Here is a 230,686-nt window from a genome sequence, read left to right as displayed (position 1 = left end):
TTAAGACTGATATGGGTGAATTGACTGTGAAGCCAACTCACTTAACGCACTTGTCTAAAGCTTTGCGTCCATTACCTGACAAGTTCCACGGTTTAACTGACACCGAAACTAAGTACCGTCAACGTTACTTGGACTTGATTGCCAATGAAGAATCATTCGACAAGTTCCAAAAGCGTTCAAAAATCATTTCTGCTGTCCGTGCTTACTTGGATGGGCAAGACTTCACTGAAGTTGAAACGCCAATGCTTCAAACTGAAGCTGGTGGAGCCTCAGCACGTCCATTTAAGACACACCATAACGCCTTGAACATTGATATGTTTTTGCGAATTGCGCTTGAATTACACTTGAAGCGTTTAATCGTTGGTGGTATGGATCGCGTATACGAAATTGGCCGTGTCTTCCGTAATGAAGGAATGGACACTAAGCATAATCCAGAATTTACAGTATTAGAATCATATGCTGCGTTCTGGGATTTTGAAGACGTGATGGATGAAACTGAAGCTATCTTCAAGGCTGCCGCAAAGGTTGTCACTGATGATGGTGTTGTAGTTTACCAAGGTACCGAAGTGGACTTAGACAAGCCATTTGCCCGTAAGCACATGGTTGACTTGATTAAGGAACAAACCGGTGTCGATTTCTGGCAACCAATGACAGATGATGAAGCAAAAGCATTAGCTGATGAACACCACGTGAAGTATGAATCATACTGGACTGTGGGACACATCATTAATGAATTCTTTGAAACATTTGTTGAAGATACTTTGGTACAACCTACTTTTGTATATGGTCACCCAGTTGCGGTTTCACCATTGGCTAAGAAGAACCCCAAGGATGATCGTTTCACGGATCGTTTTGAATTGTTCATTCTTGGTGGTGAATACGCAAACGCCTTTACTGAGTTGAACGATCCAATCGATCAACGCGAACGTTTTGAAGCACAAGCAGCCGAACGTGAAAATGGTAATGACGAAGCTGAAGGTATTGATGAAGACTTCATTGAAGCTTTGGAATACGGTATGCCACCTACAGGGGGACTCGGAATCGGTATTGACCGCTTGGTAATGTTACTAACTGATTCTGAATCAATTCGCGATGTGTTGTTGTTCCCAACAATGCGTCCATAATAATTTATATGTAAAAGCTGATGTCCACATGGATGCCAGCTTTTTTTATTGCTATTGAATGCATATTACTACGCGTGTCTTATTAACACACTAACGCATAGCTGGTGGAGTATGTGTTCTTAAAAAGATGAATGACAAGTGTTAGTGAGGTTTCAATCAATCAGTTACTTTGTGATTACCCGAAAAAATCTACGAAAAATGGACGCAGCAGATTGATTAAGTGATGTTCATGCTACACATTTTAGTTAGTTATCCAGCATGTTAGCACAATAATTATATAAATTTATGGCGATTACACGCGTAAAACTCAAATAAACGGTGCTAATAGGTGCGAGAAAATATGAATTTGGGGAATGTTTTGATACTAGAATTGCGTTCGTTTTCAAGGAAATATATGTTTTTATTTCCTGATGGACATGCCGAATCGTTGATATATTAATGGTTGTAAAACGTTTAATGAAAACGCGGTCAAAAAGTGTGTTTTTTTTGTGAATTACTTGTTGACGATGTGCTGAATTAATTGTAAGATTATATCTGTTGTTGAGGAGCGCAAGTCGTTGCTGTCAAGCGATTCGGCTTACATCTTTAATAATAAAAAGTGTTGACATATTGATTGTTGGTTTGATATAATAATTAAGTTGTCAGATAGACACGTAGATCTTTGAAAACTGAATAAAGTTTTGACAATCAAATGATGTAAGGGTCTTAGATTTTGAATCTAAGATGTACAGATTTGCAAAAGTCAATTTCGCAAATAAATTGAATCAATTACCTCCCCCGGTAATTGATTCAGGATAACAAAAGAGTCATCAAGACTCAATTTTAAATTGAGAGTTTGATCCTGGCTCAGGATGAACGCTGGCGGCGTGCCTAATACATGCAAGTCGAACGGACTGTGGTGATTATGATCGAAGAGCTTGCTCGGAGAGATTAATCACAATGCAGTCAGTGGCGAACGGGTGAGTAACACGTGGGAAACCTACCTCTTAGCAGGGGATAACATTTGGAAACAGATGCTAATACCGTATAACAATTAGAACCGCATGGTTCAAGTTTAAAAGATGGTTCTGCTATCACTAAGAGATGGTCCCGCGGCGTATTAGTTAGATGGTGAGGTAATGGCTCACCATGGCAATGATACGTAGCCGAGTTGAGAGACTGATCGGCCACATTGGGACTGAGACACGGCCCAAACTCCTACGGGAGGCAGCAGTAGGGAATCTTCCACAATGGACGAAAGTCTGATGGAGCAACGCCGCGTGTGTGATGAAGGCTTTCGGGTCGTAAAACACTGTTATAAGAGAAGAACGTCAGTGAGAGTAACTGTTCATTGAGTGACGGTATCTTATCAGAAAGGGACGGCTAAATACGTGCCAGCAGCCGCGGTAATACGTATGTCCCAAGCGTTATCCGGATTTATTGGGCGTAAAGCGAGCGCAGGCGGTTATTTAAGTCTGATGTGAAAGCCTACGGCTCAACCGTAGAATTGCATCGGAAACTGGATAACTTGAGTGCAGTAGAGGAGAGTGGAACTCCATGTGTAGCGGTGAAATGCGTAGATATATGGAAGAACACCAGTGGCGAAGGCGGCTCTCTGGACTGTAACTGACGCTGAGGCTCGAAAGTGTGGGTAGCAAACGGATTAGATACCCCGGTAGTCCACACCGTAAACGATGAATGCTAGTTGTTAGAGGGTTTCCGCCCTTTAGTGACGCAGCTAACGCATTAAGCATTCCGCCTGGGGAGTACGACCGCAAGGTTGAAACTCAAAGGAATTGACGCCGAGGTGGATGACACAGGTGGTTGTCGTCAGCTCGTGTCGTGAGATGTTGGGTTAAGTCCCGCAACGAGCGCAACCCTTATTACTAGTTGCCAGCATTAAGTTGGGCACTCTAGTGAGACTGCCGGTGACAAACCGGAGGAAGGTGGGGATGACGTCAAATCATCATGCCCCTTATGACCTGGGCTACACACGTGCTACAATGGATGGTACAACGAGTCGCAAAGTCGCGAGGCTAAGCTAATCTCTTAAAGCCATTCTCAGTTCGGATTGTAGTCTGCAACTCGACTACATGAAGTCGGAATCGCTAGTAATCGCGGATCAGCACGCCGCGGTGAATACGTTCCCGGGCCTTGTACACACCGCCCGTCACACCATGAGAGTTTGTAACACCCAAAGTCGGTGGGGTAACCTTCGGGAGCCAGCCGCCTAAGGTGGGATAGATGATTAGGGTGAAGTCGTAACAAGGTAGCCGTAGGAGAACCTGCGGCTGGATCACCTCCTTTCTAAGGATAATACGGAAACTTACACATTTGTCAAAACTTTATTTAGTTTTGAGAGGTTTACTTCTCAATATTAATTGGATTTACCCAATTCCATGGGCCTATAGCTCAGCTGGTTAGAGCGCACGCCTGATAAGCGTGAGGTCGATGGTTCGAGTCCATTTAGGCCCATATCATGGGGAATTAGCTCAGATGGGAGAGCACCTGCTTTGCAAGCAGGGGGTCAGCGGTTCGATCCCGCTATTCTCCATTGTAACCCTCGGGTTACGATGTAAAACTTGTTCTTTGAAAACTGAATACTATCATTTAAATTAATTAATCAATTCAATTTTTAATATTTATATTATTAAATTGAGCCGAGAACATCGCGTTTTTTTGAGTTTTAAAACAATAGTTTTATCTCGCTTTAAAGGTCAACTACCAAGTTGACCGCTCAAAAATTAACCGTATCGAAAGATACTAGGTTAAGTTAATAAGGGCGCATGGTGGATGCCTTGGCACTAGGAGCCGATGAAGGACGGGACTAACACCGATATGCTTCGGGGAGCTGTAAGTAAGCTTTGATCCGGAGATTTCCGAATGGGGAAACCCAATTACGTGAGTAATTATCACCTGCTGAATATATAGGCAGGATGAAGGTAGACGTTGTGAACTGAAACATCTCATTAGCAACAGGAATAGAAAGAAAAATCGATTCCGGTAGTAGCGGCGAGCGAAATCGGAAGAGCCCAAACCTAGAAGCTTGCTTCTAGGGGTTGTAGGACAGAACATTGGAGTTACCAAGTTATAACATAGATGAATCAACTGGGAAGTTGAGCTAGAGAGGGTGATAGCCCCGTAATCGAAATGTTATAGCCTCCGTTCTGGATCCTGAGTACGGCGGAGCACGTGAAATTCCGTCGGAATCCGCGGGGACCATCCCGCAAGGCTAAATACTCCCTAGTGACCGATAGTGAACCAGTACCGTGAGGGAAAGGTGAAAAGCACCCCGGAAGGGGAGTGAAATAGTTCCTGAAACCATGTGCTTACAATAAGTTAGAGCCCGTTAATGGGTGATAGCGTGCCTTTTGTAGAATGAACCGGCGAGTTACGATAACATGCAAGGTTAAGGTGGAAAGACCGGAGCCGTAGCGAAAGCGAGTCTGAAATGGGCGAATATAGTATGTTGTTGTAGACCCGAAACCAGGTGACCTACCCATGTGCAGGATGAAGGTGCGGTAAAACGCACTGGAGGTCCGAACCCGTGTCTGTTGAAAAAGGCTGGGATGACGTGTGGGTAGCGGTGAAATTCCAAACGAACTTGGAGATAGCTGGTTCTCTCCGAAATAGCTTTAGGGCTAGCCTCGGAATTAGAATCACGGAGGTAGAGCACTGTTTGGACTAGGGGCCCATCTCGGGTTACCAAATTCAGATAAACTCCGAATGCCGTTGATTTATGTCCGGGAGTCAGACGATGAGTGATAAGATCCACCGTCGAAAGGGGAACAGCCCAGACCGCCAGTTAAGGTCCCTAAATATATGTTAAGTGGAAAAGGATGTGGAGTTGCATAGACAACTAGGATGTTGGCTCAGAAGCAGCCACCATTTAAAGAGTGCGTAATAGCTCACTAGTCGAGTGATTCTGCGCCGAAAATGTACCGGGGCTAAACATATTACCGAAACTGCGGGTGCCACGTAAGTGGCGCGATAGGAGAGCGTTCTAAGGGCAATGAAGCTAGACCGTGAGGACTGGTGGAGCGCTTAGAAGTGAGAATGCCGGTATGAGTAGCGAAAGACAGGTGAGAATCCTGTCCACCGAATGACTAAGGTTTCCTGGGGAAGGCTCGTCCTCCCAGGGTTAGTCGGGACCTAAGGCGAGGCCGAGAGGCGTAGTCGATGGATAACAGGTTGATATTCCTGTACCAGGTGTATTTGTTTGAACAATGGAGGGACGCAGAAGGATAATGAATGCGCACTGCTGGATATGTGCGTTTAAATCGTAAGTCTTGATAAGAGTCAAATGCTTTTATCTATAAGGACAAGCGATGATGAGGACCGAAATTTAAGTAGGGAAGTTCATGATTTCACGCTGCCGAGAAAAGCTTCTAGTTAGAATACATTTGCCCGTACCGCAAACCGACACAGGTAGTCGAGGAGAGAATCCTAAGGTGTGCGAGAGAACTCTCGTTAAGGAACTCGGCAAAATGACCCCGTAACTTCGGGAGAAGGGGTGCTGACCGCAAGGTCAGCCGCAGTGAATAGGCCCAGGCGACTGTTTATCAAAAACACAGGTTTCTGCAAAATCGTAAGATGACGTATAGGGGCTGACGCCTGCCCGGTGCTGGAAGGTTAAAAGGATGGCTTAGCTTCGGCGAAGGTCAGAATTGAAGCCCCAGTAAACGGCGGCCGTAACTATAACGGTCCTAAGGTAGCGAAATTCTTGTCGGTAAGTTCCCGACCCGCACGAAAGGCGTAACGATCTGGGCACTGTCTCAACGAGAGACTCGGTGAAATTTAAATACCCGTGAAGATGCGGGTTACCCGCGACAGGACGGAAAGACCCCATGGAGCTTTACTGTAGCTTGATATTGAGTGTTTGTGCAGCTTGTACAGGATAGGTAGGAGCCGTAGAAATCGGGACGCTAGTTTCGATTGAGGCGTTGGTGGGATACTACCCTCGCTGTATGACCACTCTAACTCACACCACTAATCGTGGTGGAAGACAGTGTCTGGCAGGCAGTTTGACTGGGGCGGTCGCCTCCTAAAAGGTAACGGAGGCGCCAAAGGTTCCCTCAGAATGGTTGAAATCATTCGTAGAGTGTAAAAGGCATAAGGGAGCTTGACTGTGGAGACTGACTAGTCGAGCAGGTACGAAAGTAGGGCTAGTGATCCGGTGGTTCCGCATGGAGGGCCATCGCTCAACGGATAAAAGCTACCCTGGGATAACAGGCTTATCTCCCAAGAGTCACATCGACGGGAGGTTTGGCACCTCTCGATGTCGGCTCATCGCATCCTGGGGCTGTAGTCGGTCCAAGGGTTGGCTGTTCGCCCATTAAAGCGGTACGCCGAGCTGGGTTCAGACGTCGTGAGAACAGTTCGTCCCTATCCGTCGCGGGCGCAGGAAATTTGAGAGGAGCTGTCCTTAGTACGAGAGGACCGGGATGGACATACCCTCTGGTGTACCAGTTTGTTCCCGCCAGAGGAGCATCGCTGGGTAGCTATGTATGGATGAGATAAACGCTGAAAGCATCTAAGTGTGAAACTCGCCTCGAGATGAGATTTCCCATTTCTTTATGAAAGTAAGACCCCTCAAAGATGATGAGGTAGATAGGTTAGAAGTGGAAGTGCAGTGATGCATGGAGCGGACTAATACTAACGTGGTGTCCGGTAAGATTAAGTAATAAATGATAGTATTCAGTTTTGAGAGATTAAGTCAAATTAATACCTCAGTAATTGATATAAGAGTGTGGTGGCGATAGCGCAGAAGATACACCTGTTCCCATGCCGAACACAGAAGTTAAGCTCTGTAGCGCCAAAAGTAGTTGGGGGATCGCTCCCTGCGAGGATAGGACGTCGCCATGCTTATATTAAATTATTCCGGCATAGCTCAGTTGGTAGAGCACCTGACTGTTAATCAGGTTGTCGACGGTTCGAGCCCGCCTGCCGGAGTACCAAAAGCGATGTTAATATAATGTTAACATCGCTTTTATTTCATAATTTTGATTATGATTTTGCCGTTTTAGCTCAGTTGGTAGAGCATCGGTATCGTAAACCGAGGGTCAGGTGTTCGAATCACCTAAACGGCATCATGGAACGAATAGTTTGGATAAGCGCTCTGATTATTGTTATTTCAATAGTTGGAGCGTTTTTTCGTGCGCGGTAAGTAAGCATGGTAGCACTGTTTATGGGAACGACGATGTTGAACAGAAACAAAAGTATGGGGGAATACTTTAGCGCAGCCTTGCGATAATAGTTTGTAACTGAGTGACAAATCGGGCGACAAAACCATTTTAGCTTGAATTTCAAGCATCTAATTTTCAATTGGTTGTCATATAAGTTAATCTGGGGATGGAGTTATATGACAACCAATTGAAAATGAATAAGTTAAAAATCGGTACAGCTTTATTATGTGCAGGTTTAGTATGTGGTGGAGTCGGTACGTCAGTAAGTGCATCTTCTGACGTGATGACAAATGAACAAACAGCACGTGCAGAACTGAAGTACAGTCGAAAGAAAAATATTCCAGCAAATATGCGTAAAAAATGGTATTGTACAGAAAACGGGTACACGCATAAGATTTCAATGACTGCTAAGACGTTAAACAAAGAAGGAATGAAGTTTAAACTTACTACGTCATCTAGTATCTTTGGAACGACAAAATTCAATGTTTCAAAAGTATCTGGTCAAGGAATCAAGAAAAATGTTTATGGTGTGGGGACTACTTATTGGAGTTTACTTTATCGTGTTGTCACACTCCGCGTACACGGTGTAAAGCAGAAAATGTTGATTGAATCAGGAACCGGAACTGCAGGCGGTGCACGATGGTTTGCTATGTATACTCAGAAGAAACAAAAGAATCAATATGCATCATATGATAGTGCAAGTGGCCCATACTCTGCGATGAAAAAAGTGCAAAAATTAAACAAAAAGTATTTTGGATAGTAGCACTATATTATTGAGAATTATGACCCGTAAGTGTGCAACGGACTGGACAACAAATATTGTGTGCACCAGATGTACCAAAGGTTAGGGACTAAAGTTAAGTGCCACCTAAACCGCACTAATAGAGACCGCTAGTCAGTTAAAAATAGCTGATTAGCGGTTTTTTCGTATGTCTGGAAGCTACGGTAATAAATCAAAAAATCCCCACATGGTCACAAGTCTTAGCAAGCGAGACTGCGATCATATGGGGATTTTTAACATGTACCCTGTAAATACGTGAGAATTACTATTTATATTCCTGATTTAAAACATTCATTGCATGATTAGCGAGCGCATACAGGAAGAATGCTAAGATGCTACCAATAATAATGCCCCAAAAACGTGACAGAATTAAGCCAAAGGTGAAATGTGTTGTTAAGGTGGCGAGCAACAGGACTTGCGGATTGGTAAAGAAATTGGCAATTGCGTAGTTGCGAGGCATGAAGTATTCAACACAAATATTCAAGAACATCAGAATAACAATCAGTGCGACCATTGGTAAGTGTAATTCCAATAAAATTAAGCCAATTAACAGACCAACGACACTGCCAATAATTCGATAAATGTAGCGCTTCTTAATGCGGTCGACTTCTTCGCCGGCAAGGACGGCACCACATGAAATCAGAATCCAATAGCCATTAGAGCCACGTAGTAGGTATGAAATATAACCTGCGACAAAGAGGATAAGAGGATTGCTGCGAAGTGAAAGGCGTCTAACAAGATGTCAGGACGCTTGTATAACATGACGTAGTATTTGTCAGTATGGTGGAGACCCCGAAAACGTTCATCGGCAGACGTGTAAGTGTGCGGCAGGCGTTCAATTAATGAAATTAGGTTACCAATGATAATCGAAGCACCAACCCCGATTGTCATATAACCAAGGGCTTGGAGCATGTGACTGGCAGGTACACTTGTACTCGTTCCAGTTGCATACAGCATAATCACAAAAAAGTGTCCCGGCTTTGGAATCTGGAATATTTTGACAATGATATAACCGAGATATGAAATAATCGCGATGAAGAATGGGATTGTCCAAGGCATCATGGATGAAATCATTCCCAGTCCATATGCAAACAACAAGACAACACCGTGTAAAAAGATTGCCCGAACGTTATATGTAAGAGTCTTATGTTGGAAAGCGAGATAGCTAAACGATCCTAACACGCCATAGGCAGCTAGGCGCATATCGTGGGTTAGCAAGCCAACTAATAATGGAATTAACATTGCGAGTCCAGCACCAATCGGACGTAGAACTGGGTCGGGATTGTGCTCCGACCGAATAAATTGTGCACGTATTGTGTTCAAAAAAATTAATCCTCCTTAATTTACGGATAATCCATTATAGCACTAAGAATTCACACGGAATTGGAAATAGGCTAGCTACTTGAATGTGACTATGTTTAAATGGACATTAGGCACAAAATACAAAGGATTTACGGGTGTTATAAAATGAATAATAAAATTAAAGAAAACAGCATTAAAGTTGTCGTATTAATTGTGACCGCGTTCTTCCAAGCGATTGCGATTAACGAATTTTTAGTACCGAATAATATTTTTACTGGCGGGATGAGTGGGGTGGCTCAACTGGTGACATGGGTTTTGAATTCAACATTGCACACCTCATTTCAAACGGGGATATTTATTTTGCTCTTTAATATTCCAATTGCTGTCATTGGCTGGTTGAAAATTGGTGGTAAATTCACTATCTGGAGTTTCATCAATATCTTCACGGCGTCTATCTTAACTTTGGTGATGCCAGTGGCAAATATTGCGCATAATACTTTGTTAGCGAGTCTCTTCAGTGGGATTTTCCTTGGGGCGGCTAGTGGCTTGACCCTCAAGCTTGGTTTCTCTACTGGTGGGATGGATATTGTCGCCATGGTCTTGCAGAAGACAACTGGTAAATCAGTTGGGACAATTGCGATGGCGATTAACATGGTAATTGTTGTGATTGCCGGTTTCAATATTGGTTGGAATAATGCGATGTACACGATTATCGGTATCTACGCGACGACACGGGTCATTGATGCACTCTACACGCGTCACCAGAAGCTCACGGCCTTTATCGTGACTGATCAACCGGATGCAGTGATTGCTGCCTTGCACAAGGAATTAATTCGTGGGATTACCGTGTTACCTTCGCAAGGGGCATTTTCACGCCAACCATCAAGCACATTGATGATGGTTCTTTCAAAGTATGAATTGTATCCGATGGAAACGGCCGTTAAAGCTGTTGACGACGATGCGTTCATTAATCTAGTGAACACCGTGAACTTGTACGGGAATTTCTGGGATGAAGATTTACAGAATAAAGCAAAAAAAGGTTTGATTGATGTTAAACAATAGCCAAAGGGGTTTGCAACATAATCCCTAGCAATTATGAAAAGTCAGCATTCGCGTTTAAAAACGTTGATATGTTGGCTTTTTATTTTGTTCCAAAATTGTTCAAGATAGATATTTGAAAAGTGTCCATAATTATGGGAATTTGATTAAAAAGTACACGCTTCTTGCGTGATTCTTCACATGTTGCTTGATGGTTGTTCAAATTTGTTGGTTAACATTAGTTACAAGAGATAGGTATGTTTTCAGCTATCATCTAAAAACTACGAAACAAGGAGATTTTAGACTATGCGTAAAAATATGAAGAACATGATTATGGCAGCGTTAACGACGGTGACATTAGCGGGTGGTGTGGTTGCACCTGCGTTACTTGGTGGGACTTTACTTGATACAGTAGGAATTGAACGGTCAGTGAAAGCATATACTAGTACAAATTTAAATAGTGGGAATTCTCAGGCGAGTGAGCAAACTGGTACTGGGATTACGATTTATAATTATATTGCGCAAACAGCTAAGGGCGGTGATGCGTTGGCTAAAAATGGGAAACCAATCACGGTCCCGGATACTTGGAAGTATGCTAAAGGATCATTTAAAATCCAACCGATTAGACCGGCCAGCGGATACACGCCAAGTGACATGAAAGCACCAACGACGGCGAACGGTAGTGATGGTGCGAATTATCAAATATCTGGTAGTGGACCATCTGGAACGGTGGCTAATGGACCACTAGTGTTTGACAATATGAAATATGGGTATTATCTGGTCACACAAAGTGGTGTCGTTGACCAAGACGGCCCACTGATGGCACCAATCATTGTGTCAATTCCGATGATTGATAGCGATGATAATGTTAATAACATGATTTCTATTTATCCAAAAAATAAATTACTCCAAGAATCAGATGAAGATGTAAAACCAATGACACGAATTGTTGATAGTTCGGGTAATTTGCAGACGAACTGGGGCGCCGGTGCGGGGAACACAATCACCTATGATTTAGGCTTTAATATTCCTGCACACGTTGGTACCACTGGGATGAATGAAAAAGGTAGTCTTTCAGTTACCAATGATTTGGGGTCAGATAAGACATTGCAAACTAACACGGTTACCGTGACTATGGGGGTCGGCACGAGTGCAGCGGTATTAACTGCCACCGATGACTATGAATTAACCACTACTGGGAATAAAGTTACCGTGGTCTTCACGGCCGCCGGGCTCACAAAGCTATATAACTACAATGCAGTTGCGGGTAATACGAAAGAAGTCCACGTTCGCTACGATGCTAAGTTACCGACAACGGTTACGGCAGGGATTGTTAAAAATGATTTTTCGGTTATTTTTAACACGGATGCCGTATACACACACTCATCTAGTAACACTGTGGACACTCATAGCACTAACATTGGTACAGCCCAGACCCTGATTGGTGGTTTTAATATCTTGAAGGTTGGTAATATCTCGTCTAGTTATGCTAATACGGACGGGTTACCTGGTGCACAATTTGAATTGTATGCCGATGACGCTTTGACACAACCTTTTTGGAAAGGTAAGACTGGGACAGCAGTTGAGGGCATGGTTTATTCAGATAGTGATTTTAAACAATATCAAGCCGGTAATGCGGCCAATTTTGAACATTACGTGGTAACAACTAGTGCAACTGGTCAGGGTTCATTTAGTGGATTACCACTTGAATATTGGGGCACTGATGAATTTGGTGGTAGTTTCTACTTGAAAGAAATTACCGCCCCAGCTGGTTTTGAAAAAACTAGTAAGGCAGTTTTAGTTAATCCGATGACTAGCAGCACTTCTAATACGTATGACGCAACTATCACATTCCCAGGTAACTCCGATAAATATGAAGCAATCATTGTGAATCACAAAATTAGTAACTTCCCAGTTGCTGGATCAAATGGCTACATTTATGTTGTCCTTGGTTTGACGCTTGCAATCGGCGGGACGGTAGTGATTTTGAAAAAGTCTAAGAAAAACGATATCGAAGGGTAAGCAAACTAAATGAGGACATTGTAATGAAAAATAAAATTATTAAAATTGTCCTCGGAGTGCTCTTACTTGTTGGTGGATTAGCATTATTGGCATTTCCGGTGATTGGTGAGATTATGTCAAATCAACAACGCAGCTACGGCATTTCGAAATATAGAGATGAGATAAAAACATCACCGACACCGGAAGTGGTGGCGAGTTTAAAAAAAGCCGATGAGTATAATCGGCAATTGTACGATGTGCAACAGAGCGGTCATTGGGTAAAAAAACCAATAAAGTATGATGATGTGCTCGCTGATTCTGAGATGATGGCGCTGGTCGAAGTACCGGAGTTGAATTTAGTTTTACCAGTAAAACACGGTGTTAGCCAACAGGTCTTAAAAAAAGGGCTTGGTCACTTTGATGACACCTCAGTTCCCGTTGGTGGAAAAAACACCCACGCCATCGTTACTGGGCATAGTGGCTTAAAAGATGACAAGATTTTTACCGAATTAGAAAATCTCAAGTTGGGGGATGTTTTCTATGTCACAGCCCTCAATCGTAAGATGAAGTATAAAATCGACAATATTTCGATTGTGAAACCAGATGACGTGAAACGCGCCAAAATAGTGGCAGGGCAAGATTATGTAACTTTGTTAACTTGCACGCCCACAGGTATTAATGATCACCGGTTGCTGGTACGCGGAACACGAGTGCCAATGCAGGCCGAACCCGTCAAAGACCGGACTTTGTTGGGCTACAATAAATTAGTTTATATGTTCGCGCTCTTAATAACGTTACTGATTGCCGTTGTCACTTGGTGGCGCCATCGTAAAGCTAAGCGCGAAACGCGCCATAGTAGCACCAAAAGTTAAGGCTGTTGTAGTAAATGATTTGCTCGTGCGCCTTACTTTCGTCCCTTGAAACGCTAACGATTACGCTAATGAAAGCCACAACTACGAAAGGAGGCGTCACTAAAATGAAAAAACGGCCACTAATCTTGTTGGGATGTTTTATTATTATGTGCTTATCAGGCGGCTTGGTGGCAAAACACGTAATGGCAAATGATAGCAAAAATGTGAGTATAACTATTACCAAGTATGCCCTGATGGACAATCAACGGATTAATAAGCTGAAAAAAGGGCGTACGCAGCCAGTTGAGATTGTCACGGATAATTACGGCAATCAGGTGCAAGCAGTTAGCGATATTAGCTATACGGTTGATTTAGTTGAAGCAAAAAGTGACGCAATTCCTTCTGGTAAGCAGCCAAACACATATGAGGTTGTTACTGGGAAACGGGCCCGCCATTATCAAGGACGGACGGATCAACATGGCGTGTTGACCATTGACCAAAGCACGGGTTTAACACATGGCTTGTATGTAGTTAACGAGCTAGCTAATGAAAAATTAGCGAAAACAATGGATCCAGTAATTGTTAATTTGCCAGCGCAGGTTAGTGCACGGGATGATAACGATAATCATATATATATTTTCCCTAAGAGTAGTTTTGGTGATGCTGATAATACAGATATCAACGACGTGGGCCACACTGCGACTGCGGGAAAAAGTAAAACAGTTACCGATCCGAATTTAGATATTGAGTTACCAAGTACGGATGGTGTAGTTAAGCATGGTGGCAAAAAAGGCAATGTTAAATCAGCGCAGACTGTAAAGGGGCTAGTTAATTACTTTCCGCCAACTGGTATGGCGTGGGTTGAATTACTGATGCGGCTTGTACTTGCACTTGCGTGTTTCACATTAGTCGGCATGATGTTTATCCACAGTAAGGTTGATCGAACAAACTAAGTATTTTAGGCTCTATTCCGTCTGACGTGGAATTTATAAAATGTGATGAGATGTATGATGCCACTGCGTGCCTGAAAATCACATTGTGCACCGAAATGGAAGCACATGCCCAAGCCACGTGCTTATGCCTGCGAACCGGCAACGCAAAACATCCCAGCATTTTGTTTCACAAAATACTGAATCTAATCCTAACGCGATTAGATTAGCCTTGCAGGCTGGATGTCTGTCTTGGGCAATTCGGGATAGCTGGCAGTCTAATGGCTAAAGCCAAAAGACTGCTCATCTACCCTCAGCGACAAACCTGACACATGGTGTCAAGTTCGTCCCATTTCGGTGTAAAGCCTGGCGGCCACAATGTGATTTTCAGTCACTCCGCTAGATAAGCGTTGAACTATTGATTACCGCTAAACTTGCAGCGACAAGGATTACGGCATATTACTAGTCAGAATATCTACGCAAACTAACGAAGAGGCTGGAACCAGGCTGGACTTTAGCTCGCACCGTGATGGCATAATCAGTAACGGGTTTCGTTACTGATTATGGATTTGTGAAGATGGTTGCCGCGTTAGCGAACCAAGCTTCGCAAACATTTGAAGACCGCACTGTGGCTTCAAATGCTTGTCTTCCATCACGGTGTCCAGACTGGTTCCAGTCTCGTAGTGGGAATCAATCTGAGACACATATCCAAATTCCACGTTAGAAAAAATTTAGCCGTATTTTAAACGGGCTTGTAGCGCATTTTATGCGTTGTGAGTCCGTTTTTTGTTTGTCGTCCATGCTTAATCGGAGTTCCAACATAGTTGCATGATCCATGCGATGCATTTTGTACTTAGCTGCCTTGAGTTCTGCCTTGAGTTTCGGGCAGTGAAGCATTTAACATGTACAAAATTAATAGACAAGGAATATAATTAATGTATGTTAGTAAGAATGTAAAGGAGGATTCGCAAATGGCAACAAATAATCCAGCAAAGACACTTGGTTTAATGGGCTTTTTTGCCCTCACTGCCACAATGGTGTTGGATGTCTATGAATATCCAACTTTTGCGACATCACAATTGAACTTGATGTTTTTCTTAATCGTTGGTGGAATCCTCTGGTTTTTTCCGGTTGCGCTGTGTTCCGCTGAAATGGCGACAATTCCGCAGTGGGAAAAAGGTGGTGTCTTCACTTGGGTTTCAGAGACATTAGGCGAACGTTGGGGCTTCACCGCAATTTTCTTCCAATGGTTTCAGATTACGGTGGGCTTTGTGACGATGATTTATTTCATGTTAAGTGCTCTAACCGAGGTCTTCGGCTGGCAAATTTTGGATCAGAATCCGGTGTACAAAACATTGGCCGTGCTAGCTATCTTCTGGTTGGTGACGTTATCGCAATTATGGGGAACCAAGGTCACCGATAAGCTGATTAAATTTACTTTTTCACTAGGCGTAGTCGTTCCTGCGGTATTGCTACTAGCATTTTGTATTATTTATGTAGCACAAGGCAATCCGCTCGCGTTTAGTGGTTCCGGGCGCAATTTGCTGCCTAACTTTCATGATGCAGCGACCTTAGTCGTGTTTGTTTCCTTTATTCTGAGCTATATGGGTGTTGAAGCTTCAGCAACGTATTCGAATGAATTGAAAAATGTGCAACGCAATTATCCAATCGCCATGATTATGTTAGTCGTGTTTGCAATTGTAATTAATTCGATTGGCGGTTTGTCGGTAGGTGCGATTATTTCACAGGGGGATTTGTCGTTGAGCGGTGGGGTGATGCAGGCGTTTGATGCGTATCTCGTTCACTTTGGCATCGATAGTGCAATTTTGGTTAAAATCCTAGCCTTCTTGGTCGCCTTTGGAATCTTGGGTGAAGTTAGCTCATGGGTCCTGGGACCAGTGAGTGGCCTGTACATGGCGGCCCAGCGTGGTTTACTGCCACCGCTTTTTCGGAAGACGAATAAGCATGAAGTCCCCGTACCAATTGTCTTGCTACAAGGGGCGTTGGTCAGTGTTTGGACAATTGTTTTGACATTGTTCGGTGGTGGTAATAACGTCTCCTTCCAAGTGGCTTTGTCGCTCACAGCGGTCATATATGGGCTGATGTATGTCATCTTCTTTACGAGTTATTTTAAATTGGTGCATAAGATGCCAGCATTAAAAGGCGTCTATCAAGTGCCCGGTAAAAAAGTTGGTAAGACTATTATTGCTGGTTCCGGCATGGTTTGCACGATTGTCGTGTTGGGAATTTCGTTTGTCGTCCCAAGTTCGTTGCCGCAAGCAAGTGGTTTAACGTACCAATTGATGTTATTAGGTGGGGCACTAATTACGTTAACGTTGCCCTTTGTAATCTATCACTTTAATGATAAATCACAGCACGTCATTATTCATAAGCCAATTCACTTGAAAGCAACCGAAACTAATTGGTTAGTGCGCCCAGCGGCACGTGGTGAACACATGATTGTTTCCGATGAAAAACGGTTGCGCATGGCAGAACAGAAAGTTATGCAAAAAATCAAAACTAAGTTGTAAACTGAATTTAGCAAAGCTGGTGCAATTAAATAATCTGTTAGTGATATGGCTTAACAATGCTATAATACGGTAACTAATATTAAGTGAGCAACTAATGCTGTTCACCGGAGGATAGAAATGGCCGAACACACACACGACGTCACAGAATTGATTGAAGATTTGCAAGCTGATTTAGCGGAACTTGGGGATGAACAAGTTTACGCGGTGTACGGTCAAGACGACCACGCCGAGCTCATTCTTGACTATATCGCGGTAAATCCGATTGCCGGAGTTACAACGGATGAACAAATGGCTGAAATTTTGCCAACATTAGCACCAGAAGAACGCGCAATGGTTAAGCAACATGGTGAAATGTTGGCAGACGCTGTGGCTAATGAAACAACCAAAGCAATGTTGGCAAGTGAATTAGTAGCTTTGTTGATTGAACAAAACAAATAATCTCGGAAATCGTGTGCAAAATATTGCATGCGATTTTTTGTCCTGTCCGCTTAATATCCAAAACAATGACATTTGGTAAGTGAAAAGAGTGGAACTGATAATAAGTATGGTAATTTTCTTATAATGAAGTTGGACTTTTTAATAAAATATCTATTGTAAGCGTTAACACGGCAATGAATATGTGATTTTGTTATTAAAATTTGCTGAAAAAGTGGTAAACTTGTTTATTGTTTATAAAATATGCAAGGATACATATTTGGAGGGATTATTACATGGATACGAAAAAGGAAAAAACGTTTATGGGTCATCCGCGTGGTTTAGCGACGTTGTTCTTCACAGAAATGTGGGAACGGTTTAGTTACTACGGGATGCGCGCCATTCTCTTGTTCTACATGATTTATAAGATTTCTGAGGGTGGTTTAGGGATGAACCCCGTTCTTGGTGCTTCAATCATGTCAATTTATGGTTCACTTGTGTACTTATCAAGTGTGCTTGGTGGATTCCTGAGTGACCGAATCTGGGGTGCGTGGCGCACTGTGTTCATTGGTGGTATCTTCATCATGTTCGGGCACATTGCTTTAGCGATTCCAGCCGGTCAAACTGCGTTGTTCTTATCAATTGCATTAATCATTATCGGTACTGGGCTACTCAAGCCTAACGTTTCGGAAATGGTTGGTTCATTATATACACCTGGGGATGTTCGTCGGGACTCAGGTTTCTCAATCTTTGTCTTTGGGATTAACTTAGGTGCATTTGTGGCACCATTACTTGTTGGGACAGTTGGACAAAATTACAGCTTCCACGTTGGATTCTCATTAGCAGCGTTTGGGATGGCGATTGGTTTGATTGTGTACTGGATTACTGGTCACAAGTATTTGAGTAAAGAAACCCACTATCCATCAGATCCAATTCAACCAGAAGAAATGAAACCATTAACGATTAAAGTGGCTTTCGGGATTATTGCTTTGGCCTTAGTATTTGTTTTGATGAACCTCTTTGGGGCATTGAACTTGATCAATATCATCTTGGTATTGAGTATTATCGCCGTGGCCGTACCAGTTGCGTACTTTATCATGATGTTAACAAGTCGCAAGACGAACAAGCAAGAACGTTCACGTGTTCTTGCTTACATTCCATTATTCTTGGCCGCCGTTTTATTCTGGTCAATTGAAGAACAAGGTTCAGTGGTCTTGGCTTTATTTGCTTCAAACCGGACTGACTTGGGTTGGTTTAAGGCTTCATGGTTCCAATCATTGAACCCATTGTTCATTATGCTTTACACACCATTCTTTGCCTGGTTATGGGTTAAATGGGGTAAGAAGCAACCTAAGACACCATCTAAGTTTGCGACTGGTTTGATTTTTGCCGGTTTATCATTTGTCTTGATGGCTGTGCCTGGGGCATTGTTTGGTACGGCTGGTAAAGTTAGTGCATTGTGGTTGATTGGTAGTTGGGCAATTGTTGAAATCGCTGAACTGTTGATTTCACCAGTTGGACTATCTGCTACGACTAAGTTGGCACCAAAAGCCTTCAAGTCACAAATGATGAGTATGTGGTTCTTGTCAGATGCTGCTGCGTCTGCGATTAATGCGCAAATTGTTCGTTTCTATACACCAGGGAATGAAGTTGGTTACTATGCAATTGTCGGTGGTATCACGATTGCCTTTGGTATCTTATTGTTCTTTGGCGTTAAGAAGATTAATGTGTTGATGGAAGGCGTTGGTTAAGATGACAAAAATTGCAGTCGTGAGTGATTTACACATGGATTTGAATCACGTTGACGTGGTTGATTTCTTAGCGCGGTCTGCGGACTGGTTAGTGGCTCAAGGTGTGCAATATTATGTCATCGCTGGCGATTTGTTCAATGATTTTGCGAAAACGTTGGACTTCAGTGAAAAATTACAAACAATTGTAGGCGACTCTTTGCGAGTCGCCTTTATTGTTGGTAATCATGATATGGCACGTGGGGTTACCTTTGAAGAGTTGTCACAGCCATTGAGTCCGTTGTATCTGCATAATCAACTTATTGATGTAGCTGGGACTGATTTACGAATTGTTGGCCAAAATGGTTGGTATGATTATTCATTTGGCGATTTAGCAAAATATTCGGTGAATGAAATCGCCCAGTGGAAACGCGCGTACTGGTTTGATCGGCAAATTGAACAACCAATGAGTGACCAAGAACGCATGGACATTGTCTTAACTGAGTCAAAGCAGCAACTAGTAAATGCTGCACATGACGGTAAAAGGGTAATGTTTGTCACACACTTTGTGCCACAGCAAGATTATCTGTTCAAAGGCAGTGATGATCGGAATCTTTGGATGCTTAACGCGATGATGGGCAGCCAACGTTTAGGCGCGTTATTGGAGATGGGACCAGTGGACTATACGATATTTGGCCATTTACACCGGCAATTTGCCCCGCAAACATTTGGCGGGCGTAATGAGTACTATAATCAGACGGTCGGCCTTAAAACGCATCGTAAGGACGAATGGACACAATCAACATTTTTCGCCACGTGGCAAGATCGTGTCCGAATTTTTGAAATTAAATAAAATATTGAGCTAACATGAAAAAAATTCGTGTTAGCTCTTTTCTTTTGGCTGAGTTTCTGGTAATATTATTCGAGTTGAGAGATAAGTAAGTTATGTTGGTTGTTTAAACTAATAGAAAGCTTAATTAATTGCTTGACATGTTAACTAGTAATTGATAAGATTATATAGTTGATTAATACGGAGGAATAGCGAAGAGGCTAAACGCGGCGGACTGTAAATCCGCTCCTTCGGGTTCGTAGGTTCGAATCCTACTTCCTCCATATTCTTGGGCTATAGCCAAGCGGTAAGGCAATGGTTTTTGGTACCATCATGCGCTGGTTCGAATCCAGCTAGCCCAGCTAATCAAAAGGCATCTACTTCGGTAGGTGCCTTTTTTGCGCGGCAATAAAGACGGGCTCTATTCCGTCTGAATAAAATGGCCACTTTGTGTCTGGAAATTACTTGGCGCACTGCGCTGGAAGCAACCTCACAAGCCAAAGTGCGGTCTTGTGAGGTTCGGGTAAGCTGGGACTCTAGGGGATAAATCCCCAAGACTCCTCATCTTACCCTCAGCGGTAATATGTGTTGCACACACATCACCCCAGTCGCGGTGTAAAGGCTGCGCCCGCCAAGCAATTTCCAGCCACTCCGTTAGTTAGTAATAATACTCAAACTAACGAAAAATAGGTACCAACCACAAGCCGCAGTAGAATGGGGAAAAACTGACAATAGTACCTCAGTAATTTGATAATTGAAAAGTACAGAAACGACAATCTCAAGCTAGAATAAATAGAGATAAAATGCGTTTTGGCACACGTTAAAGCGGTTGGAATGACAATTCGTCCCAACCGCTTTATTTGTATTAATTGATGTAAGCCAATCTTATTGGCGACCTAAAGCTGGTTCTAAAAATTTAGAAGTACCGCAATGCTTACGCCGAATAATGCCATGAGCAGGACTGCAGCACTAATTCTAGTTACCGTACGATATTTGCCAACTTGCAGTGGTGGGTTAAGTAGCCAAAGGGTAAGCACGGCACCGATTATTCCACCGGTATGAGCAAGGTCATTTGTATTTGTGTAGCCGATGTTGAACAAACCAATACCGACAGCAAGTATTTCAATCAAAATAACGACAACTTGCCACCAAGTTGTGAAGGCTTTGACGAGTGAATTACGGAAAAAACGCAGGTAAAGGACTAAAGCGGCAACCATAATGCCAACAATGCTACCTGAAGCCCCCAAAACACCTTGGTGGAAGCTGAGGCTGAATATGGTACTAGTCAGGCCAGCAACTAGATAAATGATTAGGAAGCGCCAATGGCCAATTAAACGTTCAAACCGCCAACCAATCAGGAGTAGACCAAAAACATTACCGAGTACATGGGACCAACTTTGATGAATCCAGTTAGCGGTAATTAGCTGATAATATTGATGTTGGAGGAGGGTTAATATTTCGCCGGTACTCCACATCGTCGTAATCTGAGGATCTTTTGTTTGCCAATAATAAATTAAGATCAACACAATGCTTAAAATGACAGTTACCCATGGAATTCGTGGTGTATCACTTTGTCGGCGCAATGTCTGTTTGGTGCGAAAGGTTGACCAGTATCGTTTGAATGGATTCAAAGCGTGTGCCTCCGTTACTTTTTAGATTTTGAGATTCGTCGGAATGCGGAAGTAATTGTGCGCGACCTCTTTTCAGCGGTAGATTAGAAAAATGGCGTCTTAAATTATGCTTATTATGACTCTCTAATTTTTAAACGACAATGATTGTTTTGTCTATTTAGTTGGATGTTGCTATTGGTTTGACACTGATTACGAATATTAGGGTTATCAATGGAAAATTGGTCTAGAAATTGGTATAGTAGAGATATTAAAAACAAGTGAGGTGATAGTATGGAACTCGGATTTATCGGTGGTGGGCAAATGGCTCAAGCTATGATTACAGGCTTACTACAAAATGATAGTACGCAAAAGATTTACATTCACGGTGGGGCAAGTAATCGCACGGAAGCATATGCGGCATCGGCGGGGATTGAATATTTACCATCAAATGAAGCAGTCGTCGCAGCGAGTGATATCATTGTGTTGGCGGTGTTGCCACAACAATTAAAAGCGGTCGCAACGGAAATTCGCACTAAGATTGCCGACCGTGTCGTTGTGTCAGTGTTAGGCGGTGTATCACTAGAAACGCTTGCTGATCAACTCGGCTATGATACCTTGATTCTACGGACGTTACCAAACGTCAATGTAGCGGTTAACAGCGGCATGATTGCGATTGCGGGTAACAATAACTTGCAACGTCACCCAGAAGCCCGCGAACAAGTGCGGAGCTTCTTAGGCACGCTTGGAAGTACAATGCCATTGCCTGAAACTGAGTTTAGTACATTTAGTGCACTAGCTGGTTCAAGTCCAGCCTTTATTGAATTATTTGTTGATGCGATGGCCCAAGCTGGTGTTAAGCATGGTATGGATAAGGATATGGCGACGCAAATTGTTGCCCAAGCAATGATTGGTACAGCCCGGATGATTCAAACAAGCCCCCAAAGTCCCCGTGACCTTGCGGCGGCAGTTTCTTCACCAGGTGGCTCAACCATCGCGGGGTTCTTAGCAATGGAAGAAGCTGGATTGACGAGCGCCGTGGTAAAAGGTATCGACGCCACGATCACAAAAGATCAATCAGTTGAATAAAATTAATTGAAGGTGCACAATGTCACTTTGTTAGTTTAGCGATATATTATTTTCGAACTCGTAAATAGTAACTAATGTAGTGGCATTAAAACAACGTTTAGAAAGTTAACAAAGGGGAATAACTTTGAGTAAAGTAATTAAGCACGTCACGATTTATACTGGTTCCGACATTATTGAAGACGGATTTGTCCGTTTTGATAAGCAAATCGAAGCCGTGGGTTCAATGGATGAATATACAACGTTGGCTGCCGATGAGAATACGGATGCACACGGTCACTATTTGGTACCTGGGTTTATTGACGTGCACACTCACGGTGGTTATGGTTTTGACACCATGGATGGTAATGCTGATGAAATCAATCAAATGGTGAACTTGATTGCCCAAAATGAAGGGGTAACCACTATTTTTCCAACGACGATGACCCAATCTCCAGAGGCAATTGCTCATGCGATGGTTGGCGTTAATGAAGCTGCCAAAGAAAATGCGTTAATTCAAGGAATTCACTTGGAAGGACCATTTGTTAATCCAATTTACAAGGGTGCCCAACCAGAACAATTCATGACAGCACCATCTGTTGATCAACTAAAGGAATGGAATGCTTTATCTGGGAACCGAATTCGGTTGGTGACGTATGCGCCAGAATTGCATGCTGCACGGCAGTTTGAAAATTTTGCTCTCGGTCACAACATTGTCCCTTCAGCAGGGCACACAGACGCAACCCGGGCGCAAATGCAAGAAGCTAAAGCAACACACATCACGCACCTTTACAACGCACAACGGGGCTTAGGACACCGTGAACCTGGGGTGACTGGACATGCGATGTTAGAAAAAGACATTTACGCTGAGTTGATTGCCGATGGATTCCACGTGGTACCTGATATGTTGCGGTTTGCCGTTAATATCAAAGGCGCCGACCGGATTGAGTTGATTACTGATTCAATGCGCGCAAAGGGGATGCCAGAAGGAATTTCAGAACTTGGTGGGCAAAAAGTAATTGTTAAGGACAAGCAAGCGCGTTTGGAAGACGGTCACTTAGCTGGTTCAGTTTTAACTTATAACGATGCTTTCCGTAACATTATTGAATTTGCCCAAGTTGATTTAAGACAAGCTGTCCAAATGAGTTCAGTCAACCAAGCTAAAGAATTTGGTTTGACGAGTAAAGGGGCCATTGAAGTTGGTAAAGACGCCGACTTCAATTTATTCACCCGTTCATTAGATTTAGCCGCAACTTATTCATATGGTAATTTATTAACGAAATAGAAAAAGAAAACTGTGCCGGCATTCAATCAGAGGTAGTGATTAAATGGCGCACACGTTATGGAGGAGTCCGACATGGGCGCGCCAATTTATTTACAGATTCACAACGAATTAAAACGCCAGATTGAACAAGGCAAATATAAAGTTGGCGATAAAATTCCGGCTGAACGTGAGTTAGCGTTGGAATTTGATGTCAGCCGGATGACTTTGCGTCAAGCCGTGCAAACTTTGGCGGAAGAAGGTATCTTGGAACGGCGGATTGGGGATGGAACATATGTTGCTAACCAAAAAGTTCAAGAAAAGATGTCAGGTATCACTAGTTTTACGGAATTGATGGCGGCTCAAGGCAAGATTGCTAGTAGTAAAGTGGTGTCATATCACTTAACCCAAGCTTCAATGAGCGAAGCCGAACAGCTTAAAATAGCTGAAGGTGATCAAGTTCTGCGAATGGAACGGATTCGATTTGGTAATGATGAACCAATTTCATTGGAAACCGCGACCATTCCAGGTGCGATTTTGACGCATTTGACGAAAGACGAAATCACGAAAAGTTTCTACAGTGCCTTGGAAAGTCACGGCTTTGTGATTGGGCATGCCCAACAAACGGTGACGGCCCAGTTGGCAACCGAAAAAGTCGCTGAACACTTGAAAGTGAAACGCGGTGATGCGATTTTGCACTTGCGCCAATTGTCATTTTTAGAAGATAGCACACCATTTGAATACGTCCGTACGCAATATGTGGGCGCACGGTTTGAATTTTATCTGGAAAAATAAATACAATTAAAAAACGTTCATCAGCCGCTTGGGTTAATGAACGTTTTTTGCTGTTTATTTGTGTGAAGCACGTTTGGCGAAGAAGTCACCTGTAAATTGAATTACGAAGATGAAAATCAAAATCAAAAGTGTTGCGACTAAAGTGATGTCGTTTTGGAAACGAGCATAACCGATTGAAACGGCAGTGTTACCTAAACCACCAGAACCAATCGCACCAGCCATGGCAGTTAAACCAACCAAACTAATCAAGGTTACAGTTGATACTCGAATTAAGTCGGCAAGACCTTCGCGGAGATAAACCTTGAAGATGATTTCGCTATTAGTGGCACCAAATGATTGGGACGCTTCAATAATTCCGCTATCAACTTCGACCAACGCATTTTGAACTTGACGCGCGTAGAAAGGGAAGACCCCAAGTGATAGTGGGACTAAAGCAGCAGTAGTACCAATCGTTGTCCCAACAATTGCATTAGTGAAAGGACTGATGAATGCTAATAAGATAATAAATGGAATTGCCCGAAAAATTGAAACAATCTTATCGAAAATCCAAAATACGACTTTATTGGCCATAATGCCGCGTTCATCAGATAACACCAAGCCAACCCCGAAGAACAAGCCAAGGATACCACCAAAAATTGCTGAACCAAAAGTCATGTAGAGCGTTTGCCAGATTGACGTGCCCCAGCCTTGATCAGTTGACCAACCAAGGGCAATGACATTGGGAAAATAATGTTGTAATAAATCCATCATTAGACGAGTTCTCCTTTCAATAAGGTTGTGGTAACGCCGCTTGCCTCAACTGATTTGAGGGCAGCTTTGATTGAAGCTGGGCGACCAGATAAGATCACAATCAAGTTACCAACAGGTGTTTCTTGGAGAATTTCCACGTTACCAAACAAAATGTTGGCACTAACTTCATAATCCTTAAACAATGATGAAATCAGTGGTTCATCAGTTGTATCACCAGCATAGGCAAACTTGACCAAAACGTCTGGAGCAGCGAGTTCTTGGACACTTGGTTGTTCTTGGACTTTGCGTAAACCTTCTTCGACTTGAGTTGCCGTGTCGATAAAGTCTTTAGTCAATTGCTTTTGGGGATTCGTGAACATTTCCAGTAAGCTACCGCGTTCAATAATTTCACCGTTTTCCATCACCGCAACTTTATTGGCAACTTCTTTCACGGCTTGCATTTCGTGGGTAATTAAAACAATGGTTAAACCTAATTCAATATTGAGTTTTTTCAACAAAGCTAAAATTGAATTAGTGGTTTTGGGATCAAGTGCTGAGGTTGCTTCATCAGAAATTAGAATTTCCGGGTCATTAGCTAACGCCCGCGCAATAGCGACCCGTTGTTTTTGACCACCAGATAATTGGCTTGGGTAGGCAGTAGCGCGGTCAGATAAGCCGACCAATTCAAGCAATGCCGCAACTTTTTCGCTTTTTTCGCTCCGTGATAAATCAGAGTGTGTGAGGGGGAATAAAACATTATCCGCCACAGTCCGTTCGTTCATCAAGTTAAAGTGTTGGAAAATCATCCCAATCTTCTTGCGCGCAATGCGTAAATCGTTTTTCGCGATGAAGCGTTCTCTATCATTAACATTTTCAGCGAGCGTTTGACCGTTCACGATGACCGTACCGTTAGTTGGTTGTTGCAGCAAGTTGATGACCCGTACGAGGGTTGATTTACCAGCACCGGAATAACCGACGATTCCGTAGATGTCACCAGGCAAAATATCGATTGAAACATCCTTAACGGCTTGAATTTCTTTGTTCTTTTGTTGGAACGTCACATCGATATTTTGGAGGCTGATAATGGGTTCAAGTGTATTTACCATTGATTGTTGCTCCTTTTTAATTAGTTATATGTGGATAAATGGCATGCCGCACCATGTAAATTTCCTAGGTACTCCGCTAGTTTGATGATACATAACTAAACTAGTGGATGGATTAGCGAAATGAACTGATTATTTCGTAAATATAGTCGATACCTTGTAAGTAGTCAACCTTACGAATGTTTTCGTTGGGCGCATGATCCAACGTATCCGGGTAGCCGATACCAAATGCCACGATGGGGGCGTTTAAATGTTCATGGAACATATCCATCGGACCAGTACCGGCGGAGGTTGGGGCTACTGCTAGTTTATCATTTCCGTAGACGTCTTTGGCAGTTTCGATAATATTTGCAATCATGGGATCACTCATATCAGAACGGTAGCCTTTTTCACCAAGCGTAAATTCAACAGCAATATCACCAAAACCGTGGTTAATCAGGTGGTAGTGAATTTTGCCGACAACATCGTGGGGATCCATGCCAGGGACCAAACGGACATCGAATTTGGCGATGGCATCTGCCGGTAAGATTGTTTTGACACCGTCCCCTTCGTAGCCTGAGTGGAACGCTTCAATATTGAGTGCTGGTTGAAATAACAATTCCCGATTTAAATCACGACCACTTAAATCAGTTAAGTAGGGGAGCTCTAAACCATAGGCTTTACGCAATAATTCAGTGTTGTCATCGAGGGCGTCCACTAATTCGAGTTCGCGGTCCGTTGGTTCGACAATATTATCGTAGAAACCAGCAACCGCAACACGGCCGTCAGCGTCACGCAGCGTCGCAATTGCTTGCGCTAAACGCCAAGTGGCACTATCGACAACAGCGGCTAAACTTGAGTGCAAGTCATGGTCAGCAGAATGCGCGGTGAAGTTGAAAGTGGCAACCCCCTTGTTACCACCGATTAATTCTAGTTTACCGGTCGCCGTTTTGGTGCCGGATTCCCACACAACTAGGTCATTGGCGAATTTGTCGGCGTATTTAGCTAAGTAGCTTTCTAAGTGTTCTGAGGCGACCTCTTCTTCACCTTCAACTAAAAATTTAATGTTAACCGGCAAGTTACCATGGTCAGATAAATACAAGCGTAGGGCGGTGAGGCGCGCGATTAAGTTACCTTTATCGTCATCGACCCCGCGGCCAATTAATTTATCATTTTCTTGTACCAAAGTGAATGGGTCGTGTTTCCACAGATTTAATGGTTCGGCTGCTTGTACATCGTAGTGATTGTAGAAAAGAATTGTTTTGGGATTTACAACGGTCGTCGCGGCTTTGAATTCGGCGAAAACGAGTGGACGGGGATTATCGGTTAAGATTTCCACGGTACCACCGATTTCGCGGAAACGGCGGGCTGTGAATTCAGCAGCTTCGATTAAGTAGGCGTCTTCTGTGTGTGCTGAGACGGATGGGATTTTGACATATTCGGCGAGTAAGCCGAGATAATTATCGATAATTTCTTGGTGGGTGGCACTAATTTGTTTTTCTGCGGTAACCATCTGTATTCCTGCCTTTCGTGGTAGTGATGCTATGTAAGAATGACACCTAACCAATTACTCAGTTAGATGCCATCTATCGGTTAATTACTTATTATATGTGAAAAATGTGAATTACTTCAATTTGATGTCCCAAGCTGGGATTTCAGTATCGCCGTAGTACTTCTTCAACAAGTCCTTAGTCTTTTGTGTTTGGTAAATCTTCACAATTTCCTTGTAAGTCTTGTTGTTGGCATTTTTCTTATCAGCAGCGATGATGTTAATCCATTGCTTAGAAGCTTTGTTAACTGGTTCTACGAAGACAGCCTTCGTTTTATCAAGCTTAGCATCTGAAGCAGTTGAGTCGTTAATAACAGCGGCTGCAGCTGACTTCAATTGACGAGCAGTTTGGGCAGCGTCAACTGGCACAATCTTCAAGTTCAATGGGTTTGAAGAAATGTCGTTTGGCGTTGGCAAAGCAGTATCCTTAACCTTGATCAAACCAGCAGTTGCTAAGAGGGTTAAAGCACGACCTTCGTTAGTTGGGTCATTAGGAATTACGATTTGGGCGTTCTTCTTGATGTCTGACAACTTAGTTACGCCAGTACCACCGTACAAACGAATTGGTGCTAAGAGGGTGTCACCGATTGAAACGATGTTACCCTTGTTAGCTTTGTTCCATTGATCCAAGAAGTATTGGTGTTGGAAGGCGTTCAAGTCGATTTGACCTGACTTCAAAGCTGCATTTGGTTGATCGTAGTCAGTGAAGTGAACTAACTTAATGTTGATGTCCTTCTTCTTGGCTTGTTCAATGATTGAGTTCCAGATACGGTCGTCAGTCCCAACAACCCCAACTTTAACCGTTTTGTCTGATGAACCTGACTTGGCGCCGCAAGCAGCAAGGGTAATAACTACGAACAGTGCGGCAATCGCGAGTAATACTTTCTTCATATGACTAAATCTCCTATTTTCTTTAAATCTATATAATGACGATAGCAAGGCGAACTAGGTGCGTTGAACGTTCCAGTAAATAATTACACGATTCATAGTTGGAATGCGCATTTCCGAATCAAATGTAATAAAAAAGCTCGCCCCTATGTTAAAAACATAGAAACGAGCTTCGTCGTGAACCATTCTACTTTGTCTGTTTGTTACCAAAAAGACCTCAATAACGGACAATATAATCCGTGTGCGATGATAATGGTCGCCAACCCATCATAAACTTATCAATTACTTGACTCATCTATGCCAATCACAGGCCATTTTCAAATGAGCAACTTAGACACTATCTCAGCAATTAGCGTTTTCTGTACAAAGTTGGTTCACTTTACTTTCCTGTTCAACTTGTTTAGTTCGTGTTGTAAATCTATGTCTTGTATATTAAATCATGGTGAGAAGTATGTCAACATATTCATTCAAATTAATTTTTTTCGGCTAATCCGGATTGTGGCTTTTGTGGTCAACTACGTGCCATGAAATTCTATTTTCGCACCCTGATGGAAGCCGAGCTTTTCTGAGCCTGTAGTCGCAGAAAGTCAGAGAAGCTGGAATTCTAAGGGATAAATCACAAAGAGTTCTCATCTTCTCTGAGTGACAGTAAACTGTTCCATTCACGGTGTTCAGACTGGTTCCAAACACGTAGTGGGAAGCAATCTGAGATACATATCCAAATTCCACGCTAGAAAAGTTTTAGCCAAAAATACCAGAAAATTAGAATTTTCGGTGAAACTAGACGATATCGTTTGAACTGCTTATCTACTTGTGTAAAAATGAATATATAAAGATTTATTACTATAATATTGTGATTCTGTTGGGTTTATATTTTGATGTTGTTTAATTTTATTTTGAATCATTATTCTAGCAATTTTGTCTAGCAACGTTGAATAGAATACTGTTTGAGTTAGCTAGTTTTACTTTAAATTAACGGAGTGGCTAGAAATTACTTTCAGCATGGTGCGCCAAGTGATTTCTAGGCATGTAGTGGCAAGTATCACAACAAAGCCAACGTATAAACTTAACAGAACGCATATTGCAATTATTGCGGAGGAAATAATCATGGATGTAGCACTTTCAGTTATTTCTTTAGCACGTTTCCAATTTGGGATGACAACAGTCTTTCACTTTTTGTTCATTCCATTATCAATCGGGCTTGGTTTAATCGTCGGTGTGATGGAAACCATGTACGTGGTAAAGAAAAATGAGTTGTACAAGCACATGGCGCAGTTCTGGGGCAAAATTTTCTTACTCAGTTTTGCGGTAGGTGTGGTTACTGGGATTATTCAGGAATTCCAATTTGGGATGAACTGGTCTGAATATTCTCGTTTCGTGGGTGACATTTTTGGTGCCCCATTAGCTATTGAAGCTTTGGTGGCCTTCTTCCTTGAATCAACTTTTATTGGTTTGTGGATGTTTGGCTGGGATCGCTTTAAGCCAGGTCTACACGTAGCGTTTATCTGGATTACAACTTTGGGTTCGTCACTGTCAGCCTTATGGATTTTGGCAGCGAACTCATTCATGCAAAATCCAGTTGGTTTTCTGTTGAAGAATGGTCGCGCACAATTGGTTGATTTTCCAGCATTGTTGAAGAATCATCAGTTATGGTTAGAATTTCCCCACGTCATGTTTGGTTCGTTCTTGACGGCTGGATTTGTTGTGGCGGGGATGTCTGGTTTTGCGTTGATGAAGAAGAAAAACGTTAAGTTCTTCCGAAAATCAATGCAAATCGGTTTGATTATTGGTTTAGTAGCCACATTCGGCATGTTGGCTACCGGTGACCGCCACTCATTGGCATTGGAAACTGACCAACCAATGAAGTTTGCGGCGACTGAAGGTTTGATGGAAGATTCTGGTGGTAAGAACAAGTCACAAGCTTGGGCTTTAGCCGGTCAATATGATGAGAAGAATCATACATCAGTCTGGGAAGTTGACGTTCCTTATGTTCTTTCACTTTTGGCCCACCACAAGTTAACTGGGTTTAACAAGGGTGAAAACACCGTCAACAAAGAATTACACGCGAAATACGATAAGAAATTTGGTAAGGATATGAATTACTATGTCCCAACTAATGCATTGTTCTTATCATTCCACGTGATGGCCATGGCGGCAGGTGTCTTCGGTATGGTAGCCGTTGTTGGGCTATGGTTTAGCCGTAAGAAATACACTGATGAGTGGCTCGTAAAGCAAAAATGGCTGTTATGGGTACTTGGTGTGGTAACGTTCTTACCATTCATTGCTAATACTGCTGGTTGGTTGATTACCGAACTTGGCCGTTACCCATGGGTTGTTTACGGTTACTTAACGATTGCGGATGCGGTATCGCCGAATGTTTCCGCTGGTTCAATGCTATTCTCTAACATTTTATTCTTTGTATCATTTGCAACACTTGGTGCCGTGATGGTCTACTTATCAGCCCGCGTTTTACGTGAAGGGCCTGATGACTTGATGATTGACGAAACACCAGTGACGGATCCTTTTGCAGAGGAGGCGTTTAAAAAATGACAACATTACAAATTTTATGGTTTGTCTTAATCGGCGTCCTGTTTGCCGGCTTTTTCTTCCTCGAAGGATTTGACTTTGGTGTGGGAATGGCGCTTAAGACATTAACTAAAAATAAAGCTGAACGTGACGCATTGGTCGCATCAATTGGACCGCACTGGGATGGTAATGAAGTTTGGTTAATCACCGCTGGTGGTGCCTTATTTGCTTCAATGCCTAACTGGTATGCTTCATTGTTCTCAGGTTTCTATATTCCGTTATTCTTAGTATTGCTTGCTTTAATTTTCCGGGGTGTATCATTTGAATTCCGGGCGATGATGAAGTTTGAAAAGAACCAAGGTATCTGGGAATGGGCAACGGCAATTGGTTCGTTTGTCGCTCCATTTATGCTTGGGATGATTTTTACCGCAATGGTTAAGGGCATGCCAATGGATGCGCAATACAATGTTCGCGGGCACTTCTTTGACTTTGTGAACATCTTTACCTTAGTTGGTGGGGTGGCAGTGGTCTTGATGAGCTATATTCACGGTTTGAACTTTATCCGGATTAAGACGATTGGTGATATTCGCCAACGTGCGGCTGATTGGGCACAGAAATTATACCTTGTATTGTTTGCTGGGGAAGTAGTTTTTGCAGTCCTAGTATACATTTACACCGATTTCTTTACTAAGAAACCAATTTTAACCATGTTGATTTTAGCTTTAATTGTCCTTTCTTCAGTAGTGTCATACCTAGCTACCTTGAAAGATAAGGAAGTGGTGAGTTTTGTGACTTCTGGTTTGAATTTAGTTGGTGTCGTTGCTTTGCTCTTTGTTGGTGTATTCCCACGAACGATGGTTGCAAACGACGCTGCGCATAGTTTGTTAATCCAGAATGCTTCATCATCACCATACACATTGAACTTGATGACTTGGATTACCGTCTTTGCTTTGCCAGTCGTTTTGGCATACCAAATCTGGAGTTTCTATGTTTTCCGTGAACGTTTAACGGTGGGCAAGAAATCAGGTCACTAACAATAGAATGGAGATTCATTTATGATTGATCGGCGTTTATTCAAATTGCCGGGAATTCGTAAAACACTTATGATGCTTGCAGCGCTCACCGTGTTGCAAGCATTTAGTGTATTATTCCAAGGTAAATTTTTAAGTGAAAGTATTGTTGTTTTATGGAAACAAAACCCTATGAATCAAGCGATTATTTTTATCGTAGGTTTCATTGTGGCCTTTGCGATTCGTCATATTCTGACGGTTTTAAAGAATTACGCAATGGGCAAATGGGTCGAAAAAACCACCCAAGATATGCGCCACAATTTGCTAGTTAAAATCAGTGAACTGGGACCCCAAGTTATTCAAAAAAAGGGGACCGGGAATGCGGTTACTTTGACCCTTGAGGGCATGGATAAAGTGCAATCGTACTTGATGTTAGTCATGATTAAGATGTTTGATATGTCAATTATTCCATGGATTTTATTGGTATATATGTTCACGATTTCTTGGCCCGAAGCGTTATTCTTGTTAGCGATTTATCCGGTCGTGATTTTGTTCATGATAATTTTAGGACTAGCCGCCCAAGCCAAGGCAGATAAAGAATATGCGAATTTTACCCGTTTGAGTAATCACTTTGTTGATGCTTTGCGGGGATTACCAACCTTGAAACAATTAGGTTTGAGTAAAAAATATGCGGATAACATCCATGAAGTTTCAGAAGATTATCGTAAGTCAGTGCTCTCAACACTGAAGATTGCCATTCTTTCAACGTTTACGTTGGACTTCTTTACGACGTTGTCGATTGCGGTTGTGGCCGTTTTCTTAGGGTTTAGTTTGCTTGACGGACATATGACCTTGCTGCCAGCCTTGACGATGTTAGTGTTGGCGCCAGAATATTTTTTACCATTACGGAACTTCGCTAATGACTACCACGCAACACTTGATGGTAAAAATGCGATGACTGATGTTTTGGAAGTTTTAGAAACACCAACGCCCCAAGCCGACAAAGACTTCAAATTAACAACGTGGACGCCCCAAGATTCGTTGAATTTTACGAATGTCCAGTTAACCTATCCCGATGGACAAGCACCGGCGTTAAATGCAATCAATTTTAGCGCGCATGGATATCAACGGATTGGTTTAGTTGGTAAATCAGGATCGGGTAAATCAACGTTGCTAGATTTAATCGGTGGTTTTCTCCAACCTGACGCGGATACAAACGGTACGATAAAGCTTGATGACTATCAGTTGGCACATTTGCAGCAGGCAGCGTGGCAACAACAGTTTCAATATATTCCACAAGCACCGTATTTATTCCACGCAACATTAGCTGAGAATATTAAATTTTACCAACCTAATGCTTCAATTGACGCGATTACGGCTGCGGTTGAACAAGCTGGGTTGACTGAGTTAGTGCAGGACTTGCCAGCTGGTTTGGATACGATGATTGGGGAAAGTGGGCAAGCGGTATCTGGTGGGCAAGCGCAACGGATTGCATTGGCACGGGCATTTTTGAGCCCCGACCGCCATGTGTTGCTGTTCGATGAACCAACCGCCCACTTGGATATTGAAACAGAAATTAATTTGAAAAAGGCGATGCTGCCATTGCTCGAAAATCACTTGGTCTTTTTTGCCACGCACCGTTTACACTGGTTAAACGAAATGGATTATGTCCTCGTAATGGACAATGGTCAAATTGTTGAACAGGGCACACCAACTGAATTATTAGCACAAAATGGCGCCTATGTAGCATTACGCCAAGAAATGGGTGAGTTAGGAGGATTAGATTAATGCATGATATTATTGATACCTTTGCTCATGACTCATGGGTTTTGCCGTATTTGAAGCGCTATAAAGGACTGCTTTTGCTAGTCATTTTCCTAGGCTTTATGACCTTCTTCTGCGGCTCAGCACTAATGTTTACGTCGGGTTATTTGATTTCACGGGCGGCGCAACGACCAGAAAACATCTTGCTAATCTATGTACCAATTGTATTGACGCGGGCGTTTGGGATTGGCCGGCCAGCATTCCGGTATGCCCAACGCTTGACTTCACATAATTGGGTGTTGCGAATTGTTTCAGATTTTCGTAAAAAGTTGTACCTTGCTGTTGAAAAAACGGCGGTCACAATTCGGCAAGAACGGCAAACTGGTGATATTTTAGCCGTGTTAGCTGATGATATTGAACACATCGAAAACTTGTACTTACGAACGATTTTTCCAGTTATTATTGGTTGGCTACTCTATATCGTCGTCACGGTCGCAATTGGTGGTTTCAACTGGGCCTTTGGGTTGCTGATGTTCCTGTTGTTTGGGATGATAACAATCGTGATTCCGCTGATTTCAGTCGCTGTGAATGGCGCCCGTGTGTATAAAACCCGCGAAATTCAACATGATTTTTACGTCGGTTTGACGGATTCAGTGTTAGGTTTAGCGGACTGGGTGATTGCGGGACGCCAAAAAGACTTAGTTGCCAATCAAGATCAACCAATTGAAGCGCAAGTACGGCTCCGGCGCCAAGATCACCACTTTACTTGGTGGCGCGACTTTACCACACAGATGTTTGTCGGGATTATTACGATTGTGATGTTAGTTTTTGCGGATGTCGAATTCGGTGGCTCAGATAAATTGGTTAACTGGATTGCGGCCTTTACGCTCGCTATTTTTCCAACGATTGATGCCTTCCAAGGAATTGCGCAGGGCTTTACCGAATGGCCGAGTCACCAAGCGTCAATTCGGCGGGTCAATGATTTTGACCATAATGAAAAAACGGCTTCGGCGGTACCACAAGTTGAAGTCGTACCAAATGATTTTACCGCGTTAAACATTAACGATGTGACTTTCCAATATGAAAATGGGAAGGCACCGGCGGTTAGTCATTTGAACTTACAAATTAAAAAAGGTGAGAAGTTGGCGATATTGGGTCCTTCTGGGGCAGGTAAGTCGACCCTCCTGAAATTATTATTGGGGGATTTGACGGCAACTGACGGCCAAATTTTAGTTAATGATATTGATGTGGCTGCTTTACAAACGCATCGGGCTGAATTATTCGGGGTGCTTGACCAACAACCGTACTTATTCAATTCAACGGTTATGAACAATGTGCGCCTAGGTAATTTGGCAGCGACAGATGAACAAGTTATCGCCGCGGTTGAGGCCGTCGGTTTGGGTGAGTTGGTGGCTGGTTTGCCAGATGGGTACCAAACTGCAATGTCAGAAGGTGGTAACCGCTTCTCGGGTGGTGAACGGCAACGCTTTGCTTTAGCTCGTATCTTGCTACAAGACGCCCCCATCATCATTTTGGACGAACCCACAGTGAGCTTGGATCCAATTACAGAGGCCGCCATCTTGGCAACAATCTTTAAATTGTTTAAAGATAAGACCATCATCTGGGTCACACACCACTTAATGGGTGTAAAATACGTAGACCAAGTTCGTTTTATTGAAAATGGCCAATTTGAAATGGTTGGCAGTCCTGCGGAATTGTATCAAACTGAGCCACGCTTTAAGAAGCTGCTTGATTTGGATCGCGGGTTAACGACTGAGTAGGGCGTATTAAGAGGTCTGAGTAATTTAAGGAGGAATAACAAGCATGGTAGCTAAGAAAAAGCGCCGAAAAAAACGGCGCAATCGCCAATGGTTGAAAAACTTTTTTGTTAAAAATGGTCATTTGCGACGCTTCAACACTTTCTTAGTTGCGGTTTTGATATTTGCCTTAGCAGTGTTTATTTCCGATTTAAGCAGTCAACCTGCGCCGCCAACAAAAACGGCAAGTGAGCTGCAATATGAACGCCGGATGAATTGGTTAAACTCAATGGCGCCATATGCTCAGGAGTTGCAACAAAAGTATGGTATATTAGCAAGTATCTCATTAGCCCAAGCGGCGCATGAGTCAAATTGGAACAACAGCGAATTATCGTCAAAATACCATAATTTCTATGGGGTCAAAGCGGGGCCAACACAAAAATCGGTTAAAATGCCCACTGCGGAATTTGAAAATAATCAATGGGTGACTGTTCAAGCGCCATTTCGTGTTTATGATAGTTGGCAGCAATCAATGCTGGATCATACACTTTTGATGACGCGGGGCACGCTTGAAAATCCTCAACGTTACTATTATGTCTTACATGCGAAAAACTACGTGGATGCGGCTAACGCCCTAGTGAAGGCTGGTTATGCCACGGACCCTGAGTATGCAAGTCGGATAATTAATATTATAAAAACTTACCGCTTGGATCGTTTCGATACTAGTCGATAGGACAGTGTTTTAGGCGGTGACGAATTGATGGCACGGACAAAGTATTTTTAGGTCGTGCTGATTCGCAGACACTAACACGTTAAAGGAGGCCGGTGATGGCAACACAATTTTATCCAGGACAAACACTAGGTATCATTGGGGAAGGAATTAATGGCCCCATGCTTGCGCAAACTGCCCGGCAAATGGGTTTTCGCGTTGCAGCGTATAGCCCTGAAGCACAATCAGAAATTCTGCACTTAGCCGATTTACGGTTTACGGGGAATTTTTATAATTGGGAACAGCTGCGGGCATTTGCGGAAAGTGTTGATTTTGTTACGTACGAAAGTCAAGATGTTCCTAGCGAGACGCTCTCGTTTTTGCAACAGTACACAAACTTACCACAAGGTACTGAAGCGCTTGATATCACGATGGATCGCCTGATGGAACGGACTTTGTTGGAAGAAAATAACATCAACGTTTTACCATATTCATCAGCGATTGACTTAGATGATGTGGTGACGTCGGCGGTTCGATTAGGCTATCCAGTGGCGTTAAAGCCCATTCAGAAGACTTTTGATCATGGTCGCGAACGCGTGATTGAAGGACCAGCATCGATTGGCCGGGTGGCGGATTTGATTGACACTGGAACGTTCATCGTCGAGTCTTGGCTACACAATATTCGTGAATTTTCCGTCGTGGCTGCAAAAGGAATTGACGGTAAAATTCAAATGTTTCCGATTGTGGAAAACATTTTCAAGAATAAGCAATTGATCGAAACGATGACTCCAGTTAAATTGGCTGACGAAGTTGAATTTGAAATGCAACGGGTCGCTGAAGTGTTAGGGAATGTTTTGAACTATCGCGGTGCTTACGAAGTTGATTTCTACCTCACGGAAAGTGGTAACTTGATTACCAAACGGATGGTTGCAACTTTGAGCCGCCCAAGCGCAATCTTTACCCAAGTGACGAACTTATCAGTGTATGAACAACACATCCGTGCAATTGCGGGATTGCCATTATCATTGGTAACGGCATCATCACCCGCTGTGCTAGTACCGTTCAATGAGATTGATGACGACACGTTACGGACACAATGGCTAATTAAGGATAACTGGCACTTTACGTTCTACCATAATGCCGGCCATTCATTACAAACTGCTAAAGGGCACTTTGTTGCGACTGGAACGGATCTGCGTTCATTACTTGAACAAATTGATGCAACTGGGATTATTGGGAAGAAAACTGATTAAAATATACTGAAAAACAGTGTCCAACCTTAATTGGTTGAGCACTGTTTTTTTGCTCAATTCTGTCTGACGTGGGATTGAATAAAATTGGCCACTATGTGTCTGGAAATTACTTGGCGCACCACGCTGGAAGCGGCCTCCCAAGCCAAAGTGCGGTCTTGGTCGGTTCGGATAAGCTGGGAGTCTAAGGAATAAATTCCTAAGACTCCTCATCTTACCCTCAGCGGAAATATGTGCTGCACACATATTCCCCCAGTCGCGGTGTAAAGGCTACGCCCGCCAAGCAATTTCCAGCCACTCCGTTAGTTATAATGCTCCAACTAGTGAAAAGAGTTAACAACCACAGACCTCAATAGTATGGAAAAAGCACTGATAATGGAGCCTCAGTAATTCGATACCTGAAAAGTACAGAAATGACAATTCCACGCTGGAATAAATAGAAACAAGAAAGATTGAAGTTAAAAGGCTGTCATATCAACGTTTTTGTAAATGTGAATGGCAGCCTTTTTTGTGGTTTTGGGTTATGGCTTGTCCGGTGTTAATGTTAAATTATATAAAGGGACGATAGATAACTATGTTAGAAAATGAACTGGCACCTTTATACAATGAATTGAGTAACGAAGTAATTATTACGATTCCTAAGGATTGGACAGAAGTACATTATTTAGGTGAGGTAGAATCACAGGAGAAGAGTACAGCTTCCATTTTTTACTTTAAAGAAAAGAATGGAAATAATAATTTCATTCGTTCAAATGATATTCCTGACATTTATAACGTTTCAGAAGCGGAATATGATAAACATATAGACAATATGGATACTATAATAGTGAAGATGTATCGTGAGTTCATTGATAATAAGCAAGCTCCGTGGGATCAAATAAAAATGTCGTTAACCCCAGACGGGAAATTTAATGTTGATTTTATTTACGGTGCTTTGCAAAATATGGAGACACGGTTGATGAATTTGTAAAATGAAAGCGTGTAAACACCATGCTCACCCATAATAAGGAGTAAAAATGCAGGCAAATGATTTTAAAAAGTTAATTCAGGAAGATTTTGACGAAGCAATTGAGATTGCGATAAAGATGGATAATGTTGAATTAATTGAAATGCTCAATAAGTCAGTTGATCTGGACAACTCGGTTTCAATGTTATTTTTTGTGGAAGAATTAATTGAGAAAAAAGAAACAGCTGAATTACATGCCGCGGCAATGGGAATTGTCACATTTTCGTTATCTGAAGAAAGTGGGGCATATCAAGTTGGATTAAGGCATATTCGAAAAGCAATTGCATTAGAGCCTAATAATTTACACTACAAAGAAGATCTATTGTATTTTTATGAATTGCCCGAAATGTTAGTATCACTTAATGAAGCAACCGCAGTCGCACGTGAAGTAATTCAAGGTAACCCGAACAATAAAACCGCAGGGGCGTTGATTAAATATGCAGATTCTGGGGAAAAAGGTGATACTGAAACAAATGGTAAAAAAAGTAAGTTCTTTGGTTTATTCTAAATTTAACTAATGTAGAATAAAGTTACAATTAACAGTTGGTTAGGGGCTTTTATGATTGAATTAAAAGATTTTAAAAAAGAGTCTGATGTTCCCAAGGAGACGATTGAAAAATATCGGAATATTTTACCTTTTGAATTAATTGAAGTGTGGGAAAATTATGGTTTTGGGAGTTTTTATAGTGGTTACCTCAAAACTGTTAATCCGGATGAGTACACGGATGTATTAGATGAAGCTGCACCTTTTTTTAGTAAAGGGAATGTGATATTTACTACGGGGCTAGCAGATGTGATAACGTGGGAAGAGCCACAAGCAGCAGAAGCTAATGGTTACGCATATTTAGTGATGTTTCGAAATGGAGAGTTCAAAGGATTAGCCACGCGTAATTTGGAATTCTTTTTTGAAGATATTATCAATGAGGACGTATTTCAACGCAATGAGGAGTTACTAGCTACGCCGTACTTTGAAGCAGTCAAACAACAAGGTGAACCAGCCTACGATGAAGCATTTGGGTATACTCCGTTATTAGTTTTAGGTGGACATGATAGCATTGAGTCATTACAAAAAGTTGACCTAATGGCGCATATCGCACTGATTTCAGCATTTCATGGTGGACCTGTGTTTGATACCGATGAACCTAGTACGGATGAATTGGAAGTAGACAATCAGCCAATCGAACATAAGGTTGATTCTGAACCTAAGAAAAAGAAATTCTTTGGTTTGTTTTAAGTTCGACGGAGAAAAATAATGAGTTTACAAGAATATACAAGTGCGAAAAAAAAACTTGATACACATTCGGAAGGATTTTTCACGTTTATAACACAATCAGAAGAACTACTTAGAAAGGCTGAGAAAGCATTACATCTAAATTTCCCACCTGATTATAGACAATTTACGCTTGATTTTGGTACGGCTGTCATTGAAGGCATTGAAATTTATGGATTAACTACAGACAATTTCATTGACGCGGGTGTACCTAACGTTGTTTGGTTTACGTTAAATGAACGCCTGGAATCTCAAATACGAGGTGATTTACTTCCAATTCACGATACTACCATGGGTGAATACTATGCACTTGATTTTTCTAAATTGAATACTTTCGGAGAACCAAAAGTTGTTGTATGCCTACCAGATTTGGATGATTCAGAGCAGTCATATCCAATAGTTGCTGAAAACTTTGGTGCATTTCTTTTAGATTTAGCTGAAGATCTTGAAGCATAAAATTTTACTTAGAGTTTAAATAATTCGGCGCTACTGGTAATGGCACGCATATTACTAAAGCAATTGATAGGGAATAAGTTATTGAACTAATGCAAATCATTAACAATTAAACAGAAATGAGGTTTCTTCATAGCAGTGTAAAAAAATATGGCTAGTGGAATCTTCGCGAATTTTAATTTGATTTTGGAGAAAATTAATATGGACTCACTATTTATATATTTAGATGATTTGTTTTATTATTTTGTGCAGAAAAGACAAAATAAATTTTTTGCAATGCTGTCATTTTTGCTGTATCTACTTGACGTAGTATTAGCGTTAACGCTCGTTATATTTGGTTGCGTACTTGTATATGCAATGATAATCAATCAAAAGGTGAATTCGTGGGTTGTTGCCACTGTGGTAATACTTGTAGCTGCGGGACTGATTCTTGGGTGGCGAATTCCAAAATGGTCAAAAATGCTTTTTAGTGCAAAAGAGTAATATTTTAAGAGCACTAATTGAATGGTCAGTACCGATAAAATGAAAAAAGCACCCGTAATTATCCTACTCATTGTGAGTGAAATAATTACGGGTGCTTTTCGATGTATATTCGTTACAAATTAACGGATGTTATCAATCACTTGGGGACCTTCTTCGCGGCCAACGATGACGGTGTTAACAAGGTCTAAGAAGAAACCTTGTTCAACTACACCAACCATTTGGATCAATTCTTTTTCCAAATCGTGAGGGTCTTCGATAGCGTCTAAGTGCAAGTCAATCACGTAGTTTTTTGAATCAGTTAAGACGATTTCACCATCGCGCTTACGGAGTTCAGGCTTCAAGCCCATCTTGTCCAACTTCTTGATAAGTTGACCGGAACCATAAGGGATAACTTCCAATGGCAATGGGAACTTACCAAGGGTATCAACCATCTTAGAAGCGTCAACAATCCACATGTTTTTAGTTGAGTTAATTGCGACAATTTTTTCCCAAAGGTGAGCGGCACCGCCACCCTTAATACCTTGGAAGTTATTATCGATTTCGTCGGCACCATCAATCGTTAAATCGATGTGATCAACTTCATCAATGCCTTTAACGGTGATGCCAAGTGACAAGGCTTGTTCACGCGTACGGTCAGAGGTTGGAACACCAACAATCTTCAAGCCTTCGTTTTGGACGCGTTCGCCCAAGGCATCGACTAAGAACTTAACCGTTGAGCCAGTTCCTAAACCAACGGTCATACCGTCTTCGACAAATTCAGCGGCCTTATAGCCGACTTGTTTCTTTAATTCATTTTGATCCATGATTAGATAACTCCTTTGGGGTAATTAAATGATTGTTTAAATAATATCATAAAACGTTTTACTTGGGGCTGTTCACGCATTATTTAATGTAAAAATTTTTATGCATGAACTTCCAATTTTTGATATTTGGGGTTCGTGAAAAAGGCTTTGCGCGCGTATGAACAAACGGGTTTTAATGTTTTGCCTTGGGCGGTTGCCAGTTCAACGACTTTAGCTAACATTTGACCGGCCACGCCTTGTCCCCGTAAGTCAGGATTGACGTAAGTGTGATCAATTGACCAAGTTTGCCCGTCGTTGATGGCTGGAAAAAGGATTTCCGCCATTAATGTGCCATCGGCAGCAGTGTTTGATAAACGGCCTGGTTCGATAATAAATTCCATGATGATGCACCTCGTAGTTTCTTTCAATATAATAATCATAGTGGTTGATTTTCGTTTAATATTGGTTCGGTACTGTATAAATACATTATATCGGAAAAATATGTTTTTACTTTGAATTAAGGTCATTATCATTTTTGAGCAAGATATTGTTATAATGAATTATTAAACTCGCAAAATAAAATGGAATCTTTGAAGGAGTACAAAATGACACGTGGATTTGAAGTAGTAAGTAAATATCAAGCACTAGATTTGCCAAGTCGCGCAACGACTCGCGCCGCAGGTTATGATTTTCAAGCGGCAGTCGACTTTAAGTTGCCTTCAATTTGGAAACTTGGTTTTCTCAAAGTCCTCTGGGCATTAAAACATGAAAATGAAGTCGACGCTGATGATTTGGTAAAAGCACAAAAAATTATTAAGCCCTTATTGATTCCAACGGGGATTAAAGCTTATATGGACGAAAATGAATACTTGATGATTGCGAACCGCTCAAGTAACCCATTGAAACGCAGCTTAATCTTACCAAATGGGGTGGGAATTATTGATGCGGACTACTACAATAATTCGAGCAACGAAGGTGAAATCTTTGTGCAAATGATTAACTGGGGTTTGACCGATATTACCGTAAAAAAGGGCGAACGGATTGGTCAAGGAATCTTCATGCCATTCTTGCTAGCCGACGGTGATGCTGATACGGCCAAGCAAGAGCGGACAAGTGGTTTTGGCTCAACGGGGATTAACTAGCCACACACGTTAAGGGGATTAAAATGGCAAAAGTAAAAACACAATTTATTTGTTCTAACTGTGGCTACAACTCACCTAAGTATCTAGGACGGTGTCCTAACTGTGGTGAATGGGGCACGTTAGTTGAAGAAAAAATTCAACCAGATGTAGTTGATCGTAAGAGCCGGGTTAGTTTGACTGGCCAATTAGCCAAAGTTGAAAAAATTGACAAAGTCGCAGTGCAAGATCAACCACGGGTAAAAGTTGAACTTGGGGAACTTAACCGCGTCTTAGGCGGTGGGGTTGTTCCTGGTTCAATGATTTTAATCGGTGGTGATCCTGGGATTGGTAAATCAACTTTGCTACTACAAGTATCTGGGCAACTAGCAAAAACTGGTGGGTTGGTCCTGTATGTTTCTGGTGAAGAAAGTGCCGTCCAAATCAAGATGCGCGCTGATCGCTTAGGCGTTGGTGGTACTGATTTCTACTTGTACCCAGAAACGGATATGAGTTTAATCCGGAAGCAAATTGAAGAATTAAAACCAGATTACGTAATAATTGATTCCGTCCAAACCATGCAAGAACCAGATATTACTTCTGCGGTCGGTTCCGTATCACAAATTCGTGAAGTAACCGCGGAATTATTACAGATTGCCAAGACGAATGGGATTACAATTTTCATTGTCGGGCACGTGACCAAGGACGGCGCAATTGCGGGTCCTAAAATGCTCGAACACATGGTGGACACGGTGCTGTATTTTGAAGGTGACATGCACCACTCGTACCGGATTTTACGGGCAGTCAAAAATCGGTTTGGCTCGACAAATGAACTTGGGATTTTTGAGATGAAAACGAATGGGCTGAACGAAGTTGATAACCCATCAGAAATCTTCTTGGAAGAACGAATTGATGGGGCAACTGGTTCGGCAATCGTGGTTTCAATGGAAGGAACACGGCCAATTTTAGTTGAAATGCAGGCACTGATTACGCCGTCGGTATTTGGTAATGCTCAGCGGACGGCGTCAGGACTTGATCGTAATCGGGTATCGTTAATTATGGCGGTCCTCGAAAAACGTGCGAACATGCTACTGCAAAACCAAGATGCGTATTTGAAAGCAGCTGGTGGTGTAAAACTGGATGAACCCGCCATTGATTTGGCGATTGCTGTGGCCGTGGCCTCATCATATCGTGATAAGGAAACGAAGATGGGGGATGCGTTCATCGGTGAAATTGGTTTAACAGGTGAAATTCGCCGCGTTAGTCGTATCGAAGAACGGGTCGCAGAAGCCGAAAAACTAGGCTTCAAACGCGTGTTCATTCCTGAAAACAATCTGAAGGGCTGGAATCCCAAAGGCAAAATTCAAGTCGTTGGGGTCGCAACAATCAGTGAAGCATTACGGCGCGCCTTTGATGAAGATGGCAATGATTACAAAGCTAGAAACAAAACGAACCCATATCGGATTAGCCAAGAAAACGAGTAATTCTAGTAGTTACGCTAGGTTGAATTTTTAATCTAGTTAGAGGATAAGGAATTATCCACACAAACCTTAATAGAGTAAAAGTAGAATGAATTTATTAAGATTATCCAAAATGAGTCAAAAAGCACGCATAAGTTTATGAAATGTTGCACAATATAGATTAGGTATATCTGTTTATTGAGATTGCCAAATGATGAATTGAAAAGAGAGGAACAAATTGTATGCGTAAACGAATTATTCAAGCAGCTTTTGCGCTGGTAGGTGGATCTTTGGGGCTACTTGTCTTACCAAGTCTTTGGGAACTATTACACTGGAACAAAATGTTCTTCATCGATAACAACATTACTGACTTTATTATTGGCGCGCTTTTGCTATTATTCGTGTCATTTTACTTCGTTGATATTATTGACAGTATGTTATCTGATGTTGAAAAATACTTATCAACGAAGAATCCACTGACGTTATTAATTGGTAGTGTCACGACGATTTTGGGGATGTTAATTGCCGTCTTAATCTCAAGTCTATTTGTTAATTCAAAAATCTTGCTGGTTAATACCGTGATTCCCATTTTATTAATGTTAATTTTAGGGTATTTAGGTTTCCGGCTAGGGACGACGCGGATTGAAGAATGGAAGAAATTAATTCCAGCATTTAATCGGACACGCGCGAAAGTCGAGCCCGCCCATGAAGGTGAGCTAGTTGGTGATTTGAATCAAGAACCCAACTATCACCACTACAAAATTTTGGATACAAATATCTTGATTGATGGTCGTATTTACGATTTGGTTAAGACAGGATTTGTTGAAGGAACGCTGTTAGTACCTAATTTTGTCTTGTATGAAATTCAATATATTGCCGATTCGGCCGACTCAATTAAACGGGTCCGCGGGCGTCGTGGTTTAGATATTTTGAACAAATTACGTGAAGAAAAAATTATCCCAATTGAAATGTACGATGGCGATTACGAAGATATTAAGGAAGTTGATGAAAAGCTAGTGCAACTGGCGAAGGATTTGGATGCAGTTTTAGTAACCAATGATTTTAACTTAAATAAAGTTACGACTTTCCAAAATGTTGAAATTTTCAATATTAATGAATTGGTGGGGGCTCTACGTCCGCGCGTCTTACCTGGTGAAACGATGAATGCGATGGTCGTTAAAAAGGGAACCGAGCGACAACAAGGGGTAGCCTACTTGGATGATGGTACGATGGTCGTAGTTGAAGATGGGCAATACTTCATGAACAAAACGATTGAAGTGGTGGTCACGTCAGCATTACAAACGGATGCTGGCCGCATGATTTTCGCCAAACCAACGCACTCAACCAAACCGATTGATAAACCAAAGAACTAAATGTGGTGAATCGCCTGATTGACTTGTGTCATGGTGTAATTAGGTAAATTTTGATTGACCAATTAAATAAGTTCCCATATAATGAGCGCTCGCACTTTAAATGCGGGCGTTTTTGTTGTATTATTCCATTAGTACGTACTAAAACGTAAAAAAATCATGAAAGAGGCTAGAAACTTGGCAAATAAGAAGCTTCGGGTGCGTTATGCCCCAAGTCCAACTGGGCACCTCCACATCGGAAATGCTCGGACAGCATTGTTCAACTATCTCTATGCGCGTCACAACAAGGGAAAGTTCATTATTCGGATTGAAGATACCGACCAGAAACGGAACATTGCGGATGGTGAACGGAGCCAGCTTGACAACTTGAAGTGGCTCGGTCTTGATTGGGATGAAGGTCCTGATAAGCCTGGTGACGTTGGTCCATACCGTCAATCAGAACGTTTAGAAATCTACAAGCCATTAATCCAAAATTTGTTGGATCGTGGTTTGGCATATGAATCATACAAAACAGAAGACGAATTGTCTGCTGAACGTGAACGTCAAATTGAAGCTGGTGAAACACCACGCTACATTTACGAATTTGCGGGTATGACTGATGAAGAACGCGAAGCTAAAATTGCTGAAGCTAAGGCCGCTGGATTGACACCAGTTGTTCGTTTCAAGGTTCCAGTTGGTAAGGTTTACGGCTGGGAAGATATCGTCAAAGGCCACATCGAAATCGGTGCGGAACAAGTCGGTGGTGACTGGGTTATCCAAAAGCGTGATGGAATGCCAACATACAACTTTGCCGTTGTTGTTGATGACCACATGATGGAAATCTCAGACGTCCTTCGTGGTGATGACCACATCTCAAACACGCCTAAGCAAATGATGATCTATGAAGCATTTGGTTGGGATGTGCCTAAGTTTGGTCACATGACTTTAATCATCAACACGGAAACTGGTAAGAAGCTTTCTAAGCGTGACGAATCAGTGCTCCAATTCATCGAACAATACCGTGAACTCGGTTACTTGCCTGATGCGATGGTTAACTTCATTATCTTGCTTGGCTGGTCACCAGTTGGGGAAGACGAAATCTTTAGCTTGAAGGAATTCGTTAAGATGTTTGATTCTGAACGTCTCTCAAAATCACCAGCTAAGTTTGATGGTAAGAAACTTGAATGGGTTAATAACCAATGGTTGAAGAAGATTTCAACTGACGATATTATGCCTTCAATCTTGCACCAATTGGCTGCGGCGGACTTAATCACCCCAGCTGACTTGGACGCTGAAAAGTTGACTTGGTTGCACCGCATGACAGAACTCTACAAGGATCAAATGTCATTCACCAACCAAATCGTGGAATTCTCAAAGGATACGTTCTTTGAAATGCCAGAACTTAACGACGAAGCTAAGGAAGAATTGGTTGATACTGACGACGTAATCAAGGTGCTTTCAGCATTCCGTGATCACGCCCAAGCCCTCGAATTTTTCGTTGCCGCTGCAATCGCGCCTGAAATCAAAGCTGTCCAAAAGGAAACTGGTATCAAGGGTCGTAAACTCTTCATGCCAATCCGGATTGCAACTTCACACGAAATGCACGGACCAGCATTGCCAGAAGTCTTAGAATTGATTGGTCGCGACACTGTCGTTGCCCGTCTTGATAAGATAATCAGCGAACTTAAAGCTTAATAATTAACAAGGCAAAGCTCAGAATCTTAATTGGTTCTGGGCTTTTTTCGGCTCTATTCCGTCTGACGTGGGTTGGGCGAAATTAAGCTTGTGAAATAACCCTGGAATCTTAACGGATTTCGGGGTTTTATTCTGTCATCAATTTAGTAAATTGTGATGTTAAAACGTGTTTATTTAATAATTGGAGACGAATCCGATGGAAGAAGTTAGCGGGTTTAGCGTAACCATAGGCAGTCCGTTTCATTTGTTTAATGCGCCGATTAATGCCCTCAATACGCCCGTTACTGGCTTTAACTCTAAACGATTCAATGATGCCACGTCTGTATTTCTTATAAGTTTTTATGACAGTATCCATGGGCGTGCCAGTAGTTTTATAGTTTTTAAGTAGCGCAACGAATTCATCTTCCTTGCGGCTGTTTACGGCCCGTAAAATAAGCTGATAGATTTCGCAAGCAATGCCCAAGTTTGGGCATTGGGTATAGACCTCATCAAGGATGTCGATGGTGAAAGCGTATTGATTAATGCCTTTGAACCAGCGCGATGCGAAAATATCATACTTTGACTCGTTGGTTAAGAAAAGTTTCCAGTTGGACTTGAGAATTTTGTAGATTCGAGTACGGTTGTCGACAGTGTTTTGGTACCCAGTTCGGACAGATTGAACGGCTTTCATCGCCAGTTGGACAGTATGAAAGCGGTCGATAACGACCTGTGCGTTAGGAAACATCCGCCGGACAACAGTTTGATAGTTGGCGTTCATATCAGTGACCACAAGTTTCACACATTTACGATTTTTTAACGAGAAATTCGCCAAATAGCCCCTAACTTTAGCGTTCGTGCGCTCTGGGAAAATCTCGATAAAATCAGAATTCGAGCCATTGATCATTTCGAAGCCGTAGCGATTTTTCATGTATTGAACTTCATCAATACAAATAAACTGGGTGAGTTGTTTGTCATAGTTTGGCCGGTAACGGTCAGCTGTGGCGTTGAGAAGTTTATGAATCTTAGTGTGTGATAGTTTGAGGATATATGAAATCAACTTGGCTGAGATATCAAATCGTGCGAGGTCGAGTATTTGAAGCAATAAAGGGCGTGTAATTTTAGAATTGTCCCGTAAATCATGGGATTGGGCGACAACAGTACGGGCGCAGCCGTTACACTTATAACGTTTTTTGTCGAGATGTAGGACTTGATGATAACCGTTTGTGGAAGGCAATACGTGAACCGAATATTCCGTGGAATGGCGATACAAACTTGGATGAGCACAGTAAGGGCAACATTCAGGCATAACATCAAGCGTAGCGGCGTAATTAAGGGTTGCGTAATCATGTTTGTCATTCTGAGTAAGATAGTTGAACTCACCATCATCAGTAATGTGAAAATTGAAATTTGGGTCTGTTAATCCAGTGGCACGTAAGATAGAATTATTAGTGGGCATATGTCGTATTTCCTTTTCTGTTTGTGTGAGAACTTCAGAATAACAAGGAAAGACGATGTATGTCTTTTTATTTTGGGAAAAGTTTGTGAAATTTGAATACCAAAAAAGCGTGAGATATTGAAATCCCACGCTAAAAAAAATACAGCCCTTTTTTCGTCTGACGTGGGATTACATAAAATTGGCCACTTCGTTAGTTAGAAATAATGCTCAAACTAGTAAAAAACAGTTACCAACCTCAGACCGCAGTAACATGGGAAAAATAACGCTGACAATAGAACCTTAGTAATTCGATGATTGAAAAGTACGGAAATGACAATCTCACGCTCCGTTAAAAAGTCGGCATGAAAGGTATTTTTTTAACCCGAACCCTTGAAAAATAAAAGCAAGAGGACTATAACATACTTATGGGGCACTAAAAGAGCTACAATCGACTCTTTCGATGTTTCCAATGATGCGATGTATTTCAAATTAACGGAACAAAGAAGGGAAGTATTATTATGTCAGAAAAACACAGTGGATTTGCCAAGTTGGCAGCAGATGCCAAGAAGATCGAAGCCGAAGCTGCAAAGGAAGAAGCCAAGAAGTAATTTGACGGCCGAGCCAATTGCCAATTAAAGTCATGTTTAGTCACTGGAAACGGTGAGTGAACATGACTTTTTTGTTATTTTTCGGTGAAAAAATTATGCATAATGGGCGCGTGCTTTAGCGGTGAATCAGGGTGTGCGTAAGGGGCACAAGGTTGAAGGGCTCATCCTAAAAATCTTCAAATTTTATTGCGATAATTGGTATTAGAATATTAACGAAATGAATTATGAGGACACTGACATGAAAAATAAAACACTTGCGGCTTTCGGTCTTGCATCGGCTTTGGTTGTTTCAACGGCTGTAACCCCGGTAACAGCACTTGCAGCTCATACCGCAGACTTAGTGCGAACTGAAATGACAATTACAAAACAAAATAATAAAATCGCGACTAACGCAACTAATATTGGTGAAGGTAAGGCCTTTGCGCAATTGATTCCAGATGCACAATTACGCGCGGCAATTTATGCGTATGGTTTTGTTGATAGTGATAAAGGACCGCTCTGGGATCCCCAAATTACGATTGATGCAGATGGTAACGTAACTGTGAACGGACCAGGGACTGAAAATCCAAACTATAATGGTGGGTTCCTTTGGCAACGTGATGAACAAGGGAGTGGCTACTATGATTTATTAGACACTTCAGATGATGTTAATGCGGTTAAGGATGTCTTGGCATTGATTGTGCAATTGCCACTGACGAGACAAAACGGACTGGGAATCACTGATTTAACTGGTATCAAGAATTTAGTAAACTTACGCGTGCTTGATATGCATGCGGATCAAGGTGCACCACACGCTATCACAGCAATTAAGGGAAAAGCTTTCCAGGGAATGAAGCAGCTGGCGCACATTCATTTAAATGGTAATGGGCTTACTGAGATTGCTGTTGATGCATTTGTTGGTGATTTTAATTTAGCAGACTTGTACATTGAAAATAATAATGTGACTAATTTTGATGCGTTACAGGCCCTAAAACCGGATTGTAACGTTAAGGCTGATTGGGATAAAGTGACTGGCTGGGAAAATGGCATTAATGACTTGGCAAGTAAGTTAGGAGTGCCAACTAAGCCAATTGTAGCGGGAAATGCAGCTAATGCGATTGAATTTGCCCAATTTAAACAAGAATTGTTGCTTAAGCAAGCCGTTGCAACACAAAATGTCAGCCAAGCAATTGCTGCTGCAGGGCTCATTGTTGGGACTGGGGGCCTTAAAGATCCGGCCGTCGTCAATGCAATTAATGCGCTGAATGCAGCCAAAAATAGCGGCCAATACAGTCAAGTTGCTAATCTGTTAGCAGCACTAACAACTGCCGTTAATAATTATAAAACTGAAGTTACTAAGCAAGCAAATGCGGCCGTCAACAAGGAAACGGTGAAGGACGGGGATGGTAAGACCAACGTCGCTAAAGCCCGGACTGCATTGAAGAATGCATTGAAAGCGAACAGCGCAAACTATGATCAATTAGTGCAATTGACAGCACAATTGAACAACGCCTTAGCTAAAACGACAGTTAATAAGTACAGCGTGAAGTTAGCAACCACAAAAACCTATCATTTGCACAAATACGCTCAAGGCCAAGTTAAGGGGCAAAAAGCAAATGGTGCCACCGTCACAGCAACCGTAAATGGTAAGCAAATCGGGAAAACGAAGGTCAAAAACGGTAAATTCAAGTTAACGTACAAACAAAAGCTAAAGAAAAATCAAAAAATTAAATTTAGCGTTAGTCGTGCGGATGAAGCCATGGTCGTGCACCAAACAGGTACTACGACCCGTAAAGTTGTGGTTTCGCCAAAAGTTACTGCTACGCAATTTGTAATTAAGAAGCAACAAGTAGCAGGGAAAGTTACCGCTAAGAAGGGTGCTACAATCAAGGTTTACAAGGGCAAGAAGGTCATCAAGACGATCAAACTCGCCAAAAATGCCAAGAACCAAACCGTTAAATTTAAGTTGAAGCAAAAGTACGCTAACAACGCGAAACTGAAGTTGGTGGTTAAAAATACGCACGAAAACGGTTTAGGCACCACAACCGTGAAGAAGATTAAAGTGCAATAATTAGGTACATTAGTTTGGCGTGGGATTGAATAAAGTCACGCCGCTAGATAAGCGTGAAATTATTGATTACCGCTAAACTTGCAGCGACAAGGATTACTAGTCAGATTGCCTGCTCAAACTAACGAAGAGGCTGGAAACAGGCTGGACTTTAGCTCGCACCGTGATGGCATAATCAGTAACGGGTTTCGTTACTGATTATGGATTTGTGAAGATGGTTACCGCGTTAGCGAGCCAAGCTTCGCAAACATTTGAAGACCGCACTGTGGCTTCAAATGCTTGTCTTCCATCACGGTGTCCAGACTGGTTCCAGCCTCGTAGTGGGAATCAATCTGAGACACACATCCAAATTCCACGCTAGAAAAAATTTAGTCACAACTTTTAGAAGTAACTCAGCGAGGGGTTACTTTTTTTCGTGAATGACTGATTGTGTGATATTATTAGGGTATCTATGATGACAACTATTGGATTGTCACACACGTCAAAAATGATTAAGGAGATAGTGATGTTACGCGTCTTTAATACCATGACTCGGGAGAAAGAAGACTTTCACCCCATCACCGAAGGAATTGTGAACATGTACGTTTGTGGACCAACCGTCTACAACTACATCCACATTGGGAATGCGCGTTCAGCGATTGCCTTTGATACAATTCGTCGGTATTTTGAATATACTGGCTACAAAGTGAATTATGTTTCTAACTTTACAGATGTTGATGACAAAATCATCAAAGCTGCGAAGGCGGAAGGAATTTCTGAAAAGGAATTATCAACGCGTTTTGAAAAAGCGTTCCATGAAGATACGGCGCCGTTGAACATTAAGGATGCCACGGTGCGGCCATTAGCCACTGATCACATTCAAGATATTATTGAATTTGTTAAAGATTTGGTAGCTAAAGGCTTTGCTTATGAATCTGCTGGCGATGTTTATTTTCGGGCGCGTAAGTTCCCCAATTACGGCCATTTAGCGCACCAAAGTCTTGATGATTTGGAAACTGGTGCTTCTGACCGGATTGATGATGGCGAACTCGCACGCAAGGAAGATCCCGTTGATTTTGCGGTTTGGAAGGGTGCTGATCCTGAAATTGCAATTACGTGGGATTCACCATGGGGACCTGGACGTCCGGGCTGGCACATCGAATGTTCAGTAATGGCGACCAAATACCTAGGCAACACGATTGATATTCATGGTGGTGGCCAAGATTTAGCATTCCCACACCATACTAATGAAATCGCCCAATCAGAAGCCCACACTGGTCAAACCTTTGCGAACTACTGGTTGCACAATGGTTTTGTGACTGTTGGTGATGATAACGAAAAAATGTCAAAATCACTGGGAAATTTTGTCACAGTCCACGACATTATCAAAGAAGTTGATCCACAAGTACTCCGTTTGATGATGGCGACAACGCAATACCGGCGCCCAATCGCCTATACCCACACAGCGTTACAAGATGCTGAAAATATTTTGAAGCGTTTGGAAACAGCCTACCGTAACCTGGAATTCCGGATTAAATCAGGGATGGAAGTCAATGACGTTGAACTTGACCAAGCGGTAGAAACCCACAAGATGGCATTTATTGAAGCGATGGATGATGACTTTAATGTTGCCAATGCGATGAGTGCGATTGCTGATTTTGCGACGGTCTTGAATGTCACTGCAGAAGCAACCCAAGTTTCAGCACCTTCAGCGCAAGTAGCGTTGCAAGAATTTGCCGCAATGTTAAAGGTGCTTGGGGTTGAAGTTGCACCTACGGAAGTTGAATCAGATGCCTCAATTGACGAATTAATTGCCGAACGCGATGCTGCCAAGGCAACTAAAAATTACCAACGTGCTGATGAAATTCGCGAACAATTGCGCACCAGCGGGATTGTTGTTGAAGACACAGCTGCAGGTACCCGCTGGCACCGTGAATAATTATTAATGAGTATTTTGTAGCGAAGTAGAAAGAAGTAATGAATGACAGCTGATTATAAACAAATGAATGGGATTGCGTTAGCTTATATGGGTGATGCAATCTATGAAGTGTTCGTCCGTGAACATTTGCTGGATAAGGGGATGGTCAAACCAACCCACTTGCACCACACGGCAACCCGCTATGTGTCAGCCAAGGCGCACGCAGCGTTGTATGCTTTGATGGAAGCAGATGATATTTTAAGTGAAGAAGAACAAAATTATTTCCGTCGTGGTCGGAATGCTAAGTCACACACTGGTGCCAAAAACACTGATGTGGTCACTTATCGGACCTCAACTGGAATTGAAGCTTTGTTTGGCTATCTCTATTTAAGTCGGCAAGAAGATCGACTGAATTTTTTAGCTAATTGGTGTATTGAACAAGTTGAAGCAGGAAGGACATTAAATAATGCCAAGTAATTACGAAAAGCCACGCGGAAATCGCGATAACAAACCACGTCGTCCAAAGCGTGATGACAAGCCTCGGACTGATCGGGCGAAACGCGATGACCGCCCCCGGCGCGATGCTAAGTTGCGTACTGATCGGCCAGTTCGTGATGAAAGTGGTGTGCCTGCACCATTGGGTGACTTTGTCATTGGTCGCCACCCCGCTATCGAAGCTTTGAAATCAGACCAAGAAATTAATAAAGTTTGGTTACAAGAAGGAATGCGCGCGGATGCCATGAAAGAAATCATGGACTTGGCGAAGGAAAAAGGTTTGGTTATCCAATCAGCGCCCAAGAGTAAATTGGATGATTTGAGTGATAATCAAAATCACCAAGGGGTAGTCTTGTCAGTGGCAGCATTCAAGTATGCTTCAATTGATGACATGTTTGCAGCCGCAGCGGCTAAAGACGAAGCCCCATTCTTCTTGATTCTTGATTCAATTGAAGATCCCCACAACTTGGGTTCAATCATGCGGACCGCTGATGCAGCTGGGGTGCACGGAATTATCATTCCAAAGCGCCGCGCAGTGCAATTAACGGCGACCGTTGCGAAGACTTCAACGGGTGCAATTGAACACGTCCCAGTGGCCCGTGTTACGAACCTTGTTGCGGCGGTGGAAGACTTGAAGAAAAAGGGTCTCTGGATTTTTGGCACCGACATGAACGGAACTGATTACCGTAAGTGGGACGCTAAAGGCCCAGTTGCATTGATCATCGGCAATGAAGGTAAGGGTGTTTCACAACTTTTGAAAAAGTCAGTTGATGAAATGTTGACGATCCCAATGATCGGTCACGTACAATCATTGAATGCCTCAGTAGCTGCTTCATTGTTAATTTACCAAGGTTTCTCAACGCGTCACCCATTTTAAGCCGGTATAACTAATAAAATATTTGCTTAATAAGCTAATTTATAATACGAACACCGCTTACTTGTCAGCTGACAGGTGCGCGGTGTTTTTTTATATTTTGTTCGCGTTTTGTAAATGAATGTTTGATTTTTGACAACGAAATTGTCCGTTATTGTAAGTTCAGAAAGGCGTGCGCGTTAGTTAACTGTTTCGCACACGATGCTGAATGTACTGAAGCTAACGAACGATGGAGGAATATGGGGATGCTGGATTTTGAACAAATGGATACGACAACATTGGTCATTGCTCTGCAACATGAGCATGATGAGCTGGGATTTGTCGAGTTGTGTAATCGTTTTAAACCGCTATTTTATCGGTTGCACAAAAAGTTTTATAATTTGAATTTTACTGTGGATGAATTGCAACAAGAAATGCGTTTGGGCTTGTTTGATTGCTTGCAAAAATTTAAAGCGGTTGGGTATCGGCAAACGTTTGGGGCGTATCTCAAACGGATGCTGCAACATCGGTTGTTAGATCATTGGCGCCACCAGCAAACCCAAAAGGCCATTTTTTACCGTGAAAATTGTGAGTTGTTAGATGCTGAGCATGACCATGAATATCTACAAAAACGGGTATTTTATAGTAATTTATATCAGGCTGATAACTTACTTGAGCTCCGTGAAACGTTGACGGAATTTGGCTATTGCTTGAATAGTGAACTGGAACGGACAGCGTATCATGATATTTTGAGTGGGCGAGAAAGTGCAAATAATGACCAGAAAACCCTGATGCAGATGAGTCGGGCGCGAACTCGGGTCAGGAAAAAGCTTGAACAGTATCTCAAATAATGGTAATCTAGAATAAGAATTCATTTACAGGGCAGGGTCACTGTGACTCCAAGTAAAGTTTTTTATGCGGTGCCGGGTTGCCGGCCCAAGTAGAATCCTTTAGTCAGTAATTTAAGAATCATTTAGGAGGTTTGCCAGATGGCCCAAAGAAAAATCGCGTTAGCTTGTAGTGTCTGTGGTTCACGTAACTACACAATCGCTGCGAATCCTAACCGAACAGAACGTTTAGAAGTTAAGAAATTTTGTAAGTTTTGTGGACAACACACGTTGCACCGCGAAACTCGTTAAGATATTACAACGATGGAGTAGATAGATGAAATTTTTAAAGAGTGTTATCGCAGAAATGAAGATTGTCACTTGGCCAACCGCTAAGCAAAACCGTAAAGATTCAATCACGGTTATTGGCACTTCAATCTTTTTTGCCCTTTTCTTAGGTGCAATTGACTGGTTGGCTCAAGGTGGAATTACTTTACTTTCTAAGTAAAAATAATTTGCGTTAAGCGCCTAGTTTGCTATAATTAGACTAGTGTTTGGGAAAACTTCGTGGCTACGAGGTTTTTTTTGTTACATTTGGCACGCTTGGTAACTGCGAACCCAGCAACTCAAGCATTACATGCAGTGCACCAACAAGCGCCAATTTAAATATTTAATCACATTGAAACATCAGACAAGGGAGAACACAATGGATTCGATCGAAAAACAATGGTACGTGTTGCACACTTATTCAGGTTACGAAAACAAGGTTAAAGCAAACCTTGAATCACGGATTGAAACAATGAACATGACAGATTACATCTTCCGCGTTGTCGTGCCTGAAAACGAAGTGACAACTGTTAAAGATGGTGAAGAAAAAACAGTCATCGAAAATGATTTCCCAGGTTACGCCTTGGTTGAAATGGTGATGAGTGATGAAGCTTGGTTCGTTGTGCGGAACACGCCTGGTGTGACTGGGTTCGTTGGTTCCCACGGTGGTGGTTCAAAGCCAACACCACTCTTGCCTGAAGAAGTTGATAACTTGATGAGCCGGATGGGAATTTCTGCACGCCGTGAAGAAAAAATCGAAATTGCTGAAGGCGAAACCGTTAAGATTGTGGCCGGACCATTTGCTGGTATGGAAGGGGTTGTTACCTCTGCCGACGATGAAAAGCAATTGTTGAACGTGACGGTTGAAGTCTTCGGACGTGAAACACCTACCGAAATGTCATACGATGATGTTGATAAGGTTGAAACGTTTTAAGTTTTAGAATTATTGTAAATATAAATGAAGGGCTTTGACTGAGCTGATGGTCAAGGTCCTTTTTTCTACAAAACAGGGAGCGATATGAATGATTGATTTAACAACCGGCTCACCATTAAAAAAGATTATGCTGTTTTCGATTCCGTTACTCATTGGGAATTTCTTTCAGCAAATGTACAGTTTCTCGGACACTTTAATTGTTGGCCAGACGTTAGGGGTGAAACCCTTGGCCGCCGTTGGCTTGACGGGTGCCCTGCAATTTTTAGTTTTAGGATTTGCTAACGGTTTGACCGTTGGGTTAGCTATTATTACCGCGCAAAAATTTGGGGCCAAAGATTTAGATGGGGTCAAAAAGAGTTTTGCGATGGGGATTGTGATTAGTTTGATTACGTCGATATTTGTGACGATTTTAGCGTTAAAATTTTTACCAAATATTTTGCATGTTATGCGCACTCCTGCCGATATTTATGAAGATGCTTATTTGTTTATTTATATTATTTTTGCGGGGACGTTTGCCCAAATGGCGTACAATTTGTTGGCCAATGTCTACCGGGCAGTCGGTGACTCGCGCACGCCGCTGATTTTCTTAGTGGTCGGCCAAGTCCTCAACGTAATCTTAGAACTCTGGTTTATCCTGGTCTTTCACATGGGGGTCGAAGGAGCTGGGTATGCGACGGTTATTTCACAAATCGTCTCAGCCGTATTGTTAATTGCTTGGATTCCTAAGCACCTACCAGTTTTGGCAATTAAGTGGGCGGACTTTAAAATGGTTGGTAGTCGGATTTGGGAACACGTCCGAGTCGGTTATCCAGTTGCTCTCCAATCATCAATCATTGCGATTGGTTCGGTCATCTTACAAATGGCGATTAACGAGTTAGGTACCGATGCCGTGGCCGCAACGACCGCTGCCTCGAAAATTGACCAATTTGCCGTGTTGATTTTCTTGTCATTTGGGACGGCAATGGCGACGTATACCGCCCAAAACTACGGTGCCCGTAAATTTAGCCGGATTATTACTGGTGCCAAACAGATTACGGTGGTCGTAATTCTAATTTCATTTGTTATTGGGGCGTTGGAAATTTTCTTCGCCGATCACTTGGTCAGCCTATTTATTGAAAATGGTGGGAACGCGCAAATCTCGACGATGGCGCAAACGTACTTCAACGTTGTTGGGGTCACGTATGCCTTGTTAGCGATTTTGTTCATTTGGCGCAATGTTTTACAAGGAACAGGGAACAGTATCGTGCCGACTGCTTCAGGGGTTGGTGAATTAATTGCCCGGACGTTTGGTGGCTTGTTCTTAGTACCAATCTTGGGCTACTTTGGGGCAATGCTCTCGAATCCGTTATCATGGACGGCTTCTGTGCTGGTGATGGGAATTCCATATGTGCGTTTGATGCGTGAAATGAAGACGTTACAGGGGATGGAAGATTATCGCGACTCCAAGGCTACAGTAGAAAGCTAAACTCCAGTCACAAATGATGATTCTGAGCGCAGAGTCAGGCGTTGAGACAAAGCAAATGAATATTTTTTACGCAAAAGGCGGCTAAGTTCTTGTACTTAGTCGCCTTTGGTGCTATTATACTCAAGTATGCTTCAAATGGGGCATATGTGGGAGGAGAAATCTTATCTCCATTCATACCACAACACGAAACGGAGGTAATGTATCGTGGCTAAAAAAGTCGTAACAGTTGTTAAGTTACAAATTCCTGCCGCTAAGGCAACTCCAGCTCCACCAGTGGGTCCTGCCCTTGGTCAAGCTGGTATCAACATTATGGGGTTCGCAAAGGAATTTAACGCACGTACTGCTGATCAAGCAGGTATGCTTATTCCAGTTGTGATCTCAGTGTACGAAGATCGTTCATTCGACTTCATCACTAAGACTCCTCCAGCAGCCGTTCTTTTGAAGAAGGCAGCTGGTGTTGAAAAGGGTTCTGGTGAACCTAACACTAAGAAGGTTGCAACGGTTACTAAGGCGCAAGTCCAAGAAATCGCTGAAACTAAGATGCAAGACCTTAACGCAGCTTCTGTTGAAGCAGCAATGCGCATGGTTGAAGGTACTGCACGTTCAATGGGCTTCGTTGTCGAAGGCTAATTGCTAACACACAGTCGGATCACGTACGAAAGTATGTAAGATCAAGCGGGAGGTGGGGACACCGTCTGACCGCATTTGCAAGGAGGAATAGCTAAAAATGGCTAACAAACATGGTAAGAAATATGTTGCTGCCCTCGAAAAGGTAGACCAAACTAAGGACTACACTCTCGACGAAGCAGTTGCATTAGTTAAAGAAATTGATTTTGCGGGCTTTGACGCTACAGTTGAAATTGCTTTCAACTTGAACGTTGATACTCGTCAAGCTGATCAACAATTACGTGGTGCCGTAGTTTTACCTAATGGTACTGGTAAAGATCAAACTGTTGTTGTGTTCGCACAAGGTGACAAGGCTAAGGAAGCGGAAGCTGCTGGCGCTGATGTCGTTGGTGATGCTGACTTGATCAAGCGCATCCAAGACGGTTGGTTGGACTTTGACGTTGCTATTGCAACGCCAGACATGATGGCTCAAGTAGGTCGTATTGGTCGTGCACTTGGTCCTAAGGGTTTGATGCCAAACCCTAAGACTGGTACGGTTACTATGGACGTTACTAAGGCTGTTAAAGAATCAAAAGCTGGTAAGGTTACTTACCGGACTGACCGTGATGGTAATGTTTCAGTTCCAGTTGGTAAGGTATCATTCGATGCTGAAAACCTTGTTGGAAACTTGAAGACTATCTCAGATACTGTTGTTCGTTCACGTCCAGCTGCCGTTAAGGGAACTTACGTGAAGCACGTATCTATCGCATCTACTTTTGGTCCTTCAGTTAACGTTGCTGTTGACTCATTGTAATCATTAGTTTAATTTAAATTAAATTAGTGGTTGACCAATCGCAGGATTCCTGATATTATTACGTAGTTAATTGAATACGATTTCTACCTAAGACTCAGGAGGCATTTGCCTTAATATCCTGCCGAGGAAGTTTACAACGACTTTAATTCCCTCGGCTCAAGTTTGCTTGACCGGGGGATTTTCTTTTGAGAAATCAAAATAAATAAAGGAGGAAAAAATACATGAGTGAATCAGCTATTGCCGTTAAGGCAGGTTTGGTTGAAGAAACAGCCGCTAAGTTTACTGAAGCAGTATCATCTGTTGTTGTTGACGTACGTGGTTTAACTGTTGAACAATCAAACGCATTGCGTAAATCTCTTCGTGAAGAAGGAATCGAATTGAAGGTTATCAAGAACAAAATCTTGACTCGTGCCGCTGACGCAGCCAACCTTTCTGATTTGAAGGAAATCTTCAACGGCCCATCTGCAGTTGCCTTTTCTAAGGAAGACGCAATCGCACCTGCCCGTATCTTGAAGGAATACGCCGATAAGATCGAAGCCCTTGAAATCAAGGGTGGTGTTATCGACGGTACTATCGCTTCAGTTGAAGAAATCAACAAGTACGCAGCATTACCATCACGTGATGGCTTGTTGTCAATGTTGCTTTCTACATTGCAAGCACCTGTCCGCAACTTTGCATACGCCGTTAAGGCCGTATCAGATGCCAAGGACGAAGAACCAGCCGCTTAATTTTAAGCAGGCATCCTAAAACAAAACAATATTTCGGAGGAAATTAACAATGGCTTTGAACAAAGACGTTATCATTGAAGAATTGAAAACTGCTACTATCTTGGAACTTGCTGATCTTGTTTCAGCAATCGAAGAAGAATTCGGTGTTTCTGCTGCTGCTCCTGTAGCTGCTGCTGGTGCTGCTGGTGCCGGTGAAGCTGCTAAGACTGAATTCGACGTTGAATTGACTTCAGCTGGTTCAGCTAAGATCAAGGTTATCAAGGCAGTTCGTGAAGCAACTGGCTTGGGCTTGAAAGAAGCTAAGGACTTAGTTGATGGTGCACCATCAATCATCAAGGAAGCTCTTCCAGAAGCTGATGCTGATGCTCTTGTTGCTGCTCTTGAAGAAGCTGGTGCTTCTGCAGCCAAGAAGTAATTCTAGCTTATTAGAAAAACGTTTGGACTTCGGTCCGAGCGTTTTTTTTGTACATAAATGGATTTCGTCTGAGGTGGGATTGAATAGAATTGGCCACTGCGTTAGTTAGTAATAATTCTCAAACTAGTGCTCAAGATATATTTCTTGGTACGTGAGTATTGTTAAACAGAAGTACAGAAATGAGAATCCCGCGCTAGAATAAACAGAACTGATAAATCATGTTTAATAATCATGATACTAATTAATGTGTAAGAGATAACGAACCATGAGTGATTCAAATAATCCAGTAGATTCATTGTCAGACAGTGCATCTGCTGTTAAGAAACTGAAAACAAACTCAGCAGATGTGTAACCGACTTTGCAGGACATAATGGTTGGGCAAGACAGCAGTGAGTTGCAGAATTTTTAAATGAATCAAAATAATTTTAGCGAATGGCTGTCATCTTAGGAAAATTCAAACTTTTATTAGATAATAATATTGACGCGATAATATTATTAATCAATAAATTGGAGAATATGTCATGTTAAAAATGAAAAAAGGATCAATCATTAGCAGTGCGGACACCCTATTTAATGAATATGAGCTATCTGAAAAACAAATCAAAGCCAACATAGATGTAGATATGATTGCGGAGATATTTAAGATTTGGATTAAGGGTCATAGTTCTGAACAAATATTCTTAATTTTAGAAGTACCGGTGAAAATGAATGAAGAAACTGAAGTTCGACCCGGGGTTCTTGAAGCTACGCATTCAAATGTGTACTACCTTGGCGATTGCGATGAAGACCATGCCTTAAAATTGCTAGGACAATATGGTGACGTTTTCTTCAACGATGGTGTGATAACAGTTGGATTTGGTAGTCAGGAGTCTCAAGAAGAAATTCAGTGGACAAAGTATAACGTGATGTATGTGATTGGTGATAGTGTTCCATATTTTGCAACTGAAGTTATGGACAAAATTGGTTTTTCTAGAGTAGATCATGTTATCACCGCATGGGACACAATTTCAGCTGGTACTCTTGGTGTATCGAAAAGATTTGAAAGAGAAGATGGCACATCAATTATAGAAATTGTTGAAGAATTAAAAGGGGAAGGCTTGTTTTTAAATGAAGTAATTGAAGATTAGTCATTAAGTTATAGCCTGATTATTGGTAAAGGAGATTGCTATGTCTGATAAACTCATATTCTTTTATTATCCAGATTCGCAAAACATTATCGCCTACTCACATTCAATAGTGGCTGATATTACACGTAGACGAGGTTTCGCTATGATCTCTATGACTTCGTTTCATTGATTAAAGGCGCAGAGTTCGAAGATGTTCCCAATGTGATTAAGGCTCTTGATGTGGACTATGAACCGTCCAAATTCATAGTACCATTTAGTACTTATTAACGTTGGCAAGCAGATGCTGATATATTCGTTATGAGTGTTAATACTACTAGCTTAAGCACAATTAAAAAAACACTCTCAAAATGAGAGCGCCTTGGTAAATATTATGCTACTTCATGAAATAAGTAATTGAAGATCCATAACGAAGTTCGATGAATTGACCGGTTTTCAAAGTAATAGTTCTTTGTTTACCAGGAGTGTAATGTTTATATGAATAATATGACGGCTGGCAAATCCAGTAATCGCCTTCGTAGGTTGTTGTTTTACTGTAGAAAATCGACAATGTTCCGCCGGTAAAGTAGAAGTATCCTGAATACGAAGGGCATACGTAACTATCATCGCCATAACCAGTATTCATATTTTCATTTAATTCGACCCAGGATTCTTGTGATTCTGCATCGGAAGCATTCCAATCAACTGAGTCATCATCAGCCTCAAAATAATGGTAATCGTAACTTGCTGTTCCATCTAATGAACCCCAATCATTTGCTAGTAAGTATACAGGGGATTCAGATGAATCATATTTGAGGTAATGATTTTTAACGTGTTTCTTACCGTTAATTACATATTTGCCTGGTTGAATATCAGTTCCGACACGTAGAAATGCGTTGCTATAAACGTACTTCTTTTGCTGTTTGTTTTTCAGGAACAGGCTTGCGTGGGATTTAGCTTTATTAATTGGTACTAATTTTGCGTGTCGTAGACGGACAGAATAGCCAGATTTTACACGAGTATAAGTGAATTTGAAATTACTGTCAGTGTCTTGCGTTTTGTATTTTTTATCTACAACTAGCATTCTTGTTCCGCTACTATTTTTGTTGATTTGGTAATTGCCTTGTTTGATTTTTTTCGCTTTAACATGATATTTTGCTTTGAATTTTTTAGGATTAGTTGAGTAGTATGTGTATCCCTTTTTAACTTTCATGCTTTCGGCATTAGCATTAGTGCACATCATCATACCTAACAACAGTGGAATAGCACATAATAAAATTGATTTTCTCATTTTTTTATACCTCTTCATTGTTTGTTTGCTAATTCACTCTGCATTCACATTTTCATGTTAATTATATCATCACGTTTAATTTTATTCGATTGATAGGATAGAGGACGGTTAATCGAGATACCGTGATTATCATTGTGTCAATATTCGCCGCGTGAATTACGAATGAAGTAATCCCATTATTTGCTTAAGCATTGTGTTACTAAATGTCACCCCTAATCCGTAAACCACTTGCCACATCACGTTGGAAGTAGCCCGCAAAGCCAAAATACGGTCTTGGGAGGTCTGAAAAATTCGGCCAATGCTCAAAGGAATGCGTAATGGTATCGAAATGAGAGAGGACATTGTCTAAGTACGGATTTTTTGAATTTACAATGACAAGGATGGATAATTTCCGACTGGGCTTAGTGAAAAAGTGAATAAAAAAGATGTCCCGTTTGTTCAATGTTGGGACACGGTTCCTTCATATTGCTAAATTAAAATTAACTTAGATAATATTCTATAAATATTGGAGAAGTATGGATGAATAATAAAACGAAACATCGCGATTATAAAAAAGTTAAGCACGTAATGTACGCTAGTCTGGCAGCGGCAACCTTAGCTGGTGGGATGGGGACGACACCAATTGTGCTGGCGGAAGCTTTGGAAGCCGATGTAGCAATGCAAAACGATGACTCTAATAATACTGAAAAAGCTAACACGCGCCCGGTTGTTGAAATTCCCGATGTGCTACCGGATGGAAAAGTAGCTACGGCCCAAACTGAAAATAAAGTCGAAAAGTTAGAAAAAACACAGCAAGTTACTGCCGCTGAGCAAGCTAAGCAAAACCGCGGGACGAAAGAAAAAGCAACAAAGAGTGCGGCTACTAAGGATAAAACTGCGCGCGTTGGCCATGTTTTTACATACGCCGATTTTTCTTATGATTCAGCTGGTACAACAATCACTGGATTTAGTTCAGCGTTCACTTCATCTGAGGCATATAGAAATTGGGATGGCGATTTAACGATTACTGGTGATGATTTTGAAAATCTTGTTGCCATTGGCGTGGAAGCTTTTGGGATAGCACAAAATAACACCAAAAAATACCCAAATTTGAAAAAAGTTGTACTTCAAGGTTTACCCACGTTGCAACATATTAGGGAAGCTGCATTTGAAGGAACATTTGGAACTGGAATTGATATTGAATCAGTTAGATTAGTTGATTTACCAATGCTAGATGATATTGGAAGCAGAGCGTTTGCATTGAATAGTACTTTGACAACAGTGGTGCTTGAAAAACTGCCTGTTTTAAAGCGTTTTGGGGATGCTGGTAGTTCCTATTGTTTTGCAGCGGGGAGCTTTTCCGAAATTAGTATAATTGGATTACCAAGTTTAGAAGAGATTGGGTACTGTGCATTCGGATATAATCCCAATTTACAAACTATTAATTTAGTTGATTTACCAAGTTTAGAATATATTGCGGGAGAGGCATTTTTTGTGGGAGTTGATGATTATAATGCGGTACAAAATGTCAACGTTGGCGGGCTTAATCCCCTTAATCCCGATTTTTATATTAGCAATGGTTTTGACGGGGTGCCCAGTGGTGGTGTTGTTACCCCAGTGGGTGTTGTTGATAGGGATAAACCAACTGCCGATGATTTAGCGGTGGCGGTTACATTTAGGGATGCTATCAATAATCAAGGATGGTTTTCAACACCTGACACAGTCTGGTATATCAACAACAAGGTCAATTATCAATATGTTGATCAAAAAGGGCGACCAATAACAAAGGGAACAGATGGCACTCCAGTTGGTCCGCAAACTGCTGATGTACGTATCAGTGATTCGGTACTCAAAGGCAGTGATTTTTTTACTGCTCCTAGCGCGCCTGAAATTGCGGGATATAGCAATGGTACCCTAGAGGGGGATAAGACTCGTGCAATTACTAGCTTGAATCAACCGATTATTTATCGCTACAATCAAGATGACGCAGAGGCGTTTACTGTTTATTGGGTTGACAGTGATGGCACTGTGCTAGATTCTAAAGAATTTGAAGGGCAACCCGATGAAATTGTTGACTTAACGCTACGTGATGATTTTCCTGGTTATCGCTTCCAAAGTTTAATGAGTAGCACTGACGCAAGCACAGCTGATACGGGTAGCTGGACTAGCGCTGATAATTTAATCGATAATCCGGATAGCTTGAATTACGGTGATAATGCTGGTCGGAGCTACAAGTTTGTCTATGCGGCAATTGGTTCGGTCACATATAAATATATTGATCAGTATGGCGCCGAAATTAAGCAAGATAGCAATGGTGATGATGTGACACCGTTCAGTATTGCTGGTGTTAAAGATGAGGCGTATGAATTTTCCGGGGTACCTGAAATTGCAGGCTATGGCACTGGAAAATACGTTTCCGGTGATGAAACTAAAGTTATTGGAGCCGGTGACCGTGAAATCGTTTATCAATTCCGCAAAATTGCCGAACCGATTACAATTTACCGCGTTGATACTGACGGCAAGGAACTACAAGATCCGGAAGAAATTTCAGGTTACGTGGATGACTTGGTTGATTTAACACCAAAAGACTTTGATAATTATGATTTCAAGGAGCTCTACGGTAGCACCAATAGTACATCACGACTTGTGCCCGACCTCACTTGGGAGCATCGCGATGAATTAATTGGGACGAATTTCAAATTTGATGAAAATACGGCCCAGAGTTATAAATTTGTGTACGCTAAGAGGGGGGCGACCCCAGATGGTAGCGATAAGCCAAATTCTGGCACAACGCCTGACAAAACTGATACCGCATCGGGCAATGAAAATGATAAAACGCCCGATAAAACCAACGGTGATGAAATACCAGGAAAGCTACCAAGCTCCGGTGGTGGTGACAAACAACCTGGTAAGAAGGATGACAGCCACAATAAAGCGGGTCAAACAAACCGTAAAGATTCGGCAAAGAATACTAGTAATAATGGCGCCACAACCACTAATGCAGATAAAGCAAAATTACCAAAATCTGGTAGCGTAAAAGATTATGTCGTACCAGTTCTCGGGCTGACCGTGCTCGTCGGCTTGTTCGGGGTAGTTGCGTTTAAAAAGAAATGGAAATTGTAGAATTGCAGCACCTTGGCTTTAGATAGTCAGGGTGCTTTTTGAATGCTTTTAGTAGAAATGTTCACATTATTTTGAGAAAATTGAGATATAACATAATTTGCATGCCGCAGCCATTGCTTAATTTGTGGCTTGTTGGGTGCATTTAAAATAATGGATAGAAAAATATAAGGAGGACGATAAAAATGAAAGCAAAATTAATTGTACGTAGTTTCGTTAGTTTGATGTGTCTGGCGACTTTGGGGATGACTGTGACCACCGCCCACGCCGCTGTGACGGGGGAAACTAGTGCCACAACAACCCGTAAAGTTAAAGAAACTCCACCAGCTGAATCGGCGAAACCAGTTGTCAAACTGACTAATCTGCGGAAGTTCATGTATGTTGGTCAATATAATCGTTTTAAGGCCACAATCAACAAAGATAGCGGCTTGAAAATCGCGAAGTACCGCGTGTCGTCAAGCAATCCCAAGGTATTGAAAGTTTCCAACGGATTGCTCACTCGGGGGATGAAATTGGGGGTGGCCAGGGTGACGGTTAAGATGACGTTGAGTAATAAGCAAATTGTGACCCAACGCTTTAGTGTGCGGGTTGTGGCACCAGTAATGTCGACCGCCAAGGCGAGCGGGTACCGGATTGTTAAGAGTTCAGCGAATGTTTGGACGAAGCCATACTATAAAGCCCAACAGAATAAGCATGCTGACGCCAGCAAAAATGTCCAAGGGTATATGGTTAAGTTAAGCCAAAAAGCCACGACGGTTGATAACAAAGTTTATTATCAAGTAGCATTGCCAGGGTCGGGGCAAAAAGTTGGCTGGGTGCCCGCATCTGGTCTGAAGCCCGCTGGTCAATACTGGCGTAATGCGACAGGTGGGAAAACTATTAATGTCAAAAAAACGAAGAACTTGAATGTGGAAGTATCAGTTGCCAAACAGCGAGTTTACCTTAAATCAGGCAACAAAATTGTGTATACGATGCTGTGTTCAACAGGTGCCTACGCAACGCCAACTGTGCTAGGGCACTTCAAGTTGAGTAGTGGTGGTTCGTATTTCTGGGGTGGCAACGGTGGTGCGAAGTACTGGCGCGCATTTGCGCCTGGTGGTTATTATTTCCACAGCATCCCAACCACGTCGGCAAATGGGGCGTACGGTACCCAATATGGTAATCAGTTGGGACACCGCGCCTCACATGGCTGCATTCGCTTGAGTGTTGCGGATTCAATCTGGTTCTACAAGAACATGCCCAATGGTACGAAAGTTTACGTACATTAACTAGGATACTGTTAGTGTCAAACTAATCATATATGAAGCGTGATAATTGGAGTCATTACATTATTGTTTAGGCAGGATGTAATGACTTTTTATGGCTAGTTTTAGTGACAACGTTAAAATCGTAAAGTTAAATAGACATATAAGTAAAAAATAACTAATTTGTAAAAATTAACAAACAAGTAGAGTGATATAATCATTGTATAAGAGTTAAATGGCGTTGAGGGGGCTTAGATTTGGCGAATGCAGAACCATTTTATTGTACAAAAATTAAGGAAGCGGTCTTTACACAGGGGGACCGGGCGCTAAAAAGTGTGATTTATGACACACTTGCACGCTTGATTAGAAGCGGGGAAATTGAACCAGGAACGGAATTAAAGCAACCGGAAATCGCTAATTTTGTTGGTATCAGCCGTGAACCAGTGCGCCAAGCGTTGGCGGCGTTAGCGAAGCAAGGTTTAATCGGCAATGATTGTGGGCGCTATTGGCGCGTCATTTATTTTACGAAACAACACTTAGCTGAATTTCGAGAATTAACGACCTTCTTCGATACGTTGGCTGGGCGCCAGGCAATTGTGCATTACACCGATGCAGAATTACAGTATTTGGTGAACCTGTGGAAACCTGATCAAATCTCGGTACCCGATGAACAGGGGGCAATGTTGCTGCTGAGACGTTTTGATGGGTATTTATACAAATACATGACTTCGTTATTCAAAGGCCACTACCAGCGGCTAATGCGGCAATATCGGGAGTCATTGTATCTCCACGAGCTCGCCAACCTGGAGCGCCGCCCGCAGCTGTTACATGAAAAATATCAGATTGCGCTCGCCCTCCAAACGCGCGATGAAGGGCAGATTCAAACGGCAATCACAAAGCATTATACGGCGATGGCGGATTTTGTCCTGGAACATCGGCATTTATTATAATGAAAAAAAGCTCTATTCCGTCTGACGTGGGATTTATAAAATGTGACGAGATGCATGATGCCACTGCGTGGAATTATTGATTACCGCTATACGGCATATTACTAGTCAGACTGCCTGCGCAAACTAACGAAGAGGCTGGAAACAGGCTGGACTTTAGCTCGCACCGTGATGGCATAATCAGTAACGGGTTTCGTTACTGATTATGGATTTGTGAAGATGGTTACCGCGTTAGCGAACCAAGCTTCGCAAACATTTGAAGACCGCACTGTGGCTTCAAATGCTTGTCTTCCATCACGGTGTCCAGACTGGTTCCAGCCTCGTAGTGGGAATCAATCTGAAACACATATCCAAATTTCACGCTAGAATAAATAAAACTAAAAAGCTGTTACCCTGACTTTGTGAATTTGTCAGGGTAGCAGCTTTTTTATTTTTTATATTGCTCGGGGTATTTGAAGGCATCGAAATAGCCAAAAATATCTTCAATTGAGCTACCATTGTAAACTAAGTCGAGGTCACTTTTGGGGACAAAACCGGCTTCGATGGTTTCGTTTAGCCAAGCCCACAGTGTGTCGTAGAAGTTATCAATGTTGAAAAAAGCAGTCGGTTTTTCTTGCAGGTCGATTTTCGACCACGAAATAACTTGCCCCAGTTCTTCCAGCGTTCCAAAACCGCCGGGTAAGACGATAAACGCATCGGCGCGCTCAATCATTTTACGTTTGCGCGTGTCCATGTCGGGAACGGTGATTAATTCAGTGATATCGGCGGGATTCATTCGAGATTCCGTCAAGTTGGCGGGGTGAACACCGTACACGCGCCCACCAGCTTTCATGGTGGCGAGGGCGACGACACCCATTAGGCCATCTTCAGAACCACCATAAACAAGTTCGAGTTCGTGGGCGGCCAGATAATGGCCTAATAATGCGGCTTGTTCAGAAAAGTGCGGATTTTTGCCTTTGTGTGAACCGCAAAAAACGGCCACTGATTTGATTGACATACGATATTCCTCCGTAATTAAAATTGGCTCGGTAAGCCGGATATATGTTGGTGCCACTGCGCCAAATAGATAGCGCTGGCATTTGTGAATGCTATGTTTTGATGATTGGTGGTGCGCGGTGGCCGGTAACGCTTGTACCAGCCAAGGACACAAAAAGAGCTAAGGCAATCAATGCCCTAGCTCTATTATAGCGATTAAATGTGTATATATGGTGAAGATGTCTAATAACTATTTATCAAGACCGTAGTTGTAGTCATCGTTGTCCATTACTTCAACTTGGCCCAAACGGTAACCATTCCCAACTTGGGAGAAGAAATCGTGGTTAGAAGTTGAAGTTGAAATCCCATTCATAACAACTGGGTTAACGTCATCGGCGCCATCAGGGAACATTGGATCTTGACCTAAGTTCATCAAAGCCTTGTTGGCGTTGTAACGTAAGAAGGTTAAGACTGATTCTGACCAGCCAATTTCGTCGTACATTTGGTGGGTGTATTTTTCTTCGTTGTCATACAAGTCGTACAACAAGTCATACATCCAGCCCTTAAGTTCTTCTTGTTCTTCTTCAGGCAATTCGTTGAAGCCTAATTGGAACTTGTAACCGATGTAAGTTCCGTGGACTGATTCGTCACGCAAGATTAACTTGATGATTTCCGCCACGTTCACTAATTGGTTGTGGCCCAAGTAGTACAATGGCGTGTAGAAACCAGAGTAGAACAAGAAAGTTTCCAAGAAGACTGAGGCAATTTTCTTTTGCAAAGGGGTCCCAGTTTGGTAGATACCATTGATCCGTTGGGCTTTCCATTGGAGAAATTCGTTGGTGTTTGTCCAATCAAAGATTTCGTCAATTTCAGCGGGGGTGTTCAAAGTTTCAAAAATTGATGAGTAAGACTTAGCGTGCACTGATTCCATGAATTCAATGTTGTTGAAGACCGCTTCTTCTTGTTGCGTGCGGATGTCTTTTTTCAAAGCTGACATCCCGTCTTGTGATTGCACGGTATCAAGCAAAGTTAAACCACCAAAAATGTGGCCAACTAAGTATTGTTCAGTAGTGTTCATTTGACGCCAATCATCCAAATCGTTTGATAATGGAATCCGGGTGTCTAACCAGAATTGTTCCGTTAATTTTTCCCAAGTTGCCTTATCAATGGCATCTTCGATTTCGTTCCAGTTAATAGCTTTATATGCTTCAGTCATTTATCGTTAACCTCTCCAAATTTGTCTTTTTAGTCAGTTGAGTTGTTACTTGCCACTGCGTGCCACAGAATTTGGCTGCCGCACCGAGATGGAAGCAAACCTGCTGAGCCTGTAGTCTCAGCTACTTTGAGCGAAGTGATAAATCACTTCCCATCACGGTGTAAAGGCTACGCCCGGCAACCAAATTCTTGAGTCACTCCGTTAGTTAGCTATGTTTAGCGGACTAACTGGAAAATAAAAAACACTAAGTTTAATAGTAAGTAGGGCATATTTTTTTCCAGCGTGGGATTGTCATTTCCGTACTTTTGAATCATCGAATTACTGAAGTTCTATTGTCAGTGCTGTTTTTCATGCCACTGCGGTCTATGTTTGGTAACAATTTTTCGCTAGTATGAGCATTATTCCTAACTAACGAAGTGGCGGTAATTTACTGGCACGTAGTGGTCAATTATATTCAATCCCACGTTAGGCGAAATAGAACCGTAAATAGTTATTAATAATACAAAAGACGTGGCACTGGGTCCACGCCTTTTATTATACGATATTAAACTTGATTGCGTCTATTAGATTGAGCAGCTTTCGCATTCGTTGACGCCAGCTTCACCACCATCATCGGTAAATGTCCGCACATAGTACACTGACTTACAGCCCTTGTTGTAGGCGTAGTTGCGTAAAATGTTCAAGTCCCGGGTGGTCATTTTATCAGTACGGCCGTTCTTCCATTCGTACAAACCTTCTGGCAATGTTGAACGCATGAACAACGTCAACGCCATACCTTGGTCGATGTGTTGTTGTGCGGTTGCGTAGATGTCGATAACCAAACGCATGTCGGTATCGTAGGCTGATTTGTAGTAAGGAATTGTGTCGTTTGATAAGTATGGTGCTGGATAGTAAATCTTACCAATCTTCTTTTCTTGACGTTCTTCGATACGGTTAACGATAGGGTGCAATGATGAAGTTGCATCGTTGATGTATGAAATTGAACCAGTTGGCGCAATGGCCATACGGTTACGGTTGTACAAACCAAATTCCTTAACATCCGCTGCTAATTGAGCCCAGTCTTCGCGTGTAGGGATGTGTTGACCACCAAATAAATCAACAACCTTAGCAGACTTTGGACCCCAATCTTGTGATGTGTACTTGTCGAAGTATTCACCGGTGAAGTAAGTTGACTTATCAAAGTCCTTGAAAGTTTCCTTGCGTTCTTTGGCGATTTTATTTGAAGCGACTAAAGTGTAGAAGTTAACCATCATGAAGAAGACATTGGTGAAATCAAGTGAATCAGCGTCACCGTACATGATGTGGTTTTTAGCTAAGAAACCGTGAAGTCCCATCGCACCAAGACCAACCGCGTGAGCTTCGTTGTTACCTTTTTGGATTGAAGGCACAATATCAAGTTGTGATGAGTCAGAAACAAATGACAAAGCACGCATCATTGCTTCAACAGACTTACCAAAATCAGGTGTGTCCATCATGTTAGCAATGTTGATTGAACCTAAGTTACATGAAACATCAATTCCCATTTTGTCATAACCTTGGGTGTTGTTGATGTCTGATGGAGTTTGTACTTGCAAGATTTCAGAACACAAATTAGATGAAATAATCTTACCAGCAACTGGGTTTTCACGGTTAGCCATGTCGATGTTCACGATGTATGGGTAGCCAGATTCTTGTTGGAGTTTTGAAATTTCAGTTTCTAAGTTACGGGCACTGATTTTGTACTTACGGATGGCAGGGTTAGCGACCATGTTATCGTATTCAGCAGTGATATCAACGTAGTTAAATGGTGTGCCATAAAACTTTTCAACATCGTATGGAGAAAAGAGGAACATGTCTTCGTTAGTGCGTACCAATTCGTAGAACTTATCTGGTACAGTTAAACCAAGTGAAAGCGTCTTAACCCGAATTTTTTCATCGGCGTTTTCCTTCTTAGTTGCGAGGAATTGCATGATGTCTGGGTGGAAGACGTTCAAGTAAACCACACCAGCACCTTGACGTTGGCCAAGTTGGTTTGAGTATGAGAAAGAATCTTCCAACAATTTCATCACTGGTACGACACCAGAAGCGGCGTTTTCGATACCCTTGATTGGGGCACCAGCTTCACGCAAGTTAGAAAGGTTCATGCCGACACCACCACCGATACGTGACAATTGGAGCGCTGAGTTAATCATCCGACCGATTGAATTCATATCATCGGTTGATTGCACAACGAAACATGAAACCAATTCGCCCCGACGAGATTTACCAGCATTCAAGAATGAAGGGGTCGCTGGTTGGTAGCGTTGGTGGATCATTTCATCAGCTAATGACATTGCAAGTTCAGTGTCACCGTTGGCAAAATACAAGGCGTTCATTGCGACCCGATCCATGTAGCTTTCAATGTAATACTTGTTATCGTTAGACTTCAAAGCATATTGAGCATAGAATTTGTAAGCGGCCATGAAAGACTTGAATTGGAATTTTTGGCTTTCCAAGTAGTCATAAAGGTCTTCGATAAAACTGAAGTTGTATTTCAAAACGAAGGCTTTTTCGATGAAATCATTATCCATCAAGAAATCAAAACGGTCGCGCAAAGTTTTGAATTGCATTGTGTTAGGTTCAATATTTTCTTTAAAGAAAGCGGCGAGGGCTTCTTTATCCTTTTCCAATTGGATCGAATTGTTCTTTGGAATGTTTACTTCATTGTTCAAATCGAAGTAAGTCACATCCTTGATTGATTTTAAGCTCATGACTAGCGTCCCCTTATTTTTCCTAAAACTTGGCTTTTGAGAATAAAAAAACACAACATCTTGTGGTGCGCGGCTCAAGATGTTGTGTCATAAGTTTGCAAAATTAAGCTAACTTTTTTAAGACATCTGGTCGGAATCCGGCAATAGTTTCGATGCCAGTACCTTCAACAACCGGAACGGCTGCGAAGCCTTGACCCTTTAAATAGTCGATGTATTCAGGGTTTTCGTTGATGTTCTTTTCTTCAAAATCGATGCCGTGTTCTGATAAGAAGCGCTTAGTCATCTTACATTGGATACAGTTGTTTTTAGTAAATACAGTTAATTTTGACATTTATTTATACCTCATTCGTTATTAATTTATGTACTTAGTATAACAACATGTAGTGGCATGTTTCAACGCTCAAACACCACATATAGTTATGCTGGGAAATATTTAGGAACTGGAAAGGGTGTGATACCTTGTTTTTTTGCATACAAAAAACTATAAATTAATTTATTAACCGAGTATAGTTAAAATATCGAAAAAGTATCGGAGAAAACTAATGAATAATCACTACTATACTGAAAACCCAGATGTGGCGCATGCTGAACACACTTGGGAGTTCGCACTCTTAAATCACAATATTAAGTTCACCACCGATAACGGTGTTTTTTCAAAACAAACCGTCGATTACGGTTCACGGGTCATGATTGAAGCGTTCCGTGAAAATAACGCTCCGTCAGGTAAAATCCTCGACTTGGGTACCGGCTATGGTCCTGTGGGGATTTCATTAGCGTTGGCCTATCCTGATCGGACACTAGATATGGTAGATGTGAATAATTTGGCCTTGAGTTTAGCCGAACGGAATACCCAAGCAAATGGTGTTGCGGGTCGGACTAATGTTTTCCATTCCGACGTGTATGCGGATGTGACCGATAAATATGCCGCAATTTTGACGAACCCCCCAGTGCGCGCTGGTAAAGATGTCGTATCAATGATGATTAGCGATGCGGCCCAACATCTTGTGCCTGGTGGGACATTGACTGTGGTACTGCAAAAGAAACAAGGAGCACCATCGGCTAAAAAATTGATGGAAGAAACTTTTGGGAACGCTGAGATTATTCGCAAGGATAAAGGTTACTATATCTTGGAAAGTACTTATACTGATACTGAGAAGTAGATTTTGACTTGGGGTGGATGTGGGCCACTGCGTGCCTGGAAATTACTTGGCGCACCATGCTGGAAGCACATGTTCAAGCCGAAGTGCGGTCTTGAACAACTCGGACAAGCTGGGACTCTAAGGAATAAATTCCTAAGACTCCTCATCTTATCCTCAGCGGAAATATGTGCTACACACATATTCCCCCAGTCACGGTGTAAAGGCTGCGCCCGCCAAGCAATTTCCAGGCACTCCGTTAACTTGCGGTTCAAGCCATAAGTTAGAGTTACTCATACAAATACAAATGTTGAAGTTTTTACAATGATTGGACTTAGCAACAGGCTAGTGCAAAATTCACGTACAGAAGTTTGAACGTAAAGTAGGTAATAGATATGACGGAACTTTCTATTGAGACACAACAAAAATATATGCGCGAAGCCTTGAAACAAGCGCGCAAGGCGGGGATGATTGGCGAAGTGCCGATTGGAGCGGTGATTGTGCATGATGGCGAAATAATTGGCCGCGGCTATAATTTACGTGAGCACGCCCAAGATGCAACGATTCATGCGGAAATCATGGCAATCCAAGAAGCTAATCGCAATATTGGCTCATGGCGCTTAGAAGATTGCCAAATGTTTGTAACATTGGAACCATGTCCTATGTGTGCGGGTGCGATTATCAATTCCCGAATTCCGGAGCTGTTCTTTGGAGCACGTGATCCCAAAGCGGGCGTCGTTGGCAGTTTGTACAATTTATTAACCGACGAACGCTTTAACCACCAAGTGGAAGTGCATGAACGTGTGTTAGCCAAAGATGCCGGCGAGTTATTACAAGCATTTTTCCAAGATATTCGTAAACGACGCAAGGCAGCCAAGCAAGCACGGAAGGCTGCCGAAGCGGGAAAAAAAGAGATTGACGGTTAATTTCACAAATAGTGTTGTCACTACGGATGAAGTGCGCTATAATTACTAACTGCGGGGCAAGGTTATACTCCGAATTGGGTCAGGACCGGAAGGTAGCAGCCCTAAGGATGCTGTAATTTGTGCTTCGTATACATACATTTAGAAAGAATCGTGATCAGTGATGGTTGCGATTTTTTTGTATCATTTTTTTGGAATGGTTATTTTTATATGGCTTATGGTATTAGTAAGGTCATCTTAAACTAACGGAGTGTCTGGAAAGTGCTTGGCGGGCGGTAGCCTTTACACCGCGACTGGGGTGATATGTGTGTAACATATGTCGCGGCTGAGGATGAGATGAGGAGTCTTGGGAATTTATTCCCGTAGAGCCCCAGCTTATTCGAGTTGTTCAAGACCGCACTTTGGCTTGAACATGTGCTTCCAGCGTGGTGCGCAAAGTACTTTCTAGGCGCGCAGTGGAAAGAACAATCCTAATTTATAGAACGTCACAGACAAATAATATTCAATCGCACAAAAATTTGTTAAACTAGTAGTAATAGATTTTCAGGAAAGGGAGCAGCATTTAATGGCATATCAAGCACTTTACCGCGTCTGGCGGCCACAAACATTTAAAGATATGGTCGGGCAAGATGTGGTTACCAAGACTCTCAAAAACGCCATTTTAACGGGCCAAACTAGCCACGCGTACTTATTTACGGGGCCTCGTGGGACTGGGAAAACTTCAGCTGCAAAAATTTTTGCGAAAGCCTTGAACTGTCTGGATTTACAAGATGGCGAACCATGTAATAAATGTGCGAACTGTGTCGGCGTTAATGACGGTTCGTTAAATGATGTGATTGAAATTGATGCGGCCTCAAATAATGGGGTTGAAGAAATTCGTGACATTCGCGACAAGGCAAAATACGCACCAACGCAAGCACCTAACAAAGTTTACATTATTGATGAAGTCCATATGTTATCCACAGGTGCGTTTAATGCGCTGTTGAAAACTTTGGAAGAACCACCTGCCCAAGTGGTATTTATTTTGGCAACGACGGAACCCCATAAAATTCCGGCAACTATTATTTCGCGGACGCAACGCTTTGATTTTAAGCGGATTACGTTGAAGCAAAGTTTGGAACGAATGGAATACATTCTCGACCAAAAAGGCTACCAATATGATGAAACTGCATTGAAAGTTATCGGCCAAGCTGCAGAAGGTGGGATGCGGGATGCTTTGAGTATTCTCGATCAGACTTTGTCATTTGGGGATGAAGCCGTGACACTTGATAACGCGCTGCTTGTGACGGGTTCTGTGACCCAAAACTTGCTCAGTGAGTACGTGGAGAATTTTACGCAACACGAAACACAAACGGCCCTGGCAACTTTGCAATCGTTACTCGATGAAGGTAAAGACGCTAATCGTTTCATTGAAGATTTGATTGGCTATGTGCGCGACTTATTGTTAGCAAATGACGCTCCACAAATGGTTAATGCGGTTACGGATGACCGTTTCCAAGCATTGGCGAAGGCCGTGTCACCGCGGTATTTGTATGCGGTGATTGATGAATTAAACCAGATTCAACAGCAATTACGGTTTACGACGCACCCGGATGTTTATCTGGAAGTGTTAACCGTTAAGTTGAGTCAATTGGGTACACAGCCAGTGGCAACTGCTGGAACGGCTCCGGTTGCACAACAAGCGGCTCCTGTTCAAACCCAAGCACAACCAGTGGTCAATGCAGTGGCACCAGCAGTCAGTCAACCAGCAGTCAGTCAACCAGTGGTAAGCAATACACCGGTGGTAACCCCTGCAGCGACTCCAGCTCCAGCAGAGGCGCCTGTAAGTAGTCGGATGGCGCAAGTGCAAGCGATGATGGCACAATCAACGCCGGATTCAAAGCCTGCTAGTCAAGCACGCCCAACCGCACCAGTGGTTAACACGGCGACCGCGACGCCAGCAAGTAACGACGCCATTGCCAAAGTTGATGGGCAAGCGGTTTTCGACGTTTTGAAGCATGCAACTAAGCCGGCTTTATCGCAAATGCAAAACATTTACGGTGACTTGCTGAATATGCTCAGCGTGGTTGAAACGGCGAAAATGACGACGGCCCAACCTGTGGCAGCTAGTCCGGAAGCGGTAATTTTGGCGTTTGCCCAACCGTATATTCATCATTTGGCAAGCATGGATGCGCAGTTACAGCAGGACGTATTCAAGGGGATTAACCGCTTAATTGGTGAAGAGCTCACGTTGGTCTTTATTTCAGAAGATCAATGGAAGCAAGCGCGCCAAAGCTTTGCCCAACAACACAAGCAAGGCATTCCAGTTGATCAAATGGTTGCGCCAGCGCTGACGAAGCTCGAATTTGCGAGCCAACCAGCGGTTCAACCAACAGTACCAGAAGTTGAAGAATCACAAGATAACGTGGAAAATGCGTTACCAGCAGAACCGGTGGTGGATGCGGCTCCAAGCAATGTTGTGCAAAAGGCTGAAGAGTTATTTGGTGCAGATTTTATTACAGTAGAAAATAATTAAGATAAAACGAGGTAGAGAACTATGTTTGGTGGCGGTAATATGAACGGTATGATGAAGCAAATGCAAAAGATGCAAAAGGATATGCAATCTGATCAAGCAGCGTTGGAAGCAACGGAATTTGTTGGCGTTGCGCCTGATGACATGGTGAAATTGACTTTCACTGGTGATCGTAAGTTACACGACGTTGTGATTGATGAAAAGATTGTTGATCCTGACGATGTGGATACTTTGCAAGACATGGTATTGGTTGCCATCAACGATGCCATGAAGAAGATTGACGATACAACGGCTAGCACGACGAATGGCAAGTATACTAAAGGTTTATCATTCTAAATAGTAAATTTGGCGCCACAACTCAATTGAGGGTTGTGGTGCTTTTTTATTGAGTGCAATCAGACAATTAGGGATAACAATTAACTTATGAATATGGTAAATTAATTAGATACAAATTTTAAGGATGGACAGCATGAAGTTTAAAAAATTGATTATCGTTGGATTGACCGCAATGTTGATTGGCGGTGTTGCAATAACTAGCCTAGCGACGCAACAGGTCACTACGGTAGAGGCGCAAGCTAAGCCAAAATCAGATTGGTTGCACACAAAAGGAAATAAGATTGTCGATGGCCGGAATAAAACGGTCCGTTTGACTGGGCTGAATTGGTTCGGTTATGAAACATCCGCCAATACATTCCACGGGTTATGGCAAGTTAGCATGAAAAAATCAGTCGCGGCAATTGCGAATCACGGTTTTAACGTCATTCGTGTGCCGATGTCAGTGGCTTTGGTTGATAATTGGCGGATTGGCAAAGCAAGTCGTGACACACCAAACATCAATTATGCCGCTAACCCTGAATTGCAGGGGCTCAACAATCAGCAAATTTTTAACACGTTCCTTAAATACGCTAAGCAAAATGGGGTCAAGGTAATCATTGATATCCACAGTCCTTCCAAGGATGGCTACCAAAGTGATACGTGGTACGATGACAATTATTCGACCACTAAATGGCTTAATGCACTTAGTTATTTAGCAAAAGCTTACAAGAAAAACGATACCGTCATCGGATATGATTTGAAAAATGAACCACATGGGCAAGCCAAATGGGATACTAGCAAAGCCCAAAATAATTGGCGATACGCAGCCACGCGGGGCGCAAAAGCGGTTTTGAAAAAGAATCCGCACGCCTTAGTTTTCATTGAAGGAATTGAGCAATATAATGGCGATTATTCTTGGTGGGGAGCTAATTTGCAAGGTGTCAAAAAAGCACCAATCAAGTTGGCGGCCAAACAACAAAAACAGGTTGTCTACTCGTCACACGATTATGGCCCAATCGTGTATCAACAACCATGGCTGCAAGGTAACTTTAAGAAAAGTGTAAAAGCGTACTGGAACAAAAACTGGTTATTCATTCATAAAGAGAAAATCGCGCCAATTTTCATTGGTGAATGGGGCGGTTACGCGAAAAATCATACTGGGAATAATTTGAAATGGTTGAAATATTTACGCAGTGAAATCAAGCAGGACAAGCTTAGTTTCACATACTGGTGTTTTAATCCTGACTCAGGCGATACTGGTGGTCTAGTTAACGACAACTGGACGACTTGGAATGGTAGCTACAAATTTGTAAAGTCAGCCTTATGGCAAACCAAGCAGCACAAGTTTATCGGTCTTGATGGGCAGGTTAAACTTGGTACACATGGGGTTGAACGGCCTTAAAATTGATAGATTTTGCCTCCATTCCGTCTGACGTGGGATTGAATAAACTTAACCACTCCGTACCGGCAAATTGCTTGGCGCACCACGCTGGAAGCAACCTCCCAAGCCAAAATGCGGTCTTGTGAGGTTCGGATAAGCTGGGAGTCTAAGGAATAAATTCCTAAGACTGCTCATCTCATCCCCAGTCACGGTGTAAAGGCTGCGCCCACCAAGCAATTTGCCGGCACTCCGTTAGTTAGTAATAATTCTCAAACTAAGTCGGTGGTGGGCAGATTCAATCAAATCAGGTATCGCGGATTTTGTGAGGTGATCAAACTTAGTGTCTAAGGTATATTCCGTGGTACGTGAATATTCTTAAACAAAAGTACAGAAATGACAAACCTACTCTAAAACAAATAGAATCTTTTTACTACAGGACAATCCTTTATTTTGGGATTGTTCTATTTTTTGTGGTTGGGGCAAGCATATGTACCAATTTAATCGAAAATCCTGCAGTGGCAGTATTTGTAAAGTTTCAAGGGGACGTAATCTGAAAGCAAATATTACATTAGTAGAGGTACACAATTTTACGTACAATTAAATTTGCATTATCCTTTGATAAGTTGTATCGTTAAATGTATGGGGGAAAGAAAATTATGACATTAGTAACAGGAACCGCAGTGACAAAATCAGAAACAGATGCAATGCGCCAAGCTTTGCAAAATAAAGATGCGAAGGTACTGAAATTCATCAAGGTACTTTCTGAAAATCACGGTAATTTAACTGATGATTTTTATCAAAAAACCGCATTGGCATTCGTAATGAGTGTTGGTGAAGTTAAGAAGTTCATCGCAGTATTAAACACAACCGGCTACGAAAATTAATAGCTACTTGTTCAATAGCAAAAAGCACGATTTTACCTTACCAATAAGGAGAAATCGTGCTTTTTTGCGTACTGACGTGCTATTTGGTGATTAACGAATCGCAATATTGGACGGTGGATAACTAGTAATTATTACTCCAAGATTGGATATTGGACGATAATTTCATTGGTCTGTGCTAGTGCATCCAGTTGTGCGACAGAAAGTGGCGTGGTGATTACGCCACGGCGATCGGCGGTCAAACGTTGGACAGCGTTGGCATCTTTTAGTGGGGCGATGGTTCGGATGAAATAACGTTGCACCGGTGTAACGGGAATCAACGGCACATTATTTGGCGTATTAATTGGTAATTCCGGTGATGTCGTGTTGATGTTACGCGCAATTTGGAGCAAATCATTGGTAAGTGATTGCGCGGTTGGCAAAGCACCGGCCCCTTTACCTGCCAAGAAGGAATTACCCAGGGCAGCGCTCGTAATATTAATGCCGTTATTTTCATTATCGACGTTGGCTAAGAGTGTTCCTTGAGCCACTAATGTCGGGGCAACCGTGAGTGCGAGCCCATTTTGTGTGTATCTGCTGATTGCCAACAGTTTTATTTTAAAGCCGAGTTCGTTTGCCAGTTGCAAGTCAGTGGCCGTTACCGCGGTAATCCCCTTAATTGGAAACTCTGAAATTTGGACGGCGGTGCCAAAGACCAAGCGCGCTAAAATACTGAGTTTGTAGGCGGAATCGATGCCTTCAACGTCTTGCGCGGGGTTACTTTCAGCGAAACCGAGCTTCTGCGCTTGCTGCAGAGCCGCCGCGTAACTCAAATGGTTAGTACCCATTTGCGATAAAATGTAGTTTGCCGTGCCATTCAAAACGCCGACTATTTGGGTGACTTGGTCGCTCGCGTAGCTATTAGTGAGGGTTTGCAAAATCGGAATACCGCCCGCCACGCTAGCTTCATAATATAAATTAACTTTATTTTGTTGCGCAAGGGCGATGAGCTCCGGGCCGTGTTTTGCCAGTAAATCCTTGTTAGCAGTCACAACGTGTTTACCTGCGTTGAGTGCGGCACTAATATAAGTTTTGGCCGGTTCAATTGTGCCCATGGCTTCAACGACAATTTGAATTGCCGGATTGGTTAAAATAGTGGTGGAATCAATACTAATTGGTAGCCCGTGCGTAATTGGGGCGCGTTGCTTAGATAAGTTATGCACAACGATTTGGGTGATTTCAAAATTAATATTTGCGTTGTGCAAAACCGGTGCGTTAGTGTGTAAAAGTTCAACAAGTCCAGTCCCCACTGTTCCTAAGCCGAAAATCCCCAGTTTAATTGTTTGTTTTTTAGTAGTCATTTAGTATCCTATTCCCCTTGCTAAAACACCACTTACATATAGCAGTTTAATTTTAATTGTTTTCTAATTTCTATACACATTCTAATGCTGATTTTAATAATGTCAAACGATTCTTTAATTTTACTTAACTTGACAAAATTCTGCGTTGCGTATAAATTGTGTGTCATTAAGACAAATACGCAAAGGGGGGACGTTATGGCAGTATCGTTAAAAAATGGCTATTTAAAGCAATTACAAAATTCTGTGCCAACGAAAAAAAGGGCGAAACAAATCGTGATTTTGAATTTGATGCCGAATCGTTTAGAAACTGAAAAACAGTTTGCCAGCATCTTTAATGACCTTGACGGCGATGTTGAGCTCACGTTTATGTATGCCGCCACCCATCATTTCAAAGGAGTAGCCCGCGATGAAATTGCTAAAACGTATGTTAATTTAGCGCAGATTGACCAGCAATATTTTGATGGCTTAATCATAACTGGTGCGCCAGTTGAAAAACTTGATTATGCCCAAGTTGACTATTTTGCTGAATTTCGCGCAATCTTAAGATGGGCCAAAACGCATGTAAATCAGACTTTGCTCGAATGTTGGGCAGCTCAAGCTGGATTAAACCATTATTATGCGACGAAGAAATATGTCTTACCGCAAAAATTATTCGGCGTCTTTGGCGATGAAGTAACTGGTATCACAACGTTGACTAAAGGCATTGGGCAATTTATCGTGCCACATTCCCGCCATAGTAACGTGCTAGTTAAACAACACGTGGATTTAAAGATATTAATTAAGGATGCAGTCGCCGGCCCGGTACTTTTACAAGATGTGAAACGGCGGGTGACGTTTATGCAAGGTCATCCCGAGTATTTTGCTGATACCTTATGGCATGAATTTGAACGGGATCTACGAGCAGGTAAACAAGTGGCGGTACCGCAAAATTACGAAAAAAGTAGTGGGAATTGGTTGGAAACTAGTCATAAGTTTTATCAAAATTGGCTGGATTTGATGCGGTGATTAATATGTGGTTGCATTTGATTGTAAATGAGAATATGATTACAACATTCTAATAAAAGTAAAAATGATGAGAAGAGTAACGCGGCTAGTAATCGCACAGCGAGCTATTGAAGTGGTGAAAAATAGTAGATGAACGTAGCGTGAAGATGAACTCAGATAATTAATTGATGGTGGAAGCTGTCGATCCGTAGGGTACTACGTTATCAGGCCAGGCTTACGAAGGCAACTTCACGAGCTGATAAGATTTGCCTAGCAATGGGCAAGTGAATTTGGGTGGTAACACGGCAACTCCGTCCCTTAGTCTAGTAATAGGCTGAGGAGCGGAGTTTTTTTGTATTAATAAATAAAATATGGGGATGAGGAAACAAATTATGACGGAAAAAGCAGGATGTGCGTGGCAGACAGAAACGATTTTGGCACAAGCGGGAAATCGGACGGACGATGAAAAGACGGGTTCAATTTCAACACCGTTGTATTTATCCACAGCATTTCGGCATCGGGGGCTGGGACAGTCAACTGGTTATGATTATTCACGATTGGAGACGCCCACGCGGGAAGTCTTAGAGCAAACCCTCGCCGAACTTGAACACGGCGATCAAGGATTTGCGTTGAGCTCGGGCATGGCGGCAATTCAATTGGTATTTACATTATTCAAAAGCGGCGATCATATTATTACGTCGGATGACTTGTATGGCGGTTCATTTCGATTCTTCGATTTGCTGCAAGAAAATTATGGCTTGGAATTTAGTTTGTGGGATGGGCACGATGCCGCTGAATTGGCCGGATTAGTCACTGAAAAAACGAAAGCAATCTGGCTCGAAACACCGTCTAATCCAACGATGAAAGTTATTGATATCGCCAGTGCGGCTACTGCGGCGCATGAAATAAATCCTGACATTCGGGTAATTGTGGATAACACATTTTATACGCCGTTGCGCCAACAACCATTGCCATTAGGAGCCGATATTGTGGTGCATAGTGCGACTAAATATTTGGCGGGGCACAACGATGTACTAGCTGGAATCGTGGTGACTAAACGCCCCGCTGACAGTGAACAAATCGCCTTTAACTTGGTGACAACAGGCGCCACCTTAGCGCCATTTGACAGTTGGCTCTTAATTCGCAGTTTAAAAACACTGGCGGTACGGCTTGAGCGCCATGAGTACAATGCCCGTATCCTGGTGGATTATCTGAATAAAAATGCGGCGGTGGAAAAAGTTTTATACCCCGGCCAAGGCGGCATGATTAGTTTTTATTTAAAAGCGGATCACGATGTGGATAACTTCTTGCAAAAAATTAAGCTGTTTTCCTTTGCCGAAAGTCTCGGCGGTAGTGAAAGCCTCATCACCGTTCCAGCTGTGCAAACGCACCATGACATGACGGCAGCCCGGCGGGAACAGCTAGGGATAACCGACCAACTCTTACGCCTATCGACTGGACTGGAAAATGTCGCGGATTTGATTGCTGATTTGGAGCAGGCGCTTGGGTGAGGTTTGGATGTAGGCTGATAGGTCACTTTACTAGTACTGCATGCAAAATTTGTAGTTAATGAAATTATGGGGGGAGATTACGATGAATAAAAAAATGGGAATATTAGGAATTACATTGGCCGCGGGTTTTATTTTAGGGGGCTGTGGTACTAAGGCGGCAAGCACAAAGTCGGCGGATTCAAATGTTAAAACGATTGTTGTCGGAACATCTGGGATGCCCAAACCATTTACCTATGCCGATGAAAACGGTAAGTTGGCGGGTTATGATATCGACACAGTTCGGGCATTGGATAAGGAATTAAAGCAATATAAGTTTGAATTTAAGAAAACTGAAATCACGTCGGTATTGGCTGGCTTAGATGCCGGTAGGTTCCAAATCGGTGCGAATAATTTTGGTTATAACGATGAGCGTGCGGAAAAATATTTATACACCAAACCAACTTTCCAAGATTGGTTTGTCTTAGTAGTTCGCAATAATAATCAGACAATTAAGCAATTTGCGGATGTTGCTGGTAAAACAACAGTGGCCACTCCAGGGGTAAACTTCACGATGGCACTTGAAAAATTTAATAAAACAGCAAGCACTAAAACGAAAATTACGTATTCACAAGAAGATCCTGCCAAACAGGTTCAGGACATTTCTAGCGGGAAGTATGATTATGCGCTAATTGATAAACCACTCTTTGACGCATACAAAAAAGAATTTAAGTTGACGAATTTAAAAGGCCTAGACTTATCCACTAGTGATGAAAAGAAGGTGACACCACGGACACCATACAGTTATTTATTAGTTTCAAAAACAGATGGTGGGCAACAACTCGTTAAAGATTTGAATAAAGCGATTGTAAAAATTCAAGCAGATGGGACCCAGGCGAAAATTTCACAAAAATACTTTGGTGAAGATTATGTGCCAGGAAAATAAGCGATGCCAAAATTAATTGATTTCAAACTTATATTTACGGAAATTCCCAAATTATTAACTGCATTACCAGTTACCTTAGAAATTACCTTTGTTGCTATGACATTTGGGCTAATTATTGGTTTACTAATGGCGATTGTCAAAATCAACCGGGTTCCGGTTTTTTCGCAAATATTTGCCATCCTAGTTTCATTTTTACGTGGCACACCGCTCATTGTGCAACTTTATATTACTTACTATGGAGTGCCGATTGTACTTCAGTATATAAATTTCTATCAGCATACAAAATACAACATTAATAGTGTACCAGCGTTGTTATTTGTATTAGTGGCGTTTGCTTTTCATGAATCTGCTTATAATTCTGAAAACATTAGGGCAGCAATTTTAAGTGTTGATAAAGGTGAAATTGAAGCTGGTGAGGCATTAGGAATGACCCGTTGGCAAGTATTGAGACGCGTTACAATTCCGAATGCATTAGTTGTTGCATTACCAACGTTAGGGAATGCATTTATCAGTTTATTGAAGAATACCTCGCTTGCGTTTGTCGCTTCGGTAGTCGATTTAACAGCTAAAGGACAAATTATTGCAGGTGCTAACTATCGTTACTTTGAAGTCTATCTTTCATTGGCACTTATCTATTGGGTTTTAACAATCATTACCGGATTTATTATTAATGTTATTGAAACCAGAATTACTAAATTTAAACACAGTCCAATTGTGATGGAGGAAATTGTATAGATGATAACGATTGAAAATTTAGCTAAGAGCTATCAACAAAATATTATTTTTAAGAATTTTAACTTAGAAATTGCGAGTGGGGAGGTGGTGGCGATTATTGGTCCATCAGGCACAGGAAAATCAACTTTGCTACGGACGTTGAATTTATTAGAAAAACCGGATGAAGGGCGAATCACAATAAATAATGTTCCGGTGGTTGCCCCAAAAATTAAAGCCAAAGAAGCAGTCTTATTTCGACAACAGACGGCGACGGTATTTCAACAATTTAATTTATTTTCACAGAAAACAGTTTTAGAAAATGTGACTGAAGGGTTAATTTTGGTTAAACATTATGCCAAAGAAGCAGCAATTGAGTTGGCAGAAAGGTTGTTAAAACGGGTGAATTTATTACAACGGAAAAATTTTTATCCAAATCAATTATCGGGGGGTGAAAAACAACGAGTCGGAATAGCACGGGCATTAGCGATGAACGCACCGGTATTATTGCTGGATGAACCAACGAGTGCCTTGGATTCAGAATTAGTAGGGGAAGTTTTACAAACGATTAAAGATGTTGTGCAACAGAATAATGCACAAACGGTTATTCTAGTTTCTCACGAATTGGAGTTTGTCAGACAAGTAGCCACCAGGGTTATCTTTTTTGCCAATGGTCAAATCCAAGAAGATGGTACACCACAGGAAATTTTTGAAAATCCAAAAAATCCACGGACGGTTGAGTTCTTACGGCGTTTCCGTGGAATAACAGTGCCAGTCGTTTAAAAGCAATGTACCAAAAAAATAAAAAAATTCAACGGGTAATGGTATTGGGGAAGCATACAAATTAAGGGAGCGATAAAAATGACAGTTAATGAAATTCAAAAAGAATTGGCACAATTAGACGGATTAAATGAAGCAGCGTTTTGTGTGATTGATTTTTCAACCGGTAAGGTGGTCAAGCGTGAAGTTGATGCGCTGCAAAAGAAAATTATTGATAGTAACTTAGCGGCGAATGAACGAATTCATGAAGTTGATCAAGCTGGGAATTTTCAGCGGCAAGCGCCACGATTTATTAAGCATTTGGGTTCACAGGAACTGCCGATTGAACGGAATCGCTATCGGTTAGTGTTGTCAAAGTCAGATTCATTTGCTCAACAAGTTGCAATTGTACGAAATTTATTGGATTTGGATGATGATATTGAAGTGACATATGTTAATCCAATTCGGACAAAAGAGGGGTGGCAGTTTAGTAATGATGTTGACGGCGTTGATCCAGTTTTAAACGTTAGTTATCTGGGTGAGCTATACATTGCTAACGATGCGGAATATAACGGGCGAGCTACAGTGCCAGCTTTAATTGATATTTTATCGGGGGAAATTGTGAATAATGATGGCCGAAATTTACCGCGAATTTTGGAAACTGAATTTTTGGACATTGCGACAAATAAAGTTGATTTATATCCAATTAATTTACGTGAACAAATTGATCAATTAAATGATGAAATCTATGATCAGCTCGGAAATGCCGTCTATGAAGCCGGTTTTGCCCGCTCACAAGTGGCGTATGAAACGGCGTATAACAAAGCATTTGCTGAATTAGCTGTTTTGGATGAACGGTTAGCAACGGAAAAATTTTTGTTAGGGGACGATATCACTGATGCGGATGTGCGTCTATTTACCACTTTAGTAAGGTTTGATACAGGTTATTATCAGGCATTCCACGTTAATAAGTATTTGTTAACTGATTTTAAAAATTTTTGGCGTTACGCCCGTGATTTATATAAAATTCCGGCATTCCGTGAGACAACAGATTTCGACGATATCAAAAAAGGCTTACAACTGGGGGACTTTAATGACGCTGAAAATCCTTACAAGTTAGTTGCGAAAGGGCCATCAGTTGTCGCATGGCGCGAATAAAAGGTAACTAATATTAGTTATTAAGTACACAGCAGAATTCACAAAAGGTATGAAGGAGAAAAATATGACAGAAAATACAGCAAAAGAAATTGAAGCAAACGGCCATTTTGCCCGTCAAGAAAATGAATTTAGTACACCGTTTGGAACTGCAGTTGGTCAGTTACCTGTTGAAGCTGGAAAGTATCGATTGTTATGGTCAGCGGCATGCCCTTGGGCAACGCGCTCGGCAATTGCGCTGGAATTATTGGGCTTAACCGATGTGATTAGTATTGGCAAAGCAGATCCAATGCGCCCTGTTAAAGAGGATGCAGATTGGGCGTTTACCCTTGATGACGGTGATGTTGACCCAGTTTTAGGAATTAAGTATGTTTCGGATGCGTATTTAAAAGCGGATCCAAATTATGCTACGCGACCAACTGTGCCAGCAATTGTCGATATTGAAAGTGGCAAAGTTGTAAATAACGACTACTTTAAATTGACTAATTATTTTGAAAATGAATGGCAAGCATTTCAAAGCACGGATGCACCTGAATTATATCCGCAAGAGTTACGGGCAGATATTGATGCGCTTAATCAAATTATTTTCTCGGACGTAAACAATGGCGTGTATAAAGCCGGATTTGCTCAGTCACAATGGGCATATGAAAAAGCGTATAACCAGCTGTTTGCCCGTTTGGATTGGCTAGAAGAGCGCCTAAGTAAGCAACGGTTCTTGTTTGGTGACCGCTTAACTGACGCTGATATTCGTTTATACACAACGTTGGCTCGCTTTGATGCGGCTTATTACGATAAGTTCCGCGCTAATAAAAAGCGAATTCGTGATTATGAAAATTTGTGGAATTATGCACGCGATTTATATTCAATTCCCGCATTCAAAAACAACACGGATTTCCATGCAATTCGGGTGCATTATCACCAATCAGGACATCTTAGTGGTACGGCAAAATTATTCAGTGTATTACCATTAGGACCGGATGAAGAACTTTGGACAACGCCAAATAATAGGGCAGAAAAATTTGGACCAGTAACAAATCTAGTAACACAACCCGGAGAAAAATAATGATTCAGTTGCCAAAAAACATTTATTTTGTGATCGATGCTCGGTGCGGTGATTATCAACGAGTTGCTGAGTTATTAAATCAATTTGGCTTAAATGATGGCGACGAAAACGTTCAACGGGCAACTTTTAATGCAAGTCATGGCGTAGCGTTTTTGTACGATGGTGACCGCCTGATTGGTTGTGGACGAGTATTGTCGGATGGTATTAGCCAGGCAGCAATTTATAATATTGCGATTGATGTGGGTTATCACGGGCAACATTTGGGACAAGCATTAATGCAACATTTCATTGAACGCTATCGTGCCTGCAATATTATTTTGTATACTCATCCGGAAACCATTGGTTGGTATGAAAAAATCGGATTTCACAAAATGAACACAGGGCTCGCTATTTTTGCACCAAGTAGTGCAGCATGGATGCAAAGTGAAGGCTTTTTTGAATAAGCGAGAGTTAATCGTATCGGTATCTGTTTATATATGAACGACAAATAACATGAAGGAAGGGTTCATGATGACAAATAATTTGAGTGAATTGGTTGCGTGGCGGCATCATTTTCATCAGCATCCGGAAGTTTCTAATTTTGAATTTGAAACAACTGCATATATCAAACAACTCTTAAGTAGTTGGGGTGTCCGACTTGTACCGACAACATTGACTACGGGAGTGATTGCTGAAGTCGGGGATGCAAGTAAGGGACCGACAATTGCTTTGCGAGCAGATATTGATGCATTGCCGATTACAGAAGCAACTGGAGCAACATATACTTCAGTTAATACCGGTGTAATGCATGCATGTGGTCACGATTTTCATCAGACGGCGTTATTAGGTAGTGCTTTTGAATTAAAACAAAATGAAGCTGAGCTCCAAGGCTTAATTCGTTTTATTTTCCAACCAGCTGAGGAAACGCATACTGGAGCGGACGATGTGATTGCAGCCGGTCACATTGATGACGTTCAGGCGATTGTTGGTTTTCATAATAAGCCGGATTTACAAGTTGGTGAAGTTGGCATTTTGAAAGGTGGGTTGATGGCAGCGGTTGATCAATTCAAAGTCACGTTCACAGGTATCGGCACACATGCTGCAATGCCGCAGCTTGGAAATGATCCAATTGTGGCACTAAGTACAACAATTAGTACGTTGCAAACAATTGTCGCCCGTAATGTTGATCCACAACAAACAGCTGTAGTTTCAGTAACCCACATTGCAGGTGGTAGTACGTGGAATGTACTGCCAGAAAGCGCATGGTTTGAAGGGACGATTCGGACATTTACAAACGAAACGCGGGCATTAAGCAAGCAACGTTTTTATGACATTGTGAACGGCCAAGCACAGGCATTTGGTTTAAAAGTAGTGATTGATTGGTCGAAAGGCCCCGATGTAACTGAAAATGATCCGGTTTTAACGGAGATTGTTAGTGACGAAACTAGTAAATTTTTAAAGGTTGTTAAACCGGCACCAAGTAATGCGGGTGAAGATTTTGCAACATTTTCGCAAAAAATACCTGGAGTGTTTGTATTTTTTGGTAGTCACGGAACTGCAGATTGGCACCACCCAGACTTTGATGTTGATGATGCAGCGTTACCATTGGCGGTGGAATGGTATACCCGCATTGCCACTCGCTTATTGCGCGAAATTTAGGATAAAGGGGTCGAGAAACGATGAAGGTAGTAAAGTTTGGTGGTTCATCAGTTGCGAATGGTGAACAGATTGAAAAAGTCGTGAACATCATCCGGGCTGATGCGGAGCGCCGAGTTATTGTCGTTTCCGCTCCCGGCAAGCGGACTGACGAGGATGTTAAGGTGACGGATTTGTTGCTAAAATATGCGCACCTGATATTAAGTTATGCACCGGTGGATAACATTATTGCAGAAATCATGGCGCGTTACGCCCAAATTGCGCACCGGTTTGGTGTTGTGGGGGAATTGGTGGCAATTCGCAAGACGTTAGTTGACCTACCACAACACCAATATCCCAATTCAGAATATTTAATCGCGGCGTTTACGGCGCATGGTGAAAAATTAAATGCATTATTAATTACGGCAGTTTTAAACAAAAGTGGAGTGGCGGCACGCTACGTTGATCCACGTGAAGCGGGTATTTTGGTAACAGACGAGCCGCGAAATGCCCGGATTTTATCGCAGAGTTATGCCCAAATTGCGCAATTGTCCACAACTGAAATCTTGGTTGTGCCCGGCTTTTTTGGTTATACAAAAGCGGGCTGCATTGCGACCTTTGCCCGGGGTGGATCGGATATTACGGGTTCAATTCTCGCGCGGGGACTACAGGCGGATTTGTATGAAAATTTTACCGATGTTGATGCGATTTATACGGCTAATCCGCATGTGGTCGTTAATCCAGTGCCGATTGCCAAGATTACTTATCGGGAGATGCGGGAGTTAGCCTACGCTGGGTTTTCGGTATTTCATGATGAGGCGCTGATTCCCGCAATCGAAGGCCGGATTCACGTTAATATTAAAAATACGAATCATCCTGACTTGCCGGGAACTTTGATTGTCCCTGAAAGTGAAATGGAATTAACGACTTCAGTCACGGGGATTGCGAGTTCTAACCATTTTATCGCGCTGTATTTGCATCGTTATCTGTTGAATAAAGAATTTGGTTTCACGTTGAAAATATTAAACATTTTATATCGTTACGGGGTGAGTTATGAGCATATGCCCTCGGGAATTGATGATTTGACCATTATTTTTGATAGTAATCAACTGGATAATGAAACGATGGAGTTAATCGCAACCGCCATTCAAGCTGAAGTTGTGCCAGACACGCTGCAGTGGGTGCCAGACTATGCCATTATCATGGTGGTTGGCGAAGGCTTGTCGCAATATATCGGGACGCTAGAGCGGATTATCGCACCGTTAGCCGCCAGCAATGTAGGCCTCCAAATGATTAACAAGGGTGCTTCGCGAATCTCAATCATGATTGGGGTGCATGAAAGTGAAGCCGACTTAGCCGTCCAACAAATTTATGCCAGCTTTTTTAGTAATGTTGGCAAAAAGGTGGCGATTTAGCGTCCGGATTTGGTGCGGAAAAGTGGGTTGCTCTTGCCATGTTTAAGCCATCCAGTAGCCCAAATACTCGCGTTGGCTTATGGTATCTAAGGTTGAAATACGCTAAAATGAAAACTGTAATTAGCAAACTCACGGGATCTTTCTGGCCTGACAAATTATGTCCCGGCAGTAGCTAGAATGCAACGTGGCTTGCTAGTATTTTTGCAGTTTAATTTAATTGTGTATTGAAAATTTTAAGGGAGCGGCTAAAGCGCAGTTTAAATTGCGGGCTTGGCAACAAAAATTATGAACGAAATATTAAAGAAACAATTTTTTATTGATCAATTATCTGATGATCAAAAGCATGTGATTGCGGGAATTAATGACTATATTGCTGATGGAATTGGCGGTAATAAGCATTCCGTGGCGATTATCGAAGGGGCTGCCGGAACGGGGAAATCAGTTGTGCTGATGCAACTTGTCCAACAATACATGACCGACAAGAGCTACAAGTCAGCGTTGGTGGTCAATCACCCCGAACTTTATAAGGCGTACCAAGATATTGCTGAAAGTATGCCAGGCATGAATTTGCGCGATATTCGCCGCCCAACCGCATTAATTAACGATGCCCAAAAAAATCACCGTAAATACGATGTGATTTTTGTCGACGAAGCCCACTTGTTGTACTCGAAGTCGGAACCATATGCGCACTACCGCGGCGAAAATCAGTTAACTGATTTGATGAATCTGGCCAAAGTCGTGGTGGTGGTTTATGATTTCGCGCAAGTATTCCAATCAAAGATGTACTGGTCAAAGGAATTGCTATACAACACAATCGGCAAGCACCCCTATAAATTATTTGATATGAATTTCCAATATCGGATGGTTGCCAGCGATGAACAAGTTACGTGGATGGATGATTTGACGGCGGAAAAGAAATTGCTGCCATTCCCTGAAAATAGTGATTTTGAATTCAAAGTGTTCGACACGGCGGGTGAATTATACGAAAAAATCAAGGAAAAGAACCGTGAAGTTGGCTTGAGTCGCGTGGTGGCCACGTCAGGATTCCCTCGAATCGACGGGCGCCACAACGTTGAGATGGATAGCTTCTCACTCCCTTGGGACGAATGGGATCCTCAACGGACTCACTGGGCTAAGCGCGAATATTCAATCAAGCAAGTCGGGACGATTTACACGTTGCAAGGCTTTGATTTGAATTACGTGGGGATGATTATCGGCCCATCGTTTGGTTACGATAAGAAAACTGACAGCGTGACGATTATTCCTGAAAAATACTCCCACAAAGAAATTTTCAAGAAGCGTAAGGACATGCAATTTACGCCACAACAATACAAAGAATTTATCGCCAACGTTTTGAATGTGTTGATGAAGCGCGGTAAGTTTGGTCTGTATTTGACGGCTTACGATGATGATTTGCGTGCACGTTTGGTTGAATTGTATGAAAATAAGAAATAGGGTCGCTGATAAAAAATACTAGTTCCATTTCGGCTGACGTGGGATTGAATAAAATTGGCCACTGCGTGCCGGTAAATTACTTAGCGCACCACGCTGGAAGCAACCTCCCAAGCCAAAATGCGGTCTTGTGAGGTTCGGATAAGCTGGGATTCTAAGAAATAAATTCCTAAGAATCCTCATCTCATCCTCAGCGGCGACATGTGTTACACACATATCACCCCAGTCGTGGTGTAAAGGCTACGCCCGCCAAGTAATTTACCGGCACTCCGTTAGTTAGGAATAATGCTCAAACTAGTGAAAACAGTTACCAACCACAGGCAGCAGTAGCATGGAAAAAATGACACTGCGTATCAACGGAACCTCAGCAATTCGATACTTGAAAAGTACAAAAATGACGGCAAAAAGAGCTTAACCGTGTGTCTGGTTAAGCTCTTTTTGTGGACTAATTGTGCCTAAAATATCTATTTTTTTATAAACCGAGTGACGAGCCTAAGTCATAGCCAGACTTTTTAGCTTGCGCCATCGTTTTGAAGAAGTAGAAGCCATTATTTTTCAGAACTTTGTATTTTTTACCGTGGAATTTTTTAGTTTGGAGTTGCATCCTCAAGACGCCTTGTTCTCCGGTAGCAGTATCGGTATAAGTAGCTTTGTAATTGTTTTTGGAAATTTTGGTAATTTTTGTGAACTTGCCACCGAAGCTTTGCCGGTTCATTGATGTGCCAGCGTAGGTGACCGATATCGTCAACTTGAAGCGATTGCCTTTCAAATTCATGTTACCATTCACCCCAAACGAATAACCATCACTGTATGCAGTGCCATGGGATTTCCAGTTTTTAACGAACGAGTTTGGTAATTTTTTGACTTGCCGAGTGGTGTGAGTACTTGCATCGGCAGTCGTCGCAGGAATCGCTGTCATACCAACAACGCATAGAGCCATTGCCGAAAGTGCGATTAGGATAATCTTCTTTGCGTATTTCATGGTCTTTTCCTCCTTAAAGAGTGCGAAGTGTTATATGCATAGTATATCATTGGGGGACGGATTTTGTGGTGGTGGGGCGTTTGGAGCCCTTCAATGTTATAATCTTGGTAATAATAGATGGGGAGTGATTGATATGACAAAGTTTGAAATATTTGCTGATGTAGTTGCGCTAATGACAACTGACTATGCCGGGCTCAAAGAAAATCAAGTTGATCCGGGCACCTTCACTGCGCGGATAACCGAGGCGATGGATGATACTGAATTTGAATATGTCGTCCAAGATTATCTGATGGCCTTCCCTGATGGTCACGTTGGATTAACGGTAAATGATGGCGCAAGTGCTGGCATTGGCTTTGGAGTTCGACGCTTCCAAAATAGCTTAGTTGTCACTGATGTATTTGATGATGAACGGTTGCACCTAGGGGATATGATTGTTGCGATTGATGAGGAATCGATTGAAACGCTCGGAAATCAGCATGCTGCCGAACTTGATCCAATTTTGCATCGCCAGACTTGGAAGTGGTTATTGCAACGTGGACGGAGCATTACGCTGAATGATGGTCGACTCCTGGAATTACATGAGTTTGATAATGATTATTCACCAGCACACGTATTTGAGATGTTAAATGACCAGACCGGGTACATGCGGTTAACGGATTTTTGGAATCCTGCTGATACTGACAAGGTAGTCGCGGACAATGCTGAAGCACTCGCAAAACTGGATTATTTGATTGTTGATACGCGACTTAATCTTGGCGGTAATGACATGGCATATTGGAATCTGTTGGCGTACTTCGTCGATGAGCAAGAAAACCTCGATGACCATTATCCTAAAGGTTTTGGGTATGTGACGCACTGGACCCAACGGAATAAGGACAATTGGCTTGGTGAACTCAAAAAATTAAAAGCGCAATACAATAATCAAACGGTTGATGATATGTATGCGAGTCAAGTGGCTTACTGGGAATCGGCAGAAACTGCCAATACTACTGTTGAGGAAGAAGAAGTCAGTGAGCCCTATGTGCTCGAGCCTAAAGGCCACTTAAAGCATGTTTATGTACTGAGTGATTATATGGCCGGTTCTGCCGGCGACAACTTCATCATGCTAGCCAAGACATTTGCTAAGGTTACAGTACTTGGCCGCAATACAATGGGAATTGTTGACTACGGTAATGTCGCACCGCAAAAGTATCCTAATTTCACGGTGCACTATCCGACGACCCGGTTGGAACTTATCGACGTTGGTCAGGGGACTAATGGAGTTGGTTTCGCACCCGATATCGAATTACCGTGGACGCCGAAGTCGCTTTTCGAAGATACCGACTTGCAAGCGGTGTTGGAATTGATTGAGATTAATGCGGTATCAAAAATGTAGTCTGCGATTGAGGATTTGTTCCCAACGGATGATTGAAAATGAGAGCAATACATTGTGATAGTGAAGGGACGATGACTTTGGTGGTTATCGTTTTTTTCAGTCTTTTGTTCGTTAATAAGCCGAATTTCTACCTTACTAAGATAAGGAGAAATTCGGCTTATTTTGCGGGCTAGACAATTTATGTCTCTGCCTCTTTTTCATTTGACCATTAAAATTTATCCGTATTGAAATAATCCTGTGCGCCAATCAAAGTTCGGGTTTCGGCATCAGAATCGATCAACGCAAAGCACCAGTCTATCTATCACCATTAGTAAAACGTTTCAATTAGAAAAAAATAATACAACTCGCACGATGACGAAAACCTGACTGACCAACGCTGACCTGCTTAATATAATACTGATTTTGCGCTCCTTTTTGTGTTGGAAGTGTAAAAAACATGCTAATTGTTCGTAAATTCCGAACTATATTCAGAATGTTTCTTGAAGATTTCGTGAAAAAAGTATAATCTAATGAGTGTTCTGATACACAACTATTTTTTCAATCAAAAGGAGATTGTTACAATTATGCGTAATCTTAAGCGTGGTTTAATGCTTTTTGTCGGGTTAGCGGCAGTCGTTTTATTAGCAGCGTGTGGTAAGTCAACTTCAGACACATCGAAAAATGGTGATTTGAAGAGCTTGACGGTTCAATTTGTACCATCTTCAAATGCCAACACGATTGAAGCCAAGGCTAAGCCACTTGAAAAGTTACTTAGCAAGCAATTGGGGATTCCAGTGCACGTTTCAGTTTCGACTGATTACGACACAATTGTGGAAGCAATGGGTTCTAAGAAAGTTGATATGGGCTTCTTGCCACCAGCACCTTACACAATTGCTCACAAGAAATACGGCGTGAACGTTATCTTACAATCACAACGTTTTGGCGTGAAGGAACCATCTGGCGAACCTACTGACAAGTTAACTGATAGCTACGCGTCAGAAGTGCTTGTACGCAAGAATTCAGGCATCAACAGCATTGAAGATTTGAAGGGCAAGAAAATCGCCGTTCAAGACGTAACTTCTGATGCTGGCTACATTTTCCCAATGGTTGAACTTGACCAAAAGGGTATTAAGCCATCTGATTACACAACTGTCACTGTTAAGGGTCACGACCAAGGTGTCCTCTCGGTTGAAAACAAAGATACTGACGCAGCGTTTGTGTTCAACGATGCTCGTAACATCGTTAAGGGCGATGTGCCAACCATCTTTGACGACACGAAGATCCTTTACATGACTAAGCCAATTCCTAACGATACCATCAGTGTTCGTGCAGGTATCAACAAGAAATGGCAAGACAAGATTTCCGACGCAATGTTGAAAATCACAAAGACTAAGCAAGGTCACGACATCTTGTCATCAGTTTATTCATGGGAAGGTGTAACGCCTGCCAAGGATAGTAACTTCGATATCGTCCGCGATTACGAAGCAAAGGCTGATAAATTAAACTAATCTCCACTGACAACGTAATGAATAAGGGCCGCGACAAAATTGATACTTTTGTCCGGCCTTTTACTGAGAAGCAGCTTTAAGTTGGCGCTCAGTAAAAGGCTGAAGCCGAAAAGTGGGTCTGCCTTCAGAATCACCAGTACTAACCAAAATGTGAAGCACCACAAAATAACAACCAAGTTTAGTGAAATTACGAGGAGATGTAATGATGCAAGAAGCAACGCCAATTATTGAGTTTCAAAACGTAAATAAGGTCTACCCTAATGGAACAATTGGGTTGGACAACATCAATTTGACGATTAATAAAGGTGAATTTGTCGTTATTGTTGGGCTATCTGGTGCTGGGAAAAGTACATTACTGCGTGCAGCCAATCGTTTGCATGACGTGACGAGTGGTGAAATTTTGATTGATGGTGAATCAATTGTGCGCGCCAAAGGTAAAAATTTACGGGCATTGCGCCGCAATATTGCAATGATTTTCCAAAGCTTCAACTTGGTTAAGCGTTCCACCGTTGAACGCAATATTTTGAATGGGCGAGTTGGTTATTATTCAACGTTCAAAAGTGCACTTGGGCTGTTCACGCCCGCCGATAAGCAAATGGCCGCGGATAACTTACAACGTGTTAACTTGGGCGAAAAACTCTACTCACGTGCTGATGAATTGTCTGGTGGACAACAACAACGGGTCGCTATCGCCCGCGCTTTGATGCAAGATCCTAAGATCATGTTGGCGGACGAACCAATTGCCTCACTTGATCCCCGTACGACGGTGACCGTGATGGACGATTTAAAACAATTAAATGAAGAACTCGGAATTACCGTGGTGGTTAACTTGCACAGTGTGGCGTTGGCGAAACAATACGCCTCACGTCTCGTGGGTCTACGTGCCGGGAAATTGGTATTTGATAAAAGCATTGCTGAAGTTACGGACGCCGACTTTGATGAAATCTATGACGGCAAAGATCAAAACGTGAAGGAGGCCTAAGCATGAACACGATTCCAGTGAAAACGTGGGAACAAAAGTGGCATGTTAAGACCCTATTGTGGGTGCTCTTATTCCTCGTAATCTTTATTGGTGCAGGCAATATGACCGAAGTTGACGTACCAGAATTTTTCCACGGGTTTGACCAATTTATGGTGATTTTCAAGGAAATGTTGCACCCAGCGTGGGCCTACGCGCCATACATCTACCAACCACTATTACAAACAATTCAAATGGCGCTCGTCGGGACGCTGATTGGTTCAGTGCTCGCGATTCCGTTTGCCGTGTTAGCCGCGCGCAACATTATGACGAATACGTTCATTCGTAGTATTTTCCGGTTCATTTTGAACATTGTGCGCACGATTCCTGATTTAGTGTTGGCAGCGATTTTTGTGGCGATTGTCGGCATTGGCCCCATGGCCGGGGTACTAACACTGATTGTCTTTAGTTTTGGGATGGTCTCAAAATTATTCTATGAAGCGATTGAAACTATCGACATGGGACCGCTCGAAGCATTGACGGCCGCGGGTGCTAACAAAACGCAAGTCGTCATCTTCGCAGTGTTGCCCCAAGTATTGAACAGTTTCTTGAGTTATTTTCTATATACATTAGAAATTAACGTGCGGGCGTCAACGGTGCTGGGGTACTTGGGAGCCGGTGGAATTGGGGAATTACTCCAACGTTCACTCGGCCAATTCCGCTATGATCGTACCGCCGTGGTCGTTATCGGGATTTTCATCGTCGTAATCGTTGTCGACACCATCAGTAATCAATTACGGGAGCGTTTGGCATAATGACAATTAAAAAAACATTCTGGCAACGTTATCACATGCTTGTTTGGAGCGTGTTGGTGGTTGCCCTCTATATTTGGGCCTTTTCAGGTATTCAGTTTAACGGTTTCAAAGAAATGGCTGGCGAAGTGACCAAAGCCATTTTCGGTGGGATTTTCCACCCGGATTGGGGTTATGTCTACACTGGTGATGGCGAAGATTTGGTGAGCTTATTAATTCAAACCCTCGCAATTGCTTTTCTAGGGACGATTGTATCAGCAATTTTGAGTGTACCATTTGCCTTTTGGGCAGCACGGACGCAAAAAAGTTTCTTTCACCCCCGGTCAACAACGGGTAAGCTCTTTTTGACCTTTGTCCGGACTTTCCCTGAAATCGTGATGGCGATTATGTTCATCAAAGCCGTCGGTCCTGGGCCATATGCTGGGGTTTTGGCGGTATCATTCCACTCAATTGGAATGTTAGGGAAGTTGTTCAGTGAAGCGATTGAAGGAATTGACCGCCGTCCGGGTGAGGCCATCTTGGCGGCCGGTGGAAACGGTTTGGATGTCTTGATTCACGCCACAATTCCCGCCGTTTTGCCAGAATTCTTATCATTAACTTTGTATCGTTTTGAAATCGCCGTGCGTTCCGCATCAATCCTTGGCTTGGTTGGTGCTGGGGGGATTGGGGCACCACTGTTGTTCTCAATTGGAACCCGGACTTGGCCTCGGGTCGGCATTATCTTAATCGGGATTGTCGTCATGGTTATCCTGATTGATTTTGTCTCAGGTCAAATGCGCAAACGTTTAGTTTAAGCATGTAACACATTGCGCCCGTGGTCTGCTGAAGAGATCCAAGGGCGCTTTTTCTTATTTCGTCTGACGTGGAATTTATAAAATGAGATGAGATTTATGATGCCACTGCGTGGAACTATTGATTACCGCTAAACTTGCAGCGACAAGGATTACGGCATATTACTAGTCAGATTACCTGCTCAAACTAACGAAGAGGCTGGAAACAGGCTGGACTTTAGCTCGCACCGTGATGGCATAATCAGTAACGGGTTTTGTTACTGATTATGGATTTGTGAAGATGGTTACCGCGTTAGCGAACCAAGCTTCGCAAACATTTGAAGACCGCACTGTGGCTTCAAATGCTTGTCTTCCATCACGGTGTCCAGACTGGTTCTAGCCTCGCAGTGGGAATCAATCTGAGACACATATCCAAATTCCACGCTAGAAAAATTTTAGCCGCTAATTCGCAGCGAAATCAATAATAAATGAAAATAATGGGGATGAGTGCACATGAAAGTTACAATTTTATCAACGAGTGATGTCCATGGCTTCGTACTACCAACTGATTTTTCGAGTCGTGACAGTGAGGTACCGTTTGGTTTAGCGCGGGCAGCGACGGTAATTGCGGAATTAAAAGCACACGCCGCCGATGATGAATTAGTAATAACGATTGAAAATGGTGATTTTATTCAAGGCTCACCATTGACCAATTACATTGCCAAAGAAAATCGAAATGCAGTTGGTTTATATCAACAACTTGCCAAGCAAATTGGCTACGATGCGCGGATTTTAGGCAATCATGAATTCAATTATGGAGTAGATTATTTACAAACGGCAATTCCAAAAGATGTCGGTGTCTTGAATGCCAATATTTTGGCGAGCAATGATGAACCGTTTATGGGAAAGCCATATCGTATTATTGAAGACAAAGGGGTCAAGGTTGCTATTCTCGGTTTGACGACCGACTACATTCCCCATTGGGAAAAGCCTGCTAACATTGAAGGTTTGCAGTTTATGGATGTTGTTGAAACGGCGAAACGCTACGTACCATTTTTACGCCAAGAAGCTGATTTAGTAATCGTGGCATATCATGGGGGCTTTGAAGCCGATTTAAAAACCGGTGAACCAGATGCCATTTTGACGGGCGAAAATGTTGGTTACCGATTGTTACGCGAAGTGCCGGGGATTGATGGGTTAGTCACCGGCCATCAACACCGCCAGTTAGCAGGAATTGTGCAAGGCACCGCAACAACACAACCGGGCTATCGCGGTGAAAATGTGGGCGTGCTGACCTTTGAACTGGATGATACCAATGCCGTAACTAAACAAGCCACACAATTATTATCAACAAAGGGTTTCAAGCCAGACGCCGGCATTGTCGCGCTAACGCAAGGTGTCCAAGCACGAGTTGAAGATTGGCTGGATTCACCAGTGGGGCAAGTTGCAGGCGACATGCTCGTCCACGCACCATTGAAAGAACGGGCGCACGGAGATGCGTATTTAGATTTCATTAACCGCGTCCAAATGGCAGCAGTTGGCACCGATATTGCAGCAACGGCGCTCTTTAACAATGAAGTACCTGGCTTCAAACCTGAAGTTACGATGCGCGATGTGGTGACCAGCTACATTTATCCCAACACATTGGCCGCCGAAAAAATTACCGGGGCCGACTTGAAAGCGGCACTCGAAAAAAGCGCGGAATATTTCACGGTCATTGACGGTGAATTAACAGTTACGCCAATTTTCATGGAACCCAAGCCCCAACATTATAATTATGATTATTGGAGTGGTATTGATTACGCGTTTGATCTGAGTTTACCGGTGGGCCAACGCGTGACCAAATTGAAATACCATGGGCATGATGTGGCACCCACCGACGAATTAGTAGTCGCCTTGAATCAATATCGGGCCGTGTCCGGAGGGGATTTCATGATGTTCGGCGCCGAAAAAATCGTCAAGGAACTACAAGTTGATATTACCGATTTGATTGCTGATTATTTTGTGGCACATCCCACAGTGACCGCGCATGAACCACGTAATCTGACGACACATGGGTATAGTTGGATGCAGGCGTAATTTTTGGGGGGAGTTTAAAGTGGTTGGGACTTTTGTGGATTTTGTGTGATATGGAAGTATGCTGATGTGAGTTGTTGGCATGCTTTTTTTGTATGGTTCTGGATTGCGAATAACCCGTAAACACGGAAATAAAGGCGAGATGAGGCGTTTTGAATTCATTAAGTAGTTTGGGGTATATTAGGTGATATTAAATTTTTATCTGAAATTAATTAAAATTGCTGGACGAAAAAAGTGAGAGATGTTATATTGATTACATTGAGATGAGCAATTTTTAAAAATTTCAAGGAGACGGCATGGAAGTAAGAGTAAACGATTTATTTGAAATAAACATCGGAACGCAATTACCACGAATCCGTGAAGTGATGGCAACAGATGTTCCGGCATATAAAATTTATGCAAACGAAAATTTTTTGAAAGATACATTCAAAAATACTGGAAATGGGGAAATTAAAACATTCCGTACATCGGATTACGTTGAAACTGTGCAACAAGGTGATTTGATTTATAGCATAATTCAAAGTAAAGCGGGAGTTGTTAGTCCAGAACATGATGGAATGTTATTAACTAGTAATTATGTCAAACTAATACCTAAGCAGCCAATTGATATTGAATATGCACGCTTCTTTTTTAACGATTCAAAATCAATGCATCACCAATTTTTAATTGAAAGTCAAGGGAGCTTAATTGCTAAACTAACGGTTAGTCAGTTACGGGAGTTGAAGTTGGAAATTCCTGACAGGGAAGTTCAAAAGGTGATTGGTGAACTATATGTAACGATGAAAACAAAGCAATTAGAGGTTGAAAAAGAGCGCAAAATTGAACAAGCACTAATTATTGAGCGTATTGAAAGAAAGTTAAAAGAGAACGAATAATGCAAGCTACAATACAAACTAAGCTTTGGAAACTTACTGACGATGCACGTGGTCACATGAATATAATCGAATTTCGGAATTATTTATTCTGCCTCATGTTTTATGCATATCTGTCAGAACAAGTTAAGAAAAAAAGAAATAAGGGCTACACAATTAAAAAAAAATACTTGTTTTCAAGTATGGTTGATAATGTAGAGCATGGAATTTGGAATAACGAGTTATTGAAAACTGCGTTTGTAGAATTTAATAATTCGATTGAAGGAACAGAAAGTGCTGAAGCTTTATATGATATCTTCGATGATGTAGATTTTAGCTCTACTAATTTGGGACGAACTGAAGCAAACAGATCCTTAGTTATTAGCAAGATTATTCTGGGGTTAAAGGATATTGATTTTAGTGATTCAAGGGTTAGTGGTGAAATATTTGAATATTTGATTGCTAGTTTCAGTGCTGCATCTGGGAAAAATACAGCAGATATTTACAGTCCGGTTCAAGTATCAAAACTTTTAGCACAGTTAGTCGGAAATAGTAGTAATGAAATTAATGGTGTTTATGACCCTGCGATGGGTTCAGCATCATCGCTGTTACAAGTTGGTAGTAAGGTAAAAGTTAAAAATTATTTTGGAACGGAATTGAATAAATCTACATTTAACCTGGCACGTATGAATATGATAATTCACGGTGTTAAGTTTAATAAATTAAACTTGCGTAATGCAAATACGCTTGATGATGATCAGTTCAAGGATAAAAAGTTTGATGCTGTTGTTAGTATTCCACCATTCTCCGTTAACTGGGAACCAGTTGATGACGTACGCTTCAATGAATATGGTAAATTGGCACCGCGCTCAAAAGCGGATTACGCATTTATTGAAGATATGTTATATCACCTAGATGAAAAAGGTACCATGGCAGTTGTATTACCACATGGTGTACTTTTTCGCGGCGCAGCCGAAGGCGTAATTCGTAAATACATTATTGATAAGCAAAAATCACTCGATGCCGTAATTGGGTTACCGAACAACATTTTCTATGGGACAATGCTTGCAACAGTTGTTCTTGTATTCAAGAAAGAAAAAAATCACGATGATATTTTGTTTGTTGACGCGTTCAATGATTTTGAAAAGACTAAGAAGAATAATGTGATTACAGATGACGGAATTGACCGTATTATTGATGCGTATAATAAGCGTGAAAATATTGCTAAATATGCAAAAGCAGTATCTTATGATGATATAATTAAAAATGATTATAATTTGAACATTAATCGTTATATTGATACGTATGAAGACGTTGAGGTTAATATTGAACAAGTCGAAAGGGATTTGAAGAGGACAAAGACTAGAATTGAAAATTTAGATATAAAAATTTTGGGTTTGTTAAATAAACTCTAACAGGATGTATTCTACTAGACGTAGATACACCATTACTTTTGAACTTTATTTCAATGAAATGTAAATAAATGAGTATATAAATAAAAAGGTGATAATACATGGCTAAACAAAGTGGAGAATTAAAGATTGAAGATCAACTCTGGGCTGCCGCAGATGAATTACGTGGAAGCATGGACGCTTCTGAGTATCGTAATGTGGTGCTTGGATTAATCTTCTTGAAGTACGTTTCAGATTCATTTGAAGAACGTTACCAAGAATTGTTGAACAGTGATTATCCAGAAGATTCTGAAGATCAAGACGCATATCTTGAAAAGAACATCTTCTGGCTACCTAAAGAAGCACGTTGGTCTGTAATTGATGCGGCATCTAAAACACCTGAAATTGGTGATGTTATTGACAAGGCGATGATTGCGATTGAACGAGAAAATAATCAAATCAAGGGTGTTCTACCAAAAAACTATGCTTCTGATGATTTAGACAAAGTTCGTCTTGGTGCTGTTATTGATCTGATTTCTAACATCCAAGTTGGTACTGAAGAATCACGCAAGAATGACGTACTTGGTCGTGTGTATGAATTTTTCTTGAGTCAATTTGCTAGTGCAGAAGGAAAAAACGGTGGAGAATTCTACACACCACGTTCAATCGTTCGTACATTGGTTGAAATGATTGAACCATATAAAGGTAAAATTTATGACCCTGCGGCTGGTTCAGGTGGTATGTTCGTACAATCTGAAGAATTTGTTAAGGAGCATCAAGGGAATATTGCCGACTTGTCTGTATATGGTCAAGAAGCAAACCCAACTACTTGGAAATTAGCAAAGATGAATCTAGCTATTCGTGGCATTGATAATGACTTTGGCCCGCAACAAGGTGACACTTTCTTGAATGATCTGCACAAGGGGGTACGCTTTGATTATGTTTTAGCAAACCCACCGTTTAATTTGAAAAAGTGGGGTGGTGATCGACTGAAGGAAGATGCTCGTTGGACTTACGGGGTACCGCCTGAAAATAATGCTAATTACGCTTGGATTGAACACATTGTAAGCAAGCTGACACCAGATGGTAAGGCGGCATTTGTTTTAGCCAATGGTGCACTTTCAACGTCAACTAAGGAAGAATATGCAATTCGTAAAGCGCTTCTTAATGCAGATAAAATTGATGCAATTGTGGCGTTGCCAGGACAAATGTTTTACTCAACTCAAATTCCAGTGTCACTCTGGTTTATCGATATGGACAAAACATCATCTGATGAACGTAATCGTAAGGGTGAAACTTTATTTATTGATGCACGTAATGTAGGTTTCATGGCTGACCGCACTCACAAAGCATTTTCTCGTGAGGACATTGCCAAAATTGCAGATGCGTATCATGCATACAAGGGTACGAATGGACAAGACTATGAAGATGTTGCAGGATTCGCTAAGGCGGCTACATTGGACGAAATTGCTAAGAATGATTATGTATTAACGCCTGGTCGCTATGTTGGATTAGCTGAAGTAGAGGACGATGGCGAACCGTTTGAAGAAAAAATGACTCGCCTTGCTAGTGAGCTTTCAGAACAATTCAAACAATCCGCTGAGCTTGAAGAACAAATTCGGAAGGCGTTGAAGGGAATTGGTTATGAAATTTAAGCTTTCTGAGATTGCGTATTATGTAAGTGACAAAGTTGGAGTTTCAGAAATTACGATTGAAAATTATGTTAGTACTGAAAATCTTCTACCAAATCGCGGAGGGAAGGGAATAGCAACTAGGCTTCCAGACACTGGGAAGGTAACAAAGTTTAAACCTAAAGACATTCTTATTTCAAATATTCGACCATATTTCAAAAAAATTTGGTTTGCAACTGAAAATGGTGGTAATTCCGCTGATGTTCTCAACTTTCGTGCAAATGAGCAAATAGTTTTGCCAGAGTATCTTTTCTGGTTACTTTTTCAAGATGAGTTTTTTAATCGTGTGATGGGTTCGGTAAAAGGAACTAAAATGCCGCGTGGGGATAAGAAAGCTATAATGGAATTTGAATTTGAAATTCCATCATTTGAAATTCAGCGATCAATTGCCAAAACTCTCTTTTTATTTAATCATAAAATCCAACTGAATCGGCGGATAAATGATAATTTACTTGAATTGTCATCCACGTTAGTTGGTCAATTTAAATTAGAACACTTAAGCGAATTACAAGCGTACACAATTGATGAACTTGCCGCATTGAATAGTGTTAGTGCTAAGAAAGCTGAACTTTTAGCTACCATTCAATACTTGGACACGTCAAATATAACTGAAAATAGTATCGATGAGATTCAGGTTCTTAATCCAATGTTAGAAAAAATACCAAGTCGAGCACGGCGTCATATAAAGAATTTAGACATTGTGTATTCAACAGTGCGTCCAAATCAAAAGCACTATGGCATAATGCTAAATCCAGATGACAATCTATTAGTTTCAACAGGTTTCACAACCATAACTGCTAATACGGACAAAATTAGTCCATTCCATTTATTTGTATTATTAACAGATAATCAAATTGTTAAAGGTTTGCAGGCAATAGCAGAAGGAAGCACATCAACTTATCCCGCAGTGAGACCACAGGATATTGGTGGGATTGAACTTGAATTACCCAATTTTCGCGCCAACGTTGAATTTGGAAAATTATTAGAACCCATGTTTATGCAAATAAATGCAAATAATCAAATGAATCAAAATTTAAGCGTACTTCGTGATTCTCTTTTACCTAAACTTTTAGCTGGCAAAATTGATCTAGACTAAGCAGCTAAATTATCATTTAGCATTGGACACACATTGTCGGTATACTTTTTTCATTAAGACCACGGAGTGTGACAATGAAAGAAGAACTGATTCAAAATGTTATTGATGATATGGCTGAACTAATGACAGATACGTTAATTGAAAGGTTAGGTAAGTCGCTTAGTAAACATTTGGATGGAGTAGATGTGACCATGAAACTGCCACACCCGGAAATGACTAATACCGATTTTGTGCGGTTGTTTATTGCGGCTAAGCGAGTTGAAGGGTGTTCTGAAAAATCATTAGCATATTACCATTCAACTATTACAAAGATGTATAGTTCTGTGGAAAAGTGGATTAAGTTGATTAGTACTGATGACTTAAGAAGATACTTGGCTGATTATCAAGAAACCAATGGATCTAGTAAAGTTACGATTGATAATATTCGGCGTATTTTGTCTAGCTTCTTTTCGTGGTTGGAAGATGAAGATTATATCAGTAAGAGTCCTGTCCGACGCATTCACAAAGTAAAAACGATGAAGGTTGTTAAAGAAGCATTGTCGGATGAAGAAATGGAAGTGCTCCGTGATACGGCTGATAATCTTCGTGATTTAACAATTATCGAAATGCTTGCATCCACTGGTATTCGTGTTGGTGAATTAGCTCGAATGAATATTAGTGACGTTAATTTTGAAGAACGGTCAAGTATTGTGCTTGGTAAAGGAAATAGTCAGCGTGAAATATACTTTGATGCACGGACTAAGTTGCATTTAATGCAATACTTGGGCACGCGAAAAGACAATGGTGATGCTGTATTTGTTTCAAAATATCAACCAAACAGTAGGTTAACCATCAATGCAATTGAATCAATTGTTAAGGAACTTGGAATTAACGCTAAAATAAATAAGTTACATCCGCACAAATTCAGGCGCACGTTAGCAACGCGTGCGATTGATAAGGGAATGCCCGTGGAACAAGTCCAACGATTGTTAGGGCATGTTCGTATAGATACAACAATGCAGTACGCGCTGGTCAATCAGACCAATGTGAAGAATGCGCATAGAAAATATATAGGATAGGATTTTAAATGACAACTGTTCAATTTAATGATGTGATAGATGTAAATCCAAAGGAAACAATAAAGAAAGGTGCACTTTCAAAAAAGTTACCAATGGATGGTGTTGAAACATTTACTAAGTATATAAAAGCGTACGAAATTACAAAATTTACCGGTGGTGTAAAATTTCGTAATGGTGACACCTTAATGGCAAGAATAACGCCGTCATTGGAAAATGGAAAAACGGCGTATGTGGATACCTTACATCAAGGTGAGGTTGCTGTTGGATCGACCGAATTTTTAGTTTTTCGACCCAAAAAAGACATTATTTTGAATGAATACATCTATTACTTGGCGACAACGCCAGAATTTAGAGATTTAGCTATTAAGTCTATGACGGGTACATCAGGACGGCAACGTGTTCAAACAGATCTGTTGTTGGGATATGAGTTTAACTTGCCTAGCTTGGATACACAAAGAAAAATTATTACGTTACTTGATGGCATGGATTCAAAAATAAAATTGAATAAAGGGATAAATGATAATTTAGCTGCTTAATTCAACTGGATTTCACCGGACAACAATTTAGGCAATAACGCGTTTCTTAATGCCTCTAAGTCAGCGATTTCAGCATTGTTTTGATATGTTTTATCGAGTAACGGTTTCATTGATTCATGAAACTTGAGTAAAGCATTAGTGTCTGGAATTTGAAGTTCAAAGCTATGGAAATCACTCTTTGAAATGTTTATATACACACTCCCTGAACCAGTTTGTGAAAACCATGTAAATGTATCTTGCAAGGCAAAGAAAAGATACTCATCAAGATATACTTCTTTAGGTCTAGCGCTACCTGTTCCACGGCCAGTTGCATATTCTTGGAAAACTTTTGTGGTTTGACCGATAGTTGCGCGAACGCCAAAGATATAATCACCAGGTCGGACTACTTTCTTTGGATCAGATGTGTACTTATGGGCTTCTATTTTTCCATTTTTAAAGTCAGCGGCACCATTCAGGAGTGGTAGACCAATGGCATCATTGTTGTAGGTATCGCTTTTTGGCGACTGGCCCATCACAATATCTGAAATATCTGAAAGTACGCCAGTATGTAGCTCAGATGTAGCAAACATGTGGTCATATTGAGCTCGTGACAGCTCAGCTAAATTATCATTTACTCAGCAAGCAACAACTAAACAGAGGAGGTAAGAAAATGAGCATAAAATCATACACATCCGAAGACGATGTTGAACAACAAGCACTCGACTTGTTGGAAACACTTGGTTACGCGACATATCGTAGTCATGATTATAAAAATCCAAATCCGACAATCAATGATGAACGAAATGGTGATGACCGAACGCCAATTTTACGTAGACGTTTATATAGCGCACTGCAAAAATTTAATCCCGGGTATGATACAGATGTTTATGACGAAGCGGTTAAACAATTTGAACAGCTGGCAGATAGTCCGGACATGATGACTAATAATCACTTTTTACACAGGTTGATTATTGGTGGTGCAAAGATTAAACGCTCAATCGTTGGAGAAACTCGGACATTGACTTTGAGGGTAATTGATTTTGAGGATGTAGGTCAAAATGATTTTGTTGCGACTAGTCAGTTTACGATGAAGCAAGGCGAGCATGAGCGTCGTCCTGATGTTTCATTATTTGTTAATGGATTGCCATTAGTCACTTTTGAATTTAAAGATTTAGACAACGAAAACGTCGGTATTTCAGATGCGTGGAATCAATTTCAAACCTATAAGGCAGAAATTGACAATTATATGCAGTACAACGAAATTCTGGTCATTTCAGATGGTATTAGCGCACGCGCTGGTTCATTGACTGCTGGTGAAGACCGGTTTATGCAGTGGCGTTTACCGGATGAAGTGAGCGGTGTTACCATGGCAGGCTTACAACTTGATAGTCTAATTCGGGGAATGATGGAACCAAAGACGTTACTTGATATCATTAAAAATTTCATTATTTTTGAACAAGATGGCGATAAGACTTTTAAAATTTTAGCAGCCTATCATCAATACTATATGGTCAATAAAGCCATTGCGGCGACACGGCGGACTATTGAAAATCCAGATGATAATCGAATTGGTGTCGTTTGGCATACACAAGGTTCTGGAAAATCGTTATCAATGGTTTTCTACTCAGGGATTGTTGCTCGCGAATTGAATAACCCTACAATTGTTGTGATTAATGACCGTAATGATTTGGATGACCAATTAGCAGGAACTTTCGGGGCTGCGAGTGATTTTTTGGGGCAAGTCCCAAGTCAAGCTAAGGAAGAGTTAGGTCTAACTGGGCGTGAGGATATGCGACGCTTATTATCAGTCAATGCTGGCGGAATTGTATTCACGACTATTCAAAAGTTTGCCCCAGATACATTGAATGGCGAACAAGAAATGCCAGTTTTGACTAATCGTTCAAATGTAATTGTCATGGCTGATGAAGCTCACCGTAGTCAATACGGTTTAACATCTAAGTATACCGGTGAAAATGGTACTCGGTATGGATACGCAAAATATCTCCGAGATGCCTTACCTAATGCCTCATTCATTGGTTTTACGGGTACACCGATTGATCAATCTGATAAATCGACACAAGCTGTATTTGGTGACTACATTGACGTCTATGATATGACACAAGCAGTTGCTGACCATGCAACTGTTAAGATTTATTACGAAAGCCACGTCATACCATTAACGATGGAGGAACATGCGCAAAAACAATATGATGACTTACTTCACGAAGCGGGACTTGCATACGATACTGATGGCGATGTTGATCCGAATGCAAAGCGTAAACAAGAATTGACTCGGTTAGAATCAATAGCTGGTGCTACGCCGCGTGTAAAAAAATTGGTAAGACATTTTGTTGACCACTTTGAGTTACGACAACAGCAAGAATTCGGTAAGGCGATGATTGTTGCGATGTCACGGCGTAACGCAGTTAAAATTTATGACGAAATTATTGCATTACGTCCGGGGTGGCATTCAGATGATATTGATTCTGGTAAAATAAAAATTATTATGACAGCGGCGGCTTCGGATGACGCTGAGCTAGTTGCGCACCATACATCAAAAAAAGATCGCGCTAAGCTACAACGCCGGATGAAAGATAATGATGATGAACTACAAATTGTTATCGTTGTCGATATGTGGCTTACGGGATTTGATGCACCCGCTACTAATACTATGTATATTGATAAGCCGATGCACGGTCATAACTTAATGCAAGCAATTGCCCGCGTTAACCGTGTGTTTCGTGATAAAGAAAATGGATTAGTTGTTGATTATTTGGGAATTGCCGATGATTTGAAGCAAGCACTGAAACAATACTCTCCATCTGACCAAAAGCAGACCGGTATCAGTATTGAAAAAGCACTCGCCGTAATGCTTGAAAAATATCAAATAATCACTCGCGATTATTTGTATGGTATTGATTATGCTGATTTCAATTCTTCAGATCGTAGTATGCGGATGCACACTTTACGTACAGTGCTTAATGAGTTAACTGCATTGAATGATGAGGAACAAAAAGGGTATCTTGATACAGTCACCCAACTGCAGCGTGCGTTTGCACTAGTAGCTACACAGCCTGATGCACAAGACATCGCAGATGAGATGTCTTTCTTCGTTGCCTTGAAGAACGCAATTATCAAGTTGAAGGCAACTACTGGCGCAATGAGCGAAAGGGAAATTGATTACCGCATGCGACAATTACTTGATAAATCAATTATTCCTGGAGATGTTGTCGATCTGTATGAGGAGCTTGGGCTCGATCGTCCTGAGCTTAATTTACTATCGGATGCTTTCCTGGCTGAAGTTGAGCAATTGCCTGAAAAAAATACTGCCCTTAGTTTGCTTGAACGGTTGTTGAAGGGGCAAGTTAAATCGTTGTCACGTAGTAATTTGATTAAGGCACGTAAATTTCAAGAAGCATTGGAAGCTGCAATCGAATTGTATAATGCTCGCGGATTAACAACTGAAATTGCCATTCGTAACTTGATTGAAATGGCAAAGGAAATTAATGAAGCAAAGCAAGAAGGACAAGAACTCGGACTATCGCCCGAAGAAGTTGCTTTCTATGATGCATTGGCTGACCATGATCGTGCTGTTGAAGAGATGGGGGAAGAAAAACTCCATCAACTTGCAAGCGAGTTAGTGAAGAGTGTTCGGAAGAATGCTGGTACTGACTGGACTCGGCGTTCAAATGTTAAAGCGTTGATGCGTCGTGAAGTTAAGAAGTTATTGCGTGAATTTGGATATCCACCTGATTTTGCTGTTGAAGCTGTTGATACAGTTGTTGAACAGGCAGAAAAGATGGCGTTGAACGAAAGTTAACTACAGAGAGCTAGTGTTTGGCTAGCTCCCGGTACATAATTTTATTGATAATAGAGAAAGTTAGTGGATACAAAAGCTAGAATGCAAGTGCGTCATGATAAAAACGGAGGAATAAAAAATATGTTAAGCACAGAGGATAAAGCATATTTGATTCAATTTTTTAACAATGGTGATGGTTACTTGTTTGATTTTTCAGATAAAACACTTGATGATTTTACAACTGATAGTATTGGAATTGCCGTTAAAACAATGTACGGACTTTCTAAGGCAAAGTCAATTGCGAAGTTTATTAGAGAAAGTGACGATAAGTTAATAATAAAACTTTCCAATGATTTGGTTAAATACTATGAAATTGGATTTAAAGGTAAGGATACATACAATAGTGATTGGACTGGATTGTATCCGAAAATTAAAGCCATTTTGGCGGAAAACGAGAAACGTGTACCTTTATTTGTTGAGGAGATAAGGGACAACTTGTCACATGCTGAAATTAATAAACGGATAGATCGGATGATTGAAGTTTCAAGTAATGATCCGAATGCTGCGATTGGAAATGCAAAAGATCTTCTAGAAAGTACGTATAAGCTTGTCCTGACTGAAATGAATGTGACATACGATTCTAAGCGTGATGATATGACAAAGCTCTACAAAAAAGTTGTGGATGTGCTCGAGCTCAATACTGCTAGTCAAGATAGAAATGATGAACTAGGCAAAATATCCGTAAAAATATTGGGTTCGCTAAGCCAAGTTGCAGAAAATATGAATTTGCTTAGAAATAAATTTGGAACAGGTCATGGACATGGTGATGAGTATGTACAATTGCCGGCGCGCTACGCCGAATTGGCAGTGGGAGCAACGACAACACTAATTAATTTTTTGGTAGATACTATGAATGAACGAAAAATAAAAGATAATATGAAGTAGCGGTAGAACGACTTAAACAGTGTTAAAATCGACATATTTTCCAGTTGCAGAATAGATGTTTACGAATTAATTTTAAAAGGCCAAAACATCGTCCGCATTTTTTGACCTTTTGACATATGCAATTCCTTGTGTCCTAAGATTAAGCGATAAACAGTCTTCTGTGGGCCAATCAAAGTTCGGTTTTCGACACCAAAATCTATCAATTAAAAGCACCAGCAGATTAATCACCCCTAGTAATACGCATCGCGTGATTATAAAATGTTTGCTAGTTTGCCAGTTTTGTTTGGTATAGATTTCCACTTCCCTCTGAGCTAACAGTAACAGCAACTTATACTTAACAAGAAATGGCGAGATTAGTCCGTATTTTGCTGATAAATGGTACGATATTAAGCCAGTAATTGACCGTTTAAGCTACATCGTAAAAGAAAGGAAGAAGCCATTATACAATATCCAGAATCTACAATAATTCGGTGATATTTGATTGTAGATTTGAGCAAAAGATTGATTTAATGCGGGTTTCATCAATTAAAGTTACGATGGATATTGACGTTATGAGAACCCTTTGTTATCCCGGTTATTCAATTCGATATTTTATGGTATGGTTCATGTTTGGGTCATACCTTTTTTGTGAAGCAGTGAAAGAAGAATTAATTGGTATAATAGAAGTAAATAACTTTCATGGAGGTGCCTTATGTACAATGTTGATTTGCTATATAGACTTGTCGGTCAGCGAGTTTATGTAAAAAAGAATGATGGTACACGATTTGCTGGGCTTGTTGTTAAGTATGATTGGCAACCGAATTATATGATAACACTTGACGGAGATCGGACAGTTAATGATGAGAATATTTCATCAATCAGCGCCTTAACAGAATTATCGCTAGATGAGACGCACGAATGGTGTGATTTGGAAAAATACCGTAATCATAGAATTCGAGCTGTTTTCCGGGACGGTCACAGCGTGATTGGGGATGTTTTTGATGTTGATGATTCTGAGAAAACTATAAAGGTGCTGGATTCTCGGACTGAAAGTAAATCAATTGTAAGCATGTCTGATGTAGTATTTCTTTATCCGTTAAGTAGTCTCAATCAGTTAGTTGACTGGATGAAATTGGGTGAGAACATTCAGGTGGAATTTAATGGATATATGTATTATATTACTAGGCCAAGAAACAATTGGATTATTGAAAGAAGTCCATATTATGGGATTAGATTCGAGGCTGATGATGTGGAGTCAATATTGCGGCATAAGTTTCATGGTCGATCAATTTGGGATTCATTTTTCTTGGTATCAATTATGGAGTTGGTTGAACCAAGGATTGAATACTTTATTCGTTCAGGTGAATCAGAATATCCAGAAAACAAATTATGTGAAAGTGTCTATGCTGTAGTGAAAGGTAGCAAGCCTCGAATCACATCAAGAAGTAGGTCACATGGTTATGATGCTTTAGAAGTTGACCGGACAATATCATTAGATGATGTTCCTTTTGTGGAGGCACATACTGATTACGACACGGATACAATGGATTGGACATTGCGACGTGTAACCAATCTTGATCGCAAAGCACTAGAAGACATATTAATACCCTATCGTAAGGTTACGGAAAATAAGGATTCAACATTTGGAGAAATAATAAAAACTTTGGAGCCATTGTTATTAATGATGGAACCAAGTGTGTATCAAATTTCGAATAGATGGTTGATTCCTACAAACGGGGAAAATGAATTATTTCAGAATGAGTCTGATTACGCAGATATAACTGCTAGCGTGCAACCAAATGAAGATGGTAACTTTATGGATGTTTGGCCCCAATACTTGATTCCAACGCAAAATAGTTCCTCTATTAATACTGAAACCGTTGAGAAGTATCGACGCCGCGAGTATAAAGGGAGAATTCTTGAAATGTTTCCTTATGGGTTTATGACGCATGTTATTGATGGACATCATAAAGCAAAAGCTGCATTCCTTGATGGTGAGGTTATTGAAGGAATTGGAATTGAAGATTATCGATGGTTGCTTGAAGAACATCCCAAAGATCGAGTTAACGTTTCGTTGGAACAGTTAGTAAAGCATACTGATACAAGAAAGATTAGGTTTATGAATTACCCAACAGCAAAGGAAATTCTCTATGCTTCTGATTATTGGGGTGACTATGTTGACGATGGGCGAAATATAGAAAAAATTCGAAATATTGCCGTTAAATCAATATCAGATATTAGACGAACATCGGTCGAAAAAGCAGTGTTGGCAATCTTCTTGTGGGGTACTGTTGAAGAATATGTTTCATTAAAAGACATGATTGCTCAATGCACAAGAGTTGTAATTGATCGCTATTATGAATTAATGGCTAATTTGTTATACGATATTGATGCGCGCAGTGCAATGTCAGAATATATTTTGAATGAAGATGAAGAACAGCGGAATTCTAAATTAGGTATATATGTAATGAATGAATACTCAGCAAGTATTAAGAAGTAAGCCTTGGTCATGTCCAATTATCCCTCAATCCTTTTTCTATGCAGGGTATTAAAGAATATGGGGTATAATTCAGTCCTGAAATGGCTTAACTAAGTGCTGAAACACGCGCGGTTAAGCTATTTTTATGTAGATGTGAATATAAGAAATGAATGTTGAGATGGATTGGCTACAATTAGATTTGATTCCCGCACCTTTTTCATTTCGCTAAATATGGTATGATATTAAGATAATAATTGACCGTTTAAGCGACATCGAAAAAGAAAGGAAGCAACCGTTATGCAATACCCAGAACCAATCGCCCAATTAATCGACAGCTACACTAAACTCCCCGGGATTGGGCAAAAGTCCGCAACGCGACTGGCGTTTTTTACGTTGGGCATGGATGAAGAAGACGTGACGGGATTTGCCCAAGCGTTGATTGCTGCCAAGCGTGACCTGCATTTTTGTAGTATCTGTGGGAATATCACGGAAAGCGATCCGTGTGTAATTTGTGCGGATCCAACGCGTGATCAAACTGAGGTTTTGGTCGTGGAACAAGCTAAAGACGTGATGGCAATGGAAAATACCCGTGAATATCATGGTTTATACCACGTATTGCATGGGGTGCTGTCGCCGCTTGAAGGAAAAGGCCCCGATGATATCAATATCGCTAGCTTAGTGACACGTTTGCAAACGAACGAAGCGATTACTGAAGTGATTGTTGCCACGAATGCCAATTCAGAAGGTGAAGCCACGGCGATGTACTTGTCACGGCTCTTGAAGCCCGCCGGTATCAAAGTTACGCGCCTCGCTCATGGTTTGGCGGTCGGTAGTGATATTGATTATGCTGACGAAATGACTTTGATTAAAGCTGTTGAAGGGCGGACTGAGTTGTAATGTTTAATAAAAAGAAAAAATTCAGTGGCTTGCGTAAAGAATATGATGACATGCTAATGGATCAAGTTGATTTAGCGAAGTCTGATTGGGACGATGCTCGCGCTTCTGAACGGGCGATGACTGAAAGCAACTATGACGGGCGCATGATTCAAGCGCGGACCGCATTAGCTCGGCAAAAATTTTTCTACTTTTACCGCGAAGCACGGCGCCGGAATATCCGTGGGCACATTCAACAGAGTGTGATTACGACGGATTAAGTCGGTTAATTGGTAGAACGATATAAACGGAGATATTCCATCTGACGTGAGTTGGAAAAATATAAATTTATAAATAAAAAAGGTCGAATCGCAGGTAGATTCGACCTTTTTGCTATGGAAAATTTTAACCCTTGTAGTACTTAGCAGGATCATTAATATCGTATTGTTCGTCGGTTGTGACTGACAAACCATTCTTGAAACGACTGTATAACCATGTGACCACACTGTGAGGGATGTTCAATAATTCAGTATCACTTGGTGACAAGGCATAGCGAATAGCTTTTTCGTCGCCAGCGATAACTTTTTCACCCCAATTAGGTTCGACTATTAATTCACGACCTAGCGCTGCAAAGGCGACACCGCGTTGAATTAACGCTTCGACTTGTTCCGGGGTCCGGAGTAAACCGGCAATCATCAACGGCAAGTCTGCTGGCAAGATGGCCAAATATTTGTCGAGGATGGCTTCTTGGTCCGTTTTGTCTTTGAAAGGTGATTGGAAGGCGTCCTTCAATGAAAGGTGTAAGTAGTCGATGGGCTTATCCGCCAGGACTTTTGCCATCGCAAGTGAGTCAGCGATTTCAATCCCTGGATTCATTGGTTCTTCAGGTGATTGACGATAACCGAGAATAAATGGGCGGTCGGCTTCGTTTTTGATAACCGTAGCTACCTCATCAACGACCGCTAAACCAAAGCGCATTCGGTTTTCAAGGCTGCCACCCCATTGGTCCTCACGACGGTTCGCGTCAGGTGAGAAGAATTGTTGGAGCAAGTATAGGTTGGCACCGTGGAGTTCCACCCCATCAAAGCCGGCCTTGATAGCCCGGCGGGTAGCGTCACCGAAGTCTTTGATTGTTTGCAAAATTTCAGCTTCGGTTAAAGCGCGCGGTTCATCTGCATTTGGGTCGCGGGGAAAGGCAACTGCTGAAGCACTCACCGGTTGTTGACCGCGTAAAACGGCCACAGAAGATTGGCGGCCAGCACTGAAAATTTGTAAAATTGCTTTTGAGCCCTTAGCTTTGATGGTGCCGGCTAGTTTAGCTAAACCGGGAATCATATCGTCATCGGCAACTGAAATTTCGCCTTCAAAGCCTTTACCAAGGGCGTTCACGTTGGCCACTTCAGTTACGATCAAGCCAGTTGCGCCGGCCCGCAAATCGTAAAATGCGAGCTCATTATCTGAGACAGAACCATCGTAAAGTGAAGAACGCAAAGTCGTTGGTGCCATTGCGATCCGGTTTTTAATTGTGACACCATTGCGCAAAGTAAATGGTGCTAAAAATTGGTATTCAGCCATTTTTTCTCTCCTCGTAGCGAGTGTTTTAGATGAATTAAGGATAGCACAATCGATATTGAGTGTCATGCATTCGGCGATAAATTTGGCCGTAATGGCACAAATGCGAAGTTCTTGTTTGATAAAACGAGAAAGTTGCATTTCTCGTTATTTATGTTGTATAATTAACGAGAAAAGTAGCTTGGGCAAATAATGGGGGGTGATAGTGATGGAATGGGCGCGCGAAGATGTACATACAGAATATAAAACGGCAACGGGTGGGTTGCCAGCTTCAGTTTGGGAAACATATAGTGCTTTTTTGAATACTGATGGGGGGACAATCTACCTTGGTGTGGCTGAAAATAAAAAAGGACATTTTGAAACAGTTGGGGTAAAAAACGCGGATCAAATTTTAGCAGATTTCGTAACCAATGCGCACAGCCAAAAAGTAGTCTCATACACGGCAATGACAACGGTTGATGCCCAAATTATTAACGTTGAAGGACATAATGTAATTAAAATAACCGTACCACGGGTGGGAAGTCTGGATAAGCCGGTATTTATTAAAGGTAACCTATTGGAAGCTTACTATCGAATTGGCGATGCCGACCAACGGTTAACGCAAGCCGAAATTAATCGCATGATTGCTGATTCCACCGAAAATCAAGATAATCATATTTTAGAATTTTTTACTTTTGAAGCGGATGTCGATATGGAGTCTTTCGCGATTTTAAAAGGAAAAATATTGAGTTTGGAACCCACTAATCGTATGCAGAATTTGAGTGATGCTGATTTTGCATATGAAATTGGCATTACCGATACATTGCGGAGTGCCACGGATAATAATCGGTACCTAACTGCGGGTGGTTTATTAATGGTTGGCAAATGGCGTAGCATCACGTCCAAATTCCCAAATTTCTTTTTAGATTATTCCGTAACACCAACAGCCGCTTCACGGGGGTATCGTAAACGGATTGTTACCGGTAGTGGCGTTGATACGGTTCAAAATGTATTTTCATTTTATGTGGATGTTTATAACGATATTAAGGCCCGGACTGATAATCCACTCGCGATTAACCCAGTGACGGGCATGCGGCGTGATGATGCGGAAGTGAAACTGTCGGTCGTGCGTGAATTGCTAGCAAACACATTAATGCATGCTAGCTATACCGGTGGTCAAGGCAGAGTTATGATTAAGTCGTACGATGATTATTTTGAGTTTAGTAACCCCGGTCAGCTGCGGGTTTCTGAATGGCGCTATAAAACTGGTGGCAAATCGGATCCACGCAATCAGGTGATGATGAATATTTTTCGCCGGGCCAATATTGTTGAATCATATGGCAATGGTGGCCGTAATGTTTTCCAAATTGCGAAGGAATTTGACTTAAAGCAACCCGAACTCGTTAGTGATATTGATGGCACAACTGTTAAATTCTGGAAAATTGGTTACGTTGACGAATTAGGGGAAGTATTAAATGAAAAGCAAATGCCATATGTGGTCATGTTAAATGATGGGCCGCAATCAATGAAGGCCTTTGAAGTGATTGAACCTAGTTATGCTAAGCGCCGGGGCGTGATTGAAGATTTATTAGAACAAGGTGCAATCTACAAAATTGGTGGTTCCCGCAACACGCAATATGTCTTAAAGCACGAGCGTAATTAATGTTTGGGCAGGCTGATAATGTTTGCGTGGAATAAAAACTCCAGTAAAACCGATTTCTTATATTGATAATTAGTAAGTGAGTAAGTTACAATAGTATGCAGTAATTGCGTGATTTGGCAAGCGCAGCGTATCGATATAAAGGAATAGGGATATAAAATGAACTTTAATTCAAAAGTGATTCACGGCGGAATTTCAGAAGACGAATTTACTGGTGCCGTTAACGTACCAATCTACCAAACGTCAACATACCACCAAAAGGTATTGGGTGGCGGACCAAAGTGGGAATACTCACGGACTGGTAACCCAACTCGGGCAGCACTTGAATCATTGATTGCTGACTTAGAAGAAGGTACCGCTGGTTTTGCCTTTGGTTCTGGGATGGCTGGGATCCACACTGTTTTCGCAACTTTTGAACCAGGTAGTCACTTTATCATTGGTAACGATGTGTATGGTGGTACTTTCCGTTTGGTTAACACGGTATTGAAGCCTGCTGGATATACTTTCACAGAAGTGGATACTGCTGACTTGGCAGCCGTTGAATCAGCAATGCAACCTAACACGCGTGGGGTTTACTTGGAATCACCATCTAACCCATTGTTGCACGTTTCAGACATTGCTGCGGTTGCTGAAGTTGCTCACCGCTATGGTGCTAAGTTGATTGTGGATAACACTTTTGCCACACCTTACAACCAAAATCCATTGCCATTAGGCGCTGATATTGTGTTGCACTCAGCAACGAAGTATTTGAACGGACACTCAGACGTCGTTGCTGGTTTGGTAGTTGTTAAGACTGACGAAGATGCTGAAAAGATGGGCTTCTTCCAAAACACAATCGGTGGTGTGCTTGGACCTCAAGATTCATTCTTAGTTCAACGCGGAATCAAGACGCTCGGTGTGCGGATGCGCGCCCACAATGAAAACACCCACGCTGTGTATGAATACTTAGCTAACAACGATAAAGTTGCGAAGATCTTCTATCCTGGTCACCCTGGCACTGAAGATCACGAAGTTGCTAAGAAGCAAATGCGTGGCTTCGGTGGGATGTTATCATTTGAACTTCAACCTGGCTTGAGTGCGAAGACCTTTGTTGAAAGTACGAAGTTGTTTGCTTTGGCAGAATCACTTGGTGGTATCGAATCATTGATTGAAGTACCAGCTGTCATGACCCACGGTTCAATTCCCCGTGAAATCCGTTTACAAAACGGTATCGCTGACGAATTAATCCGGATTTCTGTTGGTGTGGAAGACATCGAAGACTTGCTTGCCGATTTGGCACAAGCTTTTGCCAAGCTTTAATAAGTAGAATAAATATTATGAAACACGTTTTTGCTGAATGATCATATCAGCAGGAGCGTGTTTTTTTGTTCCATTTATTTCAGCGCCTTAGTTGGTTTTTAACGCAATTCGACGCACAACGACAATTTTTTGCTAGTTTGAGAGTTATTACTAACTAACGGAGTGGCCGGCAAATTGCTTGGCGGTCGGAGACTTTACACCGCGACTGGGGCGATATATGTGTGTAACACATATCGTCGCTGAGGGTGAGCTGAGGCTTCTTAGGAATTTATTCCTTAGAAGCCCAGCTTACCCGAGTTTGCCAAGACCGCACTTTGGCTTGGCAATGCGCTTCCAGCGTGGTGCGCCAAGTAATTTGCTGGCACGTAGTGGCCAATTTTATTCAGTCTACTAGCTACGGCCCACCTAAATACATAATAACCACAAAAACTAATCATCATAAGCGCTTTTATGTAACAATTTTAATCTAAATTCGCCTGGGGGCACACTTTCTTCATAACCTTGAAACGTCTGTGACGCAAGCGTTTTCATGAGTTTACTTTAACGACAGATTGGGAAAATGGGCGTAAATTTAACTACATCGAATGAGAGACATCTCATTTAGAAATGCAGATTATTGGAAACATAACATTGAGTCATAAATTACTGAAATGCAATTATTGAAAAACACTAAAAAATTATTCAGCATAAAGGAAGAAAACAGCCTATGAAGAAAATGACTACTAAACAATTGAATCGCGTTAAAGGTTACATCATGTTGGCAACTTTGGGTGTCAGCATGGCAGCACCAGTAATGAATGGTCCGAAAGCATTAGCTGCGAGCGAAACGGCGACCGCGCCCGCCAAGTAATTTACTACCACTTCGTTAGTTAGGAATAATACTCAAACTAGTGCCAAAGGTATATTCCATGGTATGTGAGTATTGTTAAATAAAATTACAGAAATGCGAATCCCACGATAGAATAACTGGCACCGTATTCCATTAAGCTACTTAAACGAGTAAAATAAAGTATTAAGCAGAACTGAATAGAAGGATAAATCACGCAAAGTGAATACTAGGGACAATAGTAGCGTGATTTTTCTTTCGTTGGTCGATAGATTCTATGGCAGGTTAACTGCTATCATAAAAAAATCAAAAGGAATACACATAATGGACTGTAAAAAAGCAGTAGGAAAAGGAATGTACCCTATATTAGCAATTGTATTGTTAGCATCGACAATTAGTGTTAGTTTGGCTAAAACTGTTGATGCCAGCACGACCGAAGTACAAATTACGACAACAGCGAAAGCTAGTGGTGCATATCACGCAAAGAGCGGAAAAATTAGTTTATTCAAAATTACAGGATCAAAGAAAAAGGGAAAGTTGGTAGCTACGGGATCTACTAGCAATTATTTCCACAATAGTTTTTCAATTTCAAAAAAAGTCACATTAAAACAAAAAGGCAAAAGCATTGTCTATTATTACTCTAGTGGTTTAAAGAAGTACGTACTAGCGACACAAGTTATTTCAGGTCAACCAACTGCTACATGGATTAAAATCGCAAACGCAGTTGGTGGAACGTATCATTTCAAAGGAACGACCACAGGGTTTAAACTGCTGGGTTCTACTACCGGCGCTACCGCGAATGCCAAGAAAAATGGTTCAAAAACGTTTGCGATAAACACGAATGCAAGTGGATTTAAGAAAGTGGTGTTGATTAGCGGGACAAAAGCGACAACCTACTATCGGACTAAAGATGGTTGGTATGTACCTAGTACAAAACTGGTAGCTGGATTATACGTTGCCCCAAGCAAACCAACTACAAAACCAAGCTCATCGAGTTCTAGTGTCGCATCAAGGAGTTCAGTAGCTATAAGTTCGTCACACACGTCGCCAGTAGCAAGTAGCTCAAGTAGTGTTAGTTACGGCAAAAATGATACAGAAACGTCAGTAGTTGATACGAGTTCAACATCATCAAATTCTGGTGTATCAAGTTCAACATCGATTAATAATGACACACAGCCAAGTAAAGATAATTCTAACGCATCAAGCGATAGTTCAAGTCCCTCGTCAACAAACAATGCAATGGTAAAAATTTACGTTGTTCCGGAGGATCGTGGCGGAGTATCTATTACAGACGACGCCTACGCGTATACCGTGCCGGTAGGGAGTACATTTGCGGATTGGCCGGCAGTTGATGGATATACACCATCATCAAATAATACTCCATACACAGTCACTGCAGAAAAGGGTCAATATGTATATCCAACTTATACTAAAGACGCAGCACCAAGTTCAAGTAGTTCGACATCAGCGGCAAAAACAACAGTTACCGTACATTACGTTGACCAAAGTGGCACGACAATCGCACCTGATACAACAATAGCAACAACGGTAGGTAGTAACGTAACTGTAACACCGCTCGCAATCCATCCATATTCAACGACTGCTAAAAATCAAACGATTATAGCCAAGGACGATCCCGCAAGTAACGTACAGACGTATTACTACACATATGATACGAGTCAACTATCAATTAATGAAATAAGTACACTCGTAGCAGCGAATCGGACATTATTCACAGAACAATTTCTGCAATTGGTCAACGCGGATCGCGCTTCATTAGGCCTTCAACCAGTTACATTGGATGAAAGCTCGAATATTCAGACTTATTCGGACACACGGGCAGATGAAGGGTTCCAAAATGGCTTACAACACATACGTTTAGATGGTAGCGCGATATCTTATACAGAAGATTTAGCTATGGATAATCCTGATGCTTCAGAGTTATTCCAAGGCTTCCGATATAATGATGATAAAGGATATATCGATGCAAGTGGTGTTAAACATGATACCGGTGCCCACTGGTATGCCCTTATGGGTAACTCTATCACGAAAATTACGGTTGGATTATACTACGGCAATGGATTAGGATACAAGGACGGTGTCGCACCGATTGCAGTGGCAATTATCATGAAATAATGTAGTTAGTATTAGTTTGGTGGTTCCAATATTGTTTTTACCAATTTGATATTGCTCGCTACCGAAAATGGCAGTATGATGAGAATGTCGATTAAATAAGAAAGGTAACGCCTATGAATTTAGACGAATATCTAGCAGAGAATAATACAACTCGATATGAAATAGACAAAGCCTCAGGTATTTCTCAAGCGATGTTAGTACACGCAACTAATCGAGATTTTGCAACTTAAAAGGTCAATACATTAGAAGTGGGTGGTAAGAAGATTGGTAAAACGGGCGCGGAGGTACTGGCGGACTTTGAAAATGATGTTACAACATAATTCGTTGTTAGTTTAAACGCTTTGGAAAGTGTTTTAGTATACTAAGTTCTTTTTTGTAGGGAAAGAGAGCAAAAAATATGGGGAATAGGGAAAATCAATATGAATAACAAGGTTTTTAAGTCTGCAATTGCAGCAATCGCGATTGCTGGTGTGTTTGTAGTTGCTCAACCACAAGGGCACGCCATGATTAACGGGACTGAATCATATCTCACTGGTCAGGAGTATCATGATGCACCAATTTACCAACAAAAGGTTGTATCAAAGTACGTTACCGTTGGTTACCAAGAAACAAAAAATGGTAAGAAGATTCGCCACGCCAATTTGGTTTTTGAAAATACTAAGCAAACGCGTTATACACATAACCGAGGAAACGCTTCCGCTGAATATGATATTCGTATGATGCGTAATGGCGAAGTATACATTGTTAGCCCGTCATACGCAACTGGTTATAACAACCCTGCATATCACATCATTTCTAAGGGGCATTCAAAGACCATCAACGGTGTAAAGGTTGGCTGGGGTAAGAATGATACATTGTACTTTAAGTGGTCAGATAACATCGTAAGTCTTGCTACTAAGTCAACTTCCGCTACTAAGGCTAAGGCAGTTAAGTACAACGGCACTATTTTGGGCGACGACACACTACAAGTGAATAATTCCACTACTCAGTCACACGCTAACTGGCGTACTCGTGTTGTTAAGGCAGCTAAATCATTGAAGTATGGTCGTTATGTTTACAATGGACACACACTTTCTGCGGGTACTGATTGCGCAGGCTTTACTGAACTTGCCTACCTTTTGGCAGGTAAGCAAGACATTGGATCTACAACCTCTAGTCAACATTCACGTATGCGTCACATTAGTTTGTACTCGGTTAAGCCGGGCGATATTGTATGGCACTGGGGTCACGTTGCTATGTATGTAGGGCATGGTCAGATTTTGCAAGATCTCGAAGGCGGTGTACGTTATAGTGCTTATCACCCTGGCGCTTGGAAAACTGCCTTGCGGGTTAAGTAATTAAAGGAAAGGGTAACCAAAGGACGGTTGCCCTTTTTTCGTCAGTCGATAGGCACAACCAAATAATAGTGATAACATATTGTTATCGATTAAGAACAGACCACAATTCTACCAATAAAATATTAGGGGACAAGTATATTATGAAGAAAATGGTGTCAATGGCATTGTTGTCAGTAGTTGCTTTATCAACAGTAATGGTATCCAACGAAAAGCCAACTGAAGCAGCAACCCGATATGCGCAAGTTAGTGCGAAGAAAATGCACAAAACGGTATATCACTTGAAAAAAGCCAATGGTTCAGCAGTAGCAATTAAAGGCGGAAAACACGCGCGAGTGTTGAAATCAAAAAAATCTGTTGCTAATAAGTTTCACAACAAGTTGTATGTAACGAAGCAAATTAAATTAAAACATGGTGCTAAGAAGGTAACTTATTACTATGTAAGTAACTTGAAAAAGTATGTATTGAAATCACAATTAGCAAAAGGTGCTCCAAAAGCATGGTACATTAAATCAAGTAAGAATATGGCTGCGAGTGCATCATTAGCCAACACCAATGAATGGTACACATTGTACGGTTTCTCAGGTACGAAGACTGGTGTTAAAGCTAACATGAAGCATACCGAAATTACCGATTTGAAGGGTAGCTACAAGTTTAGCGTGTATAATAAACTCACGGTGGTTCAAGGTACAAAGTCCGTTATTTACTATCAAGTTAGTGGCAAAATGTCCGGGTATTTGCCTGCCAGTGCATTAAAATTTGCTCCTTCTTCACCTAAGAAGGAGCAAAGTTCTGGTAATAAAACAACTACCACTTCAAGTACCAATTCGAATAGCACAAATAACAGTACGCAATCAACCAATGACAGCGGAAATGCCCAATCAAATAGTAGTCACTCAACTGATTCAGACAGTACAACTGGTTGGCTAAATGTACCAAAGGAATATACCCAATACACATACACTGACAAGAACGACAGGAGCTACAAACCAGCGCAAGCATTCATCGAAGGCGATGGTTCTGTACGCGAGTTGCGTTATAACTTGGCGGATGGCTCACAAGTTGTAAAGTATGTAGACGATTATTCATCAGCACATATCTTTGTGGAGCCTCACTTTAAGACATCGGTAGACAGTGCATATCAAAGCTATCAAGTACGTAATTTAGACAACTCGATTGTGAGCCCAACTGGTGAATATGTTGGTGCAAACGGCAAAATAACTACTCTATATTTCAACAAAGCAACTACTGATGGCGATGATGCGATTGACTTGTCTAATTTTACTAATGGGAAATACAGTAAGCTAGACAAAGATTTCTCGAGGACTTTAAAAGATCGTGAAAATGGTATTGAATTAGCTGAAGTGATAGCACTTAACACACATCGTTCAGCAAATGGTAAAACAGCGTTGATTAACAATCAATTTTTACAAAAATTCGCAGAAATGCGTGCACAAAAATTGACTTCTGCGGGACACGATGATTATGAAACGGACATGAATAAAGCATTGATTTCATCAGGGCTTGCTTTGGCGGCCAAACAAGAAAACTCATTGTGGGTGGACGGTTTTAATCGAACTAAGACCGATACACAAATTGCTGTTTCTTTAGTGCAACAATGGACTGATAGTGCACCACATGAAATAACTCAGATGGGGGACTATGAAAGTGTTGGATTTGGAGTTAATATTATGACCACAGGTCGTATAGTTTCTTTCGCAGACTTTGGTACATTTACTGCTGGTACAACACTAAACCTTGATGATGTGTTTGATTTCTAATAAAAAAGCAACGAGCCTATGGCCGTTGCTTTTTTAATTGCGCTAAATCATTTAAGTTGAAATAGTTACGTTTTCGCCCCTTATATAAACCTGTTTCTACGGCAAAGATAGGTATACGACCACTTTTAACTTCACTCAATTTGTATATTTAAACCAGCCCACAGGTGTTATTGTAGAAGCAGTTAAACACAGCACAGTTTTACTTGCGCCGAAATTAATCAATATTCCAATACAGCAGGATTACAGCATCCGCTACCACTGCGAGTAAAAAAAACCATGGATCAAGCCAGTGCTTAGTCTCATGCTTCTTATTATAGGTCGCTTGGAGTTTTAAAAGCGCAGCTAAAATGGCAAATCCAATCAAATTGGCGCCGAATCGTTTGAAAATCATTAAATCCCCTCATTTCCGTTCTCTTCCCCAAGAACAAATGTAACTATACTCTTAATGTATAAGGAAAGCAAAATGATTGTATTCGTTTTTAGTGATAAGATTCTGCAACTTGTAAATAAATTCCGCTAATACGTGGAGGCTGGGTTAAAATTACGGGACGTTAATACGCTATGTCGCGGAACTAACCGTGGTAAATAGTTTTACAGAAAAGTCACAGCGATGTGGCTTTTTTGGTGGGGACGTGCTAAAATTTTACATGCAATGAAGTAATCAGAGTAGTTACTTGGCAGCTTGTTCAGAAAGTTAGTGGTCGCTGGAAACTAACCAAGCCCGAGGAATGAATTACAATTATGGAGCATGAGCGGTTCGTCTCGTTACCGACGACTTGAGGCTACAATGATGTAGTGAATTAAGGTGGTACCACGAATTTTTCGTCCTTAGAATGACTGTTTTTGGCAGGCGTTCTAAGGACTTTTTGTTTGCTGGGCGGAAGGCTAGTGTCATGTAACCAGAGATTGTTTGGCGTATCATGTCAGCAGGAAACTCTAGCCACGCCGCTAGTTTGGAAGCGTGTTTTCTTGTCCTGAAGAGTAGGACAAAACAAACCGTTGTACCTGATGCTAACGTATTCACCCACGTTCACCCACATTTATCCACATGCAGTAAGAACACATTTGCAAGATACATAAAAAGAAAAGAGGCTAGACAGCATGGAAATTTTAAGTGATTTAAAATGGCGCGGTGCCATTAACCAATTAACCGATGAAGCAGGAATGGAAGAATTATTGGGCGCAAAGCAAGTTGGCTTGTACGCTGGGATTGACCCAACGGCGGATTCAATGCACATCGGGCACTTGATTCCCTTCATGATTTTGAAACGTTTCCAATTAGCTGGGCACAAGCCTGTGATTGTTATTGGTGGGGGAACTGGTTCAATCGGGGATCCATCAGGGCGTAACTCTGAACGGGTTCTCCAAACGATGGACCAAGTTATGCACAATGAATCAGCTTTGACGGGCCAAATGGTGCACTTGTTTGGAACGGAAAACTTCCGCGTGGTCAATAACCGCGACTGGTTGGGAAAAATTGGCATGCTTGATTTCTTGCGTGACTACGGTAAGTTGTTCTCAGTTAACACAATGTTGGCGAAGGATGTTGTGGCTTCACGTTTGGAAGTTGGGATTTCATACACTGAATTTACCTACCAAATTCTCCAATCTGTGGACTTCTTGCACTTGTTCCGCGAAGAAGACGTCCAAATCCAAGTTGGTGGTGCCGATCAATGGGGTAACATCACCGCTGGGACTGACTTAATCCACCGGCTTGAAGGTTCAGAAGCCAAAGCTTACGGCTTGACGATTCCTTTGATGTTGAAGGCTGACGGAACGAAATTTGGTAAATCAGCCGGCGGTGCAGTTTGGTTGGATGCTGCCAAGACGTCACCTTACGAATTCTACCAATTCTGGTACAACCAAGCGGATGCGGATGTTGTGAAATACTTGAAGTACTTCACTTTCTTGAGCCACGAAGAAATTGCGGCTTTGGAAACGGCGGTGGCAACTGATCCCGGCAAGCGTGAAGCTCAACGTCGCTTGGCTCAAGAAGTGACGGCATTTGTCCACAGCCCAGCTGCGGTTGAAGAAGCGGAACGAATTTCAGCAGCGTTGTTCTCAGGGGATGTCCAAGAATTGACGGCTAGCGAAATCGAACAAGGCTTTGCCAACATGCCTGATTTTGCCTTGACGGCTGAACCTAAAAACATCGTCGACTTCATTGTGGACGCCGGTGTGGATAAGTCAAAACGCCAAGCCCGTGAAGACGTTGAAAATGGCGCCATCCGGATTAACGGTGAACAAATCAAGGATTTGGAAGCCATCGTTGACCCAACAGCAATGTACGATGGCAAGTTCGTCATCGTGCGTCGTGGTAAGAAGAAGTACTTCTTGGGACGTGTGAACGGTTAATCCCGGATTAAATTAGTAAAATGAAAAAACGTCTGACTACCATGTTGTGGTGGTCAGACGTTTTTTGCGTGCTTAATCTTACTGTCTCTTACTCTTTGATCAACAATCTTACTATCTCTTACTCTGTGACTTTCCATATCCACGATGAGCAATCGTCAAAAAGTATATATCGGGCTTTAATCAAAATACTCAGTTAGAAATTCTGAAAAATAAGGGAGGATGAAACTAATTAAGCCATAGCCACTTTTAGCCGTCACACCCCAGTGATTGAGCATTGCTTTGTGGGTGGTTAAGTTATTGGTATCCCAACCGGTGGCTTCGCGGAGCATTTCCGTGGTAACATTTTTTCCACCTTGCGATTGAATCGCTAAGACTAATTCACGATCTTTGGGGGCCAAATCGGAAATGACTTTGGCATAGACGTTTTGAAAAAGTGCTTGTTTAGCGATATAAATTGCGTCTGTTAATTCATTTTCTTGGACGGGATTGCTACCATTTTCCCAAATATAATCACCCAGTAATTGGTACATGTATGGATATCCCATCGAAGATTGTGACATGCGAACTGCTTGTTGGGCAGATAAGCCACGACCTTTGAATAATTGGATATATGATTGGGTGATGGCTGGTTGTTCAAGTGGTGCAAGCTTAACTTGATTAGCTCGGAGCAAAAAAGTGAGTGCCGTATCATTAATTATTGCGTCAACGGCTGACGGTAACCCAGCTGAAATAAGCATAATTGGCAAGTCAGCACCGCGATAAGTTTTGTAAGCGGCAAATAAAGTTCTAAGTTGTGCCGTTTTATTTTGGACTTCATCAAGTAGTAGAACAACGGTAATTCCCATAAATTTGGCAATGTTTAGTAAATTTTCGACATCAAATTGGAACGTTGACCGCGTAGTTGGTTTAGTAATGTCGACCTTAATTCCGGGTAAAGATATACTTGCGGTTTTAAATTCAGGTAGTTGGGGCAGTTTTTGTTGTAAACCGGCAACGATATTACCTAATAGCTCATCTGCTGAAGTTAGTGAAAGATGAATAACATTTTTACGAGTGTTCAATTGGCGTGAAATGTAAGTCAATAAACTTGTTTTACCGGCACCACGCATGCCAAGAATGAAGGTAGTCCGCCATTTACTATTTTCATTGTCAATTGCATCAATGATATTATTCAGCACGTGATTATCACTAATGAAACTTGATTTATTGTAGTCAAATGATGGATTGAATGGATTTTGGGACATAGTTTGCCTCCTTTTCTAAATAGTTGTTGATAGGTAAGACATAATCTTACTGTCTCTTACTCTTTATGACATAATCTTACTATCTCTTACTCTTTATATCAATAATATCAGATTGAGTCGAGCGTTTAAAAAGTTTTTTAAGAAAATCCAAGCTAAAGGCGTAATGTCGTTTGCTGCAGACACAAAATAACCCGATTGCTACCTCAGCTGGGAGGTGAAATCGGGTCATTTGGGGGAATCGTACCCCAGAATATTCATGTGTGCGTAGGCTTAAAAAACTTTAGCGACGTTTTTTGCCAAATACATACAGGCTGCCAAGGATACCAGCAAGTAGGGCGGTGCCGATTACTGGTAACAAGTGATTAGTCGCGTTACCAGATTGTGGTAATTTCTGACTTGAGTTACTAGTGGTGACCGGTGTGTAGCCGTATGCCGGTGTATTTGTGAGTGTCGTTGGCGTTCTGGTAGTTGGGGAACCGCCACCACTACCGGGTAAACTTGTTGGTAATGGTGTGGGATTCGTATTCGCGATTGTTGGCGTTTTAGCAGTATCGGTAGGTTCCTTATCCGCTGTTGTGCCAGCCCCAGCCCCGCCACCAGTATTCGAACCGCCACTGGTATTCGTACCAGCCCCGCCACCAGTATTCGAGCCGCCACTGGTATTCGTGCCAGTGCCATCAGTATTTGTACCGTTGTTCGTATCTGAATTTGGATCGGGTGTGGTGGTATTTTTGCTGTAGACAAATTTGTAACTCGTCCCATTATTGGCACCGAATTTTACGGATGTGCCTTTGAGGGCGTCGTTGCGAATCCAAGTTAATTCGGTGATAAGTGCCCGGGCGTTGTCGTTACCAACGATGGGGCGGGTGGCGAGTTCTTTGAACGTGTAGCCGTCCACAGCCGGTGGGGTCAAATCAAAACTTTCATCGGCAAAACCGGAATATTGTTGCGTTTTTAATTCGGCACCAGCATCATCAACCAAATACACCGTGAATGGCTTGGCGGTTGCGCGGTATTTGTACACAACCTCTTGTGGAGCAAACGTAAACGTTCCAGTGGCTACACCGGAGTAAAGGGTTGGTTCGCCATAACCCGCAATTTCTGGAACGTCGGGCACCGTATATGGCGTATCAATTGGCCCCGAAAGTGCGATTGGTGTGACCGGCTTGTTGTTGCCATCAACGGTAATCGGGTTGTTGTCTTGGTCGATGAACGTGTACTGGACCGTGGCGTTAGCATACCAAATATCCGGCCCGGTAAATTTGTTATTATCGGCCTCATTAATTTTGGTGGCGAATTTTTTTGCCGTTTCAACGTCATTTAGCGTAGTTGGAACCACGATTCCGCGATTGTGCGTACCTGAAAAGGCATTGTCGATATCGACCGTTGGATTAATGTTATTAATTGTAATTTGGTGTAAAGACTGAGTACCATAAAAGCCGGAATCAACAGATGTTAAACTTGGCAAATCGCTCAATATTACATCAGTTATATTCGTGCTGTTAAATGCGCGCCAATCAATCGTAGTTAATGCCGGCAGTTGCGCTAACTCAACACTGGTTAAGCTAGCACAATCTCTGAAAGCACTCCGGCCAATTGTTTGTAGGCTTTCCATGTTAGCGATTTTGACAGTTTTTAATTGTGGACAGTTATTAAACGCACCGGTATCAACGGTGTGTTCACCAGAGTAACTTGGCCCACCAATTATTTCTAAGGCTGGTAGCGCAGTTAAATCAATCTCAGTGATTGCGGAACCACTAAAAATTCCGCCTCCTAATGATTGTAAATGATTCAAATTAGTGAAGTTAACTGATGTTAGGCTTGGCACGGCGGCAAATACTTGTGGCCCGATTGATTCTAAATTAACTAATGGGCTGAGATCAAGGCTGGTTAAACTCGTGTACATAAACGCCCCGTAAACGAGTGTAGTTAATGATGGGAGATTAGTAAAATCAACCGCAGTCACTTTGGTACTGGCAAAGGCAGACTCGCCAAGCACCGTAACTTTATTTGCGCCCGTACTCAATTCTGCTGGGAATGCGAGAATTCCGTCCCAACTATTGTAGTCAAAGTTACCAGTATTGAACCCAGTGATTGTCCGCGTGCCATCGCTATTCGTTGTGTAAGTAAAATCGTTCACGACAAAAGTATGGTTAGACACCGGGATTGCGCGTGGTGATTTGGTCTTTTGTGCCGTTGCTTTTGTAGTAGTGGCATTCTTGGTGGATTTTGCGTTGGTGCCGATTTTTGCGGATTGCCCAACACCGGCAGCATGAACCAATGTGACCGGTGTTGCACCTAAACCACCAAGTAACGTAATGGTAGCAAGACCGGTATAAACCCAATGATGAGTATGACTGCGATATAAACTAGCAGGCATGGTGTGTTGGAAGTGGCTGTAAATATTATGATGCATATTCTGTGACATGATCTTTACCTCACTTTTTTTTTACTGTTTGCAATGTGTTTACAAAAACAATTGTAGTGATGGAAAATGAAGAATATTTGAGCTTTATTTGATTTAATATTGTATAGGGGGTATACAATTTGTGAACATTGACAAATTGTATAAGTGAAGAATATTTGAAGGATAGTAGAAATTTTATGGTTGGGATGGTGAATAAGTATTAGCTATTGGTTTTGTAAATTATTAGAATTCTTGCATAAAATGCAACGACAATAAAAAAACGCAACCAGCGACGGGCTACGTTTATAGGAGCTGCAATTATACCGATGTGTTAGTGAACATCTAACGAAAAATTACGATATGGTGTACCTTGGTTAAGGCCAACGAACATTAGCGTCGCTTCCTTCGTGATAGTGCTATCGAGTGGAACGGCGAAGCCAACATTTACGGTTCGCGATGTTTTCGGTTTGACGACGGGAATAACGTTGTCAAACACCACTTTAGGATTGGGGTTGATTTTCGCCCATGCCAAGAAGGGCGCTTTGGAAGGTATGGGACCGGTATATGGTTGATACTTTATGCCGTCAGCCAATTTCAAAACAAATTGACTTGGATCAAAATCAATCTTCTTTTTAGTCGTGTTAGTCAATGTAATATTGACGCTGACTAATTTGTCTTTGCCAGGGGTGGTCGTGTTTTGAATGTCATGGTTGCTTGTTTTCGATACATTACTAAATGAATTAACGTTTAACTTAACCCCATAGGAAACATCGTTGACACGCGGTTTGCTTGCCTTGTTGCTCTGAAAAAACCAAATACCAATTAGTATTAATAATATTGCTACAGCGATTCCGCCATATGTTTTTTTCATAAAGTTATCCCCAACTTACTGTGAATGTTAGTCGCGTGTCCGATTTTCGGAATCGCCAATAACGAGGTGGGTCACTGAATATTTTTTGAGTATGCAATGACAAAGGTTAACACCATTTTCTGAATCACGATTAGTCCTCAGAAGGTGAATGTTTGTAAAACAACGTAAGCCTAACATTAAGTATTGCTAATAGCAAAAAGATAAGTTAGTCAGCAATGGCTATCTTTTTCGGGGGGCATTTTTGTTGATGGGCAAGAAGCGCTATAATAGAAGCTAGATATAGTCGGTTTGATAAGAAAACGACCAGTCAGGTGATAAATAAAAATTCTGATGATTATCACGACACAGAAAAGTCATCATCAAAGAGGGAGCAAAACATGTTTCAAGTAATTGGTATTAAAACTGAAGAAATGTATTTTGAAGGGGAATCTAAGGCCGAAGCCGTGCGTTGGATTAATCAGTTGGAAACGGCGAACGCTAATGGACACAAGACTGGGGGGAGTCTCAACATTCCAGAACCATTGCGGATTCTACCAAAGCCGGAGGAAGAATAGTTTAAACTAGGTTATTTGTGGTAGGATTGATTTTTGATTTCAGGATTTAATAAAGGCAGCTAACCTTGTATGGGTTAACTGTCTTTTTAGCGTGGCATGGCATGTTTACGGAAAGCGTAGAAAGCTACAAGACCGGTAAGTAGCATCGCGAAGATTTCTATGAATATGAAGTATTAAATGTGCAATAATTGATTCATAAAAGAATGCTGAAAAAGGGAAGAGTCATGAAGATATTAAAAACTTTAAAGTTAAATAAGTATGCCGACTCGTCAAAATATCAAGCGGTTGGTGATGATATATATAAGCGCTTTGAAGATGAAAGTGACAATAATTATCGAGTTGCGATTGCCTATGAATTGGAGCTTGGTGACAGTGATCAGTACCCATTTGAAAGAATGCAAGATGAGTATGGCGTACCAGTTACGGAATTTATCAAGGATGACGACGGCTATCACGAAGTTGAATTTAGTGGTAGTTTGCAAGAACTGCAACGGTTTATAACATTGGTTGGTAAGCGAATTTATGAATTTCCGATGGTCGATGAAACCTGCGGCCTGGTACTGGACCTTAGAGTTGATGAAATCAATAGCTAAGATTGGCAAAAAGAAATGATGGATACGTTGTCGATCATTCAACAAAGCATAATTCAAGTTACCTATGACATTACTCCGGCAGGTGTGGACAAGTTCTATTTACTAGGACAGGCAGAAGCCGATACAGTGGAAATGCGCTTTGAACACAACGGGAAAATTTTTGGCTTTGATCGTAGTACTTTAGCTGAAAGCGGTGCTGATAAACACCCGAATGAGGATGATTTATCGGTATTTGAAGTTGAAGCGTCTGAGTATATGTGGGTTTTATTTGAAACGTTTAAACTGTTCAAGCAAGAACGCCCCCAGCAGGTATGGATGAGCTATGACATAAATAATCAAAACTCAAATAATGAATTTAAGTATGATGTGGCTGATGAAAATTATGAGTATGAAGAAGCAGTTTTGGCATGGGAAACCGTGTTAAAGAAAAGTGTGAGTGGTGAAACAGCAGTAACAAATGATTCAATTTACCCAAACGAACTGAGACTTAAACTTCAAGAAACGGATAAGCCCACACAAACGTTACAAATCATCAATCCGGATGTAGCAACTAAGCTTGATAATCTGGCGGACAAGGAAGCTGACGCGACAAAGTACACATTGATTGATGAGGTTTCGCGAGAACTTAGCACAACAGAATTGCATGAGCTCACCACGTTCCAGCAGAAAATTGATAATACATTTGGAACAAATAATAGTAAACGTTGGGAATTACTTTTTGATTTACTGAAGCTAAAGTATCCTGAAAAAATGCAAGAACTCCCCGCTGGTGCGACAGATGCACAAATCAAAGAAGCTGAGATAAAACTCGGCTTCAAAATCCCCGAGCCATTGAAGGTTATGTATCGGCAACACAATGGTGAAGGTACGGCGGCGATGGGGATTTTTGCTAGCTATGAAATGGTATCACTAGATAATATGTTTTTTGAAAAAAGTTTTTACCGCGATGCAAATACTTATGAAATTAACCAAGTTGGGACTGAATTGCGAAGTAATACCAAGTGGCTACCATTTGCGACGGTTGGTGATGGTTCAACTTTGTTTGTCGATTTGGCAACGCCGGATGGTAAGGTGATGGTTGGTTGGCCAGAAGACATTTCGGCGCTTGGTGAAACGTTGGAAGAATTTATTTTAAAGATATTTGCGAGTGTTTATTTTGGTACATTAGGGAATTATCCTTCAGATGAATATGAGCAACGTTATTTATCTGATGTAGACAAAGCAGATTTGACAGTGCGGTTTGAATTTCACGATGAATTGAAGGATTTCTTGGAAATTTTTAGTTCGATGAAGGATAAAGTTAAGCCCGCGGATAAACAATATACATCCGAAGCTTCAACGCAGGCAAATGTGACTGTTGAACCAATAGTTTACAAAAGTGAAAATTCATTTGCGGAAACACAGACGCCCGAGGCTATACCCCGACACAGCCCACGTTTGATAGAAGCGACTATTGGGATGTGGAAGAATGCCTTTAACTTTACTGGCAAGACAACCCGCGCTGAATATTGGCTGGCAATTATCGGCAACGTAATATTATTCATTGGTGTAGAAGTAATTCTAGGTGTACTACAAGCAACATTTGGTGAAAATAATTCAGTAGTAAGTATTGTGATGAACCTGGTACTTGGATTTTCAATCGTATTAGTATATTTATCACTCCCGCTTAATATCCGCCGGTTTCGTGATGTCGGTTGGACGCCATTTTTAATTTTGACACTATTTCTTGGGCCAGTTGGCGTGATGGTGTGTTTTATCGCTGCACTAATGAATTCTAAAGAATTTCATTAAAAGTGATTTGGGGATGATGTGTTTAGTTGCCGCCTAAAAAAGCTTAACCGTGAGCGCATTGCGTCTGGTTAAGCTTTTTTAGTTTGCATTACGCCTAGTCATCATTCTTTTGCTTTGTATTTTCATGATAGTTAACTTTGTCCCAGAAAAGGCCGGTTAAAACATCGAGCGCTTTTTGAACATCGCTGGCTGAAAGTGTAGCACCATTAAAAATCATGCCATTCGTGTTGTGTGCTAGTAATTTTGCTAAATCAATTTCGCTGTCAATTGGTAATGCTTTTTCAGTAGTAATGCCAGCAAGATTAAAAATCTTATATTCTGAAACGCGTAATCCTTTTGCGATTTTACGAAGGGTCTTAGGTGAAGGAATATCGCGCTTGGCATTTTCTACTTGGCTGAGATAAGAAGGTGACATTTCGCTCCATAGTGCCACTTGGCGGACAGTGTAATTTTTTTGTTCGCGAATTGCTTTAATTGACGCTCCAAATTGTTCTTTTGTTTGCATGCATATACCTCGTATTAAGAATAGTATAACAAGGTAAAACAATAAGAAAAACAAAACGAAACTAAAGATAAGTTATAATGTTTGCAGGTGGGAAACTAAAATGCTAATATATCGAAGTAGGGAAACAAAAAGAAACAAAAAGAGGTGATATGATGGCAGTTACATTGATTTTTAGGGATGGGCAAGCGATTAAGGAAGAAATTGCGTTACTTGGTTTTACGCAAGAATCATTTGCAAAGTTAATCAATGTTGATTCAAGTATGTTAAATCAGTACTTGAATGACAAAAAACGGATGCGGCCAACTACTGCGAAAAAAATTGCTAATGGGTTAAAGAAGCAAGTCATCGATGTTTTTGTAGTTTGATTGTTCACTTTTGAGAAACGTAATTAAGCCAAATTGGTGGGATTAACATAACTAGGTTTTATGCACTTAATTTATCACATAGAGTGAAAGTAAAACGATTAGTGATGATTCCGCTGGGAATTCCACTAAGGGTTCTAAGAAAACTGCTTTGGTAGACACACCTGCGCCAAAGAAACGGACGAAAAAAGCGACCGTGCAAGAGGCTACGTATAATAAAACACACAAAGTATTTGAAATTGATTTTACTGATTATTCTATGTATTACTTGATTGATGAAACAAACAAGACGATTGAAAATGTCACTTCAGATGATCCCGGAATTGAACAGGCAACATTTACTGGCACCGATGGATCGTTAAATACTGGGATATTAAGAGCATCAGCATATAAAATCGCAAAAAAATATTTTAAAGGTGATGTGATAAATTAACGCTGAACAGGGTATGAGTTAATTTTAGTTTTGGTTTCTCGTATATAGTTGTTTGAGAAATATATTATGAAATGAGGCAAAAAAATGTCTAAGTACCAATTGAATACAAATGAAATAATGGTGAAAGAATATACGAGTGGATCTCACATCGTTGGCAACAAGCATTTATCAGGTGAACTTGTGCTGACTAATCGAAATCTAGTTTGGGTTAATGTTGGGATGTTTGGTAGTGTAAAGGGTATCGACACATTTAATTTGCGCGATATTAAGGTGTTTGATGATAAAGTACAAATTAAATTATCGGGTATCGACGATTCCCATCTTGATATTTATTTCAAAAATCACGTCGAAACTTTTTCATTTATTGATCGAAAAGAAGCTACTAATTGGGCAAATGAAATTAATCATGTAATCACAGATTCGGATGAAGATATTATTGCCCCAGAAACGCATGTTATCCCGGGGGAGCATTTCTTGCGGGAACCTTGAAAGGGACTATTGATAGCGTGAAAGATGCTTTCGGTGTGAATACCAATGCACTGGCGACAAAGGATTCAAATAATAAGGTTTCGCAAAAATGTGTTGGATGTGGTGCCCCGATTTCGGGCAGAAAAGGTCAAATCGTGCGTTGTGAATATTGTGATACCGAACAACAACTATAAGGAGATTGATACATCATGGGAATGTTAAATTCGATTACGGGTGCAATTAGTGGCACACTTGCCGATCAATGGAAAGATATAATCACAGCTGGCCCTTTTGATGAACACACAGTGGTCGCGCCGGGCGTTTTTAAACAAACGAATAATGGACGTGGTACAAATTATTCAGGTTCAGAAGGCGTAATTACAAATGGGTCTAAAATTTTTGTACCAGAAAATACGGCTGCATTTACTTTTAGTGGGGCAGGAATTGAAGACGTTATTACCGAACCGGGTGAATTTGAATACAGTAACGGCCAAGAGAGTGTTTTCGATGGAGACACGGTTAGTAGTGCAATTTTTAATCAAGTTAAGGATCGTATTAAATTTGGCGGTCAAACGGATTCACAGAAGCAGATAGCGTTTGTGAATTTACGCGAAATTCGTGGTATCAAATTTGGTACACATGGACCATTGATTTATAATGATCTATTTTATGGGGCAGACTTAGGCATTCAGTCGTATGGATCATTTTCAATAAAAATCACAAATGCGGAGAAATTCATCAGAAATTACCTACCTGCCAATGTTAGTAGTTATTCTTTTGATAATTCCGAAGCACGATCACAAATTTTAGCCGAGTTTTTGCAATCATTTACGATTGCACTGACTAAATTATCGAAAAGTTATCGAATTTCTGAGTTGTCTGCGCAGGCAAATGATATTGCCAAGGCCGTTGTTGATGATTCGCATAATGCGGGAAGTTGGGACGAACGTTTTGGTTTTAAATTAATAAAAGTTGGGATTGAATCACTTGAACTGTCACATGATTCACGTGAATTGGTTAAGCAATACTCAGCTAACAAGATGAGCACAAAGGCTTACGAAGATGTTTCACAAAAAACGGCCAATATTGCGGCCCAACAAAAAATTGCTCAAGGCATTCAAGATAATGGATTGGGTGATGGTGCTGGTATGATGTTTGGCATGAATATGGCACAAAATCTTGGTAACAATGCCGAACAAAAAAGTGGGATGACTTTTGACCAGCAAATTGATGCATTGAAAAAATTAAAAGAACTATTAGATGCCAATATTTTATCACAAGATGAATTTGACGCTAAGAAGAAAGAAATTATGGGGCTCTAAAGCGTGTTGCTGATAAATAGACAATGCTGACGATTACACGCAATAGGGGCGTGTGAAATAACTTACTAATAATTTTTGAATCAAATAATATGAATTTGACGTCAACGGGAAGATGTTACTGTAAAAAGCAACATTTTTCAGTGGGCGTTTTTATTTTCTCAGAAAGAAGGAAAAAATCATGAAAATTATAGTTAAATGGCATTATACCCGGGTAGTGGTAATTGTTGCCGCAATTTTAGGAATGCTTTCAATTTTTATGCCATGGATTAGTATGCCAATTCTTGGTACCCTTACGGCAAATTCGCTTTCAACGGTAGCCAGTAAATTTGGTGGCAAAGGGATTTATCCACAACTTTGGTGGATTGTCTTATTAGTTTTTCTAGCAATGGCGTTGATTGCTTTGTTAATTGGAAAAAAAGAGGAGCTACTACCAGCTGTGTATAAAAACTCAATGGCGGGCGTATCAGTAGCGATACTCGGATTTACAATTTATGATTTGGTGAAAATTCAGACGGCATTAAAACAAACGGCAGATGCTAAAGATGACGTTTTTGGCATCGGTAGCACACTTGCCAGCTCAGTGTCGTTTCAATATGGGGTGGTTGTGTTCATTATTGTGTTAGCTGTAATTGCAATTGTGAATGTCTTGCCGGGGAAAATATTAAATGGCAAGAATGGCGCACAAACGGAAACTGACGATAAAGTAAGTAAACCAATGGATCGAAAAAATTTTTTTAAAGTCACTGCGATCGTTGTTGGAGCGGTTATTGTCGTCGGGGGTGGAGTTTCAGGTGTTCGTGCAATCCAACGTTACGAGGTCCAACAAGCCGCAAAAGCGAAACTAGCAAAGGCCACGAAATATGCAAATACAGCTAATATTGGTGACGTTTTCGCAAAATTGTCGAATAAAAATAAGAATCAAGTGTTTTATACTGCAATGATGAATTTCGGAAAAGTGATTCGCGACGATGTTTTTGCAGATGACGATTATGCGGAAAGCGTATACGAAGATTATCTTGCGACTAATTCGGACATGAAAACAATCGGACACACATTTGATAGTACTGACATTGCTGATTTTACCGAGGTACTGAATAATTATACGGATAAAGATATTAGAGATGAAGAAATACCCAAAAATGTTAAAGCGCTAATTAAGACGGAAACTCAAGGGGTTACGGATAAACTTGATGCCGCAATTAAAAAAGCGTATATCAAAGAATTTGGGAAATAATAACTTATATAAATGAAAGTGAAATTTATTCCGAAATTATACGGAATGTTTATAGAAAAGGATGGTTGAACGTTATGAAAAAAGTATTAATTGGTAGTTTTGTATTATTGGCTAGTGTTATGTTAGTTGCGTGTGGTAGTAGCTCAAATAACGCAAACAACGCTAAGAGTTCATCGGCACTAGAAGCAAGTAAGGATTCTAGCAGTTCTAAATCAGATGATTCAACCGATACTCTTAAAAGTTTGAATGAGTTGGCAGAGCGAGGTGAATCGACAAAAGAACTATATGTAACAGGCAAAATGAAGGTTGGTACTGACGATACCATTAAACCGGGAATTTATGATTTGGTTATTAAAGGTGGCGATGGAAATATTATGGGAGACCGTGCGGATGTTGATGCTTTGGACATTAATTGGATTGGTGGTGTTCAAGGTAATGAAGGTGGCGATGATTCAACTTTCCGTGTGATTCTGTTTCAAGGGGATGATCTAGATTTTAGCAGTATCTCAAAAGTGCAATTCACAGCAATTAAAGATGCCAAAGAATCCGATAGACTTGGACAAGGTGAATATGTTGTTGGACGTGATATCGCAGCCGGAACGTATAAGCTTTCAACTAATACCAAGCTCGACCCTGAATACGATAATTTAGGCTGGCATATATCAACGTACGATGACAATACAGCTGATACGCAAACTGTTGACCTTACTCCCGGAAGTAGCGATGTTGCAGTGGAATTAACTGACGGTGAAATTGTTACAACGGCATATGATGGAGACACAGGGGACTCTGGTAGCGCTGATAAAACTAAATTGATTTTCACGCCAGTAAATCAGAAATAAAAAAATTGAATGGAAGTAGGACAAAAGGCTGTCGCAAATAGTTACATTCGCTAGTCCCTGTCACCAGCACAAACAAATCAAAAAAGCTTAACCGCCCGCATTGCTGCCTGGTTAAGCTTTTTTAGGTCTAACTGAGTTTTATTAGTTATTGCTCTGAATCATGATAAAATTCGGGAGAAATATTGAGGGCCGCAAAAAAGGTACGGAATAGGTCGCGTCGGGATTTCGTGGGAGTGCAAATTTTTTTGGCGAATCTAGTATGCATGTCGTTGGGGTGTGTGACCCAAGTTTGAGCATTCTGTTGCAAGTCAAAAGGTAATTTGAAGGGCTCGGTCTTGTCATGCGATGTTGAATCGAGGACCTCGTGCCACCATCTACTGCCATGGAAGTAATAGGCGGCAAAGGTTCGCGCGGCATTGATATCAGCAATCGTGACAAGTGGCTGATCAACTGGACTGATGAGGCTCTTGTCAATGCGGTTAAGAATTTTTTGTAAGGACGCGCAGATTGGCATCGCTGGCACGGGCGATGCGTCGAAAGCCCAGGCTTCATAATTGTGTTGCGCTAAGGCATTGCGGTACAAAATGTAGGCAGTTTGAACTTGTTCATAAAGCCAACGCTGAGATTGACGTACAAGTAAATGTAATTCGGTCGGCAGCGGTGCCTCAGTACAGGCGAGGACAATGCACGCGGTGTCACGTGTAATTGCGTCAATTTGGACGATGTCTTGCAAATTCACCCAGTTAACACTGCGGTCTTTGTAAGAGCCTAAAGGAATTAGGGCGTATTTAAAATTCGTCACAGGCAGGGGGTTATCGTTTGGTAGCTTTAGCTTGCTTAACGTGAGTTTGTTAGCAAACGTATTGTCGGCTTTGTTACATGGGTAAGTTGCCATTACAGATTCGGTGTTCGTGGTGAGACGATGGAACTGCGCTTGTTTTGTGACGACTAAAGTTTCGTTTGGCCGTGGTCCATTACCGGTACGTAAAACGGCGAGCGTTTGACGATTGATTTGGGGAGCTGCCAGACTGGATTCCAATGCAGGTATGTGCTGGAGTATGGTACTAGGTTTCGTTGTATCAATCTTGATTATTTTATTTGTTGACATTTAAAATCCTCCTAAATTTTTTTACACCTTGTAAAAGTATACGGCGTGACACTGAATTTGTGAACTGACACCACCTGAAAAAGCATGACGGCGCCCTGACAGGACGAAAACGCAACGGGCACAAGGGATTGCGCTCGGGTTTTTGTTAGGTTTTTGTTTTTTTGTTAGTGAAATTACGATTACGCCAATTTAAGAATGCTGATATAGCAAGGAAAAGTAGTGAGTAGTGTCGCCGAGAAATCAGCGACAAATTGGTTGTGTCATTCGAGGGTTTGTGGTTGATTTGCTATGATATTTCTTGTGCAAGACATAACAAAAATCGCTGGCGTGAAACTTAAATGACACGCCGGTGATAGCAAGTTTAGCTAGCACAAACATAATCAAGCTCGGTGAAGTCCGGGGGATAAGTGGGGAAATGAACATGAACGAAACAGACGCATATACATTTATTGATACAAAGGAATCTTGGGCGACTATTTATGGCATGCTGCGGCATCTGGGCGTGGCGGCCTTTGATCCGGATTATGAGGATTATGCCCAAGAAGCGTGGCTGATTTTTTATCAGTGGCTACAAGAACCAGCGGCAGCAGAATTAGCACCGGAAGCTTTACGGGGTATCGCCTATACGCGCATGTATCGGCGGACCTTGAATCAATTACGGCGAAATCACCGGCACCGCGATATGCGTGAGGACGATGAAGCCTTAGCGCAAACGCCGATGACGGCTAATGAGGAATTTGAACTCGCGTGGTTTACGCGGTTGGCATTTGATAAATTGACCGACCGCCAGCGCGTCATCTTACACTGGCTCGTTGACCATGGCGACACGCAAACAGCCGTCGCCGATAAGTTGGGTGTCTCACGCCGAACTGTCTCACGCGAAATTAAAATTGTGCGCCAACAATTACTACGAGACCGCATTATTGAGCGCCCATTGGAGGCGTAATCCGCACAGATTTAATTACGAACGCAAAGACACCAAATAATCCTGACCAGCTGGCAACAGGATTATTTGGTGTCCAGAAAAAAACACAGACTGGAAAGGGAAACATACAGATGACCGAAACGCGAATTAAGAAAAAACAAAAGAACTCAAATTTTACGATTATCGACAATGCCGTCTTAACAAACAGTCACTTGAGCTTTCGGGCGCGCGGAATTTTAACAATGTTATTATCGCTGCCGGAAGATTGGATTGTGCGTAAAGGGTGGTTATACACGCAAACTGAAGGTGAAGGGCGGCAGGCAATCGACAAAGCGTGGAAAGAATTAACGCAAAATCATTATATTTGCTTGCGCCGAGTTAACGATACCGTGAATGGCCGCATCCACCATGAAGTTGTTGTTTCAGAAATCCCGATGACCCCCAAAAAGGAGAAACGCAAGCCACTTAAGGTCACTGATACGGGCGTCAATCCCGGTGATACCGTCCAGTTGTCGGGTTCCCAGCAAATGGGTTTCCAGCAGATGGATTCCCATCAAACGGGTTTCCAGCACATGGATATCCAGCAGATGGATTCCCGGCAACTACTAAGTACTAACGAACAAAGTACTAATCAACAAATTACTAACAAACAAAGCCCGAATTTAACAACGGCGGATGACGAAGATGATAAAAGTAAATTATACATGCGCGCGGTCGGGGACTGGTACGTCCGGGTCGGCAAAGCCTTGGGTTGCTACCTGAATCAAAAAGAGCGCGCCTACGTCAAGAAGTGGATCCAAAAAGATGGCTATTCGGAAGCAGAGCTGACCGCTGCTTTAGCCGCTAGCGAACTGAATCACGGGAAGACGGTGAAGTATATTGACATCACTTTGAGAAATGCCCGAAAAGCTACTGAAGCACCAGCATTACGGGTGCACGATATTCCGTTAGTTGACATTTTCCATACATGATTTACGAGACCACAGATAGTGGCATGTGTTTTACAGTGTGAATGAAAAAGCGGGGAAAGACACTGATGGCGTGAGTTTTAGGCATCGTTGTAAATTTATTGCGAGAAATTTGAAAAAAGATGTCACAATTTGCGCCGCTGAATTGACTGTATAGGTGTAAGGCAAAACAAGCGGCCGCTTAAACCGCCTACAAAATAACTTGGCTTTGATAACTTAATTTGGGAGCCAGTCGGGCATGAAGCGGCTTCGCACCGCATCTGCGCTCGAATAGCACCGAAATCCAGGACAACAATTTAGGAGGAAATGCATATGGCAGCAGCAAAAACACTCGCAATTTTAGGACGTGATGAAGAATCATTTAACGAAGTGGTGAAGAAGCGCTTCACTGACATCGCCAATGATGTGACCGCTGAACAAGCACGACCAGTCATCATTGCGTTGGAAGAAATTTGGGATTTAGGTGAATTGATGAGCTTCAATTTGATTGAAACTTACAATCACGATTTAGAAGTCTAAACCCACAGATTGATTGAACTCGCCACATTTGGCAACATGATTTCACCGTATTTTAGCTACCAACTGTAAGTGAAGTTACGGTTGGGTACGTAAAAAACGGTGCACCCAAGGAGGAAATGAACATGGTAGAAACTAAAAAACTCGTATTAACTTTCAAAAACTCACTCGGCAAGACGACTTCATTGACGTTGGCAAAGTTCAAAGAACCGGTTGATCCAGCCAAGGTGGAAGCAGCAATGGTTGTAATTGCGCAAAGCCAAATTTTTATCACTAAGGAAGGGCACCGCAAGTACGCCACACCGGTGTCAGCCCGCATTGTGACGGCTAACACCGACGAAATCGTGGATTTAATCGCGGGCTAATTACTTGTGGGTGACCCGCTAATTCCACACATCAAAATAAGCGCGCTCACGGGCACGTTAAAAAGGCGGTGGTCACATGTTAAAACACATCAAGTTACTCATCGTGATTGGGTTACTACTGGGAGTACATTTTGAGCAGCCAGAAATCGGGCTGTTGTTGGAGCTTATCAAGTAGTAACTTAATTGGGGGCTTTTCTTATGACTTGGGATTGAATAAACTTGGCCACTGTGTTAGTTGGGCATAATGCTCAAACCAGCGAAAATACAAGGCCGTAGTAGCATAGAAAAGTACGGAAACGACAATCCCACGCTGAACAAATAAAACCCCTAATTGGAAGGTAGTCAGGTATACTGGCTGCCTTTTTTGTTTATAAAATTTGGCAGTGCTGGCACAGTTAGATTTGAAAACATAAACGCAGGATTTTGCCGTCAAATAATGGAACTGGAAGTCATTAAAAAGACCCATCGATTTTTTATTCGATGGTTTATTAGTAGTTGCGTTTAACTTAATGACATTGGTGTTTACTAGTTATGCGTTTTCTTTAAACTTGTAAAAATTAAATAGCAAAAAGTAACAACCAGAAAAACAATCGCCAAAATTTTAAAGATGCTGAAGTTAGTAAATGAATAGATTATTCCCAATATAATCGTAACCACTAGTAAAATATTAAACGCATTAAAATAACGATTACGCATGACTACCTCCATTTGACTGGCGTTGAGTATTAAACAACTACGACTATACGCCTTTTTATTGTGTTTTTTTGCACGTAGTACTTGCAAACGTCGCTTTGGTAAAATATTTATGAATGTCATGCCATATTGGAATTTTTTTGTTTTATAAACTTTAGCATACGCTGTATAGCCGAATTTCATTGCCAATTTGTGCAATTACATACCAGATAACTGACAAAAGGAGCCTGTGTGTAAATGAGATTTATTCGATTTATGGGCACAGGGGCGAAACATATTTTCGCTAAAATTGAGGATGGATAATACTAAAAAATTTAGACGGGAGCGAATCTAATGAAAAATACAAAGCATAATAAAGGAAAGCAAGTGGGCTACGCTTCATTGGCGACCGCGGCGTTGGTTAGTGGAATGGGAACTGCGCCAATTATTTTGGCCCAGCAAATGGACGACGATGAGCGCACCGAACAAGTCATGAGTTCTAGTGAGACAACGCCGGCTAAGGAAGAAGCTACGAGTGTTGAAGATGTTAAGACAGTGGAGAAAAGCGCGCCGACAGATACTGAGACGTCTGTGGATACGCAGAAGACCGAAGCACAAACATCAACCGCTGTTGTAAAAAATGAAACGAGTACGCCAAAAGAAAACGTAAAAAATGATACGCTTGCGTCCAAAGCGAGTGCTAAATCGGAAACTGAAGTTTTGCGTTTAGATAACAAAGAGGGTGAAGGCAAAATTTCCGCGAAATCTGCTGACAAAGTGGTACAAAAGAAGCAAGCACGGGCTCCACGGACTGGTACAATAGAGATGAACTATGACGAGACCGTGGCGGGTAGGCTGCTATTGGTAATCGTGTCGAATGCAGAGCCAGGTGCCATTTTGAAAATAGGTTTTAAGGCGAGCGACGGGAAAATGACAGTATTAGGTAACATAGAAGTTCTTGAAGATGGGAGCGGGGTGCTCATAACTTATGTACCAACGGATACGGTTCCGGGCAAGGCATGGGCCGGAGTACTGGATAGTAACGATGAAATAACGGACACGGTTGAGGCTGACAGCATAGACATTGTTCCCGTTCCCAAAATCACTCCCGATATTGTTGAAGGGCCGGGCGGTAGTCATGTCACGGTCACAGTCGAAGATGCTCAGCTTAGTGAATTATGGTTAGCATTTCAGGCGAATGACGGTACCACGACGATAAGCACAGCAAGCTGCACTGTTAGTGAAAATGGCGAGGGCGTACTCGAAATTGACATTCCGCTCGATGCTGTTTTGGGCGAGGGGACGTTTATGCTCTTAGACTATAACATGGCCCCCGTTGACACGATTGCGCCGGCCACCTTTAACGTGACTGAAATCAACCAAGGTGGAAATACAGGCAATGAAGATAACTCATCACAAAACGATGACAACCAATCCACCGATAATTCAGGAGACAACGGGAACAATGAAAACAACGGTAACAATGAAAACAACGGTAACAATGGGAACAACGAAAACAACGACCAGAAGCCAACCGATACCAATAAACCAGCTGACGGCTTAAAACCAATGGACGATGACAAACCAACTAGTGACGATAAGTTGCCAAGTAATGTGCTACCAACATCACCTAGCACTACCAACCCAGAAAACGGCGCGACCCAACCGCCGAAAGCAATTACGCATTTACCCGGATCGGGCGGTAATTCGACACCGGCAAAGACAATCTTAGCCAAGCCAACGCCGATGGTAACAAGCTATCAACCAACGACTAGTCAAACCAACACTTCAGCACAAGACACGCTACCCCAAAGTGGTGTTTCAGTCACTGCAAGCAGAATTCTGCTAGTCGCCGGTGCTGGATTACTTGTTTTGGCGGGCGTACTGGGGTTAAACCGTCGAAAAAATTAGCCGTGTCGGGTTAGTAAACTTGGATGCCCTGACGATTTGTTATGGTGTATTTTTATTCAGGGCGTCGAAACTGCTCAATATGAAAATGTAGGAATCTGCGAAATAAGATTAACGATACTGGTTTTGTCGAAGCTGCGCTGTAATAATTAATATTAACTAAATAACGTTATCTGAGCTACGGCAGAATATTTGTCGTGGCTTTTTGGTGCGCTGAAAAAGGCAAATATTAATTTGAGTTTGGCTTATATCATAAGTTTCAATCAATTTGGTTTTCATGCTGAAATTTCTCTGTCTTTTAGCTTACTTGTTGAGGATGCCACTAAGGCAGCAAAAATCCTGAAAACCCTTTCCAAGACGGCAAAATCTGGGTATCATGGGGTGAAGAATGGCAAATAAAATTTATGAAATTTGTTATCAAAGTTGTTTAGTAAAGGGAAAAATAAAAGAACCGCAATCACCATAGGAGGAAATGGATTCATTGTTGGAGCTAATCCGATTAAGTAATCCTATATGTTAAGTTGAAAATAAGACTTTTGTTTGACTACGGTGCAAGCTTGGTGTAGGTGTACGATGAAAATGGAATGCTTGAGTTGAATGGTATACCAATGGATGCCCAAAATTATGAAGAACTGGACGCAGAATTGGATATTTTAGATGGAAAATATCGAGAATTATTCATTGATAATGACGTTGAATTTAGCTACATTGGATTTGATTCCGATAAGGCAAAAGATGAATTTGTTAGTCGTGTGAAAAAATTTGCTAGTAAGTTAAAAGCCAGTGTTGATGAAACAAAATATGTAATAGTAGACGATACTGATAGTTATTAGAAAAGTAGTAGGTAAATGGGTAATGATTTTCTTGGAATTGGTCAGTGATAATTTATAATCCAAATGATTACAAAGACCAATGGTAAAACTATGAATTTAGAGCATTTAATTGAGGCAAAATTTTTAAGGGAGGTGAAGTAACTTGAAATTTAGTGAAATGGTAAAAAGACTGGATAAACATTTGCGGGACAAACATTTTGTAATTGAAGAGAAGTCAGGTATTGAGATTTACGTAGTAACGTCACAAGGCGAAATTGATCAGGAAACGTACTATAAGCTTAATGATTCTGATGGTTATTCAGTTACTTTAATATCTAGAGGTTCTGAAATGGAAATCGATAAATTTGATTCACTCAATGAAGCTGAATTATTTTTACTAATTAATGTGGTGGCTAGTGCATTACCATTTGTAGATGTGTATCATAGCTTACTAGCAAAGAAACACTATTCATTTTTTGTTCAGAATAAATTCAAGAAAGCATTTTCCAGGGCGAAAGTTTTTTCAAAAAATGGTGAAATTCCCGATACTTTATTTTTGAAAGAAATCGACGGTCTATATCAAATCTATTTTGAAACTGTGAACAGAAAGCAAATTCGAGTAAATAGAGACGGAGATTACACTTACGGTGACGCGTTGTATTCTGTCTATCTGGTAGCAGATTCAGTTTATGCAGCAAAATTTGTCGAAAAATATTTGCCGGAAGTATTTTCAATTAATGTTATTGAAAATATTTTGGTGGAATATTTTCTAAAAAAAGCTCTACCAATGCCAATGACGAAAGAAGAATTAGAGGAATTTATTAATGATTAAAGCAACGGGAATCTCTTGGACGCATGTGTTTGACTACAAGAGTAAAACTACTCGGAAGGAATATTTGTTAGCTTGGGTTGGTAATATTTTGATTTATCTAATTGGGGGGATGTTCTTATTACCAATGGTTACGGCATGGATTGAATATCCATTCCACATTACTGAGAATGCTCGAATGGTTGGGGCATATGTCGAGGCAATTGTCATCGTTACTGCATTTGCCCTGATTCAAATTAGCTTGAACGTTCGGCGGTTGCGGGATGTTGGTATGTCACCTTGGCTTGGTTTATTGATGATTCTCTTCCCAATCTCGTGGATTTTCTTCGTGGCGATAGCGTTTATTCCAAGCAAAAGTTCTAAGAAGTAAGTAATAGTGTCACGGTAATTACCGTGGTGTACATAGAATGAAATTAGTGGGTTTTAATGCAGCCACGGTGGGCGATAAGTTAGTCCAAACGGGGAAGTATTGGAAGGAAAAGCTCCGTTCGGGGTGAAACTCAAAATATATTCGTTACAGGAAAATGGAAAATATATCACTATGTTGGGAAAATATTATTTCATTTGGTTCGCTAAATCATTAAAGGAGAAAATAAATGTGGCAAGATATTAAACTTGAAAAAGTTGATGGAATTGAAAAATTAGTTGGGGAATATGTAATTTGGATGCAGGAGATATTGCCATACGGGAAAATGAAGATTCGCATCTATGAAGATCAAGATGGGCAATATACTGGAAGTACTGATGTCAGAATATTAAATAGAATTGATGGGAGTCCACAGGGAGGATTAGGCTACGGGGACAGTATCGATAGAACTCTAGAAGATACCGTTAATAATTTTTTAGACTTAGTGATGGATCATGATGTCAATCACAAAATACAAAACTTAGCGGAAAATGAAATCGAGTATTCGACGCCATCAGATTTTTAGGAGTAAAAACGATGCAAAAATATTCTGAAAAATTAATAATCACTAAATGGCCGGGCTACTTTACACCAACAACTGTTTCCGGATTTATCTTTTTTTTTAGTACTAAGTTCACTTTATTTTTTCTTAACGTGTATGAAACTGATTCACTTGGCTGAATTTCACATGTGGAAGCAAAAGAATTACATGTAAAAAAACACGGACCGAAGATGGGAAATAGTTCAGAAACGTTTGATAAGTTAGAAACGGATCATATCATTGGTGACCAATTTGGTGGGTCGAATTTGCGTGATAATTTACTATCGCAAGATAAAGATCTTAATCGTGATGCGTACTATAAAATGGAAAGTGAATGGCGTGCAGAACTAGATGCTAATCCTCCAAAAAAAGTGACAGTTCAAATTGATATTGAATATCCGAAAGATGGAAGCCAAAGACCAACTGCTTATCATGTGAGTTACAAGATTGGAAATAATAAGAAAGTATTTAAGGACTTTAATAATTCTAAATAATATGATGAGGTATTGCTAAATGTTTGAAAATGAATTATCTGAATTACAAACTAAACTGGTTCAAGATACCGTAGATACGTTTGATGATAAGGGCGACGTTTACTACTTGTTGGGAACAATTGGAGCCGGGTTTCGAGAATTTGAAATTTTTCTTGCTAAAGACGGTGTATTAGATGAGCAAGAATTTTTAAAAACAATTGATGAAGATATGGAAACTTTGTTTATGCGCGGGTCACTAAAAATCATTAGTGAAATTGAACAGTTGTTTCAAAGAAATGGTAAGGAAATTCCAGAAGAAATGTATTGGGAATATGATTACAATAATAATTCTTTAACTGCTGATTTTCGTTATCAAACAAAGCATGTTGAAAATGGCATATTGAGTACTATGTTAGCTAAAAAATGGATGAAAGAAATTAGCGAGAATAAAGGGTACAGTATTTTGGGTGATACTCCAAAGTTATCTAAAATAATTAATACAAAAGTTAATGCAAATGAATCTTTATTAGCAAAACTATTTAAACGAGGGAAAAACAAATGATTACAGCAACCAAAGATTTTTGGATTAAAACGTTTGACTACAAATCAGAGGCAACTCGAGCAGATTACTGGTGGGCAATGTTAGGTAATGCGATTTTGTTCGTATTAGTAACTATCGTAGGTTCATTATTAATTGGCGCCATCTTGGCATTAATTGATTCAGGGACTAACGATATGATTGATATTATCGTGACCGTGTTCGTCGTATTTTTATTACTGGCAGTTATTGTACCTTCAGTAAGTTTGAATGTACGCCGTTTGCGTGATGTTGGATTGTCACCATGGCTGGGGTTATTGATGATTATTCCAGTCACAGGGATTTTCTTTTTGATTGTTTCATTCTTACCAAGTAAACAGAAGTAGTAATTAATAAACAAGAGAATTCAATCTCTTGTTTGTACATATGGCAATATATGCTTTGACAACAAAAAAAGAAAAAAGGTAAGAAGCAATGACGGTATTAAGTTCTGGAGTTTTTAAAATCAACAAATGGCCTAAAGCTATTGATATATTTAAAAGTTCAATTTTGTTTCTCAGTATCCTAATTATTGAAGGATCAATTATTGTGCTTGATAAATCAATGGGCCCAGTATTGGCACGTGTATTACTAGTGTCTTTTATTGCGTTGCCTGCAACGTATGGACTTAGTTACATTCCTAGGAAGGTTAGCCTTGAGGTTTGTGAAGACCAAGTATGGCTCCGAATGGGTAAAAATAGGGTGATTTTAAAATCAGAGAATTTTGAATTAAAACCAATAGGTCATATTGATACGCCATGGGGAAATATGGATTTTACTATTCGATTTTCTAATAATGGTCGAAATTATGTACTTGTCAAATCTGTTAAACCGGTTGATGGATATACATTTAGTAAAGAATATGAGGAATTTCAAGAGTTTCATAAAAAATTGTTCAGCTTAGAAAAATCTTTTAAAAATGGGAGAAAAGATAATGAGAGTTAAACTCTTAAATATTGTATTCGGTTTAACACTAACGCAACTTGTTCTGCTAGTACTTGCATTAATTGGTGCATTGATGATGCTTGGAAATATGCAACAAAATCTAAGGGGCAGAACAAACGATGACTACAGTAAATCAATATGAATTTACGGCATATCCGTTAATTTGGCCAAATACGACCAATAGATTAATCATTTTTATTTCGATTATTATGTGGCTACCAATTTGGGTAATAGGCGTACACAATTTTAGTTTGCTTCTAGTTGGACGCAATGCATTAACTATTGGAAGTCTAAAATTCAGAAAAGAGTAGGAGACGGGGAGTTATGGAATTTGAAAAAGGTTTATCAAATTGGCAGACGGAAGTATTGCAACTTGTTTTTGATTATATGAACGGAAAGGAAGGGCATTACTATATTTACGGGTCGAATGAAGCGGGTGTGCTGGGTTTTGATTTCTTTATGGAAGTGCAAGGTAAAATTTACACTCGAAATGATATTGACGGGAGTGTAATGTTTAATGACGCATCAAATGATTATGAAGAATTATTTGATAAAGGAACGAATATGATTTTGGATTTAAAAAGTATGTTCGAAAAGAATGGAAATGAAGCACCTACTGAGGTACGAATGAAATATGATTCAATAGGTGGTGATATTGCAATTAAGTATGGATATGCTCGAATGTATTCAGATGATGAAAATATACTTGTGACAGATGTGTTTGATAATTGGGTGTTGGTTGAAAAAGAGAGGCTAAATAATGGAATTTGAAAAATTTCTATCATGTTGGCAGACTGACGTTTTACAGCATGTTTTTGACTATATGAATGGGCAAGATGGAGTTTACTTTATTTATGCTTCAGATGAAGAAGGCGTCTTAGATTTTGATTTTTTTATTAAAGTTAATAATGTAGTCTACACTCGAAATGACATTCGAGATACATCGGCATTTAACGGAGCATCTACTGATTATGAGTCTCTTTTTAATTTTGGGGTGGATAAGTTACTTGAACTGGAGGAGATGTTTAAGAAAAATGAAAAACCTATTCCAACAGAAATAAGGTTAACATACGATTCAGAGTTAGGGGCTGCAGAAATTAACTATGAGTATGATTTAATGTATGCAGATGATGAAGTCCTCCTCTCTGATGATGTATTTGAACAATGGGTAGCAGATGTTAAATTGAATATTAATATGACACCGTTGTTTGGAAAAGGTAGGAATAAATGATGCAAGCAACTGGAATGATGGGCACTATAGGGAAATTGATACAAGAGGTGAAGTAGCTTGAAATTTAGTGAAATGGTAACAAAAATTAGTAATCGTCTCAATAGCAAGCATCAAGTGCATGAGGATAAACGTAGTATTAAGGTTTATCAAGTAACTTCACAAAATGTTACAGATCAGGAAACGTATTATACACTTACTGGTGGGGGAGCCTATTCAGTATCTCGAATCTCAAGGGGAGTAAAATCTGAAAGTACTAACTTTGACTCACGAAATGAAGCAGAAATTTTTTTATTAATCATTTTGGTGAAGAACGCATTACCGTTTGTTGATGTATATGATAATTTACTAGCAAAGACGAATTATTCCTTTTTCGTTCGGCAAAAATTCAATGCGTTGTTTCCGCGGGGGAAAGTTTTTTCAAAAGCTGGTGAACATATGGGCACACTTTTTTTGCAAGCAAATAACGGCTTATATGAGGTTTATTTTAAGACTAGTACTGGAAGTATAGTGCGGATAAATAGAGAAGGTGAAAGCACATATGGAGACGCGTTGTACTCGCTTTATTTGGAGGCTAGGTCAGTCTACGCAGCAAAGTTACTGACAAAGTACTTACCAAATGAATTTTTAGTAAGCACGATTGAAAAGGTATTGGTGGAAAAATTTCTGAAAAAATTAGCCTAAACTAAAAGCAGTAGAATGCAGCAGTAGCTAAGAAAAAGAAGAAACTGAAAAGGGTGAAAAAACTGTGAGAATTTCTGGTGAATTTAAAATTAGCAAGTGGCCAAATTCAATTGATATTGTTAAAGCATCAATTTTGTTTCTCGCATTTTTTATTTTTGAGGTAATTTCTATCAAATTTGATGTTTCAGATAGTCAAATATTTGCATGGACAATGCTTGCATCATTTGGGATTTCTCCAATTTTATACGGTATGGTTTACATTCCGAGGCGAGTTGTTTTAGAAATTGAAAATGGATGTGCATATATAAGTTTAGGTCGAAAAAAAGTGATACTTAATCCAATGAATTTTGTTCTTCAGAACACGGGACACACGGATACACCTTGGGGAACAATGGATTGGAGTATTCGCTTTTCGAATAATGGTAAAAAATATATATTGATGAAATCGGTCCCCAAAAAAGAGAAATATCAGTTATCAAATGAATATACTGAATATATGGAATTTCATCAAAAAATATCTGAGTTAGAAAAAATTTTTAAAAATAAGAAAGAAAATCATGCAAACTAGAAAGAAATTATGGGCTTTGGTTAAAGCTGTCAACGACGGTGAAATAACGATTAATACGTTTACTGAAGAATTTACGATTATTTTTGATCGTGAAACAGATTATACTGAGTTATCTGAACGGGAAGAGACTGAATTTAATGAGCTTGTTGCGTTGACATCACGGTATTCTCCATTTTTGGAAGATTTTGAAATACAAAATACCTTTTCGTCGGCTGCAGAGATTTTAATCAAAGTAGCGGAAATATTAGAGTTAGGTCTTGATGATTGAATTTTCATCTTTGGCAGACGACAACGCAGTATAAGAAGTTTATTTATCAAAGCAACAGAATACTCTTAAACACAGATGTTTGACTACAAGCGTAAAACTACTCGGAAGGAATATTTGTTGGCTTGGGTCGGCAATATATTGATTAGGAGAGTGTATAAAATGTTTGAAAATGAATTATCCAAATTACAAACACAACTAGTTCAAGCCGGTGTTAATGAATTTGATGATTTAGCTACACGGTATTATTTTTTCGGTACATTAATTCCTAATTTTCAAGAATTTGATATTTTTTTTGAGAAAAATGGAGTGATATATCACAAGGAAACTTTGCCTGGGTGGAATTGAGTCAATAAACCGGACACTAAATCTCTGAAAAAGTTTGTGAAATTTGCCAAATTAGTTCTTCAATTCGGCAGATTTAAGCCAAGAATCAATAAATCCTTATCTCAAATCTTCCGAATCGAATAATTCTGATTCGGTCATATCTTATGTTTTCTGAACCGTTGGAACTTTCTTTACGGCCAGCTCTTTTTCAAATTCAACCGGCGATAAATAATCTAAACTACTATGGAAGCGAGTGCGGTTATACCAGTGTTCAATCCAGTAAATTAAGCGGACACGTGCTTCCTCAAATGATTCATACACGTTTGGGTGAACTTCTTCTTTCTTCAATGTTGCGTGGAATGACTCAATGACTGCTTGATCATACGGGACGCCAGGTGCGCTGTATGACCGCCTGAGTTTGTATGCTTCAGCGACAACTTCATAGTCGATACTTGTGAATTCAGGGCCATTATCTGAATGTAGGATAGTTTCATCTGGCCGAATATCGCGCGAAAGTAACGCATTACTCAAAGCCATCAGTGCCAATGTGGTGTCTTTGTGGAATCCATATGCATAGCCAATAATTCGTCGGGAATGCATATCAATAACACTGGCCAAATACGTCCACCCATCTCTAACCGTTTTAACGTAGGTGATGTCGGTGAACCATATCTGGTTAATATCAGTGGTATCCCATCCTGATTAATCAAAGTCTCTTGTTTCACGTACGAGCTCTCTGCCGGATATGGTTTCCACTTAGCGACAATTTTCGATTTCAGACCGTTGGCACGCATGATTTTCTGCACACGTTTCAAACTCAACGATCCAGGCCAATCCTTACGCATCCGTCCGTGAATTGCGGGGGCACCATAAATTCCTTTACTGTCGTCATAATATTTTTTGATTATGGCGAGTAACTTGCCATCTTCAATTTCTCGGATACTTGGTTGATGATTTTTATGATCATAATATGTGCCACGTCGAACACCGAAGATCTTTGTGGCCAACTGAACGTTGACATCAAGCTCATCGATAGCGTCATAAATGTCAGTGTTAGTTATTTTATTTTCCGTGCGAAGATGGCCAATGATTTTTTTAGAATATCATTCTCCTGTTTGGCGGCAGCGAGTTCTTGCCGGAGCTTAGTCACATCCGCCGAAGTTGTGCTTTGTAGTTTATTGTCTTGTGATGCCTTAACCCATTTCTGAATGGTTGAAACCCCAACTGAATAACTATCTGCGATTTCGGCTAAGGGCATGTCGGTCTGAGCTAGGTCGACAATCATTTGCTTAAAATCATCATTAAAACGTTTTGCCATGATACTAAATCTCCTTGTGAAATATTACTTTCAGTATAGAGATTTAGTGTCCGCTAAACCATACTAACTCCAAGGTAAGTGTGGATTCAAGTTAGAAATGGGAAACTATTAAACGGCGGTCGGAATGATCATCCATTACCTTGGAATGAAAAAACCGGACTTTCAAGTTTCAAAAAAAGAAATTAAGGAGATTAGACGTGAATAATGATGAACTGTATTTGGCATATGTTATAAGTAATGCATTTTTAAATGATTATTATAAAAAAATGGTGGAGAGGAATTGGCGTTTTTGTTGGGCGCTATGGATACTAATATTTTTGAGACAAATTTACCAGCTGATCCTGCAATCTGGAGTGAGTTTGAGGAAATTTGGAGTAGTGCAGGTATAGAACGAAATATATTTGCTCAAAAAGCATATTTTACGATGTATTCGTTTTTAAAATCGTGGTGGAATAGTACTGAAGAACTTGATGCAAAAGAAATACTAACAAATTTAATGATTTTGAAAAATGGTTTACCGAAAGAAAAAATTTGGATAGATTGGATTGAAATTATTAAACAAGTTGAGTCAAAGCCAATTGAGGTACCGGATTTTACAAATTATAGTGTTAATCCAGTAAAAACACAGAAAAGAAGATGGGGATTTTGGAGAAAAGGGTGATATATTAATCACAGGAAAGGTAAATTCTTTGAGTTTTTTCTAAATAAATCCAATAAGGATGATAACTATGTTAGAAAATGAACTGGCACCTTTATACAATGAATTGGGCAACGAAGTGATTATGACGATTCCTAAGGATTGGACAGAAGTCCATTATTTAGGTGAGGTAGAATCGAAGGAGAGGAGTACAGCTTCCATTTTTTACTTTAAAGAAAAAATGAGAATAATAATTTTATTCGTTCAAACGATATTCTTGATATTTATAACGTTTCGAAGGCGGAATATGATAACCTTATAGACAATATGGATACTATACTAGTGAAGATATATCGTGTGTTCATTGATAATAAGCAAAATCCGTGGGATCAAATAAAAATGTCATTAACCCCAGACGGGAAATTTAATGTTGATTTTATTTACGGTGCTTTAGATAATGACATTACACAAGATGAGCGTGAAGTTATATGGGCATATGAAGATTTGAACATAGTCCCTGAATCTTGTTCAGACGATGAGGAGACGCTCATCAATTGTTTTGGCGGACCTATTCCTTCTAAACCAAAAAATGAACGATAAACCCAAGAAAAAGAAATTCCACGGTTTGTTCTAAGTTATATATAATAAACAGGCATGAACCAATTTTTAAATAAATTAGTTTGTGCCTGTTTATTTTTATAAAAAGACAAATGGTATGGTTTTGATTGTTTTCTTCTTAATTTGTTTTGTCATAGGAGTTGGTTCGAAGGTGGACAAGATTGATGAAATATGTAACCGCCACTGATATAGGCAGAAAAGCTGATAAGGAGAAAAATGGTGCTTAAAAATGAAGATGTTAATAAATTAGGGCAACAAATTATTGATATGATTCCTACCGAGTGGAGTTATATTTATTTCTTGAGTGAAGTTGAAGTAGGAAAATCGAGTATTTCTGCTGAATTTTATTTTCAGGATGCAAAGACTAAGGAATTTGTTTTGTCACATGATATCCCTGAAAAGTATTCAGTTTCGGAAGATATATATGACAGTTTGTTGGATGAATTATATGATTTAGTTCTTAAGATTTATGATACTGATCTGAATTTGAATGGTGAGATTTGGGATCAGCTATTGATGGAAATTAATCCTAAACTACAGTTTAAAATTAACTTTAGTTATCATGCGTTGGAAGGACCAGAAAGCCAAGTTGAACGTCGAATTTTTTGGGCTTATGACACAATTGGCTTGGTACCTAAGGATGGGAGCTTTGGCTATAAAGAATTACAGGAGCATTTGGCCGAAAAGAATAAAAATGACATTGATATAGAAAAAAATGTTACTGAACCTTTGGAAGACAAAAATCAACATAGTCCAAAGAAAAAGAAATTCTTCGGTTTGTTCTAAAATATTTGGTGAATAGGCATCAACTGATTTTTAACTAAATTAGTTGGTGCTTTTCTTTTTTTTAAGGGCAAAGTGTTTTCAACCGGGGCACCGGACGATTACGATTCATTATTCACCACGGAATGGGAAACACCTCGGTGGCGATAAGAATCCGCTTGAGAAATACAAGCATGTTATTCCGGCCGGGAAGTTCACAAAGCCCAAACAAAGTACCCTTGAATATGTCCTAAGTATGCCCGGCAAAATAGTTAATGGTATTAAACAGCGTTATGATAATTTTTCGGACGCAATTGGTGACTTGTTTAGCCGTGGAGCGAAAGTGGTGGTTAAGGGATTTGATAAGGGGACTAACGCGGTTAAATCGGCGATTAGTAAGCATCTTCCCAGCTGGATTAGTAAACCACTCAATGCCTATATTGGGTTCAATGTATCGGTTGATAAGGGTATAACCGCGTTTGTCTCGGATTTAGGCAGTGGCTTGTATCGCCTGAATAAGGGGCTGGAAGATACTTTGTTGGACGGAGTTGGTGCTGCACTTGGTAATAAAGCCGCACAAAATCGCTTGCTGACCACTTTGAAAAATACTGGCTATGCAGCGGCGAACGTGGCACTTAGTTTGATGCGGCATAGCGGTGATGCAAACACGCGTATAGCTGGTGAGTCATTTACGAAGTATTTATCAAAAGTGACAAATGGTAAAATAGATGGTGGTAAGGCATTAGAAAATGCGTTAGCGACTTCAGTTACCAACATGTACAAGAAAAACGGTGGCGTATACACCGCAACATACCTAGGCTTGACGATTGCTTCGCTGTTTGTGAGTGGTGGAACGGTTGTCGGTGTTGGTTCGAAGTTTGGTAAGACTGATGAATTGTTGGGGTTAGCTGGTAAGGGTGAGAAAGTTGCATCAACTGGCGGTAAGATAGCAAAGGTGGATTCTAACCTGGCAAAAATTGCAAAATTAGATGATTTGAAAAATGTTGGAGAAACTAAACCAAGGTTTGTTGGAAGGCGAATATCAAAAGACAGATATGACGTTCTGAGAAAATCAACACCGGATGTTGCAATTAGGGATTACGTTAATGAAAATGTTAAAATACCGATGAAAGATTTCGCTATTCCGGGTGAAATGATTACAACCAGACTACAGGCAGACCATATTGTTCCATTTGATAAAATTGTGACTTTAGATGGTTTTGATAAGCTGACTTTGGAACAACAAAAGGCGGTAGTCAATTATAAAGCTAATTTTACGCCATTGAGCAGCACTGCAAATAAGTCGAAGGGCTCGAAGACAATTGAAGAATGGACAATGTATAAGAAAAAAGGCATTAAAATTAACCCTGAATATAGGAAGTTAATGATGGTACAGGAAAAGAAATTGGAAAAAGTACTTCAAAAATTAATTTATAATTACATGAAAGGAAGTTAATGATGGATAAGTATAAGTTTTTGAGTAAATACACACTGTCTGATAGTAAAGCAATTCCAGTTAAAAATTCGAGAAAGTTAGGTGAAATTCGAGTTCCAGAATATTGGCTTGCGATTTTGGATGAAAAGGATATTGAAAAAAAGAAAAATATCGTTTTGAATGAGTGGAAAAAATATGTGAAAGTCGAACTTAGAAATACAATTCAATATTTGGAATCTTTCTTGAAAAATATTGAATTATTCCGAGTAGAGGATGACGTTTACTTACTTTACACTATTGAAAGCTATCAAACGAATAAAACAATGTACTATGCGGGAGGAAACCCTCTAACAATTCATAGAGACATGAATGACAATCTAAAAGCGCTCTGGGGTAATATTCCAATTGCCCTCCGAAATTTCTATGAAAAATTACATGACGGCTTTTATTATTATCCAAGCCAATCGATGGGGTTGGATAAAATGTTAAACATTGAAAGTATGGATGATGTTGAACTTCCCTTGAATATTGAACCGAAAATCAATATTCAAAACACTTATAATTTTTTGAGCACTGGTTCAGGAAGCTATGTGACATTGGATATCACGAATGATGAGAACGTCAAAACAATGATTTGGCTGAAGGACTTTGAACCTATGTTAGATTTAGAATTTTGGGACGCCATTGATGAATATTATTATATTGGATTTGATGAATAAGGTTTATTTTTGTCAAAAAAACTATTTATTGAATGATTATGGTTGATGATATCGGGTCGCTTTCGTAAAAAAATATTTATGAAGTAAGCTAAAAACTCACGGCACTAGTGTAAATGGCTAGTGTCTTTTTTATATTTTCTGTGAGTACTTGAAACTAGTTCATAAGAAACAACAATCAAAGAAATAGTAAATGGATAATCATACAGTATTCCATTGCCAACACCAAAAGGCTATAAATTGCATGGTTCAAAATGTCGGTCAGCGGGTATGTGGGCAGATGCACCTAGATAAAGGAGAAAAACAAATTATGTATGATGACAAGTCAATTATGTTTCCACTTCCTTCACAAGATTTAATCACAAAAGAAGAAGGCTATTGGTCTATTGTATTACCAGACGATTATAAGAAATTCATTACCGCATATAATGGTGTAACGCCAATTTCGAATGAATTTACCGTAAATGCTCGAGAATATTTAATAGAAAAATTTCTCCCAATTCTTGAGACACCAGAAGATAATGAGCTTGGAGAATATGACATTGATGTGGTATTAACTGAACTTGACGAACGATTAATTTCTGATGAAGATTTGGTTGGTGTTGAGTTGTTACCTATCGCTGCATTGTTTTCGGGAGATTTCTTAGTGTTAGATTATTCTAATCGAAAGCAAAATCCTAGTTTAGCGATTTGGTTACATGATGAATCATCAGAATGGGAACCAGTTAAAATTCCAGCTTTCGAAACATTTTCAGAGTTACTTAATAAGTTGCATTGAAATCGGATTTTAATTAAATGAGTTTAAAAAGGTTAGTTTGTCATTGGTGACAAGTTAGCCTTTTTTGAGTGAATTAACGAATATATTTAGTAAACAGACACCAACAAATTCACGACTAACAAATTTATTACAAATTAGTTGGTGTTTTACATTTTCAAAAAGGGCAACGTTTTTCAACTGAAACCCAGACGATCACAATCCATTATTCACCACGAAACGGGAAACACCTCGGTGGCGATAAGAATCCGCTTGAAAAATACAAGCACGTTATTCCGGCTGGGAAGTTCACAAAGCCCAAACAAAGTACCCTTGAATATGTCCTAAGTATGCCCGGAAAAATAGTTAATGGTATTAAACAACGTTATGATAATTTTTCGGACGCAATTGGTGACTTGTTTAGCCGTGGAGCGAAAGTGGTGGTTAAGGGATTTGATAAGGGGACTAACGCGGTTAAATCGGCGATTAGTAAGCATCTCCCCAGCTGGATTAGTAAACCCCTCAACGCCTATATTGGGTTCAATGTATCGGTTGATAAGGGTATAACCGCGTTTGTCTCGGATTTGGGCAGTGGTTTATATAGCCTGAATAAGGGGCTGGAAGATACTTTTCTGGACGGAGTTAGTGCCTCATTTGGTAATAAAGCCGCACAAAATCGCTTGTTGACCACTTTGAAAAATACTGGCTATGCAGCGGCGAACGTGGCACTTAGTTTGATGCGGCATAGCGGTGATGCAAACACGCGTATAGCTGGTGAGTCATTTACGAAGTATTTATCAAAAGTGACAAATGGTAAAATAGATGGTGGTAAGGCATTAGAAAATGCGTTAGCGGCTTCAGTTACCAACATGTACAAGAAAAACGGTGGCGTGTACACCGCAACATACCTAGGATTGACGATTGCTTCGCTGTTTGTGAGTGGTGGAACGGTTGTCGGTGTTGGTTCGAAGTTTGGTAAGACTGATGAACTGTTGGGGTTAGCTGGTAAGGGTGAGAAAGTTGCAAAGGTTGCTGGTGATGTAAAAAAAGAAAACAATTTCACGGGGCTACTCAGAGGTGAGAAAATTGTACTTAAAAATATTGATACGAAACCAGTCGAGTACGTAAAACGGCCATCAGTGGAAGCAAAAAAACTTAGAAATAAATTTAATGCTTCCGTAAAAAAATCATTTTTGCGAAATTTGGCGACTGATGAAAAAAGGTTGCAGAAGTATGGATTGACAAAAAATGATATTGAAGACATGAGAGATGGCTATGTGCCTGATGGTTGGCAAGTCCATCATCAATTGCCATTAGACGATAGTGGGACTAATGATTTTAGCAATTTGGTGTTAGTTAAAAATGAACCATACCATAAGGTGATTACCAATTATCAAAGATCAAGTACAAAAGGGATGAAGCCGGGTGATAAGAGAATAATCAATTGGCCATTCATCAAAAACAATATTTATAATCCAAAATAATCAAATATATGAGGTGTAGTATATGTGGAAAGAAGATTTACAATTCATTGAAGAACGGACGCAAAGGCGTGATAAAAAATTAAATGAAGGACTGTCTGATGATGAATATTATCGATTAACTGCTGCAATCAAGGTTACATTGAATAAAGTTTTGCCTAGTGAATATATACATTTTCTTGGTTTGCATAACGGAATTGAATTTAATGGATATTCTTTATATGGAGCTGACGAAGATATAATTCCAAAAATCAATGCGGGGATAGTATATGGAATTATCGAACGGAATGAATTATGGTATGAAGTTGAAGACAATAGAAAGTATTTATTTCTGGGAGAATCTGGTGAAAGTATATTTGTCTTTGATTCACTGATGAATGTATATCGTCTCTTGGATTCACCATCAGGAAGTGAAATTACTGAATTTACAAAATTAGATGAATTGTTGGATGCCTTTTTTGAACTATCAACTTTGTAATTTTGACTTGATTTGTAAATAGATCTTCAATGGTGTAACGGAATTTTTAAGGCCTTTTTTTGACCACTCAAATCATACAAAACTAAAAAATTGGAAATGGGACTACAAGGCTTGCTGATTTTTATTCGGCTGATTTAGTGATAAATGCTGTTGAATTACCAAAGAGTTTATGGTTAAGTAGTGATAAAATTCAGTTTGACTGGCTTAATCAACACGTTGGTGGGAAAATAGTAGGTACAACATGGCACCATACTGCCATACCAGGAGTAATGGAACGAGTTCCATTTGGAATTCATAATGTAACAGCGGTGGGCGATCAACTGGATTTTGGGCTAACAGTACGAGATAAAAAGTGTGAAGGAAAAATGATTATGAAAATTGATGAAAGTACGATTGCATTGCCTGTACCTAATGATGAACAATTTAGTCGTGAAGAGCGAATTTGGAGATTGGAATTACCCGTAGAATATAAACAATTTCTTAGCTTATATAATGGGGGAGTTCCAATTACGGGTGAATTTACAGTTAATAATCATAAATACTTAATCGAACGTTTCTTAGGTATAATAAAACCTATTCGGGAGCATGAATTAGGCATGTATGACATCGATGTGATTTTGACGCAACTTGATGATCGGTTGTATACAGATGAATCTATTTTAGGTGTTGAACTATTACCAATAGCTACTCTTTTTGCAGGTGATTTTGTAGTGCTTAATTTTAAAAATGGTTCAAAAATGCCTAACGTTGAAATTTGGTTACATGAAGAATCAATGGAACTCGAAGCTAAAACAATTCCGGCATTTAAATCTTTTGCTGAATTATTAGATAATCTTTCAGAATGAAAAAATTACGTGAATAGATTTTAAATAAAGGGGAAAGACAAATTATGTACGATGACAAGTCAATTATGTTTCCACTTCCTTCACAAGATTTAATCACAAAAGAAGAAGGCTGTTGGTCTGTTGTATTACCAGACGATTATAAGAAATTCATTACCGCATATAATGGTGTAACGCCAATTTCGAATGAATTTACCGTAAATGCTCGAGAATATTTAATAGAAAAATTTCTCCCAATTCTTGAGACACCAGAAGATAATGAGCTTGGAGAATATGACATTGATGTGGTATTAACTGAACTTGACGAACGATTAATTTCTGATGAAGATTTGGTTGGTGTTGAGTTGTTACCTATCGCTGCATTGTTTTCGGGAGATTTCTTAGTGTTAGATTATTCTAGTCGAAAGCAAAATCCTAGTTTAGCGATTTGGTTACATGATGAATCATCAGAATGGGAGCCAGTTAAAATTCCAGCTTTCGAAACATTTTCAGAATTACTTAATAATTTGCATTGAAATCGGATTTTAATTAAATGAGTTTAAAAAGGTTAGTTTGTCATTGGTGACAAGTTAGCCTTTTTTGAGTGAATTAACGAGTGGTAAAATAGACCTTACAAACGCAGTCGTAAACAGCGGATACAATTCTATGATCAAGAAGAATGGAAGTCTATGAGCGCGGTATAAGTCAGCCAATCGATCTATTGGTTCGCAATGGAAGGCAAACGTTGGCCAATTATCGAAATATCTTGAAGACTTAAGCAAAAAAATACCTAAGAGTGAATGGGGAAATGTCAAAATTAATGTGAAATTAAAGATGTAGAGCATATTAAATAAATGAAGGGGAAAAATTATGGTTCAAATAAAAGATTTTGAAAAATATAGCAGTGTACCGACTGATGTTATTTTAAAGTACGAAGGGGTACTTCCAGACGAAATTATTTCAATTTGGAAACAGTATGGTTTTGGTTCATTTCACCATGGGTTTTTAAGGACTGTAAATCCAGATGACCCCGAATTTGTGAGTATACTTACAGAAACTACTGAAATTTTTAGTGAGGTAAAAGTTTTATTTTCCACGGGCATGAACGATTTAATGGTTTGGGGCAAAAGTGTGGATGATGAATATCGTTTGTATATTTTAAAATACCGAAATGAATCATATGAGATATTGGGTAAAAATATGGATTTGTTTTTCGTTTTCTTAAATGCGAATGCGGATGTACAGGCAGAACAATTATCTATTCAGCCTTACAAGGAGGCGGTGAAAATAAAAGGCTATCCAACATACAATACAGGATTTGGGTATGTACCATTACTTATGTTAGGTGGAAATGAAGCTGATATTGAATCACTTGAAATTGTAGACACCAAAACTCATATAACGTTAATTTCGAAATTTGTTGGTAATCCAATTTTTTAGAATTGAAATTAAGTAATGAATGGAGAAATGTATGATTGAGTTGAAAGATTTCAAAAAAGAGTCTGACGTTCCCAAGGAAACAATTGAAAAATATCGGAATATCTTACCTGCTGAATTAATTGAAGTGTGGGAAAATTATGGCTTTGGTTCATTTTATGGTGGCTTTTTAAAGACGGTGAATCCTGAAGGTTACATTGAAGTGTTACATGAAACAGCACCTTTTTTTGAAAAAGAAATTGTCATGTTTTCAACGGGATTAGCGGATTTAATAACTTGGGAATTGCCTACTGAAGAAGATACATTGGGATATGCACACATCCTTTTTTATCGAGTTGAAGACTTTAAAGCCCTTACAGCGGAGAGTCTAGAATTCTTTTTTGACTCAATAATTGATCAAGATGAATTTCTGCGCGATAAACGTCTGTTAGCAGCTCCGTACTTCAAGGCAGTTAAACAACAAGGTGAACCAGCTTACGATGAAGCATTTGGGTACACGCCATTACTTGTCTTAGGTGGAAATGACAACATTGAGTCATTACAAAAAGTTGACTTAATGGCGCATATTGCCCTGATTTCAGCATTTCATGGTGGACCTGTGTTTGATACCGATGAACCTAGTACAAATGAATTGAAAGTAGATAATCAGCCAACCGAACATAAGGTTGATTCTGAACCCAAGAAAAAGAAATTCTTCGGGTTGTTCTAAGTTATACATTTAATAAACAGGTATGAACCGATTTTTGAATAAATTAGTTTGTGCCTGTTTATTTTCATAAAAAGACCAAATGGTATGGTTTTGATTCTTTTCTTCTTAATTTTGGATTAAAGTAAACCCTGAATATAAGAAGTTGATTTCGTCCCAAGAGAAGAAACTAGAAAGGGTTCTTCAGAAAATGATTGATAATTTTTTGAAGAGGTAATTAGTATGAATAAATATAAATTTTTAAGTCAGTATACGTTATCGGATAGTAAAGTTATTCGGGTCAAAAAATTCAACGATGCCATTATTCCAGAGTATTGGAAACGTATTTTTGAAGCAAAGACATTTGAAAACAAGAAAGCTATTTTGTTGAGCGAGTGGAAGCAAATTTTGGCAAGTGAACTCAGTAATACAATTGCCTACTTGGAAACTTATCTTAAAGGGATTGAGTTTATTCAAGTTGATAAAGAATTTTATATGGTGTACACAATTTTGAGCTATCAAACGGAAAAAACGCTGTATTATGTTGGTGGCAATCCAATGAGTAGTACATTAAATGCGTCATCTTTCCTATTAAAGCAATGGAATGATTTACCAAATCCATTACGTGCGTTTTATGAAAAATTACATGACGGGTTTTATTATTATCCAAGCCGTTCAATGGGATTAGATGAAACTAGTGAAGTTGAAGATTTTACTGATTTTGAATTGTCTGAGGGAAAGCTTAAGCCATTTAACGAATCGGAAACATATAATTTTTTCAGTACCGGTATGGGTGGATATGTTGCAATTGACTTTACAAACAAAAACAAAATTCAGACAATTGTGTGGCTTAACGGAGAAGACGTATTAACCACTCTAAATTTTTGGGACGCGGTCGATGAATTTTATATTATGGGATTTGATGAGTGAGCAGGAAATATTGACTCTATACATTGTGGTAATTGGAGGGCAATGCTAATTTGAAACCGTAAGCGTGTAAACACAAGATGGCTACAATTAAATCGGGTAACCCAAAATTGTGGAATAGTTTTAAAGTGATTGTCAGTGGTGATCCCCGAAGTGGTCAACGTATGCTTTATTGACAGTCTTGTCATTTATAGTGCCAGTCGGGGCATTGATTGGGGTTGGTGGCAAAGCCGGCAAGGTTAACGAAATCTATAACGTCGCTGGTAAAGGTGAGAAAGGCGTTAAGGATGCGGTGAAACTTGCTGAAAAAATTGACAAGAATCCGAAATTAACGTTAGACAAAACTGGCAAATTTAGTCCAAAAATACCTGTGATTAGCACAAAAGTATTGCCTGATGATGCAAAATTGATGTTTAATAAGTATGACAAGACTGGTTGGAGTGGTACCGTTAAGGGTCAGCCTGATGGCACTAAAGCTGGGGGACGTTGGAAAAATTTAAACGCAACTTTACCGACAAGTGATAAACATGGAAAGGTAATCACTTATAAAGAGTTCGATGTGTCAGGAAAAGTAGCTAACCAACAACGGAATGCGCCACGATTCGTTCATGGGAGTGACGGAAGTACATATTATACAGCTGATCACTATAAAACTTTTAAAAAGGTAAAATGATGGAATATATGAATATCATATCAGATGCAACGGCATCGCAAATCGATTCAATTTTAAAAAATGAATTGGAAAATCCAGCAACTTTTGTTGGGAGAATAAATGGCTCGTCCTTGCATGAAGAGAACGATGTTTTTAGTAAAATTGGGGCACTTTTTCAATTTACTAATTTTCAAATGGAAACAAACTCGAATTATGCAGCATTCTATGATTGGATGACAGATTTATACTGTCTAGTTAACAAATATGATTCATTTGTTTTGGTGATTGATCAATTCAACGATGTGTTCAATGGCGATTTTAAGAAACAAGCGACATTAAGGGAATGTTTGAGTGATATCATTAAGTTTTGGACAGATGAAGTAGAACATGTGGTAGTTAATGGATCGAAACGCAATTTCTCTGTGATTTTAGGAACAGATATTACGGATTCTGAACCCAAGAAAAAGAAATTCTTAGGCTTGTTCTAATTTATATATTTAATAAGCAGGCATGAACCGATTTTTAAATAAATTGATTCATGCCTCTTTAATAAAAAGGGGCTATTAAATGGGTACAGAAAAATATAGAGAAGCGCAGAAATTAATTCGGGAAGAGGGCATTGTGTTTGAGTACTTTCCGGTTTCTGACGCAAAAACAGTTATCGATGCAGCCGAGAATGTACTAAAACAAAAATTTCCAGAAGATTATCATTTATTTTTATATGACTATGGGACGGCAGAAATTGGAGCGGAAGAAATTTATGGAATCATTGATACTGATTTTTTGAATTCAGGGGTTCCAGATGCGGTTTGGATTACGTTAAAAGAGCGCTCAGATTCATCTATGAGAAAAGACTTAGTAATCATTTACGCAAATGGAATGGGAGATTACTACGCATTGGATTTTGGCAATCAACTGAATGGTGAACCTAAAGTAGTTTTGTATTCACCGGGTTATTCAGAAGAGGAACAGCAATACACTATTATCGCGGACAGTTTCGGTGATTTCTTTTATAATTTAGTTGTTGCGGAAACTGAAGAATAAAAAATCTACTTTTTAGTTTTGCAAGCTTAGGAATTAAGAGGTCGAAAATGGTACGTATTGAAAAAATTGATTGGCTTGATGAAGAAAGATGCGAAGGCTTTCTTTTATTGACAGACGATACGTTTAAATTGACAGTGTTTTCGGATGGAACATTTTGGAAAGAAAATCAGGCGTTTCAGGATGATATTTTTATTTTCGATGAAACTTTGCTGACACTAGTAAATACTCGTACGGCAAGCGTAAAGTTAATTACCGAAAATGAGCAGGAATTGGTTGGTGAACTTTCGTATTCGCCTAATGCTAAATTAATAATTGGTGATTTTAATATCGATTTGGAAGGACTAGTCCTCCCAAATGATGTTAACGAGGGTGACTATTTGCGAATTATTGTAACGAGATTGGATACCTACTAAGAAAATATACTGGAGTAACTCCAATGTTAAATGAACTTTCGGAGTTTTAATTTTTGGAAAATACACGAGGTTTTAATTATGTATTGCCAAAATGTGCAGGTGCACATATTACTAAAGTATTTGATGAAAAATTTACGCCAGACTGTACAAGTACCGAAGTTCAGATGCGAAAGTAATACTTAATGCTAAAGGTGATGTTATACCACAATCTCTTAAAAAATAATCACGTAAGGAGTTATATTGAATGTATACAAAATTTGACGAATTGGAAATGCTGGAGCTTTTTTTTAGTGAATCACAAACCACACTTGAAGAAGTTGAAAGGGGTGAATATTTATTTAAGCGGGATATTAATCAGTTTCAATTTGGTGTTTTTATGGATATCTATGAATATAAAGTTGTAATGGATTTGTCCGTTAGTGGAATTCAAACCTTTGGAGCAATACTAGGTAATATCACTCAGTTGAAGAAGAATGGAAATAAGTTGGAAATATACACGAAGGATGAATTACGATTAGTTGTTTTGTTTGATGAAGATAAGTCAATTTCTGTTGAATTACCCGATGAGATTACCGATTTTTCGTTGGTGGAAAACGATTAAAATGTATGCAGGAACAAGAAATTACCACGGATAATCAGCCGGGCCAGAATCAGGCTGATTCTGAAACCGTGAAAAAGAAGTTTTCGGTTTGTTCTAACGTAATATCTTAAGTAAAGAGGCACAAACTGATCTTTGAATAAATTGGTCTGTGCCTGTTTACTTAAAAAAATCTGTAGATGAAAATGGTGAAGTATTTAAAGGACATCATACTTACCCAGTTAAAGAATATCCACAACTATTAGGGAATTCAGATGTGAATTTTCCAGTCACCAAAAATGAACATTATTATAATTGGCATAAGGATTGAAACATAAAAGAATCGTTATCAGGAAAAAGGTATAAGAAAAAATAAAGAGAAGAAATACAATATGTTTAAATACGAAAATGAAACAGCATTGCAAACAGATGATTTTACCACTAAACAAACTAGTGACTTTAAGTTATTTCTCGATAAAAATAATTTAGAAAAGGAACTTAGCTTGGATTCATCGAAATATCTGTTTGTTGCCGATTCGTTAGGCGAAGATAGTAGTTTGGATACGATGATTCTATTAGTAGATTGGTTGCAAAAAGAAAATATCACTTATTCGTTATTTGAAATTAGTAATCGACTTAATTTAAAACGTGAAATTAATTATTCCATTTTAAGAAATAGTTCTATTACAAATAAAGAAATTTCAGATGAAGCAGACTATGGCCTAGAAAATGATGATGATTACTGGGATGCGCCATTTGACGACAATGATTCGGAATCCTCTAATATTCCAAATGAATTAGGTGATTCCGAATCAACACAAGCAACTGGTAAAAAACAATCAAAGAAAAAGAAGCTCTTTGGATTGTTTTAAATTATATATTTAATAAACAGGCATGAACCGATTTTAAATAAATTGGTTCGTGCTTTTTATTTAGTCAGTTCAAAGCCACAAAAAGTGCTTACCCTGCTAAGACAAAGCGCTAACAAACTGTTTGTTCTACTCGAACATCCGCCGTAATTCTAGCAGATGTTCTTTTTTGCAATCAAAAACAAACTCAACCACTCATGACGACAGTTCGCTGAATTAACGTAGCTGGCTGTGCGACTATGCAGCTTCTTTGGAAATATTATGATGTGCTCATTAGCAATAAATAATGAAAAAGACCTGCCAAGTAGCAGTTTGTGACGCAAATGTGACTTTGTTGTGAATATGCACTGCATTCAACATGGGAAATCGAAGCGGAAGTATAATGTGTATATAAAAATCAGTGAAAATTGGAGGTGTAAAACGCATAACAATTCATTGTTATCAGTAGTTTTACTGGTTAGCTGAAACGCGATAAACAAATCTGGAAATTTTATTTAAGGATAAAAATCGTACTGATCATGATGGGAAAATTGATATTAGGCAATTAACATTTGATGATAATGATTACTTTTATTTCTATGATAAGAAGAACGGAGGAAGAGAGATGAGTAAGGATTTAAAAATTGAACAAACGTCACTCAGGAAGCTGAAGACCTGCCGAAGTTTACGTGCGGTATTTTTAAGTTTAGGTCTTGCGGTAGTGATGCTGGTGATGTTTACGACAACGGCGAGCGCGATGAGCGGAACTATCAATGTTACTGGTAGCCCCGGCGATGTGTCGCTTTCTACTGACCAAAGAGGGAATGGTAAGGGGAATGGGACATGGGAGTGGATCACTGATACGGACACGCTGACTTTGACGAATTATGATGGTGGAGCCATAAGATTTTCAGGGACTGATTATGATGATGTTATCAACCTTGTTATTAATGGAACGGCAACAATCAATGGTGACGGTGGAACCGCTTTTCATGCCAGCAGTACGGAGCTTGTTATTAGTGGTGGTGAGTTGACATTAGAGAACACCGGAAGCGGGGGTGCATTGGTCAGCGGAAATTTAACGGTTTCTAGTGTAGTGACGGGCAATAGTTGTAATGGCCCCCTCATATATGCATGGGGTACTGCGGATATTGAGAATGGCGCAATCATAACAAGCACATCGGCTTCCCCCGTTATTAGGGCTAATGACATTGTGGATGTGAATGGTGGAACGGTGACCGCAGAGAATGCCACAGTTATTGAAGCAGCTCCAGATTCGGTAATACGCGTAAATAGCGGTACGGTGAGAAATAATTCTGATACAGCGCCTACCTTAAAAATTGGCGCCCTTGGCTTTATAGTAGTTTCCAGTGGAACAGTGACCAATGAAGGCGATGGCAACTTAGTAGACATCGGTGCAGGCGGCCAGTTCAGAGTAAGGACGTCCGGGGCACTCAAGGCCATGCTGGAAAGCACAAAAGTATTGCCAGAGATTAGAGTGATATATGCGAGTGACAATATTACTATGACAGAAGACATTACAATGACGAGGGAGCACCAACTGTATGTTCATAATAACCAAACAGTTTCAACTGGAGCCAACACCTTAACACTAACCGCTACCGGTGCACTAGAACGTACCGGCGATGGCAAGATAATTGGTGGAAACAACGGTAAAATTATCTTGAACGAAGGTGCAAAGGTCAAAAATGTTGATGGTATCTTTGTAGACGGTAGTTACACCCTAGCTACAGGAAATGGCGCAAAATTTGTAACAGTCGCTGAAACGAGTAGTCCTAGTACGCAGGGGCTGAGACCTGGTGAATATGTGTGGGATGGTTTAGCCTTTGTCAAAGGTGCCACGATCCCGATTCCTGTTCCTCTGCAAACACCGCCAACGTTAGCCGTCAAAAATGTTTCGGTTACACATGGCACAGGGAACTTCAACCATCAAACAGCCGTCACAACTGCCACCGACGTCATTGATGGCAACATTAAACACAAAGTGAAAATCAGCAAAGTGAATGGGAAAGCAGCTTCAACATTAAGTTTGAAAAAAGCTGGCACCTATACAATCGAATACACCTTGTCGAACAGTTTTGGCAAAAACGCGACTGCAACCGGAATAGTGACAGTTGTTGCGACAAATCCGACGCTTGCAGTAAAAGACCTCACGCTAAATTATGGCAAAGGAAACTTGAATATTGTGAATGCTGTCACCCAAGCGAGTGATTTGGTAGATGGCGCGAACCTAAAAGCAAAAGTGGTCATCATAAAGGTCAATGGGAAAACCGCAAGCGCATTAAGCTTGAAAAAAGCAGGGAAGTACAGCGTTACCTACAGCTTGAAGAATTCAAATGGCAAGACATTCACCGTAACTAAAATGGTGACCGTCAAAGCGAATGCTCCCGTGCTGAAAGTTAAAAAAGTCACTGTGAAAGTATCCAAGAAAAAATTCAAGATTAAATCAGCTATCACACAAGCCAATGATACAGTCGATGGTGATCTAAAAGCAAAAGTGAAGATAACCAAAGTGAATGGAAAAAAAGCAACATCATTGAGCTTGAAGAAAGCAGGCACTTACAAAGTGACTTACACAGTGAAAAACTCAAACGGAAAAATCGTGAATAAGGTAGGCACTGTTGTGGTGAAGAAAAAATGAATTATTTGGAATTGAAGAAAGTTATGGTCTACGGGCTATAGCTTTTTTGTTTTTCTTAGGCGTTTAAAAATGCGGCTCTTTTTCGTCTGACTTTGGATTGAATAGAATTGGCCACTGCGTGCCAGTAAATTACTTGGCGCACCGCGCTGGAAGCCCATTGCCAAGCCAAAGTGCGGTCTTGGCAAACTCGGATAAGCTGGGACTCTAAGGAATAAATTCCTAAGACTCCTCATCTTATCCTCAGCGGCGACATGTGTTTCACACATATCACCCCAGTCGCGGTGTAAAGGCTGCGCCCGCCAAGCAATTTACCGGCACTCCGTTATTTGGGAATAATGCTCAAATCAGCGGAAAACAGGTTCCAAGCACAGAACGAAGTAGCATGAAAAAAAACAACATTGACAATAGAACCTCGGTAATTCGCTGATTGAAAAGTACAGAAACGACAATTCCACGTTGGAGTAAACAGAACCGTTTAAAAATGCTTATAGTTACTACATTTGTTAGTCCCATTAGATGCTGATTAAGCAAAACAGCCATCACGTCAAGTACACTTTTTACATAGCAAAACTTTTGCAAATCAAGCAATTGAAATTTATTCGCAAACTTCGCTGTATATTCCGATGTCGAGCATATTTTCTTCGCATTAAGTTCGTAAAATTAAATTAGAAATAATTTAATAAATATTGGAGAAATGCAGATGGAAAAAGGATTGAGACAACATAAAAGTAACAAACGATGGATGTATACCGGTCTTGCCACGATGACGGTGCTTGGGGGCATAGGAGCGGCACCATCTGTTTTGGCTGACCAAGTCACTACAACTACTACGACAACAATTACAGAAACCATAGGCCCTGCAGGTAAGACGCGACCGGTGAACAGTGATTTTAGTACCAACGTCGCTCCACAAGCGAACGCCGAAAAACAAGCTGATAAAGCTAAGGAAGCACGCGATACGGTTTCGTACACGTTCGGGCATGATGATTTCACCTATACAACAACATCATCACAAATCCAGGGTCTCAGCGCTACTGGGAAGACAAAAATGAATAATGCAGACTGGGATGGTGTGCTTAAGTTTAAAGCAGGTGATTTTACCGGTGTAACTAGTATATTTGGTGGTGTTTTTTCTTATTATCCCGCATTAAAAAATATTGATTTCACTAATTTATCCGATTTACAAAGCATTGGAAATAGCGCATTTGCAAACACCGGTCTAACTGAACTTGATCTTAGCCCGTTAACAAACCTTGTGTACATTAATAGCAATGCGTTCGGTGGAACTCAATTGACAGAAGTTAACCTTGATGGCTTAGAAGCATTAACCACAATTGGTGACCAAGCATTTAGTTCATGTCCTAATTTGAAATCGGTCAATTTAAGCAATTTAAATGCTTTAACAACAATTGGGAAAAACGCATTCAGCGTAACTATTGGCAGTGATTCGCAACTAGATACGGTTACCCTTAGTAACTTAGACAATTTAACAACAATTGGCGAGCGCGCTTTTTATGTAGTAGCTGGTATTAAAACGACGAAGCTAGAGAATTTACCTAGTTTAGCCAAAATTACTTCAGGTGCATTCGGTGAAGCCTACTATAGTAATGGCGGACCTGAATTACCTGATTTACACCAGATTTTTCTCAACAACATTAATCCAACCGTAAACATTGACTACAATGTCTGCCAATATATTACGCCACGTGGACAAGTAATTCCAAACAGTGCAGATGATCTGGCAGTGGCGGAACGATTTGTCGATAGAATCAACGAGGCACAATTTGGGCTAAAAAGTGCTTGGTATATTCCAGCAACTGTCACATTGAAGTACGTTGATCAGGATGGTAAGGAATTAACAACGGATGTTAATAACAAGCCAGTTGACCCACAGCAACAATACGGTAAATTGGGTAACTCATATAAGATAGGTTCATTAGGTGCCCTAACGATTGCTGGCTATGATAAACCAACTATTTACGAAGATAGTAATAGCGGTCGTTACAACGAATTATGGCAAGAAGTAACGTTGCAATATAAGCGTAGCATCGGGGCTGATTTTACCGTCTACTATGTTGATGATAAAGATAATGAAATCATTCCGGCACAACAATTCGGTGGTTATGCTGATGAAAAATTGACGCTTGACCCGAATTCACTTATCGCTGCGAATGCTAGTGCGTTTTCGGACTATGATTTCAAGGAACTTTACGGGAGTTCAGCGACGCTTTCACGTGCTGTCCAAGATTTTGCATGGGCAACTGTGCATAATTTAATCGGCACAGAAGTAAAATACGGCGATAACAATGGCCGAAGCTACAAGCTGGTCTTTACCAAGAAAGCAAAAACAACAGATAAGCCAGCGTCAGGTAATCAAACTAATAACGACAATAATTCAACGAATAATAAGCCAAGTCAGCCATCGACAGGAACAAATAACAATAATGGTAGTAACAAGCCTAGTCAGTCAACGCCTAACCCAACATCAAAACCTACGACAACTGCAAACACCGGTGGTAATAGCACGGCAAATGGTAATAAAAAGCCAAGCAGTGGTAACACACCAACGAATCTTCCTGTGTCAGGCGGCGAAGCTAATGTTAGTGGTGGTCGACACAGCGTTGCGGGTGGCAAACAAACGGTAAGTGGTGGCAAAATTTCATCTAAGTCGACTAACACACCTAACAACGCTGCTGGTACGCGCCGTGGTGCAGTTGCGCGTGCAAATGGCAAAGCCGGTACCGCTAGTAAAGCGAATTTACCACAATCAGGAACTGATAAAAGTTACTGGTTACCAGTTTTTGGAGCAACGGTGCTGATCGGTTTGATTGGACTATATGCCTTTGCTAAGAAAAATAAATTACAGTTCAACGATAAAAAATAGGGTAATGATACTAAATAAATAGAGGATTAACACATGCGAAAAGACAATAAGCGAATTAATAAAATAAACGGCAATGGATTACCTAAACGCGGCAAACAATTGATGTATGCTGGTTTGACAACGATGACTCTTGTTGGTGGGCTTGGGGCAACCCCATTAGTATTGGCAGATACTGCGGCTAAAACTGATAGCGTCGCCAGTAAGCAAGTTAAGACAGATAAAAAACGCGTAAAAGCAATTACTACGCAAGCTATTACGGCGGCGAATAAAAACGCCAAAACGGCAGCGAAGAAGGCAACCCGTAATGGCATCGCGCATACATTTGTTCGAAGTGATTTTATTATTGAACAAATTAAGGGACGCCCAACCTTGGTGGATTTTAATTATGATAATTTTGATCCAGATGATAACTGGGATGGTAATTTAACTTTTTCAGCCGACTTTAATGATATTCAAGCAATTGGCGATGGCGCATTTCAAAATATTGATGCCCTTACTAATGCGGATTTAAAAACGTTACCTAATTTAGAAATACTGGGGAAGGCTGTTTTTTCTAGTAGTGAAAATTTATTGAATGTTGATTTTGATAATTTGCAAAAGTTAACAACGATTGGTAGTTACGCGTTCTCAGATACCGGTATCAAAAGTTTGAATTTAATTAACTTGGATAGTTTTCAAATTATTGGCGGGGATAGTTTCTATAATTGTCCGAATTTAGCAGAAGTTAACTTGATTAACCTGAAATCATTAGTTGTTGTTGGGGAAGATTTATTTGAGAATGTGCCAAGTTTAGCAACGGTTAACTTTATTAATTTACCATTGTTGGAGACGCTAGGTGGCGAATGGCTCGATGGAAATATTATCAAAACCCTTAAATTAATTGATTTGCCAAATCTAAAAGAATGGGCAGCGGGTTTTGCTTGGCTACCATATGCCGAAACAATTTATGTAAGTAACTTCAGTGATGATTTTGGTGAAGATTTACAATTTTTTGAAGATATGAACCCGGGTGGAGTCGTGATTCCGGTGACCGCTGATGATATTGATCTAGCGACGATGTTCGTTAATCAAATTAATAGTGATTGTAATTTCAGAACGCAAGCTACTAAATGGGCGATCGGTGGGGCGGTGGAATACAAATACGTCGACCAAAATAATAATGAAATTATCACAGATGCGAACGGAGACGCCGTTGTTCCATATACAAGTACTGGTCGAGTAGGCGATTCATATGGGGCGAAATTACCACAAATCGCAGGGTATAGCGCTGGCCAATTAATTGCAGGCACAGCTAACGGAACATTGACGATGGGTCAACAGCAAGTTGTCTTCCAATTCCGCAGTGCAACCCCCACATTTACAGTATATACGGTCGATGGTGACGATAACGAGTTGGCAGCACCCCAAGAATTTAGTGGATTCATTGGTGACTATTTGACACTCCGTCCATACCTGATTGATGGTTATAACTTAAAGGGACTTTTCGGTAGTGTAACTGACATGACCCGGGCGGTTGGCGACTACACGTGGGAACAACTTGATAACAAAATAATTGGTTCAGCGATTGATTATCAAGATAATGCTGGGCGTAGCTATAAATTTGTCTATGAAGAAACTACCCCAGTAGTGGATACACCGGTAGTAACGACACCAACAACGCCGGCGGTTCCAGACCCTATCCCAAATGTAGTGCCAGGTACAAATATTGATACCGGTGCCAACACAGCTACGGATAAAACACCAGCGAAAACGACGTCGACTAAGAAACCGGTGAAGGCACCAACTAGCTTGCCAGTGTCTGGTGGCGCAGTAAAGTCAACGCCAAAAGCGACGCCAACAGCTACTAGAACAGTAACAACGACCACGACGACCACAACCAATGATGATGGCATTTTGCCAAAATCGGGTATCGTTAAAAACGTGGTACTGCCAATCTTAGGGGGCACATTACTTGTCGGCTTAGTCGGCATCGCGATGTTTGGTAAGAAACGTAAAGCATGAGTGCGTTCTAGGTGGATATGGATTGATGAATTTAGTGATTGCTATATTCGCCTTAATCAACTGAATAACCACCAAAGATAAATAAAGCACCAGTAATTATGCTCAAATGTGGGTGTAATTGCTGGTGCTTATTTATTACTAACAACAGCTAATTGACGAAATTAACGGTTGTTTATACAAGGTTTCATCTAATAAATCTTCAAATTATTTTGCGAAAATTATAGTTAAAGAAAATTATCTGAAATGAGGACAAACACATGAAAAAACAAGCAATCGCCTCACTGGGCTTAGCCTCGCTGATGGTAGTCTCAACGGCGGTCACACCAGTCATGGCTTTGGCCGACACAGTGACATCGCCCAAGACAACGATAACTACGCGTGCTAAACAGTCGACCCCGAGGGCGCAGATTAAAGCAGGGCGGGCGGACACAATGGATTATCGTAACATTGGGGAAGGACGTGCCTTTGCCAATTTGATTCCGGATGCTAATTTGCGGGCCGCCATTTACAAGTGTGGACAAACTACCACGAGTAATCCGAGAAAGTCCCTCGCTGAGTTAGATGCTGCAAATAAGAATACCAAGTATTACGACGCATTGAATAGCTCAACCGATGAAAATGCTGTGCGGGGTGTGCTAGAGCAAGTTAAAATATTAGAATTGTTCAATGAAACGGAGTATAGCGTTCAGAATCTTATGGGAATTAGCGCACTCCGTAATTTAGTTGTTTTAGACATCGGTAATGACCAGGGGGCGACGCATCAGATTACTACAATTGCGTCGAACACGTTTGCGGGGATGAGTAATTTAGAGAGCTTAAATTTGATTGATCTTAATTTGGAAAACCTTGAAATTGGTGCATTCGCTGGTTTGACCGGATTGCAATCGATAAGTTTAGGTGGGGCAGTTCAATTAAATAATTATGACGCGCTCTATGTAGTTGGAAGTGCTGTTCAATATAAAGACAATGTAAATTATGGTAGTACTGAACCTGTTAAAGACTGGGAAAAAAGCATCAATACGTTCGCAACATCTCTCAACGTTAAAACATTAACAATTATTGCGAACAAGGCGATTTATTTTGCTAAGTATAAGCATGCCTTAGTGGCGTTGCAATTAAGTCGAAATGTGCCAGCCATGCTTAGTAATCCGGAAATTACATCACTGGCTGCCGAGCTCGAGCAAGCCGTCCCAAAGTTTGAACTGAACAAAGATACGACTTCAGCTTTGGCAGCGAATCTGTATGCGGCAATAAACGGCAGTATCAATCAAGCAATCACCAGTTCCACAAGTCAAATTGGCACGGCTGGTAGAAACGACGCCGATGTTAAAAAAGCCATCAATGACTTGGACATAGCAATGCAAACTCGTGATTACACTGGAATTGCGGGGGTGTTAGAAAACATGCAAGCGGCCGTGACCACTTATAAGAGTAATGTGAAGACAGCCGCCCAACAAGTCGTGACAGGAATTCCAACTAATGTGACCACCACCGCTGCCATTAGTGCGGCGATTACCGCACTAAACGAAGCGCTAACAAATCCCGACGCTAATCTGGCGGATCTCCCAGGATTGTTGGCGAACCTGTATACGGCGTTGGATACCAGTATCAACCAAGCCGTAACTAGTGCCACGAGTCAAATTGGCACAACAGGCAAAAACGACCCCGCCGTTAAAAAGGCCATCAATGACTTGAACACGGCGATGCAAAACAAAGATTATGCACAAATTGATAGCTTACTTGCGAAATTGCAAACGACTGTAACAAACTACAAAACTACCGCCACCAACCAAGCAACGACCGCAGTCAAACGTGAACTCGACAAAAACGGTGATGGTAACACACAAGTCGCCAAGAAACGGGCGCAATTACAGCAAGCTTTGAAAGCTACGAAACTCGATTACGACCAGCTGGCGATTTTAACTAAAGAACTGAATGAAATGATCAGTAAAACTAGCATTGCGAAGTACGCCGTAAATCTGAATGGCAAGCAAACATATCATTTACACAAGTATGCGCAAGGTCAAATCAAAGGCAAAGTCGTCAATGGAGTAACCGTCAAAGCAACCGTCAACGGCAAGGCAATCGGTCAAACCAAGACGGACAAAAACGGTAAATTCAAACTGAATTTCACCAAGAAATTGGCGAAGAACCAACAAGTTAAGTTCAGTGTGGATCGCCCAGATGAAGCATACGTGATTCACCAAGCGGCAAGTATCGCACGGAAAGTCGCTGTTTCACCTGCGATTACCGCGAAAAACTTCACGGTCAAAAAGAAGCAATTGACCGGTAAATTGACCGCCAAGCAAGGTGCGACAATCACAGTCTATAACGGAAAGAAAGTTGTCAAAATCTTTACGTTGAAGAAGGACGTGAAAAACAAAAAAGTTAAGTTTAAATTGAAGAAGAAAATCACAAAGAAAACCAAGCTTAAGTTAGTCGTGCAGAACACGCATGACAATGGCTTAGCAACTAAGACGGTTAAGAAGGTTAAAGTGAAATAGGTGCGTAAGGTTCTATTCCGTCTAACGTGAGTTTGAATAAAATTGGCCACTCCGTTAGTAAGGTATAATGCTCAAATCAGCAAAAGCACAGAAGTGAGAATCCCACGTTAGAATAAATGTGTTGTACTTATTTGTATGATGGAACCCCCAACTGATTAAGGCAGTTGGGGCTTTTTATATGTCCGCAGTTTTGCGATAATAAACAATGAAAGCTGAAATGGTGGAATTGTTCGTGATTGCTGAACGAATTAGGTGTTTTTTCTATGTTTTGGGTTGTTGAACAAATAAAACTGGCGAGTAACGAATAATCGGCGAAAATTAATTTCGGGAGACATGATATGGAAAACGAACTATATTTAGCATATATCGCAAGCAACGCTTTTCTGAATAATTATTACGAAAAGACAGGTGGCGAGGAGTTAGCAATTTTATTAGGTGCCATGGCGACGGATGTTTTTGCCACAAATTTGCCGGCAGATCCTGCAATTTGGAGTGAGTTTGAGGAAATTTGGTCTGAGAAATCTGAGCAGCAAGTGTTTGACCTAAAAGCATATAGTACGATGTATACATTCTTGGAATCGTGGTGGCTCGATACTGAAGAAGCAGACGCAAAAGAAATCCTAAAACGTTTAGCATTCTTGGAAAACGGGTTACCGGCAGAACATATTTGGTTGGCGTGGCTGGGTGTTATTAAGAAAATTACGGCAAAACCAATAGCAGTACCGAATTTTAACAATTACTCCGTTGGCATTACCAAGCAAAGGGACGCCAATGACTAACAATTACGTGAAAGTGAAATAAAATATGAGTTCAAGCAAGGATTATGAAAGTGTCGAATTACTTAAACAAATTGAAGCCGGTGATTTTGAAAGTGCGGTAAATTTAGTTGCTAACTTAGACGTGGAAAGTGCAACCACTATCTTGGTATCAGCTGCGAATGAATTGTCAGACTTTGATAGTATTTCGGTGTACTTTGTCGTAGAAGAACTATTACGCAGAAACGAAACTGCTGAATTACATAAAGTTGCCGCGGTACTACTGACCAATATTTTTCCGCTGCGTGCAGGTGCATATAACCAGGCGTTGCATCATCTGGAAAAAGCAATACAACTTGAACCGGATAATATCCGCCTGCAGGAGGGCATTTTATTTTTTCATGATATTCCTGAAAAGTTACTTTCAGATATGGAAGCGGAAAAGTATGCTAAACGGATATTAGAAAAATCCCCCAAAAGTAAAGCTGCAAATGAAATGCTAAAATTGCTAGCACATGAGTAACGTGTAAAAATAGAATTATCACAGCGTCACTACTAATTTTTGAAAGGCTAAATAATGACAAAATTTTTAAAAGAAAACATCGATATGCTATTTTACTTAATCTTAATCACGGTGATTTTTGTGGTTACCCCAGTCAACCATTGGATGAATCACCACGGCGGCCAAAATGTATATCTGTTCATTGGCTTGCTTGGAATGATAATTATTAGGAGCGTCCAGAAGCATTTTAAACGGTGAAAAATACGGTTGAGCGTAGCAGATCAAGCGGGATGACTAATAGTTACGATGTGATCAACTGAAAGTCGCTATAACGACACATTTGCGGGCAGATTTGATAAAATATAGTCAGGGAACAATTGAATACAAGTAGACGTCAACGGGAAGATGTTACCAAGGTGGTAATGTTTGCTGTTGGCTTTTTTTGTTCCGTTGGCACAGGTAAATGCATTTGGCGAGCGGACAGAACTGAACCTGCGAATACGGACGGGAACCACAAAATTTGCAGGTAATAGCGATAGTGAAGGAGGTATTGACATGGCAAGCGATCGATTTAAAATCAATGAAGCGGAAAAAACGCGCAAGCTGCAAGAGTTCAAAATGCTAAATCCTGATGATAGTACGGCGGCCGCCAAAGACTATCAACGGTGGGAATCCAACGAAAAGGTACATTTGGAAAATTTGGCACAAGCGGATAAACGGAAAAAAATAATTGCAGCAATTATTGGTGGTTCAATTTTAGTTATTGGTATTTTTGTAGGACTAATCGTCTATGTGCACGAACAAAATGTGAAACAACAATCGGCAACCAACATTGCGAGTCTGAACTCTAGTCAGCAAGCCAAACACGATGCGAGTGTGGCAGCCGAAAAAAATGATGCCAGTGTGGCTAGCTCGGTGGCAGCCTCATCCGAAGCAGCCGCCAAGAGCAATTCCGCAGAGGTTGCGCGGGCGGCCTCAGAAGCAGCGGCTCAGGCTACCGCTGACGATGCGACGAAAAATTCGGACGCGGCAGATAGCCCAAAAAGTACACTCTCGTATTCAAACAAGGCTAAGCTAGAAAATTTCCTCGTTGCGCGAGGAAAACTCGCGAACTTGGATTTGAGCTTTGAAACTGGTGAAGACTTGGCCGATTATCAAGGCGCCACGTCGGTAATCGCCAACACGGTAAATGGCGATTTACAAATGTATGGCCACGGTGCAGCTGATTCGCCACGGGGGCTTGATATGGCGGTATTTTACCCCAATGAAAAGCTTGCAAACACCCTTACGAAGCAGGGGAAGAAAATGCCGATTTCATATTACTTATTTAGCGACGATGGGACTGTGTACCAACGCACCATTAATTCGCGGGAGCAATATGATGGCACGGGCGAGGAGGAATTATTTAACTACACATATTCATATGACGGTAGTGACGACACGGTTACAACTGACAAAGTGTTCGCTGTAAGTAAGGACACCGCTGTGATTAAGTATTATGATGATTTGCTTAACTAAGAATGTGGCTATTCTGTCTGACCTGAGTTTGAATAAAAGTGGCCACTCCGTGCCAGCAAATTACTTGGCGCACTGCGCTGGAAGCTCATTGCTAAGCCAAAAAGCGGTCTTAGCAAACTCGGACAAGCTGGGACTCTACGGGAATAAATTCCCTAGACTCCTCATCTTATCCTCAGCGGGAATATGTGCTGCACACATATTCCCCCAGTCGCGGTGTGAAGGCTGCGCCCGCCAAGCAATTTGCTGGCACTCCGTTAGTTGGGAATAATTTTCAAGACTAGCGGAAAATAGGTACCAATCATAGGCGCAGTGGCATGGAAATAAACAATGACAATAGAACCCCAGTAATTCGATGATTGAAAAGTACAGAAACGACAATTCCACGTTAGAATAAACAGAATATAAAAGAAGACATGGGTGTGGATAACCTGTGTCTTTTTGAGTTGCCCGATTATTTTGAGCTGTGGATAACATTGCGCTGGTGATTACGGAATTTACCAAATGCAAACTAATTTTGGCAAAAACAAAAAAGGTGGCGCATTTTCCGGTGATGAATTGACTTTATATATAAGAAGAAAAAACACCGCCGGCGGGAATTAGCTGGTGAAATTATGGAATACGAGGTGGGAGCATGAATGAAAAGCTAAAATTAAGTGCCAATGGGCGCAAACTACTGCAGCAGTTTGAAGGCTTGCGGTTACAGGCGTATCAGGATAGTGTTGGGGTGTGGACGATTGGGTACGGGCACACGCAAGGCGTCAAGCGGGGGATGATCATTACGCCGGCGCAAGCGAATGCGTATTTGGACGCGGATGTGAAGACGCATGCGGCGGGCATTTATCAGTATATTCGCGTTAAATTGAACCAAAATCAGTTCGATGCATTAGTCAGTTTTCATTTTAATTTGGGTCCTCACATTTTGAAGGGGACGTGGCTGCTCGACTACTTGAACCAAGGCAAATGGACCGCCGCTAGTGCCCAAATGTTGCGGTTTAACCGTGCTGGTGGCGTTGTTTTGCTAGGACTGAAGCGTCGGCGTGAAGCAGAAGTGGCGTTGTTTTTGAAGCCAGATAGCGTGCACGATGATTTGGGAACAAGTGCTGCCAATGGCAAAACAGCAACGTATCGGGTTAAGCGTGGTGATACGTTGTCCGCAATCGCCGCCAAATATAAAACGAGTGTGGCGAACCTAGTTAAGCTGAACGGAATTAAGAATCCGAATGCAATTCAGGTGGGACAGCTACTACGGCTTGAACGGTGATGGAACTCCGTTTTTATATCCGAGGTACCGATACATTTAGATTAAATCCGAATGATGCTACTTAAAATAATATATAATGAAAACCTCATATGATGTTCAAAAGTGAGGGGGATATATATGGTCAGTCCAGGAAATCAGAAAATTAATGAACTATATGATCAATTTGAAAGTTTGACAATGATGAGATAACATATTTATTGAATTCCGATATTGATGATGATAAATTCAAATTTCTCGTAAAAGTAAAAGACTATTTCGTTCAAAAAAAGCAACGTGAAATAATTGAGAATGACAAGTTTGTGAAGTGAATGAGATCGAGATATCAAATTATATGTTTTGCGGCATCCAGATTTAACTTTTACCATAGCTTCGATTAAGTAAAAAACGGTCCACCGGCAGAAAACCTGAAGGCTCCAAGCAAGTTAGGCGATTTAACTGACTTGGAGCCTTTTTATTATGCGCTAAGTGCGACATTATAATACCAGCCCACCATTTGTCCCACTCCCCTGAAAATCTGCAGACAACAAAAAGCGACCACAAGGATTGGGAAAATTCCTGTGGTCGCAAGGGGGTGTAGCCGATAGCTTCAATTAGAATCGGGGGGATTCAAAATACTAATCGAGTACATATACTAGTATAATACATTGATTATCATTTGTTAAGCTCCTTTTTGAGAATTTCAAATGCTGATAAGGCTGATTTGACGACGTTCATGGCCGCTTTTTTTAGTCCTGAGTTTACAAATAAACAAATGAAGAGTGACATAGAACACTAGGTGTAGCAAAGTTCCTACGCATTAGATTCTTAATTCATAGAAGAGTTTGAAACGGTATACGGAAGGTGATGTTTGATATAATCATGTTAGGGATAATTTGAATACTAGCTGAACGTCAACGGGAAGATGAGTCTATCTTTTTGTTGGCGTTTTTTATTTAGAAAGGTGAAGATTATGAACAAGAAAATATTTAAGATTATATTATGTATTACGTTGCTTGGCTCTGTTGTTGTGTCGCCGTTCGGTATTTCTGCAAGCACCACAAACAATGGCATAAATCGTAAAGTTACCACATACAAAAAGGCAAAAAAAATGCATGTTAAGGCCGGTTCGAAGTTAAAAAACGTGTACTGGGGCTATAACTTAGGAGGTATAGATCCCTCCGCTCTCGTGGACCTTAATAAAAAAACTGATTTGCTAGAACAAATTTCGGTGATTAATTGGAAGGTGAACGAATGCGTGACTTTCAAAGGAAAAAAATATTACGGCGTAATTTATCAACCTGAATGGGTCTTTTATATACCTGCTTCGTCAATGGAGAATGGGTGGCGAAATGCCATTTCAGGAGTTGTCAACGAAAGTCATAATTTTAGATTGAAGAAAAATGCAAAAGGATACATCATCAAAGGCAATAAAGCGCAAGAGAAAAAATTGCCAAAAGCTAAGAAACTGAAGACCAATAAGAAACTATCGACGACTAAGATGCGCTATTATTCCAAAACAAAGGAAGTACCGTACTTGGGTGACAACTACTATTCGTACTGGGATTCGCTCTACAAGGTAAAAATTGGTAAAATATACTATTGGGTTCCACAAAAGTATCTGAAGGATGTTTGTTAATCTAAATATATGACGACGCCGCAAAACTTTTTAAAAGTGTCTAAAAAGCCTGTCATATCCGTTTAAACAATGGATATGACAGGCTTATGTTTTTTATAACTATGAATTTGAGTATAGAAACAAACTTTTGTCCTATTCTGTTCCGTATTCAATATGGCGACGACCGCTATCGCTCAAAACAATTAACTTATTTTTTTCTAGTTCTTCAAAATTAGTGAAGAACACTTTCTTGTTTTCTAACAATTTCAACGCCTCTTGCGTATGGTTTGTTGGCAAAAATATTCAAACGACAAAAACCAAATGACTAACGCAACCCGCAGCACGACTAGTGGCCAATACGCTAAAGCGAATATCGCAAAAAACAAAACACAGAAGTACGCATTTTTCTAACAATCTCACATCAATTTAATGACATCGGGTGGGTTTACTACTATAATTGAGTATTGAATACTTAAAGTTAGGAAGAATATAAAAATGCCTGTTGTAAATTTAAACGATGCGGCTGAAGTTGCTCGTTATCAAGATTTCGTGCGCTCAGCAAACTATTCCTCAGTTACCCAAGATTTGGGGTGGGGTAAGACCAAAGCCAACTGGCAACCAATGTACGTGTACGTGGAAAATGCCGGCGAAATTGTTGCCGGTCTTTCAATCTTGAGTATCAATAATTTAAACGATAAGAAATTGGCCTACGCAAGTAAAGGTCCCGTTTTCAAGGATGAATTTAGTGTTGAATTGTTGAAAGCTTTAGTTGATGAAGCTAAATCAGCTTTGGAAGCAGCTAACACAATGGTCTTGCGGATTGACCCTGAAGTCGTTTATTCAGATGAATTAAACAATGAATTGAAGGCGCTTGGTTTCACGATGCGTAATCGGAACTTGAGCCTTGAAAACGCCCACGCGACGATTCAACCTCGTTTCAACATGTTGTTAGATTTAGTTGATCAAGACGAAGAATCATTAATCGCAACTTTCCACAAGAAGACCCGCTACAACATCCGTTTAGCCGAACGCAAGGGTGTTGAAGTTGAAAGTGGTAACTCGAAGGAATTGATGGATGTGTTCTACGAAACGTACAAAGAAATGAGTATTCGCCACGGCATCACATACCGTCCGGCAGAATACTTTGACCGGATGTTGGAAGCCTTCCCCGAAGATTCAATCATGCGTATCTACATTGCGCGTCACGAAGGGGATGTCTTGTCCGGCGCGATAGCCTTTAACTTTGGCGACAAGGTTTGGTACATGTACGGTGGCTCAACTGAAATCAAGCGCAACTTCATGGCACCCCAATTAGTTCAATGGGAAATGATTAAGTGGGCGATGAACACCGGCAAGAAGCGCTACGACATGGGTGGTATCTTCGGTTTCGATAACACTGATGGCTTGTACCACTTCAAGCAAGGCTTCGCATATCCTAACAAGATTACTGAATACATCGGTGAAATTGACTATGTCTTTGATGCGGATACCTATAAGGAATTCACGAAAGATAGCATGTAATTAAGAAATTAAATATTAAGCGGGTCACAAGAGTTTGCGGTTTAAATTCTTGTGGCCTGTTTTTGTATGCAATTTGTTAATGCAGAAGTGATCATATTAGTTCCGGTAATTGATACAGGTGCAATGGCATATGGCCAATGTTTCATATTACCGAACTTCTGTATATAACAATCCGTGTGGGGATATGTTTCTGTCAACTGAATATACCAATAATGTTTAAGGCTTTTCTCGATGAATATTCATACAAGGATAGCTTTGATACTCATTTTCTTCACTAAATGTTGAGATAATGGTAGTAAGAATATTACTGCGAGAGGAGTTCTTTTGATGAACGGAAAACAAATCAAATCTGTTGGCTTTCACGCTTCATGGTTAGCAAAGTCAATTGAAGATAATCAAGTGCTATCACCTGATTACAAGAAACACATAAATTATTTAGAAGCGGGATTCAATTCCGATGTCAGCGCATTCTCATCTCAGGGTATTCACCATGGATTAATCGGTGAAACAAAAGACCTAATAGTGATTTCATTTAAAGGCACGAAAAGTTGGGATGATTGGAAAAACAATGTCAAAATCAAGCTTGTCAGGTTTGCTGAGGGCGAGGGAAGAGTTCATACAGGTTTTTATCAAGCCGTAAGAGCACTCGATTCACGATTATGGGAAGTGTTTCAACAAATTGATAATAGCGAGAAGCGCATATTAATTACTGGACACAGTAAGGGCGGAGCAATGGCACAAATATTCGCACGGATGTTAGTGAATCACGGAGTTGACCGTAAGCGTATTAACGTTGTGACATTTGGCAGTCCAAGAGTGGGCGATGTTGATTTTGCTAGTGACATAACTTGGATGATTGATATTGTTCGTTACGAAGCAAATTTTGATATTGTTCCTGGACTTCCACCTGCTAAGAGCTATCTTTCAAATCATGAAGGATTAATCAAAGATAAGGTGGATTGGTTAAAATGGTATTCATTAAGACCAATTGTTGGAACAACAGGTTTATTGATGAATTCATCATATGTGCACGCTGGTACATCTATATCACTTGGAATAGCGAATACGGTGATAGTTGCCACTCAACTATCACCTAAACAATTCAAAAAGGTGGATTGGTCAAAATTCAGTCTAAATGACTTAAAAAAAATTTGTAAAGTGATTAGAACTAATGTGATTTATATTGAGCTGATGCATACAAAAACATATGAATTAGATAATGGGTTTGCTAATGATATTGAAAATGAATATCAGCGTAATGCCAAGTTAATTGATCGAGAGATGAAAAAAATAATTCAAAATGTAATTGAAGAGTGTCAACAACTTCTTAAATTACAACGACAAATGGAAGTTGGTACGGCAAAACAACGAAAGCAAGCTGCAATTGAATTTGCCCGTGCATTAAACGTACCGGAAGATAAAATACTACACACTCATGATGAGCTAAGTAAGTTTGTACATCCCGGAGGAGGTGCCACTGATGGTCAATTTTTTGAATAAAGATTTAAGAAACAACGCAATTAGACGAATGAAAGATGCACAGATGCGTTTTGAGGATAATCAAAATTCATTAGTTTTGCTCAGTGAGCAACTGTTTGAACACCGAAAATACATGAAACTTGCGATTGATTCTGCAATTAAGTACGTAAATCAGGTGATTGATGTTCCACTTGAACCAGCAAAAATTGTTGAAAATGTTAAGTGTGTAGATGATCGATATAGAAATACCCTTGATGAATTAGCAAAAGAAATTAACAAAGTTACTGATAATCGAGAAATTGATAAGGGAACAACCTTGGACGTTTCTTTAGGGAACAAGACTTTGAACGCAAAAACATTAAGTGCGTTGGCAACTACTCTTGGAATTCCAGGTATTGAATACATCAACGCTAACGGTGAAAAAGTAACTCTACCGCTTACCACGTCACTTATGGTAACTGGTGTTGCAGGGGCTGGCGGTAATTTTGGGCTGACTATTGGCAATCAATTGATAAAAAAGTTCGCAGTCAATGCTGTTTCAACTACAATTGCTGGCGCATCTGCGGCTAACTTAGTATCAATTGCTGGTTGGTTAGGAAGCGGAACACTTGCGAGTATCGGAGCTTCTGGACTTATCATGGCCGGCTCGTCTGCAGGAGCAACGATAATTGCAGCTCCAATTGTCGCTACAAATACATTGGCATTATCTAGTCTTGCTATTGGGAGTGGTGCGGCAACCGTAGCGATGGGTGGCACGGTTGCGACTTCAACCATTGGAACTGGTATGATTCTTGGTCCCCTTGGAATAGTTTTTGCAATTGGAACTGGTATTTTTACTAGTAAAAGGAACCAAAAAATTGCACGCCGAGCCAATACGGCGACTAGTCAAATTAACCTTGCTCGTAAAGTGATTGAGGGTAACAAAATTGAAATCAGAACCCTTTCAAAACTCACGCAAGTTGCAAAGTCGCAGTTAGCACAAGATGTTACAAGAATTAAACAATATGGGACTAACTTTGATGAGATGAATTTGGAACAACAAGATGATTTTGGTGATTTGGTAATTCATCTTCAAGCTGCACAAGCATTGATTGAAAAAATTGTAGGTGCAAATGAAAATTATAATGTAAATAAATGAGTTACTAAATAAAGACGGCTTAAGTGAGTCGTCTTTTTTTCGTGCCAGTTCACTTATCGGACACTGGGGTGTAATAATAAACACGCCTTTTCCAATTTGTGAGCTGATGTTTCTTCAGAAATCGAAGCCATCACCCGGCAGATAACGCTCACCAAGTTATCCACCGGTGAACAACAATTATTACTAGAGTTGTTAACAAAAGCGCGGATTAATTTGCAACGCTAAGAAAGTACCCAATGAAAGCGTAATCTTTTGCAGTTTAGTTGTTTATGGGGCGGAACTTCGGTAAAATTAAACGGTTAGAACGTAAAATATAAAAATTAGAAAGTCAGGGTTTTTTGATGGCAGAAAATACGCCAACTCAACAAAGCAGCGATAATAAAAAACAAATGCTGCGCGGTTCATTTTGGCTGACCGCTGGTAGTATCATGTCGCGGGTTTTAGGGGCCTTGTACATTATTCCATGGGTCGCCATGTTCGGTGAATACGGATTACAAGGGAATGCTTTATTTTCAAAAGGTTACAACATTTACGCATTGTTCTTGATGGCGGCCTCGGCGGGGATTCCTTCGGCGGTGTCAAAGCTCGTCGCCCGTTATAATGCCAAAGAAGAATATGGGATTGCGATGCGGCTGTATAAGTCGTCATTGCAAATTGGTTTCTTTACCGGTTTACTTTCCGCATTGATTTTATGGTTTGGGGCACCGCTCTTAGCCGCGGGTGATCCGTCCGTCGTACCAGTGCTTCACTCACTCGCGCCGGCAGTCTTTATCATTCCAGTGATGAGTATGACGCGGGGATTCCTGCAAGGTAACAATCAGATGGCACCTTCAGCGATGTCACAGTTCATGGAACAATTGCTCCGCGTAATCTACATGTTGTTGTTAACGTGGATTATCTTAGTTGTCAATCACGGTTCATGGCAGTCAGCCGTAGTGCAATCAACATTTGCCGCCTTTATCGGGGCGATTGCGGGGATTGCCGTGCTCGCCTGGACTTTGTACAAGCAACGCAAAATGTTCAAAGACCGCTTAGCTGAAAGTAAGAATGCCGAAACCATTTCAGCAAAACGCTTAATCTGGGAAGTCGTTGCCCAAGCAATTCCATTCGTCGTGGTTGGTTCAGCAATTCCGTTCTACCAAATCATTGACCAATATACGTTCTTCAAAATCATGCAAATGTTTACGAATCTGCCATATGCGATGTTAAATACGCAATATGCAATTTTCGATTTTAATGCTAATAAATTAATTATGATTGTCATTTCTTTGGCCGTGGCGATGGGGTCAACTGCCATTCCGTTGTTGGCTGCCGCTCATGCTAAGGATGATAATCAAGAAATTTCTGAACAAGTACGCTTCACGTTGGAACTCTTCAGTGTGGTGATGATTCCCGCCGCGATTGGGATGGCTGCTATTGCGCAACCGCTCTATGTGACGTTCTATGGCTACAATGATAGTGCGATGCTAACGTTAATGGGGACAACGATCTTACAATTCTCATCATTCTTAGGAATTATGTTTGGATTATTTACGTTGCTTTCAACGATTACCCAAGGATTGTCACGAAATCGTGAAGCCCTCCAAGCGTTGGGAATAGGTTTGATTGTGAAACTTGCCTTGCAAGTGCCAATGGTCGCGCTCCTTGGGGCGATGGGGACGTTGGTGGCATCATTCCTTGGCTTTGTCGTTTCAAGCTTACTAGTTATTCGCCAATTACAGAATGATTATGATTTGAAGCTCGTAACCATGACCAACACTTTAAGCACCGTGATTGCCGCCTCAATTGCGATGGGGGCAGTGGCCTATGGGACAACTGAATTAGCGTTACACTTCTTGTCACCTGAAGCTCGCATCATTCAAATTTTGATTGTTGCGGTTGCTGTGGCATTAGGGGGCGCGGTCTATGCATTCTTGATTCTCCGCTCACCAATCGCCGAAAAATTCTTTGGCGCTCGTGCGGCTCGATTACGTACGAAGCTCCACATTCGTTAAGTTAAAAGAGGACTCTTAAAATGGTTAAACATCACGTTTTATTTTTAGGTAGTGACGAAAGTATTTACGGTTCTGCCCGTGAATTACATGAAGCATTCGGGATGAAATCAACGATTATCGCCGCGGGACGCCCAATGACGGCGACGCGCGATAGCCACATCGTTGATATTAAGTTAGTACCCGGAATTAACGATGATCCCAAGTTCATCGAAGAAATGCGCAAGATTGGGGCGGAAGTCAAAGCCGCCGGGCAACCAACAATCTTGGTAGGTTCTGGTGACAAATACGCAGCTTTGATTGCCCAACACAAAGCGGAATTAGCGGAATTTTTCGTAATTCCTTACATTGATTATGACCGCATGATTGAATTGAACCACAAGGAAACCTTTGAACCAATTGCGGCTGAATTTGGCCTAGCGATGCCCGCAACCAAGCGGATTACGCCAGCGGATGCGGAACGCGATGTTGAATCAGAATGGGGTTATCCCGTAATCTTGAAGTCAGATAATTCAGTTGAATGGATGGATTTATTCTTCCCTGGGCATAAGAAGATTTACTTCATTAACTCCCACGAAGAATTGAACGAGGTCATCAAGTTAGCCTATGCGAATGGCTACACCAGCACTTTCACGATGCAAGACATGATTCCTGGGGATGATTCGTTTGAACGGAATTTGACGGCGTATATCGACCAAAATGGTAAGGTACGGGTGATTTCAATGGGGCACGCCTTGATTGAAGATCCCGGTCCCCAAGGCCGCGGTAATCACATGGCGATTATGCCCGATTACAACGAAGCCATCTATGACCAATATGTAAAATTCTTAGAAGGATTGAATATTACCGGGTTTGTGAACTTTGATTTGAAGTTCGATACCCGCGACAATACCTACAAAGTCTTTGAAATGAACATTCGCCTCGGCCGGTCAAATTGGTGGGCGAGCTTAAACGGGACGAACTGGATGCGCGCATTAGTTGATGATTACGATGACGTTGCAATTCCCGACATGCCAGTCTACGCCAATGCTGACAAGAGCAAATGGAAGGTTTGGCTGGCAATCACGCCGAAGTTGTACAAGCAATACATGCGTCACAACGAAGCAACTGATTTTGCCTTAAAGTTGATTGAAAATGGTCAATACGGCTACACGTACAAGTACAAGAACGATTGGAACATCAAGCGCTTCTTGAACTACCGGCGTGCCAACCAAAATTTTGCCAAGTATTACGCGAAATATTTTAAAGCATAAGCCACAAAAAAACTCGTCTGAAATTCAGGCGAGTTTTTTTATTTATCGTGGGATTGCCGTTTCTGTACTTTGCATTCATCAAAAAGAAGCTGGGACAAAACCTAGATTCTAAAAAATGAATTAATTCAAACACCCCTGAACTGACCAGCTTGTGCTGTGGTCAACGCAGGGGTGCTTTTGTTATGCCATTGTTTGGTTGTAATTTCAGATATACAAATTAATGCTTACGATTCGCAGCACTAACACATTGTTGTGAATCTTATTTGAACAAATTATCACAAATTTATTAGCCTTGAAAATTTATGAAATGTTGGCACTGAAAATAATTGCTAAACTAATGATATTGATTAGTTAATAACAACTAATTGATTACGCATTGAAGATTGATTCACTAATTGATTGATTCAAAAACTGATAGACCGTCGTTAAAGAAAGTAGCGGCGCGTGAATTTGACTGGCTAAGCCATGCAGGTTGGAAACAACCACATCAAACTCAGCACTCTCTTTAATTAAGGCGGGCAAAGAGAGATTATTAAGCACTGTGAGCTTGGCATCAGGCAGCATTGCTTGCAAATCACTAATCAACAGATTGATGTGATTAGTTGGTAAATTCAAGATAAAACCAATGTGTAAGTTTTGTAATTCAGTCACATGTTTAAGTTCATGGTAGAGACTATCGCAATTAATGATTAGTTCATACATCAATGAGCCGACTAGTTGGCTTTCCTCACAATCACCTGGTGCGATTAATTCGGTGATTTTGACAACGATATCCGTGAATAGGCGATGATTTTCAAACTGTGCAGTGGCGATAAACTGACCAATTTTATCAAGCAATATAAATTGGATGAAATCTTTAGCTTGTACGGCGTTGAACAGGGCGATAAGAAGATCATCCTGATTAGTCAGTTCAATGTTTGGTTGCTCAGCGACAAAACTGATTAATTGTTTTATCGAATCAACTAAAGTCGCATATTTTGCATCAATATTGCATAAATGGTTTAAGGCATCGATTGTAACTACATAATATTGATTGTAGAAAAGTCCGAAAATTTCAGAATATGTTTTGGCTGATAGCGGAATTTTGAAGTTATAAAAGAATTCGCGTTCCAGATTAGCATCTAAATCAACTGTGAATGTCGCTTGACCTGGTAAATCTATGTGATAGCCCTGTTGCAGCCGCTGGATTGAAACTTTTAATAAGATGCAGAGCTTGTTGTATTCCATAAATGATAAGTCGGCTTGATTGAAATACACGTTGTTATTCTTTGAGAAAGTTGTAATTAATTTATCAAAGGTTTCTAGCTCAATGTCGGGAACAAAGACCGAGGCAAATTCATATTTTTCAAAGAAATATTGAAAGAAAAAGCTTCGGACTTTAAATTCGTCGCCTTCGATTATCAGCTTTCTAGTATTTAGGTGAATATTTAAAGGGTTCAGAATCGCGTTGATATTTTTAATTTCACGATAAAGCGTGGCTTGGGATGTTAATGCCGATTCGAGTAGTTCTTGTTGCGTGGTGACATTTCCTAAGAAAATTGTTTCCAAAATATTAAAGCTGAGAGACTGACTTAGGATTTGCGAGTGAATTGAAGTTAATGACAGTTTTGCCGAGGCAATCAACTGCCATTGATTATCGACTTGCACAATAATATGGGGCGTGATTACAGCATTGAGCTCATCAATATCAGTTTGAATTGTTTGCCGCGTTGTTTTGAGCTGATTGGCAAATTCCGTGGTTGTTGGTGTCGCAGATGACATTAACATATTCACGATTTCAAACTGGCGTTTATGTTGTTTTGATAATAATTGATTTAGCATGATCAGGTTGTAACAGTCTCCTCATATATTGTATGTATTCATATTAGCGTAATTTGTTGGGTGGTTGATAGTTATTGAGACTAATTCAATATTAATTCTCAGTTTGTTCACACAAACGTCACATTTAACAAAGAAGCAGAATGCGAGGGATAGCTGTTGATGCGCAAAGATACAATTATTTTTATAAGCTGTTTGCTGGGGCTTATCAGCATTTTGTTAGGATTTTTATTTATAGGCTGGAGTGGCCTAATTGGTTTTTTAAATATATAAAATTGGAGAAAAAGTAATGAGAACATTTAAACGAAAACAAATAATACAAATTATCATGGGCATTGGAGTGATATTAATGTTGTTATTATTGCAATTTGTGTGGCCATCATCGCATGCAAAAAAGCCAGAGGCAGTTGATGCTAGAGCTGAAAAGTTGGTGAAAAAAACAACTACTAGTAGTCGCGCTGAGTCAATTACAATTCCGGGCACACCCACTATTAATGTTTCCACCAAAACAAACATGGCGCAGGTTGGTTGGGAAAATCCAGTTAAGAATCCTTGTTATTTTAAGTACCGGTTGATTTTAGCAGAATCAGGCGAAACGTTATTTCAGTCACAATTAATTAAGCCAGGCTTGGGCTTTAATGAAATCCATTTATCAAAGTCACTACCAAAAGGAAAGCATCAAGCGATTATAGTAATTGAAACAACTTCGCTGGCCACTGGTAAACCGCTGAATGGCGCGAAACTTAATTCCGTATTGAATGTCGTGTAATGCCGACTTGATTTGGAATGGTAGACATTGGAGCAATCAAAATGAAAGGTGGTGATGCGAATGTTTTAAAATTGAATTTGGTTTATCGCTTGTGTTGCTATTAGTTTAAGTTTAAAAAATTAAGTAAAGAAAATTGAGGATATTGAAATGAAAAAGATCAAATTTGTGATTGGAAGTATTGTTGGAATGACTGGAATGGCGCTTTTACCGCTTGGTACTTTGGTGCACGCTGATGACCAAACTGTTACTGAAAAGACTGAAGTGCACGCGTCAGTTATTAAGGAACTTAAATGGGCGGTAGTTATTCCATCAGAAATTGTGCTTGACGAAAAAGAGCCCTCACGGTTACTTGAAACGAAGTTAGCACCAGACAGTTTGTTGGAGAAAAACTCCTATGTATCTGTGAAGATTAGTGGAGATGAAAATTTTTATAAAAATGGTCAAAAAGTACTTCCTTTGATGGACGAGATGGGGAATCCTGATCCGGATGAGGCGGAGACGTTGTTGGTGTCGCCTCAAAGTGAAGAAGTAATACATTTTCATAACGGTGGAACAATTGCTGAACTTACGGCAGATCATCCTGTTAGAACCACTGAGTTCATGTTAGCGAACGTAGGTAATAAAGGTCGATTCGCCGGTGAATATAGCACAAATTTGACATTTTTAATTGACTACAAATAGTAATAACGTTGAGAGCCCATTCTAAGTAGGTATGGGTTTTATCAAAAAGGGGGGCGTAATTATTATGCAAGCAATCTTCGTAGTGGTAGGAATTGCCTTCATCACAATCCTGTTGGTATTTTATTACTGCGCTGCAGTAGTTAGTGGTAATAGCGATAGCCCTAATAAAACGTGCTTCGAGGAGACGAACACTGCGAAATTCGTCATGAAGCCAATCGACATTTATAAACTCGACATTGATGAATTTCGCAGACGGTATGCCATTGCGGAAGCTGAAAATAATGAACGCGAGATGGAATTAATTTGGGCGGAGTTAAATGAATGGGTTGTGGACAGCAAAAAATGACTTTCACATATATGGGGCTGGGACATAATTTCAGAGCCAAAAAGAGCTTAACCAGGCGTTGCAACGCGTGCGGTTAAGCTCTTTTTACGAGGAATAGTTATCTGTAACAAGCTAAGATTTTGAGCTCTATTCCGTCTGACGTGGAATTTATAAAATGTGATGAGATGTATGATGCCACTGCGTTGAACTATTGATTACCGCTAAACTTGCAGCGACAAAGATTACGGCATATCACTAGTCAGACTGCTTGCTCAAACTAACGAGGAGGCTGGAAACAGGTTGGACTTTAGCTCGCACCGTGATGGCATAATCAGTAACGGGTTTCGTTACTGATTATGGATTTGTGAAGATGGTTACCGCGTTAGCGAGCCAAGCTTCGCAAACATTTGAAGACCGCACTTTGGCTTCAAATGCTTGTCTTCCATCACGGTGTCCAGACTGTTTCCAGACACGTAGTGGGAATCAAGCCGAGACACATATCCAAATTCCACGCTAGAAAAATTTTAGCCAGATTTTGTCCTAGACCGGTTTTTTCATGATATTGTGGCTTGTGGTTGGCAACTTTTTTGCACTAGTTTGAGTATTATTCCTAACTAACGGAGTAATTTACTGGCACGCAGTGGCCAATTTTATCCAATCCCACATCAGACGAAATAGGACCAATTATTTGAGCCAACCGTGCCCCATCGTTTTACCGATAACTAAACTAGCGACTAAGACTAGAACACCCGCGATTGGTGTTTGCCACCAAGTAATGGTCCAGAAGGTTGCCAAGTTGGGGCTGAATAAAAATGTCAGCCAAGCTGATACTAAAAAGCCCGTAATGACACCTTGGAGGATACCGTGAATTAAGTTGGGGAGGCGGAATTTGGCGGATAAATCCCACAGCGCAGGATCAAAAATGGCGTTGAAGAGAATCATGAATACGTAGGCCGCCAGCCATGAACGAATCCAACCGAGTGGAGTCCAGCCAATGGTAGTTTGGAGGACGACGAAGGTGACGATACCAGTAACGATGGCGACGTTAATTAATAATTGCTTTGGGATTTTAAACATAATGACATTCCTTATTAATATTTTAGTTTTGCTATTTAGGTGCATTAATACCACCTCGTTAGCACACGCCAAACAGCGAAGGTATGGCATATTGCGCTAGCAGAACCAATTATTTTGACTAAATAAGCTTACTCTTAATAAGTGAGATGTGCAATGTTGTGAACCGAAAAAAAGCAAAAATATCGTTAATATCTTTGCTTTTGATGTTATCAGTTTGTACCCAAAATTGGTTCACAAACCGTATGCTATTTTATTTTAAGCCATTCCGGTGTGCATCAACCGTTGCTGCGCCGTTTTGTTCACGTAAGCGGTTTGCTTCGGCAAGTTGTGCGTCAGTCAATGGACGGAGTGGTAATGCTGAAACCGGGAAGTCTAACAGGGGTGCGTACTTCCAGACAAATTCTGCGTCACGCGCCGCAATCCATTGATTAAGCTCAGCATCGTTGGCGCGCACTTTTGGATTTTCTTTCAGATATTTCAAGTAGAGGAACTTAATCCGGGGCTTAAAAATCAAGGTGTTGGGTGCAACGACATCGTCAGACAATAGTTGATAACTCCGGATTGCATAGGTGATGAGCTGATGTTCTAACAACCACGCATCATTGGTCATGCCGTTATTTTCCGTGAAAAGATATTGCCGACTCGCATAGCCGAGCGCTTGTTGGAAACGATTAAGATCATCTGCTAAAAAGTAGCCATCTGGGCCAATTTCGACCATCGTTTGCGCAAAGCTGGCGATAGCGGCCGGGGTGGCTTTTTTGGTTAGCTCAAAACGTTGCACGACCATGCCGTCCCCGTCGCCGGATTCCGTTTCTTCGAATTTGTACCATTTGGAGTTACTCATAAAGTAGGGGTATGCTTCATCCATCATGTGACTTCCTTTTTGTTTAATGCATTACATAAAAATGGCGCAATGCCGTGCATGTTATTTTAAGTGTGAAATGAGTTCGCAAGCTAACTTATTTTGTCAGGGCTGGTAGCATGACTTCATCAACGAGGTGCGTAATAAAACCATCTGTCAGGTCTTTTTGAGTAATGATTAGTTGGTAACGCAGGACTTCAAACGGCATGAGCTTGGTTTCATCAGATACTTCGTTAATGTGTTCGCCACGGGCACGCGCTTGGTCGAGGACGTTATTAATAATCTCCAAATTACCTTCGGATGTGGAATCAAAGGCGGTTTGTAATTTTTCATTATTTTGGCCCAATTCAATAATCATCGCCCGCATAAATTCCCGCCCCATATTTTGCGAGGAAACCCTGAAGTGGTCGAATACGGCAATTAAATCATCGCGTAATACACCGGTATCAATCCGATTCGATGTTAGTAATGTACCGTGGTGGGCCACTGATTTGGCACGAACCGCATCAAAAACGAGGTCAAATGGCGTATCCCACCGGCGATATAAGGAAGGACGATTAGTGCCGGCTTCTTCGGCCACACGTTTAAAATTGACGGCCGCAAAGCCTTCATTATTTAAGATTGTGATTGCTGCGCTAAAAATTGCCGCTTTAAGTTCCTCGCCCCGTTTACGTTGTTCTGCCATCTGCCAATCCTCTCTGTATGTAATCTGGTTTGCTGAAGCTTTAGCGTAATGCATTAATTCTCATCTGCTAATTATAACATGTAACCGCCAAATTAAAGAAATAAGTTACATTGTGCAACTTATTTCTTGCTTTCGGAAAATGAAAGGCATATACTATGTTTTGTAGATAAGTTACACAGTGTAACTACTAGGTGCGCTAAGTAATTGCCAAACACGCTGTGACAGCTACGAGCGCATAAAAATAACTAATTTTACGAAAGTTAAGGAGAACAGAATCATGAGTAAGAAAGAAAAAGCAGTAGAAAAACCAATTCCCAAGAACATAGTAAATACCGCGTGGCTGTTGGTGTTAGGTGCAATCATGCCAATGCTCGATTCAACCATGGTCAATATTGCAATTAATCATTTAGGCCGTGATTTTCATACTGGCCTGGATTCGATTCAATGGGTTGTCACCGGGTATGTCCTAGCAACCGCAATTGCTGTACCGATCTCTGGTTGGGCAGTTCAACGTTTTAATGGTAAATGGCTAGTAATTGGCGCCAACGTAGCATTTTTAATTGGTTCAATTCTTTCCGGGATGAGTTGGAGTATCGATTCAATGATTGTCTTCCGTATTATCCAAGGGGCGGCGGCCGGCTTAATTTTGCCACTGATGACAACTTTGATGGCCCAAGTGGCTGGTCAAGAATTCATGGGACGCGTAATTTCGATTGTTGGGATTCCAATTGTCCTCGGACCAATTTTAGGACCGGTGATTGGGGCTTTGATCATTCAAAACTTCTCATGGCGCTGGATTTTTTACGTCAACGTGCCTGTTGGAATTATCGCGCTTGCTTTGATGATTTTGAAATTACCCGATTTTACACCAACCAACCGCAAAGCGCAGTTTGATTTTACCGGCATAGTTCTATTAGGAGCAACCTCGGCTGCCTTGATTTACGGAATTACGGCGGCAGCCAAGAATGCCACCTTTAACAACGCCACGACCATCGGTTATATGGTAACTGGTGCGGTCGTCTTGGTCGGGTACATCGTGTATGCGGCAATTCGCAAAGATAAAGCGATTTTGCCGTTGAAAATGTTCACGCACAAGAGTTTCAACGGCTCAATGATTGGCCTATTTTTAGCAGGTATCGCCACGAATGGCCCAATGCTGTTATTACCATTGTTCTTCCAAAATGTTAAAGGCTTTTCAGTTATCGACGCAGGTTTAATCTTGATTCCTCAAGGTGTTGGTATGTTAGTAGCGCGACCATTTATTGGTAAGTTAACTGATAAAATTGGTGCCCGCAACGTTGTTATGGTCAGCTTAGTCCTAGCAATCGCAGGCTCAATACCATTCGTTTATTTTGATCAAGCTTCATCGTTAATCTGGATTGCCTTGGCATTATTTGTCCGCGGGATGGGGATTGGTGGTGTCTCAATTCCGATGATGACGGATGCATATACCGGCATGGAAAAGGCCGAAATCGCCCAATCTTCCGTCGGCACCCGGATCATCCAAAATATCGGTGGGGCATTCGGTTCCGCCGTCTTAGCAACGGTAGTCAGCCTCTCACTCGCCAAGGGCACAATCCCAACAATTGGCGGAATGACCACGGCCTACCACAACGGTTTCCTGATCTCGCTAGCTTTGAGCGTGGTAATGTTCTTACCAGCCTTGCTGTTGACTAACAAAGCGAATAAAGCGGCTAAATAAATTTGATAGTGTTTCGAAATGCGTATCTGAAGTTAAATTCAGGTGCGCTTTTTTTGCGCTTGGGGTAATGCAAGGAACTATTCCGGTTGGCGTGGGATTGAGTTAAAAAAAGCAACCGGTTGGGATGAAATCGTCTAAAAAATGAATGGAGGCAGGTTAAGCAATGAATATTAAGTTATTAGGATACGCGTTAAATTTTACTATTTTAGGTCTGTTAAGTAAGTTTTTTATTGTAAGTATGAACGTCGTTATTCCAATTTATAGGGAAGTACATAAGCTTGATTTTGATAAGCGGACAAATTATATGAATGGCTCACTGGGACATATCGCTACGATGTTTTTTATGCTTGCCGTAATTTTGTTGGCAGGTAGTTTCTTTCCAACATTTAAGATGATTTGGTCAAATTTAAAGCATGCAGCAGATTGAGTTATTTAATATTTATGAGCTGTTTATTGATGATAAATATATGGATATAACATGTTATCTAGTAATGGATGCACCAAAGAAATAAATATCGTATATGCTGAAAACCAGCGCCGACCGTAATTGATTGGAGCTTTTTTTTATTGTATTATCATCCGTTTTTGCACTACCGTTTATAAGTTGAAAATTGTTAATCAGTTGTTAAGTTCAAACTAACGAAGTGTCTGGAAAGTGCTTGGCGGGCGTAGCCTATACACCACGATTGGGGAAATATGTGTTTCACACATATTTCCGCTGAGGATAAGATGAGGACTCTTGGGGATTTATCCCTTAGAGTCCCAGCTTGTCCGAACCTCCCAAGACCGTACTCTGGCTTGGGAGGCTGCTTCCATCGTGGTGCGCCAAGCTCTTTCCAGGCACGTAGTGGCATTCTATCCACACGAAAACTAGCAAAAGACTGACTTCTGGCGCTTTTCACGTAGTGGCATTCTACCGCACGATTTAATAACGATTTTCAGACGCAATTTCGTAAAATGTTCATATCATTTGCGTACAATGGTGAGATAATGAGGCTCTATTAGACAGATTTGCATTTTAAAATGCAGACGACTGCCTAAGCAAGCCTAACGAAATTACGAGGTAAATAAAATGACTGATGAAATTGTATTAGATGTTGAACATTTGCAGAAGGATTTTGGCAAGTTTCAAGCGTTAAAAGATGTCACCCTGCAAGTTAAACGTGGTGAAGTGTTTGGCTTTATTGGCCCCAATGGTGCTGGTAAATCCACGACGTTGCGCGTTATCTTGGGAATTCTACGTAAATCAGGCGGGCAGGCGACGTTGTTTGGCGAAGATGTGTACGACCAAGCCGTGACTGTGCACAAGCGAATTGCGTATGTACCGGGGGATGTGTATTTGTGGCCTAATTTGACTGGTGGCGAAGTGATTGATTTAATGCTCAAAATGAGTGGCGAAAAACACAATGCGCGCACCGACGAATTGATTGCCAAATTCCAACTTGATACCCGCAAAAAGGCGCGTACGTATTCTAAGGGGAATCGGCAGAAGGTCGCATTGATTGCGGCACTGTCGACTGATGCTGAATTTTTCATTTTTGATGAACCGACATCGGGCTTGGATCCGCTGAATGAAAAGATTTTCCAAAATGAAGTCCTCCATTTGAAGGAACAGGGCAAGTCGGTGTTACTGTCATCACATATTTTATCCGAAGTTGAAAAGATGGTGGATCGATTGGCGATTATCCGCGAAGGGACGGTTGTTGAAACTGGCAGCTTGGCGGAATTGCGGCACTTAACGCGGACTTCAGTTTCGGTAACAACTAAGCAAGCTATGACCGGACTTGAACAATTGGCCGGGGTTCATGATTTAGTGGCGACGGTGGATAACGGTGTGACTAAATCGGAATTCATGCTTGATGGTGAAAAGCTGGCGGACTTAATGGCGCAGTTGAGTACGCTAGCAGTCCTGGATTTGAAAGTGCAACCGGCAACCCTCGAAGACGTCTTCATGCGTTATTACAATGACGCTAACGATGCACGCGCGGAGGGCTAGCTCATGAACATACAACAAAATTTTGCTAATTTGGGCTTGCTTGTCAAAGTGGGGCTAAAGCGCGATCGACTGCGGTTAAGTATTTGGAGCATCGTGTTACTATTCCTTTTTTTAATTGTCAGTTTGGAATATCAAAACATGTATTCATCGGCGAAGGATTTGCTGCCAATTATTGCTTTAGCGGATTCGGCATCAATGGTGGCGTTGTTTGGTAAGCTAGCACATGCGGCGAGCTATACCACCGCGGAAGTGCTTGTGTGGGAAATGACGATGTTCATGGCAATCCTCCAAGCGATTATGAGTATCCAACTGATTGTAAATGGGACGCGTAAGCAAGAAGAACTTGGCATAACTGAAATCATCCGGTCACGCGCAGTTGGGCGGGCGAGTGGTTTTGCGGCGGCAAGTCTGGAAGTACTTGGTTTAAACGTTGTATTGGCAATTGGCTATGGTGTCATCATGCAAGTGGTTAACGTGAGCGGCATGACGGCAACTGGTGGCTGGCTATTAGCGCTGGGACTGGGAGCAACCGGGTTCATGTTTGGCATGTTTGCGTTAGTATTTGCCCAACTCGGCAGTTCAACGCGGGCAAGCTCGATGGCAGCATATGGTTTTTTTGCACTAACGTATGTCGTGCGTATGTTAACCGACGTTGCTAATGCTCGCTATACTTGGTTGTCACCACTTGGCTGGATTGAAAAATTGGATTGTTTCCGTGGTAATAATTACTGGATTATTGGGTTATTGCTGTTGGTTAGTTGCGTGCTCTTTGGCGGCGCAATGTGGCTGAACTTTAAGCGTGACGTGGGTAGCGGACTATTACAACCGCGATTGGGGCACGCTCGGGCCGGCAAATTCCTCCAGGGACCTTTCAGCCTGATTGCTAAAGTTGAGAAAAACATTCGCATTGCGTGGCTGGTGGGAATGTTTGGTTTTGGCGCGATGTATGGCTCGATTTTTAATTCGATTGCAGATTTGTTTAAAGATAATCCCGCAATTCAGACGATGATTGGGAATAACATCACGACGGCGACGGCTGATTTTGCCCAGCGGGTATTGCTGGAATTTGTGATTATTTTGGTTGGTGTGCTCTTCTTGGTGGCTTTAATTCCGTTGATGACGGGGATTACGAAGCTGCATGCTGATGAAAAAAATGGCGTCTTAGAATTAGTCCACAGCAAACCAGTGGCACGCCTAAAAATCCTGTGGAGTTATGTCGGCAATGCGTTAATTACGTATTTGGGCGCCTTAGCATGTGCGTTGCTTGGGTTATATAGCGGTCAAGTTGCAGTAATGAAGACGCCGTTAGCCCTTGAAAAATTCAGCCAAATATTTATCGCCTACGCACCGGCAGGGATATTGTTTGCAGGCGTCCTAATCGCCCTGTTAGGTTGGGCACCGAAATTGATGAATATTATGTGGGGGTACTTTGGCTTCATGTTCTTCGCGTTGTACCTTGGCGATACGCTCAAACTATCAAATGCGGTTATGAATATTTCACTGATTCACTGGCTCGGCAAAGTTCCAATTACCAGTGTAAAGTGGGAAATTGTCGTCGTGCAATTGATTTTAGCGGGTATCTTGGCCGGCATTGGCGCACTTGGGTATCGGCAACGTGATTTGGGTTAAGTACTATTCTGTCTGGCGTGGGATTGAATAAAATTGCTTGGTGCACCGCGCTGGAAGCGCATGTTCAAGCCAAAGTGCGGTCTTGTGAGGTTCGGATAAGCTGGGACTCTAAGGAATAAATTCCTAAGAGTCCTCATCTTATCCTCAGCGGAAATATGTGTTTCACGCATATTTCCCCAGTTGCGGTGTAAAGGCTACGCCCGCCAAGCAATTTGCCGGCACTTCGTTAGTTAGTAATAATTCTCAAACTAGTGAAAAACAGTCGTTGGTGGGCAGATTTGATCAAATAAGTTATCGCTGATTTTGTGGGATGCTCAAGGTATACTCTGTGGTACGTGAGTATTCTTAATACAAAAACACGTCAGAATAAATAAAAGCGAATCCGGCTTATTTTGCGGGCTGGATAATTTATCAACCATAATAAGAGACGTGGCCAAAATTTGTGCTACGTCTTTTTGTTGTGCTATCAGCGCCGTACGCCAAGAATTTGCTTTTCCAAACACTTACTCAGCTTGATTTGCAACTCTTTTGCTTACTAAGCCACGATATTTGAGGGGCTTGGTTTTCATTGCTATAATCGTGGTATAGATTAATTAATAACGCAATGCGGGAGTTGTGTTGGGAAAACTGAATAAATTATTAAGGTGTTAGGGATGACGCGGATTGTTTGTCATGCCTAACACCTTTTTGATTTGGAAATAGAAAGATAACAAAATGCGGAAAATTAATAAATTTTGGCTATTCACATTAACGTGTTTGACCTTGATGGTAGTTGGCTGTGGTAAACAGCAAGCAGAACCAAGTAAAACTTCGTCACATGCAGCACCTGCAAAATCAGTTAGTGCTCCACAAAGCTCTGCGAAACCACCGACTTCAGCAAGTTCCAGTGCTAAACCTGTTAGCAAAGTTACGCCAGTTGAACGGCAGTCGCAGCAAGTCAAACAGCTAATGGCGAAAAGTGATTTTGCCCAATTGCCGGGATATTGGAGTCTTAGCTATCGTGGTATAAATCCAGTTACGCAGCAAATTAATTTGAGTAACCTGCCAAAGGGGCAAAAGGCACAATTTGGCGCGTCAACCATCAAAGTGTTCATTTTGGCAGCATTGCTTGATCAAGAATCCAAAGGTCACATCAAGCTAACGCAAACATATCAGTTACAGGCCAGCGATAAAGTTGGTGGTACCGGTATCTTGCAAGGCGCGGCAAGCGGTTCGAGCTATTCTTATAAAGAACTGGCAAACCTGATGATTACGCAAAGTGATAATACCGCGACGAATATTATTATTCAACGTTTGGGTGATGGTAACTTCGCGGCCGGTTTTTCGGTAGTTAATAATTATGTACAGTCGCTGGGGTATCGCCATACGAAGCTGCAACGCAAGATGATGGATTTGACCAATCAGAAGAATAATATGGTCGCAGCAAATGAGGCGTGCGATTTCCTATACAAGTTGTATCAGGGGCAATTGCCAGGTGTTGATGAACAAGCGCGGCAGTGGTTCTTGCAGTTGATGACGCAAACGACTAATCGGCAAAAATTTGCGGCACAGGGCAATAACGGAATCACTAGCTACAATAAGTCCGGTGAATCTAGTTATCAGGGAATTCAAAATGATTTGGCCATCGTGACGCGTGGCAAGCAAGCGTATGTCGTGGCCGGTCTATCCCAGCTATATATGCCTGCCGCACATAATCCGGGTCAGTATTTAAGTAGCGGATTGATGGCGAGCTCAGCACAAACACAGCAGCAAGTTTCAGCATTTAGCCAACTAGGCCAAACGCTCTCACAATTTGCATTTAAACAACGATAAGGAAGGTAGCAATAATGAAACGTGAACCGACACGAAAATTTGCAGTATTAGCAATTATTTTAATTTCTACAATTGTGTTAATCGGCTGTGGCGTAAAGTCGGCTACAGATCCACCGGGGAACGAAGCTCAAGTTTCCGTTAAAAAAGATAGCGGGCAAAGTAGTGAAAATGCCGCCGAAATTGCAGAGTATGAAACCATTTTACAAAATGCGCGGAACCTTACCAGTGACAAAAAATATGCTGAATCAAATGAAGCAATCAATCAAATGTCAGTTACAAAATTGTGCGAAAAAGGTTTTGAAGCATTGAAAGCGGCTGAAGCAGAGTTGCGTGAACAAAACGATGCAGGAAACGCGGCAGTGAAGAAAGCCAAAGCTAAAAAAGCCAAGGCCAAAGCAAAAAACAAGGCAAAAGCAGCAACGACCACTACGTCTTCAGGTTCGAATGCGAGTTTTGCTTTTCCAAAATTTGTCGGCTTTTATCGCTTTATTGATGCCGACCGTGACCGCACGCAAGTAACATTAACGATTAAATCGGATGGTTCGGTCTTCCAAGAAAGTACAAATGCCGTCCACTCAGGACACGCGACAGCAGTTGCTACAAGTACGGCTGCATGGTCGTATGATGTGACAAATATCGATTACGAAACATCTGATTTTCCACTGAAAGAAATTACGGCTAACGTTAAGATTACCGTAAACTGGAATAACGGCGGTGGCACGCAAGTCTTTTATGGCTACACATCATATGCGGGTGAAAGTATCCTAACTGATGGAAAAGAATATGGTTCATCAGCAATTAACGAAGTTTGGCGAATGAATAAAGCAGGAGGATAAGATCATGAAAAAATTAGTTGGAGTTTTATTTGCAATCGGTTTGGTTGTAAGTGTTACAGTTAGTGCAATTGCACCGCTCAATGTCTCTGCAGCAGATACTAAAGTTGAACGAGTTAACAAAACAATTCCGAAACAGTTTCGGGGAACATGGTATCAGTACAAAAACGGCAGATACTACAAATTAAAAGTTACCGCCAAAAAAGCTAAGGGTAAAACATCGATTGAGCCTGTTAACATGAAGATGAAAGCGAAAATTAGTGCAAACAAAATATTTATTGGTAGTGGATCTGGTCCTGCCGCACCGGTTTCGTATTTAACATATAACAAAGCTAAAAAGACACTAAAATATACCCTTGTTGGGGATGGAGGCTATCGGAAATCAGTGACGTTGTATAAATCAAAGAATAAAGCCAATCCACCACTGATAATACCTAAGAAAATGCAAGGTACTTGGTATGCTTATTATTCAAACAAGAAAAAATATGAAAAGATTAAAGTGACTAAGACCAAGGTGAGGGGCAAGGCGACAGTACAGGACTGTGGCCCGGAAGTTAATTATCTCGGTCAAAAATGTACACTAAATAATAAAGTCAAAGGGCAATACCATAATAATCCAAATGTCTATGTATTAGAGGGGACTGGTTCGCAATTGCAAATCGTGTATTTTAAAAATACGGTTTATATTTACTTTGAGGTTAGTGAGAAAGATTACGCTATAGCATTCTTTTATCCAACAAAAGCCATAGCTAAGCAAAACAGCTTTGGTTTCACATATGAGTAACTTTGAAAGATCCAAAAAAGGAAAAGACATCGCTATATCGATTAGTTGATGTCTTTTTGCGTTACTGGTTTGCAGGTATACTCACTGCCTTTTGTTTGGTATGGTGCCTCCAGCGTAGTCCACCAAATAATTTACCAGCACTCAGTGACCCAACAAGCTCAAATTAGTCCAAAACTTTGAGCGTATAAGACACCAAGCATTACAATAAAGTGATAAAATTAATAAGTACATAAAATATTATGAATGTATTGGGGAAGAAACTAAGAGGTGGGACGGATGAAATTATCTAGTAAGCAACAAAAACAAATATTATTGAAAAAGAAAAATGATGAGAAGCAGCAAAAAATTAACGTTGTGAATGGGGATTTAGATTTATTATTGATGGTTTTACTTAAAAAAGACGCTCAGTTGCGTCACGATGGGGAGTGGTCGTTACTCGCCCACACTGGTGAAATTAAGAGCTTGTTATTGAAAATGAAACGGATAACGCACCGTGATTATAACCTTAAATTAACGTATGACATCGATCAAGTAACGGGCCAAAAACGCCGCGTTACTAAATATTATGAAAACCTCAATGCGCCTAAATTAGATTTACTCAGTTTTATTTACAAGCTGAGTCCTGAATTTTACGGGGCGGTCGCCCAAGAGGAAATGCCAAGTATCACTGAATTGGCAACAACTTTAGCAACAGTCAAAGCCGATGAATTACGGGATAATGGCCTGAGTGTAGACGATGCGGGTGATATTGTCGTGGTTGAATTAGACGACGGGGATGACGTGGCAAGTCCACAAAGCACCAATAATGACAATCCCGAATTGACGGCGCAGGTACAGGAATTAACGAGTCAAAATACCCGCCAAGCCAAGAAAATTACGAAGCAAATCAAGGAGTTCCAACAAAAAGTGAAGGAACTTGAGGACGCAACGCATCAGGTACACATGCTTGAAGGTGAATTGGATAGCACACGCGCGCGCCATGTAGCGTTGCGTAAAAAAGACGCGGACACGATTATCGACCTTCGCAAGCAGGTGAGTGCGACTGAGAGTTTGCTGCGCCATGCAAAAGAAACCCCAGCCGAACTTCAACGCCAACTGGAGCGTGCAAATACAGAGCTAAACGATGTGCAGGAGCAATTAGCTGCCAAAAATACGCAATATGTTGATTTGCTAGCCACATACAATGAAAGTTTGTACCTAAAAACTGACGAACCGGCTGCTGAAATGAAGACCACTAAGCCGATGGAAAACGTGCCTGCAATTACAGCACCACAACCAGTCAGCCCAGTCGTTCCTACCAGCACCAATGATGAATTCAGCGATGCCAACATTATTCAACAAGCGCTGATTCAACAAATTCGGACGATTAAACAAAGCACCACTGCGGATGTTGATGTGACGGTCTATGAACAACAAATTGCCGCCTTAAAACAACAAAACCAACAATTGACGCAACATGCTGTAGCGTTAACGCAGAATTTAAGTACTAACAATGAACTGATTAGTGAATTGCAAAATCAGCTGGCGGATGCACAGACATTTAAAGCGGAAATCGACACACCACAGAGCCCTGTGGAACCAGTTGCTAATACGTCAATTCCCGAGCGCATTGCCGAATTAGATCAGTTGCTCAGCCATGAGAATTGGCGCGCTTACTCCGGTTTGTACGCGCTAGCTCAGCATGTGTCGCTGGTGACTGACCGTGATGTGGAATTTAACATTTGGGAACCAGATACCGGAATCTTGACCAAAGGGGATGGCGGCGAATATGTGCTGCTTTCAAAAAACGGGCACGAATATGCCGACCTTGATTGTAATGGCTACGATTTGAATGATTATCCCAACGATACAAAATTCGCGATTCGCATTCAACGTTACTCGCAAAAAGTAAAATTGATCGAAGAACTCGGGCAAGTATCTGACCCAGTAGACCCGAATCCTGCCGACGCTGAATTTGCCAAATTCAAACGAGTTTTAGCTGGTAAAAAAATCTTGCTCGTAACATGGATGCGCATGACCCGGCACAAGCAATTGCTGGAACAACTCGGCGCCACCGTCACGATTTTGGACACGAAGCAAAAAAATGACAAACAAGTGTGGCCACAAGTATTCAATACGCAATACGACATGGTCTTTGCCTTCATGAATGGTATGCACCACGCCACTTATCACGGCATCTTGGATGGCTGGAAAAACCGCAACCGCCCAACTCACATTCGTATCCTGTTCGACACTAATCCGATGGGGCTAGCCGAAGACTCATACTACACGCTATCCGGCAAGCAAGCCCAAAGCTCACTCCGCACAGTCGTCGATGCGTTTAGTGGCGAGAAATAATATTTTAATGTAAATTAGCAGTACCAAACGAAGCTAGGACGCAGTAGGTCTTAGCTTTTTTGCTGTCTGAACAAAAGTTTAATAATCGTTGGAAGTATAATAATTAGGACGTGAAAACGGCGGTCTGTAGCTGTTTAGACGAAAGTATAATAATCATGAAAAGTATAATAATTTACAAGGGAATTTGATACCACTACAAAATGAAATGTCGTCGTTTGAACATGTTAATTGGTGTGATTTGGTACATTGTTTATTGGGAATCCCACTATGTTCCAAGTACTAGTCGCACAACACCAAAAAGCAATCGCTGACATAAATGTGAGCGATTGCTTTTTTGACGTAATAAATAATAACTAGTGATTACGCTTCTTTTTAAAGGCGTACAGAGCAACTAGACTAGTCGTCAACATCGCACCGAGGACTGGCAGTAAGTAATTTTGAATGCTACCTGATTTTGGTAGCATTGTGTCACTTTTAGTTGCTTCAGTATTCGTGGCGTGCTGTGTTTTGTTGCTGTTATTAGCGGCATTTTTCTTGCCAGTGGAGTCACCACCACCGGTGCCAGGGAGCTTGTTGGCAGGTGTTTTATCCGTATCAGAAACCGGATTTTTATCGGTGTTTGTGGGAGTGGCAGGAGTTGGATTGGTAGGCTTGGCAATTGGTTCCGTGGCTTGCGGGGTGTTTTCAGTTTTTCCTGTCTCGCCGGGATTATTTGTATCGGGGCCAGTGACATTTTCATCATAAACAAACTTATAGCTACGGCCAGCGTTATCGCCTAGTGAAATTGAGGTATCGATTAGCTCATGCGCACCAGCCCATTCAAAGTCTGAGACTGCCCGCGACGTCGGCGTTTTACTGCCGTAAAGTTCTTTGAAGGTGTAGCCATCAATACTTTGGGCAGACAAGGTGAGCATGATGTCAGGAGAATCGTCAAACGTTTGGGTCGGCGCAATTTCTTTGTCATTGGCATCCACATAATAGATGGAGAACGGTGCAGCCTTAGTGCGGCTATACTTATACACAAGCTCATTTGGCCCAGCTAAAAATGTGCCCGGAGTAATCGTCGATACTAGTTCGACAGCGCCGTAACCCGGCACAGTTGGTATTTCGGGCAGGTCGTAACTTTCACCGACACGCCCAGTAAACGTAATGGGTGTTAGTGACGAGATGATGTTATCGTTATCATCGATAAATTTATAGGTCATCGTGCCACCAAGGGTCCAGTGTTCGTCTTCAGAGTAATCATCCGTGTAGTCAATATATTCATTGATATAATCGACAAAGGTTTGTGCGGAGGCGATTGAACTTGTTGATGTGTCACTCGGGAAAACAATACCGGCTAGTTGGATATTGGAAGCAAAGGTATGGTCACCTAAGACTAACTGTGGGTTTAAGTTACCAACTGTAATTTCCTTGACTGAAGCAAAGTTAAAATTGTAGTCTCCAAGAAAAGTTAGCTTAGGTAAATTAACTAAACGAACGGTCGCTAATGGAATATCATAATAAAAAGTTTCGCTACCAATTGTTTGTAACTCAGGTAGGTTTTCAAAGGTAAGCGAGGTGAGATTGGTATTTGTTGCAAAAGCTCCTTTACCAATTTCGACTAGATGATTCAGGTTAGCTAATTCAATGGATGTTACATTTGCAAGGCCATCGAATGCATACGCGCCAATTGAAATTAGATTTGGCAGGGTTGAAAAATCAATGCTGGTAATTGCAGCATAATCCGCAAAAGCACTATCAGCAATCACAGTTATATCGTTGAGTTCAGGGGCAAATGTTAACGCGCCATCCCAATCAGGCGATTCGCTAATTGCCATTCCGGCTGCGTTAAAGCCGTTGATGGTTGTCCCAGTGATATCGAGTTCATCGCGCGTGAACACATGCGTTTCCGAGCCAATTTTAGCGGTCGGCGTTGATTGCTTGGTTCGTGTAACTGGTTTTGCTGTTAGCGTGTTCTTTTTTGCCGTATTTGGCGAGTCAGTTGCGGAACTAGCTTTGTTGGCAATTGATTTTTTAATTGGTGCAGCCGGTTGAATTACTTGTGGACTAGGCAAAGGTGGCATGATGTTTGTTGAGTCTGAAAGCGTGGCCGGAGCTAATGGAATGCTTGCATCAGTATCGGAAACCAAATTGTGATCAACTTGTACCGTATCAGTGGTACTTAATGTATCAGCAGATACTAACACGCTAGGTCCCATGCTACTAGCCAATGTCATGGTGGCAAGACTTGTATAAAGCAGTTGTTTGTGGCGCTTTATTGTTTTTGTCATGTTCTTAATCTCCATCCGGTAATAGTATTACTCAAGATTACCGGAGAAATGCGAAGAGAATATGACCGAAATCAAGTGAAAAACCGGAAAGTTTATGCCGTTAACATAATGCGGGGATCTAATGGAGTAAGCACGGTTTTGCACGTATTGCTTGCAATTGCTTAATAATCAAGCGCCACCGGTAATCGTATGATATTATTTGAAAATAATAGGTGTAATAAATCATTGGAAATCATGAACGCTGTTTTTGATTAATGGTCTAACATGAGCACTCAATTTCCAACATGGGGGATAAAAAATGTTGTATCATCGATTTTTATGGCAGTCTATCGGGGCTTGGATTGGGCAAACTGTGTTTGTTGTGTTTTTAATATTGTTTAATACCCGCCACTATTTAATTAGCATGGATGTTACGGGATTATTAGTACTTATTACGGCCGGTGCTTCGATTGTGATGAATATCTTTTTTAATAAGAAAATCAGGGAAAGAAAACGGGAAATAGGTGGCCGTAGACAACTGTGACTTAAAATAATAACCAATTATGAGTAAGCTTAAAAAGGTAGTGCGTTACGTGAATTAGCGCATGAAGTCCCATTTGGGTTGTATCGATTGTTGACGGAATAAAGAAATATAAACACTGCTATTTGATTTGTATAGATAGTGGTGTTTTTTTGCACCCGGAATCAAGATTTGACTAACAAATAACGGGACATCACGTACGTTAAATGATAAAATATCATAAATGTTAAGTTATTACTATGCAAAAAGGGAATAGGGGATGTTAATGGATTCAGAACAGTTTAAAGAGATGGTTAATCAGCAACTCAATGTAAAACCAACTAATTTGCTCAAGGCGACAATTGAATTTTTTACACATGTTTTTGATTACCGTAGTCGGGCCACGCGCAGTGACTACTGGTTTGGTAATTTAGGTTGGCTACTGATTGTAGTCATTTACAATGTTTTAGCGGCATTATTTGGACTACTTGTGGGTAAGGAAAATTTCCACCTCAATACATTTACGATTGGCTGGGCTAGTTTTACACTTGGAATTGCACTTGCTTTTTTTCTGTGGATTGCCTTGGCGGAGTTAAGTTTAAACGTTCGCCGTATGCATGATGCCAATTGGCCATGGGCGCTAATTATTTTATACCCATTTGTCCCATTTCTGTGGCTTGTAGTCGCATTAATGCCAACCAGCTTGTATGCGGCGGTCCAAGATTGGCAACTGCCCCACCAAACCGAAACGGCAAGCATTTTAACGAAACTACCAGTCGCAATCGCCTTTGGGGTAATAGAATTGGCAATTGTGATTGGGGTAACTGTTGTAATGCCTAGGTTGTAGGAGAATTCATTTATTATCATTTGCAATACAAGGGAGAGCTTAAATGAAAAAGTCGATTGGTGTCATTGGATTATTGATCATTGGGATTGGAGCTTTTTTAATTTATCAATATCCGATACAAAAACATCAAGCAACGACAAATATCGACAAGTATATGACCGAGCAAAAGATTAAACCGCAACAAGTAGCAAAAATGCAGTTTAAAAAGTCATTTTATTGGGGTGGCTATGATGTGAAGGTTAGGTTAAAAAATGACCCGCATTATTACGAATATGTGTACAGCAACGGCGCGTCAAACGGGAAATATCATGTTAATTATTTTGAGTATGACAGCTATGCAAATGAGGTAGATTCAACAAGTAAGGCCCATTACGCAACGCTGACAAAATAAAATGAGATTCACGATTGACGGGGGGAATGCAACTCGTGGTAATAAAAGCGCATAAGATAATTGCAAGCATTGTAGGTTTACTAGTTTTAGTATTGGGTGTCGCGTGGATAATTAACTTCCCAATGCAAAAAGCAACGTCAAAGCAAGATACAATTGAGTATATAAACACGAGCAACATTTAAAAGTGGGATTAATTAAATCAATTAGTCTTAAGAAGAACTACATGATGAAATGGTTATGATGTAGCGGTGAAATTTAAAGACGATCCGAAGCACATTTATGTTTATGAAAGAAATATATCTGGATGGGGTGACCGACCTTATCATATTTATTTAAACGTCGAAGACTTAAATGGTAGCAGCGCTGACACCAACGATAAAAGCGTTAAACACCTATCCCAAAATTAAATAACGAGGAATTGGATATAATAAATAGTTAAAAAAACATCCCATTTATACGGCGGTAGGCTTAGTGTTGGGAGTTATGCTACTACTATCCATTCTAGGTGTAATCACGTTTTTCATGTAATCAGCTAGTGTGTCGTTAAAAACAATTCTAAGACGAGTTTGGCAGCATTTTGCTAAACTCGTCTTTTCTTATTGCTTAGTAATTTTATCCTTAGTCACAGTCCACTCAATATACCGCCTCTCCAAAAAAATATTTAGTTACAGTATTCACAACCGGGTAACCAAATAATTAAATTCCACCCAAAAACATGCTTAAGTCTGCACTTTGTGTCCGCAAAAAATTCAAAGTTTGTTGCGATAATTGCAAGTGACAGAAAAGCAATTGGAGGGAAATTATGAAAACAAGACAGCAACGAAAGGCAGTTAGCCAGCTACATAACAGAAAGTCGGCGCAAGAAATTTCGCGCCAAAGTAAGCGTTTGGCTTACGCTAGTTTAGCGACGGTGACATTACTTGGTGGCATGGGGGCGACCCCGACTGTATTAGCTGATGAAATATTTAGTGAACGTTCAGAGTTGAGCGAGCAACCAGTAAATGATACCCCCACGCTTCCTAGCAATCTCAATGACGAGAAGCCTGAGTTACCAGTGGCGGATGTTACGCCTGCACCGGCAAATGAGCAAGCAGACGATAAAATCACCGCTGAAGATACGGCTACTCTCACAATGGCGGAGCCTGCGCCGTTACCAACAAAAGACATAACGCCGGCACAAGAAAAACTAACGTCAGCAAAGAATAAATCAGCTAAAACTGCAAATTCAAAGCTGAAAAAACTGGAAAAAGCGTCCCGGCTAGGCGATCAAGCATATGTCTTTACGAAAGATGATTTAGTTTTTACCGATACTAATAAGACCGTGATTGCTGGTTTTAGTGACGATTTCCTGCAAAATCGTTATGCCGACTGGAATGGTGAATTGGTTTTTGATTCTGCTTTAAGTAATGTCACGGGAATTGATGACTATGCGTTTTACGGGGTTGAAAATTTAGTGAGTGTTAATCTTAATGCACTTACTAATTTAACGACAATCGGCGATGCAGCTTTTCAGGATAATGTTAATTTGACTAACGTTAATTTTGCTAGTTTACCTAAATTGACTACAATTGGTGCGAGTGCATTTGATGGCTGTTACAACTTGGCCACGTTTAACTTTAGTGGCACGCCAGCGCTAGAAACGATTGGTATTTCAGCGTTTAACGGTTGTACGAATTTGACGGGGCTCAATTTTGATAATCTCACCAAGTTAAAAACAATTGGTAATTCGGCATTTGCGGGTTCTGAAAACGTCACGGGGATTAATTTTGAAAAATTAACTGCGCTAGAAACGATTGGCGATTGGGCCTTTGCGGATACGAGTTTGACAACTGTTAACTTAATTTCGCTGCCACATTTATCGGTAATTGGTCAAAGTGCCTTTGCGACGCCAGATGCGATTATGAAAAACGTGACACTGAAAGATTTACCATTGTTAACAAGCGTGAATGATCAAATGCTTGGTAATTGTGCCACACTCGTATTGGAAGACTTGCCGGGGATTGAAACGTTACCTAATCAGGCATTTAGTAACAAAAATATTGAAAAGATAACGGTGCAAAACTTACCAAATTTAACCACGCTTGGGCATAATGTGTTTACAAATAACAAGCTTGAAGAAGTTAATTTACTTAATTTACCAAAACTCACGACACTTGGTGACGCACCGTTCCATGCCGCGCATAATCTGGAAACTGTTACATTGGATAATTTACCGTTATTAACCAAAGTTCCGGATCAAGCATTCACACTTAGTCAATCTTTGACGACGGTTAATTTTAATAACTTACCTGCATTGACGACAATTGGCGAAAAAGCCTTTGAAATGTGCAATAGCTTGGCCAACCTTAATTTTGATGATGTTTCAAAAAATTTGACGACGATTAGCAATGGCGCGCTGATGGGTTGTGGTGCGCTAGAGTCTTTTGATTTTGGTCAATTTCCTAGCTTAAGCACGCTTGGTGACCAGGCGTTCGGTGGCAGTGGGTTGAAGACGGTTGATTTGAATTCATTATCGGCCTTAAGCACACTTGGTGCTGGCGTGTTTAGTGATTGTGAAAATCTGACGACTGTTAAACTTGAAAATCTTCCGCAGCTGACGACAATTGGCGACGGGGCATTGGGCAGTGCCGTTCAGAATGCGACGTTCAAAGATTTACCATTACTCGAGAATTTTGGGGATGATTTATTTGAAGGTACTTACGATTTGACAACGTTAACGATTGACAATTTGCTCGGACTCACTAGTTTTGAAAGTGATAGTTTTGCGGGAGCGGATTTCCAAAATTTAACCACGGTTAATTTATTCAATTTACCTAATCTGATTACATTTGAGTATAATGCGTTTTCTGAGTTACCAAACTTAACGGCTGTTAATCTTGAAAATGTCGCCAATGTGACCATGATTGGCGATGGGGCATTTACCAACTGTGAAAATCTCGCCACGTTTGCTTTTGAAAAATTAACTGGCTTAACAAGAATTGGCGAAGGTGCGTTCTGCACAACTGGGCTGACAACGATTAATCTGAATGGTTTAGCGGATTTAAGTTCGATTGGTTATGATGCTTTTTCTTTCAATGCACAGCTAACGAGCGTTGACTTTGAACAACTGATCGGTTTAACAATCATTGCCAATTATGCATTTTCAAGCAATGATAATTTGACCGCGTTTGCTTTTGAAAAAATTCCTAACCTAACGACGATTGGTGCAGGTGCGTTCAGTGATACGGGGCTGACAGCAATTAATTTAAGTGGACTAACCAATTTAACTTCGATTGGGAGCTTTGCTTTTTCGAATACACGAAGCTTGCAACAAGTTACGGTGGGTGAGTTGGCACCAGATATCATTGCTGATTTTGCCTTTTTTAACACGCGGCCGGGTGGATTTGTGGTTCCAGCCGATGCCAGTGCGCTGGATACAGCACGTGCGTTTATTGATAAAATCAACGGTAATGAAGCTAGTGGGAGTTATAATGAATTTTTGAACGCTGATCGGTGGACAATTGGTGCCAGCATTACGTACAAATACGTGGATGAGTCGGGAAAGGTCATCAAGCAAGACACTGATGGTCACTCCGTAATTCCATTTTCATTCACTGGCTATGATGGGGCGTCGTATGATATTCCCGCGGTTCCTGAAATCAAAGGATATGACGAGCCTAAGCTCATTAGCGGTGACGAAACCGGCGTGTTGGCACCATTTGCTAATGAAATTGTGTACCAATATCGGACGGAAGCACAGCCGTTCACGATATTTTGGGTGGACACCGATGGTAATGAATTGGATTCGCAAACATACAGCGGCTATATCGATGACGAGTTTGATTTGACCCCGAAATTAATTCAAGACTATGACTTCCAAGAACTTGCGGGTAGCGTACTCGCAAATGACAATACCCGGTCAGCGAGTGATTTCAATTGGATGACTGCGACTGAGTTGGCAGGCCAGAAAATGAAATTTGGTGACAATAATGGGCGAAGTTACAAGTTCATTTATGCTAAAAAGGTGGCGTTGCCCGATGACAATAATAATCAAGGGCAACCAGGCGACAATGGCACGACGGATACCAAACCGGACAAGCCTACCGGCAAGCCAGTAGTGCCTGGTAATATTCCAGGACCCGCTGGCGGTACTAAGCCTGCCAATAAGCCAATTAACAACCCCACTAACTTACCAATTTCTGGTGATGATAAGCCAAGTGGTACTAGCGGGACTCAAGGTGGAGGTACAACAACGACATCACAAAACAGTGTACAACCAAATAACAATTCGCAAACAACGCAGGCACAAACAGGTTCATTGCCTAAGTCTGGGCGGGTGACGGATTATTTATTACCGGTTTTAGGTGCAGTGTTAGTCGGAATTATCGGTTTGGTGACATTCCGCAAACGCCGCAATTAGTGCAGTAATAAATTAATATTTTAGGATTGGCAGTGGGACGAAAGGCGGGTTCCGCGAATGGTATCTGCCTTCGTCCGTTCCATTCCTTCTATACAATAGGCGCGATTCCCTCCGTATATGCGGATATGTGGAAACGCGCCTATTTTGGTATCTGGAAACTTTGGTTCTATATATTCGGTGCTATTTCGTCTGACGTGGAATTTATAAAATGTGATGAGATGTATGATTACCGCTAAACCTGCAGCGACAAGGATTACGGCATATTACTAGTCAGAATGCCTACGCAAACTAACGAAGAGACTGGTTCCAGCCTCGTAGTGGGAATCAATCTGAGACATATATCCAAATTCCACGCCAGAAAAATTTTAGCCCGTTGCTTCCAGCGTGGTGCGCCAAGTAATTTACTGGCACGCAGTGGCCAAGTTTATTCAATCCCACGTAGAATAGAATTAAAACTTTGTAAACTAAGTTGACACAAAAACGATAAAAGGGTATCTTAATATGAAAGATGTTAGCATGCTAACATATATTTTTGGAAAGGATATTGATATGGATGACTCGTATTTAGGCTTCGAAATTCGGGAGCTGATGATTCTCATGCAACGCCGAATTGAGGCTGCTAATAAGCAGAACCTAGCGAATTTGCACGGGATGCAAATCTGGACATTGCTCTACTTATTCGAGCACAAGGACGAAGAAATTTTTCAACGAGACATCGAAGACCAATTTTCAATTCGCCGCCCAACGGCAACTCATTTATTACAGCGTCTCGAAGAACTAGAGTACATTCAGCGTGTACCAGTTGATTACGACGCTCGTTTGAAACGAATTATGCTCACGGACAAGGCCGATGCGGTCTACCAAAAAATGTTGCAGGCAAAAATTAATTTGCAAGAAACGATGGAATTGAATATTTCAGACGATGAAAAGCAGCAATTCATCACCACGCTTAGAAAGATTAAGGATAATCTGCGCTAAATAGTTGGCAATGCCAGTTAGCGCATAAATAACATTTACAAAAAGAATGGAGATTACGAATGTTTAAAGTACTTAAACGGATGTCGAAGAAAGAAGTGGGCTATGTCTTAGTCAGCTTGATTTTCATCGTCAGCCAAGTTTATCTGGATTTGAAATTGCCAGATTACATGTCAAAAATCACGATGTTGATCCAAACCAAAGGAACATTGCATGAAATCCTGAAGGAAGGGAGCTTCATGTTGCTCTGTGCGCTGGGTAGTTTGCTAGCCGCTGTCATCGTGGGCTTCTTCGCCGCTCGGGTAGCCGCTGGCTTGTCACGGAAGTTACGTCGTGATGTGTACTATCAAGTTTCCGAATACTCAATGGCCGAAATCAATAAGTTTTCAACACCATCATTGATTACGCGCTCAACTAACGATATTACCCAAGTGCAAATGATTGTTGCCATGGGGCTCCAATTGGTGATTAAGGCGCCAATTACAGCCGTTTGGGCAATTACTAAGATTTCTAACAAATCATGGGAATGGACGACGGCAACTGCTTTGGCCGTGGTTTTCCTATTAGTTGTTATCGGCATTATCATTACATTTGCAATGCCTAAGTTCAAAATTATCCAAAAGTTGACCGACCGTTTGAACAGTGTCACCCGCGAAAACCTAACTGGGATTCGGGTTGTGCGCGCGTACAATGCGGAAGGTTACGAAACGAACAAATTTGAAAAAGCCAATGACGATATCACGAAGACTAATTTATTCGTTCAACGGATGATGGCCGTGATGATGCCAGTGATGAGCTTGATTTCAAATGGTTTAACATTAGCCGTTTACTTGATTGGCGCCAGCTTGATTGAATCAGCGGTCGGTATCCAATCACGGATGTCACTATTTTCTGACATGGTGGTTTTCACGTCATATGCGATGCAAGTTGTGATGGCGTTCATGATGTTAACGATGATTTTCATTATGCTTCCCCGTGCCAGCGTCTCTGCTAAACGGATTATGGAAGTTATTGAAACTAAATCTTCAATAAAAGACGGTACCAAAACAGCCGGCACAGCTGGTGTTGAAGGAACAATTGAATTTAAGGACGTTGCGTTTGGTTACGCGGACGGTTCTGAAGATGTGATTGAAGGGGTTAGTTTTACCGCAACTAAGGGGCAAACCGTGGCTTTCATCGGTTCAACCGGTGCTGGTAAATCAACGTTAATCAACTTAATTCCCCGCTATTACGACGCTACCAAAGGTTCAGTGTTAGTGGATGGTGTCGATGTGAAGGATTACTCAATTGAAACATTGCACGACAAAATTGGTTTCAACCCACAAAAACCTGTGATGTTTAACGGCACAATCCGCAGTAACATCAGCTTTGGTGATACTGGACATGCACCATTAACCGACGAACAAATCTGGCAAGCGCTTGATATTGCGCAAGCATCTGAATTTGTGAAGAAGTTACCGGATGGCCTTGATTCAGAAATTTCACAAGGTGGTTTGAACTTGTCAGGTGGTCAAAAACAACGGTTGGCGATTGCCCGAGCGATTGCGCGCCGACCTGAAATCCTCGTGTTTGATGATTCCTTCTCAGCCCTTGATTACCGCACAGATAAAACTTTACGTGATACGTTAACGAGAGAAGTCAAAGACACAACCAAATTAATTGTTGCGCAACGAATTGGGACGATCATGGATGCAGACCAAATCGTGGTGCTCGATCGCGGTAAGGTAGTTGGCCTTGGCACGCACAAGGAACTCCTCGCCAATAACGATGTGTACCAAGAAATTGCTTACTCACAACTTTCAAAGGAGGAATTAGCATAATGAGCGAAGAAAAGAAAACGACTACTTCCTCTCGAGGCGGTGGCATGGGTATGGGCGGCCGTAACCGTGGCAAAGGTGAAAAGCCAAAGAATATTAAAAAAGCACTGACGGATTTAGCCGTATACTGTAAGCCGTATTTGGTACCCGTGATTCTTGCGGTGGTAACAGCAGCACTTGGTAGTTACTTTACCATTATTGGCCCCGACCAATTGAGTAAGATTACAGATACAATCACCGCAGGTATGATGGGCAAAATCGATATGGCGAAAGTTGGCCGTATCGGGGTCTTCCTAGCGTGCTTATATGGTGCCGGGGCGCTCTTGACGTATGTGCAAGGATTTGTCATGGCAACTGTAACGCAAAAAGTTTCCAAGCGTTTGCGTAAAGACATTTCAAGTAAAATTAACCGCTTGCCACTGCGCTATTTCGATGGGCACCCATATGGTGATACGCTTTCACGCGTGACCAATGACGTGGACACTATCGGACAAGCAATGAATCAAAGTGTCGGTTCATTAGTGTCAGCGATTACGTTGTTTGTCGGTTCATTAGTGATGATGTTTAAGACGAACGTAGAAATGACTTTGACGGCTATTCTGTCAACGGTAATCGGCTTTGGTTTGATGATGTTGATTATGGCGAAGTCCCAAAAATACTTCAACAACCAACAAAATGGTTTGGGTGAAGTGAACGGGTTCGTGGAAGAAATTTACACGGGTCACAATGTCGTGAAAGTTTACAACGCCGACAAAGAAATGATTAACAAGTTTGATGACATTAACGACCGTCTTTACGATAGTGTGTGGAAATCACAATTCTTGTCAGGCTTGATGATGCCCTTGATGCAATTCATCGGTAACTTCGGTTATGCTGCGGTCTGTGTGGTTGGTGCGGTCTTAGCGATTGATGGCAAGATTTCATTTGGTGTGATTGTTGCCTTCATGGTCTACATCCGTATTTTCACCCAACCATTGACGCAAATCGCCCAAGCGGTGACAAGCTTGCAATCCGCTGGTGCCGCAAGTGAACGGGTCTTCACTTTCTTTGCTGAAAAAGAATTGGAAGTGGAAACTGACCAATTGAAGCACATCGAAAACGCGACTGGTACAGTTGAATTTGACCACGTACGCTTCGGTTACGATGAAAACAAAATCATCATCAACGACTTCTCCGCTAAGGCTGAATCTGGTCAAAAGGTGGCGATTGTTGGACCCACTGGTGCTGGTAAGACGACGATGGTTAACTTATTGATGAAGTTCTACGAAACCAATTCCGGCACCATCAAAATTGACGGTGTCCCGCTCGAAAACTTAACCCGTGAAGCGGTCCACGAACAATTCACGATGGTGCTCCAAGACACGTGGTTGTTTGAAGGTACGGTTAAGGAAAATATCATCTACAACCAAAAGGGCATCACGGATGAACAAGTCATCGCTGCCTGTGAAGCTGCCGGCGTCGACCACTACATCAAGACGTTACCAAATGGCTATGATTCTGTGATTGAAGCGGACGAATTATCAGCCGGTGAACGCCAACTCTTAACGATTGCTCGTGCTTTAGTTAAGAACGCACCAATGCTAATCCTTGATGAAGCCACTTCATCTGTTGATACGCGGACGGAAGAATTGATTCAAAACGCCATGGATCACTTGATGAGCAACCGGACTTCATTTGTGATTGCGCACCGCCTGTCAACGATTAAAAATGCCGATTTGATTTTGGTTATGAATGATGGTGATATTATCGAATCTGGTAACCACGCTGACTTGTTGGCGCAAAAGGGCTTCTATGCCGACTTGTATAATTCACAGTTTGAGAGTGTGGCTTAATTAGTTTTTGATTTGTTCGCTGCCACTCCGTATTGGAAATTACTTGGCGCACCGCGCTGGAAGCACATGTTCAAGCCAAAGTGCGGTCTTGAACAACTCGGATAAGCTGGGACTCTACGGAAATAAATTTCCAAGATTCCTCAGCTTATCCTTGGCGGCGATACATGCTTCGCATATATCACCCCAGTCGCAGTGTAAAGGCTCCGCCCGCCAAGTAATTTTCAACACTCCGTTAATTTGAACAAAAGAAAAAATTACATGGTGGTAATAAAGTTGCAGTACTAAAATTTCCTAAATAGTGCGATCAAATCAGGGATAAGAATGATGACTAATAACGATGAAATCGGCAAGATTATGCAGCAAGTTTTTAGTTCCGATAAGATGTACTTTCGGATTGGTGAACTTAGTGAAATGGCCGGCGTTTCTAGTCGGCAATTGCGCTATTGGGAAAAACAAGGGTACATCGAATCGGTGCAACGCGAAGGCAAGCAACAAGCGCGCGTGTTTCATTTTTCCCAGTATGGGCGGGTAACTGGTATCAAGTATTACTTGGATGCCGGCTATACCTTGCAAGCAGCAGTGGGAAAAATTGATGAATCAAGTAATATTTCAACCTATGTTCACAAATTTGTTCATAATGCGATTCGCGCAATTGAAATTAGTGAAAAAGGCGTCAACGTTGATTTGGGTTGGTTCGATGAGCCAAAACAAATTCGGCTGATTGCCGTGTTGGAAGATGAAAAGTTTGTTTATCAGTTGAAACAAGAATAGCTGTCCACGAAAAAGGAGTAATCCTGAAAAAATGGTTACTCCTTTTTGTCGTTGTCGAGACCATCGAGTTTTAGACTAACCATTGTATATATGCACGCGAACGCTTACTGTTAAGCCATAGGGGTAATAAAATATGACAAATATAGTAATACTTGGGGCACATGGGAAAATTGCGCAGTTAACAAAGGATAAATTGTTAACGCAGACGCAAGCCCATTTGCGGTTGTTTTTACGCGATGCTGCGCGGATGGAATCTTTGGCTGGGAAGCGAATTGAGGTCGTCGAGGGGGATGTGACCGACTTAGCCGAGTTACAAAATGCGCTCACTGATCAGGACGTGGTTTTTGCAAGCTTGGCAGGCAATAATATTGTTGAACAAGCCAGCAAAATAGTAACGGCGATGCATGCAACACATGTAAAACGCTTGATTTGGATTTCGTCACTCGGTATTTATGACGAAGTTCCAGGAAAATTCGGCGAGTGGACGCAGCAACAACTTGGCGCGCATTATTTGCCAAGTTATCGGGAAGCCGCTGATGTTATCGAAGCGTCTGACTTAGCTTACACGATACTTCGCCCCGCATATTTGACGGATAACGATGAGACAGAATACGAAATAACGCAAAAGCATGAAGCATTCAAGGGGACTGAAGTTGCGCGGGAAGCCGTGGCGATGCTAGTGGCCGATTTGGTTAACCATCCTGAGCAAGAACTTGGTGAATCAATCGGGGTAAATAAACCGAATACTGACGGCGATCGACCAATGTGGATTAAGTAGGGCCGTTGCCGGTAAGAGAAGTTGCGTTCATGATGGTGTGAATTCCGCACGCTAAATCAACGCCTGCTTTTGCACATTGTAGTTATCAGTTACAAATTTGGAATTACAAAAACGATTTTGGTGGATTAATCTACCAAAATCGTTTTTTGCGGAAATACATTTAACCGGTAAAAACAGGTTAATCCGCTGAAATCAGTACCAGCGCGGGTTGCCCAGAAGCTCACTATTGAGCATGATGAGAGCGCTTTCATTTCGGGATAAGGTGTGTTAAGCTTCTCGATGTAAAAGGATTTACGAATATAACAATCAGTGAATGCTTACAAAGGGGGAAGAGTCATGTTATTAGGGAGTGTGGAAGCCGGGGGAACCAAATTTGTGTGTGCGGTTGGTGATGAAGATTATCGCGTGCAAACCAAAACGACTTTTAAAACGACGAGCCCTGAAGAGACGCTCGCCAAAACAATTGCATTTTTTGCACAATTTCCAGAACTCGATGCATTGGGGATTGCATCGTTTGGACCAATTGAAATTAGGCGCAATGATCCTAAATACGGGTATGTGACTAAGACGCCAAAGCCCAATTGGTCGGATACAGATTTTGTGGGAACCATCAGTAAAGCAATTAAAGTCCCGATCGCATGGACCACGGATGTGAACGGGTCGGCATATGGCGAATATACGGCAGCAACGTTATTCAATGAAAAAAACGATAGCATTGTATATTATACCGTCGGAACTGGGGTCGGAGCCGGAATCGTGGTTGATGGCGAATTTCTTGGCACAACTGGGCACCCTGAAATGGGACATGTCCGCGTAAAACGGCATCCCGATGATCTGACGTTCGCCGGCATCTGTCCGTATCACGGCGATTGTTTGGAAGGCTTAGTGGCCGGACCAACATTTGAAGCCCGTACTGGAAAAAAAGGGCAAGATGTCAAATCAGATGATCACGTTTGGGATATTATGGCTTACTATTTAGCTCAAGCAGCTTTGCAAGCGACACTAACTTTGCGGCCCGACAAGATTGTCTTTGGCGGTGGTGTGATGAGTGAAACGTTCTTAGCGAAGGTGCGCACGCAATTTGCCGAATTGTTAAATGATTATATTGAAGTTAAAGATTTAAATGAATATCTGACATTGCCAGTTGTGAAGGACAATGGTTCCGCTACGATGGGGAATTTTGCACTGGCAATGAAGGAACTCAGTAAATAATTTGTCGTTGGCGTTAAATGAATTTTGAACATAATGGGGGGATGTGAGTGTGATGCAGTATTAAAATAGCTTCAGGGGGAAAATTTAAAATGCATGCAAACATGGGGGAAAATGAACATGGCAAAAGAATTAAAGAATATTGAAATTCCAAACATTACTAAGGATACCTTACCAGCAACGACGCGTAGTGCGGTCTTAAATAAGGTGTTCGATATTGAATTGAAAGATACACCATTAAAGGCAATGAAGCCCACCGATGTACTAGTTAAAATTGTCGCAGTCGGTCTTTGCGGATCTGACGTGCACTACTACGATACCGGACACATCGGCGACTTCGTGGTTAAAAAGCCCTTGATTCTTGGGCACGAAAGCTCCGGCGTAGTTGTCGCAGTGGGGGATGAGGTTAGCAAGTTAAAGCGTGGCGATCGGGTGGCGATTGAACCCGGCGTTCCGTGCGGTCATTGCAAAAATTGCCGTAAAGGTAAGTATAACTTGTGCCCTAACATGCAATTCATGGCAACTCCACCTTTCGACGGTGACTTGTCAGAATTAATCGTTTACCCACAAGACTTTCTCTTCTCATTACCAGATAACATTTCATATGAAGTTGCGACATTAAACGAACCATTCTCAGTCGGCATTCACGCGTCTGAAAAATTGGGCATTAACCCAGGTTCTACGGTCTTGATTTCTGGCATGGGACCAGTTGGTTTGTTAGCAATCTTGGCAGCAAAAGCATTTGGTGCCACAACGATTATCGTCAGCGATGCTGAAAAATTGCGCTTGGATACGGCCCTGAAATTGGGTGCAACTGATGCGATTAACATCAAGGAAACGAGCGTGCTGGATTCAATTATGAGCTTGACGGACGGAGAAGGCGTGGACTTTGCCATTGAAGCCTCTGGTAACGTTGGTGGCGAACAAACTGCTTTGGCAGCGTTGAGCCGCGGTGGTAGTTTGGCCTACATTGGAGTGCCAACAACCGACGCCGTGCCATTGAACGTGCCATTCATGACCGACCACGAAACGACGATTTACGGGATTTTCCGTTACGCCAACAACTACGCAACAGGAATCAAGATTTTGGCCCAAAATACAGAATTGGTCGAAACCTTGTTAACAGATTTCTATCCACTTGAAGAAACGCAAGCCGCATTGGAACAAACACGAACCAATAAAGCCGGTTCATTGAAGGTGATTGTATACCCCAATGAACAATTGCGTAAATAAACAGGCATAAAATTCAGTTCAGTCTACGTGAACTGATAGGACTGGAACGTAACTCAAAAAAGGCTTAACCATGCACAAATGTGTGTGGTTAAGCCTTTTTTTGGCTGTATTTTTTTTAGCGTGGGATTTCAATATCTCACGCTTTTTTGGTATTCAAATTTCACAAACTTTTCCCAAAATAAAAAGACATACATCGTCTTTCCTTGTTATTCTGAAGTTCTCACACAAACAGAAAAGGAAATACGACATATGCCCACTAATAATTCTATCTTACGTGCCACTGGATTAACAGACCCAAATTTCAATTTTCACATTACTGATGATGGTGAGTTCAACTATCTTACTCAGAATGACAAACATGATTACGCAACCCTTAATTACGCCGCTACGCTTGATGTTATGCCTGATGTGCCCTACTGTGCTCATTCAAGTTTGTATCGCCATTCCACGAATATTCCGGTTCACGTATTGCCTTCCACAAACGGTTTATCATCAAGTCCTACATCTCGACAAAAAAACGTTATAAGTGTTAACGGCTGCGCCCGTACTGTTTGTCGCCCAATCCATGATTTTACGGGACAATCTAAAATTACACGCCCTTTATTGCTTCAAATACTCGACCTCGCACGATTTGATATCTCAGCCAAGTTGATTTCATATATCCTCAAACTATCACACACTAAGATTCATAAACTTCTCAACGCCACAGCTGACCGTTACCGGCCAAACTATGAACAACAACTCCCACCAGTTATTTGTATTGATGAAGTTCAATACATGAAAAATCGCTACGGCTTCGAAATGATCAATGGCTCGAATTCTGATTTTATCGAGATTTTCCCAGAGCGCACGAACGCTAAAGTTAGGGGCTATTTGGCGAATTTCTCGTTAAAAAATCGTAAATGTGTGAAACTTGTGGTCACTGATATGAACGCCAACTATCAAACTGTTGTCCGGCGGATGTTTCCTAACGCACAGGTCGTTATCGACCGCTTTCATACTGTCCAACTGGCGATGAAAGCCGTTCAATCTGTCCGAACTGGGTACCAAAACACTGTCGACAACCGTACTCGAATCTACAAAATTCTCAAGTCCAACTGGAAACTTTTCCTTAAACCAACGAGTCAAAAGTATGATATTTTCCGCATTCGCGCTGGTTCAAAGGCATTAATCATACGCTTTTCACCATCGACAATCCTTGATGAGTCTATACCCAATGCCCAACTTGGGCATTGCTTGCGAAATCTATCAGCTTATTTTACGGCCGTAAACAGCCGCAAGGAAGATGAATTCGTCCGCGCTAACTTAAAACTATAAAACTACTGGCACGCCCATGGATACGGTCATCAAAACTTATAAGAAATACAGACGTGGCATCATTGAATCGTTTAGAGTTAAAGCCAGTAACGGGCGTATTGAAGGCATTAATCGACGTATCAAACAAATGAAACGGACCG

202 protein-coding genes, 6 tRNA genes, 3 rRNA genes, 1 other RNA gene, 2 pseudogenes and 2 other annotated features (2 of these 216 only partly in view) are annotated in these 230,686 nt (G+C 41.0%); of the genes and pseudogenes, 181 read left to right on the top strand and 33 right to left on the bottom strand.

The genetic code is table 11. The annotated features are described in order from the left end of the window. The 9 genes from lysS to EQG49_RS04985 form a co-directional block, all read left to right on the top strand. On the top strand, nucleotides 1–1,124 hold the 3' portion of the coding sequence (gene lysS / locus EQG49_RS05025) for a lysine--tRNA ligase (protein WP_133362944.1). 385 nt of this gene lie to the left of the window's left edge; 1,124 of the gene's 1,509 nt are visible here — the last part of the coding sequence; the start codon falls outside the window, past its left edge; its stop codon occupies nucleotides 1,122–1,124. 823 nt (nucleotides 1,125–1,947) lie between these two features. Then, a 16S ribosomal RNA gene (locus EQG49_RS05020) occupies nucleotides 1,948–3,410 on the top strand. Nucleotides 3,411–3,504: 94 nt separating this feature from the next. Continuing rightward, nucleotides 3,505–3,578: transfer RNA gene (locus EQG49_RS05015), tRNA-Ile, on the top strand. Nucleotides 3,579–3,584: 6 nt separating this feature from the next. Further along, a tRNA-Ala gene (locus EQG49_RS05010) sits at nucleotides 3,585–3,657 on the top strand. 212 nt (nucleotides 3,658–3,869) lie between these two features. Beyond that, a 23S ribosomal RNA gene (locus EQG49_RS05005) occupies nucleotides 3,870–6,787 on the top strand. Between the two features lie 64 nt (nucleotides 6,788–6,851). Then, nucleotides 6,852–6,968: ribosomal RNA gene (gene rrf / locus EQG49_RS05000) — 5S ribosomal RNA — on the top strand. Together the 16S, 23S and 5S rRNA genes with 4 tRNA genes alongside form the textbook arrangement of a ribosomal RNA operon. A 14-nt stretch (nucleotides 6,969–6,982) precedes the next feature. Then, a tRNA-Asn gene (locus tag EQG49_RS04995) sits at nucleotides 6,983–7,055 on the top strand. Nucleotides 7,056–7,119: 64 nt separating this feature from the next. After that, nucleotides 7,120–7,192 (top strand) — tRNA-Thr (locus EQG49_RS04990). A gap of 289 nt (nucleotides 7,193–7,481) precedes the next feature. Further along, on the top strand, nucleotides 7,482–8,048 hold the full coding sequence (locus EQG49_RS04985; protein WP_133362943.1) for a hypothetical protein: 567 nt from the start codon (nucleotides 7,482–7,484) through the stop codon (nucleotides 8,046–8,048). A 286-nt stretch (nucleotides 8,049–8,334) separates the two neighbouring features. Here the strand turns inward: EQG49_RS04985 and EQG49_RS04980 are convergent, their stop codons facing one another. Together EQG49_RS04980 and EQG49_RS04975 are read right to left on the bottom strand one after the other, a co-directional pair. Beyond that, nucleotides 8,335–8,709, bottom strand: coding sequence for an FUSC family protein (locus EQG49_RS04980; RefSeq protein ID WP_243115774.1), 375 nt, complete (start codon nucleotides 8,707–8,709; stop codon nucleotides 8,335–8,337). Continuing rightward, nucleotides 8,709–9,392, bottom strand: a complete 684-nt coding sequence (locus EQG49_RS04975) for a hypothetical protein (protein ID WP_133362941.1) — start codon at nucleotides 9,390–9,392, stop codon at nucleotides 8,709–8,711. The genes EQG49_RS04980 and EQG49_RS04975 overlap by 1 nt, the downstream gene beginning before the upstream one ends. Nucleotides 9,393–9,536: 144 nt before the next feature. Between EQG49_RS04975 and EQG49_RS04970 the strand changes: the two genes are divergently transcribed. From EQG49_RS04970 to EQG49_RS04925, 10 genes are all read left to right on the top strand, one after another. Further along, the gene (locus tag EQG49_RS04970) at nucleotides 9,537–10,433 is read left to right on the top strand and encodes a YitT family protein (protein ID WP_133362940.1); all 897 of its coding nucleotides are present in this window, start codon (nucleotides 9,537–9,539) and stop codon (nucleotides 10,431–10,433) included. Between the two features lie 282 nt (nucleotides 10,434–10,715). Then, nucleotides 10,716–12,431 carry a SpaH/EbpB family LPXTG-anchored major pilin gene (locus EQG49_RS04965; protein WP_133362939.1) on the top strand — a complete coding sequence of 572 codons (1,716 nt, stop codon included), beginning with the start codon at nucleotides 10,716–10,718 and terminating at the stop codon, nucleotides 12,429–12,431. Between the two features lie 23 nt (nucleotides 12,432–12,454). Further along, entirely contained in the window at nucleotides 12,455–13,282 is an 828-nt protein-coding gene (locus EQG49_RS04960; RefSeq protein ID WP_133362938.1) for a class C sortase, read from the top strand. 104 nt (nucleotides 13,283–13,386) lie between these two features. Then, entirely contained in the window at nucleotides 13,387–14,214 is an 828-nt protein-coding gene (locus tag EQG49_RS04955) for a hypothetical protein (RefSeq protein WP_133362937.1), read from the top strand. 947 nt (nucleotides 14,215–15,161) lie between these two features. After that, entirely contained in the window at nucleotides 15,162–16,721 is a 1,560-nt protein-coding gene (locus tag EQG49_RS04950) for an amino acid permease (protein ID WP_165964792.1), read from the top strand. Between the two features lie 117 nt (nucleotides 16,722–16,838). Next, complete coding sequence (locus tag EQG49_RS04945; protein WP_133362936.1) at nucleotides 16,839–17,159, top strand: hypothetical protein; 321 nt, start codon at nucleotides 16,839–16,841, stop codon at nucleotides 17,157–17,159. A gap of 272 nt (nucleotides 17,160–17,431) precedes the next feature. Then, on the top strand, nucleotides 17,432–18,886 hold the full coding sequence (locus EQG49_RS04940) for a peptide MFS transporter (protein WP_133362935.1): 1,455 nt from the start codon (nucleotides 17,432–17,434) through the stop codon (nucleotides 18,884–18,886). A gap of 1 nt (nucleotide 18,887) precedes the next feature. Next, nucleotides 18,888–19,715: a metallophosphoesterase gene (locus EQG49_RS04935; protein ID WP_133362934.1), complete on the top strand. Its 828-nt coding sequence runs from the start codon at nucleotides 18,888–18,890 to the stop codon at nucleotides 19,713–19,715. A 179-nt stretch (nucleotides 19,716–19,894) separates the two neighbouring features. After that, nucleotides 19,895–19,975 (top strand) — tRNA-Tyr (locus EQG49_RS04930). 6 nt (nucleotides 19,976–19,981) lie between these two features. Beyond that, a tRNA-Gln gene (locus EQG49_RS04925) sits at nucleotides 19,982–20,053 on the top strand. Between the two features lie 546 nt (nucleotides 20,054–20,599). Here the strand turns inward: EQG49_RS04925 and EQG49_RS04920 are convergent. Next, entirely contained in the window at nucleotides 20,600–21,322 is a 723-nt protein-coding gene (locus tag EQG49_RS04920) for a rhomboid family intramembrane serine protease (protein WP_133362933.1), read from the bottom strand. Nucleotides 21,323–21,592: 270 nt separating this feature from the next. Here EQG49_RS04920 and proC point away from each other — a divergent pair, with 270 nt between their 5' ends. The 3 genes from proC (at nucleotide 21,593) to EQG49_RS04905 (ending at nucleotide 24,419) form a co-directional block, all read left to right on the top strand. Beyond that, nucleotides 21,593–22,387: a pyrroline-5-carboxylate reductase gene (proC, locus tag EQG49_RS04915; RefSeq protein WP_133362932.1), complete on the top strand. Its 795-nt coding sequence runs from the start codon at nucleotides 21,593–21,595 to the stop codon at nucleotides 22,385–22,387. Between the two features lie 124 nt (nucleotides 22,388–22,511). Next, nucleotides 22,512–23,648, top strand: a complete 1,137-nt coding sequence (gene nagA, locus EQG49_RS04910; protein WP_133362931.1) for an N-acetylglucosamine-6-phosphate deacetylase — start codon at nucleotides 22,512–22,514, stop codon at nucleotides 23,646–23,648. Nucleotides 23,649–23,720: 72 nt separating this feature from the next. After that, entirely contained in the window at nucleotides 23,721–24,419 is a 699-nt protein-coding gene (locus tag EQG49_RS04905; RefSeq protein WP_133362930.1) for a GntR family transcriptional regulator, read from the top strand. 54 nt (nucleotides 24,420–24,473) lie between these two features. Here the strand turns inward: EQG49_RS04905 and EQG49_RS04900 are convergent, their stop codons facing one another. The 4 genes from EQG49_RS04900 to EQG49_RS04885 form a co-directional block, all read right to left on the bottom strand. Beyond that, a complete protein-coding gene (locus EQG49_RS04900) occupies nucleotides 24,474–25,169 on the bottom strand; it encodes a methionine ABC transporter permease (protein WP_133362929.1) in 696 nt (231 codons plus the stop codon). Then, nucleotides 25,169–26,254, bottom strand: coding sequence for a methionine ABC transporter ATP-binding protein (locus tag EQG49_RS04895; RefSeq protein ID WP_133362928.1), 1,086 nt, complete (start codon nucleotides 26,252–26,254; stop codon nucleotides 25,169–25,171). The genes EQG49_RS04900 and EQG49_RS04895 overlap by 1 nt, the downstream gene beginning before the upstream one ends. A gap of 112 nt (nucleotides 26,255–26,366) precedes the next feature. Continuing rightward, nucleotides 26,367–27,743 carry a M20/M25/M40 family metallo-hydrolase gene (locus tag EQG49_RS04890; RefSeq protein WP_133362927.1) on the bottom strand — a complete coding sequence of 459 codons (1,377 nt, stop codon included), beginning with the start codon at nucleotides 27,741–27,743 and terminating at the stop codon, nucleotides 26,367–26,369. Between the two features lie 111 nt (nucleotides 27,744–27,854). Next, nucleotides 27,855–28,670, bottom strand: a complete 816-nt coding sequence (locus EQG49_RS04885; protein WP_133362926.1) for a MetQ/NlpA family ABC transporter substrate-binding protein — start codon at nucleotides 28,668–28,670, stop codon at nucleotides 27,855–27,857. A 1,104-nt stretch (nucleotides 28,671–29,774) separates the two neighbouring features. On the opposite strand from EQG49_RS04885, the gene EQG49_RS04880 reads away from it, so the two are divergent. From EQG49_RS04880 to EQG49_RS04830, 11 genes are all read left to right on the top strand, one after another. After that, on the top strand, nucleotides 29,775–31,217 hold the full coding sequence (locus tag EQG49_RS04880) for a cytochrome ubiquinol oxidase subunit I (RefSeq protein ID WP_133362925.1): 1,443 nt from the start codon (nucleotides 29,775–29,777) through the stop codon (nucleotides 31,215–31,217). After that, nucleotides 31,214–32,227 carry a cytochrome d ubiquinol oxidase subunit II gene (gene cydB, locus EQG49_RS04875; protein WP_133362924.1) on the top strand — a complete coding sequence of 338 codons (1,014 nt, stop codon included), beginning with the start codon at nucleotides 31,214–31,216 and terminating at the stop codon, nucleotides 32,225–32,227. The genes EQG49_RS04880 and cydB overlap by 4 nt, the downstream gene beginning before the upstream one ends. A gap of 21 nt (nucleotides 32,228–32,248) precedes the next feature. Beyond that, on the top strand, nucleotides 32,249–33,991 hold the full coding sequence (gene cydD, locus EQG49_RS04870; RefSeq protein ID WP_133362923.1) for a thiol reductant ABC exporter subunit CydD: 1,743 nt from the start codon (nucleotides 32,249–32,251) through the stop codon (nucleotides 33,989–33,991). Next, complete coding sequence (cydC, locus tag EQG49_RS04865; RefSeq protein ID WP_133362922.1) at nucleotides 33,991–35,748, top strand: thiol reductant ABC exporter subunit CydC; 1,758 nt, start codon at nucleotides 33,991–33,993, stop codon at nucleotides 35,746–35,748. The genes cydD and cydC overlap by 1 nt, the downstream gene beginning before the upstream one ends. A gap of 43 nt (nucleotides 35,749–35,791) precedes the next feature. Beyond that, nucleotides 35,792–36,457 carry a glycoside hydrolase family 73 protein gene (locus EQG49_RS04860; RefSeq protein WP_133362921.1) on the top strand — a complete coding sequence of 222 codons (666 nt, stop codon included), beginning with the start codon at nucleotides 35,792–35,794 and terminating at the stop codon, nucleotides 36,455–36,457. Between the two features lie 95 nt (nucleotides 36,458–36,552). Next, the gene (locus EQG49_RS04855; RefSeq protein ID WP_133362920.1) at nucleotides 36,553–37,686 is read left to right on the top strand and encodes an ATP-grasp domain-containing protein; all 1,134 of its coding nucleotides are present in this window, start codon (nucleotides 36,553–36,555) and stop codon (nucleotides 37,684–37,686) included. 571 nt (nucleotides 37,687–38,257) lie between these two features. Continuing rightward, nucleotides 38,258–38,653: an immunity protein YezG family protein gene (locus EQG49_RS04850; RefSeq protein ID WP_133362919.1), complete on the top strand. Its 396-nt coding sequence runs from the start codon at nucleotides 38,258–38,260 to the stop codon at nucleotides 38,651–38,653. A 46-nt stretch (nucleotides 38,654–38,699) separates the two neighbouring features. Continuing rightward, the gene (locus tag EQG49_RS04845; protein ID WP_133362918.1) at nucleotides 38,700–39,197 is read left to right on the top strand and encodes a hypothetical protein; all 498 of its coding nucleotides are present in this window, start codon (nucleotides 38,700–38,702) and stop codon (nucleotides 39,195–39,197) included. A 51-nt stretch (nucleotides 39,198–39,248) separates the two neighbouring features. Next, nucleotides 39,249–39,923 carry a T6SS immunity protein Tdi1 domain-containing protein gene (locus EQG49_RS04840; protein WP_207668559.1) on the top strand — a complete coding sequence of 225 codons (675 nt, stop codon included), beginning with the start codon at nucleotides 39,249–39,251 and terminating at the stop codon, nucleotides 39,921–39,923. A gap of 18 nt (nucleotides 39,924–39,941) precedes the next feature. After that, nucleotides 39,942–40,415 (top strand): SMI1/KNR4 family protein, encoded by a 474-nt coding sequence (locus EQG49_RS04835; RefSeq protein WP_133362917.1) that lies wholly within the window; start codon nucleotides 39,942–39,944, stop codon nucleotides 40,413–40,415. Nucleotides 40,416–40,613: 198 nt separating this feature from the next. Next, the gene (locus EQG49_RS04830) at nucleotides 40,614–40,895 is read left to right on the top strand and encodes a hypothetical protein (protein ID WP_133362916.1); all 282 of its coding nucleotides are present in this window, start codon (nucleotides 40,614–40,616) and stop codon (nucleotides 40,893–40,895) included. Between the two features lie 119 nt (nucleotides 40,896–41,014). On the opposite strand, the gene rpiA is transcribed toward EQG49_RS04830, so the two are convergent. Both rpiA and EQG49_RS04820 read right to left on the bottom strand, forming a co-directional pair. Then, entirely contained in the window at nucleotides 41,015–41,698 is a 684-nt protein-coding gene (gene rpiA, locus EQG49_RS04825; protein WP_133362915.1) for a ribose-5-phosphate isomerase RpiA, read from the bottom strand. 98 nt (nucleotides 41,699–41,796) lie between these two features. Next, entirely contained in the window at nucleotides 41,797–42,078 is a 282-nt protein-coding gene (locus tag EQG49_RS04820; RefSeq protein WP_133362914.1) for a GNAT family N-acetyltransferase, read from the bottom strand. 204 nt (nucleotides 42,079–42,282) lie between these two features. On the opposite strand from EQG49_RS04820, the gene EQG49_RS04815 reads away from it, so the two are divergent. From EQG49_RS04815 to gltX, 4 genes are all read left to right on the top strand, one after another. Next, a complete protein-coding gene (locus EQG49_RS04815; protein WP_133362913.1) occupies nucleotides 42,283–42,819 on the top strand; it encodes a dCTP deaminase/dUTPase family protein in 537 nt (178 codons plus the stop codon). A gap of 23 nt (nucleotides 42,820–42,842) precedes the next feature. Next, nucleotides 42,843–44,279, top strand: coding sequence for a DNA repair protein RadA (gene radA, locus EQG49_RS04810; RefSeq protein ID WP_133362912.1), 1,437 nt, complete (start codon nucleotides 42,843–42,845; stop codon nucleotides 44,277–44,279). Between the two features lie 218 nt (nucleotides 44,280–44,497). Beyond that, nucleotides 44,498–45,628 (top strand): PIN/TRAM domain-containing protein, encoded by a 1,131-nt coding sequence (locus EQG49_RS04805; RefSeq protein ID WP_133362911.1) that lies wholly within the window; start codon nucleotides 44,498–44,500, stop codon nucleotides 45,626–45,628. Nucleotides 45,629–45,802: 174 nt separating this feature from the next. After that, complete coding sequence (gene gltX / locus EQG49_RS04800; protein ID WP_165964791.1) at nucleotides 45,803–47,299, top strand: glutamate--tRNA ligase; 1,497 nt, start codon at nucleotides 45,803–45,805, stop codon at nucleotides 47,297–47,299. Nucleotides 47,300–47,426: 127 nt separating this feature from the next. On the opposite strand, the gene EQG49_RS04795 is transcribed toward gltX, so the two are convergent. Next, nucleotides 47,427–48,734: an ISL3 family transposase gene (locus tag EQG49_RS04795; RefSeq protein WP_133362909.1), complete on the bottom strand. Its 1,308-nt coding sequence runs from the start codon at nucleotides 48,732–48,734 to the stop codon at nucleotides 47,427–47,429. A gap of 825 nt (nucleotides 48,735–49,559) precedes the next feature. On the opposite strand from EQG49_RS04795, the gene EQG49_RS04790 reads away from it, so the two are divergent. The 14 genes from EQG49_RS04790 to EQG49_RS04725 all read left to right on the top strand — a co-directional run bounded on the left by EQG49_RS04790 (nucleotide 49,560) and on the right by EQG49_RS04725 (nucleotide 61,856). After that, complete coding sequence (locus EQG49_RS04790; RefSeq protein ID WP_165964790.1) at nucleotides 49,560–51,371, top strand: leucine-rich repeat domain-containing protein; 1,812 nt, start codon at nucleotides 49,560–49,562, stop codon at nucleotides 51,369–51,371. 502 nt (nucleotides 51,372–51,873) lie between these two features. Then, nucleotides 51,874–53,286, top strand: coding sequence for a cysteine--tRNA ligase (gene cysS, locus EQG49_RS04785; protein ID WP_133364529.1), 1,413 nt, complete (start codon nucleotides 51,874–51,876; stop codon nucleotides 53,284–53,286). Nucleotides 53,287–53,328: 42 nt separating this feature from the next. Further along, a complete protein-coding gene (locus EQG49_RS04780) occupies nucleotides 53,329–53,742 on the top strand; it encodes a Mini-ribonuclease 3 (RefSeq protein ID WP_133362907.1) in 414 nt (137 codons plus the stop codon). After that, nucleotides 53,732–54,637: a 23S rRNA (guanosine(2251)-2'-O)-methyltransferase RlmB gene (rlmB, locus tag EQG49_RS04775; RefSeq protein WP_133362906.1), complete on the top strand. Its 906-nt coding sequence runs from the start codon at nucleotides 53,732–53,734 to the stop codon at nucleotides 54,635–54,637. Before EQG49_RS04780 ends, rlmB begins: the two co-directional genes overlap by 11 nt. A 242-nt stretch (nucleotides 54,638–54,879) precedes the next feature. Continuing rightward, nucleotides 54,880–55,464, top strand: a complete 585-nt coding sequence (locus tag EQG49_RS04770; protein WP_165964789.1) for a sigma-70 family RNA polymerase sigma factor — start codon at nucleotides 54,880–54,882, stop codon at nucleotides 55,462–55,464. Between the two features lie 138 nt (nucleotides 55,465–55,602). Continuing rightward, on the top strand, nucleotides 55,603–55,752 hold the full coding sequence (gene rpmG / locus EQG49_RS04765) for a 50S ribosomal protein L33 (protein ID WP_133362904.1): 150 nt from the start codon (nucleotides 55,603–55,605) through the stop codon (nucleotides 55,750–55,752). A 25-nt stretch (nucleotides 55,753–55,777) separates the two neighbouring features. Continuing rightward, nucleotides 55,778–55,948, top strand: a complete 171-nt coding sequence (secE, locus tag EQG49_RS04760; RefSeq protein WP_133362903.1) for a preprotein translocase subunit SecE — start codon at nucleotides 55,778–55,780, stop codon at nucleotides 55,946–55,948. A 198-nt stretch (nucleotides 55,949–56,146) separates the two neighbouring features. Next, a complete protein-coding gene (gene nusG, locus EQG49_RS04755) occupies nucleotides 56,147–56,701 on the top strand; it encodes a transcription termination/antitermination protein NusG (protein WP_133362902.1) in 555 nt (184 codons plus the stop codon). Nucleotides 56,702–56,789: 88 nt separating this feature from the next. Next, entirely contained in the window at nucleotides 56,790–58,166 is a 1,377-nt protein-coding gene (locus tag EQG49_RS04750; protein WP_133362901.1) for an MATE family efflux transporter, read from the top strand. A 204-nt stretch (nucleotides 58,167–58,370) separates the two neighbouring features. Continuing rightward, nucleotides 58,371–58,796, top strand: coding sequence for a 50S ribosomal protein L11 (gene rplK, locus EQG49_RS04745; RefSeq protein ID WP_133362900.1), 426 nt, complete (start codon nucleotides 58,371–58,373; stop codon nucleotides 58,794–58,796). Between the two features lie 97 nt (nucleotides 58,797–58,893). Further along, nucleotides 58,894–59,586, top strand: a complete 693-nt coding sequence (gene rplA / locus EQG49_RS04740) for a 50S ribosomal protein L1 (protein ID WP_133362899.1) — start codon at nucleotides 58,894–58,896, stop codon at nucleotides 59,584–59,586. A 68-nt stretch (nucleotides 59,587–59,654) separates the two neighbouring features. Then, nucleotides 59,655–59,779 (top strand) — a sequence feature (ribosomal protein L10 leader region). A 28-nt stretch (nucleotides 59,780–59,807) separates the two neighbouring features. After that, entirely contained in the window at nucleotides 59,808–60,314 is a 507-nt protein-coding gene (gene rplJ, locus EQG49_RS04735; RefSeq protein WP_133362898.1) for a 50S ribosomal protein L10, read from the top strand. Between the two features lie 49 nt (nucleotides 60,315–60,363). After that, nucleotides 60,364–60,729, top strand: coding sequence for a 50S ribosomal protein L7/L12 (gene rplL / locus EQG49_RS04730; RefSeq protein ID WP_133362897.1), 366 nt, complete (start codon nucleotides 60,364–60,366; stop codon nucleotides 60,727–60,729). A 521-nt stretch (nucleotides 60,730–61,250) separates the two neighbouring features. Then, nucleotides 61,251–61,856 carry a hypothetical protein gene (locus tag EQG49_RS04725; protein ID WP_133362896.1) on the top strand — a complete coding sequence of 202 codons (606 nt, stop codon included), beginning with the start codon at nucleotides 61,251–61,253 and terminating at the stop codon, nucleotides 61,854–61,856. A gap of 373 nt (nucleotides 61,857–62,229) precedes the next feature. Here the strand turns inward: EQG49_RS04725 and EQG49_RS04720 are convergent, their stop codons facing one another. Next, nucleotides 62,230–63,123 (bottom strand): hypothetical protein, encoded by an 894-nt coding sequence (locus tag EQG49_RS04720; protein ID WP_133362895.1) that lies wholly within the window; start codon nucleotides 63,121–63,123, stop codon nucleotides 62,230–62,232. Nucleotides 63,124–63,642: 519 nt separating this feature from the next. Here EQG49_RS04720 and EQG49_RS04715 point away from each other — a divergent pair. The 3 genes from EQG49_RS04715 to EQG49_RS04705 all read left to right on the top strand — a co-directional run bounded on the left by EQG49_RS04715 (nucleotide 63,643) and on the right by EQG49_RS04705 (nucleotide 68,416). Then, nucleotides 63,643–66,225 carry a MucBP domain-containing protein gene (locus EQG49_RS04715; protein WP_133364528.1) on the top strand — a complete coding sequence of 861 codons (2,583 nt, stop codon included), beginning with the start codon at nucleotides 63,643–63,645 and terminating at the stop codon, nucleotides 66,223–66,225. Between the two features lie 182 nt (nucleotides 66,226–66,407). Then, nucleotides 66,408–67,490 (top strand): L,D-transpeptidase family protein, encoded by a 1,083-nt coding sequence (locus EQG49_RS04710; protein WP_133362894.1) that lies wholly within the window; start codon nucleotides 66,408–66,410, stop codon nucleotides 67,488–67,490. Nucleotides 67,491–67,723: 233 nt separating this feature from the next. After that, nucleotides 67,724–68,416 carry a GntR family transcriptional regulator gene (locus EQG49_RS04705; RefSeq protein ID WP_133362893.1) on the top strand — a complete coding sequence of 231 codons (693 nt, stop codon included), beginning with the start codon at nucleotides 67,724–67,726 and terminating at the stop codon, nucleotides 68,414–68,416. Nucleotides 68,417–68,840: 424 nt separating this feature from the next. On the opposite strand, the gene EQG49_RS04700 is transcribed toward EQG49_RS04705, so the two are convergent. The 4 genes from EQG49_RS04700 to EQG49_RS04685 form a co-directional block, all read right to left on the bottom strand. After that, nucleotides 68,841–69,410 carry an LOG family protein gene (locus tag EQG49_RS04700; protein WP_133362892.1) on the bottom strand — a complete coding sequence of 190 codons (570 nt, stop codon included), beginning with the start codon at nucleotides 69,408–69,410 and terminating at the stop codon, nucleotides 68,841–68,843. A 228-nt stretch (nucleotides 69,411–69,638) separates the two neighbouring features. Further along, nucleotides 69,639–70,604: a class 1b ribonucleoside-diphosphate reductase subunit beta gene (gene nrdF / locus EQG49_RS04695; RefSeq protein WP_133362891.1), complete on the bottom strand. Its 966-nt coding sequence runs from the start codon at nucleotides 70,602–70,604 to the stop codon at nucleotides 69,639–69,641. A 563-nt stretch (nucleotides 70,605–71,167) separates the two neighbouring features. After that, nucleotides 71,168–73,333 carry a class 1b ribonucleoside-diphosphate reductase subunit alpha gene (gene nrdE, locus EQG49_RS04690; protein ID WP_133362890.1) on the bottom strand — a complete coding sequence of 722 codons (2,166 nt, stop codon included), beginning with the start codon at nucleotides 73,331–73,333 and terminating at the stop codon, nucleotides 71,168–71,170. Between the two features lie 103 nt (nucleotides 73,334–73,436). Continuing rightward, nucleotides 73,437–73,664 carry a redoxin NrdH gene (locus EQG49_RS04685; RefSeq protein ID WP_133362889.1) on the bottom strand — a complete coding sequence of 76 codons (228 nt, stop codon included), beginning with the start codon at nucleotides 73,662–73,664 and terminating at the stop codon, nucleotides 73,437–73,439. Between the two features lie 211 nt (nucleotides 73,665–73,875). On the opposite strand from EQG49_RS04685, the gene EQG49_RS04680 reads away from it, so the two are divergent. The 7 genes from EQG49_RS04680 (at nucleotide 73,876) to EQG49_RS04650 (ending at nucleotide 80,484) form a co-directional block, all read left to right on the top strand. Continuing rightward, complete coding sequence (locus EQG49_RS04680; RefSeq protein ID WP_133362888.1) at nucleotides 73,876–74,493, top strand: class I SAM-dependent methyltransferase; 618 nt, start codon at nucleotides 73,876–73,878, stop codon at nucleotides 74,491–74,493. Nucleotides 74,494–74,864: 371 nt separating this feature from the next. Further along, nucleotides 74,865–75,395: a tRNA adenosine(34) deaminase TadA gene (tadA, locus tag EQG49_RS04675; protein ID WP_133362887.1), complete on the top strand. Its 531-nt coding sequence runs from the start codon at nucleotides 74,865–74,867 to the stop codon at nucleotides 75,393–75,395. A 43-nt stretch (nucleotides 75,396–75,438) separates the two neighbouring features. Next, an RNA gene (ffs, locus tag EQG49_RS04670) (signal recognition particle sRNA small type) lies at nucleotides 75,439–75,536 on the top strand. Nucleotides 75,537–75,957: 421 nt separating this feature from the next. Next, a complete protein-coding gene (gene dnaX, locus EQG49_RS04665) occupies nucleotides 75,958–77,907 on the top strand; it encodes a DNA polymerase III subunit gamma/tau (RefSeq protein WP_133362886.1) in 1,950 nt (649 codons plus the stop codon). Between the two features lie 21 nt (nucleotides 77,908–77,928). Further along, complete coding sequence (locus EQG49_RS04660) at nucleotides 77,929–78,240, top strand: YbaB/EbfC family nucleoid-associated protein (RefSeq protein WP_133362885.1); 312 nt, start codon at nucleotides 77,929–77,931, stop codon at nucleotides 78,238–78,240. 133 nt (nucleotides 78,241–78,373) lie between these two features. Next, nucleotides 78,374–79,621 carry a glycoside hydrolase family 5 protein gene (locus EQG49_RS04655; protein ID WP_165964788.1) on the top strand — a complete coding sequence of 416 codons (1,248 nt, stop codon included), beginning with the start codon at nucleotides 78,374–78,376 and terminating at the stop codon, nucleotides 79,619–79,621. 635 nt (nucleotides 79,622–80,256) lie between these two features. Continuing rightward, nucleotides 80,257–80,484: a hypothetical protein gene (locus EQG49_RS04650; RefSeq protein ID WP_133362883.1), complete on the top strand. Its 228-nt coding sequence runs from the start codon at nucleotides 80,257–80,259 to the stop codon at nucleotides 80,482–80,484. Between the two features lie 131 nt (nucleotides 80,485–80,615). Here the strand turns inward: EQG49_RS04650 and EQG49_RS04645 are convergent, their stop codons facing one another. Beyond that, on the bottom strand, nucleotides 80,616–81,821 hold the full coding sequence (locus tag EQG49_RS04645; RefSeq protein ID WP_133362882.1) for a homoserine dehydrogenase: 1,206 nt from the start codon (nucleotides 81,819–81,821) through the stop codon (nucleotides 80,616–80,618). Between the two features lie 195 nt (nucleotides 81,822–82,016). On the opposite strand from EQG49_RS04645, the gene EQG49_RS04640 reads away from it, so the two are divergent. The 11 genes from EQG49_RS04640 to EQG49_RS04590 all read left to right on the top strand — a co-directional run bounded on the left by EQG49_RS04640 (nucleotide 82,017) and on the right by EQG49_RS04590 (nucleotide 93,410). Next, complete coding sequence (locus EQG49_RS04640; protein ID WP_165964787.1) at nucleotides 82,017–82,826, top strand: homoserine O-acetyltransferase/O-succinyltransferase family protein; 810 nt, start codon at nucleotides 82,017–82,019, stop codon at nucleotides 82,824–82,826. 371 nt (nucleotides 82,827–83,197) lie between these two features. Beyond that, nucleotides 83,198–84,316: a PLP-dependent transferase gene (locus EQG49_RS04635; RefSeq protein WP_133362880.1), complete on the top strand. Its 1,119-nt coding sequence runs from the start codon at nucleotides 83,198–83,200 to the stop codon at nucleotides 84,314–84,316. Nucleotides 84,317–84,398: 82 nt separating this feature from the next. Continuing rightward, entirely contained in the window at nucleotides 84,399–85,238 is an 840-nt protein-coding gene (locus EQG49_RS04630; protein WP_165964786.1) for a transporter substrate-binding domain-containing protein, read from the top strand. A gap of 3 nt (nucleotides 85,239–85,241) precedes the next feature. Next, the gene (locus tag EQG49_RS04625; protein ID WP_133362878.1) at nucleotides 85,242–85,973 is read left to right on the top strand and encodes an amino acid ABC transporter permease; all 732 of its coding nucleotides are present in this window, start codon (nucleotides 85,242–85,244) and stop codon (nucleotides 85,971–85,973) included. Continuing rightward, a complete protein-coding gene (locus EQG49_RS04620) occupies nucleotides 85,974–86,732 on the top strand; it encodes an amino acid ABC transporter ATP-binding protein (protein WP_133362877.1) in 759 nt (252 codons plus the stop codon). A gap of 78 nt (nucleotides 86,733–86,810) precedes the next feature. Then, nucleotides 86,811–87,866, top strand: a complete 1,056-nt coding sequence (locus tag EQG49_RS04615) for a glutathione S-transferase C-terminal domain-containing protein (RefSeq protein WP_133362876.1) — start codon at nucleotides 86,811–86,813, stop codon at nucleotides 87,864–87,866. 64 nt (nucleotides 87,867–87,930) lie between these two features. Beyond that, nucleotides 87,931–88,926: a glutathione S-transferase family protein gene (locus EQG49_RS04610; protein WP_207668558.1), complete on the top strand. Its 996-nt coding sequence runs from the start codon at nucleotides 87,931–87,933 to the stop codon at nucleotides 88,924–88,926. A gap of 8 nt (nucleotides 88,927–88,934) precedes the next feature. Then, nucleotides 88,935–89,369 carry a GNAT family N-acetyltransferase gene (locus tag EQG49_RS04605; RefSeq protein WP_423245970.1) on the top strand — a complete coding sequence of 145 codons (435 nt, stop codon included), beginning with the start codon at nucleotides 88,935–88,937 and terminating at the stop codon, nucleotides 89,367–89,369. A 67-nt stretch (nucleotides 89,370–89,436) separates the two neighbouring features. Further along, a complete protein-coding gene (locus tag EQG49_RS04600; protein WP_423245977.1) occupies nucleotides 89,437–90,564 on the top strand; it encodes an amidohydrolase in 1,128 nt (375 codons plus the stop codon). A 20-nt stretch (nucleotides 90,565–90,584) separates the two neighbouring features. Beyond that, the gene (locus EQG49_RS04595) at nucleotides 90,585–91,955 is read left to right on the top strand and encodes an aspartate kinase (RefSeq protein ID WP_133362872.1); all 1,371 of its coding nucleotides are present in this window, start codon (nucleotides 90,585–90,587) and stop codon (nucleotides 91,953–91,955) included. 285 nt (nucleotides 91,956–92,240) lie between these two features. Continuing rightward, the gene (locus EQG49_RS04590; RefSeq protein WP_133362871.1) at nucleotides 92,241–93,410 is read left to right on the top strand and encodes a DUF2075 domain-containing protein; all 1,170 of its coding nucleotides are present in this window, start codon (nucleotides 92,241–92,243) and stop codon (nucleotides 93,408–93,410) included. Nucleotides 93,411–93,879: 469 nt separating this feature from the next. Here EQG49_RS04590 and EQG49_RS04585 read toward each other — a convergent pair whose 3' ends face one another. Continuing rightward, on the bottom strand, nucleotides 93,880–94,389 hold the full coding sequence (locus EQG49_RS04585; RefSeq protein ID WP_133362870.1) for a hypothetical protein: 510 nt from the start codon (nucleotides 94,387–94,389) through the stop codon (nucleotides 93,880–93,882). Between the two features lie 133 nt (nucleotides 94,390–94,522). Here EQG49_RS04585 and EQG49_RS04580 point away from each other — a divergent pair, with 133 nt between their 5' ends. The 12 genes from EQG49_RS04580 to EQG49_RS04525 all read left to right on the top strand — a co-directional run bounded on the left by EQG49_RS04580 (nucleotide 94,523) and on the right by EQG49_RS04525 (nucleotide 108,490). After that, the gene (locus tag EQG49_RS04580; protein WP_165964785.1) at nucleotides 94,523–95,764 is read left to right on the top strand and encodes a S41 family peptidase; all 1,242 of its coding nucleotides are present in this window, start codon (nucleotides 94,523–94,525) and stop codon (nucleotides 95,762–95,764) included. Nucleotides 95,765–96,327: 563 nt separating this feature from the next. Then, nucleotides 96,328–97,251: a phosphate/phosphite/phosphonate ABC transporter substrate-binding protein gene (locus EQG49_RS04575; protein ID WP_133362868.1), complete on the top strand. Its 924-nt coding sequence runs from the start codon at nucleotides 96,328–96,330 to the stop codon at nucleotides 97,249–97,251. Between the two features lie 205 nt (nucleotides 97,252–97,456). Continuing rightward, entirely contained in the window at nucleotides 97,457–98,233 is a 777-nt protein-coding gene (phnC, locus tag EQG49_RS04570) for a phosphonate ABC transporter ATP-binding protein (protein ID WP_133364527.1), read from the top strand. A gap of 2 nt (nucleotides 98,234–98,235) precedes the next feature. Then, nucleotides 98,236–99,024 carry a phosphonate ABC transporter, permease protein PhnE gene (phnE, locus tag EQG49_RS04565; RefSeq protein WP_133362867.1) on the top strand — a complete coding sequence of 263 codons (789 nt, stop codon included), beginning with the start codon at nucleotides 98,236–98,238 and terminating at the stop codon, nucleotides 99,022–99,024. Beyond that, nucleotides 99,024–99,815, top strand: coding sequence for a phosphonate ABC transporter, permease protein PhnE (phnE, locus tag EQG49_RS04560; protein ID WP_133362866.1), 792 nt, complete (start codon nucleotides 99,024–99,026; stop codon nucleotides 99,813–99,815). The genes phnE (EQG49_RS04565) and phnE (EQG49_RS04560) overlap by 1 nt, the downstream gene beginning before the upstream one ends. A 489-nt stretch (nucleotides 99,816–100,304) precedes the next feature. Continuing rightward, nucleotides 100,305–101,870 (top strand): bifunctional metallophosphatase/5'-nucleotidase, encoded by a 1,566-nt coding sequence (locus EQG49_RS04555; protein WP_133362865.1) that lies wholly within the window; start codon nucleotides 100,305–100,307, stop codon nucleotides 101,868–101,870. 293 nt (nucleotides 101,871–102,163) lie between these two features. Then, the gene (locus EQG49_RS04550; protein ID WP_133362864.1) at nucleotides 102,164–102,742 is read left to right on the top strand and encodes a restriction endonuclease subunit S; all 579 of its coding nucleotides are present in this window, start codon (nucleotides 102,164–102,166) and stop codon (nucleotides 102,740–102,742) included. Next, nucleotides 102,742–104,133, top strand: a complete 1,392-nt coding sequence (locus EQG49_RS04545) for a type I restriction-modification system subunit M (protein WP_133362863.1) — start codon at nucleotides 102,742–102,744, stop codon at nucleotides 104,131–104,133. Before EQG49_RS04550 ends, EQG49_RS04545 begins: the two co-directional genes overlap by 1 nt. A 98-nt stretch (nucleotides 104,134–104,231) precedes the next feature. Further along, entirely contained in the window at nucleotides 104,232–105,764 is a 1,533-nt protein-coding gene (locus tag EQG49_RS04540) for a class I SAM-dependent DNA methyltransferase (RefSeq protein WP_133362862.1), read from the top strand. Continuing rightward, nucleotides 105,754–106,896 (top strand): restriction endonuclease subunit S, encoded by a 1,143-nt coding sequence (locus EQG49_RS04535; RefSeq protein WP_133362861.1) that lies wholly within the window; start codon nucleotides 105,754–105,756, stop codon nucleotides 106,894–106,896. Before EQG49_RS04540 ends, EQG49_RS04535 begins: the two co-directional genes overlap by 11 nt. Before the next feature lie 74 nt (nucleotides 106,897–106,970). Further along, the gene (gene xerA, locus EQG49_RS04530) at nucleotides 106,971–107,954 is read left to right on the top strand and encodes a site-specific tyrosine recombinase/integron integrase (RefSeq protein WP_133362860.1); all 984 of its coding nucleotides are present in this window, start codon (nucleotides 106,971–106,973) and stop codon (nucleotides 107,952–107,954) included. An 8-nt stretch (nucleotides 107,955–107,962) separates the two neighbouring features. Next, nucleotides 107,963–108,490 carry a restriction endonuclease subunit S gene (locus EQG49_RS04525; RefSeq protein WP_133362859.1) on the top strand — a complete coding sequence of 176 codons (528 nt, stop codon included), beginning with the start codon at nucleotides 107,963–107,965 and terminating at the stop codon, nucleotides 108,488–108,490. Here the strand turns inward: EQG49_RS04525 and EQG49_RS04520 are convergent. Then, nucleotides 108,487–109,059, bottom strand: coding sequence for a restriction endonuclease subunit S (locus EQG49_RS04520; protein WP_133362858.1), 573 nt, complete (start codon nucleotides 109,057–109,059; stop codon nucleotides 108,487–108,489). The genes EQG49_RS04525 and EQG49_RS04520 overlap by 4 nt on opposite strands. Nucleotides 109,060–109,139: 80 nt before the next feature. On the opposite strand from EQG49_RS04520, the gene EQG49_RS04515 reads away from it, so the two are divergent. The 5 genes from EQG49_RS04515 to EQG49_RS04495 all read left to right on the top strand — a co-directional run bounded on the left by EQG49_RS04515 (nucleotide 109,140) and on the right by EQG49_RS04495 (nucleotide 116,825). Continuing rightward, entirely contained in the window at nucleotides 109,140–112,289 is a 3,150-nt protein-coding gene (locus EQG49_RS04515; RefSeq protein ID WP_133362857.1) for a type I restriction endonuclease subunit R, read from the top strand. A gap of 63 nt (nucleotides 112,290–112,352) precedes the next feature. After that, nucleotides 112,353–113,213: an abortive infection family protein gene (locus EQG49_RS04510; protein ID WP_133362856.1), complete on the top strand. Its 861-nt coding sequence runs from the start codon at nucleotides 112,353–112,355 to the stop codon at nucleotides 113,211–113,213. Between the two features lie 691 nt (nucleotides 113,214–113,904). Next, nucleotides 113,905–115,692, top strand: coding sequence for a hypothetical protein (locus tag EQG49_RS04505; RefSeq protein ID WP_133362855.1), 1,788 nt, complete (start codon nucleotides 113,905–113,907; stop codon nucleotides 115,690–115,692). Between the two features lie 276 nt (nucleotides 115,693–115,968). Further along, entirely contained in the window at nucleotides 115,969–116,568 is a 600-nt protein-coding gene (gene recR / locus EQG49_RS04500; protein WP_133362854.1) for a recombination mediator RecR, read from the top strand. Further along, entirely contained in the window at nucleotides 116,568–116,825 is a 258-nt protein-coding gene (locus EQG49_RS04495; protein ID WP_133362853.1) for a YaaL family protein, read from the top strand. Before recR ends, EQG49_RS04495 begins: the two co-directional genes overlap by 1 nt. 124 nt (nucleotides 116,826–116,949) lie before the next feature. Here EQG49_RS04495 and EQG49_RS04490 read toward each other — a convergent pair whose 3' ends face one another. Continuing rightward, nucleotides 116,950–118,119, bottom strand: a complete 1,170-nt coding sequence (locus EQG49_RS04490) for an NADH-dependent flavin oxidoreductase (protein WP_133362852.1) — start codon at nucleotides 118,117–118,119, stop codon at nucleotides 116,950–116,952. Between the two features lie 205 nt (nucleotides 118,120–118,324). On the opposite strand from EQG49_RS04490, the gene EQG49_RS04485 reads away from it, so the two are divergent. The 6 genes from EQG49_RS04485 (at nucleotide 118,325) to EQG49_RS04465 (ending at nucleotide 127,131) form a co-directional block, all read left to right on the top strand. After that, nucleotides 118,325–119,758: an ATP-binding protein gene (locus EQG49_RS04485; RefSeq protein ID WP_133362851.1), complete on the top strand. Its 1,434-nt coding sequence runs from the start codon at nucleotides 118,325–118,327 to the stop codon at nucleotides 119,756–119,758. Between the two features lie 156 nt (nucleotides 119,759–119,914). Further along, nucleotides 119,915–121,054, top strand: a complete 1,140-nt coding sequence (locus EQG49_RS04480; RefSeq protein WP_133362850.1) for a trans-sulfuration enzyme family protein — start codon at nucleotides 119,915–119,917, stop codon at nucleotides 121,052–121,054. Nucleotides 121,055–121,760: 706 nt separating this feature from the next. Next, nucleotides 121,761–121,904, top strand: a complete 144-nt coding sequence (locus tag EQG49_RS13665; RefSeq protein ID WP_165964783.1) for a hypothetical protein — start codon at nucleotides 121,761–121,763, stop codon at nucleotides 121,902–121,904. Nucleotides 121,905–122,204: 300 nt separating this feature from the next. After that, a complete protein-coding gene (locus EQG49_RS04475; RefSeq protein WP_133362849.1) occupies nucleotides 122,205–124,016 on the top strand; it encodes a MucBP domain-containing protein in 1,812 nt (603 codons plus the stop codon). 419 nt (nucleotides 124,017–124,435) lie between these two features. After that, a complete protein-coding gene (locus tag EQG49_RS04470) occupies nucleotides 124,436–125,353 on the top strand; it encodes a C40 family peptidase (protein WP_133362848.1) in 918 nt (305 codons plus the stop codon). Between the two features lie 140 nt (nucleotides 125,354–125,493). Next, nucleotides 125,494–127,131, top strand: coding sequence for a CAP domain-containing protein (locus tag EQG49_RS04465; RefSeq protein ID WP_133362847.1), 1,638 nt, complete (start codon nucleotides 125,494–125,496; stop codon nucleotides 127,129–127,131). 214 nt (nucleotides 127,132–127,345) lie between these two features. Here the strand turns inward: EQG49_RS04465 and EQG49_RS13660 are convergent, their stop codons facing one another. Beyond that, complete coding sequence (locus EQG49_RS13660; protein ID WP_165964782.1) at nucleotides 127,346–127,522, bottom strand: hypothetical protein; 177 nt, start codon at nucleotides 127,520–127,522, stop codon at nucleotides 127,346–127,348. A gap of 252 nt (nucleotides 127,523–127,774) precedes the next feature. Then, nucleotides 127,775–127,964, top strand: a binding site (T-box leader). 268 nt (nucleotides 127,965–128,232) lie between these two features. Between EQG49_RS13660 and tyrS the strand changes: the two genes are divergently transcribed. Continuing rightward, nucleotides 128,233–129,486, top strand: coding sequence for a tyrosine--tRNA ligase (tyrS, locus tag EQG49_RS04460; RefSeq protein WP_133362846.1), 1,254 nt, complete (start codon nucleotides 128,233–128,235; stop codon nucleotides 129,484–129,486). 176 nt (nucleotides 129,487–129,662) lie between these two features. On the opposite strand, the gene EQG49_RS04455 is transcribed toward tyrS, so the two are convergent. From EQG49_RS04455 to EQG49_RS04445, 3 genes are all read right to left on the bottom strand, one after another. Continuing rightward, entirely contained in the window at nucleotides 129,663–130,730 is a 1,068-nt protein-coding gene (locus EQG49_RS04455) for a P-loop NTPase family protein (protein WP_133362845.1), read from the bottom strand. A 280-nt stretch (nucleotides 130,731–131,010) separates the two neighbouring features. After that, nucleotides 131,011–133,158, bottom strand: coding sequence for a leucine-rich repeat protein (locus tag EQG49_RS04450; RefSeq protein WP_133362844.1), 2,148 nt, complete (start codon nucleotides 133,156–133,158; stop codon nucleotides 131,011–131,013). 310 nt (nucleotides 133,159–133,468) lie between these two features. Further along, nucleotides 133,469–134,008 carry a DUF4352 domain-containing protein gene (locus tag EQG49_RS04445; RefSeq protein ID WP_133362843.1) on the bottom strand — a complete coding sequence of 180 codons (540 nt, stop codon included), beginning with the start codon at nucleotides 134,006–134,008 and terminating at the stop codon, nucleotides 133,469–133,471. A gap of 377 nt (nucleotides 134,009–134,385) precedes the next feature. On the opposite strand from EQG49_RS04445, the gene EQG49_RS13655 reads away from it, so the two are divergent. From EQG49_RS13655 to EQG49_RS04435, 3 genes are all read left to right on the top strand, one after another. Next, on the top strand, nucleotides 134,386–134,562 hold the full coding sequence (locus EQG49_RS13655; protein WP_165964781.1) for a hypothetical protein: 177 nt from the start codon (nucleotides 134,386–134,388) through the stop codon (nucleotides 134,560–134,562). A 224-nt stretch (nucleotides 134,563–134,786) separates the two neighbouring features. Next, nucleotides 134,787–135,155, top strand: a complete 369-nt coding sequence (locus EQG49_RS04440; protein WP_133362842.1) for a hypothetical protein — start codon at nucleotides 134,787–134,789, stop codon at nucleotides 135,153–135,155. Nucleotides 135,156–135,170: 15 nt separating this feature from the next. Next, complete coding sequence (locus EQG49_RS04435) at nucleotides 135,171–136,946, top strand: SMI1/KNR4 family protein (protein WP_133362841.1); 1,776 nt, start codon at nucleotides 135,171–135,173, stop codon at nucleotides 136,944–136,946. A gap of 94 nt (nucleotides 136,947–137,040) precedes the next feature. Here the strand turns inward: EQG49_RS04435 and EQG49_RS04430 are convergent, their stop codons facing one another. After that, on the bottom strand, nucleotides 137,041–137,451 hold the full coding sequence (locus EQG49_RS04430) for a helix-turn-helix domain-containing protein (protein ID WP_133362840.1): 411 nt from the start codon (nucleotides 137,449–137,451) through the stop codon (nucleotides 137,041–137,043). 149 nt (nucleotides 137,452–137,600) lie between these two features. Between EQG49_RS04430 and EQG49_RS04425 the strand changes: the two genes are divergently transcribed. The 6 genes from EQG49_RS04425 to EQG49_RS04400 all read left to right on the top strand — a co-directional run bounded on the left by EQG49_RS04425 (nucleotide 137,601) and on the right by EQG49_RS04400 (nucleotide 142,112). Continuing rightward, nucleotides 137,601–137,816 (top strand): helix-turn-helix domain-containing protein, encoded by a 216-nt coding sequence (locus tag EQG49_RS04425; protein WP_243115751.1) that lies wholly within the window; start codon nucleotides 137,601–137,603, stop codon nucleotides 137,814–137,816. A gap of 148 nt (nucleotides 137,817–137,964) precedes the next feature. Further along, nucleotides 137,965–138,246, top strand: a complete 282-nt coding sequence (locus EQG49_RS04420; RefSeq protein ID WP_133362839.1) for a hypothetical protein — start codon at nucleotides 137,965–137,967, stop codon at nucleotides 138,244–138,246. 84 nt (nucleotides 138,247–138,330) lie between these two features. Then, the gene (locus tag EQG49_RS04415) at nucleotides 138,331–138,735 is read left to right on the top strand and encodes a hypothetical protein (protein ID WP_133362838.1); all 405 of its coding nucleotides are present in this window, start codon (nucleotides 138,331–138,333) and stop codon (nucleotides 138,733–138,735) included. A gap of 188 nt (nucleotides 138,736–138,923) precedes the next feature. Then, a complete protein-coding gene (locus EQG49_RS04410; RefSeq protein ID WP_133362837.1) occupies nucleotides 138,924–140,036 on the top strand; it encodes an SPFH domain-containing protein in 1,113 nt (370 codons plus the stop codon). Between the two features lie 178 nt (nucleotides 140,037–140,214). Beyond that, on the top strand, nucleotides 140,215–141,270 hold the full coding sequence (locus EQG49_RS04405; protein ID WP_133362836.1) for a hypothetical protein: 1,056 nt from the start codon (nucleotides 140,215–140,217) through the stop codon (nucleotides 141,268–141,270). 74 nt (nucleotides 141,271–141,344) lie between these two features. Next, on the top strand, nucleotides 141,345–142,112 hold the full coding sequence (locus EQG49_RS04400; RefSeq protein ID WP_133362835.1) for a hypothetical protein: 768 nt from the start codon (nucleotides 141,345–141,347) through the stop codon (nucleotides 142,110–142,112). 145 nt (nucleotides 142,113–142,257) lie between these two features. On the opposite strand, the gene EQG49_RS04395 is transcribed toward EQG49_RS04400, so the two are convergent. Further along, nucleotides 142,258–143,220: a hypothetical protein gene (locus EQG49_RS04395; protein WP_133362834.1), complete on the bottom strand. Its 963-nt coding sequence runs from the start codon at nucleotides 143,218–143,220 to the stop codon at nucleotides 142,258–142,260. Nucleotides 143,221–143,641: 421 nt separating this feature from the next. Between EQG49_RS04395 and EQG49_RS04390 the strand changes: the two genes are divergently transcribed. The 19 genes from EQG49_RS04390 (at nucleotide 143,642) to EQG49_RS04300 (ending at nucleotide 156,250) form a co-directional block, all read left to right on the top strand. Continuing rightward, nucleotides 143,642–144,166 (top strand): sigma-70 family RNA polymerase sigma factor, encoded by a 525-nt coding sequence (locus EQG49_RS04390; protein WP_165964780.1) that lies wholly within the window; start codon nucleotides 143,642–143,644, stop codon nucleotides 144,164–144,166. A 110-nt stretch (nucleotides 144,167–144,276) separates the two neighbouring features. Next, a complete protein-coding gene (locus EQG49_RS04385; RefSeq protein WP_133362832.1) occupies nucleotides 144,277–145,116 on the top strand; it encodes a hypothetical protein in 840 nt (279 codons plus the stop codon). Between the two features lie 309 nt (nucleotides 145,117–145,425). Continuing rightward, nucleotides 145,426–145,632 (top strand): hypothetical protein, encoded by a 207-nt coding sequence (locus EQG49_RS04380; RefSeq protein ID WP_133362831.1) that lies wholly within the window; start codon nucleotides 145,426–145,428, stop codon nucleotides 145,630–145,632. 122 nt (nucleotides 145,633–145,754) lie between these two features. Beyond that, a complete protein-coding gene (locus EQG49_RS04375) occupies nucleotides 145,755–145,994 on the top strand; it encodes a DUF2922 domain-containing protein (RefSeq protein WP_165964779.1) in 240 nt (79 codons plus the stop codon). A gap of 1,026 nt (nucleotides 145,995–147,020) precedes the next feature. Next, nucleotides 147,021–148,577: a hypothetical protein gene (locus EQG49_RS04370; RefSeq protein WP_133362829.1), complete on the top strand. Its 1,557-nt coding sequence runs from the start codon at nucleotides 147,021–147,023 to the stop codon at nucleotides 148,575–148,577. Nucleotides 148,578–149,167: 590 nt separating this feature from the next. Continuing rightward, nucleotides 149,168–149,407 (top strand): hypothetical protein, encoded by a 240-nt coding sequence (locus EQG49_RS04365; protein ID WP_165964778.1) that lies wholly within the window; start codon nucleotides 149,168–149,170, stop codon nucleotides 149,405–149,407. 142 nt (nucleotides 149,408–149,549) lie between these two features. Continuing rightward, nucleotides 149,550–150,218 carry a hypothetical protein gene (locus tag EQG49_RS04360; RefSeq protein WP_133362827.1) on the top strand — a complete coding sequence of 223 codons (669 nt, stop codon included), beginning with the start codon at nucleotides 149,550–149,552 and terminating at the stop codon, nucleotides 150,216–150,218. Continuing rightward, a complete protein-coding gene (locus EQG49_RS04355) occupies nucleotides 150,211–150,585 on the top strand; it encodes a DUF805 domain-containing protein (RefSeq protein ID WP_133362826.1) in 375 nt (124 codons plus the stop codon). Before EQG49_RS04360 ends, EQG49_RS04355 begins: the two co-directional genes overlap by 8 nt. A gap of 226 nt (nucleotides 150,586–150,811) precedes the next feature. Further along, complete coding sequence (locus EQG49_RS04350) at nucleotides 150,812–151,147, top strand: hypothetical protein (protein WP_133362825.1); 336 nt, start codon at nucleotides 150,812–150,814, stop codon at nucleotides 151,145–151,147. A gap of 164 nt (nucleotides 151,148–151,311) precedes the next feature. Next, complete coding sequence (locus EQG49_RS04345; RefSeq protein WP_133362824.1) at nucleotides 151,312–151,656, top strand: DNA/RNA non-specific endonuclease; 345 nt, start codon at nucleotides 151,312–151,314, stop codon at nucleotides 151,654–151,656. Nucleotides 151,657–151,675: 19 nt separating this feature from the next. After that, the gene (locus EQG49_RS04340) at nucleotides 151,676–152,197 is read left to right on the top strand and encodes a hypothetical protein (RefSeq protein ID WP_133362823.1); all 522 of its coding nucleotides are present in this window, start codon (nucleotides 151,676–151,678) and stop codon (nucleotides 152,195–152,197) included. Further along, complete coding sequence (locus EQG49_RS04335) at nucleotides 152,194–152,559, top strand: DUF805 domain-containing protein (RefSeq protein ID WP_133362822.1); 366 nt, start codon at nucleotides 152,194–152,196, stop codon at nucleotides 152,557–152,559. The genes EQG49_RS04340 and EQG49_RS04335 overlap by 4 nt, the downstream gene beginning before the upstream one ends. Nucleotides 152,560–152,647: 88 nt before the next feature. Then, nucleotides 152,648–153,157, top strand: coding sequence for a hypothetical protein (locus tag EQG49_RS04330; RefSeq protein ID WP_133362821.1), 510 nt, complete (start codon nucleotides 152,648–152,650; stop codon nucleotides 153,155–153,157). Nucleotides 153,158–153,481: 324 nt separating this feature from the next. After that, nucleotides 153,482–153,928, top strand: a complete 447-nt coding sequence (locus EQG49_RS04325; RefSeq protein WP_133362820.1) for an immunity protein YezG family protein — start codon at nucleotides 153,482–153,484, stop codon at nucleotides 153,926–153,928. Then, nucleotides 153,918–154,388, top strand: coding sequence for a hypothetical protein (locus EQG49_RS04320; protein WP_133362819.1), 471 nt, complete (start codon nucleotides 153,918–153,920; stop codon nucleotides 154,386–154,388). The genes EQG49_RS04325 and EQG49_RS04320 overlap by 11 nt, the downstream gene beginning before the upstream one ends. A gap of 57 nt (nucleotides 154,389–154,445) precedes the next feature. Continuing rightward, nucleotides 154,446–155,069 carry a hypothetical protein gene (locus tag EQG49_RS04315; protein WP_133362818.1) on the top strand — a complete coding sequence of 208 codons (624 nt, stop codon included), beginning with the start codon at nucleotides 154,446–154,448 and terminating at the stop codon, nucleotides 155,067–155,069. A gap of 64 nt (nucleotides 155,070–155,133) precedes the next feature. Further along, the gene (locus EQG49_RS04310) at nucleotides 155,134–155,637 is read left to right on the top strand and encodes a hypothetical protein (RefSeq protein ID WP_133362817.1); all 504 of its coding nucleotides are present in this window, start codon (nucleotides 155,134–155,136) and stop codon (nucleotides 155,635–155,637) included. Then, nucleotides 155,627–155,905, top strand: coding sequence for a hypothetical protein (locus EQG49_RS04305; RefSeq protein WP_133362816.1), 279 nt, complete (start codon nucleotides 155,627–155,629; stop codon nucleotides 155,903–155,905). The genes EQG49_RS04310 and EQG49_RS04305 overlap by 11 nt, the downstream gene beginning before the upstream one ends. A gap of 159 nt (nucleotides 155,906–156,064) precedes the next feature. Beyond that, a complete protein-coding gene (locus EQG49_RS04300) occupies nucleotides 156,065–156,250 on the top strand; it encodes a hypothetical protein (protein ID WP_133362815.1) in 186 nt (61 codons plus the stop codon). Between the two features lie 141 nt (nucleotides 156,251–156,391). On the opposite strand, the gene EQG49_RS04295 is transcribed toward EQG49_RS04300, so the two are convergent. The 3 genes and pseudogenes from EQG49_RS04295 to EQG49_RS04285 form a co-directional block, all read right to left on the bottom strand. Beyond that, a complete protein-coding gene (locus EQG49_RS04295; RefSeq protein ID WP_243115773.1) occupies nucleotides 156,392–156,886 on the bottom strand; it encodes an IS3 family transposase in 495 nt (164 codons plus the stop codon). A 113-nt stretch (nucleotides 156,887–156,999) separates the two neighbouring features. Further along, a pseudogene (locus tag EQG49_RS13945) lies at nucleotides 157,000–157,236 on the bottom strand (IS3 family transposase); the annotation flags it as partial. A gap of 50 nt (nucleotides 157,237–157,286) precedes the next feature. Then, on the bottom strand, nucleotides 157,287–157,547 hold the full coding sequence (locus EQG49_RS04285; protein ID WP_133362813.1) for a transposase: 261 nt from the start codon (nucleotides 157,545–157,547) through the stop codon (nucleotides 157,287–157,289). Between the two features lie 301 nt (nucleotides 157,548–157,848). Here EQG49_RS04285 and EQG49_RS04280 point away from each other — a divergent pair, with 301 nt between their 5' ends. From EQG49_RS04280 to EQG49_RS04115, 34 genes and pseudogenes are all read left to right on the top strand, one after another. Continuing rightward, nucleotides 157,849–158,208, top strand: a complete 360-nt coding sequence (locus tag EQG49_RS04280) for a hypothetical protein (RefSeq protein ID WP_133362812.1) — start codon at nucleotides 157,849–157,851, stop codon at nucleotides 158,206–158,208. A gap of 58 nt (nucleotides 158,209–158,266) precedes the next feature. Then, nucleotides 158,267–158,506, top strand: a complete 240-nt coding sequence (locus tag EQG49_RS14155) for an immunity protein YezG family protein (RefSeq protein ID WP_133362811.1) — start codon at nucleotides 158,267–158,269, stop codon at nucleotides 158,504–158,506. Next, a pseudogene (locus EQG49_RS04270) lies at nucleotides 158,440–158,784 on the top strand (immunity protein YezG family protein); the annotation flags it as partial. The gene EQG49_RS14155 and the pseudogene EQG49_RS04270, both read left to right, overlap by 67 nt. A gap of 234 nt (nucleotides 158,785–159,018) precedes the next feature. After that, nucleotides 159,019–159,588, top strand: a complete 570-nt coding sequence (locus EQG49_RS04265; protein ID WP_133362809.1) for an immunity protein YezG family protein — start codon at nucleotides 159,019–159,021, stop codon at nucleotides 159,586–159,588. Nucleotides 159,589–159,820: 232 nt separating this feature from the next. Further along, nucleotides 159,821–161,020, top strand: a complete 1,200-nt coding sequence (locus tag EQG49_RS13940; protein ID WP_243115750.1) for a hypothetical protein — start codon at nucleotides 159,821–159,823, stop codon at nucleotides 161,018–161,020. 2 nt (nucleotides 161,021–161,022) lie between these two features. Beyond that, complete coding sequence (locus tag EQG49_RS04255) at nucleotides 161,023–161,718, top strand: hypothetical protein (protein WP_133362808.1); 696 nt, start codon at nucleotides 161,023–161,025, stop codon at nucleotides 161,716–161,718. A gap of 190 nt (nucleotides 161,719–161,908) precedes the next feature. Further along, nucleotides 161,909–162,493 carry an SMI1/KNR4 family protein gene (locus EQG49_RS04250; protein WP_243115749.1) on the top strand — a complete coding sequence of 195 codons (585 nt, stop codon included), beginning with the start codon at nucleotides 161,909–161,911 and terminating at the stop codon, nucleotides 162,491–162,493. A 326-nt stretch (nucleotides 162,494–162,819) separates the two neighbouring features. After that, nucleotides 162,820–163,953 carry an HNH endonuclease signature motif containing protein gene (locus EQG49_RS04245; RefSeq protein ID WP_133362807.1) on the top strand — a complete coding sequence of 378 codons (1,134 nt, stop codon included), beginning with the start codon at nucleotides 162,820–162,822 and terminating at the stop codon, nucleotides 163,951–163,953. 22 nt (nucleotides 163,954–163,975) lie between these two features. Then, nucleotides 163,976–164,428, top strand: a complete 453-nt coding sequence (locus EQG49_RS04240; RefSeq protein ID WP_133362806.1) for a YrhA family protein — start codon at nucleotides 163,976–163,978, stop codon at nucleotides 164,426–164,428. 137 nt (nucleotides 164,429–164,565) lie between these two features. Next, nucleotides 164,566–165,273, top strand: coding sequence for an SMI1/KNR4 family protein (locus tag EQG49_RS04235; protein WP_133362805.1), 708 nt, complete (start codon nucleotides 164,566–164,568; stop codon nucleotides 165,271–165,273). A gap of 44 nt (nucleotides 165,274–165,317) precedes the next feature. Continuing rightward, complete coding sequence (locus EQG49_RS04230) at nucleotides 165,318–165,785, top strand: SMI1/KNR4 family protein (RefSeq protein ID WP_133362804.1); 468 nt, start codon at nucleotides 165,318–165,320, stop codon at nucleotides 165,783–165,785. 334 nt (nucleotides 165,786–166,119) lie between these two features. Further along, on the top strand, nucleotides 166,120–166,689 hold the full coding sequence (locus EQG49_RS04225) for a T6SS immunity protein Tdi1 domain-containing protein (RefSeq protein ID WP_133362803.1): 570 nt from the start codon (nucleotides 166,120–166,122) through the stop codon (nucleotides 166,687–166,689). A gap of 31 nt (nucleotides 166,690–166,720) precedes the next feature. Further along, nucleotides 166,721–167,395, top strand: a complete 675-nt coding sequence (locus EQG49_RS04220; RefSeq protein ID WP_165964774.1) for a T6SS immunity protein Tdi1 domain-containing protein — start codon at nucleotides 166,721–166,723, stop codon at nucleotides 167,393–167,395. Between the two features lie 219 nt (nucleotides 167,396–167,614). Then, nucleotides 167,615–168,301 (top strand): hypothetical protein, encoded by a 687-nt coding sequence (locus EQG49_RS04215; protein ID WP_133362801.1) that lies wholly within the window; start codon nucleotides 167,615–167,617, stop codon nucleotides 168,299–168,301. A 178-nt stretch (nucleotides 168,302–168,479) separates the two neighbouring features. Beyond that, on the top strand, nucleotides 168,480–168,971 hold the full coding sequence (locus EQG49_RS04210; RefSeq protein ID WP_133362800.1) for a ribonuclease domain-containing protein: 492 nt from the start codon (nucleotides 168,480–168,482) through the stop codon (nucleotides 168,969–168,971). An 8-nt stretch (nucleotides 168,972–168,979) separates the two neighbouring features. Then, the gene (locus EQG49_RS04205) at nucleotides 168,980–169,438 is read left to right on the top strand and encodes a barstar family protein (protein WP_165964773.1); all 459 of its coding nucleotides are present in this window, start codon (nucleotides 168,980–168,982) and stop codon (nucleotides 169,436–169,438) included. A 79-nt stretch (nucleotides 169,439–169,517) separates the two neighbouring features. Further along, complete coding sequence (locus EQG49_RS04200) at nucleotides 169,518–169,994, top strand: SMI1/KNR4 family protein (RefSeq protein WP_133362798.1); 477 nt, start codon at nucleotides 169,518–169,520, stop codon at nucleotides 169,992–169,994. Between the two features lie 47 nt (nucleotides 169,995–170,041). Further along, complete coding sequence (locus EQG49_RS04195; RefSeq protein WP_133362797.1) at nucleotides 170,042–170,407, top strand: hypothetical protein; 366 nt, start codon at nucleotides 170,042–170,044, stop codon at nucleotides 170,405–170,407. A 244-nt stretch (nucleotides 170,408–170,651) separates the two neighbouring features. After that, nucleotides 170,652–171,008: a hypothetical protein gene (locus tag EQG49_RS04190; RefSeq protein WP_133362796.1), complete on the top strand. Its 357-nt coding sequence runs from the start codon at nucleotides 170,652–170,654 to the stop codon at nucleotides 171,006–171,008. Between the two features lie 368 nt (nucleotides 171,009–171,376). After that, nucleotides 171,377–171,856, top strand: coding sequence for a hypothetical protein (locus tag EQG49_RS04185; RefSeq protein ID WP_133362795.1), 480 nt, complete (start codon nucleotides 171,377–171,379; stop codon nucleotides 171,854–171,856). Between the two features lie 601 nt (nucleotides 171,857–172,457). Further along, nucleotides 172,458–174,494 carry a hypothetical protein gene (locus EQG49_RS04180; RefSeq protein ID WP_133362794.1) on the top strand — a complete coding sequence of 679 codons (2,037 nt, stop codon included), beginning with the start codon at nucleotides 172,458–172,460 and terminating at the stop codon, nucleotides 174,492–174,494. Nucleotides 174,495–175,194: 700 nt separating this feature from the next. After that, nucleotides 175,195–177,378, top strand: a complete 2,184-nt coding sequence (locus tag EQG49_RS04175) for a leucine-rich repeat protein (protein ID WP_165964772.1) — start codon at nucleotides 175,195–175,197, stop codon at nucleotides 177,376–177,378. A gap of 33 nt (nucleotides 177,379–177,411) precedes the next feature. Continuing rightward, nucleotides 177,412–179,379, top strand: coding sequence for a leucine-rich repeat protein (locus tag EQG49_RS04170; RefSeq protein ID WP_133362792.1), 1,968 nt, complete (start codon nucleotides 177,412–177,414; stop codon nucleotides 179,377–179,379). Nucleotides 179,380–179,636: 257 nt separating this feature from the next. After that, nucleotides 179,637–181,883 (top strand): leucine-rich repeat domain-containing protein, encoded by a 2,247-nt coding sequence (locus EQG49_RS04165; protein ID WP_133362791.1) that lies wholly within the window; start codon nucleotides 179,637–179,639, stop codon nucleotides 181,881–181,883. Nucleotides 181,884–182,221: 338 nt separating this feature from the next. After that, a complete protein-coding gene (locus tag EQG49_RS04160; RefSeq protein ID WP_133362790.1) occupies nucleotides 182,222–182,662 on the top strand; it encodes a hypothetical protein in 441 nt (146 codons plus the stop codon). Nucleotides 182,663–182,687: 25 nt separating this feature from the next. Then, nucleotides 182,688–183,161: a hypothetical protein gene (locus EQG49_RS04155; protein ID WP_133362789.1), complete on the top strand. Its 474-nt coding sequence runs from the start codon at nucleotides 182,688–182,690 to the stop codon at nucleotides 183,159–183,161. A 534-nt stretch (nucleotides 183,162–183,695) separates the two neighbouring features. Continuing rightward, nucleotides 183,696–184,658, top strand: a complete 963-nt coding sequence (locus EQG49_RS04150; RefSeq protein ID WP_133362788.1) for a hypothetical protein — start codon at nucleotides 183,696–183,698, stop codon at nucleotides 184,656–184,658. Between the two features lie 631 nt (nucleotides 184,659–185,289). Next, nucleotides 185,290–185,919 carry a glycoside hydrolase family protein gene (locus tag EQG49_RS04145; RefSeq protein ID WP_133362787.1) on the top strand — a complete coding sequence of 210 codons (630 nt, stop codon included), beginning with the start codon at nucleotides 185,290–185,292 and terminating at the stop codon, nucleotides 185,917–185,919. A gap of 949 nt (nucleotides 185,920–186,868) precedes the next feature. Next, entirely contained in the window at nucleotides 186,869–187,534 is a 666-nt protein-coding gene (locus EQG49_RS04140) for a hypothetical protein (RefSeq protein ID WP_133362786.1), read from the top strand. A gap of 474 nt (nucleotides 187,535–188,008) precedes the next feature. Beyond that, a complete protein-coding gene (locus EQG49_RS04135; protein ID WP_133362785.1) occupies nucleotides 188,009–189,034 on the top strand; it encodes a lipid II:glycine glycyltransferase FemX in 1,026 nt (341 codons plus the stop codon). Between the two features lie 327 nt (nucleotides 189,035–189,361). Then, on the top strand, nucleotides 189,362–190,534 hold the full coding sequence (locus tag EQG49_RS04130; RefSeq protein ID WP_133362784.1) for a lipase family protein: 1,173 nt from the start codon (nucleotides 189,362–189,364) through the stop codon (nucleotides 190,532–190,534). After that, nucleotides 190,515–191,651 (top strand): hypothetical protein, encoded by a 1,137-nt coding sequence (locus EQG49_RS04125; RefSeq protein WP_133362783.1) that lies wholly within the window; start codon nucleotides 190,515–190,517, stop codon nucleotides 191,649–191,651. Before EQG49_RS04130 ends, EQG49_RS04125 begins: the two co-directional genes overlap by 20 nt. 341 nt (nucleotides 191,652–191,992) lie before the next feature. Beyond that, nucleotides 191,993–193,645 (top strand): putative polysaccharide biosynthesis protein, encoded by a 1,653-nt coding sequence (locus tag EQG49_RS04120; protein WP_133362782.1) that lies wholly within the window; start codon nucleotides 191,993–191,995, stop codon nucleotides 193,643–193,645. A gap of 20 nt (nucleotides 193,646–193,665) precedes the next feature. Beyond that, nucleotides 193,666–194,895 (top strand): carboxylate--amine ligase, encoded by a 1,230-nt coding sequence (locus EQG49_RS04115; protein ID WP_133362781.1) that lies wholly within the window; start codon nucleotides 193,666–193,668, stop codon nucleotides 194,893–194,895. Nucleotides 194,896–195,264: 369 nt separating this feature from the next. Here EQG49_RS04115 and EQG49_RS04110 read toward each other — a convergent pair whose 3' ends face one another. Then, the gene (locus EQG49_RS04110) at nucleotides 195,265–196,716 is read right to left on the bottom strand and encodes an AcpB/EbpR/MafR family transcriptional regulator (protein ID WP_133362780.1); all 1,452 of its coding nucleotides are present in this window, start codon (nucleotides 196,714–196,716) and stop codon (nucleotides 195,265–195,267) included. A gap of 346 nt (nucleotides 196,717–197,062) precedes the next feature. Between EQG49_RS04110 and EQG49_RS04105 the strand changes: the two genes are divergently transcribed. From EQG49_RS04105 to EQG49_RS04095, 3 genes are all read left to right on the top strand, one after another. Further along, a complete protein-coding gene (locus tag EQG49_RS04105) occupies nucleotides 197,063–197,482 on the top strand; it encodes a hypothetical protein (protein WP_133362779.1) in 420 nt (139 codons plus the stop codon). Between the two features lie 147 nt (nucleotides 197,483–197,629). Further along, nucleotides 197,630–198,163: a hypothetical protein gene (locus EQG49_RS04100; protein WP_133362778.1), complete on the top strand. Its 534-nt coding sequence runs from the start codon at nucleotides 197,630–197,632 to the stop codon at nucleotides 198,161–198,163. Nucleotides 198,164–198,227: 64 nt separating this feature from the next. Continuing rightward, nucleotides 198,228–198,509, top strand: coding sequence for a hypothetical protein (locus tag EQG49_RS04095; protein WP_133362777.1), 282 nt, complete (start codon nucleotides 198,228–198,230; stop codon nucleotides 198,507–198,509). 663 nt (nucleotides 198,510–199,172) lie between these two features. Here EQG49_RS04095 and EQG49_RS04090 read toward each other — a convergent pair. From EQG49_RS04090 to EQG49_RS04080, 3 genes are all read right to left on the bottom strand, one after another. Beyond that, nucleotides 199,173–199,565 carry a hypothetical protein gene (locus tag EQG49_RS04090; RefSeq protein WP_133362776.1) on the bottom strand — a complete coding sequence of 131 codons (393 nt, stop codon included), beginning with the start codon at nucleotides 199,563–199,565 and terminating at the stop codon, nucleotides 199,173–199,175. A gap of 250 nt (nucleotides 199,566–199,815) precedes the next feature. Next, a complete protein-coding gene (locus EQG49_RS04085; protein WP_243115748.1) occupies nucleotides 199,816–200,436 on the bottom strand; it encodes a substrate-binding protein in 621 nt (206 codons plus the stop codon). A gap of 88 nt (nucleotides 200,437–200,524) precedes the next feature. Then, complete coding sequence (locus EQG49_RS04080; RefSeq protein WP_165964771.1) at nucleotides 200,525–201,112, bottom strand: TetR/AcrR family transcriptional regulator; 588 nt, start codon at nucleotides 201,110–201,112, stop codon at nucleotides 200,525–200,527. A gap of 277 nt (nucleotides 201,113–201,389) precedes the next feature. Between EQG49_RS04080 and EQG49_RS04075 the strand changes: the two genes are divergently transcribed. The 8 genes from EQG49_RS04075 (at nucleotide 201,390) to EQG49_RS04040 (ending at nucleotide 212,205) form a co-directional block, all read left to right on the top strand. Next, the gene (locus EQG49_RS04075) at nucleotides 201,390–202,814 is read left to right on the top strand and encodes an MDR family MFS transporter (RefSeq protein ID WP_207668556.1); all 1,425 of its coding nucleotides are present in this window, start codon (nucleotides 201,390–201,392) and stop codon (nucleotides 202,812–202,814) included. A gap of 163 nt (nucleotides 202,815–202,977) precedes the next feature. Beyond that, a complete protein-coding gene (locus EQG49_RS04070; RefSeq protein WP_133362773.1) occupies nucleotides 202,978–203,241 on the top strand; it encodes a hypothetical protein in 264 nt (87 codons plus the stop codon). 645 nt (nucleotides 203,242–203,886) lie between these two features. Continuing rightward, on the top strand, nucleotides 203,887–204,810 hold the full coding sequence (locus EQG49_RS04065; RefSeq protein ID WP_133362772.1) for an ABC transporter ATP-binding protein: 924 nt from the start codon (nucleotides 203,887–203,889) through the stop codon (nucleotides 204,808–204,810). Between the two features lie 3 nt (nucleotides 204,811–204,813). Further along, nucleotides 204,814–206,439, top strand: a complete 1,626-nt coding sequence (locus tag EQG49_RS04060) for an ABC transporter permease (RefSeq protein ID WP_133362771.1) — start codon at nucleotides 204,814–204,816, stop codon at nucleotides 206,437–206,439. A 714-nt stretch (nucleotides 206,440–207,153) separates the two neighbouring features. Then, the gene (locus EQG49_RS04055; RefSeq protein ID WP_133362770.1) at nucleotides 207,154–208,251 is read left to right on the top strand and encodes a serine hydrolase; all 1,098 of its coding nucleotides are present in this window, start codon (nucleotides 207,154–207,156) and stop codon (nucleotides 208,249–208,251) included. Nucleotides 208,252–208,265: 14 nt separating this feature from the next. Beyond that, on the top strand, nucleotides 208,266–209,087 hold the full coding sequence (locus EQG49_RS04050; RefSeq protein WP_133362769.1) for a hypothetical protein: 822 nt from the start codon (nucleotides 208,266–208,268) through the stop codon (nucleotides 209,085–209,087). A gap of 4 nt (nucleotides 209,088–209,091) precedes the next feature. Continuing rightward, the gene (locus tag EQG49_RS04045; protein ID WP_133362768.1) at nucleotides 209,092–209,868 is read left to right on the top strand and encodes a hypothetical protein; all 777 of its coding nucleotides are present in this window, start codon (nucleotides 209,092–209,094) and stop codon (nucleotides 209,866–209,868) included. Nucleotides 209,869–210,144: 276 nt separating this feature from the next. Continuing rightward, complete coding sequence (locus EQG49_RS04040; RefSeq protein ID WP_133362767.1) at nucleotides 210,145–212,205, top strand: GumC domain-containing protein; 2,061 nt, start codon at nucleotides 210,145–210,147, stop codon at nucleotides 212,203–212,205. Between the two features lie 353 nt (nucleotides 212,206–212,558). Here the strand turns inward: EQG49_RS04040 and EQG49_RS04035 are convergent, their stop codons facing one another. Further along, nucleotides 212,559–214,478, bottom strand: coding sequence for a leucine-rich repeat protein (locus tag EQG49_RS04035; RefSeq protein WP_165964770.1), 1,920 nt, complete (start codon nucleotides 214,476–214,478; stop codon nucleotides 212,559–212,561). 785 nt (nucleotides 214,479–215,263) lie between these two features. Here EQG49_RS04035 and EQG49_RS04030 point away from each other — a divergent pair. The 12 genes from EQG49_RS04030 to EQG49_RS03975 form a co-directional block, all read left to right on the top strand. Next, on the top strand, nucleotides 215,264–215,824 hold the full coding sequence (locus tag EQG49_RS04030; protein ID WP_165964769.1) for a DUF805 domain-containing protein: 561 nt from the start codon (nucleotides 215,264–215,266) through the stop codon (nucleotides 215,822–215,824). Nucleotides 215,825–215,867: 43 nt separating this feature from the next. Beyond that, entirely contained in the window at nucleotides 215,868–216,215 is a 348-nt protein-coding gene (locus EQG49_RS04025; protein ID WP_133362764.1) for a DUF3139 domain-containing protein, read from the top strand. 802 nt (nucleotides 216,216–217,017) lie between these two features. Further along, on the top strand, nucleotides 217,018–220,614 hold the full coding sequence (locus tag EQG49_RS04020; protein WP_133362763.1) for a leucine-rich repeat protein: 3,597 nt from the start codon (nucleotides 217,018–217,020) through the stop codon (nucleotides 220,612–220,614). Between the two features lie 516 nt (nucleotides 220,615–221,130). Continuing rightward, on the top strand, nucleotides 221,131–221,592 hold the full coding sequence (locus tag EQG49_RS04015) for a MarR family winged helix-turn-helix transcriptional regulator (protein WP_165964768.1): 462 nt from the start codon (nucleotides 221,131–221,133) through the stop codon (nucleotides 221,590–221,592). A 59-nt stretch (nucleotides 221,593–221,651) separates the two neighbouring features. Next, the gene (locus EQG49_RS04010; RefSeq protein ID WP_133362761.1) at nucleotides 221,652–223,409 is read left to right on the top strand and encodes an ABC transporter ATP-binding protein; all 1,758 of its coding nucleotides are present in this window, start codon (nucleotides 221,652–221,654) and stop codon (nucleotides 223,407–223,409) included. Between the two features lie 50 nt (nucleotides 223,410–223,459). Beyond that, nucleotides 223,460–225,238: an ABC transporter ATP-binding protein gene (locus tag EQG49_RS04005; RefSeq protein ID WP_207668563.1), complete on the top strand. Its 1,779-nt coding sequence runs from the start codon at nucleotides 223,460–223,462 to the stop codon at nucleotides 225,236–225,238. Nucleotides 225,239–225,559: 321 nt separating this feature from the next. Further along, complete coding sequence (locus EQG49_RS04000; protein WP_133362759.1) at nucleotides 225,560–226,009, top strand: MerR family transcriptional regulator; 450 nt, start codon at nucleotides 225,560–225,562, stop codon at nucleotides 226,007–226,009. Nucleotides 226,010–226,142: 133 nt separating this feature from the next. Continuing rightward, nucleotides 226,143–226,787 (top strand): NAD(P)H-binding protein, encoded by a 645-nt coding sequence (locus EQG49_RS03995; RefSeq protein WP_133362758.1) that lies wholly within the window; start codon nucleotides 226,143–226,145, stop codon nucleotides 226,785–226,787. A gap of 336 nt (nucleotides 226,788–227,123) precedes the next feature. Next, complete coding sequence (gene scrK / locus EQG49_RS03990; RefSeq protein WP_133362757.1) at nucleotides 227,124–227,999, top strand: fructokinase ScrK; 876 nt, start codon at nucleotides 227,124–227,126, stop codon at nucleotides 227,997–227,999. A gap of 117 nt (nucleotides 228,000–228,116) precedes the next feature. Then, the gene (locus EQG49_RS03985) at nucleotides 228,117–229,229 is read left to right on the top strand and encodes an NAD(P)-dependent alcohol dehydrogenase (protein WP_133362756.1); all 1,113 of its coding nucleotides are present in this window, start codon (nucleotides 228,117–228,119) and stop codon (nucleotides 229,227–229,229) included. A 249-nt stretch (nucleotides 229,230–229,478) separates the two neighbouring features. Continuing rightward, entirely contained in the window at nucleotides 229,479–230,546 is a 1,068-nt protein-coding gene (locus EQG49_RS03980) for a transposase (protein WP_165964767.1), read from the top strand. Between the two features lie 16 nt (nucleotides 230,547–230,562). After that, nucleotides 230,563–230,686 carry the 5' portion of a transposase gene (locus tag EQG49_RS03975; protein ID WP_133362754.1) on the top strand. The gene runs 104 nt beyond the window's last position, so only the first 124 of its 228 coding nucleotides appear in the window; it begins with the start codon at nucleotides 230,563–230,565; its stop codon lies off the right edge, out of view.

This window comes from Periweissella cryptocerci (genome assembly GCF_004358325.1).
GTDB classification, from domain to species: domain Bacteria; phylum Bacillota; class Bacilli; order Lactobacillales; family Lactobacillaceae; genus Periweissella; species Periweissella cryptocerci.
The sequence above is the reverse complement of the archived record's forward strand: the minus strand, read 5'-3'. Positions and strand labels throughout refer to the sequence as shown.

Excerpts from the sequence above, each read along its gene's own strand:
- EQG49_RS04190 (WP_133362796.1), top strand. The coding sequence starts at position 170,652 with ATGTATACAAAATTTGACGAATTGGAAATGCTGGAGCTTTTTTTTAGT.
- cydB (WP_133362924.1), top strand. The coding sequence starts at position 31,214 with ATGACAACATTACAAATTTTATGGTTTGTCTTAATCGGCGTCCTGTTT.
- EQG49_RS04405 (WP_133362836.1), top strand. The coding sequence starts at position 140,215 with ATGAAAATTATAGTTAAATGGCATTATACCCGGGTAGTGGTAATTGTT.
- EQG49_RS04205 (WP_165964773.1), top strand. The coding sequence starts at position 168,980 with ATGAATATCATATCAGATGCAACGGCATCGCAAATCGATTCAATTTTA.
- EQG49_RS04940 (WP_133362935.1), top strand. The coding sequence starts at position 17,432 with ATGGATACGAAAAAGGAAAAAACGTTTATGGGTCATCCGCGTGGTTTA.
- EQG49_RS03980 (WP_165964767.1), top strand. The coding sequence starts at position 229,479 with ATGCCCACTAATAATTCTATCTTACGTGCCACTGGATTAACAGACCCA.
- EQG49_RS04015 (WP_165964768.1), top strand. The coding sequence starts at position 221,131 with ATGCTAACATATATTTTTGGAAAGGATATTGATATGGATGACTCGTAT.
- EQG49_RS04820 (WP_133362914.1), bottom strand. The coding sequence starts at position 42,078 with ATGGAATTTATTATCGAACCAGGCCGTTTATCAAACACTGCTGCCGAT.
- EQG49_RS04970 (WP_133362940.1), top strand. The coding sequence starts at position 9,537 with ATGAATAATAAAATTAAAGAAAACAGCATTAAAGTTGTCGTATTAATT.
- nrdE (WP_133362890.1), bottom strand. The coding sequence starts at position 73,333 with ATGAGCTTAAAATCAATCAAGGATGTGACTTACTTCGATTTGAACAAT.
- EQG49_RS04090 (WP_133362776.1), bottom strand. The coding sequence starts at position 199,565 with ATGTTTAAAATCCCAAAGCAATTATTAATTAACGTCGCCATCGTTACT.
- EQG49_RS04440 (WP_133362842.1), top strand. The coding sequence starts at position 134,787 with ATGAAGATATTAAAAACTTTAAAGTTAAATAAGTATGCCGACTCGTCA.
- EQG49_RS04965 (WP_133362939.1), top strand. The coding sequence starts at position 10,716 with ATGCGTAAAAATATGAAGAACATGATTATGGCAGCGTTAACGACGGTG.
- rpiA (WP_133362915.1), bottom strand. The coding sequence starts at position 41,698 with ATGGATCAAAATGAATTAAAGAAACAAGTCGGCTATAAGGCCGCTGAA.
- rpmG (WP_133362904.1), top strand. The coding sequence starts at position 55,603 with ATGGCCCAAAGAAAAATCGCGTTAGCTTGTAGTGTCTGTGGTTCACGT.
- EQG49_RS04935 (WP_133362934.1), top strand. The coding sequence starts at position 18,888 with ATGACAAAAATTGCAGTCGTGAGTGATTTACACATGGATTTGAATCAC.
- EQG49_RS04320 (WP_133362819.1), top strand. The coding sequence starts at position 153,918 with ATGGAATTTGAAAAATTTCTATCATGTTGGCAGACTGACGTTTTACAG.
- EQG49_RS13665 (WP_165964783.1), top strand. The coding sequence starts at position 121,761 with ATGAAGAAAATGACTACTAAACAATTGAATCGCGTTAAAGGTTACATC.
- EQG49_RS04580 (WP_165964785.1), top strand. The coding sequence starts at position 94,523 with ATGACAAAGTTTGAAATATTTGCTGATGTAGTTGCGCTAATGACAACT.
- rplL (WP_133362897.1), top strand. The coding sequence starts at position 60,364 with ATGGCTTTGAACAAAGACGTTATCATTGAAGAATTGAAAACTGCTACT.
- EQG49_RS04950 (WP_165964792.1), top strand. The coding sequence starts at position 15,162 with ATGGCAACAAATAATCCAGCAAAGACACTTGGTTTAATGGGCTTTTTT.
- proC (WP_133362932.1), top strand. The coding sequence starts at position 21,593 with ATGGAACTCGGATTTATCGGTGGTGGGCAAATGGCTCAAGCTATGATT.
- EQG49_RS04185 (WP_133362795.1), top strand. The coding sequence starts at position 171,377 with ATGTTTAAATACGAAAATGAAACAGCATTGCAAACAGATGATTTTACC.
- EQG49_RS04895 (WP_133362928.1), bottom strand. The coding sequence starts at position 26,254 with ATGGTAAATACACTTGAACCCATTATCAGCCTCCAAAATATCGATGTG.
- EQG49_RS04095 (WP_133362777.1), top strand. The coding sequence starts at position 198,228 with ATGCAAGCAATCTTCGTAGTGGTAGGAATTGCCTTCATCACAATCCTG.
- EQG49_RS04815 (WP_133362913.1), top strand. The coding sequence starts at position 42,283 with ATGACACGTGGATTTGAAGTAGTAAGTAAATATCAAGCACTAGATTTG.
- EQG49_RS04160 (WP_133362790.1), top strand. The coding sequence starts at position 182,222 with ATGGAAAACGAACTATATTTAGCATATATCGCAAGCAACGCTTTTCTG.
- EQG49_RS04135 (WP_133362785.1), top strand. The coding sequence starts at position 188,009 with ATGCCTGTTGTAAATTTAAACGATGCGGCTGAAGTTGCTCGTTATCAA.
- EQG49_RS04585 (WP_133362870.1), bottom strand. The coding sequence starts at position 94,389 with ATGAAATACGCAAAGAAGATTATCCTAATCGCACTTTCGGCAATGGCT.
- EQG49_RS04080 (WP_165964771.1), bottom strand. The coding sequence starts at position 201,112 with ATGGCAGAACAACGTAAACGGGGCGAGGAACTTAAAGCGGCAATTTTT.
- EQG49_RS04020 (WP_133362763.1), top strand. The coding sequence starts at position 217,018 with ATGAAAACAAGACAGCAACGAAAGGCAGTTAGCCAGCTACATAACAGA.
- EQG49_RS04960 (WP_133362938.1), top strand. The coding sequence starts at position 12,455 with ATGAAAAATAAAATTATTAAAATTGTCCTCGGAGTGCTCTTACTTGTT.
- rplA (WP_133362899.1), top strand. The coding sequence starts at position 58,894 with ATGGCTAACAAACATGGTAAGAAATATGTTGCTGCCCTCGAAAAGGTA.
- EQG49_RS04615 (WP_133362876.1), top strand. The coding sequence starts at position 86,811 with ATGACAGTTAATGAAATTCAAAAAGAATTGGCACAATTAGACGGATTA.
- EQG49_RS04220 (WP_165964774.1), top strand. The coding sequence starts at position 166,721 with ATGATTGAGTTGAAAGATTTCAAAAAAGAGTCTGACGTTCCCAAGGAA.
- EQG49_RS04505 (WP_133362855.1), top strand. The coding sequence starts at position 113,905 with ATGTACAATGTTGATTTGCTATATAGACTTGTCGGTCAGCGAGTTTAT.
- EQG49_RS04340 (WP_133362823.1), top strand. The coding sequence starts at position 151,676 with ATGTTTGAAAATGAATTATCTGAATTACAAACTAAACTGGTTCAAGAT.
- EQG49_RS04255 (WP_133362808.1), top strand. The coding sequence starts at position 161,023 with ATGGATAAGTATAAGTTTTTGAGTAAATACACACTGTCTGATAGTAAA.
- EQG49_RS04770 (WP_165964789.1), top strand. The coding sequence starts at position 54,880 with ATGCTGGATTTTGAACAAATGGATACGACAACATTGGTCATTGCTCTG.
- EQG49_RS13940 (WP_243115750.1), top strand. The coding sequence starts at position 159,821 with ATGCCCGGCAAAATAGTTAATGGTATTAAACAGCGTTATGATAATTTT.
- EQG49_RS04660 (WP_133362885.1), top strand. The coding sequence starts at position 77,929 with ATGTTTGGTGGCGGTAATATGAACGGTATGATGAAGCAAATGCAAAAG.
- EQG49_RS04575 (WP_133362868.1), top strand. The coding sequence starts at position 96,328 with ATGCGTAATCTTAAGCGTGGTTTAATGCTTTTTGTCGGGTTAGCGGCA.
- EQG49_RS04640 (WP_165964787.1), top strand. The coding sequence starts at position 82,017 with ATGGCAGTATCGTTAAAAAATGGCTATTTAAAGCAATTACAAAATTCT.
- EQG49_RS04410 (WP_133362837.1), top strand. The coding sequence starts at position 138,924 with ATGGGAATGTTAAATTCGATTACGGGTGCAATTAGTGGCACACTTGCC.
- EQG49_RS04225 (WP_133362803.1), top strand. The coding sequence starts at position 166,120 with ATGGTTCAAATAAAAGATTTTGAAAAATATAGCAGTGTACCGACTGAT.
- EQG49_RS04520 (WP_133362858.1), bottom strand. The coding sequence starts at position 109,059 with ATGTTTGCTACATCTGAGCTACATACTGGCGTACTTTCAGATATTTCA.
- EQG49_RS04750 (WP_133362901.1), top strand. The coding sequence starts at position 56,790 with ATGATTGATTTAACAACCGGCTCACCATTAAAAAAGATTATGCTGTTT.
- EQG49_RS04430 (WP_133362840.1), bottom strand. The coding sequence starts at position 137,451 with ATGCAAACAAAAGAACAATTTGGAGCGTCAATTAAAGCAATTCGCGAA.
- EQG49_RS04005 (WP_207668563.1), top strand. The coding sequence starts at position 223,460 with ATGGGCGGCCGTAACCGTGGCAAAGGTGAAAAGCCAAAGAATATTAAA.
- EQG49_RS04850 (WP_133362919.1), top strand. The coding sequence starts at position 38,258 with ATGTTAGAAAATGAACTGGCACCTTTATACAATGAATTGAGTAACGAA.
- EQG49_RS04885 (WP_133362926.1), bottom strand. The coding sequence starts at position 28,670 with ATGAAGAAAGTATTACTCGCGATTGCCGCACTGTTCGTAGTTATTACC.
- EQG49_RS04175 (WP_165964772.1), top strand. The coding sequence starts at position 175,195 with ATGGAAAAAGGATTGAGACAACATAAAAGTAACAAACGATGGATGTAT.
- dnaX (WP_133362886.1), top strand. The coding sequence starts at position 75,958 with ATGGCATATCAAGCACTTTACCGCGTCTGGCGGCCACAAACATTTAAA.
- EQG49_RS03995 (WP_133362758.1), top strand. The coding sequence starts at position 226,143 with ATGACAAATATAGTAATACTTGGGGCACATGGGAAAATTGCGCAGTTA.
- EQG49_RS04515 (WP_133362857.1), top strand. The coding sequence starts at position 109,140 with ATGAGCATAAAATCATACACATCCGAAGACGATGTTGAACAACAAGCA.
- EQG49_RS04130 (WP_133362784.1), top strand. The coding sequence starts at position 189,362 with ATGAACGGAAAACAAATCAAATCTGTTGGCTTTCACGCTTCATGGTTA.
- EQG49_RS04390 (WP_165964780.1), top strand. The coding sequence starts at position 143,642 with ATGAACGAAACAGACGCATATACATTTATTGATACAAAGGAATCTTGG.
- EQG49_RS04905 (WP_133362930.1), top strand. The coding sequence starts at position 23,721 with ATGGGCGCGCCAATTTATTTACAGATTCACAACGAATTAAAACGCCAG.
- EQG49_RS04650 (WP_133362883.1), top strand. The coding sequence starts at position 80,257 with ATGACATTAGTAACAGGAACCGCAGTGACAAAATCAGAAACAGATGCA.
- EQG49_RS04030 (WP_165964769.1), top strand. The coding sequence starts at position 215,264 with ATGGATTCAGAACAGTTTAAAGAGATGGTTAATCAGCAACTCAATGTA.
- EQG49_RS04620 (WP_133362877.1), top strand. The coding sequence starts at position 85,974 with ATGATAACGATTGAAAATTTAGCTAAGAGCTATCAACAAAATATTATT.
- EQG49_RS04045 (WP_133362768.1), top strand. The coding sequence starts at position 209,092 with ATGAAAAAATTAGTTGGAGTTTTATTTGCAATCGGTTTGGTTGTAAGT.
- EQG49_RS04445 (WP_133362843.1), bottom strand. The coding sequence starts at position 134,008 with ATGAAAAAAACATATGGCGGAATCGCTGTAGCAATATTATTAATACTA.
- radA (WP_133362912.1), top strand. The coding sequence starts at position 42,843 with ATGGCAAAAGTAAAAACACAATTTATTTGTTCTAACTGTGGCTACAAC.
- EQG49_RS04165 (WP_133362791.1), top strand. The coding sequence starts at position 179,637 with ATGAAAAAACAAGCAATCGCCTCACTGGGCTTAGCCTCGCTGATGGTA.
- EQG49_RS04040 (WP_133362767.1), top strand. The coding sequence starts at position 210,145 with ATGAAATTATCTAGTAAGCAACAAAAACAAATATTATTGAAAAAGAAA.
- EQG49_RS04855 (WP_133362920.1), top strand. The coding sequence starts at position 36,553 with ATGGCAACACAATTTTATCCAGGACAAACACTAGGTATCATTGGGGAA.
- EQG49_RS04600 (WP_423245977.1), top strand. The coding sequence starts at position 89,437 with ATGACAAATAATTTGAGTGAATTGGTTGCGTGGCGGCATCATTTTCAT.
- EQG49_RS04830 (WP_133362916.1), top strand. The coding sequence starts at position 40,614 with ATGGACTCACTATTTATATATTTAGATGATTTGTTTTATTATTTTGTG.
- nrdF (WP_133362891.1), bottom strand. The coding sequence starts at position 70,604 with ATGACTGAAGCATATAAAGCTATTAACTGGAACGAAATCGAAGATGCC.
- rlmB (WP_133362906.1), top strand. The coding sequence starts at position 53,732 with ATGCCAAGTAATTACGAAAAGCCACGCGGAAATCGCGATAACAAACCA.
- EQG49_RS13655 (WP_165964781.1), top strand. The coding sequence starts at position 134,386 with ATGTTTCAAGTAATTGGTATTAAAACTGAAGAAATGTATTTTGAAGGG.
- EQG49_RS04120 (WP_133362782.1), top strand. The coding sequence starts at position 191,993 with ATGGCAGAAAATACGCCAACTCAACAAAGCAGCGATAATAAAAAACAA.
- tyrS (WP_133362846.1), top strand. The coding sequence starts at position 128,233 with ATGGAAATTTTAAGTGATTTAAAATGGCGCGGTGCCATTAACCAATTA.
- EQG49_RS04025 (WP_133362764.1), top strand. The coding sequence starts at position 215,868 with ATGAAAAAGTCGATTGGTGTCATTGGATTATTGATCATTGGGATTGGA.
- EQG49_RS04795 (WP_133362909.1), bottom strand. The coding sequence starts at position 48,734 with ATGCCCACTAATAATTCTATCTTACGTGCCACTGGATTAACAGACCCA.
- EQG49_RS04480 (WP_133362850.1), top strand. The coding sequence starts at position 119,915 with ATGAACTTTAATTCAAAAGTGATTCACGGCGGAATTTCAGAAGACGAA.
- EQG49_RS04945 (WP_133362936.1), top strand. The coding sequence starts at position 16,839 with ATGGCCGAACACACACACGACGTCACAGAATTGATTGAAGATTTGCAA.
- EQG49_RS04195 (WP_133362797.1), top strand. The coding sequence starts at position 170,042 with ATGGTACGTATTGAAAAAATTGATTGGCTTGATGAAGAAAGATGCGAA.
- EQG49_RS04655 (WP_165964788.1), top strand. The coding sequence starts at position 78,374 with ATGAAGTTTAAAAAATTGATTATCGTTGGATTGACCGCAATGTTGATT.
- EQG49_RS04180 (WP_133362794.1), top strand. The coding sequence starts at position 172,458 with ATGAGTAAGGATTTAAAAATTGAACAAACGTCACTCAGGAAGCTGAAG.
- EQG49_RS04610 (WP_207668558.1), top strand. The coding sequence starts at position 87,931 with ATGACAGAAAATACAGCAAAAGAAATTGAAGCAAACGGCCATTTTGCC.
- EQG49_RS04335 (WP_133362822.1), top strand. The coding sequence starts at position 152,194 with ATGATTACAGCAACCAAAGATTTTTGGATTAAAACGTTTGACTACAAA.
- EQG49_RS04525 (WP_133362859.1), top strand. The coding sequence starts at position 107,963 with ATGACAACTGTTCAATTTAATGATGTGATAGATGTAAATCCAAAGGAA.
- EQG49_RS04535 (WP_133362861.1), top strand. The coding sequence starts at position 105,754 with ATGAAATTTAAGCTTTCTGAGATTGCGTATTATGTAAGTGACAAAGTT.
- cydC (WP_133362922.1), top strand. The coding sequence starts at position 33,991 with ATGCATGATATTATTGATACCTTTGCTCATGACTCATGGGTTTTGCCG.
- EQG49_RS04395 (WP_133362834.1), bottom strand. The coding sequence starts at position 143,220 with ATGTCAACAAATAAAATAATCAAGATTGATACAACGAAACCTAGTACC.
- EQG49_RS04435 (WP_133362841.1), top strand. The coding sequence starts at position 135,171 with ATGATGGATACGTTGTCGATCATTCAACAAAGCATAATTCAAGTTACC.
- EQG49_RS04700 (WP_133362892.1), bottom strand. The coding sequence starts at position 69,410 with ATGTCAATCAAATCAGTGGCCGTTTTTTGCGGTTCACACAAAGGCAAA.
- EQG49_RS04680 (WP_133362888.1), top strand. The coding sequence starts at position 73,876 with ATGAATAATCACTACTATACTGAAAACCCAGATGTGGCGCATGCTGAA.
- EQG49_RS04685 (WP_133362889.1), bottom strand. The coding sequence starts at position 73,664 with ATGTCAAAATTAACTGTATTTACTAAAAACAACTGTATCCAATGTAAG.
- EQG49_RS04240 (WP_133362806.1), top strand. The coding sequence starts at position 163,976 with ATGTGGAAAGAAGATTTACAATTCATTGAAGAACGGACGCAAAGGCGT.
- EQG49_RS04250 (WP_243115749.1), top strand. The coding sequence starts at position 161,909 with ATGGATAATCATACAGTATTCCATTGCCAACACCAAAAGGCTATAAAT.
- EQG49_RS04050 (WP_133362769.1), top strand. The coding sequence starts at position 208,266 with ATGAAACGTGAACCGACACGAAAATTTGCAGTATTAGCAATTATTTTA.
- EQG49_RS04780 (WP_133362907.1), top strand. The coding sequence starts at position 53,329 with ATGACAGCTGATTATAAACAAATGAATGGGATTGCGTTAGCTTATATG.
- xerA (WP_133362860.1), top strand. The coding sequence starts at position 106,971 with ATGAAAGAAGAACTGATTCAAAATGTTATTGATGATATGGCTGAACTA.
- EQG49_RS04350 (WP_133362825.1), top strand. The coding sequence starts at position 150,812 with ATGTGGCAAGATATTAAACTTGAAAAAGTTGATGGAATTGAAAAATTA.
- phnE (WP_133362867.1), top strand. The coding sequence starts at position 98,236 with ATGAACACGATTCCAGTGAAAACGTGGGAACAAAAGTGGCATGTTAAG.
- EQG49_RS04625 (WP_133362878.1), top strand. The coding sequence starts at position 85,242 with ATGCCAAAATTAATTGATTTCAAACTTATATTTACGGAAATTCCCAAA.
- EQG49_RS04835 (WP_133362917.1), top strand. The coding sequence starts at position 39,942 with ATGAGTTTACAAGAATATACAAGTGCGAAAAAAAAACTTGATACACAT.
- EQG49_RS04140 (WP_133362786.1), top strand. The coding sequence starts at position 186,869 with ATGAACAAGAAAATATTTAAGATTATATTATGTATTACGTTGCTTGGC.
- cydD (WP_133362923.1), top strand. The coding sequence starts at position 32,249 with ATGATTGATCGGCGTTTATTCAAATTGCCGGGAATTCGTAAAACACTT.
- EQG49_RS04330 (WP_133362821.1), top strand. The coding sequence starts at position 152,648 with ATGACGGTATTAAGTTCTGGAGTTTTTAAAATCAACAAATGGCCTAAA.
- EQG49_RS04085 (WP_243115748.1), bottom strand. The coding sequence starts at position 200,436 with ATGATGGATGAAGCATACCCCTACTTTATGAGTAACTCCAAATGGTAC.
- EQG49_RS04075 (WP_207668556.1), top strand. The coding sequence starts at position 201,390 with ATGAGTAAGAAAGAAAAAGCAGTAGAAAAACCAATTCCCAAGAACATA.
- EQG49_RS04325 (WP_133362820.1), top strand. The coding sequence starts at position 153,482 with ATGGAATTTGAAAAAGGTTTATCAAATTGGCAGACGGAAGTATTGCAA.
- cysS (WP_133364529.1), top strand. The coding sequence starts at position 51,874 with ATGTTACGCGTCTTTAATACCATGACTCGGGAGAAAGAAGACTTTCAC.
- recR (WP_133362854.1), top strand. The coding sequence starts at position 115,969 with ATGCAATACCCAGAACCAATCGCCCAATTAATCGACAGCTACACTAAA.
- EQG49_RS04715 (WP_133364528.1), top strand. The coding sequence starts at position 63,643 with ATGAATAATAAAACGAAACATCGCGATTATAAAAAAGTTAAGCACGTA.
- EQG49_RS04380 (WP_133362831.1), top strand. The coding sequence starts at position 145,426 with ATGGCAGCAGCAAAAACACTCGCAATTTTAGGACGTGATGAAGAATCA.
- EQG49_RS04455 (WP_133362845.1), bottom strand. The coding sequence starts at position 130,730 with ATGTCCCAAAATCCATTCAATCCATCATTTGACTACAATAAATCAAGT.
- EQG49_RS04485 (WP_133362851.1), top strand. The coding sequence starts at position 118,325 with ATGGAATGGGCGCGCGAAGATGTACATACAGAATATAAAACGGCAACG.
- EQG49_RS04060 (WP_133362771.1), top strand. The coding sequence starts at position 204,814 with ATGAACATACAACAAAATTTTGCTAATTTGGGCTTGCTTGTCAAAGTG.
- EQG49_RS04375 (WP_165964779.1), top strand. The coding sequence starts at position 145,755 with ATGGTAGAAACTAAAAAACTCGTATTAACTTTCAAAAACTCACTCGGC.
- EQG49_RS04105 (WP_133362779.1), top strand. The coding sequence starts at position 197,063 with ATGTTGTTATTATTGCAATTTGTGTGGCCATCATCGCATGCAAAAAAG.
- EQG49_RS04115 (WP_133362781.1), top strand. The coding sequence starts at position 193,666 with ATGGTTAAACATCACGTTTTATTTTTAGGTAGTGACGAAAGTATTTAC.
- EQG49_RS04450 (WP_133362844.1), bottom strand. The coding sequence starts at position 133,158 with ATGTCACAGAATATGCATCATAATATTTACAGCCACTTCCAACACACC.
- EQG49_RS04245 (WP_133362807.1), top strand. The coding sequence starts at position 162,820 with ATGCCCGGAAAAATAGTTAATGGTATTAAACAACGTTATGATAATTTT.
- EQG49_RS04000 (WP_133362759.1), top strand. The coding sequence starts at position 225,560 with ATGATGACTAATAACGATGAAATCGGCAAGATTATGCAGCAAGTTTTT.
- EQG49_RS13660 (WP_165964782.1), bottom strand. The coding sequence starts at position 127,522 with ATGATTTTCAAACGATTCGGCGCCAATTTGATTGGATTTGCCATTTTA.
- EQG49_RS04100 (WP_133362778.1), top strand. The coding sequence starts at position 197,630 with ATGAAAAAGATCAAATTTGTGATTGGAAGTATTGTTGGAATGACTGGA.
- EQG49_RS04265 (WP_133362809.1), top strand. The coding sequence starts at position 159,019 with ATGGTGCTTAAAAATGAAGATGTTAATAAATTAGGGCAACAAATTATT.
- EQG49_RS04035 (WP_165964770.1), bottom strand. The coding sequence starts at position 214,478 with ATGACAAAAACAATAAAGCGCCACAAACAACTGCTTTATACAAGTCTT.
- EQG49_RS04155 (WP_133362789.1), top strand. The coding sequence starts at position 182,688 with ATGAGTTCAAGCAAGGATTATGAAAGTGTCGAATTACTTAAACAAATT.
- EQG49_RS04490 (WP_133362852.1), bottom strand. The coding sequence starts at position 118,119 with ATGGCTGAATACCAATTTTTAGCACCATTTACTTTGCGCAATGGTGTC.
- secE (WP_133362903.1), top strand. The coding sequence starts at position 55,778 with ATGAAATTTTTAAAGAGTGTTATCGCAGAAATGAAGATTGTCACTTGG.
- EQG49_RS04645 (WP_133362882.1), bottom strand. The coding sequence starts at position 81,821 with ATGACTACTAAAAAACAAACAATTAAACTGGGGATTTTCGGCTTAGGA.
- EQG49_RS04595 (WP_133362872.1), top strand. The coding sequence starts at position 90,585 with ATGAAGGTAGTAAAGTTTGGTGGTTCATCAGTTGCGAATGGTGAACAG.
- EQG49_RS04630 (WP_165964786.1), top strand. The coding sequence starts at position 84,399 with ATGAATAAAAAAATGGGAATATTAGGAATTACATTGGCCGCGGGTTTT.
- EQG49_RS04355 (WP_133362826.1), top strand. The coding sequence starts at position 150,211 with ATGATTAAAGCAACGGGAATCTCTTGGACGCATGTGTTTGACTACAAG.
- EQG49_RS04880 (WP_133362925.1), top strand. The coding sequence starts at position 29,775 with ATGGATGTAGCACTTTCAGTTATTTCTTTAGCACGTTTCCAATTTGGG.
- EQG49_RS04635 (WP_133362880.1), top strand. The coding sequence starts at position 83,198 with ATGACGGAAAAAGCAGGATGTGCGTGGCAGACAGAAACGATTTTGGCA.
- EQG49_RS04170 (WP_133362792.1), top strand. The coding sequence starts at position 177,412 with ATGCGAAAAGACAATAAGCGAATTAATAAAATAAACGGCAATGGATTA.
- EQG49_RS04590 (WP_133362871.1), top strand. The coding sequence starts at position 92,241 with ATGAACGAAATATTAAAGAAACAATTTTTTATTGATCAATTATCTGAT.
- EQG49_RS04900 (WP_133362929.1), bottom strand. The coding sequence starts at position 25,169 with ATGATGGATTTATTACAACATTATTTTCCCAATGTCATTGCCCTTGGT.
- EQG49_RS04150 (WP_133362788.1), top strand. The coding sequence starts at position 183,696 with ATGGCAAGCGATCGATTTAAAATCAATGAAGCGGAAAAAACGCGCAAG.
- EQG49_RS04385 (WP_133362832.1), top strand. The coding sequence starts at position 144,277 with ATGACCGAAACGCGAATTAAGAAAAAACAAAAGAACTCAAATTTTACG.
- EQG49_RS04215 (WP_133362801.1), top strand. The coding sequence starts at position 167,615 with ATGAATAAATATAAATTTTTAAGTCAGTATACGTTATCGGATAGTAAA.
- EQG49_RS04400 (WP_133362835.1), top strand. The coding sequence starts at position 141,345 with ATGAAAAAAGTATTAATTGGTAGTTTTGTATTATTGGCTAGTGTTATG.
- EQG49_RS04230 (WP_133362804.1), top strand. The coding sequence starts at position 165,318 with ATGTACGATGACAAGTCAATTATGTTTCCACTTCCTTCACAAGATTTA.
- EQG49_RS04555 (WP_133362865.1), top strand. The coding sequence starts at position 100,305 with ATGAAAGTTACAATTTTATCAACGAGTGATGTCCATGGCTTCGTACTA.
- EQG49_RS04550 (WP_133362864.1), top strand. The coding sequence starts at position 102,164 with ATGGAAGTAAGAGTAAACGATTTATTTGAAATAAACATCGGAACGCAA.
- EQG49_RS04720 (WP_133362895.1), bottom strand. The coding sequence starts at position 63,123 with ATGAGAAAATCAATTTTATTATGTGCTATTCCACTGTTGTTAGGTATG.
- EQG49_RS14155 (WP_133362811.1), top strand. The coding sequence starts at position 158,267 with ATGATAACTATGTTAGAAAATGAACTGGCACCTTTATACAATGAATTG.
- nusG (WP_133362902.1), top strand. The coding sequence starts at position 56,147 with ATGGATTCGATCGAAAAACAATGGTACGTGTTGCACACTTATTCAGGT.
- EQG49_RS04425 (WP_243115751.1), top strand. The coding sequence starts at position 137,601 with ATGATGGCAGTTACATTGATTTTTAGGGATGGGCAAGCGATTAAGGAA.
- EQG49_RS04710 (WP_133362894.1), top strand. The coding sequence starts at position 66,408 with ATGAAAGCAAAATTAATTGTACGTAGTTTCGTTAGTTTGATGTGTCTG.
- EQG49_RS04805 (WP_133362911.1), top strand. The coding sequence starts at position 44,498 with ATGCGTAAACGAATTATTCAAGCAGCTTTTGCGCTGGTAGGTGGATCT.
- EQG49_RS03985 (WP_133362756.1), top strand. The coding sequence starts at position 228,117 with ATGGCAAAAGAATTAAAGAATATTGAAATTCCAAACATTACTAAGGAT.
- EQG49_RS04545 (WP_133362863.1), top strand. The coding sequence starts at position 102,742 with ATGCAAGCTACAATACAAACTAAGCTTTGGAAACTTACTGACGATGCA.
- EQG49_RS04475 (WP_133362849.1), top strand. The coding sequence starts at position 122,205 with ATGGACTGTAAAAAAGCAGTAGGAAAAGGAATGTACCCTATATTAGCA.
- EQG49_RS04465 (WP_133362847.1), top strand. The coding sequence starts at position 125,494 with ATGAAGAAAATGGTGTCAATGGCATTGTTGTCAGTAGTTGCTTTATCA.
- EQG49_RS04280 (WP_133362812.1), top strand. The coding sequence starts at position 157,849 with ATGGATACTAATATTTTTGAGACAAATTTACCAGCTGATCCTGCAATC.
- rplJ (WP_133362898.1), top strand. The coding sequence starts at position 59,808 with ATGAGTGAATCAGCTATTGCCGTTAAGGCAGGTTTGGTTGAAGAAACA.
- EQG49_RS04955 (WP_133362937.1), top strand. The coding sequence starts at position 13,387 with ATGAAAAAACGGCCACTAATCTTGTTGGGATGTTTTATTATTATGTGC.
- EQG49_RS04845 (WP_133362918.1), top strand. The coding sequence starts at position 38,700 with ATGCAGGCAAATGATTTTAAAAAGTTAATTCAGGAAGATTTTGACGAA.
- EQG49_RS04010 (WP_133362761.1), top strand. The coding sequence starts at position 221,652 with ATGTTTAAAGTACTTAAACGGATGTCGAAGAAAGAAGTGGGCTATGTC.
- phnE (WP_133362866.1), top strand. The coding sequence starts at position 99,024 with ATGACAATTAAAAAAACATTCTGGCAACGTTATCACATGCTTGTTTGG.
- EQG49_RS04470 (WP_133362848.1), top strand. The coding sequence starts at position 124,436 with ATGAATAACAAGGTTTTTAAGTCTGCAATTGCAGCAATCGCGATTGCT.
- EQG49_RS04840 (WP_207668559.1), top strand. The coding sequence starts at position 39,249 with ATGATTGAATTAAAAGATTTTAAAAAAGAGTCTGATGTTCCCAAGGAG.
- scrK (WP_133362757.1), top strand. The coding sequence starts at position 227,124 with ATGTTATTAGGGAGTGTGGAAGCCGGGGGAACCAAATTTGTGTGTGCG.
- EQG49_RS04300 (WP_133362815.1), top strand. The coding sequence starts at position 156,065 with ATGTTTGAAAATGAATTATCCAAATTACAAACACAACTAGTTCAAGCC.
- EQG49_RS04725 (WP_133362896.1), top strand. The coding sequence starts at position 61,251 with ATGTTAAAAATGAAAAAAGGATCAATCATTAGCAGTGCGGACACCCTA.
- EQG49_RS04985 (WP_133362943.1), top strand. The coding sequence starts at position 7,482 with ATGAATAAGTTAAAAATCGGTACAGCTTTATTATGTGCAGGTTTAGTA.
- EQG49_RS04125 (WP_133362783.1), top strand. The coding sequence starts at position 190,515 with ATGGTCAATTTTTTGAATAAAGATTTAAGAAACAACGCAATTAGACGA.
- EQG49_RS04200 (WP_133362798.1), top strand. The coding sequence starts at position 169,518 with ATGGGTACAGAAAAATATAGAGAAGCGCAGAAATTAATTCGGGAAGAG.
- EQG49_RS04890 (WP_133362927.1), bottom strand. The coding sequence starts at position 27,743 with ATGGTTACCGCAGAAAAACAAATTAGTGCCACCCACCAAGAAATTATC.
- EQG49_RS04540 (WP_133362862.1), top strand. The coding sequence starts at position 104,232 with ATGGCTAAACAAAGTGGAGAATTAAAGATTGAAGATCAACTCTGGGCT.
- EQG49_RS04065 (WP_133362772.1), top strand. The coding sequence starts at position 203,887 with ATGACTGATGAAATTGTATTAGATGTTGAACATTTGCAGAAGGATTTT.
- EQG49_RS04285 (WP_133362813.1), bottom strand. The coding sequence starts at position 157,547 with ATGGCAAAACGTTTTAATGATGATTTTAAGCAAATGATTGTCGACCTA.
- EQG49_RS04370 (WP_133362829.1), top strand. The coding sequence starts at position 147,021 with ATGAAAAATACAAAGCATAATAAAGGAAAGCAAGTGGGCTACGCTTCA.
- EQG49_RS04790 (WP_165964790.1), top strand. The coding sequence starts at position 49,560 with ATGAAAAATAAAACACTTGCGGCTTTCGGTCTTGCATCGGCTTTGGTT.
- EQG49_RS04305 (WP_133362816.1), top strand. The coding sequence starts at position 155,627 with ATGCAAACTAGAAAGAAATTATGGGCTTTGGTTAAAGCTGTCAACGAC.
- EQG49_RS04110 (WP_133362780.1), bottom strand. The coding sequence starts at position 196,716 with ATGCTAAATCAATTATTATCAAAACAACATAAACGCCAGTTTGAAATC.
- EQG49_RS04070 (WP_133362773.1), top strand. The coding sequence starts at position 202,978 with ATGAATATTAAGTTATTAGGATACGCGTTAAATTTTACTATTTTAGGT.
- EQG49_RS04495 (WP_133362853.1), top strand. The coding sequence starts at position 116,568 with ATGTTTAATAAAAAGAAAAAATTCAGTGGCTTGCGTAAAGAATATGAT.
- phnC (WP_133364527.1), top strand. The coding sequence starts at position 97,457 with ATGCAAGAAGCAACGCCAATTATTGAGTTTCAAAACGTAAATAAGGTC.
- EQG49_RS04415 (WP_133362838.1), top strand. The coding sequence starts at position 138,331 with ATGTCTAAGTACCAATTGAATACAAATGAAATAATGGTGAAAGAATAT.
- EQG49_RS04145 (WP_133362787.1), top strand. The coding sequence starts at position 185,290 with ATGAATGAAAAGCTAAAATTAAGTGCCAATGGGCGCAAACTACTGCAG.
- tadA (WP_133362887.1), top strand. The coding sequence starts at position 74,865 with ATGACGGAACTTTCTATTGAGACACAACAAAAATATATGCGCGAAGCC.
- EQG49_RS04055 (WP_133362770.1), top strand. The coding sequence starts at position 207,154 with ATGCGGAAAATTAATAAATTTTGGCTATTCACATTAACGTGTTTGACC.
- EQG49_RS04860 (WP_133362921.1), top strand. The coding sequence starts at position 35,792 with ATGGTAGCTAAGAAAAAGCGCCGAAAAAAACGGCGCAATCGCCAATGG.